This window comes from Pseudomonas sp. MPB26 (assembly GCF_046605355.1).
GTDB lineage: Bacteria > Pseudomonadota > Gammaproteobacteria > Pseudomonadales > Pseudomonadaceae > Aquipseudomonas > Aquipseudomonas cedrina.
The window spans coordinates 5524802-5752595 of the sequence record NZ_CP176793.1 but is presented as its reverse complement, the minus strand read 5'-3'; the positions used below and the strand labels follow the sequence as shown (position 1 = coordinate 5752595).

At 59.9% G+C, this 227794-nt stretch carries 204 protein-coding genes, 1 tRNA gene and 5 pseudogenes (2 of these 210 cut by a window edge); 133 read left to right on the top strand and 77 right to left on the bottom strand.

The features are described 5' to 3' along the window. The 6 genes from ACLH0H_RS26250 to ACLH0H_RS26225 all read left to right on the top strand — a co-directional run. Nucleotides 1-694, top strand: partial view of a VPS10 domain-containing protein gene (locus ACLH0H_RS26250; RefSeq protein ID WP_411380279.1) — the 3' portion only. The gene continues 347 nt to the left of window position 1, outside the view; the window shows 694 of its 1041 coding nt (coding positions 348-1041); its start codon lies beyond the left edge, outside the window; the stop codon is at nucleotides 692-694. An 11-nt stretch (nucleotides 695-705) separates the two neighbouring features. Further along, nucleotides 706-1164, top strand: coding sequence for a VOC family protein (locus ACLH0H_RS26245; protein ID WP_076954034.1), 459 nt, complete (start codon nucleotides 706-708; stop codon nucleotides 1162-1164). Nucleotides 1165-1179: 15 nt separating this feature from the next. Beyond that, nucleotides 1180-1782, top strand: coding sequence for an amino acid synthesis family protein (locus ACLH0H_RS26240; protein ID WP_411380278.1), 603 nt, complete (start codon nucleotides 1180-1182; stop codon nucleotides 1780-1782). Between the two features lie 159 nt (nucleotides 1783-1941). Continuing rightward, nucleotides 1942-3549, top strand: a complete 1608-nt coding sequence (locus tag ACLH0H_RS26235; protein WP_411380277.1) for a bifunctional 3-(3-hydroxy-phenyl)propionate/3-hydroxycinnamic acid hydroxylase — start codon at nucleotides 1942-1944, stop codon at nucleotides 3547-3549. Then, nucleotides 3546-4352 carry a 2-keto-4-pentenoate hydratase gene (locus ACLH0H_RS26230; protein ID WP_411380276.1) on the top strand — a complete coding sequence of 269 codons (807 nt, stop codon included), beginning with the start codon at nucleotides 3546-3548 and terminating at the stop codon, nucleotides 4350-4352. The genes ACLH0H_RS26235 and ACLH0H_RS26230 overlap by 4 nt, the downstream gene beginning before the upstream one ends. Nucleotides 4353-4402: 50 nt before the next feature. Beyond that, on the top strand, nucleotides 4403-5344 hold the full coding sequence (locus tag ACLH0H_RS26225) for a helix-turn-helix domain-containing protein (RefSeq protein ID WP_065882047.1): 942 nt from the start codon (nucleotides 4403-4405) through the stop codon (nucleotides 5342-5344). A 49-nt stretch (nucleotides 5345-5393) separates the two neighbouring features. Here ACLH0H_RS26225 and ACLH0H_RS26220 read toward each other — a convergent pair whose 3' ends face one another. The 5 genes from ACLH0H_RS26220 to ACLH0H_RS26200 all read right to left on the bottom strand — a co-directional run bounded on the left by ACLH0H_RS26220 (nucleotide 5394) and on the right by ACLH0H_RS26200 (nucleotide 9761). Then, nucleotides 5394-6305, bottom strand: a complete 912-nt coding sequence (locus tag ACLH0H_RS26220) for an ABC transporter six-transmembrane domain-containing protein (protein ID WP_411380275.1) — start codon at nucleotides 6303-6305, stop codon at nucleotides 5394-5396. Further along, the gene (locus tag ACLH0H_RS26215) at nucleotides 6293-6775 is read right to left on the bottom strand and encodes a hypothetical protein (RefSeq protein WP_411380274.1); all 483 of its coding nucleotides are present in this window, start codon (nucleotides 6773-6775) and stop codon (nucleotides 6293-6295) included. Before ACLH0H_RS26215 ends, ACLH0H_RS26220 begins: the two co-directional genes overlap by 13 nt. 153 nt (nucleotides 6776-6928) lie before the next feature. Continuing rightward, nucleotides 6929-8050: an ATP-binding protein gene (locus tag ACLH0H_RS26210; protein ID WP_411380273.1), complete on the bottom strand. Its 1122-nt coding sequence runs from the start codon at nucleotides 8048-8050 to the stop codon at nucleotides 6929-6931. Then, a complete protein-coding gene (locus ACLH0H_RS26205) occupies nucleotides 8047-8769 on the bottom strand; it encodes a response regulator (RefSeq protein ID WP_411380272.1) in 723 nt (240 codons plus the stop codon). Before ACLH0H_RS26205 ends, ACLH0H_RS26210 begins: the two co-directional genes overlap by 4 nt. Nucleotides 8770-8933: 164 nt before the next feature. Next, nucleotides 8934-9761, bottom strand: a complete 828-nt coding sequence (locus ACLH0H_RS26200; protein ID WP_411382466.1) for a helix-turn-helix domain-containing protein — start codon at nucleotides 9759-9761, stop codon at nucleotides 8934-8936. Between the two features lie 184 nt (nucleotides 9762-9945). On the opposite strand from ACLH0H_RS26200, the gene ACLH0H_RS26195 reads away from it, so the two are divergent. From ACLH0H_RS26195 to feaR, 7 genes are all read left to right on the top strand, one after another. Further along, entirely contained in the window at nucleotides 9946-11085 is a 1140-nt protein-coding gene (locus ACLH0H_RS26195) for a tyramine oxidase subunit B (protein WP_411380271.1), read from the top strand. A 33-nt stretch (nucleotides 11086-11118) separates the two neighbouring features. Then, the gene (locus tag ACLH0H_RS26190) at nucleotides 11119-11541 is read left to right on the top strand and encodes a RidA family protein (protein ID WP_076954045.1); all 423 of its coding nucleotides are present in this window, start codon (nucleotides 11119-11121) and stop codon (nucleotides 11539-11541) included. Between the two features lie 58 nt (nucleotides 11542-11599). After that, the gene (locus ACLH0H_RS26185; RefSeq protein ID WP_411380270.1) at nucleotides 11600-12892 is read left to right on the top strand and encodes an NAD(P)/FAD-dependent oxidoreductase; all 1293 of its coding nucleotides are present in this window, start codon (nucleotides 11600-11602) and stop codon (nucleotides 12890-12892) included. Nucleotides 12893-13033: 141 nt separating this feature from the next. After that, nucleotides 13034-13882 (top strand): alpha/beta fold hydrolase, encoded by an 849-nt coding sequence (locus ACLH0H_RS26180; protein WP_411380269.1) that lies wholly within the window; start codon nucleotides 13034-13036, stop codon nucleotides 13880-13882. Beyond that, a complete protein-coding gene (locus ACLH0H_RS26175; protein WP_411380268.1) occupies nucleotides 13879-15090 on the top strand; it encodes a multidrug effflux MFS transporter in 1212 nt (403 codons plus the stop codon). The genes ACLH0H_RS26180 and ACLH0H_RS26175 overlap by 4 nt, the downstream gene beginning before the upstream one ends. 27 nt (nucleotides 15091-15117) lie before the next feature. Next, on the top strand, nucleotides 15118-16329 hold the full coding sequence (locus ACLH0H_RS26170; protein WP_411380267.1) for an MFS transporter: 1212 nt from the start codon (nucleotides 15118-15120) through the stop codon (nucleotides 16327-16329). 24 nt (nucleotides 16330-16353) lie between these two features. After that, nucleotides 16354-17253, top strand: a complete 900-nt coding sequence (gene feaR, locus ACLH0H_RS26165; RefSeq protein WP_411380266.1) for a transcriptional regulator FeaR — start codon at nucleotides 16354-16356, stop codon at nucleotides 17251-17253. A 149-nt stretch (nucleotides 17254-17402) separates the two neighbouring features. Here feaR and ACLH0H_RS26160 read toward each other — a convergent pair whose 3' ends face one another. Both ACLH0H_RS26160 and ACLH0H_RS26155 read right to left on the bottom strand, forming a co-directional pair. Beyond that, entirely contained in the window at nucleotides 17403-18887 is a 1485-nt protein-coding gene (locus ACLH0H_RS26160) for an aldehyde dehydrogenase family protein (protein WP_411380265.1), read from the bottom strand. A gap of 138 nt (nucleotides 18888-19025) precedes the next feature. Further along, complete coding sequence (locus tag ACLH0H_RS26155) at nucleotides 19026-19502, bottom strand: MarR family winged helix-turn-helix transcriptional regulator (protein ID WP_186690859.1); 477 nt, start codon at nucleotides 19500-19502, stop codon at nucleotides 19026-19028. Nucleotides 19503-19694: 192 nt separating this feature from the next. Between ACLH0H_RS26155 and ACLH0H_RS26150 the strand changes: the two genes are divergently transcribed. From ACLH0H_RS26150 to ACLH0H_RS26105, 10 genes are all read left to right on the top strand, one after another. Beyond that, nucleotides 19695-20819, top strand: coding sequence for an amidase (locus tag ACLH0H_RS26150; RefSeq protein WP_411380264.1), 1125 nt, complete (start codon nucleotides 19695-19697; stop codon nucleotides 20817-20819). A 1-nt stretch (nucleotide 20820) separates the two neighbouring features. Beyond that, nucleotides 20821-21351, top strand: coding sequence for a nuclear transport factor 2 family protein (locus tag ACLH0H_RS26145; RefSeq protein ID WP_411380263.1), 531 nt, complete (start codon nucleotides 20821-20823; stop codon nucleotides 21349-21351). An 86-nt stretch (nucleotides 21352-21437) separates the two neighbouring features. Then, entirely contained in the window at nucleotides 21438-22061 is a 624-nt protein-coding gene (locus tag ACLH0H_RS26140) for an NIPSNAP family protein (RefSeq protein ID WP_411380262.1), read from the top strand. A gap of 366 nt (nucleotides 22062-22427) precedes the next feature. Further along, entirely contained in the window at nucleotides 22428-23600 is a 1173-nt protein-coding gene (iacA, locus tag ACLH0H_RS26135; protein WP_411380261.1) for an indole-3-acetate monooxygenase, read from the top strand. A 16-nt stretch (nucleotides 23601-23616) separates the two neighbouring features. Then, nucleotides 23617-23979, top strand: a complete 363-nt coding sequence (locus tag ACLH0H_RS26130) for a hypothetical protein (protein ID WP_003232696.1) — start codon at nucleotides 23617-23619, stop codon at nucleotides 23977-23979. A 19-nt stretch (nucleotides 23980-23998) separates the two neighbouring features. Beyond that, the gene (locus tag ACLH0H_RS26125) at nucleotides 23999-25273 is read left to right on the top strand and encodes an aromatic ring-hydroxylating oxygenase subunit alpha (RefSeq protein WP_411380260.1); all 1275 of its coding nucleotides are present in this window, start codon (nucleotides 23999-24001) and stop codon (nucleotides 25271-25273) included. 15 nt (nucleotides 25274-25288) lie between these two features. Then, entirely contained in the window at nucleotides 25289-25765 is a 477-nt protein-coding gene (locus tag ACLH0H_RS26120) for an aromatic-ring-hydroxylating dioxygenase subunit beta (RefSeq protein WP_411380259.1), read from the top strand. Between the two features lie 11 nt (nucleotides 25766-25776). Then, a complete protein-coding gene (locus ACLH0H_RS26115; protein ID WP_411380258.1) occupies nucleotides 25777-26517 on the top strand; it encodes an SDR family NAD(P)-dependent oxidoreductase in 741 nt (246 codons plus the stop codon). A gap of 50 nt (nucleotides 26518-26567) precedes the next feature. Beyond that, the gene (locus tag ACLH0H_RS26110) at nucleotides 26568-27527 is read left to right on the top strand and encodes a PDR/VanB family oxidoreductase (RefSeq protein WP_411380257.1); all 960 of its coding nucleotides are present in this window, start codon (nucleotides 26568-26570) and stop codon (nucleotides 27525-27527) included. 11 nt (nucleotides 27528-27538) lie between these two features. Beyond that, complete coding sequence (locus tag ACLH0H_RS26105) at nucleotides 27539-28036, top strand: flavin reductase (RefSeq protein ID WP_186690849.1); 498 nt, start codon at nucleotides 27539-27541, stop codon at nucleotides 28034-28036. Nucleotides 28037-28084: 48 nt separating this feature from the next. On the opposite strand, the gene ACLH0H_RS26100 is transcribed toward ACLH0H_RS26105, so the two are convergent. Beyond that, a complete protein-coding gene (locus tag ACLH0H_RS26100) occupies nucleotides 28085-28960 on the bottom strand; it encodes a LysR family transcriptional regulator (RefSeq protein WP_411380256.1) in 876 nt (291 codons plus the stop codon). Between the two features lie 114 nt (nucleotides 28961-29074). Between ACLH0H_RS26100 and ACLH0H_RS26095 the strand changes: the two genes are divergently transcribed. From ACLH0H_RS26095 to ACLH0H_RS26080, 4 genes are read left to right on the top strand one after another with little or no spacing between them, the layout of a single operon-like run. Beyond that, nucleotides 29075-30202, top strand: a complete 1128-nt coding sequence (locus ACLH0H_RS26095) for a muconate cycloisomerase family protein (RefSeq protein WP_411380255.1) — start codon at nucleotides 29075-29077, stop codon at nucleotides 30200-30202. A 12-nt stretch (nucleotides 30203-30214) separates the two neighbouring features. Further along, on the top strand, nucleotides 30215-30505 hold the full coding sequence (catC, locus tag ACLH0H_RS26090; protein WP_411380254.1) for a muconolactone Delta-isomerase: 291 nt from the start codon (nucleotides 30215-30217) through the stop codon (nucleotides 30503-30505). Nucleotides 30506-30546: 41 nt separating this feature from the next. Next, the gene (gene catA / locus ACLH0H_RS26085) at nucleotides 30547-31476 is read left to right on the top strand and encodes a catechol 1,2-dioxygenase (RefSeq protein ID WP_411380253.1); all 930 of its coding nucleotides are present in this window, start codon (nucleotides 30547-30549) and stop codon (nucleotides 31474-31476) included. Next, nucleotides 31454-31696, top strand: a complete 243-nt coding sequence (locus tag ACLH0H_RS26080) for a hypothetical protein (RefSeq protein WP_411380252.1) — start codon at nucleotides 31454-31456, stop codon at nucleotides 31694-31696. Before catA ends, ACLH0H_RS26080 begins: the two co-directional genes overlap by 23 nt. A gap of 216 nt (nucleotides 31697-31912) precedes the next feature. Here ACLH0H_RS26080 and ACLH0H_RS26075 read toward each other — a convergent pair. Then, nucleotides 31913-33180, bottom strand: a pseudogene (locus tag ACLH0H_RS26075) (tyrosine-type recombinase/integrase). A gap of 140 nt (nucleotides 33181-33320) precedes the next feature. Further along, nucleotides 33321-34235, bottom strand: a complete 915-nt coding sequence (locus ACLH0H_RS26070) for a LysR family transcriptional regulator (protein ID WP_076954862.1) — start codon at nucleotides 34233-34235, stop codon at nucleotides 33321-33323. A 268-nt stretch (nucleotides 34236-34503) separates the two neighbouring features. On the opposite strand from ACLH0H_RS26070, the gene ACLH0H_RS26065 reads away from it, so the two are divergent. The 4 genes from ACLH0H_RS26065 (at nucleotide 34504) to pgm (ending at nucleotide 40793) form a co-directional block, all read left to right on the top strand. Continuing rightward, the gene (locus ACLH0H_RS26065; protein ID WP_411380251.1) at nucleotides 34504-35526 is read left to right on the top strand and encodes a zinc-dependent alcohol dehydrogenase family protein; all 1023 of its coding nucleotides are present in this window, start codon (nucleotides 34504-34506) and stop codon (nucleotides 35524-35526) included. A gap of 705 nt (nucleotides 35527-36231) precedes the next feature. Further along, the gene (locus ACLH0H_RS26060; RefSeq protein WP_411380250.1) at nucleotides 36232-37641 is read left to right on the top strand and encodes a hypothetical protein; all 1410 of its coding nucleotides are present in this window, start codon (nucleotides 36232-36234) and stop codon (nucleotides 37639-37641) included. Next, complete coding sequence (locus tag ACLH0H_RS26055; RefSeq protein WP_411380249.1) at nucleotides 37638-39044, top strand: PLP-dependent aminotransferase family protein; 1407 nt, start codon at nucleotides 37638-37640, stop codon at nucleotides 39042-39044. The genes ACLH0H_RS26060 and ACLH0H_RS26055 overlap by 4 nt, the downstream gene beginning before the upstream one ends. A 105-nt stretch (nucleotides 39045-39149) precedes the next feature. Further along, nucleotides 39150-40793 carry a phosphoglucomutase (alpha-D-glucose-1,6-bisphosphate-dependent) gene (pgm, locus tag ACLH0H_RS26050; protein ID WP_411380248.1) on the top strand — a complete coding sequence of 548 codons (1644 nt, stop codon included), beginning with the start codon at nucleotides 39150-39152 and terminating at the stop codon, nucleotides 40791-40793. Nucleotides 40794-40877: 84 nt separating this feature from the next. Here pgm and ACLH0H_RS26045 read toward each other — a convergent pair whose 3' ends face one another. Next, nucleotides 40878-41573 carry a pirin family protein gene (locus ACLH0H_RS26045; RefSeq protein WP_411380247.1) on the bottom strand — a complete coding sequence of 232 codons (696 nt, stop codon included), beginning with the start codon at nucleotides 41571-41573 and terminating at the stop codon, nucleotides 40878-40880. Nucleotides 41574-41792: 219 nt separating this feature from the next. Here ACLH0H_RS26045 and ACLH0H_RS26040 point away from each other — a divergent pair, with 219 nt between their 5' ends. Continuing rightward, complete coding sequence (locus ACLH0H_RS26040) at nucleotides 41793-44252, top strand: UvrD-helicase domain-containing protein (RefSeq protein ID WP_411380246.1); 2460 nt, start codon at nucleotides 41793-41795, stop codon at nucleotides 44250-44252. Nucleotides 44253-44390: 138 nt separating this feature from the next. On the opposite strand, the gene ACLH0H_RS26035 is transcribed toward ACLH0H_RS26040, so the two are convergent. Next, nucleotides 44391-44663: a DUF1652 domain-containing protein gene (locus ACLH0H_RS26035; protein ID WP_411380245.1), complete on the bottom strand. Its 273-nt coding sequence runs from the start codon at nucleotides 44661-44663 to the stop codon at nucleotides 44391-44393. A gap of 248 nt (nucleotides 44664-44911) precedes the next feature. Here ACLH0H_RS26035 and ACLH0H_RS26030 point away from each other — a divergent pair, with 248 nt between their 5' ends. From ACLH0H_RS26030 to ACLH0H_RS25975, 12 genes and pseudogenes are all read left to right on the top strand, one after another. Next, nucleotides 44912-45721 (top strand): helix-turn-helix domain-containing protein, encoded by an 810-nt coding sequence (locus ACLH0H_RS26030; protein ID WP_411380244.1) that lies wholly within the window; start codon nucleotides 44912-44914, stop codon nucleotides 45719-45721. A gap of 51 nt (nucleotides 45722-45772) precedes the next feature. Further along, nucleotides 45773-47179: an NAD(P)/FAD-dependent oxidoreductase gene (locus tag ACLH0H_RS26025; protein ID WP_411380243.1), complete on the top strand. Its 1407-nt coding sequence runs from the start codon at nucleotides 45773-45775 to the stop codon at nucleotides 47177-47179. A gap of 26 nt (nucleotides 47180-47205) precedes the next feature. Then, complete coding sequence (locus tag ACLH0H_RS26020; RefSeq protein WP_411380242.1) at nucleotides 47206-47547, top strand: cupin domain-containing protein; 342 nt, start codon at nucleotides 47206-47208, stop codon at nucleotides 47545-47547. A 60-nt stretch (nucleotides 47548-47607) separates the two neighbouring features. Beyond that, a pseudogene (locus ACLH0H_RS26015) lies at nucleotides 47608-48687 on the top strand (polyamine ABC transporter substrate-binding protein). A gap of 463 nt (nucleotides 48688-49150) precedes the next feature. Further along, complete coding sequence (locus ACLH0H_RS26010; protein WP_411380241.1) at nucleotides 49151-50584, top strand: serralysin family metalloprotease; 1434 nt, start codon at nucleotides 49151-49153, stop codon at nucleotides 50582-50584. A 49-nt stretch (nucleotides 50585-50633) separates the two neighbouring features. After that, nucleotides 50634-51002 (top strand): protease inhibitor Inh/omp19 family protein, encoded by a 369-nt coding sequence (locus tag ACLH0H_RS26005; protein ID WP_411380240.1) that lies wholly within the window; start codon nucleotides 50634-50636, stop codon nucleotides 51000-51002. 102 nt (nucleotides 51003-51104) lie between these two features. Further along, nucleotides 51105-52856, top strand: a complete 1752-nt coding sequence (locus tag ACLH0H_RS26000; RefSeq protein WP_411380239.1) for a type I secretion system permease/ATPase — start codon at nucleotides 51105-51107, stop codon at nucleotides 52854-52856. Then, the gene (locus ACLH0H_RS25995; RefSeq protein ID WP_411380238.1) at nucleotides 52853-54166 is read left to right on the top strand and encodes an HlyD family type I secretion periplasmic adaptor subunit; all 1314 of its coding nucleotides are present in this window, start codon (nucleotides 52853-52855) and stop codon (nucleotides 54164-54166) included. The genes ACLH0H_RS26000 and ACLH0H_RS25995 overlap by 4 nt, the downstream gene beginning before the upstream one ends. A 2-nt stretch (nucleotides 54167-54168) precedes the next feature. Continuing rightward, nucleotides 54169-55506 (top strand): TolC family outer membrane protein, encoded by a 1338-nt coding sequence (locus tag ACLH0H_RS25990; protein ID WP_411380237.1) that lies wholly within the window; start codon nucleotides 54169-54171, stop codon nucleotides 55504-55506. Nucleotides 55507-55524: 18 nt separating this feature from the next. Beyond that, nucleotides 55525-58482, top strand: coding sequence for an autotransporter domain-containing protein (locus tag ACLH0H_RS25985; protein ID WP_411380236.1), 2958 nt, complete (start codon nucleotides 55525-55527; stop codon nucleotides 58480-58482). Between the two features lie 92 nt (nucleotides 58483-58574). Next, a complete protein-coding gene (locus tag ACLH0H_RS25980) occupies nucleotides 58575-61685 on the top strand; it encodes an autotransporter domain-containing protein (RefSeq protein ID WP_411380235.1) in 3111 nt (1036 codons plus the stop codon). A 53-nt stretch (nucleotides 61686-61738) separates the two neighbouring features. After that, nucleotides 61739-63163: a lipase gene (locus tag ACLH0H_RS25975; protein WP_411380234.1), complete on the top strand. Its 1425-nt coding sequence runs from the start codon at nucleotides 61739-61741 to the stop codon at nucleotides 63161-63163. Between the two features lie 63 nt (nucleotides 63164-63226). Here the strand turns inward: ACLH0H_RS25975 and ACLH0H_RS25970 are convergent, their stop codons facing one another. Beyond that, the gene (locus tag ACLH0H_RS25970) at nucleotides 63227-63448 is read right to left on the bottom strand and encodes a YgdI/YgdR family lipoprotein (protein WP_411380233.1); all 222 of its coding nucleotides are present in this window, start codon (nucleotides 63446-63448) and stop codon (nucleotides 63227-63229) included. A gap of 187 nt (nucleotides 63449-63635) precedes the next feature. Here ACLH0H_RS25970 and ACLH0H_RS25965 point away from each other — a divergent pair, with 187 nt between their 5' ends. Together ACLH0H_RS25965 and ACLH0H_RS25960 are read left to right on the top strand one after the other, a co-directional pair. Continuing rightward, nucleotides 63636-65282 (top strand): VRR-NUC domain-containing protein, encoded by a 1647-nt coding sequence (locus tag ACLH0H_RS25965; RefSeq protein ID WP_411380232.1) that lies wholly within the window; start codon nucleotides 63636-63638, stop codon nucleotides 65280-65282. Continuing rightward, on the top strand, nucleotides 65279-67537 hold the full coding sequence (locus ACLH0H_RS25960; RefSeq protein ID WP_411380231.1) for an ATP-dependent DNA helicase: 2259 nt from the start codon (nucleotides 65279-65281) through the stop codon (nucleotides 67535-67537). The genes ACLH0H_RS25965 and ACLH0H_RS25960 overlap by 4 nt, the downstream gene beginning before the upstream one ends. 13 nt (nucleotides 67538-67550) lie before the next feature. On the opposite strand, the gene ACLH0H_RS25955 is transcribed toward ACLH0H_RS25960, so the two are convergent. Together ACLH0H_RS25955 and ACLH0H_RS25950 are read right to left on the bottom strand one after the other, a co-directional pair. Continuing rightward, nucleotides 67551-68501 (bottom strand): alpha-E domain-containing protein, encoded by a 951-nt coding sequence (locus ACLH0H_RS25955; RefSeq protein ID WP_076954838.1) that lies wholly within the window; start codon nucleotides 68499-68501, stop codon nucleotides 67551-67553. Nucleotides 68502-68503: 2 nt separating this feature from the next. After that, nucleotides 68504-69913 (bottom strand): circularly permuted type 2 ATP-grasp protein, encoded by a 1410-nt coding sequence (locus tag ACLH0H_RS25950; protein ID WP_411380230.1) that lies wholly within the window; start codon nucleotides 69911-69913, stop codon nucleotides 68504-68506. 519 nt (nucleotides 69914-70432) lie between these two features. Between ACLH0H_RS25950 and ACLH0H_RS25945 the strand changes: the two genes are divergently transcribed. The 3 genes from ACLH0H_RS25945 (at nucleotide 70433) to ACLH0H_RS25935 (ending at nucleotide 71396) form a co-directional block, all read left to right on the top strand. Continuing rightward, complete coding sequence (locus tag ACLH0H_RS25945; RefSeq protein WP_411380229.1) at nucleotides 70433-70978, top strand: hypothetical protein; 546 nt, start codon at nucleotides 70433-70435, stop codon at nucleotides 70976-70978. 80 nt (nucleotides 70979-71058) lie between these two features. Further along, nucleotides 71059-71250, top strand: a complete 192-nt coding sequence (locus tag ACLH0H_RS25940) for a hypothetical protein (RefSeq protein WP_411380228.1) — start codon at nucleotides 71059-71061, stop codon at nucleotides 71248-71250. A gap of 11 nt (nucleotides 71251-71261) precedes the next feature. Continuing rightward, entirely contained in the window at nucleotides 71262-71396 is a 135-nt protein-coding gene (locus ACLH0H_RS25935) for a hypothetical protein (RefSeq protein ID WP_014718417.1), read from the top strand. On the opposite strand, the gene ACLH0H_RS25930 is transcribed toward ACLH0H_RS25935, so the two are convergent. The 4 genes from ACLH0H_RS25930 to ACLH0H_RS25915 all read right to left on the bottom strand — a co-directional run bounded on the left by ACLH0H_RS25930 (nucleotide 71387) and on the right by ACLH0H_RS25915 (nucleotide 74811). Next, nucleotides 71387-71734, bottom strand: coding sequence for a helix-turn-helix domain-containing protein (locus ACLH0H_RS25930; protein WP_411380227.1), 348 nt, complete (start codon nucleotides 71732-71734; stop codon nucleotides 71387-71389). The genes ACLH0H_RS25935 and ACLH0H_RS25930 overlap by 10 nt on opposite strands. A gap of 141 nt (nucleotides 71735-71875) precedes the next feature. Continuing rightward, nucleotides 71876-73096, bottom strand: a complete 1221-nt coding sequence (locus tag ACLH0H_RS25925) for an EAL domain-containing protein (RefSeq protein WP_411380226.1) — start codon at nucleotides 73094-73096, stop codon at nucleotides 71876-71878. A gap of 9 nt (nucleotides 73097-73105) precedes the next feature. Beyond that, nucleotides 73106-73486, bottom strand: coding sequence for a response regulator (locus ACLH0H_RS25920; protein WP_411380225.1), 381 nt, complete (start codon nucleotides 73484-73486; stop codon nucleotides 73106-73108). After that, entirely contained in the window at nucleotides 73471-74811 is a 1341-nt protein-coding gene (locus tag ACLH0H_RS25915) for a sensor histidine kinase (RefSeq protein ID WP_411380224.1), read from the bottom strand. The genes ACLH0H_RS25920 and ACLH0H_RS25915 overlap by 16 nt, the downstream gene beginning before the upstream one ends. A 280-nt stretch (nucleotides 74812-75091) precedes the next feature. Between ACLH0H_RS25915 and ACLH0H_RS25910 the strand changes: the two genes are divergently transcribed. From ACLH0H_RS25910 to xylB, 5 genes are read left to right on the top strand one after another with little or no spacing between them, the layout of a single operon-like run. Beyond that, nucleotides 75092-76624: a sugar ABC transporter ATP-binding protein gene (locus tag ACLH0H_RS25910; protein ID WP_411380223.1), complete on the top strand. Its 1533-nt coding sequence runs from the start codon at nucleotides 75092-75094 to the stop codon at nucleotides 76622-76624. Further along, a complete protein-coding gene (locus ACLH0H_RS25905) occupies nucleotides 76617-77594 on the top strand; it encodes an ABC transporter permease subunit (RefSeq protein WP_076954829.1) in 978 nt (325 codons plus the stop codon). The genes ACLH0H_RS25910 and ACLH0H_RS25905 overlap by 8 nt, the downstream gene beginning before the upstream one ends. A 36-nt stretch (nucleotides 77595-77630) precedes the next feature. Beyond that, entirely contained in the window at nucleotides 77631-78563 is a 933-nt protein-coding gene (locus ACLH0H_RS25900) for an ABC transporter substrate-binding protein (protein WP_076954828.1), read from the top strand. A 21-nt stretch (nucleotides 78564-78584) separates the two neighbouring features. Next, a complete protein-coding gene (locus tag ACLH0H_RS25895; RefSeq protein ID WP_411380222.1) occupies nucleotides 78585-79577 on the top strand; it encodes a LacI family DNA-binding transcriptional regulator in 993 nt (330 codons plus the stop codon). A gap of 17 nt (nucleotides 79578-79594) precedes the next feature. Then, nucleotides 79595-81055, top strand: a complete 1461-nt coding sequence (gene xylB, locus ACLH0H_RS25890; RefSeq protein ID WP_411380221.1) for a xylulokinase — start codon at nucleotides 79595-79597, stop codon at nucleotides 81053-81055. A gap of 241 nt (nucleotides 81056-81296) precedes the next feature. Here xylB and ACLH0H_RS25885 read toward each other — a convergent pair whose 3' ends face one another. Continuing rightward, nucleotides 81297-81737, bottom strand: coding sequence for an Lrp/AsnC family transcriptional regulator (locus tag ACLH0H_RS25885; protein WP_186689410.1), 441 nt, complete (start codon nucleotides 81735-81737; stop codon nucleotides 81297-81299). Nucleotides 81738-81846: 109 nt separating this feature from the next. Between ACLH0H_RS25885 and ACLH0H_RS25880 the strand changes: the two genes are divergently transcribed. Beyond that, nucleotides 81847-82752, top strand: a complete 906-nt coding sequence (locus ACLH0H_RS25880) for a DMT family transporter (protein ID WP_411380220.1) — start codon at nucleotides 81847-81849, stop codon at nucleotides 82750-82752. Here ACLH0H_RS25880 and ACLH0H_RS25875 read toward each other — a convergent pair. From ACLH0H_RS25875 to fabF, 3 genes are all read right to left on the bottom strand, one after another. Further along, the gene (locus tag ACLH0H_RS25875; RefSeq protein ID WP_411380219.1) at nucleotides 82730-84709 is read right to left on the bottom strand and encodes a peptidase U32 family protein; all 1980 of its coding nucleotides are present in this window, start codon (nucleotides 84707-84709) and stop codon (nucleotides 82730-82732) included. The genes ACLH0H_RS25880 and ACLH0H_RS25875 overlap by 23 nt on opposite strands. Before the next feature lie 70 nt (nucleotides 84710-84779). Next, the gene (locus tag ACLH0H_RS25870; RefSeq protein WP_065873118.1) at nucleotides 84780-85160 is read right to left on the bottom strand and encodes a RidA family protein; all 381 of its coding nucleotides are present in this window, start codon (nucleotides 85158-85160) and stop codon (nucleotides 84780-84782) included. 65 nt (nucleotides 85161-85225) lie between these two features. Continuing rightward, nucleotides 85226-86494 (bottom strand): beta-ketoacyl-ACP synthase II, encoded by a 1269-nt coding sequence (fabF, locus tag ACLH0H_RS25865; RefSeq protein ID WP_411380218.1) that lies wholly within the window; start codon nucleotides 86492-86494, stop codon nucleotides 85226-85228. 106 nt (nucleotides 86495-86600) lie between these two features. Between fabF and ACLH0H_RS25860 the strand changes: the two genes are divergently transcribed. The 3 genes and pseudogenes from ACLH0H_RS25860 (at nucleotide 86601) to ACLH0H_RS25850 (ending at nucleotide 88559) form a co-directional block, all read left to right on the top strand. Then, nucleotides 86601-87086 (top strand): winged helix-turn-helix transcriptional regulator, encoded by a 486-nt coding sequence (locus ACLH0H_RS25860; RefSeq protein ID WP_411380217.1) that lies wholly within the window; start codon nucleotides 86601-86603, stop codon nucleotides 87084-87086. A gap of 117 nt (nucleotides 87087-87203) precedes the next feature. Further along, nucleotides 87204-87971, top strand: a pseudogene (locus ACLH0H_RS25855) (PAS domain-containing protein); the annotation flags it as partial. A 3-nt stretch (nucleotides 87972-87974) separates the two neighbouring features. After that, the gene (locus ACLH0H_RS25850; RefSeq protein ID WP_370737450.1) at nucleotides 87975-88559 is read left to right on the top strand and encodes a methyl-accepting chemotaxis protein; all 585 of its coding nucleotides are present in this window, start codon (nucleotides 87975-87977) and stop codon (nucleotides 88557-88559) included. A gap of 56 nt (nucleotides 88560-88615) precedes the next feature. On the opposite strand, the gene ACLH0H_RS25845 is transcribed toward ACLH0H_RS25850, so the two are convergent. Beyond that, nucleotides 88616-89485, bottom strand: a complete 870-nt coding sequence (locus ACLH0H_RS25845) for an oxaloacetate decarboxylase (RefSeq protein ID WP_411380216.1) — start codon at nucleotides 89483-89485, stop codon at nucleotides 88616-88618. A 362-nt stretch (nucleotides 89486-89847) separates the two neighbouring features. Continuing rightward, nucleotides 89848-90108, bottom strand: a complete 261-nt coding sequence (locus ACLH0H_RS25840; protein WP_411380215.1) for a metallothionein — start codon at nucleotides 90106-90108, stop codon at nucleotides 89848-89850. A gap of 197 nt (nucleotides 90109-90305) precedes the next feature. Between ACLH0H_RS25840 and ACLH0H_RS25835 the strand changes: the two genes are divergently transcribed. Next, nucleotides 90306-90536 (top strand): hypothetical protein, encoded by a 231-nt coding sequence (locus ACLH0H_RS25835; RefSeq protein WP_411380214.1) that lies wholly within the window; start codon nucleotides 90306-90308, stop codon nucleotides 90534-90536. A 21-nt stretch (nucleotides 90537-90557) separates the two neighbouring features. Here the strand turns inward: ACLH0H_RS25835 and ACLH0H_RS25830 are convergent, their stop codons facing one another. The 5 genes from ACLH0H_RS25830 to deoC all read right to left on the bottom strand — a co-directional run bounded on the left by ACLH0H_RS25830 (nucleotide 90558) and on the right by deoC (nucleotide 99057). Continuing rightward, the gene (locus tag ACLH0H_RS25830; RefSeq protein WP_186689386.1) at nucleotides 90558-90785 is read right to left on the bottom strand and encodes a hypothetical protein; all 228 of its coding nucleotides are present in this window, start codon (nucleotides 90783-90785) and stop codon (nucleotides 90558-90560) included. A 131-nt stretch (nucleotides 90786-90916) separates the two neighbouring features. After that, nucleotides 90917-96373 (bottom strand): WGR domain-containing protein, encoded by a 5457-nt coding sequence (locus ACLH0H_RS25825; RefSeq protein ID WP_411380213.1) that lies wholly within the window; start codon nucleotides 96371-96373, stop codon nucleotides 90917-90919. Then, nucleotides 96361-97563: a M48 family metalloprotease gene (locus tag ACLH0H_RS25820; protein WP_411380212.1), complete on the bottom strand. Its 1203-nt coding sequence runs from the start codon at nucleotides 97561-97563 to the stop codon at nucleotides 96361-96363. The genes ACLH0H_RS25825 and ACLH0H_RS25820 overlap by 13 nt, the downstream gene beginning before the upstream one ends. A 339-nt stretch (nucleotides 97564-97902) precedes the next feature. Continuing rightward, the gene (locus ACLH0H_RS25815; RefSeq protein WP_411380211.1) at nucleotides 97903-98085 is read right to left on the bottom strand and encodes a hypothetical protein; all 183 of its coding nucleotides are present in this window, start codon (nucleotides 98083-98085) and stop codon (nucleotides 97903-97905) included. 288 nt (nucleotides 98086-98373) lie between these two features. Next, nucleotides 98374-99057, bottom strand: a complete 684-nt coding sequence (gene deoC / locus ACLH0H_RS25810) for a deoxyribose-phosphate aldolase (protein WP_411380210.1) — start codon at nucleotides 99055-99057, stop codon at nucleotides 98374-98376. A 127-nt stretch (nucleotides 99058-99184) separates the two neighbouring features. Here deoC and deoR point away from each other — a divergent pair, with 127 nt between their 5' ends. After that, entirely contained in the window at nucleotides 99185-99943 is a 759-nt protein-coding gene (gene deoR / locus ACLH0H_RS25805; protein ID WP_411380209.1) for a DNA-binding transcriptional repressor DeoR, read from the top strand. Here the strand turns inward: deoR and ACLH0H_RS25800 are convergent. The 5 genes and pseudogenes from ACLH0H_RS25800 to ACLH0H_RS25780 all read right to left on the bottom strand — a co-directional run. Further along, a complete protein-coding gene (locus ACLH0H_RS25800; RefSeq protein WP_411380208.1) occupies nucleotides 99940-100986 on the bottom strand; it encodes an aldose 1-epimerase family protein in 1047 nt (348 codons plus the stop codon). The genes deoR and ACLH0H_RS25800 overlap by 4 nt on opposite strands. Continuing rightward, entirely contained in the window at nucleotides 100983-102314 is a 1332-nt protein-coding gene (gene fucP, locus ACLH0H_RS25795; protein WP_411380207.1) for an L-fucose:H+ symporter permease, read from the bottom strand. Before fucP ends, ACLH0H_RS25800 begins: the two co-directional genes overlap by 4 nt. 28 nt (nucleotides 102315-102342) lie before the next feature. Further along, nucleotides 102343-103263 (bottom strand): ribokinase, encoded by a 921-nt coding sequence (gene rbsK, locus ACLH0H_RS25790; RefSeq protein ID WP_411380206.1) that lies wholly within the window; start codon nucleotides 103261-103263, stop codon nucleotides 102343-102345. Between the two features lie 197 nt (nucleotides 103264-103460). Continuing rightward, complete coding sequence (locus ACLH0H_RS25785; protein ID WP_394329507.1) at nucleotides 103461-104186, bottom strand: methyl-accepting chemotaxis protein; 726 nt, start codon at nucleotides 104184-104186, stop codon at nucleotides 103461-103463. 132 nt (nucleotides 104187-104318) lie between these two features. Continuing rightward, nucleotides 104319-104603: pseudogene (locus tag ACLH0H_RS25780) on the bottom strand (HAMP domain-containing protein); the annotation flags it as partial. 628 nt (nucleotides 104604-105231) lie between these two features. Here ACLH0H_RS25780 and ACLH0H_RS25775 point away from each other — a divergent pair. Together ACLH0H_RS25775 and ACLH0H_RS25770 are read left to right on the top strand one after the other, a co-directional pair. Beyond that, a complete protein-coding gene (locus ACLH0H_RS25775; protein ID WP_411380205.1) occupies nucleotides 105232-106440 on the top strand; it encodes a multidrug effflux MFS transporter in 1209 nt (402 codons plus the stop codon). Between the two features lie 112 nt (nucleotides 106441-106552). After that, nucleotides 106553-107410, top strand: a complete 858-nt coding sequence (locus tag ACLH0H_RS25770) for an SDR family oxidoreductase (RefSeq protein ID WP_076954994.1) — start codon at nucleotides 106553-106555, stop codon at nucleotides 107408-107410. Nucleotides 107411-107542: 132 nt separating this feature from the next. On the opposite strand, the gene xerC is transcribed toward ACLH0H_RS25770, so the two are convergent. Together xerC and ACLH0H_RS25760 are read right to left on the bottom strand one after the other, a co-directional pair. Continuing rightward, nucleotides 107543-108457, bottom strand: a complete 915-nt coding sequence (gene xerC / locus ACLH0H_RS25765; RefSeq protein ID WP_411380204.1) for a tyrosine recombinase XerC — start codon at nucleotides 108455-108457, stop codon at nucleotides 107543-107545. 107 nt (nucleotides 108458-108564) lie between these two features. After that, complete coding sequence (locus ACLH0H_RS25760) at nucleotides 108565-109389, bottom strand: M949_RS01915 family surface polysaccharide biosynthesis protein (RefSeq protein WP_411380203.1); 825 nt, start codon at nucleotides 109387-109389, stop codon at nucleotides 108565-108567. Nucleotides 109390-109801: 412 nt separating this feature from the next. Here ACLH0H_RS25760 and arnC point away from each other — a divergent pair, with 412 nt between their 5' ends. The 16 genes from arnC (at nucleotide 109802) to ACLH0H_RS25680 (ending at nucleotide 128496) form a co-directional block, all read left to right on the top strand. Next, nucleotides 109802-110833, top strand: coding sequence for an undecaprenyl-phosphate 4-deoxy-4-formamido-L-arabinose transferase (gene arnC / locus ACLH0H_RS25755; RefSeq protein WP_076954991.1), 1032 nt, complete (start codon nucleotides 109802-109804; stop codon nucleotides 110831-110833). Beyond that, nucleotides 110830-112821, top strand: coding sequence for a bifunctional UDP-4-amino-4-deoxy-L-arabinose formyltransferase/UDP-glucuronic acid oxidase ArnA (gene arnA / locus ACLH0H_RS25750; protein WP_411380202.1), 1992 nt, complete (start codon nucleotides 110830-110832; stop codon nucleotides 112819-112821). Before arnC ends, arnA begins: the two co-directional genes overlap by 4 nt. After that, nucleotides 112821-113705, top strand: coding sequence for a 4-deoxy-4-formamido-L-arabinose-phosphoundecaprenol deformylase (gene arnD / locus ACLH0H_RS25745; protein ID WP_411380201.1), 885 nt, complete (start codon nucleotides 112821-112823; stop codon nucleotides 113703-113705). The genes arnA and arnD overlap by 1 nt, the downstream gene beginning before the upstream one ends. After that, nucleotides 113702-115357 (top strand): lipid IV(A) 4-amino-4-deoxy-L-arabinosyltransferase, encoded by a 1656-nt coding sequence (gene arnT / locus ACLH0H_RS25740; RefSeq protein WP_411380200.1) that lies wholly within the window; start codon nucleotides 113702-113704, stop codon nucleotides 115355-115357. Before arnD ends, arnT begins: the two co-directional genes overlap by 4 nt. Further along, nucleotides 115354-115701, top strand: a complete 348-nt coding sequence (gene arnE / locus ACLH0H_RS25735; protein WP_411380199.1) for a 4-amino-4-deoxy-L-arabinose-phosphoundecaprenol flippase subunit ArnE — start codon at nucleotides 115354-115356, stop codon at nucleotides 115699-115701. The genes arnT and arnE overlap by 4 nt, the downstream gene beginning before the upstream one ends. Beyond that, nucleotides 115698-116111: a 4-amino-4-deoxy-L-arabinose-phosphoundecaprenol flippase subunit ArnF gene (gene arnF / locus ACLH0H_RS25730; protein WP_411380198.1), complete on the top strand. Its 414-nt coding sequence runs from the start codon at nucleotides 115698-115700 to the stop codon at nucleotides 116109-116111. The genes arnE and arnF overlap by 4 nt, the downstream gene beginning before the upstream one ends. After that, the gene (locus ACLH0H_RS25725) at nucleotides 116108-117487 is read left to right on the top strand and encodes a UDP-glucose dehydrogenase family protein (protein WP_411380197.1); all 1380 of its coding nucleotides are present in this window, start codon (nucleotides 116108-116110) and stop codon (nucleotides 117485-117487) included. The genes arnF and ACLH0H_RS25725 overlap by 4 nt, the downstream gene beginning before the upstream one ends. 3 nt (nucleotides 117488-117490) lie before the next feature. Beyond that, the gene (locus ACLH0H_RS25720) at nucleotides 117491-119113 is read left to right on the top strand and encodes an ArnT family glycosyltransferase (protein ID WP_411380196.1); all 1623 of its coding nucleotides are present in this window, start codon (nucleotides 117491-117493) and stop codon (nucleotides 119111-119113) included. 166 nt (nucleotides 119114-119279) lie between these two features. Continuing rightward, nucleotides 119280-119513: a hypothetical protein gene (locus ACLH0H_RS25715; protein ID WP_411380195.1), complete on the top strand. Its 234-nt coding sequence runs from the start codon at nucleotides 119280-119282 to the stop codon at nucleotides 119511-119513. Between the two features lie 175 nt (nucleotides 119514-119688). After that, on the top strand, nucleotides 119689-120399 hold the full coding sequence (locus ACLH0H_RS25710) for an HPP family protein (RefSeq protein WP_411380194.1): 711 nt from the start codon (nucleotides 119689-119691) through the stop codon (nucleotides 120397-120399). Between the two features lie 270 nt (nucleotides 120400-120669). Then, the gene (locus ACLH0H_RS25705; protein ID WP_411380193.1) at nucleotides 120670-122292 is read left to right on the top strand and encodes an acyl-CoA dehydrogenase family protein; all 1623 of its coding nucleotides are present in this window, start codon (nucleotides 120670-120672) and stop codon (nucleotides 122290-122292) included. Beyond that, entirely contained in the window at nucleotides 122240-123913 is a 1674-nt protein-coding gene (locus ACLH0H_RS25700; RefSeq protein WP_411380192.1) for a cytochrome P450, read from the top strand. The genes ACLH0H_RS25705 and ACLH0H_RS25700 overlap by 53 nt, the downstream gene beginning before the upstream one ends. Further along, nucleotides 123910-124761: an alpha/beta hydrolase gene (locus tag ACLH0H_RS25695; protein WP_411380191.1), complete on the top strand. Its 852-nt coding sequence runs from the start codon at nucleotides 123910-123912 to the stop codon at nucleotides 124759-124761. Before ACLH0H_RS25700 ends, ACLH0H_RS25695 begins: the two co-directional genes overlap by 4 nt. Before the next feature lie 116 nt (nucleotides 124762-124877). After that, entirely contained in the window at nucleotides 124878-125981 is a 1104-nt protein-coding gene (locus tag ACLH0H_RS25690) for an enoyl-CoA hydratase/isomerase family protein (RefSeq protein ID WP_411380190.1), read from the top strand. Nucleotides 125982-125984: 3 nt separating this feature from the next. Further along, a complete protein-coding gene (locus tag ACLH0H_RS25685; RefSeq protein ID WP_411380189.1) occupies nucleotides 125985-127136 on the top strand; it encodes an acyl-CoA dehydrogenase family protein in 1152 nt (383 codons plus the stop codon). 343 nt (nucleotides 127137-127479) lie between these two features. Next, complete coding sequence (locus ACLH0H_RS25680) at nucleotides 127480-128496, top strand: IS110 family transposase (protein ID WP_411379243.1); 1017 nt, start codon at nucleotides 127480-127482, stop codon at nucleotides 128494-128496. A gap of 502 nt (nucleotides 128497-128998) precedes the next feature. Here ACLH0H_RS25680 and ACLH0H_RS25675 read toward each other — a convergent pair. The 4 genes from ACLH0H_RS25675 to ACLH0H_RS25660 are packed head-to-tail and all read right to left on the bottom strand — an operon-like array spanning nucleotide 128999 to nucleotide 132885. After that, nucleotides 128999-129772, bottom strand: a complete 774-nt coding sequence (locus ACLH0H_RS25675; RefSeq protein ID WP_307393179.1) for an enoyl-CoA hydratase — start codon at nucleotides 129770-129772, stop codon at nucleotides 128999-129001. Nucleotides 129773-129783: 11 nt separating this feature from the next. Next, nucleotides 129784-130911, bottom strand: coding sequence for an acyl-CoA dehydrogenase (locus ACLH0H_RS25670; protein ID WP_411380188.1), 1128 nt, complete (start codon nucleotides 130909-130911; stop codon nucleotides 129784-129786). Nucleotides 130912-130920: 9 nt separating this feature from the next. Further along, on the bottom strand, nucleotides 130921-132105 hold the full coding sequence (locus tag ACLH0H_RS25665) for an acetyl-CoA C-acyltransferase (RefSeq protein ID WP_411380187.1): 1185 nt from the start codon (nucleotides 132103-132105) through the stop codon (nucleotides 130921-130923). Nucleotides 132106-132117: 12 nt separating this feature from the next. After that, nucleotides 132118-132885 (bottom strand): SDR family NAD(P)-dependent oxidoreductase, encoded by a 768-nt coding sequence (locus tag ACLH0H_RS25660; protein WP_411380186.1) that lies wholly within the window; start codon nucleotides 132883-132885, stop codon nucleotides 132118-132120. 189 nt (nucleotides 132886-133074) lie between these two features. Between ACLH0H_RS25660 and ACLH0H_RS25655 the strand changes: the two genes are divergently transcribed. The 4 genes from ACLH0H_RS25655 (at nucleotide 133075) to ACLH0H_RS25640 (ending at nucleotide 141731) form a co-directional block, all read left to right on the top strand. Beyond that, nucleotides 133075-134133 carry a tetratricopeptide repeat protein gene (locus ACLH0H_RS25655; protein WP_411380185.1) on the top strand — a complete coding sequence of 353 codons (1059 nt, stop codon included), beginning with the start codon at nucleotides 133075-133077 and terminating at the stop codon, nucleotides 134131-134133. A 142-nt stretch (nucleotides 134134-134275) separates the two neighbouring features. Beyond that, the gene (locus ACLH0H_RS25650) at nucleotides 134276-135775 is read left to right on the top strand and encodes an ATPase domain-containing protein (protein ID WP_411380184.1); all 1500 of its coding nucleotides are present in this window, start codon (nucleotides 134276-134278) and stop codon (nucleotides 135773-135775) included. Beyond that, nucleotides 135775-137454, top strand: a complete 1680-nt coding sequence (locus ACLH0H_RS25645; protein ID WP_411380183.1) for an ATP-binding protein — start codon at nucleotides 135775-135777, stop codon at nucleotides 137452-137454. The genes ACLH0H_RS25650 and ACLH0H_RS25645 overlap by 1 nt, the downstream gene beginning before the upstream one ends. Nucleotides 137455-137594: 140 nt before the next feature. After that, nucleotides 137595-141731, top strand: coding sequence for a YopT-type cysteine protease domain-containing protein (locus tag ACLH0H_RS25640; protein WP_411380182.1), 4137 nt, complete (start codon nucleotides 137595-137597; stop codon nucleotides 141729-141731). A 51-nt stretch (nucleotides 141732-141782) separates the two neighbouring features. Here the strand turns inward: ACLH0H_RS25640 and ACLH0H_RS25635 are convergent, their stop codons facing one another. The 5 genes from ACLH0H_RS25635 to ACLH0H_RS25615 form a co-directional block, all read right to left on the bottom strand. After that, on the bottom strand, nucleotides 141783-142160 hold the full coding sequence (locus ACLH0H_RS25635; protein ID WP_003217591.1) for a response regulator: 378 nt from the start codon (nucleotides 142158-142160) through the stop codon (nucleotides 141783-141785). Between the two features lie 78 nt (nucleotides 142161-142238). Beyond that, nucleotides 142239-143432, bottom strand: coding sequence for a hybrid sensor histidine kinase/response regulator (locus ACLH0H_RS25630; RefSeq protein WP_076954267.1), 1194 nt, complete (start codon nucleotides 143430-143432; stop codon nucleotides 142239-142241). Beyond that, nucleotides 143426-144025: a chemotaxis protein CheB gene (locus ACLH0H_RS25625; protein WP_186689327.1), complete on the bottom strand. Its 600-nt coding sequence runs from the start codon at nucleotides 144023-144025 to the stop codon at nucleotides 143426-143428. Before ACLH0H_RS25625 ends, ACLH0H_RS25630 begins: the two co-directional genes overlap by 7 nt. Beyond that, the gene (locus tag ACLH0H_RS25620; protein ID WP_186689325.1) at nucleotides 144022-144852 is read right to left on the bottom strand and encodes a CheR family methyltransferase; all 831 of its coding nucleotides are present in this window, start codon (nucleotides 144850-144852) and stop codon (nucleotides 144022-144024) included. Before ACLH0H_RS25620 ends, ACLH0H_RS25625 begins: the two co-directional genes overlap by 4 nt. 15 nt (nucleotides 144853-144867) lie before the next feature. Beyond that, nucleotides 144868-148365 carry a response regulator gene (locus ACLH0H_RS25615; RefSeq protein ID WP_411380181.1) on the bottom strand — a complete coding sequence of 1166 codons (3498 nt, stop codon included), beginning with the start codon at nucleotides 148363-148365 and terminating at the stop codon, nucleotides 144868-144870. Between the two features lie 239 nt (nucleotides 148366-148604). Between ACLH0H_RS25615 and ACLH0H_RS25610 the strand changes: the two genes are divergently transcribed. Further along, on the top strand, nucleotides 148605-148964 hold the full coding sequence (locus tag ACLH0H_RS25610) for a response regulator (protein ID WP_411380180.1): 360 nt from the start codon (nucleotides 148605-148607) through the stop codon (nucleotides 148962-148964). 145 nt (nucleotides 148965-149109) lie between these two features. Further along, nucleotides 149110-150510 carry a DUF1254 domain-containing protein gene (locus ACLH0H_RS25605; protein WP_411380179.1) on the top strand — a complete coding sequence of 467 codons (1401 nt, stop codon included), beginning with the start codon at nucleotides 149110-149112 and terminating at the stop codon, nucleotides 150508-150510. Nucleotides 150511-150876: 366 nt separating this feature from the next. Here the strand turns inward: ACLH0H_RS25605 and ACLH0H_RS25600 are convergent, their stop codons facing one another. Beyond that, nucleotides 150877-151371 carry a hypothetical protein gene (locus ACLH0H_RS25600; RefSeq protein WP_411380178.1) on the bottom strand — a complete coding sequence of 165 codons (495 nt, stop codon included), beginning with the start codon at nucleotides 151369-151371 and terminating at the stop codon, nucleotides 150877-150879. A gap of 187 nt (nucleotides 151372-151558) precedes the next feature. On the opposite strand from ACLH0H_RS25600, the gene ACLH0H_RS25595 reads away from it, so the two are divergent. Continuing rightward, a complete protein-coding gene (locus tag ACLH0H_RS25595; RefSeq protein ID WP_411380177.1) occupies nucleotides 151559-152251 on the top strand; it encodes an aspartate/glutamate racemase family protein in 693 nt (230 codons plus the stop codon). On the opposite strand, the gene ACLH0H_RS25590 is transcribed toward ACLH0H_RS25595, so the two are convergent. The 5 genes from ACLH0H_RS25590 to ACLH0H_RS25570 form a co-directional block, all read right to left on the bottom strand. Then, a complete protein-coding gene (locus tag ACLH0H_RS25590; RefSeq protein ID WP_411380176.1) occupies nucleotides 152248-152760 on the bottom strand; it encodes a GNAT family N-acetyltransferase in 513 nt (170 codons plus the stop codon). The genes ACLH0H_RS25595 and ACLH0H_RS25590 overlap by 4 nt on opposite strands. Before the next feature lie 60 nt (nucleotides 152761-152820). Further along, a complete protein-coding gene (locus ACLH0H_RS25585; protein ID WP_186689310.1) occupies nucleotides 152821-153540 on the bottom strand; it encodes a hypothetical protein in 720 nt (239 codons plus the stop codon). Next, complete coding sequence (locus tag ACLH0H_RS25580) at nucleotides 153537-154811, bottom strand: AAA family ATPase (protein ID WP_411380175.1); 1275 nt, start codon at nucleotides 154809-154811, stop codon at nucleotides 153537-153539. Before ACLH0H_RS25580 ends, ACLH0H_RS25585 begins: the two co-directional genes overlap by 4 nt. A gap of 102 nt (nucleotides 154812-154913) precedes the next feature. Further along, nucleotides 154914-156053 carry a glycerate kinase gene (locus ACLH0H_RS25575; protein WP_411380174.1) on the bottom strand — a complete coding sequence of 380 codons (1140 nt, stop codon included), beginning with the start codon at nucleotides 156051-156053 and terminating at the stop codon, nucleotides 154914-154916. Between the two features lie 91 nt (nucleotides 156054-156144). Further along, nucleotides 156145-157251, bottom strand: coding sequence for a sugar diacid recognition domain-containing protein (locus tag ACLH0H_RS25570; RefSeq protein WP_411380173.1), 1107 nt, complete (start codon nucleotides 157249-157251; stop codon nucleotides 156145-156147). Nucleotides 157252-157413: 162 nt separating this feature from the next. Between ACLH0H_RS25570 and ACLH0H_RS25565 the strand changes: the two genes are divergently transcribed. Continuing rightward, nucleotides 157414-158724 (top strand): MFS transporter, encoded by a 1311-nt coding sequence (locus ACLH0H_RS25565; protein WP_076954257.1) that lies wholly within the window; start codon nucleotides 157414-157416, stop codon nucleotides 158722-158724. A 231-nt stretch (nucleotides 158725-158955) separates the two neighbouring features. Here the strand turns inward: ACLH0H_RS25565 and ACLH0H_RS25560 are convergent, their stop codons facing one another. Further along, nucleotides 158956-159660: an SDR family oxidoreductase gene (locus ACLH0H_RS25560; RefSeq protein WP_411380172.1), complete on the bottom strand. Its 705-nt coding sequence runs from the start codon at nucleotides 159658-159660 to the stop codon at nucleotides 158956-158958. A 98-nt stretch (nucleotides 159661-159758) separates the two neighbouring features. On the opposite strand from ACLH0H_RS25560, the gene ACLH0H_RS25555 reads away from it, so the two are divergent. The 3 genes from ACLH0H_RS25555 (at nucleotide 159759) to rarD (ending at nucleotide 162823) form a co-directional block, all read left to right on the top strand. Further along, nucleotides 159759-160661, top strand: a complete 903-nt coding sequence (locus ACLH0H_RS25555; protein ID WP_411380171.1) for a LysR family transcriptional regulator — start codon at nucleotides 159759-159761, stop codon at nucleotides 160659-160661. 80 nt (nucleotides 160662-160741) lie between these two features. Continuing rightward, the gene (locus ACLH0H_RS25550; RefSeq protein ID WP_411380170.1) at nucleotides 160742-161749 is read left to right on the top strand and encodes an aldo/keto reductase; all 1008 of its coding nucleotides are present in this window, start codon (nucleotides 160742-160744) and stop codon (nucleotides 161747-161749) included. A gap of 192 nt (nucleotides 161750-161941) precedes the next feature. Continuing rightward, nucleotides 161942-162823 carry an EamA family transporter RarD gene (gene rarD, locus ACLH0H_RS25545; RefSeq protein WP_411380169.1) on the top strand — a complete coding sequence of 294 codons (882 nt, stop codon included), beginning with the start codon at nucleotides 161942-161944 and terminating at the stop codon, nucleotides 162821-162823. 53 nt (nucleotides 162824-162876) lie between these two features. On the opposite strand, the gene hppD is transcribed toward rarD, so the two are convergent. After that, complete coding sequence (gene hppD, locus ACLH0H_RS25540; protein ID WP_186690803.1) at nucleotides 162877-163953, bottom strand: 4-hydroxyphenylpyruvate dioxygenase; 1077 nt, start codon at nucleotides 163951-163953, stop codon at nucleotides 162877-162879. Between the two features lie 394 nt (nucleotides 163954-164347). Here hppD and ACLH0H_RS25535 point away from each other — a divergent pair, with 394 nt between their 5' ends. Together ACLH0H_RS25535 and ACLH0H_RS25530 are read left to right on the top strand one after the other, a co-directional pair. Beyond that, nucleotides 164348-165889, top strand: a complete 1542-nt coding sequence (locus tag ACLH0H_RS25535; RefSeq protein WP_411380168.1) for an EAL domain-containing protein — start codon at nucleotides 164348-164350, stop codon at nucleotides 165887-165889. A gap of 198 nt (nucleotides 165890-166087) precedes the next feature. Further along, the gene (locus ACLH0H_RS25530) at nucleotides 166088-166453 is read left to right on the top strand and encodes a histone-like nucleoid-structuring protein, MvaT/MvaU family (RefSeq protein WP_076954250.1); all 366 of its coding nucleotides are present in this window, start codon (nucleotides 166088-166090) and stop codon (nucleotides 166451-166453) included. Nucleotides 166454-166564: 111 nt separating this feature from the next. On the opposite strand, the gene ACLH0H_RS25525 is transcribed toward ACLH0H_RS25530, so the two are convergent. Further along, on the bottom strand, nucleotides 166565-167101 hold the full coding sequence (locus tag ACLH0H_RS25525; protein ID WP_411382465.1) for a DUF4946 domain-containing protein: 537 nt from the start codon (nucleotides 167099-167101) through the stop codon (nucleotides 166565-166567). 197 nt (nucleotides 167102-167298) lie between these two features. On the opposite strand from ACLH0H_RS25525, the gene gloA reads away from it, so the two are divergent. Then, a complete protein-coding gene (gene gloA / locus ACLH0H_RS25520; RefSeq protein ID WP_411380167.1) occupies nucleotides 167299-167820 on the top strand; it encodes a lactoylglutathione lyase in 522 nt (173 codons plus the stop codon). A gap of 51 nt (nucleotides 167821-167871) precedes the next feature. On the opposite strand, the gene ahpF is transcribed toward gloA, so the two are convergent. The 3 genes from ahpF to ACLH0H_RS25505 all read right to left on the bottom strand — a co-directional run bounded on the left by ahpF (nucleotide 167872) and on the right by ACLH0H_RS25505 (nucleotide 171208). After that, the gene (gene ahpF, locus ACLH0H_RS25515) at nucleotides 167872-169437 is read right to left on the bottom strand and encodes an alkyl hydroperoxide reductase subunit F (protein WP_411380166.1); all 1566 of its coding nucleotides are present in this window, start codon (nucleotides 169435-169437) and stop codon (nucleotides 167872-167874) included. Nucleotides 169438-169567: 130 nt separating this feature from the next. Continuing rightward, nucleotides 169568-170131 (bottom strand): alkyl hydroperoxide reductase subunit C, encoded by a 564-nt coding sequence (ahpC, locus tag ACLH0H_RS25510; RefSeq protein WP_003191303.1) that lies wholly within the window; start codon nucleotides 170129-170131, stop codon nucleotides 169568-169570. Nucleotides 170132-170275: 144 nt separating this feature from the next. After that, entirely contained in the window at nucleotides 170276-171208 is a 933-nt protein-coding gene (locus ACLH0H_RS25505) for a site-specific integrase (RefSeq protein ID WP_411380165.1), read from the bottom strand. Between the two features lie 170 nt (nucleotides 171209-171378). Between ACLH0H_RS25505 and ACLH0H_RS25500 the strand changes: the two genes are divergently transcribed. After that, entirely contained in the window at nucleotides 171379-172386 is a 1008-nt protein-coding gene (locus ACLH0H_RS25500) for a DNA-binding protein (RefSeq protein WP_411380164.1), read from the top strand. Here the strand turns inward: ACLH0H_RS25500 and gorA are convergent, their stop codons facing one another. Beyond that, nucleotides 172387-173745: a glutathione-disulfide reductase gene (gene gorA / locus ACLH0H_RS25495; RefSeq protein WP_411380163.1), complete on the bottom strand. Its 1359-nt coding sequence runs from the start codon at nucleotides 173743-173745 to the stop codon at nucleotides 172387-172389. 105 nt (nucleotides 173746-173850) lie between these two features. Further along, nucleotides 173851-174690, bottom strand: a complete 840-nt coding sequence (galU, locus tag ACLH0H_RS25490; RefSeq protein WP_046068218.1) for a UTP--glucose-1-phosphate uridylyltransferase GalU — start codon at nucleotides 174688-174690, stop codon at nucleotides 173851-173853. Nucleotides 174691-174995: 305 nt separating this feature from the next. Here galU and ACLH0H_RS25485 point away from each other — a divergent pair, with 305 nt between their 5' ends. Further along, a complete protein-coding gene (locus tag ACLH0H_RS25485) occupies nucleotides 174996-175181 on the top strand; it encodes a hypothetical protein (protein WP_307393272.1) in 186 nt (61 codons plus the stop codon). Nucleotides 175182-175339: 158 nt separating this feature from the next. Next, the gene (locus ACLH0H_RS25480) at nucleotides 175340-175621 is read left to right on the top strand and encodes a hypothetical protein (protein WP_186690818.1); all 282 of its coding nucleotides are present in this window, start codon (nucleotides 175340-175342) and stop codon (nucleotides 175619-175621) included. Between the two features lie 9 nt (nucleotides 175622-175630). Here the strand turns inward: ACLH0H_RS25480 and ACLH0H_RS25475 are convergent, their stop codons facing one another. Further along, a complete protein-coding gene (locus ACLH0H_RS25475) occupies nucleotides 175631-175861 on the bottom strand; it encodes a hypothetical protein (protein WP_411380162.1) in 231 nt (76 codons plus the stop codon). 130 nt (nucleotides 175862-175991) lie between these two features. Next, entirely contained in the window at nucleotides 175992-176345 is a 354-nt protein-coding gene (locus ACLH0H_RS25470; RefSeq protein WP_169378736.1) for a hypothetical protein, read from the bottom strand. A gap of 211 nt (nucleotides 176346-176556) precedes the next feature. On the opposite strand from ACLH0H_RS25470, the gene ACLH0H_RS25465 reads away from it, so the two are divergent. The 11 genes from ACLH0H_RS25465 (at nucleotide 176557) to ACLH0H_RS25415 (ending at nucleotide 186452) form a co-directional block, all read left to right on the top strand. Further along, nucleotides 176557-176859: a DUF1883 domain-containing protein gene (locus ACLH0H_RS25465; RefSeq protein ID WP_003173824.1), complete on the top strand. Its 303-nt coding sequence runs from the start codon at nucleotides 176557-176559 to the stop codon at nucleotides 176857-176859. Between the two features lie 25 nt (nucleotides 176860-176884). After that, nucleotides 176885-177052 carry a hypothetical protein gene (locus ACLH0H_RS25460; protein WP_090219980.1) on the top strand — a complete coding sequence of 56 codons (168 nt, stop codon included), beginning with the start codon at nucleotides 176885-176887 and terminating at the stop codon, nucleotides 177050-177052. Nucleotides 177053-177056: 4 nt separating this feature from the next. Then, entirely contained in the window at nucleotides 177057-177722 is a 666-nt protein-coding gene (gene alkB, locus ACLH0H_RS25455) for a DNA oxidative demethylase AlkB (protein ID WP_411380161.1), read from the top strand. 75 nt (nucleotides 177723-177797) lie between these two features. After that, complete coding sequence (ada, locus tag ACLH0H_RS25450) at nucleotides 177798-178844, top strand: bifunctional DNA-binding transcriptional regulator/O6-methylguanine-DNA methyltransferase Ada (RefSeq protein ID WP_411380160.1); 1047 nt, start codon at nucleotides 177798-177800, stop codon at nucleotides 178842-178844. A 120-nt stretch (nucleotides 178845-178964) separates the two neighbouring features. Next, a complete protein-coding gene (locus ACLH0H_RS25445; protein ID WP_411380159.1) occupies nucleotides 178965-180023 on the top strand; it encodes an NAD(P)H-dependent flavin oxidoreductase in 1059 nt (352 codons plus the stop codon). A gap of 267 nt (nucleotides 180024-180290) precedes the next feature. Further along, nucleotides 180291-181043 carry a molybdate ABC transporter substrate-binding protein gene (gene modA / locus ACLH0H_RS25440; RefSeq protein ID WP_411380158.1) on the top strand — a complete coding sequence of 251 codons (753 nt, stop codon included), beginning with the start codon at nucleotides 180291-180293 and terminating at the stop codon, nucleotides 181041-181043. Further along, nucleotides 181044-181724, top strand: coding sequence for a molybdate ABC transporter permease subunit (gene modB, locus ACLH0H_RS25435; protein WP_411380157.1), 681 nt, complete (start codon nucleotides 181044-181046; stop codon nucleotides 181722-181724). A gap of 2 nt (nucleotides 181725-181726) precedes the next feature. Further along, entirely contained in the window at nucleotides 181727-182806 is a 1080-nt protein-coding gene (modC, locus tag ACLH0H_RS25430) for a molybdenum ABC transporter ATP-binding protein (RefSeq protein ID WP_411380156.1), read from the top strand. Between the two features lie 75 nt (nucleotides 182807-182881). After that, the gene (locus tag ACLH0H_RS25425) at nucleotides 182882-183931 is read left to right on the top strand and encodes a DNA topoisomerase IB (RefSeq protein ID WP_411380155.1); all 1050 of its coding nucleotides are present in this window, start codon (nucleotides 182882-182884) and stop codon (nucleotides 183929-183931) included. Between the two features lie 124 nt (nucleotides 183932-184055). Further along, nucleotides 184056-185678, top strand: a complete 1623-nt coding sequence (locus ACLH0H_RS25420; protein ID WP_411380154.1) for an ABC-F family ATP-binding cassette domain-containing protein — start codon at nucleotides 184056-184058, stop codon at nucleotides 185676-185678. 69 nt (nucleotides 185679-185747) lie between these two features. After that, entirely contained in the window at nucleotides 185748-186452 is a 705-nt protein-coding gene (locus tag ACLH0H_RS25415) for a YoaK family protein (RefSeq protein ID WP_411380153.1), read from the top strand. A 143-nt stretch (nucleotides 186453-186595) separates the two neighbouring features. On the opposite strand, the gene ACLH0H_RS25410 is transcribed toward ACLH0H_RS25415, so the two are convergent. From ACLH0H_RS25410 to ACLH0H_RS25395, 4 genes are all read right to left on the bottom strand, one after another. Then, a complete protein-coding gene (locus ACLH0H_RS25410) occupies nucleotides 186596-186949 on the bottom strand; it encodes a hypothetical protein (RefSeq protein WP_076954233.1) in 354 nt (117 codons plus the stop codon). Between the two features lie 172 nt (nucleotides 186950-187121). Next, nucleotides 187122-187433 carry an AzlD domain-containing protein gene (locus tag ACLH0H_RS25405; RefSeq protein ID WP_411380152.1) on the bottom strand — a complete coding sequence of 104 codons (312 nt, stop codon included), beginning with the start codon at nucleotides 187431-187433 and terminating at the stop codon, nucleotides 187122-187124. Further along, nucleotides 187430-188125, bottom strand: a complete 696-nt coding sequence (locus ACLH0H_RS25400) for an AzlC family ABC transporter permease (RefSeq protein ID WP_186690831.1) — start codon at nucleotides 188123-188125, stop codon at nucleotides 187430-187432. The genes ACLH0H_RS25405 and ACLH0H_RS25400 overlap by 4 nt, the downstream gene beginning before the upstream one ends. Before the next feature lie 71 nt (nucleotides 188126-188196). Continuing rightward, nucleotides 188197-188412, bottom strand: coding sequence for a hypothetical protein (locus tag ACLH0H_RS25395; protein ID WP_057703383.1), 216 nt, complete (start codon nucleotides 188410-188412; stop codon nucleotides 188197-188199). 249 nt (nucleotides 188413-188661) lie between these two features. Between ACLH0H_RS25395 and ACLH0H_RS25390 the strand changes: the two genes are divergently transcribed. From ACLH0H_RS25390 to ACLH0H_RS25375, 4 genes are all read left to right on the top strand, one after another. Beyond that, nucleotides 188662-189945 carry an arsenic transporter gene (locus tag ACLH0H_RS25390; protein WP_411380151.1) on the top strand — a complete coding sequence of 428 codons (1284 nt, stop codon included), beginning with the start codon at nucleotides 188662-188664 and terminating at the stop codon, nucleotides 189943-189945. Between the two features lie 13 nt (nucleotides 189946-189958). After that, nucleotides 189959-190432, top strand: a complete 474-nt coding sequence (locus ACLH0H_RS25385) for an arsenate reductase ArsC (RefSeq protein ID WP_411380150.1) — start codon at nucleotides 189959-189961, stop codon at nucleotides 190430-190432. A 67-nt stretch (nucleotides 190433-190499) separates the two neighbouring features. Next, entirely contained in the window at nucleotides 190500-191291 is a 792-nt protein-coding gene (locus ACLH0H_RS25380) for an AraC family transcriptional regulator (protein WP_411380149.1), read from the top strand. Between the two features lie 74 nt (nucleotides 191292-191365). Beyond that, nucleotides 191366-191977 (top strand): LysE family transporter, encoded by a 612-nt coding sequence (locus ACLH0H_RS25375; protein ID WP_411380148.1) that lies wholly within the window; start codon nucleotides 191366-191368, stop codon nucleotides 191975-191977. 496 nt (nucleotides 191978-192473) lie between these two features. Here ACLH0H_RS25375 and ACLH0H_RS25370 read toward each other — a convergent pair whose 3' ends face one another. Further along, a complete protein-coding gene (locus ACLH0H_RS25370) occupies nucleotides 192474-193166 on the bottom strand; it encodes a tellurite resistance TerB family protein (protein WP_411380147.1) in 693 nt (230 codons plus the stop codon). A 124-nt stretch (nucleotides 193167-193290) separates the two neighbouring features. Here ACLH0H_RS25370 and ACLH0H_RS25365 point away from each other — a divergent pair, with 124 nt between their 5' ends. Beyond that, complete coding sequence (locus ACLH0H_RS25365; RefSeq protein WP_411380146.1) at nucleotides 193291-193818, top strand: DinB family protein; 528 nt, start codon at nucleotides 193291-193293, stop codon at nucleotides 193816-193818. A gap of 6 nt (nucleotides 193819-193824) precedes the next feature. On the opposite strand, the gene ACLH0H_RS25360 is transcribed toward ACLH0H_RS25365, so the two are convergent. Further along, complete coding sequence (locus ACLH0H_RS25360) at nucleotides 193825-193983, bottom strand: hypothetical protein (RefSeq protein ID WP_411380145.1); 159 nt, start codon at nucleotides 193981-193983, stop codon at nucleotides 193825-193827. An 87-nt stretch (nucleotides 193984-194070) separates the two neighbouring features. Here ACLH0H_RS25360 and ACLH0H_RS25355 point away from each other — a divergent pair. The 3 genes and pseudogenes from ACLH0H_RS25355 to ACLH0H_RS25345 form a co-directional block, all read left to right on the top strand. Further along, nucleotides 194071-194157: transfer RNA gene (locus tag ACLH0H_RS25355), tRNA-Leu, on the top strand. Between the two features lie 96 nt (nucleotides 194158-194253). Continuing rightward, entirely contained in the window at nucleotides 194254-194751 is a 498-nt protein-coding gene (locus ACLH0H_RS25350; RefSeq protein WP_411380144.1) for a conjugal transfer nickase/helicase domain-containing protein, read from the top strand. Between the two features lie 205 nt (nucleotides 194752-194956). Beyond that, nucleotides 194957-195202 (top strand): annotated as a pseudogene (locus tag ACLH0H_RS25345) (LysR family transcriptional regulator); the annotation flags it as partial. Between the two features lie 266 nt (nucleotides 195203-195468). Here the strand turns inward: ACLH0H_RS25345 and ACLH0H_RS25340 are convergent. After that, nucleotides 195469-195699, bottom strand: a complete 231-nt coding sequence (locus ACLH0H_RS25340; protein WP_411380143.1) for an HAD-IA family hydrolase — start codon at nucleotides 195697-195699, stop codon at nucleotides 195469-195471. A gap of 17 nt (nucleotides 195700-195716) precedes the next feature. After that, nucleotides 195717-197042, bottom strand: a complete 1326-nt coding sequence (locus ACLH0H_RS25335; RefSeq protein WP_411380142.1) for a hypothetical protein — start codon at nucleotides 197040-197042, stop codon at nucleotides 195717-195719. A 587-nt stretch (nucleotides 197043-197629) separates the two neighbouring features. On the opposite strand from ACLH0H_RS25335, the gene ACLH0H_RS25330 reads away from it, so the two are divergent. The 3 genes from ACLH0H_RS25330 to ACLH0H_RS25320 all read left to right on the top strand — a co-directional run bounded on the left by ACLH0H_RS25330 (nucleotide 197630) and on the right by ACLH0H_RS25320 (nucleotide 201841). Beyond that, nucleotides 197630-198523, top strand: a complete 894-nt coding sequence (locus ACLH0H_RS25330; protein WP_411380141.1) for a LysR substrate-binding domain-containing protein — start codon at nucleotides 197630-197632, stop codon at nucleotides 198521-198523. A gap of 494 nt (nucleotides 198524-199017) precedes the next feature. After that, a complete protein-coding gene (locus ACLH0H_RS25325; RefSeq protein ID WP_411380140.1) occupies nucleotides 199018-200433 on the top strand; it encodes an APC family permease in 1416 nt (471 codons plus the stop codon). 61 nt (nucleotides 200434-200494) lie between these two features. Further along, complete coding sequence (locus ACLH0H_RS25320) at nucleotides 200495-201841, top strand: aspartate aminotransferase family protein (RefSeq protein ID WP_411380139.1); 1347 nt, start codon at nucleotides 200495-200497, stop codon at nucleotides 201839-201841. A gap of 123 nt (nucleotides 201842-201964) precedes the next feature. On the opposite strand, the gene ACLH0H_RS25315 is transcribed toward ACLH0H_RS25320, so the two are convergent. Then, nucleotides 201965-202975 carry an AraC family transcriptional regulator gene (locus tag ACLH0H_RS25315; protein ID WP_411380138.1) on the bottom strand — a complete coding sequence of 337 codons (1011 nt, stop codon included), beginning with the start codon at nucleotides 202973-202975 and terminating at the stop codon, nucleotides 201965-201967. 467 nt (nucleotides 202976-203442) lie between these two features. Here ACLH0H_RS25315 and antA point away from each other — a divergent pair, with 467 nt between their 5' ends. The 13 genes from antA (at nucleotide 203443) to ACLH0H_RS25250 (ending at nucleotide 216479) form a co-directional block, all read left to right on the top strand. Next, nucleotides 203443-204846 carry an anthranilate 1,2-dioxygenase large subunit gene (gene antA / locus ACLH0H_RS25310; RefSeq protein WP_411380137.1) on the top strand — a complete coding sequence of 468 codons (1404 nt, stop codon included), beginning with the start codon at nucleotides 203443-203445 and terminating at the stop codon, nucleotides 204844-204846. A 4-nt stretch (nucleotides 204847-204850) separates the two neighbouring features. Then, the gene (gene antB, locus ACLH0H_RS25305; RefSeq protein ID WP_411380136.1) at nucleotides 204851-205342 is read left to right on the top strand and encodes an anthranilate 1,2-dioxygenase small subunit; all 492 of its coding nucleotides are present in this window, start codon (nucleotides 204851-204853) and stop codon (nucleotides 205340-205342) included. Between the two features lie 16 nt (nucleotides 205343-205358). Continuing rightward, a complete protein-coding gene (gene antC, locus ACLH0H_RS25300) occupies nucleotides 205359-206381 on the top strand; it encodes an anthranilate 1,2-dioxygenase electron transfer component AntC (RefSeq protein WP_411382464.1) in 1023 nt (340 codons plus the stop codon). 41 nt (nucleotides 206382-206422) lie between these two features. Further along, nucleotides 206423-207439 (top strand): PDR/VanB family oxidoreductase, encoded by a 1017-nt coding sequence (locus ACLH0H_RS25295; RefSeq protein WP_411380135.1) that lies wholly within the window; start codon nucleotides 206423-206425, stop codon nucleotides 207437-207439. Between the two features lie 18 nt (nucleotides 207440-207457). Continuing rightward, nucleotides 207458-208789, top strand: coding sequence for an aromatic ring-hydroxylating dioxygenase subunit alpha (locus ACLH0H_RS25290; protein ID WP_411380134.1), 1332 nt, complete (start codon nucleotides 207458-207460; stop codon nucleotides 208787-208789). Then, entirely contained in the window at nucleotides 208779-209312 is a 534-nt protein-coding gene (locus ACLH0H_RS25285; protein ID WP_411380133.1) for an aromatic-ring-hydroxylating dioxygenase subunit beta, read from the top strand. Before ACLH0H_RS25290 ends, ACLH0H_RS25285 begins: the two co-directional genes overlap by 11 nt. Further along, nucleotides 209312-209905 carry a cysteine hydrolase gene (locus tag ACLH0H_RS25280; RefSeq protein WP_411380132.1) on the top strand — a complete coding sequence of 198 codons (594 nt, stop codon included), beginning with the start codon at nucleotides 209312-209314 and terminating at the stop codon, nucleotides 209903-209905. Before ACLH0H_RS25285 ends, ACLH0H_RS25280 begins: the two co-directional genes overlap by 1 nt. Then, entirely contained in the window at nucleotides 209902-210696 is a 795-nt protein-coding gene (locus tag ACLH0H_RS25275; RefSeq protein WP_411380131.1) for an SDR family oxidoreductase, read from the top strand. Before ACLH0H_RS25280 ends, ACLH0H_RS25275 begins: the two co-directional genes overlap by 4 nt. Before the next feature lie 21 nt (nucleotides 210697-210717). Next, nucleotides 210718-211953, top strand: a complete 1236-nt coding sequence (locus tag ACLH0H_RS25270; protein ID WP_411380130.1) for a dienelactone hydrolase family protein — start codon at nucleotides 210718-210720, stop codon at nucleotides 211951-211953. A 106-nt stretch (nucleotides 211954-212059) separates the two neighbouring features. Next, complete coding sequence (locus tag ACLH0H_RS25265; RefSeq protein ID WP_411380129.1) at nucleotides 212060-213526, top strand: aldehyde dehydrogenase family protein; 1467 nt, start codon at nucleotides 212060-212062, stop codon at nucleotides 213524-213526. Nucleotides 213527-213875: 349 nt separating this feature from the next. After that, on the top strand, nucleotides 213876-215339 hold the full coding sequence (locus ACLH0H_RS25260; protein ID WP_411380128.1) for a flavin monoamine oxidase family protein: 1464 nt from the start codon (nucleotides 213876-213878) through the stop codon (nucleotides 215337-215339). Nucleotides 215340-215349: 10 nt separating this feature from the next. Further along, nucleotides 215350-215721 (top strand): c-type cytochrome, encoded by a 372-nt coding sequence (locus tag ACLH0H_RS25255; RefSeq protein WP_411380127.1) that lies wholly within the window; start codon nucleotides 215350-215352, stop codon nucleotides 215719-215721. A 29-nt stretch (nucleotides 215722-215750) separates the two neighbouring features. Next, nucleotides 215751-216479 carry a hypothetical protein gene (locus tag ACLH0H_RS25250; RefSeq protein ID WP_411380126.1) on the top strand — a complete coding sequence of 243 codons (729 nt, stop codon included), beginning with the start codon at nucleotides 215751-215753 and terminating at the stop codon, nucleotides 216477-216479. 587 nt (nucleotides 216480-217066) lie between these two features. Here ACLH0H_RS25250 and ACLH0H_RS25245 read toward each other — a convergent pair. The 6 genes from ACLH0H_RS25245 to ACLH0H_RS25220 all read right to left on the bottom strand — a co-directional run bounded on the left by ACLH0H_RS25245 (nucleotide 217067) and on the right by ACLH0H_RS25220 (nucleotide 224534). Further along, the gene (locus ACLH0H_RS25245; RefSeq protein WP_411380125.1) at nucleotides 217067-218392 is read right to left on the bottom strand and encodes a hypothetical protein; all 1326 of its coding nucleotides are present in this window, start codon (nucleotides 218390-218392) and stop codon (nucleotides 217067-217069) included. A gap of 600 nt (nucleotides 218393-218992) precedes the next feature. Then, nucleotides 218993-219469, bottom strand: coding sequence for an aromatic-ring-hydroxylating dioxygenase subunit beta (locus ACLH0H_RS25240; protein ID WP_411380124.1), 477 nt, complete (start codon nucleotides 219467-219469; stop codon nucleotides 218993-218995). Beyond that, nucleotides 219470-220753 (bottom strand): aromatic ring-hydroxylating oxygenase subunit alpha, encoded by a 1284-nt coding sequence (locus tag ACLH0H_RS25235; protein WP_411380123.1) that lies wholly within the window; start codon nucleotides 220751-220753, stop codon nucleotides 219470-219472. Between the two features lie 165 nt (nucleotides 220754-220918). Further along, on the bottom strand, nucleotides 220919-222343 hold the full coding sequence (locus ACLH0H_RS25230; protein WP_411380122.1) for an APC family permease: 1425 nt from the start codon (nucleotides 222341-222343) through the stop codon (nucleotides 220919-220921). Nucleotides 222344-222930: 587 nt separating this feature from the next. Then, on the bottom strand, nucleotides 222931-224031 hold the full coding sequence (locus ACLH0H_RS25225) for an amidase (RefSeq protein WP_411380121.1): 1101 nt from the start codon (nucleotides 224029-224031) through the stop codon (nucleotides 222931-222933). Continuing rightward, complete coding sequence (locus tag ACLH0H_RS25220; protein WP_411380120.1) at nucleotides 224028-224534, bottom strand: nuclear transport factor 2 family protein; 507 nt, start codon at nucleotides 224532-224534, stop codon at nucleotides 224028-224030. Before ACLH0H_RS25220 ends, ACLH0H_RS25225 begins: the two co-directional genes overlap by 4 nt. Before the next feature lie 482 nt (nucleotides 224535-225016). Between ACLH0H_RS25220 and ACLH0H_RS25215 the strand changes: the two genes are divergently transcribed. From ACLH0H_RS25215 to ACLH0H_RS25205, 3 genes are all read left to right on the top strand, one after another. Beyond that, entirely contained in the window at nucleotides 225017-226156 is a 1140-nt protein-coding gene (locus ACLH0H_RS25215) for a tyramine oxidase subunit B (RefSeq protein ID WP_411382463.1), read from the top strand. A 53-nt stretch (nucleotides 226157-226209) separates the two neighbouring features. Further along, nucleotides 226210-226650, top strand: a complete 441-nt coding sequence (locus ACLH0H_RS25210; protein ID WP_003232737.1) for a Rid family hydrolase — start codon at nucleotides 226210-226212, stop codon at nucleotides 226648-226650. 70 nt (nucleotides 226651-226720) lie between these two features. Further along, nucleotides 226721-227794 carry the 5' portion of an NAD(P)/FAD-dependent oxidoreductase gene (locus ACLH0H_RS25205; RefSeq protein WP_411380119.1) on the top strand. It continues 231 nt past the right edge of the window, so the window shows 1074 of its 1305 coding nt (coding positions 1-1074); the start codon lies at nucleotides 226721-226723; the stop codon falls past the right edge of the window.

The following is a 227794-nucleotide window of genomic DNA, read 5'->3' as shown; positions in this document are numbered from 1 at the left end:
CAACTGGGATCGCGCGCCGGTGGAGATTCCTGAATTCTGTGACGGCGTCAGCCGCCCACGCTTGCTGGCCTTCGCCTACGACCCCACCGACCGCAATCAGGTGTGGTTCGGCCTGGAGGAGGGTGGGCTGTTCCATTCCCGCGACGGTGGCGACAGCTGGACTCGGGTTGATGACCGCCTGCTGTGGGACTTCAACTCGGACATCCACAACATCCTGGTGCTGCCCAACCATGGTGAAAAAGTCATCGTGGTGGTGTGCGTCAACGCGGTCTACCGCAGCCTGGATGAAGGCTTGACCTGGACCGGCATCGTTGGCCGGGAAGCGTTCGGCCTGTACTACATACGCGCGATGAACGCGCCGCTGGGCACCGAGGACACGCTGTACCTGAGCATTTCCGACGGCACTCCCGGCACCACCAGCAAAATTCTGGTTTCCCGTAATGCCGCCCTCAATTGGGAGGTATTGCCGCTGCCGCAGCAGCCCAACTCCTGCGTCTGGGCGATTGCCTTCAACCCGGCCAACCCGCGCCAGATCGTGGCGGGCACCAAGTATGGGCACTTGTTCACCTCCGACAATGGCGGGGATGGCTGGCAGAAGCACTGGCGCGAATTCAGCGAGATCGCGGATGTGCTTTGGACGCCTGCCGTGGCGCAGATCAAGGCCGGGCATCAATCCATCGTCAAGAAGAACTGAGGTAATCGGTGATGAAAGTCAAAATCCTTCGGACTCACTTATCGCTATTTGTGAGTGATCCTGATGTGTCGGCGCGCTGGTATGCCGACATCCTGGGCATGCACGAAAGTGCCCGGGGCGAAAGTTGGGTCATGATGGCATTTGGCACCAAACATCACGACATCGCCTTGATTCGTGCAGAACCGGGCGCTCACCAGGGCGGCCTGGGCCTGCAGCACTACGGATTGGAAATCGAAGGTGACATGACCACCTTGCGCCAGCTCTACGGCATGTTGCTGAAGAAGGGGGTGGAGGTGGTGAAAATTACCGATCATGAAATCGGCAACGGCCTGTATTTCAACGACCCCGATTGCAATCGCATGGAATTCTTTCTCGAGACCGAGCATGACGATGCGTGCGGCAAGGCCCGCTTCAAGGCCGCCCGTGCACCGAGTCGCAACATCACGCTTGACCCCCTTGACCCGATTTGAACCGAGGTTCACCTGATGAAAACCGCGAATTTTGCCAGCTATCACATCCGCAAATGGTACAGCTTCGTCGAAGAGACCCTGGCCAACGAAAGTGGCCAGCTGGCCGATGGCGAGCCGCTGTTCAAATACGCCGTGGCTGCCGTCATCGCCAACCCTTATGCCGGGCGCTACAGCGAGGATCTTTCGCAATTGATCGACCCGTCGCCGTTGCTGGGCGAAGAGTTCGGCCGGCGCATCAATGCGTTGGCCGGCGCACATGAAATTGTCAGCTATGGCAAGGCCATCCTGGTGGGCAGCGCGGGTGAATACGAGCACGGCAACGCGTTCCTCACCAACCCGGCCGCCGATCCGATCCGCGTCTCCCTGGGTGGTGGCAAGTCGTGGGTGCCCTCGACCGGCAAGCGCGGCGGGCCGGGTTCGACCATCGACGTGCCGCTGGCGCATAAGGACGCGTTGTATGTGCGTTCGCACTACGACAGTTTCTCGCTGACCTTCGGCGACGGCCCTTCACCGGATGAGATCGTGGTGATCTGGGTCTTCGCCACGCGCGGACGGCTGCATGCACGGTTGGGCGGCCTGAAAGCCGAAGAGGTAAAGGGCCTTGACGGGCTGCACTGAAAACACTCATGTAGGAGCGAGCTTGCTCGCGAAGAACGTCAACGATAACGCGTTCATTCTGGATAAATGCAGTGCCTATGCGTTCTTCGCGAGCAAGCTCGCTCCTACAGAAATGCGGATGCCCGGACTCAACTTACAACAAGAAAGCGGTGAATAGCGATGAAGCAGGAGAAGACCCAGGTTGTCATCGTGGGCGGTGGCCCAAACGGCATTACGGCCGCGCACTATATGGGAATGTACGGTATCGACTGTATCGTCCTTGAACTGGCCGACGGCATCCTGCCTTATCCCCGTGCCGTGGGCATGGACGATGAGGCATTGCGGGTGTTGCAGGGTATCGGTATCGCCGAACTGGCGGTACGCGACATGATTTGCGATGTGCCGCTGCGCTACTACAACGCGCGCGGCGTGTGTTTCGCCGAGGTCAAGCCAAGTGCTGCGCACTACGGCTGGCCGATGCGCAATATTTTCATGCAGCAACTGCTCGAAGGCACCTTGCGCGCGCACCTCGGACAGCACGCCAGCGTCGAGTTGCGCCAGGGGCACGAACTGCTTGAACTTGCGCAGGACGGGCAGGGCGTGACCCTGCAGGTGCGCGGTGCCGACGGCGAGGTCTACCAACTGCAGGCCGACTATGTGATCGGTGCCGACGGCGGTCGCTCCACGGTGCGTAAAAAACTCGGTATTGAACTGCTGGGGTTGACCCATCCACGCAAATGGGTGGTGGTCGATACGGCCAACGACACGCTGGACGCGCCCTATACCGCCTTGCATGCCGACCCGCAGCGACCCTTCGTGTGCATCTATTTGCCTTACCAGCAACGGCGCTGGGAATTCATGCTGATGGAGGGCGAGGACGAAGCGAAAATGTGCGAAGAGGCAACGATTCGCACGCTGATCCACGGGCATATCGGCGACGCCGTCAACGACCTTAATGTAATTCGCATTCGTGCCTATACCCACCACTCGCGCGTCGCGGCGCGCTTTGTCGAAGGGCGCGTGGCGCTGGTAGGCGATGCGGCGCATATTTCTCCGCCCTGGGCCGGGCAAGGCCTTAATTCCGGCCTGCGCGATGTGGCCAACGTGGCCTGGAAGCTCGCGGCGATTATCCAGGGGCGTGCGGCGCCCTCGATCCTGGCCAGTTACGACCAGGAACGCCGTGGTCACGCCACTGAACTGGTAGCCCTGGCCGACAATATGGGCGCCGTCCTTGGCCTGACCAACCCGTTGATGGCCGGTGTGCGCGACTGGCTGTTCCAGGCAGTCAACAGCGTCGACAACCTGCGTTCGCACTTGCTGGAGTTCAAGTTCAAACCCAAGGCGACCATCACCAAAGGGCTGGTCTATCACGAGCGGGCCGAATTGCGTGAGGATGATCTGGTAGGGCAATTGTTCATCCAGCCGAATATAGAAGACGCGCAAGGCCAGCGCCGACGCCTTGACGAAGTGCTCGGCAACGGCTATGCCGTGCTGGGTTACCGCGTAAACCCGCGCGAACACCTCAGCGAACCGATGGCGGATTATTGGGCACGTTGGGGTACCTGTTTCATCCAGGTCAACCGGTCGCGCAGCGGCGTGGGGCGTAACCAGCCGTTGACGGCCAGCGACGCCGTGACTGTGGAGGACGTGGATAACCGCCTGGGCGAATGGTTCTCCAAGGTGCGTGACTGCATCGTGGTGGTGCGTCCGGACCGCTTTGTCGCGGCGATTACCACCCCTGAGCGGCTTGATGGCGTACTGCGCAAGCTCGCGGAGCAACTTTCATGAGTGGCGCCAACACACTGCTCGGCCAACTGTACGAGGCCTGGCGCACCGCCCAGCCCATTGCACCCTTGCCGCCCGAGGCGCTGGACCGGCTGGAAGGCTATGGTCTGCTGCTTCAGGGGCTGGCACGGCGCCAGGCAGGTGGCGAGCGGCTGAGCGGTTGGAAGGTCGCCTTTGCAGGCCGGGCGGCGCAAGCGCGCTTTGGCCTCGACGAACCGGTGTATGGCGGCCTCACGGCGGTCATGGAGGTCGAGCCGGGCAGCACGGTGTCATTTGAACGGTTAATTCAGCCCAAGCTTGAGGTCGAGCTGGCGTTTGTGTTCGGGCGCACGCTGGTAGCGGGTGACTACGGGGATGAGGAGATCCTGGCGGCCGTCACCGAGGTGGCGCCAGCGTTCGAAATCGCCGACTGCCGCTGGCAGGGCTGGCGTTTCGGGCTTGGCGCGTTTCTGGCCGATAACGCCGCCGCGGCACTGTACTGTGTAGGGCAGCCTGTGCCGTTCGATCCTGTTCGGCATGCGTGCGTGGCGTATCACGTGGAGCATGAGGGCGTGTATCTGGGCAGCGGCGATACCCAGGACCGAGAAGACAGCCCCTTGTTTAACCTGTGCTGGCTGGTGCGGCGCTTGCTGGCCGATGGTCATCGCGTGGAGGCCGGGCAGGTGGTGCTTTCCGGTGCGCTACTGGCGCCGATGGATATTCAGTCGGGCACTTATCATCTGCACATGCTTGGCACGGAACTGGCTTTGGATTTCCACGCCGGCCCCGTGCCTGCGCAAACGCCCGCTACCGTCATGGATGACTGAGCCCCCTTCAGGCCAAAAAACAAGCATCAGGCCGCCGAGGAATGACCAACATGCTCGCCGAAGTCCGCACCTTCAATGACTCTCAACAGCACGCCGGCTCGATCCAGGGCTGGCAGCAGGTCTATGACCAGCTCGGTCGCGGTTGTCTGACCAGTGAGTTGCGCCAGTTGTCCGGCGATCGCTTTCAGATCTTCCAGGAAGTGCTGGACAAGCGTGTGGTGCAGCATGGCCGCTCGCCCAAGGGCCGCTTGTGCGCGGCCATGTCACTGGGCAGCCCGCCGGTGGTGCAGGGCCAGCAGGTGGGTGCCGAGAGCGTGGTGCTGTTGCGTGACGGCGAGGAGTTTGTGTTGCATGCGCCACAGGGCACGCATTTCTTCGCCTTGAATGTGGACGCGTTGCGCTTTGCCAGACTGGCGGCTGTCGAGTTGTCCGGCGAGCAGCTCAAGCGTTTGACCAGCGTCTCGGCGCTCAGCGTGGATGAAGCGTTACTGTTGCGCATTCGCCAGCGTATCCACCCACTGTTTCGTCACTTTTTGGAACACGCCGACACGATCAGCCCAGCGGCCGAGAAGATGCTCGAGGACGAATTGCTCGGAGCGTTCCTTGATCTGTTCACCCACGCCGGCGATGAAGTGCGTGGCCGGCGTGGCAATTTTGCGGTCAGTGCGTATCTGGTCAGGCGCAGCCAGGAATTGATCATTGCCAGTGGCGATACCCCATTGAGCATTCTTGACCTGTGCGAGCAACTGCGCGTGAGCCGCAGGACCTTGCAGAACAGTTTCCAGGCGGTGACCGACATGCGCCCGGTCGAGTACTTGCGCAATTTGCGCCTGAATGCGGTGCGCCGCCGGCTGATCGCGACGTCCGCGAGCGAGAAAAACGTCGGCGAGATTGCCGTGGCCATGGGGTTTTTCCACCTGAGCCACTTCGCGACGCATTATCGCGAGCTGTTTGGCGAGTCGCCTTCGGAAACGCGCAGGGCGTCTTGCTGATGCTCCAAAGATCTGATGCACCGCAATCCAAATGTGGGTTCGGCGTGAGTTATCGGTCCAGGCCGGGGTCCACGCGTTTGCCGATATCCTTGAGCCGCGCCAGTTGATCGATCATCGAAGGCGCTTCGTCCAGGCAACTGACGAAGGTCCACAGGTAGGTCATCACCGCGTAGATGTGCCCGGCTTTTATCTGCGGCGCCACGGCCAGTTGTGTAATCGCGACCACGAACAACAGCGCCGCCAACAGGCCAATGGACAGGAAGGCCACGGCCTCGCGGTCGGATAAGCCGATGCGCAGTCGCGACAGCAGGTAATAGTGACGGCGCAGGGTGTGTGCGCCGACTTTTTCCACCAGGCCGATCTCTTTTTCCAGGCGATTGTTCAAACGCTCATGCAAGCGCTGGTTGCGCCGCGCGAAGCCGGGCATGAGCGTGACGCACAGCAGCAATGCGAACAGGCACGCCAGGCCGACCCAGGGTTCGATCACCAGCAGCATGGCCGCGGCGCCGACGATCGACACCAGCGCGGTGGCAATCGTCGGTACATGCTTTTCGAAAAAATCGACGAAATCCCGCGCCAGCACCACGCGCGCCGCCGCCCTGGAGGTGCTGTGGCGTTGCAGGCGCTGGTTGAGAATCACCGGTACCGCAAGGTCGGCGTAGATGCGCGTGAAGGTGCGCGTATCCAGGGCCCGGCGGGCCGCGCCGACCACCCAGAAACCGAGCACGACGGCGGCGTACCACACGGCACTGCCGGCATCGCCACGAATGATCGAGTCGACGGCAAACCCGGCGAACAGCGGATAGGCCAGCAGCAAGGCGTTTTCCAGTGCGACCAGCGACAAGGTGCCGGATAGTTTGCCGGGGTAGGCCCTGGCGATAGCCTTGAGGGTCTGGCTGGCGGATTGCTGCCCCAGCTTTTTACTTTCTTCAAGCAGAATCGGCGGCGTTACGGCTGGCATGGGGCGCCTGTGGAGTACGTGGTGCGTTGATAGATGTGACGGGTGACGTCGAGCAGGTAACGCACTTCGTCGGTCATCAATAACAGATCGATCTGGACTTCTTCGACAATGATTTCCGCGGTAATCAATATACAAATAGCCGGGGCGATGACCAGCCAGTGGTAGTACGACAGTGTCACTAATGAAACGCACACGCCGATTAACCATAACGCCAAGACACTTTGCGGGGCGTACTTCTGCAGGGGAATCCAGAAGCGTTGCAACTTTCTCAATTTAAACTTGTAGAGCGAAAGTGACGCTTCCAGTTGTTTAAGGTCGATAGCGTTGCGAGCTGAATGCTGTGTCGGCATAACAGTTATCCACGTGAGAACGTTAAACATCAGAGCCAGGCAGGCGACAATGCGGCTATTCGCTGTCCCGGCGCTCATGGCCTGGCAGCGTTTGGCTGAGCCAGGCGAGATTGACTTCATTGACTTCCACCCATTCGCCCCTGGCGGGAATCCCTTCGCAACTCATGAAAGCCATACAACGTCCGTGTGTGTCCAGTAAGGCAAAGTGGCGGTATTTTCTTGCCCGTTTGAACAGGCCAATACACAAACGCATGCCATCACCTTGGTGGGTATTTATATACTGCGGGGTTGTTTTAGCGGGTATCCGGTCTGGGCAGTGAAACGTGATGCGGCGGGCCAACTGAGTTCAAACAAAGCACCGCTGTTTGTCAGGGGTCGACAGGTCACCGTGCCGCCATGGGCGATGGCAATCGCGCGCACCACGGCAAGGCCCAGGCCACTGCCGCCCTGGGCGCGCGAGCGTGAACTTTCGCCACGCTGGAATGCCTCGAAAATATGCTCGGCGAAGGCCGTTTCGATTCCAGGACCTTCATCCGCGACCCTCAGGAAGTTGCCGCGCTCGTCACTGCCCAATTCAATGCTGACCGTGCCCGGCGTGGCATGCCGGCGAATATTGTCGAGCAGCGCCAGCAAGGCCTGGCGGATGCGACCGGGGTCGCAGTGCACGGGGCCCTTATGCAGGTTCAACTGCAGGGTAAACCCGGCGCTGTTGAGGCTGGGCTCGAACAGCCGCGCTTCGGCCTCCAGGGCGTCGGCCAGTTCCACCTCACTGAGCGCCAGGACCAGGTGGCCGTTATCGCCCATGCCCACCACGCGCAGGTCTTCGACCAGGCGGGTCAAGCCTTCGACCTGGCCGAGCAGGCTGTAGAACTGCGCGGTGTCCGGTTCGAAAACGCCCTCGGCCAACCCCTGCAGGCGGCCGCGCAGGATCGTCAGCGGGGTGCGCAGTTCATGGGCAATGGCGGCGTTCCAGAAGGCTTGCTCCTCGGCCATGTGTTTGAGTCGATTCGCCATGCTATTAAAGTCATCCACCAACAGGGCGGCTTCGCCCAGGGAAAGATCGGGCGCCACGGCGCGTGCATCCAGGTCGCCGGCAGCCAGGCTGCGCAGGCTAATCGCCACCGAATTGAGCGGCATCAGAATGCGCTTGGACAACTTGACCGCCATCGCCACACCAAAGCCCAGGCTGATGCAGGTGATCAGGCCCATCCACAGCCATTCCACGCCGGTGGGCAGCCATTCATCCGCTTCCAATTCCAGCTCCGTGGGCGGCGACAGGTTCCAGAGCACGGCATAGAACACATAGGAGCCCACGACCGCGAGCGCAATCACGCACAGGACCACGGCCGACATCGACAAAATGATCTGCCGGCTCAAACTGTTGGGCATTCTCATGCCTGGCTTCCGAACCGGTAGCCGACGCCACGGATGCTGGTCGGTACGCCGTGCAGACCGAGGTCTTCGATCTTGCGGCGCAACTTGCTGATATGGCTGTCGACGGTACGTTCCAGGGTGTCGCTCTCCGGCGAGCAGAGCACCAGCAGTTCGGCGCGGCTGAACACGCGGCGCGGCGCCTTGGCCAGTTGGGCGAGCAGGTTGAATTCGGTCACCGTGAGGTGCAACGGCTGTTTTCGTGTGCCGATGTAGACGTTCACTTCATGGCTGTCGATGTCGATTTCAAAGGCGTCGACGCGCACCACGCTGTGGCCGGCGCCCCGGTCGCCACAACGGCGCAGCACCGCCTGGATCCTGGCGATGACTTCCGCCGGGTTGAAGGGTTTGACGATGTAATCGTCCGCGCCAATGCGCAGGCCCATCAGCTTGTCCATGTCCTGGTCGTGTGCCGTCAGCATGATCACCGGTGTATCGCCGCGATGACGCAACTCCGCCAGCACCATCCAGCCGCCCAGCTTGGGCATCATCACGTCCAGCAGTACCAGGTCGGGCTTGAGCTGTTGGTGCAGTTCCAACGCGCGCCGTCCGTCCTGCGCATGCGCGGTGCGAAAACCGGCGCGCCTGAGGTAGGCGGTGAGGATATCGGCGATTTCCGGCTCGTCTTCGGCGATCAGCACCAGCGCTTGGTTGGCGGGCGATGCGAGGAGTGATTCAGTCATGGTCTGCTCGTTCGATGTGCGGTGTTGCGGGTCAATGCGGCAAAAGCTGCACTGTTTTTCAGCAACGGAGTGAATGATGCACCGCAAGCATGCAGGTTCAGCGAAGGGTTTGTGGAGAAATGATGGAGAGGCGAATTAATTTTTCGCCGCCCGGGGGCGGGCGCTCAGGCGAAGCGGATACGCTCGTTGCAGGCGCTCTGCAGCATTTTGCGCTGGTAATCGCACGGCGTTGTACTGACCAGCTTCTTGAAGTCGCGCAGAAAGTGCGATTGATCGGAAAAACCCAGGTCCAGAGCCAGATCCGAGAACGATACATCGTGCCGGGTATTCAGGCTTTCCAGCGCCGCCTGACAGCGAATGATCCGGCAGAACGTCTTGGGCGACACGCCGGTGTCCTGGCTGAACTGGCGATGAATGGTGCGGCTGGTGTAGCCACTGAGGTCTTCCAATTGCTGGATGCGCAGGTCCCCGCGATGGGTCAGCGCCTGCTGGATGACCATGGCCGTGAGCTTCGAGGTGCGGCCCATCAAGCGCGGGGCCAGGTAGTCGTTGAACAGCTTGATCTGGTCCTGCAGCAGCGGGGCGTTGACGATGTTTTCGAAAATGCGCTGGGCGAACGCCGACACTTGCAGCAGATCCCATTCCTGCTCGGTGAGGTCCTCGGCCATCACATTGATGAAACCCGGGATCACGCCCGGCGCGAAGCGTACGCCGAAGTAATGATGGCCCTGGAGCAGCTCGACTCGCTGGGCTTCCAGTGGCGTGCCGCAAATCCTCACGGTGGGGCGCGTTGCGTCACAGTCGAAGACGATGTCCACGCAGCCGTCCGGCACCGCCAGCAGGTCCGCCGAGAGGTCGACGTCGAAGGCGTAGAAGTGCGAAATCGCCGGATGCTCGGAGGGCATAACCGAATACCGCGAAGAGTTGAGTACGAACCAGGGTTGTTCGTAAGCAATGTGTTGCCGCAGGGGCGGTGAACACAGGTTGAGCATGACCAGACCTTCAGGTGGAGAGATGCGGGAATATTCACGCACTTTTCACGCCAACTCCGAGGGGTCGCTCGAAATTTGATGTCCGAAATTTACAATACCGTCACCAACCGCACGCCGATACTCGACCTCGATAGCGTGGGAGCAGCGCCTACCGCTGCAATATCCCTTTCAGTCGAGAATAATAATGTCCACTACTACAAACATAGACTTCATCTACTTGTCCGAGCAGGACATGATCCGGGCTGGCGTCACCGACATGCTCGCCTGCGTGAATACCATGGAGGAAATGTTCGGCCTGCTCTACAGCGGCGACTACCGCATGGCCGGGCCGAACAACGATTCCCACGGCGCGATGGTGGTGTTTCCGAAGGATTCGCCGTTCCCGAACATGCCCAAGCCGACCGCCGACCGCCGCATGATGGCGATGCCGGCCTATCTGGGCGGCAGCTTCTGCACCGCGGGCGTCAAATGGTATGGCTCCAACATCGCCAACCGCGACAAAGGCCTGCCCCGTTCGATCCTGATGTTTACCCTCAATGACCCTGACACCGGCGCTCCGTTGGCGCATATGTCGGCCAACCTGTTATCGGCGTATCGCACCGGTGCGATCCCTGGTGTTGGCGCGCGCCACCTGGCCCGCAAGGACTCGAAAGTGGTCGGCCTGCTCGGCCCGGGCGTGATGGGCAAGACCACGCTCGCCGCGTTTATCGCCGTGTGCCCGCAGATCGACACCTTGAAGATCAAAGGCCGTGGCGAGAAAAGCCTGAATGATTTCATGGGCTGGGTGAAGGAAACCTACCCGCAGATCACCACGATTAAGGTGGTCGACAGCCTCGAAGAGGTGGTCCGTGATTCCGACCTTGTTACTTATTGTAGCTCCGGTGAAACAGGCGACCCCTCGATCTACCCAATTGTGAAGCGCGAGTGGGTCAAGCCGGGGTGCTTCATGGCAATGCCGGCGTCCTGCTCGCTGGATGAAGGCATGGAGCGCGCCGACGTGCGCAAGGTGCTGGACAACACCGGTCTGTACGAAGCCTGGTTCGAAGAACTGCCCAAGCCTGCGCACCACTGCGTGCCGGTGATCGGCGTGCGTTTCATGGACATGATCGCCGAAGGCAAGATGCAGGCCGACGAGCTCGAAGACATTGGCAAGATCGTCGCCGGCGATGCCCAGGGCCGCCGCAACGATGAAGAGATCATCATCATGTCGGTCGGCGGCATGCCAGTCGAAGATGTGGCGTGGGGCACGGTGGTGTACCGCAATGCCATCGAAAAAGGCATCGGCGTGAAATTGAACCTGTGGGAAACCCCGGTGCTGCGCTGAGCCACTCCTTACCCAACTGAAGAGACCTTCGACATGACAAAAATCATCAAGCTCAAGACCGGTTCGCCGTTTGAAGACCAGGCCAGCTATTCGCGCCTGGTGGTGGTGGACAACTGGATCTACGTGTCCAACACCGCCGGCCGCAACCCTCAAACCAAATTGATCCCGGAAGACGTCCTTGAGCAGGCGCACCAGGTCTTCGCCAACATCGAAACCGCGCTGGCCGCCGTCGATGCCAGCCTGGCCGATGTGGTGTGCTCGCGCGTGTTCATCCAGGACCCCAAGGATGTGCCGGCGGTGATGGCCTTGATCGGCGAGAAGTTTCGCGGCGTCGATCCGGCCAGCACCGTTACATGCCCGCCGCTGGGGTCGACGGTCTACAAGGTGGAACTGGAGGTGACGGCTTATCGCAACGCCTCTAAAGCTCAAGTCGAAGTGATTCGCCTGGCGCAGTAATCCGTGACGCGGCCGTGCATTCGCACGGCCGACCTTTATTGTTTTGCGAGTCTTGATCATGGCCCCAACTATTGCGCCCGTGAATACGTCCACCGAATTTCCCACCGCCACGTCCGTTGTCATTATTGGCGGCGGGATCATCGGCCTGACGGCCGCGCTGACCCTGGCCGAACGCAACATCCCGGTGGTGGTACTGGAGAAGGGCCGTATCGCCGGCGAACAGTCCTCGCGCAACCTGGGTTGGGTGCGCAAGACCAGCCGCCACGCGCACGATATACCGCTGGCGCTGGCCGCAGACCGCTTATGGGCGCAAATGCCCGAGCGGGTAGGCGCGGATGTGGGCTATCGGCAAGAAGGCATCATGTTTGTTGCCCGCAACGACACGCAGATGGCTATGCATGAAGGCTGGCTCAAATCGGTCGAGCATCTTTCCCTTGATTCTCGATTGCTGAGCAAGCGCGAGATCGAGCAGTTGGTGCCGGGCGGCGAGGGCGACTGGGCCGGAGGGATCTACACGCCGTCCGACGCGCGTGCGGAACCGACCCTGGCCAGCAGTGCGATTGCCAAGGCGGCCATGGCTCTGGGCGTGGTGATCATCGAGCAGTGTGCGGTGCGTACGCTGCAGATGTCTGCCGGCAAGGTCAGTGGCGTGGTCACTGAAAAAGGCGAGATCGGCTGCGATCAGGTATTGCTCGCCGGCGGCATGTGGTCGCGGCGCTTTTTGGGCAACCTCGGGGTGTCCTTGCCGACCCTGGCCTTGACCTGCTCGGTGTTGCGTACCCATCCGATGCAGGGTCCTACTGAGATTGCCGTGGGCGCGCCAGACTTTTCGTTTCGCAAACACAAGGACGGCGGCTTCATCATTACCCAGCGTGGCAAGCTGGACGCCTTCCTGACCCTCGATCACCTGTTGCTTGCCAAGCAATACATGCCGCAATTTCGTGCGCAACGCAGCGTGTTGAACGTGTCGCTGGGCAAGTATTTTTTCAACGACCTGGCGCTGCCCAGGCGTTGGTCGGCCGACAGCATCAGCCCGTTCGAACGTGTACGCATGCAAGATCCCGCTGCCAACCCGCGGCTCAACAATGATGCGATGAACAACCTCAAGGCGGCCTGGCCGGTATTCGAGCAAGCCCGGATCGCCCAAACCTGGGCAGGCACTATCGACGTGACCCCGGACTCCAACCCGGTGATCGGCCCGGTCGCGCAGATCCCAGGCCTGACCGTGGCCACCGGTTTCTCCGGGCACGGTTTCGGCACCTCGCCGGCGGCGGGTCAGTTGGCGGCCGATATTGTCAGCGGGCACACCCCGATCATCGATCCGAGCCCGTATCGCTTCGATCGTTTCTGATCCGATCCAGGCCCATGCCCCTGTAGGAGCGAGCTTGCTCGCGAAGAACGCCAACGAAAACGCAGGCAGTCTGTATGACCGCGGCGCACTTGAGTTTTTCGCGAGCAAGCTCGCTCCTACGCAGATTAGCGGAGCGAAGTTATGCACTCAGTCAGTAGTTTCTTCACCAACCGTTCAGGCCTGAACCTGCATGTCCTGCGCTGGGGCAACCCGAGCGGCGTGCCTTTGGTTCTGCTGCACGGTTTGCGTGCCTATGCACAGACCTGGGAGTCGCTGGTTGCGGCGCTCGGCCCGGGCTTCTGCGTCTACGCCCTGGACCAACGCGGTCGCGGCCTGAGCGATTGGGCACCGTCCACCAGCTACCACACGCAGTCCTATGTGGACGACCTGCAGGACTTCGTCGCCCACGCCGGCCTGCAGCGTTTCATCTTGCTGGGGCACTCGCTGGGCGGCGCCAACGCCCTGGAATATGCACGGCAAAACCCGGGCCGCCTGTTGGGCCTGATTATCGAAGACATCGGCCCCGGCTCCTCGAGCCAGGGTGACGGCGCCGCGCGCATTCGCCGCGAGATGAACCAGACCCCGCTGCAATTCGACAATTGGGACGCCGCCCGCGCGTTCTGGCAGACCTCACGCCCCGGCTTGTCGGAGCAGGGCCTGGCTTCCCGGCTGGCACACTCGATGAAAGAAAGCGCCGGTGCGGTCACCTGGCGTCACGATCAGCAAGGCATCGCCGAGGCGCGCCTGAGCATCGAGCCGACCGACCTGTGGCCGGCGGTGCGCGCCCTGGATTGCCCGACCCTGTTCATTCGCGGCGCGCGCTCGGATTTTTTGCCGGCAGCGACGCTGCAAGCCATGCGCGACACCAATGCCCTGGTGCGCACCGCCGAAGTCGCGGATGCCAGTCACTATGTGCATGACGACCAGGGGGAGACGTTCAACCGGCTGGTCATCGCGTTCCTTGACAGCCTTGCGATTGCTGCTCGATGAAACCGCGGGCCCGCTTGATTGTATTGCTTTCATCGCTGACGGCCTTCGGGCCGTTTTCGATTGATACTTACCTGCCCAGCTTTGCGCAAATCGCCGAGGACCTGGCGACCAATACCGCGCAAGTGCAACACACCATCAGCGCGTTTCTTGCCGGGCTGTGCCTGGGCATGCTGTGCTACGGGCCGTTGTCCGACCGCTATGGCCGGCGCCCGTCGCTGCTCGGCAGCCTGGTGTTGTACATGGCCGCGACCCTGGGCTGCCTGTTTGCCGGCAGCGTCGAGCAACTGATTGCCTGGCGCTTTTTCCAGGCGCTGGGTGGCGCGGGCGCGCTGGTGCTGGCCCGCGCCGTCGCCAGAGACCTGGTCGGCCTGGTGGAGGCGGCCAAAGTGCTGTCGTGGATGCACGTGCTGACCATGATGGCGACTCTGGTCGCGCCGATGATCGGCACCTGGCTGGTGCTTATCCAGGGCTGGCGCACCATCTTCGCGGCGTTGTTCATCCTCTCCAGCCTGTGCCTGTTGCTGGTCGCCTTGACCCTGAAGGAAAGTTTGCCCGTGCAGCAGCGCGGCGCATCCGTACAGGCGGCCTTCGCGGCCTACCTTGCCATTGCCCGGCAACCCAGGGCGGTGGCGCTGATCCTGTGCATGGCCCTGGGGTTTGGCGGCATGTTCGCCTTTATCACCGCGTCGCCTTTTGTCTACGTGGTGTACTTCGGCGTCTCGCCGCGGGTATTCAGCGCATTGTTCGCCCTGAACATCCTCGGCATCATCCTGGTGACCTTCATTAACGCCCGCTGGGTGGGCCGTTTCGGCCCGCAACGCATGCTCGGGGTGGGCACGGTACTGGCGAGCGGGGCAGGGCTGGCGATGATGCTGGTCGGCTACACCGGATGGGGCGGGCTGGCGAGCATCGTGTGTTGCATGGTGCTGTACATGGGCGTAACCGGTTTGATCGGCGCCAACTGCATGGCCAGTCTGATGATGCTGTTTCCACGCCAGGCCGGCGCGAGCGTGGCGCTGGGGATTTCGGTGCAATTCGCTACCGGGGCGCTGGCCAGTCTGTGGGTCAGCCATTTGGCTGATGGCAGCGCGTGGCCGATGTGCCTGGTGGTGGGGTGTTGCGGGTTGGGCGCGTTGGTTGCTTATGGTGTGACCCTTCGCCTGCCTGCCCGGCCGGTCGCCGTGGCGGCCGTCGTCAAGCAAATGTGAACCTCTGTTTAAAACCAGGATACATACATGAAAACTATAAGAATAAATCCGATCGATAGAACCTCCGTCTATGTGTGTGCAGGGCTGGTCTCCGGCGCGGGGGCCTTGTTATTGAATGTGCTCCCCGTGTTGTTTGGTGCGCTTGCCGAGCGTTTCGGGCTTGGCGAGCACCAATTGGGCAACCTGGCCATGGCGATGAACCTGGGGTTTGGCGCGTTCGGGCTGGCGTCCCTGCTGTGGATCCACCGGCTCAGCTGGCGGCTCATTTCGGCGCTGTCGTCGGCTGTGGTAGTGGGCGCGGTGCTGACGGTTATGCGCGACCCGTCCTATGAAATGCTGCTGCTGATCATGGCCCTGGCGGGCGCCGGCACAGGCGCCTTGTATGCCCTGGCCATGACGATTTTCGGTGACAGCTCCCAGCCTGAGCGTGCGTTCGGGTTCAAGCTGGGCATCGAGACCGTGCCGGGGGCTCTACTGCTGATCGTGCTGCCGGTAGCGGTGGCGCCGGTGTGGGGCTTTGAAGGCATGTTGATCACCATCGCCCTGGCCATGGTGGCGATGGGAATCCTGCCGCTGCCCTGGGTACCGCGCCGTAGCGAGCGCCAACTGGATGCGTCCGAAGCCGCTGTGCGGATGGCCAGCACTGAAAGCCGCGCCATTGTGTGGTTGAGTCTGTTGGCCAGCCTGGTTTTCCTGACCGGCATTATGTCGGTGTGGGCCTTCCTGGAACTGATGGGCAAAAAGACCGGCTTGACCTCGGATACGATCGGGCTGGTTCTGGCGCTGGGCTTTTTGATCAATGCGGGCGGGGGCTTCATCGCCTCGGCGATCGGCCTGAAAATGGGACGCTTCCTGCCGGTGGCGGCGGTCATCTTCGCGGAGTTGCTGGGCCTGGTGGCCCTGGCGCAATTCTCCTCGCTGACGAGCTACGTGATCGGGGTTATCTGCTTTCTGTTCTCGATCAGCTTCGTGCTGGCCTACACCTTTGGCGTCATGGCCGAATTCGACCTGTCGGGCAAGCTCGTCGCGCTGGGCGCGTTGTGCCTGTCCCTGGGTGCGGCGTTCGGGCCGGCCGTGGGTGGGGTCCTGATCGAGGCGTTTGGCTACTGGGCGGTGTTGGTGTTCTCCGGGGCCTGTTCGGTGGTGGTCCTGGTCATCTATGGGGCGGCGGTATTGCGGGCTCAGTTGGCGTTCAATCGTGTCCAGATCTCATGCGCCGCCGTTATGCCGGGTGTGTGACGCAAGCGAGCAGGGAGGTTACCCATGAACGGTCAAGCCTTGTCGGCCTGGAACGAGCGTGTGCACGCGGCCTGCGGTCGTTTCGACACGCGTTATGACCACTGCCAGAGCCTTTTCATCGGTGAAATGCAACAAACGCTGATGGGCAGCACGGCGGTCGCGCACATTCGCAGCAATGCCAGTGTGATTGCCAAGGCGGCCCGCTCAGGCGAGCGTGATTCCTCGGGGCGTTGTTTCCTTGTGCTGCAACAGCAAGGCTCAATGGCCATCGAACTGGGGGACCGGGTGGTCGACCTGCGCCAGGGTGACCTGGCGTTGCTGGACTTTTCCGGTGCTGTGAAAATGACCCCCAACGGCTTGTTTTCCCACGTATCGATCCCTCTGCCGCGTGAGTTGTTCAAGGGCCTGGAGCGTAGCCGCTTCGGCAAGCTGTCGACCACCGGTGTCTGTGGTCAATTGCTTGGCACGCTGGTGCGGCAGGTCGCTGGCGGCGAGTTGGCCCAATGGTCTTGCCCGCAGGATGGCGATGGCGTGCAGAGGGCGTTGGTGGCCTTGCTTGAATCGGTGCTGGAGTATCAAGTCGGCGCTGACTCCCCGGGCTGGCAGTTGCATGAAGTGCAATCCGTCATCCGGCAGCGGCTTGACTCACCGAGGCTTTCGCCGGCGTCGCTGGCCGAGGAACTGGGCATTTCCAGCCGCCAGCTGTACAGGCTGTTCGAAGCCAGCGGCGACAGTGTCTGCCGCTATATCCTGCGTGAGCGGCTGTTGAAGGCGGCGCAGGACCTGCGCGATCCGGTCTGCGCCCAGCGCTCGATCACCGATATCGGCAGCTATTGGGGGTTTACTGATTCGGCGCACTTTTCCAAGACGTTCAAGAAGCAGACCGGGATGACCCCGAGTCGCTATCGAGGCCTTGGGCACTGAACCACGGCTTGCCCTAATGCTGTTCAGTTAGGGCTTTTTGTAGAAGCGAGCATGCTCGCGAAGCATTCACAGTCGCCGCGTTCAATCAGGAAACACGCGTTTATCGTTGACGTTTTTCGCGAGCAAGCTCGCTCCTACAGAGAGAGTGTTCAGTAGCGGATAATCACCGATTTCAGCTCAGTGTAATCGTCGATAAACGCACTGCCGAACTCACGCCCGACACCCGACGCCTTCATCCCGCCAAACGGCACGCTGGGGTCGACGAAGGTGTGCATGTTGACCCACACCGTGCCCGCTTCGATTTGCGGGATCAGGCGCAAGGCCTTGGACAGGTCGTTGGTCCAGATACTGGCGGTGAGGCCGAACGGGCTGTCGTTCATCAGCTCGACCAATTCTTCTTCATCGTCGAACGCCAGCACGCACACCACCGGGCCGAAGGTTTCCTCGTGCAGCAGCGGGTCGTCCTTGCCGGTGGCCACGATCAGCGTCGGCTCGACGTAGTAACCGGCGCGGTCCACGGCGCGCGCGCCGCACACCACCTGGTTGCTTTGCAGGGCGCGCTCGAAAAAACCGAGGATTTTGTCGAAGTGCGGCTTGTTCGACAGCGGACCGAACTGTGCGCGTTCATCCAGGGGTGAACCGATGATCATCTGCGACAGCATCGCCGCCATCTTCTGTGTCACTTGCTCGACGAGTGAGCGGTGCACGAACAAGCGCTCGGGTGATGCGCACACCTGGCCCTGGTGCACATAAGCCGCTTGCACGAAGCGCGCCACGGCGTCATCAACATTAGCGTCGGCCAACAGCGCGGCGGCGTTCTTGCCGCCCAGTTCCAGGGTCACACGGGTCAGGTCGGCGCCCATGGCGGCCTTGCCCACGGCAATGCCGGTGGGCACCGAGCCGGTGAACGACACCTTGCGCACCTGCGGATGTGCAATCAGTTGCTGACCGACCTGGCCACGGCCGTTGACCACGTTGATCACACCCGCCGGAATCCCGGCCTCGATCGCCAGTTCCGCCAGGCGCAGCAGGGACAGCGGCGTGTATTCGCTGGGTTTGAGCACGACGGTGCAGCCGGTGGTCAGCGCGGCGCCGAGCTTCCATACGCCGATCATCAACGAGAAGTTCCACGGCACGATGGCCGCAACCACGCCGACCGGCTCGCGCAGGGTGTAGGCGCTGTAGTGCTCGCCGTCCATGGAGGGAAACGACGGGGTCATGGTCTGGCCGCCGATTTTGGTGGCCCAGCCCGCGAAGTAACGCAGGAACACCGCGCTCTGGCCCACTTCGATATGCCGCGACAGGTTGATCGATTTGCCGGAACTCACGGTTTCCAGTTGCGCCAGCTCTTCGCCGTTGGCCTCGATCAGATCGGCCAGGCGGTTGAGCAGGACGCCGCGCTGGTAGGGCGTGACCTGTGCCCAGGCGCCCTTGAAGGCGGCGGAGGCGCTGTTGACGGCGAGGTTGACATCCTCGGCCTGGGCGTCACGCAACTGCGCGACGGTCTCGCCGGTACCGGGGTCGACGATGCCGATGCGTTGCGCCGACGCGCTGGTGTACACGGCGCCATCGATGAAGTTGGAATGGTCGCGGTCCAGGAAAGCAACGACTGAGGGCAATAAGGCAATGTGCATGGCGGCGCTCCAATGAAGGGTTCGTCGCGCCCGTCGGGCGCTCGAAAGACCTCTGCATTAAAAGCCGATACACGCCTGGCTGCTTGTTCGAGCCTGCCAGGGAATTGGTTATGCGCGACAGGCTGTGTCGCGGCTGGCCTAGGGTTCTCCGAGGTTGTTGAACACCGTTTCGAGCATGCGGTTCAGGCGCTGGATCTGCGCTTCGGTCATGCCGTTGAAACTGCGCTTGAACACATCACCGGTGGCCACTTGGATGCGTTCGATCGCTTCACGCCCCTGCGCGGTGATGCGCACTTGAGTGACGCGGCCATCGTCCTCGCAGGGCGCGGTGTCCACCAGGCCGTCTTCCTTCATGCGATACACCGTTTTGGTGATGGTCGAAAGCTTGGCGATGGCGTGGGTGGAAATTTCGGAAATACTCGACTGGCCGTTCTCCTTGAGGATGAACAGCACCCGCCAGCGCGGGATGTCCAGGCCGATTTTCTTCAGGGCCTTTTCCATGTACTGACTGTAGCGGCCATGCACCATAGCGAGCCAGTAGAACGGAAAATCTTCTTTGTGAAAGTCTTCACTGCCGGGGTCGTAGCGGCCTGCGTGTTTTTTTGGTGGGCTCATGATGTGCTCATGTCGAGGGAGGCGAGCAATCATAGACTTTTCTCGTGAATTGGGCACGGCTATTGACCTGTTCGATCCAGGCCGACGTTCAGAAATATAATTGACAATTCACGTAATATTCGGTGAGTGTGAAAAAAGGAAAGGGCGCATCGGGCGCCCCCATTCCGCAATTCGCACTGAAGGTAACGTGACATGACCCTGGTGATTGAACAGCTTTCCCTTGGCGGCGACGGGCCGACCGTAATGGTCAAGGACACCATCGATATCGCCGGCCTGCCTACCCGTGCATCGAGCGAGGCCCTGGACGACGCGGCGCCGGCCACCGCCCACGCCGATGTGGTGCAGGCCCTGCTGGACAAGGGCTGCCGCCTGGTGGGCAAGACCAGCCTGCACGAACTGGCCTTTGGCACCACGGGGATCAATCACTGGGTTGGCACCGCGCCGAACCCGCGTTTCCCCGGGCGTATTCCAGGCGGATCCTCCAGCGGTTCTGCCGCCGCCGTGGCCGCCGGGCTGGCGGATTTTTCCCTGGGCACGGACACCGGCGGTTCGGTGCGCATTCCCGCCTGTTGCTGTGGCGTGTTCGGTTTTAAACCGACGTTCGGACGGGTCAGCCGCCGTGGCGTGATGCCGACGCGCAGCAGCCTTGATTGCGTCGGCCCGTTTGCCGCGAGCCTGCCGATGCTGGTCACGGCCATGCAGGCGATCGACCCTGCCTTCAAGCCGGCACCAGCGCCGGCCGCGCCGCGCCTGGGCATTGTGAGTGTGCAGGCCAGCGCAGCGGTACAGCGCGTGATCGACGCGACCATCGCCGACAGCCGTCTGCCCACCGAAACCCTCACATTGCCGAGCCTCAAGGCGGCCTATGACGCCGGCATGGTGGTGATCAACCGCGAGACCTTCGATGCCTGCGGACATTTGCTGGACACCGGCAAGGTCGGCGCCGACATCGCCGCGCGCCTGGCGGCCGCCGGCAACACCACGGCCACTGCGCTGGCCGAGGCCGAGCAGGTGCGCCTGCGCTTCACCGCCGAGGTTGATGCGGCGCTGCAGCAGGTCGACGTGCTCGTGCTGCCGACCATGCCGGAGTTCCCGTTGACCCTGGCCGAGGCGACCGACACCCAGGCAGTGCTGGGCATGACTGCTTTCGTGCGCCCGTTCAACCTGTCGGGGCACCCGGCGTTGAGCATTCCGTTGGCCAGTGCCGAGGGCCTGCCGGTTGGCCTGCAATTGGTAGGGGCCAAGGGCGCGGATGAGCAACTGCTGGCCATCGCCGGTCGCCTGCTTGAACGCCTGTACGCCGGGCATGAGGTTTGAAATGAGCACAACCATTCCCCGCGCAGACCTGGAACAACGCCTGCGCCGTTTTGAAATCCAGGACAGCGCTCGCGCCTGCATGAACCGCTACATGGTGCTGTGTGATGCCCTTGACGCCCACACGCCGCTCGACGAACTGGCCGGCCTGTTCACCGAGGATGCGGTGTGGGAGGGCAAGGGCGCCAAGTACGCCCAGAGCTTCGGCGGTTATCGCGGGCGCGAAGCCATTGCCGCGATGTTCGCCGGCTACATGAAAACTCCGGCGCACTTTGCCCTCAACGTGCACTTTCTCACCAGCGAGCTGATCGAGGTGCAGGCCGACGTCGTGCTCGGCAGTTGGGTGATGCTGCAGACTTCCACCTTCGCCAGCGGCGCCTCCCATCTCAACGCCGCGCGCCTGAGCGTGCGCTTTGCCGAGGAAGACGGGCAGTGGTGCATGGCGCATTTCCAGACCGAAAACCTGTTCAGTCGCCCGGTGCAGGCATGGAACAGCGACGCCGAGCTGCCGGTGCCCAAACCTGCCGCACAGTGAGCGATAACGCGCACTGATAACCCGACCCTTTCCCACGACTGCCCCGCAAGGGCGGTCGTGCCGTGCGCGCAGCGCTGGAGATTGCCATGAAACACTTCGAACTGTTGACCTTCACTTTACGGGTGCGCACCGTGCCGCAAGCCTTGCCGCGCCTGGAGCAGAGCTTGCGGGAGACGGGCGAGGGCGTGCATTTGATGGGCTGCTGGGTATCGGAAATCGGCTCGCAGAACCGTATCGCGGTGCTGCGCGGGTTCGACGATGGCGGGTGTCGCGAGCGCGAACGCGAGCGCTATTTGCTGGCGTCCGATGGTTTTGCGATTGGCGAATTTCTGCTTGAACAACAGGTGGATGACTACAGCGCTTTTGCCTTTGTCGATCCACTGCCTCCCGGCATTCATGGCCCGTTCTATGAATTGCGCGAATACAACCTCGTGCCCAGTGGGCTGACGCCAACATTGCGCGGTTGGGGCAAGGCTTTGGAGCGGCGAACCGGGCCGGACTATTCCCAGGTGTATGCCGCTTTCTATGCCACCAGCGGGCAGATTCCGCGCTATCTGCACATCTGGCCCTACAGCTCGCTGGAGCAGCGTCTTGAAGTGCGCACCCGCGCCGTGGCCGAAGGCGCCTGGCCGCCGGAAAACTCCGCGCCGCAACTGCTGCAGATGCACTCCACGGTGTACCTGCCGGCGCCGTTCTCGCCGTTGCGCTGAAAAATGGCACAGATCCAGTGTGGGAGCGGACAAACCAACTCCTAATTTTTTTTGGCAAAAAATAAATTAATCTAAAAAAAATTTAGAAGATGTCCAAGGTTCAAACCAGGGTATTGCTCAATAAAAACAGAGGCATAAGTCACTATCTCTTTGTTTTTCCCACAATCATTTACGTGATTAGTGGTGCTTATAAGTGCGATAATTCAATTGACAATTCACGTAATTACGCTCAAATTCTCCCCAACGGCACCCACAAAAACAAAGGTAACCACTATGCCGATCCATCGCCCTCGCTCCGCCCCGCGTCTCAGCTCGACGCTGACTTCCTGCCCAGCCCAATACCGTTCCTGACAACGGAGTTAATCTATGCATTCGCTTAAAAAACCAGCGGTTGGCACGGTGAGCTCGCTTGCCAGTGGCCCCGCCTTCGAAGCCTTGCTTGTCGATGTGCGTGAACGTGCCCGCACCGGTGAGTTCGACCGTCAGCGCCACATTTCCCAGGACGTGATCGAGGCCTTCAAACAGCACGGCGTGTACCGGGCGCTGGTGCCCAAGCGCTTCGGTGGCCTGGAATGTTCGCCGGCCGAGTTCTGCCAGGTGATCGAGCGCATTGCCCAGGCCGACGGTTCGGCCGGCTGGGTCGCCAGTTTCGGCATGAGCCCGGTCTACCTCGCGGCATTGCCACTCGAGAGCATCACCAAGGTGTATGCCAACGGTCCGGACGTGGTGTTCGCCGGCGGCATCTTCCCGCCGCAACCGGCTGAAGCGGTCGAGGGCGGTTTTATGGTCAATGGTCGCTGGAAATACTCCAGCGGCTCCCTGGGCTCCGATATCGTCGGTGTCGGCATCGCCCCGAAAAACGGCGATACCTTCGGCCTGCCGCGCATTGCGGTAATACCGCGCAGTGCGATCCGCATCGACGAAACCTGGGACACCGTCGGCCTGCTGGGTACTGGCAGCCACGACCTGGTCGCCGAAAATGTGCGGGTCAGTGAGGAGTGGACCTTCGTGCGCGGCGGCCTGCCCAACCTGGACGAACCGTTCTTCCGCTACCCATCGCTGTCATTCGCCACCCAGGTGCTCTCGGTGGTTGGCCTCGGCGTGGCGCGTGCCGCGCTTGATGCCCTGGCCGACATGGCCAGCGGGCGTGTCTCGGTCACTGGCGCCCCGGCGATTGCCGATCGGCCCCTGGCCCAGGTCGACATTGCCCGGGCGGAAGCCGAGCTGCGTGCCGCGCGGGCGTTCTTCTACGAATCCATCGACCGCGCCTGGGACTACGTACTGGCCGGCGACGCGGTGCCCGTGGCCGCGACCAACCTGCTGCGGCTGTCGTCGACCCATGCTACTCGCGTCGCCGCCGATGTGGCGCGTACCGCGCAAATGCTCTCGGGCATGAGCGGCGTGTACAACGACAGCCCGCTGGCCCGCTGCGTCAACGACGCCCAAGTGGTAACCCAGCACGCCTTCATGGGCGACATCACTTATCAAAACGCCGGAGCCATGTTCTTCGGTAAACAGCCTTTGCCTGGCTACCTCTAACCGTCGAGGAAATAAAATGAGCGATAAAAAGACCTTGCGCGTGCTGTTCTGCATGGGCATCAACCAGAATTTTTTCGATGCCGCGCGCGATGAGCAACTGCAGGTGTGGGCAGCGTTCAGTGCAATGTGGAACGGTATCCACGACCTCGCAGGCGTCAAGGTGCTAGGCAACATGGATGACGACCAGAGCATGGTCGGGCCTTCCGATGGCTTCCCATGGACCACTTACCTGCTGGCCGACGTGCCGGACATCGAGACCGTGCACGCCGCCTGCAACCTGTTTCGCACCACGCCGGTGGGCGATGGCCCGTACAAGCTGTGGCGCTACACCAAGGTTGAAGCCCGGGTTGGGCGCGAGCTGATCATTCAGCGCACTTGATGCCGACGAGGACATTCCCATGAGCAAGCTGATTCCCGCTGTAAACCTTGACGTCGACCCCGCCGACCTGGTGCAGGCCGACCGCGTCCACACCTCGATGTACACCGACGCACAATTGTTCGACGCAGAGCTGGAAAAGATTTTCTACAGCGCCTGGATCTGGGTCGCCCACGCAAGCGAGATTCCCGATAACGGCAGCTACAAGACCACCTATATCGGCAAGCAGCCGGTGATTGTGGTGCGTGACCGCAAGAAAGACGTGCACGTGCTGCTCAACCGCTGCCGCCACCGTGGCGCCACTGTGTGTGAACACAAGAAAGGCAAGACCAACAGCTTCGTCTGCCCGTACCACGGCTGGGGCTATGCGCTCGATGGCTCGCTGCGCGGTATTCCGCACCCGGAAAGCTACGGCGACTGCATCGACAAGGCCGAGCTGCCGCTGGTCAGCCTGCGCACAGAAAGTTATGCCGGCATGATCTTCGCCACCTTCAAGGACGACATCGAGCCGCTGGAAGACTACCTCGGCGCCGCCAAGAAATGGATGGACCTGTTCATGAAACAGGGCGCCGGCTACGGCATCAAGGTCCCGGGCGAGCACCGTTTCCGCTTCCCGGGCAACTGGAAGATCCAGCTGGAAAACACCACCGACGCCTACCACTTCCCGTTGGTGCACAAGAGCTTTCTGTCGTCGGTGGATGAGCAGACCCTTGAACTGTTCGACTTCGTCAAGGGCCCCGGTTACGTCGAGGACCTGGGCAATGGCCACAGCGTGATGGTGATGATTCCCGACCTGATCGACCTCGAAGCCGACCTTGATAAGCCCATCCCCGAGCGCTTCGAAGGGCTGGCGGCCGAGCTGCGTGACGAAGGCATCGAAGAGCAACAGGTGCGCCGCATCGTGCGTGCGGTGGGCGGCACCGGCTTTAACCTCAACCTGTTCCCCAACGTCGCCTGCTCGATGGCGTTTTTCCGGGTGCTGCAACCGATTTCTGTGACCGAGACCGAAATCCACCACTCGGTGATCACCATGGACGGCGGCCCGGCCGTGGCCAACCGCTACCGCCTGCGTCTGCATGAACACTTCCAGGGCCCGATGGGCTTCGGCACGCCGGACGATTCCGAGGCCTGGGAACGGGTACAAAAGGGCGCCAGCGCCGGTGAAGACCTGTGGATCATGCTCAACCGCGGCTTGCCCGGCGAGCAGGTCAGCGCAGACGGACGGGTATCCGACGTGAGTGCCGAAACCGGTATGCGCGCCGCCTACCAGCAGTGGAAAAAGATGATGTCGGCCTGATCCGTGGAGAACCTTATGAACCTGCAATTACTGCAAGAAGTGACCGCTTTCATCTGGCAGGAAGGCGACATGCTCGACCACGGTGAATACGACGGCTGGTTGAAGATGTGGACCGAGAAGGGCACCTACATCATTCCCATCGACCCCAAGGAAACCGACTTCGAAAACACCCTCAACTACGCCTACGACGACCATCATATGCGTGAGTTGCGGGTGCAGCGCCTGACCGGCGGCGAATCGATCTCCACCAGTCCGCAACCGCGCACCGTGCGCATGCAATCGCGGTTCCGGGTGTTGGCCGATGACGGCGTGCAGGTGACTGTGCGTTGCGCGCAGAACATCCGTGAGTTCCGCAAGGAAAGCCTGAAGTTCTATAGCGCCGACCTCACCTATGAACTGATCCGCAGCGAGGGGAGCTTCAAGATCCAGCGCAAAGTGATCAGCCTGATCAACAGTGACGATGCCCTTGCCGGTATCGGCTACATCCTTTAAGGAGCGCCGACATGAGCCAGATCGCATTGGTGACCGGCGCGGGCCAGGGCCTGGGGCAGCATTTCTGCGCCAGCCTGCTGCGGGCGGGGTACTCGGTGGTGGTCACCGACCTCGACCTTGCCGCCGCACAAGCCTGCGCCAAACAGTTGGACCCGGCCGGTGAGCGCACGCTTGCGCTGCAACTGGATGCCGGCAGCAAGGCCGATTTCGAAGCGGGGCTGGATCAAGTGCTGGTGCGTTTCGGCGCGCTGCACGTGGTGGTCAATAACGCCGCCGTGACCAAGACCACGCCGCTGATGCAGATCAGCCCCGAGGAATTCGACGCGGTGGTCGGCCTGAACCTGCGCAGTGTGTTCCTCGGCTGCCAGGTGCTGGGCGCGTACATGGCCGAGACCGGCTATGGACGCATCATCAACATGGCCTCCCTGGCCGGGCAGAACGGCGGTACCGCGACCGGCGCGCATTATGCCGCGAGCAAGGGCGGCATCGTGACGCTGACCAAGATCTTCGCCAAGGAGTTTGCCGCGCGCGGGGTCACGGTCAACGCCATCGCCCCGGGCCCTATCGAATCGGCGGCAGTGCGCGCGGCGATTCCGGCCGAACGCCTGCCGGGCCTGCTGGCCAATATTCCGGTGCAGCGCCTGGGCGATGCGGACTTTCTTGGTGATTTGATTGTGCAGTTGGCACGGCCCGAAGCCTATTTCACCACCGGGGCGACCTGGGACGTGAACGGCGGCCTGTTCATGCGCTGACTGATAACGGCCGCCACGGCGGCCTTTGCGAACTCCATGGAATAACGGCCATGACTGAAGAACTGTTGGACGTAGTCGTGCGCAAGCGCGAGCTGCAAGGGGACGGCGTTGTCGTCCTGGACCTGACCCGCCGTGACGGCGCACCGCTGCCGATGTTCGCTGCCGGTGCGCACGTCGATATCCATATCGGGCCGGGGCTGGTGCGCCAGTACTCGTTGTGCAGCAACCCTGCCGACCCGAGCCTGTATCGCCTGGGTGTGCTCAGGGACCCGGCCTCGCGCGGCGGTTCGGTCGGGGTGCACGACACCCTGCTCGAAGGCCGCGAGGTGCAGATCAGCCTGCCGCGCAACCTGTTTGCGCTGGCGCCCGAGGCGCGGCGTTCGGTGCTGCTGGGGGGCGGTATCGGTGTCACGCCGATGATTGCCATGGCCTATGCGTTGCATGCGGCCGGCCAGACCTTCGAACTGCACTACTGCGGGCGTGAGCGTGGGCGCAGTGCGTTTCTGGCGGAACTGGCCAGCGCACCGTTTGCCGCGCAGGTGTTCACCCACTTCGATGACGAAGGGCCGGAGCAGAAGCTCGACCTGGCCAAAGTGCTCGGCAAGGGCGAGGCCGGCGTGCACATGTATACCTGCGGCCCCGCAGGCTTCATGGACTGGGTGATCCAGGACGCGCGCAAGCAGGGCTACAGCGAGTCGCACATCCACAAGGAACATTTCCAGGTGGAAGTGGACAGCTCGGGTGGCAGCTTTGAAGTGGTGGCCGCACGCAGCGGCAAGACCGTGCAAGTGGCGGAAGGGCAGAGCATTCTCGCCGCGCTGGCGCAGGTGGGCATCAAGATCGAGATTTCCTGCGAGCAGGGGGTGTGCGGGACCTGCCTGTGCGACGTGCTCGAAGGCGAGCCGGACCATCGCGACGTGTACCTCACGGACGATGAAAAGGCCGGCAATGACCAAATTCTAGTGTGCTGTTCACGAGCCAAATCCAAAAAACTCGTGCTGGATATCTGAGGGGAACGACCATGGTAGACATAGGCAGCTTTCGCAATGCAATGGCCATGCTCGGCGGCGCCGTGACGGTCATCACCACCGATGGCGAGGCGGGCCGGTTCGGCTTTACCGCCTCGGCGGTGTGCAGCGTCACCGACTCACCGCCCACGCTGTTGGTGTGTATGAATCGATCTTCGCATTCCAACGAGCACTTCAAGCGTAATGGCGCGGTGTGCGTGAACATTCTGCGTGGCGATCACCAGGACATGTCCGGGGCGTTCGCGAACCGGGCGCTGAGCATGGATGAGCGCTTTGCCGTGACGCAGTGGACCACCCTGGAAAGCGGTGCGCCAGTGATGCTCGACGCGCTGGTCAACTTCGATTGCCGTATCGCGCAGGTACACGAAGTGGGGTCCCACAGTATTTTCTACTGCGAGATCCAGACCATCCGCCAGGGTGAGGCGGAAGAGGGCCTGGTATATTTCAACCGCGCCTATCACCGCCTGGGTGAAGCCTCCAAGGCTTGCTGAACGCCACGTTCGGGGTCGCCGGGTTCAGACAAACCCGGCCAGAGGCACTCAGATCAACTCTTCCACCAAGTGCAGGCAATGTGTAAGCCCCGGCGATTGGTCATTCACCCGCCGGCTCAGAATAATCGGCGAGGTCGCGGTGGCTTCCACAATCGGCGTGTAGCCGATGTCCGCGCGGTGCAGCACCTGCACCGAGGCCGGCACCAGGGTTACGCCCATGCCAGCGCCGACCAGACCGATGGCGGTTTGCAGTTCGTTGGTCCATTGCGCGACCTTGAGGCTCAGGCCGTGGGCGTCGAACAGCGCGATCACGTGGTCGGCATAACTGGGGCGCGGATTGCCGGGGTACAGCACAAACGGCTCGGCGGACAATTGCGCAAGGGTAGCGGGCGCGGCGAGCAACGGGTGGCCGGCGGGCAATACCGCTACCAGACGGTCCTCCACCAGGACGCGCTGGACGATGGCCGTGTCATCAATGCGGATCCGCCCGAAGCCCACATCGATGCGCCCGGCCTTGAGGGCTTCGACCTGCTGCAGGGTGGTCATCTCCGACAGCCCCAATTCCAGCTCCAGCGCCTCGTGGGTTCGCAGCCGCCGAATCAGTTCCGGCAATACGCCATACAGGGTCGACGGCGCAAAGCCGATGCCTAACCAGGTCTTCTCGCCCTGTCCGATGCGCCGCGTGTTGGCGCACACCGTGTTCAGCTGTTCCAGCAGCACATTGGCATGCTCATAGAAAAACCGCCCGGCCTCGGTCAGCCGCAGCGGCCGGCCGCGTTCGAGCAGAATTACCCCCAGCTCATCCTCCAGTTGCTGGATCTGCCGGCTCAAGGGCGGCTGGGCAATGTGCAGGCGTTCGGCGGCGCGGGTGAAGTTAAGGGTTGCCCCAAGCACTTGGAAATAACGCAGGTGACGTAGTTCCATGATCACTTCCTTCATACCCTAAGGGTATTGTTCGAGACCCATTCTATATTGGATGCCTTGAAAAATAGGGAACAGAATCGGATCAAATCTAAAAAGAACTCAACAGGTATCACCATGCCCATTTGCGCCATCGAGTCGATCGAGACCATCATCGTCGACCTCCCCACCATCCGCCCACACAAGCTGGCGATGCACACCATGCAGAACCAGACCCTGGTGATCATCCGCGTGCGCTGCGCCGACGGTATCGAAGGCATTGGCGAGTCCACCACCATTGGTGGCCTGAGCTACGGCAATGAAAGCCCCGACAGCATCAAGGTCAACATCGATCGCCATTTTGCGCCGCTGCTGATCGGCCAGGACGCCAGCAATATCAATGCGGCCATGTTGCGCCTGGAGCGCAGCATTCGCGGCAACACCTTCGCCAAGTCCGGTGTCGAAAGCGCCTTGCTCGATGCGCTGGGCAAACGTCTGAACCTGCCGGCCAGCGAACTGCTCGGCGGCCGCGTGCGTGACACATTGCCGGTGGCCTGGACCCTGGCCAGCGGCAACACTGAAAAGGACATTGCCGAGGCCGAGAAGATGCTCGACCTGCGCCGCCACCGCATCTTCAAATTGAAGATCGGCGCCGGTGAGGTCGACCACGACCTGGCCCACGTGATCGCAATCAAAAAGGCCCTGGGCGACCGCGCCAGTGTGCGCGTGGACGTTAACCAGGCGTGGGACGAAGCGGTGGCATTGCGCGCCTGCAAGGTGCTCGGCGACAACGGTATCGACCTGATCGAGCAACCGATTTCACGCTATAACCGCGGCGGTATGGCGCGGCTCAATCTGTCGAGCCCGGCGCCGATCATGGCGGATGAATCCATCGAATGTGTCGAGGACGCCTTCAACCTGGCCCGTGAAGGTGCGGCGTCGGTGTTCGCCCTCAAAATCGCCAAGAACGGCGGCCCCCGCGCGGTGTTGCGTACGGCTGCGATAGCAGAAGCCGCGGGCATCGCCCTGTACGGCGGCACCATGCTCGAGGGCGGTATCGGCACCCTGGCTTCGGCGCATGCCTTCCTCACGCTGAACAAGCTGGCGTGGGACACAGAGCTGTTCGGCCCGCTGCTGCTGACCGAGGACATTCTTGCCGAACCGCTGGTGTATCGGGATTTCCACCTGCATGTCTCAACCGCCCCGGGCCTGGGCCTGACCATCGATGAGGAGCGTCTGGCGTTCTTCCGTCGTGACAAACACTGAGAGGCACGTGCCATGTTGTTCCATGTAAAAATGACCGTGAACCTGCCCCTGGACATGAACCCCGAGCGCGCGGCCAGCCTCAAGGCCGATGAGAAAGCCCTGGCACAGCGTCTGCAACAGGAGGGTAAATGGCGCCACCTGTGGCGTATCGCCGGACACTACGCCAACTTCAGCATATTTGATGTCGACAGCGTGCAAGACCTGCACGACCTGCTGATGCAACTGCCGCTCTTCCCTTATATGTCCATCGAAGTGAATGCCTTGTGCCGGCATCCTTCGTCGATCCATGAAGATGACCGCTAAGCCTGTCATTCACCCAATAATTACAAGATGAGGAACGCACCATGTCCATCCGACTGTCACAGACCGACCACGCTCAACAGTTTCTTGAAGAGGCCAGCGGCAACCTTAACGATGGCGGCAACCCGCGCACCAAGGCGTTGGTGTACCGGATTCTGCGCGACACCGTGAACATCATCGAAGACTTGGAGGTGACCCCCGAAGAATTCTGGAAGGCGGTCAACTACCTCAACGAACTGGGCAAGAACCAGGAAGCCGGGCTGCTCGTCGCCGGGCTGGGCCTGGAGCATTACCTGGACATGTTGATGGACGCCGCCGATGTCGAGGCCGGCAAGACTGGTGGCACCCCGCGTACTATCGAAGGCCCGCTTTACGTGGCCGGCGCGCCGTTGTCCAGGTACGAAGCGCGGCTGGATGATGGGACCGATGCCGCTGTGCCGCTGTTCATGCGTGGCCAGGTGCGCGACACCGACGGCAATCCCCTGGCCGGTGCGATTGTCGATGTGTGGCAGGCCAACACCGGCGGCACGTATTCTTGGTTCGACAGCAGCCAATCGGAGTTCAACCTGCGACGCCGCATCGAGACCGATGCCCAAGGCAACTACCGTTTTCGCAGCATCGTGCCGTCAGGCTATGGCTGCCCGCCGACCGGTCCGACTCAGCAGTTGCTTGACCAGCTGGGGCGTCATGGGCAGCGGCCGGCGCATATCCATTTCTTTATCTCGGCCCCGGGTTATCGTCACCTGACCACGCAGATCAACCTGTCGGATGACCCGTACCTGCACGATGACTTTGCGTATGCGACACGGGATGAACTGATCGCCGAAATCCGCTTCAGCGACGATCAACAGCTGGCGCAGGAGTTGGGCGTGCAAGGGCGCTTTGCGCAGATTGATTTCGACTTTGAGCTGCAGGTGGCCGCTGCGCCGGTAGAGCAGCAGCGCATGCAGCGTGTTCGTGCGCTCGAGGATTGAGCGCGAACAAAATGTGCGCATGGGCAGGGCTTACAGCCAGTATTTCGCGGAGGCTAGTCGTCGCTTGCTGGCGCTGTTTGCACGGGCGATGGCCAGCGAGATGCGCGACCGCGCGCAGGAGCGGCAACATCATGTGTTGTCCGCCGCGTTACCGTCCCAGACGATCATGACGCGCGCCAACATCCTGGCTAGGCGGGAGGCCATTATCGATGATCTGTGACGGAGTCCCTAGATAGCTTAAAACAGGCTCCGACACTGGCCAAGTGGATCACACGGAGCCTGTACACCGAAGGGATTGAAATCCGATGAGCAGATTCGCACGCTGCTGCGTGAGCGCACCGATAGCGTCTACTACTACAGTTTGATAGCCCGTGCCGACGCAGCAGCATGTTGAGCGTACAGGCTTCACTGTCCTGCTTAGCCAGATATGCAAGCATCAATCTGTCATCACTCGCGCCGCATTTTGCCGTAGATGATCTAAATAGTCAGCCCATTGTTGAGCCGCTTCCCGGCGCTGTACTAGTAATTGCGCGCGGGCATACACAGCCCCCAACGCACCTGGCATCCGGTGGGATAAGGACAGTTCGAGCACGATTGGATCGATACCTAAGTGCTCATGGGCAATGGTCCGGTAGGTGGCGCGAAAGCCGTGGGCGGTGATGCCTTACTCCGGCCAGATGCGCTGGAAAGACTTGAGCGTGGAGGTCGGATTGATGGAGCGACCCGGATAGACAGGCGAGACGAACACCCAGCCTTTGCCTTCTTCATCGACCACTCGGTTTTTATGCAGCTCGCGCAACAGAACCAGGGCTTGCTCAGGCAACGGCACGATATGTTTGCTCTTGTCCAGATGCTTGGTCTTGCCGACCACGTAACGCCAATCGGCGCCCACCAAGTCGACGTCTTCCCAGCGCATTTGCACCAATTCGCCTGGGCGGACTGGCAACATGACCAGCAGGCGCATTGCGGCGGCAACGCTGCCGTGACTGCAGTCATCCAGTCGCAGCAAAAACCTGCCCAGGTCTGCGGGCCTTTCGATCGCTGGGTTGCTGGTTACGACATGGCGGATCTTCAACTCCTCAATATTGCTGAGAGCTACGTTGCGCTCCACCCAGCCGCGCCCCTCGGCAAAGCTCAGGACAGCCCGGAGATGGTGCGCACTCGCCGGGCCATGGCCATGGTGCGCTGGCGACGCAGTTCGGTGATGATCGTGGTGATGTGTTCCAGCTTAATTTCGCTGACCGGCTGTTTGCCAATGGCTGGCAAGATGTGGTTATTCAGCGCCCCGCGAAACCCCGCGATGGATTTGGTCACCAACTCGGCAGATTTAAATGCCAACCATTGCTCGGCCACATAAGCGAAGGTGCGCTCTTCATTGAGCAACTGTGCCTCGATCCTGGTCGTCTTGGCCTTGAGCGGAGCGATGTGATTGGCCACGTCTCGGCGTGCACTGCGAGCGATGTCGCGCGCCTCTTTCAATCCGATGTCGGGATAAGCACCGATGGAGAACCGGTTTTCCTTGCCGTGCAGCCGATACTTCAAGCGCCAGACCTTTGAAGGGGCTTTTCCTGGCTTGCTCGACGCCCTCACCTCCAAGTAGAGGCCAGGGACTTCGCCGTCGGCGTGCTTACCGGGTTCGGTCAAGGCGTGGATGAAAGCATCGCTGAGTTTTCGTCTGAAAACAGCAGCATTAGCGGTTGCCATCGGTGGGGGCATAATTTTTGAAAACCAAAATTTTGCCCCCAAGCACCCTGGAATCCATTGGATTTAGACGGATGGCAGCGGACTAAAAGTCGTGGTAACTAACTGTTAATAATAGGTTTTTGGATCTTTTTGGAATTCAGTTACAAACTCTCGGGATCCCCGAAAAACATCTGAATACGGGACCGCAACCACCGCTCACCCGGATCATTATCCTGCGACCCACGCCACGCCATGTGCAGCTCGAAACTGCGCACCGGCAACGGTGGGTCTTCCGCTCGCAGGCCACCGGCCGAGGTCAATGCCTGCGCCGCGTAATCCGGCACGGTCGCCAGGATATCGGTGCCCGCGAGCAACGTGCCCAGGCCGTTGAACTGCGGCACGGCCAATACCACGTGGCGTTTGCGGCCGAGCTTCTCCAGTTCCTCATCGATGAACCCGCTCAAGTCACCGGCAAACGAAACCAATGCGTGGGGGCGGGCGCAGAAGTCGTCCAGGCTCAGGGAGCCCGGTACGCTGTCGGCGCGCAGCAGTTTCGGCAAGCTGCGGCGCAGTACTTTGCGCTTGGCGTTGGCCGGCAGGTCGGCGGTATAGCTCACACCGATTGAGATTTCGCCGGAAGCCAGCAGGCCGGGCATCAGGATGTAGTTGACGCGGCGCACCACCAGGACGATGCCGGGGGATTCGGCGCGCAGGCGTTTGAGCAGTGGGGGCAGCAGGGCGAATTCGACATCATCGGACAGGCCGATGCGGAACACGGCCGTGCTGGTGGCCGGGTCGAATTCGGCGGCGCGGCTGACGGCGGTGGAAATCGAGTCCAGGGCCGGGGAGAGCAGGGCGAAGATTTCTACCGCCCGGGCCGACGGCTCCATGCTGCGGCCGGTGCGCACGAACAGCGGGTCATCAAACAGCCCGCGCAGGCGTGACAACGCCGCACTGATGGCCGGCTGGCCGAGGAACAGTTTCTCGGCGGCGCGCGTCACGCTGCGCTCATGCATCAAGGTTTCGAATACGATCAAGAGATTTAGGTCGACACGACGCAGGTCGTTACGGTTCATCTTGTGTCCTGGAAGAGTCAGCTGACTTGACGAAAGCGATCATATAAGAGCCCCGGAGATTCCATTTGGAAGCATGACCGGCATGAATCTTACGGGGAAAGGCTGTTACTCTGCACAGGAAAATTGAGTTTTCCTACGATACATGAAGGCTATTCCGCAGAGGCGGAATCAATGATGGGCATGTTGACTATTAATGGCGACCGGTGGTCTTACCCGCAAAGCCCAGATAGAGTTCATGGCATTAGACGTTACTTTGACGAGGTTTGCGATGTCCCGCACGATTCGTTTTCACAAGTTTGGTCCGGCCGAGGTGCTCAAATGCGAAGAGCATGCAGCCGCGCAGCCCGCACCGGGCGAAGTGCAGGTGCGTGTCGAGGCGATTGGCATCAGCTGGTATGACATTTTGTGGCGCCAGAACCTGGCGTCGTCCCACGCTCGTTTGCCGTCCGGCCTTGGCCACGAGATGGCCGGCGTAGTCGTTGCTGTTGGCGACGGCGTGGATGACCTGGCCGTGGGCGATAAGGTGGCCAGTTTTCCGGCCGAGAGCCCCAATGATTACCCGGTGTATGGCGAGCAGATCGTCCTGCCCCGTTCGGCCTTGACCCGGTACCCGGATGTCTTGAGTCCTATCGAGGCGAGCGTGCATTACACGCCGCTACTGATTGCCTACTTTGCGTACATGGACCTGGCACGGGTCAAGCCCGGGCAATTTGCCCTGGTGACTGACGCGAGCCACTGCGCCGGTCCGTCCTTTGTGCAATTGGGCAAGGCCTTGGGGGCGCGGGTGATTGCCGCCACCAAGGACAGCGCCGAGCGCGAGTACCTGTTGTCTTTGGGGGCCGAAAAAGTCATCGTCACCGAAGAGCAGGACCTGCTGATGCAAATCAACAAGTTCACCGACAACCGCGGTGTCGACGTGGTGTTCGATGGCTTGGGCGGCCCGCAGATGTCGTTGCTCGGCGATGTATTGGCCCCGCGTGGCAGCTTGGTGCTGTATGGCTTGCAGGGCGGCAACCAGACCCCATTCCCGGCGTGTGCGGCGTTCCAGAAGAATATTCAGTTCTTTGTGCACTGCATCGGCAACTTCACCGGCAAACCGGAGCTCGGCATCGTTCAGGACCAAGTGGCCTTGCAGCGGGCCCTGCGGGATATCAACCAACTGACCGCCGACCGCGTGCTGGTGCCGCTGAAAACCACCGTGTTCCCCTTCAGTCAGTTCGTCGAAGCGCACCGCTATATGGACGAATGCCCGTGTCGCGAGCGTGTTGCCTTGCAGGTTGAAGCTGTTTAGGGCGTAGGAATGTTCTCAAATGAGCATTCCTCGTCGATGGCAAAGGGGGCAAATGCGCCATATGACAGGGCTTAACTTAGAGTGCCCATCAGGTGCCAAGCTGGCACTTTAACCCCTGAATCCTGAGTTTTTCACTGACGCCGCCCTGAATTCCAGCGCGGCGTCTTTGTGTCCGCGTGATTTACCGAGCGGCCGTGATTCATCTGCATGGGTTTCCGGCAGGGTTCTGTATCTATTAATCATTATTCCAGCACCGATAATTGCGCCTTCACTTTCATCTCAAGGACTGAGCAATGATCGATTGTCTGACACTTGCGTCGCGAGCGCCTGCAACTAATGTCGCGGTATCCACAGTGCGCCAGGGATATAGGCGTGCCCGTGGGCGGCGTCAATACAATAAGTGGGAAAGTTTGTCGTGGTTATTTGTAAGACGCTTCTTTTAATAGCTAGTCAAAGGCGTGTAAGAATTCGTCGGAAGAATCCTAGGACCATGATCGGGTCCAGCCAAGCCCAGTAAAACCCGCGTATCACGGCGTTTCAGGGGCTTGGTACTGCACGAAAGGCACCCATGCCAGTTTGTTATGCGGTGCTAGTGTCTAGTCATCAGCGCACAAGGCGCACGCACATTTCTTACACGCGTAACAGGTCGAGCAAATACTGTCAGCAGTTGCTTGGAATTGATATTTGAACTCAGGTAATAGAATGATGAGCACTATTCACGAGCAGGCAATGTCTTATGTTTATCAGCAAGTTCTTCAACGTTTGATCGGGCATTTTACTCGCGAAGAGCGAACGGCCCTTCAGTTGCTGGTCCAGCGAATCATTGTCGCGGCCGGAAGCTTGGAGCAAGTAGGCGGGTACAAAGTGCTGGTTGCCCACGGCGGTGGCGAAGTGAGCAGCTACACATTGGCGCTGTTGCGTGCCGCGCAGTTGACGATCGCTGGGCGAGCCCCGCGCACCTTCCACTTGCGGGTCGCGACATTGAGGCATGCGGGAATGACCGAGAGCACCCTCGACGGCCTCAATCAGGGCTATGGGCGCCTGTTTCTGCACGACGATCCAAGGGTCGAGCTGTTGATGGTGGAAAACCAGGAAGTCTTGCCCTTCAACCATCTGCGACCCGCCTCGACCTTGGGCCGACAAGTCAGCCAGCGCAACATGCTGATGATGGGGCACCTGAGTTCCGGCGACTGCCGCGCCACCTTGTGCAGCGACACCTACCTGGCGCTGGGGGATTTTTACCAGCGCGTCACCTGTTGGCATGGCGGGGTGCATGCGTTGGTCAGTGGTGACTCACCGCGCAAGCAAAGTCATTTTCTTGCCTGGCTCAAGAACATGGCAAGCGGTGCGGGTGTGGCCATGCCCGATGCGTGGCCGTCTTCGCTCACTGGCCTGTTTGCCCACATGGACGAATGGAGTACCGGTTATTACCGCGATGTGTACGGCGAACATTATGTCGAGAGCGAACACCCCAGCAAAGCCAGTCATCGCCATCTGGCCTACATCAGCGTCGCAGATTTGCTGGACGACGTAGACCTGCGTACCTCGACCATGCTCACCGAGTTCATGGCCTTTGCCCCTGACCCCATGGGTTTTCACTTCAGCCATCCGAGCTATTCCAGCCCGCGGCTGATGGCCCATCTGCGCGGGCTGCAGGCCGAGTGCCTGCGAGACCTGACCTATGAAGAAGGGGTGCAGGGTTTTATCCAGCAGTCAGCCAGGCGGCTGCCGGAGGCGTTTCTGGCGCAGGCGGGGACCCATGAGGGGCGCATCGAATCCAGTGCCTATGCCCAGCAGTTTTTTGGCTTGGACGAGACCCAATTGATCTGTCTGCTGTTTTCACCGTTTATCCACCACGGTGAACGCCTGGAAAGTTATTTGCGCCAATGCCACCCAGGCATGCTGGTTGCGCTGCCTGAGCTGCACAAGGTCCTGCAGGGCCAGCTATCCGCCGACATGCTGCAACAGTGGGCCACCGACACCAGCGGCTTACCGTTGCCCTTGTTGCAACACCTGTATCGCAAGCGTTCGCTGGCCAATGCGGGCGGCAAATTGCGCAGTGCCGGCGTCACTGTCAATGGCAGTGGGCAGGCCTGTCAATTGTCCGGACGATGACCCCGCGCGGCGAACGGCGGGTGGATTTCGCCTATCAGGCGGTCTACCGCTACATGATCAACCTGATCAATGACGTCAGTACCGATGCGCGTGTAAAGCTGCCGTCCCTGCGGCAGTTGGCGGGGCGGCTGAACGTGTCGATCTCGACGGTCCAGTACGCCTACTCGTTGCTTGAGAAGGAAGGCAGGATCTATTCAGTCGCCAAGTCGGGTTATTACGCCTGGCCTCTGTCGGCAAACCCGGCGGCGGGCGCGGGCGGAGACCTGCTTGACCGGCTCTACGCAGCGGCGCGGCGCCCGGGCATGGTGGTGCTCAGTGGGGACGATCCTTCCCTGCTTGCACCATTGGACAGCAGCCTGTTGCGCCTGGAACGCGAGCTGGTGCGCCAATACCCGCGGCAGTTGCAACCCTGGGCCCAACCTTGCGGTGTGTGGGAGCTGCGCGCGGCGCTGGCGGCGCGTTATACCTCATCGCCTACGCGCTGCTGGCATGCCGATGACGTCTACATAGGGGCCGATTTGCGCGGGGTGTTGGACATTCTCATTGACGTCCTGGGCCTGAAGGGAACCACGGTGATTGTGGAATCACCGTGCGACTGGCTGGTACTGCGCCTGTTCCAGGACGCCGGGGTGCGTATTATCGAGTTGCCTTGGACGCCCCAAGGCCGCCTGGATCTGGTGACGCTGGACCAATTACTCTGCGATGAACCAGTGCACCTGGTGTTGCTGTCCTCCAAAGTCAGCCTGCCGGCAGGGGCCGCCATACCGACCCAGGACCGCCTGGCCGTGGCGCAGATGCTCGATCAATACGGTTGCTGGCTGTTGGAAAACGACACCTTTGGCGAATTGGGCTTCAAGGAACCGCATGCGGCACTGCACGAGCTGGTGAACCCTGAGCGGTTGATGGTGTTTTCGTCTTTCGAGAAAGTATTGGGGTCGGAAGCACCTTATGGTTATCTGCTCTCTCGACGCATGAGCAGCGAGTTGCAGCGTCAGTTTTTGCTGCGCTCCTTTCGCCTATCGTCGATCCGCCAGCGCGCCATTGCCCGCCTGTATCAAAGCGGGCGCATCGACCAGCACCTGCGCGCGCTGCGCCTGCAGCTATGCCAGCAGGCAGAGGAGATGCAGCAACGCCTCGATCAGCACCTGGGTGACCAGGTGGCCTACCGTGCGCCGGCTGCCGGGGCAACGTTCTGGCTGGGCTCCACAAGGCCGGTGGATATGCGCCAGGTGTTCCAGCGTTTGCTCGCCCAGCAGGTGGTGATTGCACCGGGTGAGCTGTTCAGCGTCAGCGGCCTGCATCAGCAGCATTTGCGCCTGAGCCACACCTTCCACGGGCAGGCTAACCTGGATATTGCCCTGGCGGCGATAAGCCAGGCGCTACGTCAGGCACAGACGGAATGATTGCCCGAAGTTTCTCTTAACTTTGTAGGATCGATAACGTCGCGCAGCAGTCGAACTCTCAGTAAACTGCCTTCATTTCCGAATTCTTCTTTGCGAGGTCCATGCATGACAATCAGTCCTTTTGCGGGCAAGCCGGCGCCAGCCCAGTTGCTGGTGGATCTCCCGCGACTGGTCACGGCCTATTACACTGGCCGGCCTGATGCAGCCATCTCCACTCAACGCGTCGCTTTCGGTACCTCGGGGCACCGTGGCAGCTCGTTCGATTTGAGTTTCAACGAGTGGCACGTACTGGCCATCAGCCAGGCCATTTGCCTGTACCGCGAAGCCCAGGGCATCGATGGCCCTTTGTTTGTCGGCTTAGACACCCACGCGCTGTCCACGCCTGCCGGTGCCAGCGCCCTGGAAGTGCTCGCCGCCAACGGTGTGCACGTGATGCTGGCCGAAGGCGATGAGTACACGCCGACCCCGGCGATTTCCCACGCGATCATCTGCTACAACCGTGGCCGTACCCGTGGCTTGGCCGACGGCATCGTGATCACGCCGTCGCACAACCCACCGCAAAGTGGCGGCTACAAATACAACCCGCCCAACGGCGGCCCGGCCGATACTCACGTGACCAAGTGGATCGAAGCCAAGGCCAATGAACTGCTGGCCAATCAACTGGCCGGGGTCAAGCGCATGCCCCATGCCCAGGCACTCAAAGCCGATACCACCCATCGCCATGATTACCTCAACAGCTACGTGGCTGACCTGGTCAATGTGATCGATATGGACGCCATCCGCAGCGCAGACCTGCGCCTGGGCGTGGACCCATTGGGTGGCGCCGGCGTGCGCTACTGGTCGGCGATTGCCGAGCATTACCGATTGAATCTGGAGGTGGTGAACACTGAAGTCGACGCCACGTTCCGCTTCATGAGCGTTGACTGGGACGGCCAGATCCGCATGGACCCGTCCTCCAGCTACGCCATGCAAGGCCTTATCGGCCTCAAGGAACGCTTTGACGTGGCCTTCGCCTGCGACCCGGACCACGACCGCCACGGCATCGTCACCCCGTCCGGTGGCTTGTTGGCACCCAACAATTACCTGGCGGTGTCCATCGACTACCTGTTCCAGAACCGTCCCGATTGGCGCGCCGACGCGGCCGTGGGCAAGACTGTGGTCAGCAGCGGCCTGATCGACCGCGTGGCTGCGCGCATCGGCCGTCGTCTGTACGAAGTGCCGGTGGGTTTCAAATGGTTCGCCGACGGCTTGTTCGAAGGTTCCTTGGGGTTTGGCGGCGAAGAAAGCGCCGGTGCGTCGTTCCTGCGCAAGGATGGTACGGTCTGGAGCACGGATAAGGACGGCTTGATCCCCGCGCTGCTGGCGGCGGAAATGACCTCGCGCAAAGGCCAGGACCCCAGCCAGATCTACCGCGGCCTGACCGACGCCCTAGGCGAGCCGTTCGCGATTCGCGTGGATGCCAAGGCCACTCCGGCGCAGAAAGCCTTGCTGGGCAAATTGTCGCCCGACCAAGTGACCTCCACCGAGTTGGCTGGCGAAAGCATCCAGCAGATTCTCAGCCACGCGCCGGGCAACAACCAGGCGATCGGTGGGCTGAAGGTGATGACCGAAAACGGCTGGTTCGCCGCACGGCCATCGGGTACCGAGGACATCTACAAGATCTACGCCGAGAGCTTTATCGGTGAAGATCACCTCAAGCAGTTGGTGGAAGAGGCGCAGGTGCTGGTGGACGGCGCCATCACCCAATAACGCTGAAATACAAGGTGTAGTGAGCGGGCTCGCCCCGCGCTGGGGGGGCGGTGCGACGATTCGACGAGCTCGCTCACTACAGTTTCAGGCCAGATCCACCAGTACGATCTCGCTGTCTTCAAGCGCGGTCACCCGCAACACCTGCTCATCTTCAACCGCGACACCGTCTCGAGCTTGTGCACGCAGACCATTGACTTCAATCACTCCCGTCGCAGGTACAAGGTAGGCGCGACGCCCACTCTCAAGTCGATATTCGGCACTTTCCCCAGCCTTCAGGTTCGCCGCCACCAAGCGTGCATCAGCACGGATTCGCAGGCTCTCGCTGTCTCCCGCCTTGCCACTGGCAAGGGTCACAAAGCCTTCCAGGCCGCCTTTGGGAAACGGCTTGGCGCCCCACGACGGCGGCAGACCGGCTTCGTTGGGAATAATCCAGATCTGGAAAATCTTGGTCGGCGTGTCTTCCAGGTTGTACTCGCTGTGGGCGATCCCGGTGCCCGCGCTCATCACCTGCACATCGCCTGCCTCGGTGCGGCCCTTGTTGCCGAGGTTGTCGGCATGGCTGATAGCACCTTCACGCACATAGGTAATGATCTCCATGTCGCGATGCGAGTGCTGCGGGAAGCCGGTGCCTGGCGCGATGATGTCATCGTTCCAGACCCGCAGGTTGCCCCAGTGCATGCGCTTGGGGTCGTGGTACTCGGCAAACGAGAAGTGGTGATGGGCGTCAAGCCAGCCATGATGGGCGCCGCCCAGGGAATTGAAAGGTCGAAGTTCAAGCATGATCGTCTCCTGTGGATGGCAGTTATGATCCTGCAGCTGATGATCGATAAAAAGCGTAAAAACTGCCTGATTCCTATCAGCCTATTAGATAGGTTGCTGGCGTTTTGACTTTCAGTTCATCGCCTAACTGCATGAACGCAAAGCAATTGGCTGGAATTGAGCGTCGATTCCGGCGACCATGGCGCCTGTGTCAGCATCACACTCACCGCAGGAGTCCGCGTGTCGCTACAACCGCCTGATTTGCCCACTGATCTTCCCGTTGAGCTGCGCCCGCTGGCTGAAATGCCTTGGCTCAAACGCCTGGCCGCGCGCCTGTTTGGCCATGGCCTCACGCGTTTGCGCGCCCAGCACCGGTTTTCCTGGCTGCATGGGCAAGCCGATGGCTTTCGCAGCGGGCATGAAGCGGGCGTCGAGTACGGCTATCGCGAGGGCAAGGCCGAGGGCATCGAGGAAGGCCGGCAGGTTCTGCTGATCCGCGATTTGCGCCCGGATGAGCACCGTGCGCCGGGTATCGACGACAATCTGTTCGATGATTGGCGCCTGCCGCTTACCGCCGAGTTGAAGAAGCGTATCAAGGCGGATGTCGCGCGCTTGCTGCCCGCCCACGCTCAGCCGAGCACGGCGCAATGGAAGATGATTTTCAGCGACACGCCGTCGACCTCGGTCATCGCTGGCGCCGGGGCGGGCAAATCCACGTCGCTGGTATTGCGGATTGTGTTGCTCACCCACTACCTGGGCTTCGAACTCAGCTCCATGACAGTGGTGACCTTTACCCGCGAATCCCGTAAAGACTTCATCAACAAGCTCATGGAGATTCTTGGCCTTTGGGGCCAACCCCTCGGGTTGAAAGAAGCCCAGGCCGTGGTGCGCACCTTCCACTCGCGCATCCTGCCGATGGTACGCAGCCTGCCGGGTTTTGAGCGCCTGCAAGCGTTCGAAAACCTCAGCTCGGGCTTTGAAGACGCCGACAGCAACCCCTTTGACCTGCGCATCAACGAAGCCCAGCGCCAGCAGATGAACGCCTGTTACCACCGGCTGCACGGTCACCATGCGCGCTTTCGGGAGCTGATCGCGCCGCTGGCGCGCCACGGGCTGCAGCTCAAGGCGCTGGAACGGGATCATCCCGACGTACAAAAACGCGTGGCCGTGACCGAACTGGCCGCCAAGCGTGATGAAGAACTCTGCGACGTGATCGAGGACCTGTGGTTCCGCGCGGGCGCCTGGCCGATCAAGGGCATTGAGCCCAATCGCCAGACCGTCGAGATCAACGGCGCTCAATTTCACTGCCATGGCTATATTCCCGAGCTGGACGCCTGGGTGGTACTGGGCTTCGACTCGCGGGAAAACGCCGGCATCAGCCGGCCGAACTCGAAACTGTCGGTGCGTGCAGAGTGGGCTGTAAAACGCACCCTATTTCAAGCTTTTTGCCATAACTCGTTGATATGGTTCGATAATTATGAGTCTTCAAAGCGCTTGTTAAGCAGCTTGGCCGGTGATGCCACCGCCGGGCCGGGCTTTGACTACAAGGTCAAGGGCGAGTTGTCCTCGGCGCCGTTGCTGGACAGTTTCGTGATGGCGGCGGGGTTTATCGAAAACCTGGGGCTCGACGTGCCGAACGCTGTTGGGCAGATGAGCTTTGCCAAGGACGACCCGGACCGCTTCTTTTTTGAAGCCCTGGGCATTTACTGGAAGGCCCTGGAAGATCATCTGCTCGACCAGTCGCCCCCGATCATGACCTATAACCGCATGTTTTCGCTGTTCGGCGAAAATACCCCGGAAAACCTCAAGCTGCTCAGCGACCCGCTGTTACGGCCAATGTCGCACCTGATGATCGATGAATTCCAGGACGTTTCGCCGCAAATCGTCTCGTGGATTCGCGCCAGCCTGCGGGAAATCCGCAGCCGTGGCCCGGCCATGCACGTTGGGCGTGGCGCACAGCAGTCATCGCTGCTGTGCGTGGGGGATGACTGGCAGTCGATTTACGGCTGGCGTGGTAGTTCGCCCAAATACTTCATGGCGTTCAACCAAGAGTTTCTATCTCCGGCCACCACCCGCGTGATGCTGGGTGAGAACTACCGCAGCCATCAGCACATCATCGACGCGGCCGAACACATCGTGCGCGCCGCGCCGACGATCCCTGGCAAGAAGGCCAAGGCCAGCGGGGCGCCCAAGGCGTTGGTGCCGGTCAAGGTGCTGGAAAGGGCCGACGCGGCAATGGGCCAGCGATTGCTGGAGCACTATCAAAAGGGTGATTCAGTCTTGATGCTTTATCGAAAAAGCAGCGATAAGTTGTTGATTCAAGAGCATATTCAGTCTGTAGTTAATGCAGATTCTAGCTTGCCGCGCGAGGCGCGCAGGCTCAAGCAATTGACTTACCACAGTGCCAAGGGGCTGCAAGCCGACGCGGTATTCCTGCTTGGGGATTGCCAGCATGTCACCAGCTCACCCTATAAAAACCAGGTGTACCGCATGGCGGGCCTGGGCAAGGACGGGGACAATGAGCCCTATGACAATGCGCAAAAGGACGAAGTGTTGCGCCTGGCGTATGTGGGAATCACCCGGGCGGTGAGCCATTGCTATTGGTATGTGGAAAAGCCCGAAGGCCAGGCAGTGAATGTACCCAGGGCTTCGGAGCGAGTGGACGGTAAAAAAGCATTTTTTGATGATCAACGAAGTTAACGGTAAGTAACGACACTAAATGTGGGAGCGGGCTTGCTCGCGAAAGCGGTGATCAGTCAGCATATATGTAGCCGAAAGACCGCATTCGCGAGCAAGCCCGCTCCCACACTTGGACCTTCAATGTACGGTAGATCGTGGTCAGGCCCGCAACAATTGCGGCGGCACAAACGACGCCAGCTCATCCTCCACCGCCTCGATAATGCGCTCCACATCGGCCGCATTCATCACCGTGGCACAGGGAATGCCAGCAATGGCGATCAGGGTCTCGCCGCTGGCGCGGTCGAACAAGCGCACGATCATGCTGCCCGGCGCGTCCATGCTGCCTTCGAAACCTATCGGATGAAAGTGCCAGCGCATCAGCTGGCAGGCGTTGGGGAACGTCACTTTGTTCATGTTGCCCACCTTATTCATTGAGCGCTTCCTTTAGCTCGCGGCAGGGGGGCCAGGACCGTCAATGGTCATGGCGTGGTAGAGCTTAAAAATAGCATTCGTTCGCAATTGGCAGGTGACTTTTTTGCGCCCGTTCGGCAGTTGTCTTGACATGGATCATGTCTAGCCCATGATAGGGCGAAAGGCCATTAGTCAGCACCGCCATTTGGCGATTGTACGCGCCGGCAAAGTTCGGCAATCTCCACCGTTTGTTCGCCCCAGAGCCTGCCATGCCAGACATCGCTGCAGACGATGATGCCCTGCAATCCCAAGCCACGCGCGAGCTGGTGTTACGCCACCACCTGTGCTGGCGCCATCGGGACTTGGAGGGCGTGATGTCCTACTACCACCCGGACATCCAGTACCACGATTTCTTCCAGAACCGTGTCGTCGGTTTCGCTGACTTGCGCCAATACCTTCAAGCCAGCATGCCACGAGAGGCGGACGAGGCGATTGAACACACTGACCGCATCCGTGCCGATGGCAACACTGCGTTTATCCAGTACCGCATTACCTTGCGGGGCGGCCGAGGCCTGGTGTCGTTTCGCACCAGCGAAGCCATCACCGTGCGCGACGGGTTGATCTGGCGGGTCAACGAGTACGCGTCCCTGGTACATGAGCGGCCGGCCGAGGCCGCGCGGCCTTCGTTCAGCCGCCTGGGCCTGTCACCCCAGCAATTGGGGCACATGGCCAACGACCTGCAGCAGTATTTCGAAGGCAAACAACCCTACCTTGACCCCGAGCTGGACCTGCAGCGGGTTTCCAGGGAGTGTGGCTATAGCCGCAATCAGATTTCCTACCTGCTCAACCAAGTGCTGGGGCAAAGCTTCTATCGCTACGTCAACCAGGCCAGGCTTCAACATTTGCTGGCCGCGCGGGACAAGGCCGTGCCGCCGATAAAGATCGACGACCTGGCGTTCGCGGCCGGTTTCAACTCACTGTCGGCGTTCTACAGCGCGTTCCGCCAGCACACCGGCCAGTCGCCCAAGGCCTACGTCAAACACATTTCCCTGCGTGCACGCGCGCAAGACAGTCCCTGACCGCGCGCTCTAGGATCCACCCTATCAAAACCAGGTAGGGGAGAACCCGGCATGCAGGCATGGCGCAACATCAGCTTATGGATGGACCAGTTGGACGACCCGCTGCGCGCGCGGCCGGCCCTGGAGCATGACCTGGACGTCAACGTGGCCATTATCGGCGCCGGCTACACCGGGCTATGGACCGCGTATTACCTGAAACGCCAGGCCCCCGAGCTGAAAATCGCGATTATCGAAGCGCAAACCGCCGGTTTCGGCGCGTCGGGTCGCAATGGCGGCTGGCTGATGGGCAATCTGTTGGGCGAAGACCGCTTGCTGGCTGGCCTGAATCCCGAACAACGGCGTGCTTCGTTCGACCTGTTGCACGCCATCCCTGACGAATTGGCCCAGGTGCTGGCGCGTGAAGGCATCGAGTGTGACTACCGCAAGGGGGGCGCGCTGTACTGCGCGGCCCGTTACCCCGAGCAAGAAGGCAGCCTGCGCCGCTATCTGGACACACTCTATGCCCAGGGCCTGACCGAGGCCGACTACCGCTGGCTCAGCCCGCGGCAACTGGCCGAACAGATCCGTATCGCCAAGCCCTACGGCGGCATTTACGCGCCCCACGTCGCGACCATCAACCCCGCCAAGCTGGTGCGTGGCCTGGCGCGGGTAGTTGAGGCCATGGGCGTGGCCCTCTACGAAAACAGCGCGGTGACCCAGTGGCAGTCCGGCAGCCTGCGCACGGCGAAGGCCATTGTGCGCGCCGCCTGGGTGGTGCCGGCGGTAGAGGGCTATGCGACCACCTTGGCGCCTCTGGGCCGTTACCAACTGCCGGTACAAAGCCTGATCGTCGCCACTGAGCCGCTGCCGGCCAGTACCTGGGATGACATCGGCTTGAGCCACGGCCAGGCGTTCGGCGAAAGCAGCCGCCAGGTGACCTACGGCCAGCGTTCAGCGGATAACCGCCTGGTATTCGGCGCGCGCGGCGGTTATCGGTTCGCCGGCAAACTGCGCCACGACTTCAATTTGACTGACAGCGAAGTGGGACTGCGTCGTTACCTGTTCGGTGAGCTTTTCCCACAGCTTAAGCGCGTAAGAATCACCCATTCCTGGGGCGGCAACCTGGGTATGTCGCGCAACTTCCGACCGCACATGCTGTGCGACCACAAGACGGGTATCGCGCTGTCGGGCGGTTATGGCGGGGAGGGCGTAGGCGCCACCCACCTGGGCGGCCGAACCTTGGCCGATCTGATGCTGGGGCGTGATACCGCGCTGACCCACCAGCCCTGGGTGCTCCGCGAGCGCGGCCTCGATGCGCTCAGGCCCTGGGAGCCCGAACCGTGTCGCTGGCTGGGCTACAACGCGATCATTCGCAGTTTCGTCCATGAAGACCAGGTGCTGGCCAACCCCAACACCGCCCCTTGGCGCCGCAAGCTGGCGACCGGCGTGGCCGGGTTCATGGAAGGCTTCATGCGCTGAATTGCTTCATTCACACGGGAAAAGCCATGAGCATCACTCAATTCAAAGACACGTTGAACGCCCATCTGCCGGATTCATCGCCCGTGGCGGTGCCGCTGGGGCAATCCATCGCCGTGGCCTCGACCCTGAGCGTCGAGCGCAGCGACGGTGTCGAAACCGGCATCTGGGAATGCACCCCGGGCCGCTGGCGTCGCCAGATCATCTCCCAGGAATTTTGCCACTTCATCCAGGGCCGCTGCAGCTTCACCCCGGATACCGGGGAAACCGTCCATATAGAAGCCGGTGATGCACTGATGTTGCCGGCCAACAGCACGGGCATCTGGGATATCCAGGAAACCGTGCGCAAGACCTATGTACTGATTTTGTAACGCTTTGATCCTTGATCGCCTGCCATAACAACAGCCCTAAAACCGCCAGGAAATCGAACCATGAAAGCCATTGCCCTGTTGCCCTTGATGTTGTCGGCCTCTATCAGCCAGGCCGCCGAGACAGTGAAGATCTACAACTGGTCGGACTATATTGCGCCGGACACCACCAAGCACTTCCAGCAAGAAACCGGCATCGGTTTCACTTACGACGTGTACGACAGCAATGAAACCCTCGACGGCAAGCTGATGACCGGTAAATCCGGCTATGATGTGGTGTTTCCGTCCAACCATTTCATGGCGCGGCAGATCTAGGGCGGCGCCTTGAAGACGCTCGACAAGCGTCAGCTGCCGAACTGGAAAAACCTTAACCCGGTGTTGCTCAAGGCCCTGGAAAACAACGATCCGGGCAACGCCCATGGCTTCCCGTACCTATGGGGCAGCACCGGCATCGGCTACAACATCGACAAGGTCAAGGCCGTACTGGGCGACAATGCACCGGTTGACTCCTGGGACCTGATCTTCAAGCCCGAGAACATGGCCAAGTTGCAAAAATGTGGCGTGGCGATTCTCGACAACGGCCCGGAACTGCTCCCGGCCGCACTCAACTACCTGGGCTTGCCGCACCACAGCAAGCAGCCTGAGGACTACAAGAAGGCTGAAGCACTGCTGATGAAAGTGCGACCGTATGTGGCGTACTTCCACTCCTCGAAATACACCGCAGACCTGGCCAACGGCGATATCTGTGTGGCGGTGGGCTTCTCGGGCGACATCCTGCAGGCGGAAAGCCGTGCCAGGGAAGCCAAAAACGGCGTGAACATCGGCTACAACATTCCCAAGGAAGGCGCCGCGATCTGGTTCGACATGGTCGCCATGCCCGCCGACGCGCCGAACGCAAAAGCCGGCTATGCCTTCATGAACTATCTGCTGCGCCCGGACGTGATGGCCAGCATTACCAACTACGTGCATTACGCCAATGGCAACGCCGCGGCGGACAGCCTGGTAGACCCGGCGATCAAGGCGGACACCAAGGTGTACCCAAGCCCGGAAATGATGGGCAAGCTGTTTGCCCTGGAGGCGATGCCGTTGAATGTCGACCGGGTGCGTACGCGGGTGTGGAACACCATTCGCACCGGCCGCTAGGTGCGAACAACACTGCGGGAGCGGGCAGTGCGCCGCTCCCGGATTTAACACAGCACAGTCCCGTGATCAGGGAGGCTTCACCACGGGCAATCACGACCTGCCTGGGCGGATACTTAGTTCAAAGTAGTGGCTGTTTAATGTTGCTAATGCCACAGTGGCAATCTATTGGATCCACTTATCAAATGCGCCGCTAGAGTTCAGCGCTTTAGCGCTATTTAATATTTAAATATGAGCGGTTAGTTTTTTGTCGGACAAATCGCAACCCCCCCCAATAAATACGGTAGAAAACTTGCGCTAGTTCATCTGTCGCGGATTTTCCACCCTGGAAATAGGGGTAGACGAATGATTTAAACTTGTGTCAGTTTCATGACGCCTTCAAAAGAGGCGAGTGATAGGACGATCTCGCCCGCGGGGTTCCTATCGATCAAAAAACTGAAGCACTTGCACACAAGGAAGTACGTTTATGTCAAAAGTAAAAGACAAGGCTATCGTGTCGGTGGCGCAAGCCAGCACCGCTTACTCGCAAATCGATAGCTTCAGCCATTTGTATGATCGAGGCGGCAACCTCACGGTCAATGGCAAACCCTCCTACACCGTTGACCAGGCAGCCACCCAGCTGCTGCGTGACGGCGCCGCGTACCGGGACTTTGACGGCAACGGCAAGATCGACCTGACCTACACCTTCCTGACCTCGGCCTCCTCAAGCACCCTGAACAAACATGGTATCTCGGGCTTCAGCCAGTTCAACGCGCAACAGAAAGCCCAGGCCGTACTGGCCATGCAATCCTGGGCGGACGTGGCCAAGGTCACCTTCACCGAGAAAGCCACCGGCGGCGACGGCCACATGACCTTCGGCAACTACAGCAGTGGCCAGGATGGCGCCGCGGCCTTCGCCTACCTGCCCGGCACCGGCGCGGGCTACGACGGCACCTCGTGGTACCTGACCAACAACAGCTACACGCCGAACAAGACCCCGGACCTGAACAATTATGGCCGGCAGACCCTGACCCACGAAATCGGCCACACCCTGGGCCTGGCCCACCCCGGCGACTACAACGCCGGCGAAGGCGCTCCCAGCTACAACGACGCGACCTATGGACAGGACACGCGCGGCTACAGCCTCATGAGTTACTGGAGCGAGAGCAACACCAACCAGAACTTCAGCAAAGGCGGGGTTGAAGCCTATGCCTCCGGCCCGCTGATCGACGACATCGCCGCGATCCAGAAGCTCTACGGCGCCAACTACAACACCCGCGCGGGCGATACCACCTACGGATTCAACTCCAACACCGGGCGTGATTTCCTCAGCGCCAGCTCCAATGCCGACAAGCTGGTGTTCTCGGTGTGGGACGGTGGTGGCAATGACACCCTGGACTTCTCCGGCTTCACTCAAAACCAGAAAATCAACCTCAATGAAACCGCGTTCTCCGACGTGGGCGGCCTGGTGGGCAACGTGTCCATCGCCAAGGGCGTCACGGTCGAGAACGCGTTCGGCGGTGCGGGCAACGACCTGATCATTGGCAACAACGCGGCCAACCTGATCAAGGGCGGTGCGGGCAACGACCTGCTCTACGGTGGCGGCGGCGCCGACCAACTGTGGGGTGGCGCGGGCAGCGACACCTTTGTGTTCGGGGCCAGTTCCGATTCCAGGCCAGGGGCGGCGGACAAGATCTTTGACTTCACCTCAGGTTCGGACAAGATCGACCTCAGCGGCATCACCAAAGGCGCCGGCCTGACCTTCGTCAACGCGTTTACCGGGCATGCCGGCGACGCGGTGTTGAACTACGCGGCAGGCACCAACCTGGGTACCCTGGCGGTAGACTTCTCCGGGCAAGGCGTGGCGGATTTCCTCGTCACCACCGTCGGCCAGGCAGCGGTCAGCGACATCGTCGCGTGAAGCAAGGGCGCGGCGTTTCGACGCCGCGCCTGCACGATGGAGCGTGAAGATGCAGCGTTTTTTTAAAGTAGTCACCTGTGCATTGCAGGTGATGTTCGTGTCGGCAGGAGCCCACGCAATGGCGAGCAGTCTTGTATTACCCACCACGGCCCAATTGGCCGGGCATTGGCAATTGCACCAGCAGGATCAGATATGCGCCCTTGACCTGCTTGAGCCGGCCAACGCCTTGGGCGGCGACGTGGCCTGTGCCGAGCAATGGCTGGGAGAAAAACCCCTTTCCTGGTCGCCCACACCGGACGGCATCTGGCTGTTCAATGCCCAAGGCAGTGGCATCACTCATTTGAATCGCCAGAAGAACGGTGACTACCAGGCGCGCACCCCATCCGGCGTTGTCGTTGAATTAAAACGAATGCCTTAGTTGCCGTTATAAGCTTATTACTCAACTTTATTAGTTGGCCGGTTTTTATCAAGGGCTCGGGCAACTTATGCGTGCATTTCGGTTCAAGGAAGATCAAGACTTATGGCCAAGCCCGCTGCCGCTGTGCCGTTATTCAAGGCCCTGGGTGAATACAAGAGCCTATTGATCAGTATTGGCTGCTTCACTGCCCTGATCAATCTGCTGATGCTGGTGCCGTCGATTTACATGCTGCAAGTGTATGACCGCGTGCTGTCTTCCCAGAACGAAACCACCCTGGTGATGTTGACCCTGATGGTCGTGGGATTCTTTGTGTTTATTGGCACCCTGGAAGCGATCCGCAGTTTTATCGTGATCCGTATCGGCAGCCAGTTGGAGCGGCGTTTCAACCTGCGCGTGTACAAGGCCGCGTTCGAACGCAACCTGCAATGTGGGCAGGGCCATGCCGGGCAATCCCTGGGCGACCTGACCCATATTCGCCAATTCATCACGGGTCCTGCGCTGTTCGCGTTTTTCGATGCGCCGTGGTTTCCCATCTACCTGTTCGTGATTTTCCTGTTCAACGTGTGGCTTGGCGTGCTGGCCACGGCCGGGGCGCTGTTGCTGATCGGCCTGGCCTGCCTCAACGAATACCTGACCAAAAAGCCCTTGGGTGAGGCCGGCGCGTTCTCACAGCAATCAACCCAGTTGGCCACCAGCCACTTGCACAACGCCGAGACTATCCAGGCCATGGGCATGCTCGGTGCGTTGCGCGAGCGCTGGTTTGCGGTGCATACGCGGTTCCTGAGGCTGCAGAACCAGGCCAGTGATACCGGTTCGGTAATGACCTCGTTGAGCAAATCCTTGCGCCTGTGCCTGCAATCCCTGGTGCTGGGCCTGGGCGCGTGGCTGGTGATCCGCGGCGATATGACCGCCGGGATGATGATCGCCGGTTCCATCCTGATGGGGCGGGTGCTCAGCCCCATCGACCAATTGATTGCAGTGTGGAAACAATGGAGTTCGGCCAAGCTGGCCTATCAGCGCCTGGATGAATTGCTGCGCGAGTTCCCTGCGCAAGTCGAGCAGATGAAGCTGCCTGCGCCCAAGGGCCAGGTCAGCTTCGAACAGGTCAGTGCCGGCCCGCCGGGGCGGCGCCTGGCGACCTTGCATCAGGTCAGCTTCCACCTAGGCGCTGGCGAAGTGCTCGGCGTACTCGGCGCCTCGGGCTCCGGCAAGTCTACCCTGGCCCGTGTACTGGTCGGCGTATGGCCGACACTGGCCGGCACGGTGCGTCTGGACGGCGCGGACATCCACCGCTGGGACCGCGACGACCTCGGCCCGCATATCGGTTACCTGCCCCAGGACATCGAACTGTTCAGCGGCAGCATCGCCGACAACATTGCGCGTTTTCGTGGGGCCGACCCCGAGCGCGTGGTCGAGGCCGCCCAGCAGGCCGGCGTGCATGAGTTGATCCTGCGCTTGCCCCAGGGCTACGACACCGTATTGGGCGACAACGGTGGCGGCCTGTCCGGCGGCCAGAAGCAGCGAGTAGCCCTGGCCCGTGCGTTGTATGGCGGGCCGCGTCTGATTGTGCTGGATGAGCCCAACTCCAACCTCGACACCGTCGGCGAAGCGGCGCTGGCCAGTGCCATCGTGCAGATGAAAGCCCAGGGCAGCAGCGTGGTGCTGGTCACCCATCGGTCCTCGGCGCTGGCCCAGGCGGACAAATTGCTGGTGCTCAACGAAGGGCGCCTGCAGGCATTCGGCCCAAGCCAGGAGGTGCTGCGCGCATTGTCCGGCCAGCAGGAAGCGCCGAAGGAAAAGCCCGGCGTCAGTTTCAGTCGTCAGTATCAAGCCGCAAGGAATCCAGGCGCATGAGCAGCCTCACTGTTGAACCAGATTTCAAAGAGCACGATGCCCGTTTTTTTGTCCGCATGGGTTGGCTGCTGACCGTGGTCGGTGCCGGTGGGTTTTTCCTGTGGGCCAGCCTGGCGCCGCTGGACCAGGGCATCCCGGTGCAGGGCACGGTGGTGGTGTCCGGCAAGCGCAAGGCCGTGCAAACCCTTGGCCCCGGCGTGGTCAGCCGCATTCTGGTGCGCGAGGGCGAACAGGTGAAACAGGGCCAACCGCTGTTTCGCCTCGACCAGACCCAGAACCAGGCCGACGTGCACTCGCTGCAAGCCCAGTACCGCATGGCCTGGGCCAGCGTGGCGCGCTGGCAGAGCGAGCGAGACAACCTGCCAGGCGTGAGCTTTCCAGCCGAATTGAGCAGTCAACCCGACCCAGCCCTGGCGCTGGTACTCGAAGGCCAGCGCCAACTGTTCAGCAGCCGCCGCGAAGCCTTTGCCCGCGAGCAGGCGGGTATCCGCGCGAATATCGACGGCGCCACGGCGCAGCTCAACGGCATGCGCCGCGCCCGCAACGACCTGACCGCCCAGGCGCAGTCGCTGCGCGACCAATTGAGCAACCTGCAACCGCTGGCCGACAACGGCTACATCCCGCGCAACCGGCTGATGGATTACCAGCGCCAGTTGTCCCAGGTGCAACAGGACCTGGCGCAGAACACCGGCGAAAGCGGCCGGGTAGAGCAGGGCATACTGGAGTCGCGGCTCAAGTTGCAGCAGCACCGCGAGGAATATCAGAAGGAGGTGCGCAGCCAGCTGGCCGACGCGCAACTGCGCAGCCTGACCCTGGAGCAACAGCTCACCTCCGCCGGCTTCGACTTGCAGCACAGCGAAATCAACGCGCCGGCCGATGGCATTGCGGTCAACCTCGGCATACACACCGAGGGCGCCGTGGTGCGCGCCGGCGAAACCCTGCTGGAAATCGTGCCCCAGGACACGCGCCTGGAAGTCGAAGGGCACCTGCCGGTGCATCTGGTGGACAAGGTCGGCACGCACCTGCCGGTCGACATCCTCTTCACTGCCTTCAACCAGAGCCGCACCCCGCGGGTGCCGGGCGAGGTCAGCCTGGTCTCCGCCGACCAGATGCTCGACGAGAAAACCGGCGCGCCGTACTACGTGCTGCGCACCACGGTCAGTGACGCCGACCTGGAGAAACTCCACGGCCTGGTGATCAGGCCCGGCATGCCCGCTGAAATGTTCGTGCGCACCGGCGAACGCTCGCTGCTCAATTACCTGTTCAAGCCGCTGCTCGACCGCGCCGGCTCCGCGTTGACCGAGGAATGAGCATGAAGCCAGTGTTCATCGCCTTGCTGTTCAGTTGTGCCAGCGCCCAGGCAGCCATGGGCCCGTTCGACGTGTATGAGCGAGCCTTGCGCAACGATCCGGTGTTCCTCGGTGCCATCAAGGAACGCGACGCCGGCCTGGAAAACCGCACCATCGGCCGCGCCGGCCTGCTGCCCAAGCTGTCGTATACCTACAACAAGGGCCGCAACAACTCCGAGGCGCACTTGCCGGACGGGCGCGGCGGCAGCTATCGCGACGACCGCAACTACAACAGCTACGGCTCCACCTTCAGCCTGCAACAGCCGTTGTTCGACTACGAAGCCTATGCCAACTACCGCAAAGGCGTGGCCCAGGCGCTGTTTGCCGATGAGAGCTTTCGCGACAAGAGCCAGGCGTTGCTGGTGCGGGTGCTGACCTATTACACCCAGGCGCTGTTCGCCCAGGACCAGATCGACATCGCCCGCGCCAAGAAGAACGCCTTCGAGCAGCAATTCCAGCAGAACCGCCATCTGTTCCAGCAGGGCGAGGGCACCCGTACCGATATCCTCGAAGCCGAGTCGCGTTATGAGCTGGCCACCGCCGAAGAGATCCAGGCGCTGGATGAGCAGGACGCTTCGTTAAGAGAGCTGGGCGCGCTGATCGGCGTGCAGAGCGTCAATATTCACGACCTGGCACCGCTCAACCAGGGCTTTGCCGCGTTCACGCTGAGCCCGGCCAACTTTGACAGTTGGCATGAGTTGGCGATCAGCAGTAACCCCACGCTCGCGTCCCAGCGCCAGGCCCTGGAAGTGGCGCGCTATGAAGTGGAGCGCAACCGCGCCGGGCATCTGCCCAAGGTCACGGCCTACGCCAGTTCACGCCAGCAGGAATCCGACAGCGGCAATACCTACAACCAGCGCTATGACACCAACACCATTGGCGTCGAGGTGAGCCTGCCCCTGTATGCCGGTGGCGGCATTTCGGCCGCCACCCGTCAGGCCAGCCGCGCGATGGAGCAGGCCGAGTACGAACTGGAGGGCAAGACTCGCGAGACCCTGATCGAGCTGCGTCGCCAGTTCAGTGCCTGTCTGTCCGGCGTGAGCAAGTTGCGCGCTTACCAGAAAGCCCTGGCCTCAGCCGAAGCGCTGGTGGTGTCGACCCGGCAAAGCATCCTGGGTGGCGAGCGGGTCAACCTCGATGCGCTGAATGCCGAACAACAGCTGTACAGCACCCGTCGCGACCTCGCCCAGGCCCGTTACGACTACCTGATGGCCTGGACCAAGTTGCATTACTACGCGGGCAACCTGCGTGAGACCGACCTGGCAAAAGTGGACGAGGCCTTTGGCCCTGTGAGCCCATAACAACAAAAAGAGGTTTTGATGAGCATCGATTCGTCGCGTTTCAAGCCATTTACCGCAGGTTCGCTGCTGCTCTTTTCAGTTGCGACACAGGCGCAGTACACCGAGACAGGCCAGCCCGGCAACCCGGTCAGCTGGCGCTCCGCCGAGTACCAACGCGACTGGGGCCTGGGCCGCATGAAGGCAGATGAAGCCTACGCTGCGGGCATCAGCGGCAGCGGGGTGAACATCGGTGCGCTGGATTCGGGCTTCGACGCCGGCCACCCCGAAGCGTCCAAGGACCGCTTCCACCCGGTCACCGCCAGCGGCACCTACGTCGACGGCAGTTCGTTCAGCACGACGGGCGTACTCAACCCGAACAACGACTCCCATGGTACCCATGTCTCCGGCACCCTGGGCGCCGCCCGTGATGGCGTCGGCATGCATGGGGTGGCCTACGACGCGCACGTCTATGTGGGCAACACCAACGCCAACGACAGCTTCCTGTTCGGTCCGAGCCCCGACACCAACTATTTCCATGCGGTGTACAGCGCCCTCGTGGATGCCGATGTGCGCGCCATCAACAACAGTTGGGGCAGCCAACCCAAGGATGTGAGCTACCAGACTCTCGGCGACCTGCATGCGGCCTATGCCCAGCACTACAACCGCGGCACCTGGCTGGACGCGGCTGCGCAGGTGGCCAAGGCTGGCGTGATCAATGTGTTCAGCGCCGGCAACAGCGGCTATGCGAATGCCAGCGTGCGTTCGGCGCTGCCCTATTTCGAGCCGGAGTTGGAAGGGCACTGGCTGGCGGTGTCGGGGCTGGATCAAGCCAATAACCAGAAATACAACAAGTGCGGTATCGCCAAGTACTGGTGTATTTCCACCCCGGGTGCTTTGATCAACAGCACCATCCCCGATGGCGGTTACGGCGTGAAGTCCGGCACCTCGATGTCGGCGCCCCACGCCACGGGCGCATTGGCGCTGGTGATGCAACGCTACCCCTATATGACCAACGAGCAGGCCTTGCAGGTGCTGCTGACCACCTCCACTCAGCTCGACGGTTCGACTACCCAGGCGCCCAACACCACCGTGGGCTGGGGCGTGCCCGACCTGGGCCGGGCGATGCGCGGGCCGGGGCAATTGCTCGGTGCGATGAACGTGGATCTGGCCGCGGGGCAGAGCGATCACTGGAGCAACGGCATCTCTGACCAGGCCCTGATCCAGCGTCAGGCCGAGGATGCCGCCGAGCACACCGCCTGGCAGCAAACCCTGGCCGACAAGGGTTGGCAAAACGGCCTGGGCGCCACTGCCAGCCAGCAGGACCGAACAGACTACGCCGTCGGCGCGGCACGTGACCAGGCTGCGGCGAACCGGGCCTACGCAGGCAGCCTGATCAAGTCCGGCGCAGGTACGCTGGTACTCACTGGCGAAAGCACTTACCGCGGGGCCACCACCGTCAACGGCGGGTTGCTGGCGGTCAACGGTTCGCTGGCTTCAGCGGTGAGCGTGAACGACAGCGGCACCCTCGGCGGCTCCGGGCGCATTGGCGCGCTGTCGGTGAACAGCGGCGGCCGCGTGGCGCCGGGCAATTCCGTGGGTACCTTGCAAGTGGCGGGGGATGTGAACCTGGGCGCGGGCTCGACCTACGCCGTGGAGCTCACGCCCGCCAGCAGCGACCGCATTGTCGCCAGCGGCCAGGCAATCCTGGGCGGCGGCAACCTTACGCTGGCACTGGAAAACAGCCCGACGCTGCTCAGCGCGGCGCAGGCGCAAAGCCTGATCGGGCGCCAGTACAACATCCTCCAGGCGGCGGGCGGTATCCAGGGCCAATTCGGTCAGGTGCTGCCCGGCTACCTGTTCATTGGCGCCAGCCTCGATTACGCAGCCAATGGCGTGCGCCTGGACGTGGTGCGTAATGGCGCGACCTTCGCCAGCGTGGCTGCCAATCGCAATCAGCGTGCGGTAGCCAACGCCACCGAACAACTCGGTGCGGGTAACCCGGTGTACGAGAGTGTGCTGCGCTCCGACTCCCTGGACGCTGCGCAGCAAGGTTTGCAGCAATTGTCCGGCGAAATCTACCCGGCACTGGGCGCCATGCTGATCAATGACAGCCGGCAACTGCGCGACGCCGTGGCTGAGCGGCTGCGCGAACAGCCTATAACGGGGCAGAGCAACCTGTGGCTCAAGGCGCTTGGTGCCTGGGGCAAGACCGACAGCCGCAGCGAGACCGCCGGCTCCACCACCTCCCTGGGCGGCCTGCTACTGGGCGTGGACGCTGCGCTGGATGAGCAGACCCGCGTCGGCGTGGTCGCGGGCTATAGCGACAGTTCGCTGAGCATGGGCAACGCCAGCCATGCCTCGGCGTCGGTCGACAGCTATCACGTAGGCGCCTATGCCGGCCGCGAACTGGGTGAGTGGCGCCTGAACCTGGGGGGTGCATACAGCTGGCACCGTGGCGATGTGAAGCGCGACCTGCAATACGGCGAGGTCAGCGCCAAGCAAAAGGCCAGGCTGGATGCGCGCAGTGCCCAGCTGTTTACCGAAGCTGCCTACCGCCTCCCGCTACAACCGCTGACGCTGGAGCCGTTCGCGAATCTGGCCTACGTGCACCTGGACAGTGACTCATTCCATGAAAGAGGCGATGCCGCCGCCCTGCAACGTGGCAGTGACCAGCGCGACGCTGTGCTCGGCACCCTCGGCCTGCGCGGGTTGAAGACCCTTGCACTCAATGATCGCCAGCAGCTGGAGCTGTCCGGTTCGCTGGGCTGGCAACACAGCCTGAGCGCCGTCGAGTCTGAAGAATACCTGGCGTTTGCGGCCGGTGGCCCGTCGTTCGCCGTGCGTAGCGCGCCTGTCCAGCGCAACGCGGCTCTGGTGGGCGCGCAGGCGAGCCTGGCGCTGAGCCCGGCCATGCGGATCAACCTCGATTACAACGGCCAGTTGGGTGGTCGAGCGAAAACCCAGGGGGTGGGCTTGAGCCTGAACTGGCAGTTCTGAATACCCCCCCGAGCCCAGTTCAAGCTGGGATAGGCGTTGTTTTGAAGAGAGTGTTTTACCTACCGGCAATAAGAGAACTAAGGAAGGTCACCGTGAACAAACGCAAGTCAGGGTTAACTACCGCCATCCACACCGCCCTGGGCTACCCGCCCAAGGCCAACCGCAGCGCGCCATACGGCGCGCTGCTGTGTTGCCTGGCAAGCCTGGGAACCGCCCAGGCCGCGCCCTACATAGAAACCGGCAAGGCGGGCGATGCGGCCAGTTGGCGCAGCAATGAATTCAAAGCCGATTGGGGGCTGGGCGCCGTGCACGCCGACACCGCGTATGCCGCCGGCTACACCGGCAAGGGCGTGAAGCTGGGGATTTTCGACCAGCCGGTGTATGCCCAGCACCCCGAGTTCGCCAGCCCAGGCAAAGTGGTGACTGTGGTCACCGAGGGTATTCGCCAGTACACCGACCCCTATATTCCGGTCAAGGCCGGTGACGCATTTCGCTATGACGGCACGCCGTCGCTGGGCTCCAATGGCAAGCTGGGCAACCACGGCACTCATGTCGGCGGCATCGCCGCAGGCAACCGCGATGGCGGACCAATGCATGGCGTGGCCTTCAACGCTCAGATCATCAGCGCCGAGAACGGCGACCCAGGGCCCGAAGACGGCATCATTCTCGGTAACGACGGTGCGGTGTACAAGGCCGGTTGGGATGGGTTGGTCGCCAGTGGCGCGCGCATCATCAACAACAGCTGGGGCATCGGTATCGGTGACCAGTACGCCCAAGGCGGTCGTGACCCAGCGTTTCCCAACTTTACCCTCACTGAAGCACAGGCCCAGTTCGACAACATCCGGCCGATCCTTGGCACGGTGGCAGGCGGCGCTTATCAGGGCGCGATCGATGCCGCCCGCAGCGGCGTACTGACCATCTTTGCCGCCGGTAACGATTACAACCGCAACAACCCCGATGCGATCTCAGGGCTGGCGTATTTTGTGCCGCAGATCGCGCCCAACTGGTTGTCGGTGGCCGCGTTGCAGCAGAACCCAGACACCACCAGCGCCACTCCTTATGTGATCAGCACCTTTTCCTCGCGCTGCGGGTACGCGGCGAGTTTTTGCGTGTCGGCGCCGGGGACCCGGATCTATAGCTCGGTGATCAATGGCACCAGCCTTGAAAACCTCACCACTGACTGGGCCAACTTCAACGGCACCTCCATGGCGGCGCCGCATGTGGCCGGCAGTGCTGCGGTGTTGATGGAGCGTTTCCCGTATATGAGTGGCGAGCAGATTTCCACCCTGCTCAAAACCACCGCCACCGACCTCGGCGCGCCGGGCATCGACTCGCTGTATGGCTGGGGCATGATCAACCTGGGCAAGGCCGTCAGCGGACCGGGAATGTTTATCACTGCCGAAGATATTCCTGCCGAGTTTCGTATCGATGGCGCTTATGGCAGTGGTCAGTTCGTCGCCGACCTGCCAGGCATCGGCGCGGTGGTGGATGCCGGCAAGCCGACGCAACGCCTGTGCAACGACGTGCACTGTGGCCTGGATGTGTGGAGCAACGACATCTCGGGTCATGGCGGCTTGACCAAGCTGGGCATCGGTTCGCTGGTACTGGCCGGCAGCAATACCTACAGCGGTCCGACGCTGGTCAATCAGGGGCTGCTGGCCGTCAATGGCTCGATCACCTCCGACGTCACCGTCAGCCAGAGCGGCGTGCTGGGTGGGTCGGGGCGCGTTGGTTCGCTGTTGGCCAGATCCGGTGGCACCGTGGCGCCGGGTAACTCCATCGGCACGCTGAATGTGGCGGGAGACGTGACGTTCGAAGCAGGTTCCACGTATGCGGTAGAAGTCTCACCCACCAGCAGCGACCGTATCGTCGCCGGGGGCGCCGCCACGCTCAATGGCGGCACCGTGACCCTGGCGCTGGAAAACAGCCCGACGTTATTGAGCAGCGCCCAGGCCAAGAGCTTGATCGGCCGCCAATACAACATCCTGCAAGCGGCAGGCGGTATCACCGGCAGCTTCGGTGCGGTGCTGCCCGACTACGTGTTTATCGGTGGCAACCTGAACTATGCCGCCACCGGCGTGCAACTGGCGGTCGTGCGCAATGCCAACAGTTTTGCCAGTGCGGGCGCGACCGACAACCAACGCGCCGTGGCGGCCGCCGCCGAGCAATTGGGGGCGGGCAATGCCGTGTATGAAAGCGTGCTGCTGGCACCGAATGCGGCGTCGGCGCAGGGCGCGTTCCAGCAGTTGACCGGGGAAATCTACCCGGCGCTGCAGAGTGCGCTGGTCAATGACAGCCGTTATCTGCGCGAAGCCGTGGGCGAGCGCCTGCAAAACGGCGAAATGGGCGCCAGCAGCCAGAACGTCGACACGCGCGGCAACGTGTGGGTCAAGGCGCTGGGCGCGTGGGGCAAGTCCGATGCTCGCAGCGACACTGCCGGCTACACCACCTCGATCGGCGGCCTGCTTGCCGGGGTCGACGGTGCGCTGGACGAGGACACGCGCCTGGGCCTGGTCGCGGGCTACAGCGATACTTCGCTGAACATGGGCAGCGGCACCCATTCCCGGGCCGCCGTCGACAGCTACCACTTCGGCGCCTATGCCGGGCACGAAATCGGCGCCTGGCGTTTGAGCGGTGGCGCCGCCTATAGCTGGCACCGCGCGGATGTAAAGCGTGGACTGCAGTACGGCGAGGTCGCCGGCAAACAGAAAGCCAAGGTCGACGCACGCAGTACCCAGGTGTTCGGCGAAGCGGCGTACCGCGTCAATCTGCAACCCCTGGCCCTGGAACCGTTTGCCAACTTGGCCTATGTCCATCTGGACACCGACGGCGTGACCGAAAAAGGCGATGCCGCGGCCCTTAAAACCCATGATGATCGCCGTGACCTGGTGCTGAGCACCCTGGGCGCGCGGGCGCTGAAGACCTTCAATGTCAATGACCACCAGCAGCTGAATGTGTCGGGCACCTTGGGCTGGCAGCACACGCTGAGCAGCACCGCGTCGCAGCAACACTTGGCGTTCGCGTCGGGCGGCCCCTCGTTTGCGGTGCAGAGTACGCCGATGGCGCGCGATGCCGCGTTGGTGGGCGCACGCGCCAGCCTGGCGTTGAGCAAAGAGGCACGGGTTAATTTCGACTACAACGGCTTGCTGTCCGGCAAGGAGAAGGTCCACGGGGTGGGACTGAGCCTCGACTGGGCGTTCTGATGGTTCAACGCCCCGCAAGGGGCGGTATCCAACAATAAAAAAGAGGATGCACCATGGGTGTCTTTGACTATAAAAACCTCGGAACCGAGGGTTCCAAAGCGTTGTTCGCCGATGCCATGGCGATCACGCTGTATGCCTACCACAACCTGGATAACGGCTTTGCCGCAGGCTATCAGCACAACGGTCTGGGTTCGGGCTTACCCGCAACGCTGGTGGCGGCGTTGCTGGGCAGCAGCGATTCGCAAGGCGTGATCCCCGGCGTGCCCTGGAACCCCGACTCGGAGAAGGCCGCCTTGGAGGCGGTTCAAAAGGCCGGTTGGACACCCATCAGCGCCAGCACCCTGGGCTATACCGGCAAGATCGACGCGCGGGGCACCTTCTTTGGTGAAAAGGCCGGCTACACGACGGCCCAGGTCGAGGTGCTGGGCAAGTACGATGACGCGGGTAAGTTGCTCGAAATCGGCATCGGTTTTCGTGGCACCTCTGGCCCCAGGGAAACCTTGATCAGCGATTCCATCGGCGACCTGGTCAATGACGTGCTCGCGGCGTTGGGCCCCAAGGACTATGCGAAAAACTACGCGGGTGAAGCCTTTGGCGGTTTGCTCAAGCATGTTGCCGACTATGCCAACGCCCAGGGCCTGAGCGGCCACGACGTTGTGGTCAGCGGCCACAGCCTGGGTGGCCTGGCGGTCAACAGCCTGGCTGACCTGAGTGACAGCAAATGGAGCGGATTCTACAAAGACGCCAACTACCTGGCCTACGCCTCTCCAACCCAGAGCAGCGGCGACAAGGTGCTCAATATCGGTTATGAAAACGACCCGGTATTCCGCGCGCTGGACGGCTCATCGTTCACCGGGGCTTCGCTGGGCGTGCATGACCAGCTACACGCGTCGACCACCGACAACATCGTCAGCTTCAACGACCATTATGCCTCGACGCTGTGGAACGTACTGCCGTTCTCCATCGTCAACCTGCCGACGTGGGTCTCGCACCTGCCCACCGGGTATGGCGACGGCATGACGCGCATCCTCGATTCCGGGTTCTATGAGCAGATGACCCGCGACTCGACCATCATTGTCGCCAACCTGTCCGACCCGGCCCGTGCCACCACCTGGGTGCAGGACCTCAACCGCAACGCCGAGCCGCACACGGGCAATACCTTCATTATCGGCAGTGACGGCAACGATTTGATCCAGGGCGGTAAAGGCGCGGACTTTATCGAGGGCGGTAAAGGCAGTGACACCATTCGCGACAGCAGCGGGCACAACACCTTTTTATTCGGTGGGCAGTTCGGCCAGGACCGAATCATCGGTTATCAGCCGACGGACAAGTTAGTGTTTACGGATGTGCAAGGCAATGCCGATTACCGCGATCACGTCAAGGTCGTGGCCGGGGATACGGTGATCAGTTTTGGTGGAGATTCGGTGACGTTGGTGGGGGTGAGCGGAGTGTCAGGGGAGGGGATCGTGATCAGTTGAGGACGCAATGCGATTAAAACGGTGGGGGCGGGCTCGCTCGCCCCCGCATTTGATCAGTGTTGACTAGTTTTTTTGCACGGTAGCCACATCATCGGCCTTGACGCGAATACGCTTGCCGGCGATATCGGTGAATTCGTAAAAGCCGTCGGAGGTCTTAGCGTTTGGCGTGTCCTTGGTCAAATACTGGGTACCATTTTGCAGTGTCACTACGGTTTGCGTTGCGCAACCGGCCAATACCAGAAAAGTGAGTGCAACCAGTGGCAGCCCCAAATTCTTCATGTTCATAACCCTTACCTTTAACCCTGGAAAGTCCCGCGCCAAAGGCCGCGGGGCATAAATGTTACGCCATCGACTCTCCCATCTGATCACTTTTATACAAAAAGTTGCGTGCGCCATTTATCTATTAGCGATTGCAACAGGGCATTTGCACCGGCACTCTGTATGCATAACCAGTATTTGATCGGCGCGCACCATGGCCAACCCCCTCGAAGACCCGCTCTATTACCTGCATAACTTCCGCCAGGTACTGCATTGGCTCGAGCAACGCTGTGCGGATCTGCTCGACCCGCAAGAAGCGCATTTCATTCAGCAATTTGACAGGTTACCGCAGGCGTCCCAGGCACTGTTGGTGCGAATGGTGATGCGCAAAGGTGTGCATTTTCGTGGAGGCAAACTCAACTACCAGGAGATCGGCTGCCCCCACGCCGCAGCCGCACCGTTGCTGGCACTGGGTTGGGTTAATGACCAGTGCCTGCTGACCTTTGAAGCGCTGTTCGCCTTGCTGCAAAAAAGCGAGATTCTTGGCGCGTTCAAGCCCTGGATCGAGCAGCCCAAGGGCAAGAAAGCCGATTGGCTGGAAGGCCTGGCGCCGCAATTCACCGACAGCCGCAGCTTTGCCGGTTGGTGCCCCAACCTTGCTGACTCCTTGTACAGCCTCACAGTAATGGAACTGTGCGATCGCCTGCGCCTGATGTTCTTCGGCAATTTGCACCAGGACTGGTCGGAGTTCGTGCTGGCTGACCTTGGCATCCACACCTACGAAAAAGTCGAGTTCTGCGCACAATCCCGTGGCCTGCGCAGCCGCGAGGACGTGCATGGTTTTCTGTTCCTGCATCAGTGCCAGCAGGCCTTTGAAACCGGTGAAGCGCTGGAGGACGTCCTGGCCCGGATCGCCACCCTGAGTACCGATAACCCCTGGCTGGAAAACCGCCGGGCCAAGCTGTTGTTCCAGGTGGGGCAGTATTGCGAGCGCACCGCCGAATTGGTGTTGGCGCAACGGATTTATCGCAACTGCGCCTATCCGGGCACCCGCTCGCGACTGATCCGCGTGCTCGAACGCCAGGAGGATTACGCCCAGGCCATGGCCTTGGTATACACCGCGCAACAGGCGCCGGAAAGCGCCGCCGAGCAGCAGCACCTGCTGCGCGTATTGCCTCGCCTGCGCCGCAAGTTGGGCGAACCGGCCGTGCCCCGGGCCAAGCCACGGCCCGTTACGCGCCTGGACCTGGACCTGGCGCTGCCCGAGCCGCTGATGTCGGTGGAATACTGCGTGCAGGCTCACCTCAGCGAACCCGATGCGCCGGTGCATTATGTGGAAAACGGCCTGATCAATTCGCTGTTCGGCCTGCTGTGCTGGGACGCGATCTTTGCGCCGTTGCCGGGGGCATTTTTCCACCCGTTCCAACGAGGGCCGGTGGACCTGCACAGCGAAGACTTCCACCCGCGCCGCGCGCCGCTGTTCGCGGCGTGTTTCGAGCAATTGCAGGACGAGCGCTACAAAGCCACCATCCGCCGGCGCTACCACGAAAAGTGGGGGATCCAGTCGCCCTTCGTGTTCTGGAACCTGCTCAATCAAGAACTGCTGGATCAGGCATTGGCCTGTCTGCCCGCCGAACATCTGCGTTATTGGTTCGAGCGGCTGCTGCTGGATATCCGCGCCAACCGCGCCGGCATGCCCGACCTGATCCAGTTCTGGCCGGCGCAAAAGACCTACCGCATGATCGAGGTCAAGGGCCCTGGCGATCGCCTGCAAGATAACCAGCTGCGCTGGTTGGAGTTCTGCGGCGAATACCAGATGCCAGTAACGGTCTGCTATGTGCGTTGGGCGCAGTCCCTTTGAGCTACAGCGTTGCCGTGCGCGCGCTGTGCGAGTTCACGGCCAAGGTCGGCGACCTTGACCTGCGCTTTACCCCGTCCCCCAGCGCCCAGGAGGGCATTGTCGGCCACCGCACCGTCGCCTCGCGACGCAGCGCGCACTACCAGAGTGAGGTCGCGCTTGAAGGCCAATACCAGCAACTCAAGGTTCGGGGCAGGGCGGACGGTTACGACCCCGACGCCAATCGCCTTGAAGAAGTAAAAACCTATCGCGGCGATCTCGACGCCCAGCCGGCCAATCATCGGCAATTGCATTGGGCCCAAGTCAAAGTGTACGGCTGGCTGATGTGCCGCAAACTAGGCCTGCTGGAGATTGACTTGGCGCTGGTGTATTTCGATATCGTCGGTGAAGGCGAGACGGTGCTGAACCAGCGCTTTCAAGCCGCCGAACTCGAGCCGTTTTTCAACCAGCAGTGCGCGTTGTTCCTGGGCTGGGCCCGGCAGGAAATGCAGCACCGTGAGGCGCGCAACAGCAGCGCGCAAACCCTGGCGTTTCCCCATGCCGGTTTCCGTCCCGGGCAGCGCTCGCTCGCCGAATCGGTGTACAAGGCCGTCAGCACCGGGCGCTGTCTGATGGCCCAGGCGCCAACCGGGATCGGCAAGACCATCGGCACGATTTTTCCGCTGCTCAAGGCGCTCGCGCCCCAGCAACTGGACAAGCTGTTCTTCCTGACCGCCAAGACGCCTGGGCGCAAACTCGCCCTGGACGCCGCCCAGGTGCTGTATGCGGCCAGCCCCGACTTGCAACTGCGCGTGCTGGAATTGGTGGCGCGGGACAAAGCCTGCGAACACCCGGACAAAGCCTGCCACGGCGATGCCTGCCCCTTGGCCAAGGGCTTCTACGATCGGCTGCCCGCCGCGCGCGTCGCCGCGTCCAAGGTGCGCCTGCTCGACCAGCGCAGCCTGCGCGACGTGGCCCTGGCCCATGACGTGTGTCCGTACTACCTGAGCCAGGAAATGGCGCGCTGGGCCGACCTGGTGGTCGCCGACTACAACTACTACTTCGATTTTGGCGCCATGCTGTTCGGCCTGGCCCAGCTCAACCAGTGGCGCGCGGCAGTGCTGGTGGACGAGGCGCATAACCTGGTCGAACGCGCCCGTTCGATGTACAGCGCCAGCCTCGACCAGTACAGCCTCAAGATCCTGCGCGACACCGCCCCCGAGCCCTTGAAGAAACCCTTGCAGCGCCTCAACCGTGAGTGGAACGCGCTGCACAAGGACCAGCTCGCGCCGTACCAGGCCTATGCCGCGCGGCCTGAAAAACTGCTGCAGGCCCTGAGCCTGTGCGCCAGCGCCATGGGCGAGTATTTCAATGACCACCCCGAAACCCTGAGTGGCGACCTGCAGGCGTTCTATTTCGAGCTGCTGCAATTCGCCAAGGTCGCCGAGCTGTTCAACGAGCACTTCATTTTCGATATCAGCAAGCGCCAGCTCACGGGCAAGCGCAGCAGCTCGACCCTGTGCCTGCGCAACGTGGTGCCTGCCGAATTCATCCGCCCACGGTTGACCGCCGCCCGCAGCAGCACGCTGTTTTCGGCCACCTTGAGCCCTCGTCATTACTATGCCGACTTGCTCGGGTTACCGGCGGATACGGCTTGGATCGACGTGGAGTCGCCGTTCAAGGCCGAGCAGTTGCAGGTGCGCATCGTCGATGCAATCTCCACGCGTTTCGTCCATCGGCACGCCTCGCTGGAGCCGATCGTCGAGTTGATCGCTCGCCAGTACGCCCGACAGCCCGGCAACTATCTGGCGTTTTTCTCAAGTTTTGATTACCTGCAGCAAGTGGCGCAGCTGTTGGCCGAGAAACACCCGCAGATCGCGTTATGGCAACAGTCACGCGGCATGGCCGAGGCCGAGCGCCAAGCCTTCCTCGATCAATTCACCGAGCATAGCCAGGGCATCGGTTTTGCCGTGCTGGGCGGCGCGTTCGGTGAAGGCATCGATTTGCCGGGCGCCCGTTTGATCGGGGCCTTTATTGCGACGCTGGGCTTGCCGCAACTGAACCCGGTCAACGAGCAGATGAAACTGCGCATGGGCGCGATCTTCGGCGCCGGCTACGACTACACCTATCTGTATCCCGGGCTGCAGAAAGTGGTGCAGGCGGCGGGCAGGGTGATCCGCAGCCAGCAGGACCGCGGCGTGGTGATATTGATCGATGATCGGTTCGGCGAGGCGCGGGTGCGCCAGTTGTTGCCACGCTGGTGGGCACCCACAGTTTAATCCGAGGTGTGTTTCAGACCACTTCCAGGTACGAGCTGTGAATCGCTTGCGCCAGTTCGCGCACGGTGTCGATGAATTCGGTGAGGCGGCTGTGCAGCCCGTCCTCCAGAATTTCATCGATGCCGGTATACCTCAGCCGTGCCTCGAACTCCGCCGCCAGCCGCTGGGCCGTGCGCCCGTAACTGCCGGGCAAATCGGCGAGGATGTGGCTCAATTCCTCGATACAGGCGTGCAACGAGCGCGGGACATCGCTGCGCAATAGCAGCAGCTCGGACACCGAGCGTGCATTCAGCGCATTCGGATACAGCTCCGTATACGCCTCGAACGAGGACAGCGCACGGAGCAGGGCGCTCCACTGGTAATACCCGCGTGCCGACAAGTCGCTGACTTCTTCGGACTCCTCGCCGAACATCTCGTAGCGCGCATCCAACAGGCGCAAGGTGTTGTCCGCGCGTTCGACAAAGGTACCCAGGCGAATAAACCGGTAGGCGTCATTGCGCATGATGGTCCCCGAGGTGGCGCCGCGGAACAGATGCGAGCGCTGCTTGACCCAATCGCAGAAATGGCTGATGCCATGCCGCGCCAGGCCGCCGGCGGCGATGCTGCGCATCTCCAACCAGGTGGCGTTGAGGTTTTCCCACATGTCGGCGGTGATGCGCCCGCGCACCGCATGGGCGTTGCCGCGTGCGGCGCGCAGGCAGTTGTAGATGCTGGCCGGGTTTTCCTCGTCAAGAGCGAAGAAGTGCAGCATGCGCTCGGCATCCAACTGTGTGTGACGCTCGAGGTAGCTCTCCAGGGTGCCGCTGCTGAGCAACGACATGGCCAGTTCATCCAGGCCATCGCTACGCCCGGCCTGGGGCATCAGCGACAGGGAGTAACTGACTTCGAGCATGCGTGCCAGGTTCTCGGCGCGCTCCAGGTAACGGGACATCCAGTACAAATCCGCGGCGGTTCTACTCAACATACTCAGCCCTCCACCACCCAGGTGTCCTTGGTTCCGCCGCCTTGCGACGAGTTGACGATCAACGAGCCTTCCTTCAATGCCACGCGGGTGAGGCCGCCGGGCACCAGGCGGGTTTCCTTGCCCGAGAGCACAAAGGGCCGCAGGTCGATATGCCGAGGGGCGATGCCGTTTTCGACAAAGGTGGGGCACGTCGACAGGCTCAGCGTGGGCTGGGCGATGTAGGCGTGAGGCCTGGCCTTGATGCGCTGGCGGAAGTCTTCGATTTCGGCGGCGCTGGCGGCCGGGCCGACCAGCATGCCGTAGCCACCGGAGCCCTGGGTTTCCTTGACTACCAGCTCTGGCAGGTTGGCCAGCACGTGGGACAACTCACCGGGGTTGCGGCATTGGAAAGTCGGCACGTTCTGCAACACCGGTTCTTCATCCAAGTAGAAACGGATCATGTGCGGTACATAGGGGTAGATCGACTTGTCATCGGCCACGCCGGTGCCGATCGCATTAGCCAGCACTACATTGCCGGCGCAGTAGGCGGCCACCAGGCCGGGCACGCCCAGCATGGAATCGGGGTTGAAGGCGTGGGGGTCGAGGAAAGCGTCGTCGATGCGCCGGTAAATCACGTCCACCGGTTTGGGACCGTCGGTGGTGCGCATGAACACCTTGAGGTCGTGCACGAACAGGTCGGCGCCTTCCACCAGTTCCACGCCCATTTCCCGGGCCAGGAAGGCGTGCTCGAAAAACGCACTGTTAAAGCGCCCCGGCGTCAGCACCACCACATTGGGGTTGTCCAGGCGGCTGGAGCTCTTCAAGGTCTTGAGCAGCAGGTTGGGGTAGTGATCCACTGGCGCGATGCGCTGTTTGGCGAACACCTCGGGGAACAGGCGCATCATCATCTTGCGGTCTTCGAGCATGTAGCTTACGCCGCTGGGGGTACGCAGATTGTCCTCGAGCACGTAGTAGGTGCCGTCGCCATCACGCACCAGGTCCACGCCGGAAATATGCGAATAGATGCCCCGGTGCAGGTCCAGGCCGACCATGGCCTTCTGATAGCCCTCGTTGCCCAGCACCTGTTCCGCCGGAATGATCCCGGCCTTGATAATGCGCTGGTCGTGGTAGATGTCGGCCAGGAACATGTTCAGGGCGTTGACGCGCTGGATGCAGCCGCGTTCGATCAGGCTCCACTCACTGGCGGGGATGCTGCGGGGGATGATGTCGAAGGGGATCAGGCGCTCGGTGTCGTGTTCATCGCCATACAGCGTGAAGGTGATCCCGGCGCGGTGGAACAGCAAATCGGCTTCACGGCGACGCTGGGCCAGCAGTTCCGGCGGCGTATTCGCCAGCCAGCGCGAGAAATCCTGATAATGCGCACGACACGCGCCGTCTGCATCATTCATTTCATCAAAGAAAGATCGAGCCATTCCAGTACCTTGTCAGTGCCGAGCAGAGCAGGGGGGGGCACTGCCGTTTCAAAAAACGCATTTTTTATGAGCCCGTGGCTGAGGGTGCCAATGGGTCTGGTCGTTACTTTCTTGTGAGGTCGGCTCTGGGTCGGGGGGTAACGAATGCTCCTGTTTTCGGCCAGATGAATGGATAAAGCAATGCTTGTGCCGAGTTCCCTTCGAAGCGGACGATTTAACCTGCGACAAAAGAACATGTTGTAGCGAGCTGGCTGTTGTGGCGAGCGGGCTTGCCCCGCGCTGGGCTGCGCAGCGGCCCCAATATGACCACCACAGTGTGTCAGGTACACCGCGTTGGCAGGTTTGGGGCGGCTTCGCCACCCGACGCGGGGCAAGCCCGCTCGCCACAGTAAGCCCGCTCGCCACAACAAGCTTGCCCGCCATAAGGGCAGGGCGCGCCCCAATCAGGTGCACGAACAACTTGAACTTCATCCGCTCGATAATCTTCTAATGGGCCTCGAATACGCGTGGAGTAGCGACGTGCCCAGAATCATTTCACCCGACACCCCGGAATCGAGCCTGACCGATCACAGCGAACACAACGCCAAGATCTTCGGCTCGCCCAAGGATCGCCTTGACTTCTACCGGCGCGAGATCCAATACGAAACCTCGATCCTGGCCAACCGCACCGATGCCTACCTGACGGCGCAGTCGTTCCTGGTGATCGCCTTTGTCTCCGGCATGGGTAACCTGAACCCCGAGTGGGGCAAACTCTTTACCCTGGTGGTCCCGCTTATTCTGGCGCTGCTGGGCATTCTCAGTTCCCTGAACGCCTGGCCCGGCATTCGCGCAGCCTACGACATCATTGACCATTGGCATTTCAAGCAGAGCGAACTATTGCGCAGCGAACCGGTGATGGGCATGGCCTACGATGAATCGCCGCTGTTTTCCGAAGTGGAGTCAACCCACAAGGGCTACCGAAAATCCCTGCTGTTTTCCGTGCGTACGCCCTGGATCTTCATGGTGTTCTGGATCTTGCTTGCCGCCTATGCGGTGTACATCCAGTTCGACAATCCGGGTTCGTAAGCAATTGGAACTTCAGCGCCTCGCTCGCGACCTTAGATTTACGCAGGCTGCATTTTCCTGACACTGCGAAGAGGTGACCCATGAATACAAGCCACGATCCCCAGGCCAGCGGTCGCAACGGACCGACACCCGCTACCGCCGCCGACGCGCCCAAAGACCCGGTCCCGGACAAAGATCCCACAGCCAAGGAAAACGACTACAGCCCGGACTTCAAGTCCGAGCCTGAGCCCAAGACGCAAACCGATGCTGATATCGATACCCAAGGCGGTTAGAGGAGACGGTCATGTCAAAAGAACTCGATGACGAACTCAACGACCCAGGCAATGAAGACCCGGGTTCGTTGATGGATGACGCAGAAGTCCCGTTGAACGATCTGGACGAAGCGGCAGACGTCGGCAACACCGAAAATCAGGATTGATCCGGCGGCGGGCCAGAGGGGTCGCTGAGCTTGAACAACAGTTCATGTTCAGGCAGTGGGTCCAGCGATACCTCCTGGCCCAGCACGCGGTTGTCGATCAAGGTCTGGGCCTGGTCACGGCTGATATTGACCACCGTGGCGCGCTTGCCGGTAATCACGTACACCACGTCCACACCATGGGCAGCCAGCGCCGCCAGGTAGTCCGCGCGGGGCAGGTCTTCGCCTTGTTCGTATCCACGCTGCTCGCGCGCCGTCACGCCTCCGGCCTGCGCCAGGTACTGTTGCGAATAGCCCAGGCGTTGACGTTCTTCCTGCAGTCGTTGGCCTATCTGTTTCATGAGTTGACTCGTGCGGTGGGTATTGCCTGTTTGAAACCCTGGTGCAGCGCAGGATTCAATTTTTTGCAGGCTTAACGCGATGAATAACCGCACCCGTTCAAGGTAATTCATGTGGGAGCTGGCGCCCGATCCCTCAGGGGTTTAGAGGCGCTCGAGCAACAGGCGCTTCAAGGTGTCAACCGGCAACGGCCGGCTGAACAGGTAGCCCTGAATCTGATCGCAGCCGGCGTCTTTCAAAAACGCCAACTGCGCCTGGGTTTCCACGCCTTCGGCCACCACTCGCAGGTTGAGGCTGTGGGCCAGTTCGATGATGGTGCGGGTGATAGCCGCATCCTGAGGGTTGGTGGTGACTTCGCGGATAAACGCGATGTCGATCTTCAACGTATCGATGGGAAACCGGCGCAGGTACGCCAGGCTCGAATAGCCGGTGCCGAAGTCGTCGATGGAAATTTTCACGCCCATGGCGTGCAGCCGCTGCAGGCTGGCGATGGTGTGCTGGGTGTTTTCCATCAGCGAGCCTTCGGTCAACTCGACCTCCAGCAAGTCGGGAGCCACGCCGGTTTGCGCGAGAATGCGGGCGATATCGGCAATCAGGTCGCCTTCGATCAGTTGATGGCCGGAGACGTTGACCGACACTTCCACAGGGCCAATGTCACCGCTTTGCCATTCGGCGATCTGTTGGCAAACGGTGTCTATGACCCAGCGTCCCACGGGTACGATCAAGCCGAGGCTTTCCAGTATCGGCACAAACACGGCCGGAGACACCGCGCCATAGTTAGGCCGCTCCCAGCGCAGCAGCGCTTCCAGGGCGCAGATCCGGCCGCTGGCGACCGCGACCTTGGGCTGGTAATGCACGCTGAACTCGCTGCGCTCGACGGCCTGGCGCAGTGCGTTTTCCAGGTCCTGGCGAGCCAGGTCATGCACGTTCATACCGGTTTGCCCTGGCGCCAGGGCAGGCGCGTTGCCGGCCAGATCGCCGCGTGCCTTGAGCCGCAGCAGGTTACGCACGCGCAGCCATAGCTCGACCCGTTCCACCGGCTTGCTGATGAATTCCTCGGCACCGGTTTCGAGCCCGCTCACCCGTGCGCTCGATTCACTGAGTGCCGACAGCATGATGATCGGTATGCCCGCGGTGGCTTCATCGCCTTTGAGTCGGCTGGCCACTTCGTAGCCGTCCATGCCCGACATCATCACGTCCAGCAGGATCAGGTCCGGTGCCTGTTTCGCCACGCTCTGCAGGGCTTCTTCGCCGCTGCCGGCGCTCAGGGTCAGGTAGCCTTCGTGTTGCAGCAGCGTTTCCAGGAGCTTGCGTACCTGGGGGTCATCATCAACGATCAACAACGTTGCGGGTTGGCTGGCCATGGAACGGACTCAAGTGAGAGGTTTGTCGGGCTGCAGCAAGGTGTCGATCACCTGATACAGCTCTTTGTAACGCAGCGGCTTGATGATGTAGGCGTCGCATCCGGCCAACCGGGTCTTTTCACGGTCTTCTTTCATCGCCATGGCCGTCAGGGCGATCACCGGGATGTGCGCGGTCAGCGGGTCTTGTTTGAGCAGTGCGGTGGCGGCCAGGCCGTCCATGCCGGGCAACTGGATATCCATGAGGATCAGGGCCGGTTGCTGCGCGCGGGCCAGGGTCAGGCCGGTCTCGGCATCGGGCGCCCACAACACCGTGTGGCCGGCATTGACCAGCAACAAGCGCGCCAGGCGCATGTTGGCCTCATTGTCTTCGACGATCAGGATCTCGGCCATGGAGCCTCCGGGGTGCGATGCAGCGGCAACCACACGACAAACCGCGCGCCGCCACCTTCGCGGCTGGCCACGGCGACACTGCCGCCGTGCAGGTCGGTCAGTTGCTTGACCATCGCCAGCCCAAGGCCCGTGCCTTCGAATTTGCGCGCCAGGCTGCTGTCGATCTGGCTGAACGCCTTGAACAGCTTGCCCATGTCGTCTTCGGCGATGCCTATGCCGGTGTCGCTGACGCTCAGTTCCAGGAACTGTTGATGCACACTCGCCGGCAAGGCGAAGTTGTATACCGGCCAGTCGCCGGGAATCTGCCCGACCTGCTCGCGCGCTACCTGGCGCACCGTCAACGTCACCGAGCCGCCGTGTTCACTGAACTTGACGGCGTTGGCCAGCAGGTTGTAGACGATCTGCTTGGTCTTGCGCAGGTCGAGTTCCAGATGGCCGAGGTCTTCAGGGCTTTGCAGCTTCAACTGGATGCTCTGCAACGCCGCCTTTTCGCGCACGATCAGCAGGCTGTTGGCCAACAGGCCCGCCAGCTCGACGCTTTCCAGCTCCAGCTCCATCATCCCGGCCTCGACCTTGGAAAGGTCGAGGATGTCATTGATCAGCGACAGCAAGTGCTGGCCACTGGTGAAGATGTCGCCAATGTATTCACGCTGGGTCTCGCTCATCTCGCCGACCAGCCCGTCCTTGAGCGCCTCGGAAAAGCCGATCACCGCGTTCAGCGGCGTGCGCAATTCGTGGGACATGGTGGCAAGGAACTCGGACTTCATGTGGCTGGCGTGCTCCAGCTCCAGGTTCTTTTCTTCCAGGGCGCGCTCGAACCCTTTGCGTTCGGCTTCTTCCTGCTTGCGCGCGGTGTTGTCGGTGCCGATCAGCAGGTAGCCGATGATGGTGTCGTGGCGGTTGCGCAATGCCGTCACCGAGACCATGGCGGACAGGCGACTGCCGTCCTTGCGGATATAGGTCAGTTCGTAGATGTCTTCGATCCCCCGCGAGGCCTTGAACACCAGCGCTTCAAAGCCCGGCGTGATCGGCGTGTCGAGCTCCTGGCTGAGGGCGGCGGCGCGGGTGACCAGTTCGATGGGGTCGGAGATGTCGGCGGGGGTGATGCGGTTGACCACATCGGCGGCGGCATAGCCCAGCATGCGTTCGGCGCCGACGTTGAAGATCTGGATCACGCCTTTTTCGTCGGTGGCAATGCTGGAGAAGTAAGCGCTATTGAAGATCGCGTCTTGCAGGGCGCCGGTCTTGAGCAGGGTTTTCTGGCGCTTGAACTCGACGATTTTTTCCGCGCGCGATTGCGGCTGTTCGGGTAGCGGTGTGTCCATCGCTTCGTCCTTCCATGATATTCAGACCCGCCATCATTACCTGCGACGGCGCAGAGCATGCTCACTGAAGATCGCCTGGCGGCAACGAGGAGGAGATGACGTGGGTGGACAATAGCAGACAAACGGTAAATTCGATGCTTTCTGTGTTTAATCAATAAAGTAGCTTGATGAAACGTTTCTTCTAGGGGAAAAACCTCAAGGCAAGCGCTTGCGTAAGCAAATGTATCTGAATTAGAGTCGGCTCACTGACGACAAAAATAATAATTCCAGGAGCTCATGCATGAGCCTTGAACCCTTGCTTGAAATGCAGGGCATCAGCAAAACCTTCAACGGTTTGCGCGTGCTCAAGAATGTCGGCCTGAAGGTCTACCCCGGCGAAATCCACGCCTTGATGGGGGAGAACGGCGCCGGCAAATCTACCCTGATGAAAATCCTCTCCGGCGCCTACCAAGCCGACCCCGGCGGTGAAATCCGCATTGCAGGCGAACCTGTCGCCACCTTCGACCCCGCCACCGCCAAAGCCCTCGGCATCGCCGTGATCTATCAGGAACTGAGCCTGTGCCCCAACCTGAGCGTGGCCGAGAACATTTACCTGGGCCGTGAACTGCGGCGTGGCTGGACCATCGACCGCAAGGGCATGGAAGCGGGGTGCATCGAAGTGCTGCAACGCCTTGGCGCGCAGTTCACCCCGGCGACGCGGGTCAGCAGCTTGTCGATCGCCGAGCGCCAACTGGTGGAAATCGCCCGCGCCTTGCATGCCCACGCCAAGGTCCTGGTGATGGACGAGCCGACCACGCCGTTGTCATCCCGCGAGACCGACCGCTTGTTCGCACTGATCAAACAGCTGCGCGGCCAAGGGTTGGCAATCATCTATATCAGCCACCGCATGGCCGAGATCTATGAGCTGGCGGACCGTGTCTCGGTGCTGCGTGACGGCCAGTACATCGGCGAACTGACCCGCGAAGCGCTGTCGGCCGAGGTGCTGGTCAAGATGATGGTGGGCCGCGATCTGTCGGGGTTCTACAAGAAAGAACACGCTGCGTATAACCCCGGCAACGTGGTGATGCGTGTGCGCGACATGGCCGATGGCAAGCGCGTGCGCAACTGCAGTTTCGACCTGCACGCCGGCGAAGTGCTGGGCATTGCCGGCCTGGTCGGGGCAGGGCGCACCGAACTGGCGCGGCTGATCTTCGCCGCCGACCCACGCACCTCGGGCACCCTGGAGGTGGTCGGCAAGACCGTCACCCAACTGCGCACCCCAGCGGACGCGATTCGCGCCGGCGTGGTTTACCTCACCGAAGACCGCAAGGCCCAGGGCCTGTTCCTGGACATGAGCGTGGCGGACAACATCAATGTCTGCGCCTGTGTGTCCGATGCGCATGCCGGCGGTGTGCTGGATCGCGGCCATGCCACGCAGCGCGCCACGGATGCGATCAAGTCACTGTCGATCCGCGTGGCGTCGGGCAAGGTCAATGTCGGCGCACTGTCCGGTGGCAACCAGCAGAAGGTGCTGTTGGCCCGGCTGCTGGAGGTCAAGCCCCATGTGCTGATCCTCGACGAACCCACGCGCGGCGTGGACATCGGGTCCAAATCCGAGATCTACCGCATCATCAATCAATTGGCCCAGGCCGGTGTCGGCATTGTGGTGATCTCCAGCGAGCTGCCGGAAATCATCGGCACCTGCGACCGCGTGTTGATCATGCGCGAAGGCCAACTGGTCGCAGAAGTCGGCGGGGCCTCGGGCCACGCTATTTCCCAGGAACGCATTATTGACCTCGCCACCGGTGGCGATCAGGTGGTTGCCCATGGCTGAGTTGAATGTAGCGACAATTGGAAAGGCAGAGCGCGCACGCGAATTGATGCGCACAGTCGGCATGTTGCCGGTGCTGATCCTGCTGCTGGTGGGCTTTGCCCTGGCCAGCGAGAACTTCCTGACGATGCAGAACCTGTCGATCATCACCCAGCAGGCCTCGGTGAACGTGGTGCTGGCGGCGGGGATGACCTTTGTGATCCTCACGGCGGGCATCGACCTGTCGGTGGGGGCGATCCTTGCCGCGTCGGCGGTGGTGGCGTTGCAGGCCTCGATGTCGCCGCAGTTCGGCATGTTCGGGATTGCCGCGGGGATCGGCTTCGGCTTGCTGTTGGGACTGGTCAACGGAGGGTTGATTGCCTTCATGCGCTTGCCGCCGTTTATCGTCACCCTGGGTGCGCTGACGGCCATGCGCGGCCTGGCACGCCTGTTGGCGGACGACAAAACCGTATTCAACCCTGAGTTGCCGTTTGCCTTTATCGGCAATGACTCGATCCTTGGCGTGCCGTGGCTGGTAGTGATTGCGGTGGCGGTGGTTGCGCTGTCGTGGTTCATCCTGCGCCGCACGGTCATGGGTGTGCAGATCTATTCGGTGGGCGGCAACCCGGAAGCGGCGCGGCTGTCGGGGATCAAGGTGTGGAAGGTGCTGCTGTTTGTCTACGCCATGTCCGGCGCGTTGGCCGGGCTGGGCGCGGTGATGAGCGCTTCGCGCCTGTTCGCCGCCAACGGCCTGCAGCTGGGGCAATCCTATGAACTGGATGCGATTGCCGCCGTCATCCTTGGCGGCACCAGCTTTACCGGCGGTGTCGGCACCATCGGCGGCACGCTGATCGGTGCGCTGATCATCGCGGTGCTGACCAACGGCCTGGTGCTGCTGGGGGTATCGGATATCTGGCAGTACATCATCAAGGGCATCGTGATCATTGGCGCGGTGGCGCTGGATCGTTATCGCCAGTCCGGTGCGCGGACCTGATTTCACTCCTACAACAATCACAAGAGAGAGAACCGCATGAACGTCAAACGCATTTTCCCCGTTATGGCCCTGGCTGCCTTGATGTCCCAGGCCGTCGAAGCGCGCGAGCTCAAGGCCCTCGGTATCAGCATGGGCTCGCTGGGCAACCCGTATTTCGTGACCCTGGCCGACGGCGCCACGGCGCGGGCCAAGGAATTGAACCCCAACGTCAAGGTCACCTCGGTATCGGCCGACTATGACTTGAGCAAGCAGTTCTCGCAGATCGACAACTTTATTTCGTCCAAGGTCGACCTGATTTTGATCAACGCCGTCGACCCGTCCGCCATGGCCTCTGCGATCAAGAAAGCCCGTGACGCCGGCATCGTGGTGGTTGCCGTGGATGTGGACGCCAAGGGGGTGAACGCCACGGTGCAGACCGACAACGTCGAAGCCGGCAAGCTGGCCTGCCAGTACCTGGTGGACAAGCTGGCGGGCAAGGGCAACGTGATCATCCAGAACGGCCCGCAGGTCACCGCCGTGACCGATCGCGTCAAGGGCTGCAAGGCGGCATTGGCCGCTGCGCCGGACATCAAGGTGCTGTCCGATGACCAGGACGCCAAGGGCTCCCGTGAGGGCGGCTTGAACGCCATGCAGGGTTACCTCACGCGCTTCCCGAAAATCGACGGCCTGTTCGCGATCAACGACCCGCAAGCCATCGGCAGTGACCTGGCGGCCAAGCAGCTCAAGCGCAGCGGCATCATCATCACGTCGGTGGACGGCGCGCCGGACATCGAGAATGCGCTGAAAACCGACACGCAGATCCAGGCGTCCGCCAGCCAGGACCCCTGGGCCATGGCGCAGACCGCTGTGAATGTGGGCAATGACCTTCTCAACGACAAGGCCCCGGCCGAAGCGGTGACCCTGCTCACGCCAAAACTGATCACCCGTGACAACGTCGGTACGTACAGCGGCTGGTCGAGCAAACGTTGATTTGTTGAGAGGGACAGCACCGTGGTCACCATGGACGACGTGGCAAGCAGGGCGGGGGTGTCGACTTCGACGGTATCCCATGTGCTGAACGGCACCCGCAAGGTCAGCCCGGCGACGGTGCAGGCGGTGCAGCAGGCGATCCAGGCGTTGGGCTACATTCCCAACACCCTGGCGCGCTCGCTGGCCCGGTCGAGCACCAGCACGATTGGCGTGGCGATCTCGGCGCTGTCCAACCATTACTTCAGCGAAACCGTGCACGCGATAGAGACCGAGTGCGCCAGGCACGGCTACATGATGCTGTTTGTCGACACCCATGACGACCCGGAGCAGGAACTGCGGGTGGTCACGGCGCTGCATCATCGGCGGGTCGACGGGATTGTGCTGGCGCCGTCGAATGGCTCAAAGGCGCTGGAGTACCTGCGGGCCAACGAGATTCCAGCGGTGCTGGTGGACCGCATGATGAGCGCGGCGTTTGATCAGGTCGGGGTGGAAAACATACAGCCCACCCAGGCGCTTGTTGAACACTTGATCGCTCATGGTCACCGCCGGATCGGCTTTATCGCCGGGCGTGAGGGGTTCAGTACCACCGATGAGCGGGTGGCGGGATATCGCGCCGCGTTGCAGGCGGCGGGGCTGGCGTTTGATCCGCACCTGCTGGTGGGTGGCGGTTCCAACACTGAGCCGGCGCGGGAGGCCACGCTGCGGTTGCTGGGTTTGGCTGCGCCGCCTACCGCAATCATGGCCGGCAACAACCTGATGACCCTCGGCGCCATGCACGCCTTGCGTGACGCGCACATCGCCGTGCCGGGGCAGATGGCCCTGGTCGGGTTTGACGATTTTGACTGGGCTGATTTTTTCGAGCCGCGCCTGACCCTGATCGCTCAACCGGTCCAGGCACTCGGCGCGCGTGCCGTCGGCCTGTTGTTGCAACGCATGGCTTGTCCCGGCGCGCCCCCCCAGAGCGTACGCCTGGCACCTGCCCTGCAATTGCGTCATTCCTGTGGCTGTATTTGATTTTTGGAAAAGTGCGTATGAACACTCCTGTTTCCCTCGGCATCGACCTCGGCACCTCGGAACTCAAGGCCATCCTCATGGACCTTGACGGCACGGTGCTGGCTCACGCCGGCGTGCGCTTGAGTGTGTCGCGGCGCCACAGTGGCTGGTCGGAGCAGGCGCCGCAAGACTGGTGGCAGGCCTGTCTGCAGGCGCTGGCGCAATTGCGCGGGCATGCTGCGTTTGTCCGGGTGGCCTGTATCGGGTTGTCCGGGCAGATGCACGGTGCGGTGCTCTTGGACGCCGACAACCGCGTGTTGTACCCGGCGATCCTGTGGGACGACTCGCGCGCTGTCGCCGAGGCCGAGCAACTGGGCGCCGAATATTCCGAGGTGACCGGCAGCTTGCCCATGGCGGGGCTGACGGCGCCGAAACTGCTGTGGCTGCAGGCCCATGAGCCCGAGGTGTTCAAGGCGATTGAGTGTGTGCTGTCACCCAAGGATTATCTGCGCCTGCGCCTGACGGGCGAGCGCATCAGCGACATGTCCGATGCCGCGGGTACGTTGTGGCTGGATGTGGCGCACCGTGAATGGTTCACGCCGATGCTGCACGCCACTGGCCTGACAGCCGCACAGATGCCCAGGCTGGTGGAAGGCGGGGCGGCGAGTGGTTTATTAAGCGCGGAGGGGCTGGGCTTGTCACCTGAGGTGGTAATTGCCGGTGGCGGTGGCGACAACCCAGTGGCGGCTGTGGGCATCGGCGCGATCAATGCCGGTGACGGTTTCATCACCTTGGGCACCAGCGCGGCCATCGTCGCGATCACCGACCATGCCGCCGGCAATCCCGCTAGTGCCGTGCACAGCTTTTGCCACGCGTTGCCCAACCGTTGGTACACCATGGGCGCCATGCTGGCCGGCGCCAGTTGCCTGCGCTGGGTCACGCGGCTGACCGGCCAGCCGGACGAGCAGGCGTTGCTGGACCAGGTGCAAGCGCAGTTGCCGATCGAGCAAGCGGTGCCGTTGACCACGCCTTTATTCCTGCCGTATCTGGCCGGCGAGCGTACGCCGCATAACGACCCGCTGTTGCGTGGTGGTTTCATGGGCCTGGGCCACGACTGCACTCCGGCGACGCTTGGCTATGCGGTGATGGAAGGCGTGGGTTTTGGCCTGCTCGACGCTTTGCGAGCCGTGCAATCTGCCGGTGCCGACATAGCAGCGTGCGCCCTGGTGGGCGGCGGAGCTCGCAGTGAATACTGGGCGCAGTTACTGGCCAATATCCTGCAGCGGGAGATCTTTACGCTGCAAGGCAGTGAGTTGAGCGCGTGCATTGGCGCGGCGAAGCTGGGGTTCCTGGCGATCGGGCAGGGGGATGCGTTGTTGCGGTCGGGCTTGCCTGTGAAGACGCGGTATTTGCCCGATGCCAGACAGCAAGCGGTGCTGCAAGCGCGCTACCGAAAGTTCCAAGGCTTACTCACGGCAGCCAAGGCGCTGCACGATTGATCATGGCAACGAAGCACTGCTTGTTGTGGCGAGTGGTGTTGTCGTGACGAGCGAGCTTCTTGTGGCAAGCGGGCTTTGTTGTGGCGAGCGGGCTTGCCCCGCGTTAGGCTGCGAAGCAGCCCCAAAACCTGCTCCCGTGGTGTATCTGGATAAACGCGGTGATCTGGCTGGGGCCGCTTCGCGCCTCAACGCGGGGCAAGCCCGCTCGCCACAGGAAGCCCGCTCGCCACAACGAAATCACTCACTCCGCCAACGGCGGCAAACGTCGCTTCACCGGGGTTTTCTTGACGATGGCGGTGTTGGTTTCGGCGTACGCGTTGATGCGGTCCAGCAGGCTGTCGAGGTGATCCATGGTGCGCACATGCAGGCGCGCGATGAAGCAGTCCTCGCCGGTGACTTTGTCGCATTCGGTGAACTCGGGGATCGCCTGAATCTGGCGTTCAACCTCCTGCAGTTTGCCGGGCAGGGGCCGTATACGCACGATGGCTTGCAGCAGGTAGCCGAAATGCCTGGGGTCGATGTCGACGGTGTAGTGGGTGAGCACGCCGCGCTCCTCAAGACGCCGCAGGCGTTCGCCGACGCTGGGTGAGGACAGCCCGGTGATACCCGCCAGAGCCTTGAGCGACAAGCGCGAGTCGTCCATCAAGGCGGCGATCAGTTGCTGGTCGATAGTATCGATCATGGTTTCAACCTAATAAGTAAAGGTAATTTCAGGATTTTGCCTTTTTTTGTCGCTGGAGCCGCTGCCCAGCAGATTGCCATACTTGAGCCTCACTTGAGGAGCCTCAATCATGGATACATCTATCCGTCGCGGTTCGTGGGAAATGGTCGCCGCCATGCTGATTTCGGGCACTATCGGCTGGTTTGTGCTGGTGTCCGGCGTGTCGGTGATCGAGGTGGTGTTCTGGCGATGCGTCATCGGCGCCCTGACGTTGCTGCTGGTATGCGCCTGGCTGGGTTATCTGCGCCTGGGACTGCTCAGTTGGGCCAGGCTCGGCCTGGCCATGCTCAGTGGCGTGGCGATTGTCGGCAATTGGCTACTGCTGTTCGAATCCTATTCCCATGCGTCGATCGCTATCAGCACAGCGGTGTACAACGTGCAGCCGTTCATGTTGGTGATGCTGGCGGCCGTGTTTCTCAACGAAAAAATCACCCTGCAGAAACTCGCGTGGCTGAGCGTGGCGTTTCTCGGCATGCTGGCGATCGTCAGCGCCCATGGCGAACAGCAGACGGGGGGCGGGAATTATCTGGCGGGTATCGCGCTGGCGTTGGGCGCAGCGTTTTTGTACGCCGTGGCGGCGTTGATCATCAAGCGCTTGAAGGCGGTGCCGCCGCATTTGATGGCGTTGATCCAGGTGACCACCGGTGCGTTGCTACTGGCGCCGCTGGTGCCCTGGGACAGCCTGCCGGCGTCCGCCGATGCCTGGGCGTCCTTGGCGACCCTTGGCGTGGTGCATACAGGATTGATGTACGTGCTGTTGTACGGGGCGATTCAGAAACTGCCGACGGCAATCACCGGCGCACTGTCGTTTATCTATCCGATTGCAGCGATTCTGGTGGATTGGATCGCGTTCGGGCATCGCCTGGGCTGGCTGCAATGGCTGGGCGTGGCGGCAATCCTGCTGGCGGCGGCGGGGTTGCAGCGGGGCTGGAAATGGCCCCGCTCCCACAGGGTTAGTGTGTGCCCTGAAAGATGATATTTTGCGGGTTGAAATGCTCCACGGCACTGCCCGGCTGCGGCAACCCAAGGATATGCCCCTTGATCTTGCCCACCACGTGCATTTCGCATGGCTTGCAGTCGAACTTCAGGGTCAGCACTTCATCGCCATGGATCAACTGCATCGGCGCGACCTTGGTTTTCACGCCCGTGACACCCTTGGCCTGTTTAGGGCACAGGTTGAACGAGAAACGCAGGCAGTGCTTGGTAATCATCACCGGCACTTCGCCGGTTTCTTCGTGGGCTTCGAACGCGGCGTCGATCAGCTTTACGCCGTGACGGTGATAGAAGTCGCGGGCCTTCTGGTTGTAGACGTTGGCCAGGAACGACAAATGCGCTTCCGGGTACACCGGCGGTGGTGAGGTTTCGGCTTTGCGGCCACCGCGCGGGTGGGCGGCCACACGGGCGGCGGTCAGCGCTTCGATCACTTCGCGGCGCAATGCCTTGAGCTGCGAATTGGGAATGAAGAACGCCTGCGGCGCATCCAGCGCGATGTCTGTTGCGTGGTATTCGGTGGTGCCCAGTTGGCCGAGCAGGTCGCGCAGGGTATCCAGCGCCTGTTCCGGCTTGTTGGCCACGCCAAACGGGCCGGGCAGGGTGGCGCTGGCGCTGACGCCGTCTTCGCTGGTGGCCGTGACTTCAAGCCGATCTTCGCGCAAGCGCGCCACCCAGGCCAGGCCGATACGACGTTCGGCGGAAGTCTTCTGCAAGGCCTGCTGCCAGTTGTGGTCCAGGTTGCGGTTCAGCGGATGGTTCGGGCGCAACTGCTGCAGGCCGGCCGGCATTTCGTTCGGCTCGACGCGGTAGCGGTAGCGCTTTTCGCCGTCTTCGTCGAACTCACCTTTGGGCTCGGCAATGTTGGCGCGAAACCCCACCACTTCACGCTTGACCAGCACATTCAGGCCGTCGCCGTTCGAAAGCGGCTCATGGGTGATCACTTGCAGGTTACGCTTGCCGACTTTTTCCACCACACCCACCGGCAGGCCGGTGAAGGTCGGGGTGTCAAAGGCGCCGATGTCGATTTTGCGGTCGCTGACGAAATAGTCGGTGCTGCCACGGTGGAAGGTTTTTTCCGGATCGGGCAGGAAGAAGTGCGCGGTGCGGCCGCTGGAGGCGCGGCCCAGATCCGGGCGGTCCTCGAGGATCTCGTCGAGACGCTGGCGGTAGTAGGCGGTGATGTTCTTCACGTAGCCCATGTCTTTGTAGCGACCCTCGATCTTGAACGAACGCACGCCGGCTTCGACCAGGGCGCGCAGGTTGGCGCTCTGGTTGTTGTCTTTCATAGACAGCAGGTGCTTCTCAAAGGCCACGACGCGCCCCTGGTCATCTTTCAAGGTGTACGGCAGGCGGCAGGCCTGGGAGCAGTCGCCACGGTTGGCGCTGCGGCCATTTTGCGCGTGGGAGATGTTGCACTGGCCCGAGAACGCCACGCACAGGGCGCCGTGGATGAAGAACTCGATGGCGGCATCGGTCTCATCGGCGATGGCGCGGATCTCTTGCAGGTTCAGCTCACGGGCCAATACCAGCTGCGAGAAGCCTGCCTGGTCGAGAAACCTGGCGCGGCCCAGGGTGCGAATGTCGGTCTGGGTGCTGGCGTGCAGCTCGATGGGCGGAATATCCAGCTCCATCACGCCCAGGTCCTGCACGATCAGCGCGTCGACGCCGGCGTCGTAGAGCTGATGGATCAGCTTGCGCGCGGGTTCCAGTTCGTTGTCATGCAAGATGGTATTGATCGTGGTGAAGACGCGCGCGTGATAGCGACGGGCGAATTCCACCAGGGACGCGATTTCGCTCACTTCGTTGCAGGCATTATGGCGCGCGCCGAAGCTCGGGCCGCCGATGTAGATGGCGTCGGCGCCATGCAAGATAGCCTCGCGCGCAATGGCGACATCGCGGGCAGGGCTGAGCAATTCCAGGTGATGCTTGGGCAAGGACATAGTTTTTTTAGTCAGGCTTGTCACGGTTGAGGCGCGCATTGTAGCTGTGAAATGCCTGACCGGCATCAACTCAGGCCTTGGCGGCCATCGCGGTCACTTCCACGCGCATGCCTTCCACCGCCAGCGCCGCCACGCCAACCGCCGCGCGCACGGGCCAGGGCTTGGCGAAAAAGCGTTTGTAGACCTCGTTGAAGGCGGCGCGATCAGCCATGTCCGTCAGATAAATGGTCAGGTGCATCACCCGATCCATTGAGCTGCCGGCCTTTTCCAGGGCGACTTTCAGCGCTTGCAGGGTGCATTCGCTTTGCAGGGTGATGTCGCCCAGTTCCAGGCTGCCGTCGGCGCGGGTCGGGATCTGGGTGGACACCAGAATGCCGTTGAAGCCGATCACATCGGAGGAAATCGAGTCGGCATCGGGGTCCGGCGTGTAGTGCAGGTCGTGGTTGGCCATGTGCGCCTCGCGTTGGCAATGAACGGAAAGGCGCCATGGTCCCCGAAAACGACAGCAGGGGCAAACTACGCCCAGCGGCGGAACAACACGCTGGCATTCACGCCGCCGAAACCGAAGCCGTTGGACAACGCGTATTCAATCGGCATGGACCGTGCTGCACCGCGCACCATATCCAGGCCGTCGGCCAGGGGGTCGGAGTTGTGCAGGTTGAGCGTGACCGGAGCGATCTGATCACGCAGGGCAAGCACGGTGAAGATCGCCTCGATGCCACCCGCCGCGCCCAGCAAGTGGCCCGTGGCGGATTTGGTCGAGCTGATGGCGGGGCTGCCGTTGGCACCGAATACCCGCCTGATTGCGGCCAATTCACCTTTGTCGCCCACGGGTGTCGAGGTGGCGTGGGCGTTCAGGTACTGCACCTGGGACGCTTCGATCCCCGCCTGGCGCAATGCCTGGCTCATTGCGCGCCGCGCGCCATCGCCATCTTCCGGGCCCGCGGTCATGTGATAGGCATCGGCACTTGTGCCGTAACCCACCAACTCCGCAATCGGCTGCGCGCCGCGCGCCAAGGCATGTTCCAGCGCCTCGATCACGAGGATACCGGCGCCTTCACCCATGACAAAGCCGTCACGCGCCTGGTCGAACGGCCGCGAAGCCAGCTCGGGCGTGTCATTGAAGTCGCTTGATAATGCCCGCGCCGCCGCAAAACCCGCCAGGCTGACGCGATGAATCGCCGCTTCGGCTCCGCCGCACACCGCGACATCGACTTCACCGGCGCGGATCATGCGCGCCGCATCGCCGATGGCTTGCACACCCGCTGCGCACGCGGTCACCGGTGCACCCAGCGGGCCTTTCAAGCCGTAGTTGATGGATACGTGCCCGGCGGCCATGTTGCTCAGGAACGAGGGAATCGTAAATGGCGACAGACGCCGTGGGCCTTTGCTGTCGGTGGTGCGCACGGCATCGGCAATGGCCGGGAAACCGCCGACGCCAGACGCAATGATGGTTGCGGTGCGCTCCTGCGCTTGGGCCGTGTCGGGCGCCCAGCCTGCCTGTTTCAACGCTTCATCCGCTGCCGCCAGGGCAAACAGAATAAAGCGGTCCATTTTGCGCTGCTCCTTGGCCGCCAGCAGTCGATCCGGATCGAATCCGGCCTCGGTGTCCTGCAGCACGCTTTGCACCTGCCCGCCAATGCTCACGGCCAGGTCTCCGATCAAGTCTTGCGGCAGGCGACGAATCCCCGACTGCCCGGCCAACAGACGTTGCCAGGTTGACTCCACGTTGGCGCCCAGTGGTGTCAATGCGCCCATGCCTGTCACTACGATGCGTTTGCTCATGATTCAATCGACTCCGGTTGTGTTAAGGAATAGACCCTATGGACGTCACTATCATCATGAAAGTAACATGGCGTCACTCACAATTGCACCGCCTACAGGAACCGCCATGCAGCGTAAATCCCTTACCCGCGACGAATGCCCCATCGCCCGAAGCCTGGACCGGGTGGGGGAGTGGTGGAGCATCCTGATCATGCGCGATGCGTTGCAGGGGTTGCGTCGCTTCGATGAGTTTTCGCGCAGCCTGGGCATCGCGCCCAATATGCTCACACGTCGCCTCAACGCCCTGGTGGAGGCCGGCATGCTGGAGCGCCAGGCCTATAGCGAACGGCCGCCACGCTATGAATATGTTCCGACGGCCAAGGGAGAGGATTTTCGCATGGTGCTGATGTCGCTGCTGGCCTGGGGCAATCGGCATTACGCCGCGGAGGGCGCCAGTGTCGAGTTGGTGGAGCGCGAGACGGGCAAGTTCGTGCAGCCGATGCTGGTCAGCGCGGACGGGCGCATAGTGCCTCTCGCGCAATGTGCCTTGCAGGCGGGCCCTGGGGCCAGTTCCGGCATGCGCGAGCGACTGGCCGCGCTCGACGCAAAATAGCCTGACTGCACGGATATCTGACGCCAGAAAATAATCTCCGCGAACCGCGTAAAGTCCCGTATTCCGCCGCCGATAGCCCGATTAGAGAAAGGTTCTTTGCACGGCTGAGGGTACGTCATGTTCAATACACCATTAAAAAAAGAACTGGCGGCCAGGACGGCCGAAGTCACCGATTTCAAAGGATTGATCGCTGCACTGGAACGCTCCATGGCCGTGGTCGAATTCGACCTTAACGGCAAGGTCCTGCGCGCCAATGACAATTTTCTCAAGACCCTGGGCTACAGCACCGCTCAACTGGCCGGCAAATCCCACCGTGACTTTTGCCCGCCGGCGCTGACTGGCAGCCCGGCTTACAGTCAGTTCTGGAGTGATTTGAAGGCCGGCAAATTCGTCTCCGGCACCTTCAAACGCGTGGACGCCAGCGGCAGGACCCTCTGGCTGGAGGCCAGTTACAACCCGGTGCTGGATGAGCGTGGCCAAGTGCTCAAAGTGGTCAAGTACGCCCTGGACGTTACCGCCAAGGTGGAACAGGAGGCCGCGACCCGCAGCAAACTCACGGCGTTGGACCGCGCGATGGCTGCCATCGAGTTCGACCTGAGCGGCCAGGTGCTGGACGCCAATGAGAATTTCCTGAATGTAATGGGCTATACGCTGGCGGAGATCAAAGGCAAGCACCATCGTCTGTTTTGCGAACCGACCCTGGTCAACAGTCATGAGTACACGGATTTCTGGCGGCGCTTGAACAACGGTGAATTCTTCACCGGGCAATTCAAGCGAATCGGCAAGCATGGCCGGGTGGTCTGGCTGGAAGCCAGCTACAACCCGGTCTTCGACGGCGAAGGCAAGCTGATCAAGATCGTCAAATTCGCCAGCGACATCACCGAGCGCGTGGAGAAGTTCGAGGAAGACTCACGCGGCGCCTCACGGGCCTACCATATCTCCTCGGAAACCGAGCGTTTCGCCGAACACGGCACCCAAGTCATCCAGGAAACCGCGAGCGAGATGCGCCGCATCGCCGACAACATCGGTGCATCGGCACGCTTGGTGGGGCAACTGGGCGATCGTTCCGAGCAGATCACCGCCATCGTCAATACCATTCGTGGCATCGCCGACCAGACCAACCTGTTGGCGCTCAACGCAGCCATCGAGGCGGCGCGCGCGGGCGATCAAGGGCGCGGCTTCGCGGTGGTGGCCGATGAAGTACGGCAACTGGCCGGGCGCACCAGCCGCTCCACGGCGGAAATTGCCGAGATGATCGGCATGATCCTTTCGGAAACGCGCGACGCGGTAACCAGCATGAACGCCACTCAGGAAGGCGCGCAACGCGGCGTGAGCCTGGCCGATCAAGCGGGTTCGGTGATCCTGCAGATTCGCACCAGCACCAGCGATGCGGTGGAGGCCGTGAGCATGTTTGCCTCCAAGCTTGACGAGTCCGAAGTCATTCCCAAAACGGCGGTCGGCTGGGTGGGCTGAAGCTGATCACGCCGTTTGTGGAGGAGGGGGGCAGGCCCCCTCGTTTCGGCGGGAAATTACTCTTTTACGTCCATGAACTCTTCAGCCCACGCCACGTAGCTTTCCGGCAAGGTGTACGTGTGCGTCAGCTCGGTGGCGCTCAAGTTCGAGGTGCTGTGCGTCAGCTGGCGCTGGGCGCGCAGGCTGTCGTAGGTCGCCTTGATCGCGGCAAAATAGGCTGCGTGGCCCGCTACCACCACGCGCACGCCGAGGCTGGCCAGGCGTTGCGCGTCATGCAGTTTTGGATTGCCGTAGGTCACCAGCATCAGCGGTACCGTCAGCTTCTCGGCGATTTTTTCCAGATGCTCGAAATCAGCCACGCCGACCATGCAGATCCCGTCGGCGCCAGCTTTCTGGTAAGCCAGGGTGCGCTCGATGACCGCTTCGGTCGGCAACACACCGGCGTTGGTGCGGGCGATGATCGACAGTTGCGGATCAACCCGCGCTTCAAGCGCGGCGCGGACCTTGCCGATGCCTTCTTCGATAGAGATAAGGTCGGTGGACTTACGCCCGAACTGCGCAGGCAGCAGCGTGTCTTCAATGGTCAACGCGGCCACGCCGGCGCGCTCAAGTTCTTCCACGGTACGCATCACGTTCAGCGCGTTACCGTAGCCATGGTCGGCATCGGCAATGAACGGCAACTGGGCCACGCGCCCGATTCGGGTGGCCTGTTCAACGAACTCACTCAGGGTGATCAGCGCAAAATCCGGCGCCGCCAGGACCTGCAACGAGGCCACGGAACCACCGAGGATACCGACCTCGAAACCCAGGTCGGCGGCGATACGCGCAGACATCGGGTCGAAGACGGAGGCGGTTTCTACGCAAATTGGGGTGGCGAGCAATTCACGGAATTGGCGGCGCAGGGCTGAGTGAGAAATCTTTGGCATGTTCTTTCCTGGTTCTGGTCATCGTCACATGACGATCAATGTCTATTCATGGTGGTGCGAGATTACCATGCAGACGAACGCAGGATGATGACGTTTCAGCACCAGCAAACGCTGACCTATAAATCTTCAGCCTACGCATAACCGTAGTGAGCGGGCTTGCCCCGCGCTGGGCTGCGCAGCAGCCCCAATGGAAACGAATGCGGAGTACCAGACATTCCGCAGAGTCTGATTTAGGGCTGCTACGCAGCCCAACGCGGGGCAAGCCCGCTCGCCACAGGGGGAACTCGCCAGCCTCTGAAAGTTGTGTAGATACTTATGGCTATCGCAAGCCAGCCCCCACATTATTTATGCGTAATGCCAGGTCAAGGCGAAATCGGATCGCTCGCCGGGAAGGTTTCTTCCACGGCCTCATCGAGTTTCGAATCGCTGATGCTGCGTTCCTCCAGCGCAACACCGCGTTCGCAATGACAGTTATCCGAAGGGCACGGTTGCCCGGCCGGGTGCAGGTCGGCACATGCCTGGCTGCAATAGGCTTTGCCGTCGCGCTGATAGCGCGTGTCCTCGGCGACATGGCAACTGCAGTCAGGGCACGCGCAAGGCAAATTCGTGGTGGCGTGGTTCATGAATCCTCCGCAAATCAGTGATGTAAGGGTCGACACACCTGTTTTTGAACCCTGAAAAATCCGCAAGGTTGTAAAAAAATACGGTTCGGGTGATGAGCGGTGCAGTTGGCCACCGACCGGCAGAAAAAACGAACCGTCCACGGCCCAGGGCGTCCATGGAGGTAACAGCGTCAATCCAGGAATGAGGAGGTTTACCGATGAATAACTACCCATTGGACGACAACGAATCCGGCCAGCGCAATCGCCAGATCGGCAACGCCATCGGCTTGGCCGCCGACGAGGTCGAGTTGTGGGTCACCTCGGTCGAGGAAGATGGAAGCGGCATGGGCTACGTGGTGCATTTTTCCGCAGGCACGCCCAGCGACGTCCTCGCCAAGGTCGAAGGGCTGGGCGCTGACCGTACGATCAATATTGGCCCGATCGACTGAGACGGCCAGCGCTCGACCCATTTATGGCTGCTTGTAGTGGCCGGGAACGTCATGGCCTTCGTCCACGGGTTTGGTGCGCTTTTGCACCTGAACGTCGCTCAACGGCGCATCCTTGAGTTCAGGGAAGCGCTGCTTGAGCAGAGTCTGCGCCAACTGCGGATCAAGGTCATGCGCATCGTGCTCGAGCGTTCGGCTTTGTGGTTGGTTATCGAGGATGAAGCTGACGAGGTAGTGCGGCTTTTCAAACATGGATGTTTCCTCAAGGCAAGTGACCGACGGGGTATCTGTTTGAGCGGCGTAGCGCAGGAGGATTCAGAAAAATTGGCTGCAGCGCGTTCAAATTGAACGCGCTTGTCTCATCCATGCTGGACCGACCCAGCTCACTGCGGGGCGATTGAACCCGCCTGCTCTTGATACCCTTTGCGCAGTTTCTCTGCGATCAGCTTTTGCGCTTCACGCAAGGCGCGTTCGGGACTGTCGAGGGACTTGATCAGGGTCTGGCCCTTGGTGCCGATACGACCGAAATTCACCACCACCTCAGCCTCGGTGATGCCGATACGCCAGAACTTGTTGGAATTGCCTTCACCAAAGGTGAACTCGCGCATCAAGGGTGTCGCTTCAGGGGGGACTGGCGGCTGGGCTTGGATCTCGATGGCTTCCTCTGGCTGTTCCGGTTCTGGAAGTGCAGCGGCGTCCTCGCCCCTTAGCAACGCTTCGATGCGATTGAGCACCTCTTCCTGGTCGCGCAGCCAGTCATTACTGAGCACGTCGATGATATTCCAACCGAAGCTGCGCAGTACCGTCGGACGGAAGATGTAGCGCTCACGTACATCAGCGGCGGCCGCCATATCACCATCCAGCAGTACGCCGACGCTGAAGTGTTCACCACTGGCGTCACTGATCGCGAGGTCGCAGCGGAACTGCGAACGTCCGACATATTCCTCAACCGAATGCCCACGTTTGCGCAACGCAGCAGCGAGCGCACCGCGCAGGTGGTCCTTGGGCAGGCTGACGGCAAAGGACTGCTTGGCACCTGGATTGAGGTTGGCGAGGATACCCTGGGAACGTGGCGCATCCCCGCTGGCACTGGCCTGGGCGAACTGCAGGAACGCACGCAGTGCGGCGGCACCGTCGTTGTGGGTATTGGTGATAGCCTCTGCCTCAATGCTGGAGACAATCGCCATGCGCTTTCGCGCGCGACTGAAGATCACATTCAGGCGTTTTTCCCCACCGCGCTGGTTGATCGGGCCGAAGTTCATCAGCATTTTGCCGTTCGGTCCTGGCGCGTAGCAAATGCTCAGGATGATCACATCACGCTCATCTCCCTGGACGTTCTCCAGGTTCTTGACGAACAAGCCATTGAACTGCCCGGCATCTTCAAGCACGTATTCGCGCTCAAGCCGTGTGGCAAAGGCCGAGTCGCCGCTGGCCAAGTCTTCCAGGGCCTGCTCGATGGCGCCTTGCTGGGCCTCGGAAAAGGCGACGATACCCAGGCTCAGTCCAGTCTCCCGTTGTAGCAGCTCCCGTACCAGGTTAGCGATATACCGCGCTTCGGCCAGGTTGCTGCGACTGAGATAGACACCGTCGCTCATCTTCAAGAAGCTGATCGGGCTGTCCAGCAGCGTGTCGGCGCCGCGGATGGCTGCCTGGGCGTCCGTGGAGTCAAGTGCGGTCTGGGCCGGGGCAGGGCGCTCGATACGACGGTCGGGAATAGTGATCAGCCGCCCTTCGTAGAACGCCGCGTTGGAAAAACTGATCAAGGCTTCGTGGCGACTGCGGTAGTGCCAGGCCAGGAGGGTTGCCGGCAAGTTTCGCGCGGCTTGGCTCAGCAGGCTGTCGGCATCAAGGTTGATTGCGATCTGTTCGCCATCCTCCATGGCAATCAGTTCGTTATCGTCCTGGTCGCCGGCACTGGAGAAGAAGTTGGTCGGTGGCAATTGCATCTCATCACCGACCACGATCACCTGCTGCGCACGGCTCAGTGCGGGCACGGCTTCTTCGCTGGGGATCTGACTGGCTTCGTCGAAAATCACCACGTCAAACAGGTCCGGCGTCAAAGGCAGGGTGTCGGACACCGACAGCGGGCTCATCAACCAGATGGGCTTGAGGTCGTTGATCACGCGGCCACTGTCACCACTCGCCATTTCGCGAATGGAGCGATAGCGCATGGTCTTGCCCAGCTCATGTTCCAGTTCACGGCGACCTTTGGCGTAGGCTTTCTTGAACTCACGGGCCTGGGCATCGAGTTGAGCCACCGACATCGCCGATTGCTTCACATGCTCCAGAAAACGCTGGTGCAACGTGGCGCTCAGCACGTGGGCGTTGCTTTTGAGCAGGTTGCATTCAGCCTGGCTGACCTGGCGCGCAGCCAGACTCAAGGCCGGGCCGTCGAAGCGCGCCAGCTGCGGATTGGCGCGATACAGGCGGGTCAGGTTTTCCTGGGCAATCAAACCGTCCAGTGCGCGTTGCGCCAAGGCGTACTGTTGCGCGACCGCCAGGCAGACAGGCTCGGCTTGGTGCAGCTCATTGAGCAGGGGCAGGGTGTCGGGCAGCTCGTCGAGTTCTTCACGCAGGTCGCGCAGGTACTCGGCCAACTCGCCCAGGCTCAGCGCCGGGTCAAACACACAATGTCGAGCGACCAGTTCGGCCAGGCGCGCTACCGGCTGGCGCAGGCCGGCTTCCTGGCGTACACCGGGCAGGGCGTCCGGATTACCTCGCAGGCCCTCAACCCATTGGCGCAACAGCGGTGATGCGCTCAGTTGCTGGAGCAAGGCTTGCAGGTTGTGCACGAACAGGTCGATATCCGGGATGCCATAACGGCCTTGCAAGCGTTGCTGCTCGGCGTGCACTTGGGCAGTAGCGCGATGCTCGTCGGCCAGGTTGTCCAGCACGCTGCGCAAAGTTGGTCGAATCGCGTGCTGACTGAAGTCGTAGCGCCGGAGCAATTCACCACGCAGCCGCCACCAGGCGGGTTGCAGCCAACGCAGCAGCGAGCCTTCCAGCCGCTGTACCAGATCGATGGCAGCCTGGGTGTCCTGGGGCGCGAGTTTTTCACGCCAGTGGTGGTTGGATTCACGGGCGTTGTGTTGCTGTACGGCCAGTGCTTGCAACGCCGCCTGCTCGGCGTGCAGCGCTTGGGCGCCTGATGAGCCCGGTTCCAGCAGGTCGAGGTGCGCTGCGAGGTTGGCGCTGGTCAATTGTTCGGCGGCCTGGGTCAGCACGCACGCGTCCGCCAGGCGAGTGTCCGCGGACAACAGGCTCGACGATGACTCCAGGCATTGCTCGACGCTGTCGATCAGCCCACCGGCTTCATCCAGGAACGCCTTGAGTTGGCCGTACGCATGTTCGTGGGTAATCAGGCTCGAGGCCAAGCGGCTGAAAGGGTGACGTGCGAAGCTGTCGAGGCCGAAACGTTCTTTGATCGCCTGATAGACGCGACCGGTCAGCTCGCTTTGTGCCTGCCAGTGACGCCATTCGGGCAAACGTTCCAAGGCTTCGGGAGGCAGCGTGGCAGCAACGGGCGGTAGTTCGATCAAGTGACGTACCAGCTCGCGTACCGAGCATGCCAAGGACTCCGGCATTCCACGCATTGCCTGTTCAAAACGCTCTATCAAGCCCAGCTGCTGGCTCAGGCCAGCCAGCAAGGTGTCGCGCCTGGCTTGCAACTGCGACGACTGCGCATCGCCGGCGATCCAGCGCTCATAGCACTCGCGCAGGTTGCCCACGAAGGCCTTCTTGTCGGTCTGGGAGTCGTGGATCAGGCAGCACAAATCACCCAGTTCACTTTGCTGCAGGCGATGGAACACCACGTCCAGTGCCGCACGTTTTTCACAGACAAACAGCACTCGCAGGCCGCGACCGGCGTAGTCCGCGATCAGGTTAGTGATGGTCTGGGATTTGCCGGTGCCTGGGGGTCCCTGAATGATGAAGTTACGCCCGGTACGGGCCAGGCTGACGGCCGCATTCTGCGTGGCGTCGCCCGCCACCACGTTCCACTGTTCGGGCAACGGGATCGGGTCGGGGGCCCGGACCTCGACGTCCCGAGGCTCGATGGAGAACATCCGGTCAAACGCTTCGTTCTGCGCCGGTTCGTCGATCAACTGTGCATAGTCACGCACCAGCGACATCTTGCGATAATTGAAGTTGGCCAGGGTCACCTGGGTCAGGTCTATGTCCCAGGCGTAGCGATGCCCCTGGTTCTCGGGCAGGGCAAAGGTGCTGTTTTCGGCGCTGCTGGCAACCATCTGCGGGTGCTGGTTGCGCGGAACGGGTTTGGCGCCTACGGCCAGGCGTAGCGGCAACTCGCTTGGCAGCACTTTCTGCTGGAACAACTGCAGGCCCAGGGGACGGAAGTCTTCGCGATCGTAGCTGAAATCCGGCTTCGTCAAAGGCGTCGACATGCGCTGGCGGGCACGACGGCGCTTGAAGTGGTGCAGATGCTGCACGGCTTTTTGGTGGATCAGTTCGATTTGCGGCTTGCTTTGCAGGCGTAACTCGACGCCGGGTTCGGTCAGTTTGATCTGGCGCGCAATATCAGCGTGGATGTCTTCCAGCGAAGTCTTTTGCAGGTCGACGGTTTCCGGCAACTGGATGTCGTAGAGCTGACGCAATTGATGACGCAGTACCGGGTTGAATTCGGCCTCGGTTTCGTCGCACTGCAACACGAACTGGTCACGTACGCCTTTTTTGCGACTCAATTCCACCGGCAACCACAGCAGCGGGGTGACGATGCGTTCTTCCGGCGTGTCCTTGAGGTTGTGCCAGCGCATGAACGCCACCACCAGGCGAAGGTTACTGAAGCCGAATTCGGCGCGGTCGCGGCGGGTTTCCTGGATGATGCGCTCCAGGGACGCCTGCAGCCAGGCCTGGTCTTCGAACCGTAGCCATTGCTGCAGGCCGACAGGTTTACCGCTGAGCACTTGTTCGGAGAATCCGCCAAAGTTGGGCTGCCAGGTGCACAGCGCTTCGGGCCGGATACTTTCAATGCGCATCACCAACGGAACGCTGGCCACGGTCAAGTTGACGTTGGCCTGGGTCGGCCGGAAATACAGCAGGCGATTGCGACGCGAAAGGTCAAACAACCGGTTGCGCAGATGTTCCAGCACCACAGTGCGCCGCGAAGCCGGGCCTTCGGCCTGGGCCAACACACGCTCGACATCCAGGCTGGCCGGCTGTTCGCGCCAGGACTCCAGGCGGCGTGCCAGCGAGCCCACATCAGTGGCGCGCTCATGGCGGTTGAGCTCAGTCATCTCGACGATAAGGTTGGCCAGCACCGGGTTGAGTCGGCCATTGAGCTGGAACAGATTGCGACGATGCCGGGCAAATGTCTTGAGGTCATTGATATCGGCGAAATCCAGCCCGCACGCCAGGCACGCCAATAATTGGCCGAGCTGGAATATGTCGGTGATCTCATCGTGGTGCCCGAGGCGATGCTCCCAACTGTGCAGGTCAGGGAGGAAGACCGGGTGGTCGATGGTTTGATGCAGATCTTCCTGGACTTGCAGGTCAGTAATGGCCACGCCGCTTTCCGAATCCCGAGTCAGGCGGACTTTGCCGACGACGTTGAGCGCCGATTCCGCATTGGGCTGCACCTGCTTGATCGCGTCCATCGCCAGTCGCGCAGGTATACCCTCGGGATTGCGCAATTGCAGCGTGCGCTCCGGCCCCTGTATCACATCGAAATAACTGAGCTGGGCGACACGCCCCAGTTCATGCAGTTGCGCCACTTGGCGTAGCAGCGGTAGCGCCAGGAACAACACATCGTCGATGGGTACTGCAGCGCCATCGTGGCTATTGAGTAACTCAGTGAATGTGACGGGTTGGATTACTGGGTCCATGTGTCGACCTCCGCTTTGAGCGCACGAACGATCGGGTCGAGCTCACGTTTTGGTAGTTTGATATCGCGCTTGAGCACGTTGATAAAGTCATCGGCGCTGCCGAGTTTCTTGGCGGTGCGCGCGGCGTGCAGCAGGGCTTCATCCCGCAGGTCGCGGTCCACCAGGCTCAGGTCAAGCATGATGAAGTGCAGGTATTCATGGATGCTTGTGTCGATACGCTCGGCATTCAGCGTCGCCAGGTCAAGTGGCGTTTCGTTGTCTTTCCAGTCCGGAAAGAAACCGCGCACCTGGTTGAGCACAACCTCCGATTGCAACACGGTCGTGCCGATGAAATGCGCAATAAAACTGCGGGTGAGGGCGGTCAACTCGACCTGATTGGTCACGTCCAGACGATTGAGCGACAACGGCCCACGCAAGCGGCGATCCAGCCAGTTGTCCGTATCCGGGAGTTGCTGCCACCAGCTGTCTACCGCTTGGGAGCGTAGAAACGTCTCCGGATGGGAAATGCCCTGGGATAACGGTGCATCCTTGCCGTCCAGCTCACGGGCCTGCTTCAAGTAGCTGGCGGCATCAACGCTGATAATCCCGGTGTGAATCTTGACCAGAGACGTAATCGACGCTTCTGGACCATTGGCAACCAGGGCGGCACCGCGGTCAGCATAGATTTCAGTGTGCAGGCTATAGAGACGTGCGGTCTGTTCCAGGCTGGCCGGCGTATTCACATCGGCCATGGCATGATTAAGAATCCGCTCGGCGGTGAGAAAGTCGCCATTGTGCTCCGACCATAAGCGGTAATGGGCCAACTCATGCCCGAGCAAGGCCAGCAACTCCTGAGCATCCAGGCGCTCAAGAATCGGTCCGTAAAACACCACATGCACTTCACCGGCCAGGTAATACAGGCTCGCATTCATCGCACCGTCGCCAGCCTGATAAAGGGTTGCTGGGGCGTTGATCTGCAAGCACTGCAGCGCTGTTTCACAGGCTTGATAGGCCTGGGGATGGGTCTCGGGGCTCAGGCGATAAGTGTCACGCAGCAATTGCGCGCGCACATCCTGAGCATGCTCCTGTTGAACGCCCAAGGACGAGGCCCATTCCCACACGACAGGTTCACGGGCTTTGAGGTAATCGACCACACGCTGGTGGTAAGGCAGTGGCGTCAGGCTGCTGATGTCCAGCGCGGTGGTACTCATTGTGTTCAAACGTCCTTGAGAGGATACGGCTCCATATACTGCGGTTGTGCAGCAGAGACCTGGGTTGGCATCCCGGTATCAATGATTGGTAACAAACGCGGAGCATACCTATGGGCAGGGGAAAATACTTGTGAAAGAAAGTGGACATCGGAAGTGGGATTGCCGAATCAGGGCTTTGGGCTGCGCATGAGCATATTCAGCATAATCCTCTATTTAACATAATATACATTATGCGAACCGTCCTATACGGGACTCGGGGGCTCTTGAGGCTGCTTTTCACCAAGTGATCAGGCTGGCCAGGCCGAATTTCTCGCGTGCGAGAAAACACCGCTACGAACATTACGATGGCCGCTGTGTTTCTGCCGCTGCATCAATACGAATTTTAGCGCGTGCAACAACGGCTATCGCTTCGGCAATAAACGCAGCGTCACCGGTGTCGTAAGCGTCAGCCAAAAAGAAAGCCATCGCTTCGGCATCAACCAGCGAGTCCGCTGGGTCGTAATCGTAAATCGGCTCTGTCATAAAATTCTCCCGGGGTAGCCATTCGTGAAAAATTCTCGCATGCGAGAAATCCTGCAAGGCTGGCCGACACTGCTTCAAATTGAAAGATAGCAGCCATGCGTAAGCTAACCTTGGCTCACCTGGTGAGCTATCCCTAGCTCATTCTTGAACGATACCGTGCAAACTTGAAAGATAGCGATCAGAGATGGACTGCCCCTAGCTCATTAGATGAGCTACCCTACCCCAATGTTATGCAATTTATGAATAACTATACTAAATGACTATTTAGTTGAGTTATATGTGCTCGCCTCAATAACCACCTGCCGCCGTCAGCGCGCCCCCCACAATCGCAATCCCCGAGCTGCTGCCCAGGCGTGTCGCTCCGGCCTCAATCATTTTCAACGCCGTCGGATAGTCGCGCACGCCCCCGGACGCCTTTACTCCAACCCCGGCGCCTACGGTCTGGCGCATCAGCGCCACATCTTCGACCGTAGCGCCGCCGCGGCTGAAACCCGTTGAGGTCTTGACGAAGGCCACGCCCAGCTCGCGGCAGATTTCACAGGCCTGGACCTTCTGCTCGTCATCAAGCAGGCAGGTTTCCAGGATGACCTTCAACGGCACGGCGCCGCAGGTTTTGTGAACCAGGGCAATGTCTTCGCGCACGGCGTCCAGCAGCCCGTCCTTCAACCAGCCGATATTAAGCACCATATCGATCTCCCCTGCCCCGGCGGCAATCGCCTGTTGGGCTTCGAACGCCTTGGTATCACTCAGGCCAGCGCCCAGCGGGAAGCCCACCACTGCACAAATCACCACGGATTTGTCACTCAGGCACGATGCGGCGTAAGGCACTTGCCCTGAATTCACGCACACCGAATAAAAGCCGTGTTCCCGGGCTTCTTCGCACAAGGTCCGGATCTGCCCACGGGAGGCATCGGCGGCGAGCAAAGTGTGATCGATGTATTTGGCTAATGCTGCGGGTGGAAGACTGTTCATTTAAGGGGTCCTTGCCTGTATGTTGCCAATGAGTGTGCGGCGCGTGTCACGACGCTCACTTTAATAGTTGCAATATTCACATTTAATGTTACTTATTTAACATCAACAATCAAGCCCTGGAATACTCGTGGACAGTAGAAAAGCCGAGCGACTGAAGCTTATCCAACAAGCCTTGCAGGACCAGAACGCCATTCACTTGAAGGAAATGGCCGCCCTGCTGGACGTTTCCGAGATGACCCTGCGCCGCGATCTCAACCACTTCAGCAAGCACCTGAGGCTGCTCGGTGGCTACATCACCCGGGTTGGCAACGAAGTCGGCGATTACCGGGTAGCCGAGCAGGACACGCGTCACGTCGAGGAAAAGCGCCGTATCGGTAAACTCGCCGCCCCGTTGATCCAGCCAGGTGACACGGTATTTTTCGACTGTGGCACCACCTCACCTTTTGTTGTGGATTTCATTCCCGATGCGCTGGAGTTCACCGCGGTGTGCAGCTCGTTGAACGTGTTGCTCAAGCTGCAGAACAAGCCCAATTGCCACATCGTGTTGTGTGGCGGCACCTTTCACCGCAAGAACCAGGTCTTCGAAAGCAGCGCCGAAAGCAGCATTCTCGACAGCGTGCGTCTGACGTGGGCCTTCGTGACTGCTGCGGGCGTCAGCCAGGAATTTGGCGTGACGTGCTTTAACTTCAATGAAGTCGAGGTCAAGCAAAAGGTCATGCGCCAAGCCCGGCAACGCGTATTGCTCGCCGATTTCAGCAAGTTCGACACCGTGCGCACCGCTCACTTCGCCGCTCTGCAAGACTTTCAGTACGTGGTCAGCGACAAGAAAATCCCGCGTAACTATAAAGACGTCATCCAGGCCAACGGTGCGCAATTGCTGGTTTAACCCAACAACTTCTGCCGTTCCTGCGCATTCAAGTATCCGGTGGTGACACTGAACGAAGCGCTGGCTCCAGCCGGCAGTTCGCGCACGTGACCTTTGGTTTTCTCGGCGTTATAACCCTCGGGCTCGCAAGTGGCCGGCAGCACGAACGCCGCCACTTGCTGATCCGGCGTGTACAGGATCCAGCGCACGGCATGCTCGAACTGCTCGGGACGGTAACGGGTATAGAACGCAGCTCCGTCGGGATGATCCAGCAGAAAATGCGCCTGACCCGCGGCATCCGTACCTACGCCATCGAAGAAAAACACTATCTCCGGGTCGTACAGTGCCGGCTGCTCAAGGCAGGCCAATTGAGCCGGGTGCTCGGCCAGTTGCGCCATATAGGCGCTCCAGGCCGGGGTTGGCTTGACGTGGTCCGGCACGCTGGTCCGCAGGCGCATGCGCTGCAGGCCCTGCGGCTCGACAAACCGCGCACCGGTCACGAAGGCGTAGTTCATGTGGGCCATGTACATCAAGTCCATTGGCTTGCCGGCCAGGTTCGTCACGTCCATTTCGATATCGAACAAGGCCGAATCGGCGCGCAGTGTCACGCTGGGGCTCGCCCGGTAGCGATCGCCGAACCCCTTGGCATATTGATAAGAACCACCCAGGCGCAAAACGCCCTCGCCGACTTCCAGCCAGGCCGTGTCCATTGGCGCACAGGGCATTTCGCCGTGCAAGGCGTGGGTGTCATCCGCCGCCGGGCAACCGTTGCGCAGCAAGCCGCTGTGAAACATGAAGCAGCCATAGGTATCAATGATCGTCGGGCTGGGCCTGGGTTGCTCGAACAGGTTGCTCATGGTCAGGTCGCAACCGTCGAACACGGCTGACCAGATCATCTGCCCCAGATAAGGCAAAACCACCAACCTTCCACGGCTGTTTTCAAGGCTCAGGGCCAGCACGCCGGACGGGTAAATCCAGGCGCTGACCTTGAATGCCGGCGATTGCAGCAGGGTTTTTTCCTGCTCGCCAAACAGCGCAGGGTATAGCGGGATACGTGTATTCATGAAGCCACCGCCTCAGGCGCGCCCACCGCCAGGGAGCCGGGTTGGCGCATGCACTTGAGCGCATACATCACAATCACGATGAAGCACAGCAACGGCACGCTGTAGGCCAGTTGCATATTGCCGCCGCTGGCGTCGGACAGCAGGCCCTGGAAGATCGGGATCACCCCGCCGCCGACAATGCTCATCACCAGCAAGGAACCGCCGACGCCGGTGTCTTCACCCAGGCCATCAATGGTCAGGCCGTAGATGGTCGGCCAGCACGGACCGAGGAAAATGCTCACGCCGACTGCTGCATACACCGCCGAAATGTTCGGCACCAGAATCGTGTACGCCAGAAGCACAATGCACAGCACACCGTAGATCGCCAATACCTTGGCCGGATGCAGGCGCCGCATCAACAGGTTGGCGATCAACTTGCCGACAAAGTAGGCGGCAAAGGTGGTCAGCAGAAACCAGGAAGCGCTGCGCTCATTCATACCGCCCATTTGCATGGCCAGGCGAATGGTGAAACTCCATACACCGACCTGCGCGCCCACGTAGAGAAACTGCGCCAACACCCCAAAGGTAAAGCGTGGGTTGCGCCACAGTCGGCCCAGGCTCTGACGCAGGCTGCCAGGCTTGCTGCCTGCGGGCTGATTACCCTTGCAGGCGGGAAACCGGGTAATGGCGATCAGGATAAATACCAACACCAGCACGGCAATCATCCACTTGTAGGGCAACAACGTGGACTGGATCATTTGCAACTGCTGCACTGCCGCCTCGGAGGCGCTCATCTGCGTCAGTTGTTCAGTGGTGGCGTCGGTGTCCTTGAACATCACAAAGCTGCCCACGTACACCCCGGTCATTGCACCGAAGGGGTGGAAGGTCTGCGAGATGTTCAAGCGCCGGGTCCCGGTTTCCCGTGGTCCCATCAGGGTCGAGTAGGTGTTGCACGCGGTTTCCAGGAACGACAGGCCGGCGGCGATCACAAACAGCGCCAGCAGGAACATGCCGTACTTGGCCGTGGAGGCCGCCGGAAAGAACAACAGGCAGCCGAACATATACAGCATCAACCCGATCAGGATCGTGCTTTTGTAGCTGAAGCGACGCACCACCATCGCGGCCGGAATCGCCACGAAAAAATAGCCCAGGTAGAACGCCGACTGCACAAAGGCGGTCTGGAAATCACTGAGCAAAAACGCTTTCTTGAAGTGCGCGATCAGCACATCGTTCATGCTGGCCGCCGCGGCCCATAGTGCAAAAATGCTGCACAGCAGGATAAAGGCGAACCAGGGCGTGCGGTTCAGGTAGAAACCATCGGGTGTCTGTTGCAGCGCAGGTTTGTTCATTATTGTTCTCCGGGCTGGTTTGAAGGTGTTATCGCTGTTGCTGAAAGCGCTTGAACGTTTCGGCGTCGGGGTAAGACGTCTGCGTACCCAGCCCCATGACCGAACAGGCGGAATACGCCACTGCCTGTTCCATGGCCTGGCGGATATGGCCGTCGCGGTTCCAGTGATGGATGAAGCAACCGATAAAGGCATCGCCGGCCCCGGTGGTGTCGCGGGCCGCCACCTGTACGCCAGGCACTTGGAACTCGCCCTCCTCGCCCACATACAGCGCACCGTGTTCGCCGAGGGTGACGATCACATGGCGAATGCCGCTGGTCACCAGGCTACGCGCGGCGGTTTGGGCTGACGCAGGCGAGTCCACCACCTGGCCGCTGATCAACGCCAGTTCCGATTCATTGGGGATCAGGAAGTCAAGCTTCGCCAAGTGCTCGGCGCTCAGCCCGGCCAGAGCGGGCGCCGGGTTGAGCAGCACCGCGATGGCGTTGCGCTGAGCGAATTCGATGGCGTGATAGACCGTCTCCAGGTTGATCTCCAGTTGCAGCACGATCAGCGTGCATTCGCGCAGGTCGGCCGCGGCGGCATCGATGTCCGCCGGCGACAAATGCGCATTGGCGCCTTTGACGATCAATATGCTGTTATGGGAATCGGCCCGGACGAAGATCGGCGCGACGCCGCTGGAGACGCCCGGTACGCGCTGCACATACCGGGTGTCGATACCAAAGCGCTGGAAGTTGGCCACGGTGTTGTCGGCAAACATGTCGTCGCCGACCTTGCTCAGCATCAGGACATCGGCGCCAAGCTTGGCGGCCGCCACGGCCTGGTTGGCCCCCTTGCCGCCGCAACCGAGGGCAAAGCCCGGCGCTTCCAGGGTTTCTCCCTGGGCCGGCATGCGGTCGATATAGGTAATCAAATCCACCATGTTGCTGCCGATGACTGCGATCTTGCTCATTGCTATTCCACCTTGTTGCAGCACGACCAGGCCGATCATGCCGCTCTTGTTTTGTTATTTAAATAACATTAGGTGTGAATATTCAATCTTTTTTTTGCGATAGTCGATCAATGAAACCTGCGTAACGCACAAAAAAAACCGGCCCGTAGTGGGCCGGTCGGTCGAACGCCGGTTTAAGTCAGGTAAGGTTGCCTGCGTTACAAGCTGAAGCGATCCACGGACTGCGATAACTTGCCGGCCAAACCCGACAGCTCATCGGTGGTAGAGGCGGTTTCCCCAATGATGCGGCTGTTGCTGGCCGACATCCCCGCAATCATCTCCACCTGGTGCGCGATTTCATTGCTGGCCAGGCTCTGCTCGCCGATCGTACGCGAGATATCGTTGACCATTTCGGTGGTGCTCAAGGTGGCCTGCAGAATCTCGCGGATCGCCCGCTCCACCTCGGCGGTCACCGCCATGCCTTTATCCACCTGGGCAACACCCTCCTCCATGCTGGTGACCGCTTCGCGCGTGCTCTGCTGGATGCGGCCGACCATGCTGGCGATTTCCTGGGTCGACGCGCTGGTGCGTCCTGCGAGGCTGCGCACTTCATCGGCGACCACCGCGAAACCGCGCCCCTGCTCACCGGCGCGCGCGGCCTCGATCGCGGCGTTCAGGGCCAACAGGTTGGTTTGGTCAGCGATCCCTTTGATCACCTGGATAATGCTGAAAATCGCCTCGGACTCTTTGTCCAGCGTGCGGATTACCAGGGCCGATTGCTGCGCTGAACGGGCGATGCCGTCCATGTCGCTGACCACCTGATGAATCACCCGGCCGCCTTCCTTGGCCAGGGTCTCTGCCTGGTTGGCCATGTCCAGGGCGCGCCCGGCGTGCCGGGTGATTTCCTCGATGCTGGCGGTCATTTCACTCGCGGCGGCGGCCATGGTGCTGGCGGCCGCGCTTTGCTGCTGGCTGCTGTCGGCGACTTCATGGCAGCCGTGGCTCAACTGCTCGCTCATGCCATTGACGCCCTGGGCGTTGCTGCGCACCACTTCGATCATGCCGCGCAGGTCGCGTTGCATGGTGGCGAGGCTGCGGATCAACGAGCTGGCTTCGTCCTTGCGCTTGGGTTCCACAATCGCTTCGCTCAAGTTGCCGCGCGCGATGCTGGCAGCAATGCGGCTGGCCGCCTGTAATGGGTCCATGATGCTCAGAATGACCCAGCGCCCCTGTGCCAACAGCAATAAGAGGCTGGCAATCAACACCGCTCCCAGAGTGAAGTTGGCGGTGTGGATGGCCTGTTGTGTGCTGGCACTGGTCCGTTGGGTGTGGCTCTCGATCAGTTCGCTCAGGTTCGCCATCTGGTCTTCCAACTGACTGAAAGCGGCATGGAAGGTATCCAATTGTCCGCGCGCGGATTCGGGATCGTCCAGAGCGAGTGCGACAATACGTTCACCGGTGCTGATGTAGGTCTCAAGGCTGGGCTTGATGTTCTCCAGGCCTGCCTTGATCGTATCTTCCACCGGCAGCTTGAAGTTATCGCCAAGTACCTGGCGGAAATGTTCGGCGTGTTCCTTTAATGCGCTGTTGACCTCGGCCTTGGTGGTGGCACTCTTGCCCAACCCCACCAACATCGCCGACAACACGTCGGCGCGCAGGGCATCGTGCATCATGTCGGCCTCCATGTGGTTGCGCAGCACCGTCATGCTGACCTCGCTGTCCTGCACGGCCTGGTCCATACGCATATTTCCCACGTAGCTGACCAGGCTCATGATCAGCGCAGTGAGCAGCCCGGTCGCTATCAACAGCATCAAGCGTAATTTGATCGTCATGCCTGTTATCCCCGTAGCCTGCGGCCGGTTGGGAACCCAACCCTTTGAGCGTCGCTGATAACGTTATCGGCAGCGCCTGTGCGTTAGTGAAGCCTAAGTTTGCGGATCTGCGCGGATACCTTAAGCTGGCGGCCCTTTGCTTCGCCCGGAACTGCCCATGTCTCGACGTATCGCCCATCTCGCCCTGCTCCTGGGGCTGATCACCGCCGTCGGCCCCTTCGCCATCGACATCTACCTGCCGGCCCTGCCAACGCTGGGCGCCAGCCTGCATGCTTCGCCGGCGCTGGTACAGATGAGCCTCACGGTGTTCTTCGTCATCATTGGTGTGTGCCAACTGTTCTACGGGCCGCTCAGTGATGTGTTCGGGCGCAAGCCGCCGATCTATATCGGCCTGGTGATCTTCGCCGTTGGCAGTGTGGGCTGTGCCTTGGCACCCGACATCGAAACGCTGATCGCTTTTCGTGCCCTGCAGGCCTTCGGCGCCTGCGCGGGCATGGTGATTCCGCGGGCGATCGTGCGCGACCTGTACACCGGCCATGAAGCCGCGAAACTGATGGCGCTGTTGATGCTGGTGATGAGTGTCTCGCCAATCCTCGCGCCGCTGGCCGGCAGCCTGATAATCTCGCTGTGGAGCTGGCGGGAAGTGTTTGCCGTGTTGGCGGTCGTGGCTGTGGCATGCCTGCTGATGACCATCCTGCAACTGCCGGAAACCCATCCCGCCGAACGCCGGTTGGGCAAGACCCTGGGCAACGCGTTCAGCAGTTATGGGGCGCTGCTGCGCGATCCGGTGTTCATCGGTTTATCGGTGGTCTGCGGCTTCGGGCTGGCTACGTTCTTCGTGTTTATCGGCAGCGCGCCGTTCGTGTACATCGAGTATTTCGGTCTGACGCCTACGCAGTTCAGCCTGTGCTTTGCCCTGAACGCCGCGTCATTCTTTGCCGTGAGCCAACTGACCGCCCGCCTCAGCGCGCGCTTTGGCCTGGCCCCGTTGATACGCGGGTCTGTGGTGGCGGTAGCGGCGGTGATGGTAGTGCTGGCGATTACCACCCTGTGGGTCGACAGCCTGGCCTTGATGATGACGCTGCTGTTTATCGGCTTCGGCTTTCTGGGCCTGCTGCTGCCGGCGGCTGGCGTATTGTCCCTCGAGGATCATGGTGCGGTGGCCGGCTCTGCATCGGCCTTGCTCGGGGCGATCCAGATGATCACCGCTGCCGTGTCGATGACGCTGGTCGGCGTGTTTGCCGATCACACGCCCGCGCCGATGTTGATCGGCATCGCGCTGTGCGCCGTCGCGGCCATGCTCACAACCCGGTGGACGTTGCGCCGCCTGCCCGCGCACCTGGCAAGCGCCCCGCCCTCCTCCTGAAACGCATGGGCCCGACGCACCATTCGTCGGGCCCGACCGGCATCCACTACAACTATCGCTCACCTGCCAACTACTAATCCCATAGCACCTCTGATAACTATGGAGATTAAACATGACTGACTATCCTCGCCCACCGTTCGCACCTCAGACTCAATCCGTGCCCGGCTCCCAGAAAAAAATGGATCCCTACCCCGATTGCGGCGAACAGAGTTACAAAGGCTCGGGTCGGTTGGCCAATAAGATCGCGCTGATCACTGGCGCAGACAGTGGTATCGGCCGCGCGGTCGCCATCGCGTTTGCCCGCGAAGGCGCGGATGTGGCGATCGCTTACCTGGATGAGCATGACGACGCCAAGGAAACCGCGCGCTGGGTCGAAGAAGCCGGGCGCCAGTGCCTGCTGCTCCCCGGTGATATTGCACAAAAAAGCGTGTGTCAGGAGTTGGTCGACAAGACGGTCGAACAATTCGGCCGCATCGATGTGCTGGTCAACAATGCCGCGTTCCAGATGAGCCACGAAACGCTTGAGGAAATCTCGGACGAAGAATGGGTCAAGACCTTCGATATCAACATCACGGCGATGTTTCGTATCTGCAAGGCCGCCGTGCCGCATATGCAGGCCGGCAGTTCGATCATCAACACTACGTCCGTCAATTCGGACATGCCCAAGCCGACCTTGATGCCGTACGCCGCGACTAAGGGCGCGATTGCCAACTTCACTGGTGGCTTGGCGCAGTTGCTCGGCAGCAAGGGCATCCGGGTCAACAGCGTAGCGCCCGGGCCGATCTGGACACCGCTGATTGTGGCGACCATGACCGATGAGGATGTGCAGAACTTTGGCGCCGAAACCCCGCTGGGCCGGCCTGGCCAACCCGTGGAAGTGGCGCCGATTTATGTGCTGCTGGCGTCGGACGAGGCCAGTTATATCTCCGGCTCGCGTTATGCCGTGACCGGCGGTAAGCCCATTCTCTAACCCGGCCCAACCCATTGTGTTAGCTGGTTTGTGTGGGAGCTGGCTTGCCTGCGATGCAGACACCTCGGTGTATCAGTTATGCCAGGTGAGGCTATCGCAGGCAAGCCAGCTCCCACATAAGCCTGGCTGCCATTACAGATCAAACCGATCCACCGCCCGTCGCCGCTCATTGTCGTCGCGCACGTCATAACTGGCGGTGGTCTGGATATTGGTGTGGTGCGCCAGCTTCTGCGCGATCGATAAATCGTGCTCTTCGATCACCCGCGTGATGAACGAGCGGCGAAAGTCATGGGGCATGATTTTCACCCCCACCTGCTCACCGCGCTGGCGGGCGATGTAGTAGATCGCATGCTTGGTGATGCGCTCACGGGTGATATGGCTGCCGCGACGGATGCGGTTGAACAGGAAACTGTCGTCCTGTTCGCCTTCCTTGAGCTGCTCGCGCCGAAACGTTAGCCATGCCTGCAGCTTGGCGAACGCCCAATCCGGCGCGTACTTGATCAACTCCTTGTTGCCCTTGCCGATCACCCGCAGGCTGCGTTCCTCGAAGTTGAGCTGCGCCAGGTCGAGGTTGACCGACTCCGACTTGCGCATGCCCGAGCCGTAGAGAATGCCGATCACCGCTGCATCCCTCAGGCCCTGCGGGCGTGGGTCGGCGGCGCAGACTTCCATCATTTCGCGGATCAGGCTGCGCCGCAGGTTGCGGCCCTGGCTCAATCGCGTGCCGGAGGCGGCCTTGACCGTGCGCATGCGCAACAGGTGTTCCTGGCTGATCAGGTTCATGCGCCAGGCTTCGTTCATCACCCCGCGTACCGCGTTGACGTACAACGATGAGGTGTTCGGCGCGTAACCGTCCTCGCGTAACGCGGCGACAAGGGCAATGACGTGTTCGGGTTGCAACAGGTGCCAGTCGATGTCTTCAAGGTTGATGTCCTCGAAGCCTAGGCGGTCGGCTGCATCTTGCAGCACATAGCGCATGGTCAGTTGGCTGGAGGGGGCCAGGCGGGTCAGGTACAGGGTCAGTGGGTTACGGATAGACTCAGTCAATCTAGATCAGCCTTTGGATTAAATACCTCGAACAAGCCTTTGTTAAATCGAGGTATTTAGTGAATTGGCGAGGCTGAGTCTAACCCAGGAACGGCCCTGGCACCAAGTCACGGAGCCGTATCGTCTTCCTCGGTGGGCGCCTGCGGCTGGAGCTGGGCCTGGCTCCATTCGCTGTCCTGCTTCTGCATCAGGGCGAACCAGTGCCCGCGCATGAACGTCAGGTAAGCCTCTGGCGCCTTGGCAAAGTCTTTCTCATCGCCATAACAGCCGGGCAACGGCAAATCGGTGCCCTGCTCCTTGTACTGGCTGACCAGCGTCTGCTGCCCGGCCACGCTGCAGTCCTTGGGCAACGGCATGCCACGCAGCGCGCCGGTCTCTTCGTCCCACCAGGCCGCGCCGTAGCGGTCGACACCGCGCAGACGGTACTTCTGCGACTTGCCGACATGCATGATCAGCTTGAATTCGTTAGGGCTGACGTCGCTGGTGCAGGTGCGCGAATACCCCACGGTCGCCTGGGTGATCCCATCGCCGCTCAAGTCGGTGACCTTGGTCGCGGCCCTGTCGAAGCGCAGGGAGGCATCGAATTGGCAATGCTGCACGTCGTCGTAGAGCATCCACACGCGCTTGGGACGGTTGCCGTCGATCAGGTATTGGGCCGCGTACACGAACGCCGACTGCGTGCCGTCATCGTCCCGCTCGCTGATTTGCTCGGCGAGTACCAACAGGTTCTTGCCTTGGCGGTCGTCCCAGGTATAGGCGGCGATCTGCTTGCCGCGCACTTCCACGCCGTCCGGCACCTGGTCGAGGCTGGTGAGCGCCACTGCGTCGTCGGCCTGCGCCGGGGCGGCACACGCAACGGTCATCAACAACCCGATCAACGATCCCAACAAAGCCGGCCGCACCTGGCCGCGTAAAAGCTGCACGCTATTCATCCGATCACCCTGGCAAGAGACGGCTTACTTTACCGGCACTTGCAGTGCATTGCAGAGAAGATTCTTCACTAAAGTTCATTGGCGCCGCGTAAGCGCAGCCGTTGAACCAAATGCCCGGCTCACGGCTCCTATTTCGCCCGGCAACTAAAGCCTGCAGGCCCTTAATTCTCTAGCTGAACCCTAGCTGTCTACCTGTCAAATAAACGAGTTTTTCATCTGTCTTTCATATCTGTTCCACATGTTTACGCTTAATCTTGAATACAGCACTTCACCGCTAACTGCGCTACAGCGTCTAACCTATTGATTACACTTCACCTTTGGCGCCGTCTCTGAACCTGCGGCCTGGACTTTCGCCCAATGATTGCTGCTGTTTCCATGCTCCAAGTTGCTCAAACCCCGAGGTCATGAATCTTTGAAACCCTACCCTATTCATTGCGTGTCGATCGTTATCCCGGTCTACAACGAAGAAGAGAGCCTGCCGCAATTGCTGCTGCGCACGACGGCAGCCTGCAAGCAGCTGGCCTACGAATACGAAATCATCCTGGTGGATGACGGTAGCCGCGACAATTCGGCGCAATTGCTGGAAGACGCAGCCGTAGAAGAAGGCAGCCACGTGGTGGCGGTGATCCTCAACCGTAACTACGGCCAGCATGCGGCGATCATGGCCGGTTTCGAGCAATGCCGGGGCGACGTAGTGATCACCCTCGATGCCGACCTGCAGAACCCGCCGGAAGAAATCCCGCGCCTGGTGGAACAGGCCGCCCTCGGTTACGACGTGGTCGCCACGGTCCGCAACAATCGCCAGGACTCGGCGTTTCGCCGCTGGCCTTCGCGCCTGATCAACCTGGCCGTGCAGCGCTCCACCGGCGTGGCCATGACGGATTACGGCTGCATGCTGCGCGCTTACCGCCGCACCATCGTCGACGCCATGCTCGCCTGCCGTGAACGCAGCACCTTTATCCCGATCCTGGCCAACGGCTTTGCCCGTCATACCACCGAGATCCTGGTGCACCACGCCGAGCGCGAACACGGCGAATCCAAATACAGCGCCATGCGCCTGATCAGCCTGATGTTCGATCTGCTGACCTGCATGACCACAACCCCGCTGCGCCTGCTGTCCATCGTCGGCTTCAGCCTGGCGGCGCTGGGCATGCTGTTTGCCTTTGCGCTGATCGTCATGCGCCTGGCCTTCGGCGCCGACTGGGCGGGCGATGGCTTGTTCGTGCTGTTTGCGGTGCTGTTCGTGTTCACCGGTGGCCAATTCATCGGCATGGGCCTGCTGGGTGAATACCTGGGCCGCATGTACAGCGACGTGCGCGCCCGCCCGCGCTTCTTTATTGAAAAAGTGCTGCGTAATACGCCGGCAGCACCGGCTCCGGTGGTCGTCGTCGACGGCCTGGTGTCTTCCCATACTTCTACTTCTGCCGATCAGGTTCAATCATGAGTTCAAAAGCTGTTGTGTTCGCGTACCACGATATTGGCTGTGCCGGGATTGAAGCGCTGCTCGCGACGGGTTACGACATTGCCGCCGTGTTCACCCATGCCGATGACCCCAAGGAAAACAACTTCTACGCCTCCGTCGCCCAACTGTGCGCGCGCAACGGTATCCCGGTGCACGCCCCGGAAGACGCCAACCATCCGCTGTGGGTCGAGCGCATCGCCAAGCTGAGCCCGGACTACATCTTCTCGTTCTACTACCGCAACCTGCTGAGCGAGCCCTTGCTGGCCACCGCACGCCAGGGCGCATTCAACCTGCACGGCTCGCTGCTGCCCAAATACCGTGGCCGCGCGCCGGCCAACTGGGTGCTGGTCAACGGCGAAACCGAAACCGGCGTGACCCTGCACCGCATGGTCAAGCGTGCCGATGCTGGCGCGATCCTGGCCCAGCACAAAGTCACCATCGAACGCAGCGACACCGGCCTGACCCTGCACGCCAAACTGCGCGAGGCCGCCAGCCACCTGCTGCGCGATGCGCTGCCGCAACTGGCGCAAGGCAAGCTGGCTGAAACCGCCCAGGACGAAAGCCAGGCCACCTATTTCGGCCGACGTACCGCTGCAGACGGCAAGCTTGACTGGAAGAAACCGGCGCAAGCGCTGTTCAACCTGGTTCGCGCCGTGACGCAGCCTTACCCGGGCGCCTTCTGCGCGGTGGGCGAGCACAAGCTGATCGTGTGGCAAGCCGAGGTGGCCAAGGGTAACGAAGGCCTGGCGCCGGGCCGTGTGATCAGCGTCAACCCGCTGCGCATTGCCTGCGCTGAAGACTCGCTGGTGATCAGCTTTGGTCAGCGCAACGACAATGGCCTGTACCTCGCCGGCCCGTCATTGGCCAATGAACTGGGCCTGGTCGACGGTTCCGTGCTGCGCGGTGCTGAGTCCGGCCGCAAGCCGCGCCGTACCCGCGTGCTGATCCTCGGCGTGAACGGTTTTATCGGCAATCACCTGTCCGAGCGCCTGTTGCGTGACGACCGCTACGAAGTCTACGGCCTGGACATCGGCTCCGACGCCATCGAGCGCCTGCGCAGCCACCCGAACTTCCATTACGTGGAAGGCGACATCAGCATCCACACCGAGTGGATCGAGTACCACATCAAGAAGTGCGACGTGGTCCTGCCATTGGTGGCCATCGCCACGCCGATCGAATACACCCGCAACCCGCTGCGCGTGTTCGAGCTGGACTTCGAAGAAAACCTCAAGCTGGTGCGCTACTGCGTCAAGTACAACAAGCGCGTGATTTTCCCGTCGACCTCCGAAGTCTATGGCATGTGCCAGGACCAGTACTTCGACGAAGACACCTCCAACCTGGTGGTGGGCCCGGTCAACAAGCAGCGCTGGATCTACTCGGTCTCCAAGCAACTGCTGGACCGCGTGATCTGGGCCTACGGCGCCAAGGGCCTGAACTTCACGCTGTTCCGTCCGTTCAACTGGATGGGCCCGCGCCTGGACCGCCTGGATTCGGCGCGTATCGGCAGCTCGCGCGCCATCACCCAACTGATCCTCAACCTGGTGGAAGGCACCCCGATCCGCCTGTTCGACGGTGGCGAGCAGAAGCGTTGCTTCACCGACATCGCCGACGGCATCGAAGCCCTGGCGCGCATCATTGATAACGACAATGACGTGTGCAACGGCCAGATCATCAACATCGGTAACCCGGAGAACGAAGCCAGCATCCGCCAACTGGGCGAAGAGCTGCTGCGTCAGTTCGAAGCCCACCCGCTGCGCGGCAACTTCCCGCCGTTCGCCGGTTTCCGCGATGTGGAAAGCAAGGCGTTCTACGGCGCCGGTTACCAGGACGTGGCGCACCGCAAGCCGAGCATCGAAAACGCCAAGCGCCTGCTGAACTGGGCGCCAACCGTTGAGATGAGCGAAACCATCGGCAACACGCTGGACTTCTTCCTGCGCGAAGCCATGCTTGAAATCGCGGACAAAAAGTAATGAAGGCAGGTCTTCGCATCGACGTCGACACCTACCGTGGCACCCGTGAAGGTGTGCCGCGGCTGCTTGAGTCCCTGGACGAGGCAGGGGTCAAGGCGACGTTCTTCTTCAGTGTCGGGCCGGACAACATGGGGCGCCACCTGTGGCGCCTGATCCGCCCGCAGTTCCTGTGGAAGATGCTGCGTTCCAACGCCGCCGGCCTGTACGGCTGGGATATCTTGCTGGCGGGCACCGCCTGGCCGGGCAAGCCGATCGGCCGCGACCTGGGGCACTTGATGCGCCAGGCCAAGGCCGCCGGGCACGAAGTCGGCCTGCACGCCTGGGACCACCACGGCTGGCAGGCCAACACCGGACGCTGGAGCGAGGCCCAACTGGTCGAGCAGATCCGCCGGGGTGTCGACAGCCTGAGCGACATCCTCGGTGAGCGCGTCGACTGTTCAGCCGCCGCCGGCTGGCGCGCCGACGAACGCGTGGTGCAAGCCAAGCAGGGTTTCAATTTTCGCTACAACAGCGATTGCCGGGGCACCAGCCTGTTTCGTCCAACCCTGGCCGATGGCAGCGCGGGCACCCCACAAATTCCGGTAGACCTGCCGACCTTCGACGAAGTTGTCGGGCCGGTGGTGGCTGCCAAAGACTTCAACAGCTTCATCCTCGACCGCTTTGCCGCGTCGAAGCTCAACGTCTACACGATCCACGCCGAAGTAGAAGGGATTTTGATGGCCAACGATTTTCGCCGATTGCTCGCCCAGGCAGCGCAGCGCGGCATCGACTTCACACCGTTGGGCGATCTGTTGCCCGGCGACCCGGCGACCCTGCCCCAGCAACAACTGGTGCGCGGCGCGTTGCCCGGTCGCGAGGGTTGGCTTGGAGTGCAACGGGCATGATCCGTCGTCTGGCCCTGCCTTTGTTGCTGCTGGCGTTTGCTGTGTTTTACCTGCTGCCGCTGGCCACCCATGGCCTGTGGATCCCGGATGAAACCCGCTACGCGCAGATCAGCCAGGAAATGCTGCTGACCGGCAAGTGGGCCGCGCCGCACTTCATGGGCATTCGCTACTTCGAAAAGCCCGCCGCGGGCTACTGGATGATCGCGCTGGGCCAGGCGATCTTCGGGCAGAACCTGTTCGGCGTGCGCTTTGCGTCGGCCTTGAGCACCGGCTTGAGTATCCTCCTGGTGTACTGGGTGTCGCGCCGGTTGTGGAACGACCCGCAGAAAAGCCTGGTGAGCAGCCTGCTGTACATGAGTTTTGTCAGCGTCGCGGCCCTGGGCGGTTATGCCAACCTCGACCCGCAGTTCACCTTCTGGGTGAACCTCACCGGCGTAGCCTTGTGGTTTTGCTTCGACAGCACCACGCGCAGCGCTCGGCTAGGGTCCTGGGCATTGCTCGGCCTGGCCTGTGGCATGGGCTTCATGACCAAGGGCTTCCTGGCCTGGTTGCTGCCGGTATTGATCGCCCTGCCCTACGCGATCTGGCAAAAGCGATTGCGTGAACTACTGGGCTATGGACTGGTTGCCGTGTTGGTGGCGATTATCGTCAGCCTGCCATGGGCACTGGCCGTGCACCTGCAGGAACCCGATTACTGGAACTTCTTTTTCTGGCACGAGCATATCCAGCGCTTTGCCGGCGAAAACGCACAGCACGCCGAACCGTTCTGGTATTACCTGCCGCTGCTGGTCGCGTTCAGCCTGCCGTGGATCGCGTTGCTGCCGTCTACCCTGCGCCAGGCCTGGCGGGACAAACGCAGCGCGAACATCGGCTTCGTGCTGCTGTGGCTGTTGATGCCATTGGCATTCTTCAGCCTGGCCAAGGGCAAGCTGCCGGCCTACATCCTGCCGTGCCTGCTGCCGCTGGCCTTGCTGATGGGCAATACCCTGGCTGGCAAACTGAACCAGGGCCGTTACCGGGCCTTGCGCATCAACGGCTGGCTGAACCTGATCATTGGCGCCGTGGTGCTGCTGGCCCTGACCTGGTTCCAATTGAAAAAGCCGGTCTACGCGCCCGGCCAGGAGACCCTCAGCCTGGTACTGGTGTTCACCGCGTTGTTCGGCTGGATACTCGTCAACCTGCTGCAAGCGGCGCAGCCTTTACGGCTGTGGGCGGCGCCGGTGATCGGCAGTTGGCTGTTGGCGGCGTTGCTGCCGGCCGCATTGCCGCATTCGGTGGTCTACAACAAGACCCCGGATCAATTCATCATTGACCACCTGCAGGAACTGCAACCGGCCAGCGCCCTGCTGAGCAATGACCTGGGCGCGGCGTCGGCGCTGGCATGGCGCCTGGCGCGCCCGGACGTGACGCTCTACAACACCGTTGGCGAAGTCAAATACGGCCTCGCCTACCCGGATGCCGGCCATCATCAGGTGGACACCACCCAAATCCAGCAATGGATGAACGAGGCGCGCAAGAAGGGCTCGGTCGGCGTGGTAATGCGGGTAAAAGGTGAGGATGAGCGGGCCGAAGTCGCCTTGCTGCCCAACGATGGTAAGCGCTATGAACAGGGCAACATCGTGATCCTGATTTTCCCGCAGGTGACGCCTTGATCACACTGCTGCTGTTATTGGCCGCGTGCCTGCTGACGTGCATGGGCCAGGTCTCGCAGAAATTCGCCGTGGAAAGCTGGCGCGACCTGCCGGATAGCTGGACGCTGAAACTGCGCTCGCCCTGGTTATGGTCGGCGCTGGCGTGCCTGGGACTGGGCCTGCTGGTGTGGCTGCTGGTGTTGCAGCGCCTGGAAGTGGGCGTTGCCTACCCCATGCTCAGCCTGAATTTTGTGCTGGTCACGCTGGTGGCGCGCTTTGTGTTTGATGAGCCCATTGATGGCCGTCATTGGTTGGGCGTGGCGCTGGTGATCGGCGGTGTCGTGCTGCTCGGGCGCCACGTATGAGCCGGGTTCAAGGTTTTGCCCTGGCTTTGGGCAGTGTCGGCCTGGTCAGCGCCGCCCAACTGGGCATGCGCTGGAGCATGACGCGCCTGCCGCTGCCCAACGCATGGCTGAGCGCTTTCAACAACGGCGGTATCGACCCCGGCGCCCTTGGCGTGGTGATCCTGGCGATCCTGGCCTACGCGCTATCGATGCTCTGCTGGCTTGGCGCACTCAAGCACCTGCCCCTGGGCCGCGCCTATTCGTTACTGAGTGTCAGTTATGCGCTGGTGTACCTGCTGGCGGCCAGCCTGCCGGTGTTCAATGAACAATTTTCCGTTTCAAAGACCCTGGGGGTGGCGTTTGTCATCTTCGGTGTGTTGGTTATCAACTCTCGTCGTGCTAGCGCTACAAGTCCCAGGAATACCCCATGAAAATCAGTGTATTTGGTAGTGGTTACGTCGGTCTGGTACAGGCCACCGTATTAGCCGAAGTCGGTCACGATGTTATCTGCATGGACGTCGACCAGAACAAGGTCAAGCTGTTGCAGCAGGGCCATGTGAGCATCTTCGAGCCGGGGCTGGCGGCGATGGTAAGGGAGAACCTGGAGAGCGGGCGCCTGCATTTCACCTTTGACGAGAAGCTGGCCGTCGAACATGGCGAGGTGCTGTTTATCGCCGTGGGTACGCCTTCGGACGAAGATGGCTCGGCTGACTTGAAGTACGTGCTGTCGGTGGGCGATGCGGTGGCCCGGCACCGCAGGGACCCGGTCATTCTGGTAGAGAAATCCACCGTGCCCGTCGGCACCGGTGACACTCTGCGTGCGCACATCGAAAAGGCCCTGCACCTGGCTGGCCGGCACCTGGAGTTCGATATCGTCTCCAACCCGGAATTCCTCAAGGAAGGCTCGGCGGTCGCCGACTGCCGCCGCCCGGACCGCATCATCATCGGCTGTGAACGTGAAGAAGTGCGCGAGGTGATGCGCGACCTGTACGCGCCGTTCAACCGCAACCATGACCGCATCATCTTCATGGACCTGCGCAGCGCCGAGCTGACCAAATACGCCGCCAATTGCATGCTGGCCACCAAGATCAGCTTTATCAACCAGATCGCCGAGCTGGCCGAACACCTGGGCGCCGACATCGAAGCCGTGCGTCTTGGCATCGGCGCCGACTCGCGCATCGGTTATCACTTTATCTACCCCGGCTGCGGCTACGGCGGCTCATGCTTCCCCAAGGACATGCGCGCCCTGATCCACAGCGCCAAGCAGGCCAACTGCTCCAGCGACTTGCTCGAGGCGGTGGAAGCGATCAACCAGCGCCAGAAGAGCAAATTGTTCGAACGCATCAATGCGTTCTTCCAGGGTAACCTGCGCGGCAAGACCTTTGCCCTGTGGGGCCTGGCGTTCAAGCCCAACACCGACGACATGCGCGATGCCCCCAGCCGCGTGCTGATGGAAGCATTGTGGGCCGCCGGCGCCAACGTCCGCGCCTTCGACCCGGAAGCCATGCAGGAAACCCAGCGCCTCTACGCGGACGAAACGCGCCTGATGCTGATGGGGACGCCGGAGTCGACCTTGACCGGCGCCGATGCGCTGATCGTCTGCACTGAATGGCAACAGTTCAAGGCGCCGGACTTCGACCTGATCCACCAGCGCCTGAAAACCCCGGTGATCTTTGACGGACGTAACCTCTACGACGGCGAACGCCTGGCACGCAAGGGCTTCCAGTATTACCCGATCGGCCGTGGCGACTCCTGCCAGTTGCCGATTCCCCAGCAGCAGTGGCTGCCGCAGGTTGTGGAAGCCTGATAGGTGAATAAAGATCGACCGCCCCTGCTGAGCCCGACGATCCGCCGCCAATCCCTTGGGTTGGGATTGCTGGCGTTGTTGCTGTTTATCGCCGGCAGTTGGCACCAGGCGATCATTGGCTTCGACTCACGCTTCGTGCTGTTCGCCCAGGAGATGCTGCGCCATGGGCCAGGCTTTTTTCCCACCACCTATGGGCAGCCTTATGCGGATTACCTGGCCACTTCGACGCTGCTGACCTGGTTGTTGTCATTGCCCTTTGGCGAGGTCACCAGCCTCACCGCCTGGTTGCCCACGGCGGTTGCCTCGGCGTCGATCGTCACCCTGGTGTATCGCCTGACGGCGCCCTACTCCCAGCGCTGGGGCGTGTTGAGCATCGCGATATTGTTGCTCAGCAGCACGTTTATCAGCGAAACCCGCGCGGTGTCCCTCGACCAGATGCTGGCAGCGATTGCCTTGGCGGTGTTCTACCTGGGTTATGCCCATGACCACCTCGGTGCGGCCAAGCGCCTGCATTGGGTGTACCTGCTGCTGATCCTCGGCTTTGCGGTGCGAGGGCCGATTGGCCTGGTCGTTCCAACGGGCATGCTGTGCAGTTACTACCTGCTCAACCGCCAATGGCGCCAGCTCATCAGTTTTGGCTTGTTGGCGCTGGCCTTGCTGGTGGCCTGTGTTGGCCTGCTGTTGCTGATGGCCAAACTCAGCGGCGGCGAAAGCTTCATGCGGGACGTGATCCGCATGCAGTTTCTGGGGCGCATGGATGGCAGCGAAGGCTCCAGTGGCGTGCTGTATTACTTCACCAGCTCCCTGGGCAACGCCGCCATGGCGTATCCGATGGCCCTGCTGGTGTTGTTGGCCATGCTGATCAGCGGGCGACGAGCGCCGGGGCCGGCGTTGCGGCTGGTGGGGTACTGCGCGGCGGCGGGGCTGCTGGTCATGCTCGGCCTGTCCATTCCCCAGGCGAAAAAGGCGCGTTATGTGCTGCCGATGCTGCCCATGGCGGCGATTATTGCGGCGTATCCGTTCCACGTCGCGCACGGGCGGCTGTTCGCCGGGTTGCGTGGGCTGATGCTGGGGATCTGGACGCTGTTGCCGACCCTGTTGATCGCCAGCCTGTTAATCGCACGTGCGCGCTACCCGGAACAATTGAACGCTCTGGGCTGGACGTTCGGCGTGCTTGCGGCGCTGCAGGCCCTGGCACTGTTGATGTTGCTCAAGGCGCGCCTGCGGCCGGTCGGCCCCGCCTTTGTGGCGGTACTGGCGGTGTGGGGCACCTATATCCTGGTGGTCGAGCCACTGCTGCGCAGTGTCTATGACACCCGCACCTTTACCCTTCAAGTGCATGAACAGGTGATGCAGCAGCGGGCGCCGGTGGTCCTGCACGGTTTGGGCAAAGACGCCAAGGCCATCAAGTACATGGTCAACCTCGACTGCGACCAGGTGCCGTTGTTTACCCAACAGGCCGCCGACCTTAAACCGATCCAGGGCCCCGCCTGGCTGGTGATGAGCGAAGCGGACTATGAAGGTTTGGCAGACCCGCGCTTTCGCACCATCACCCCGACCCTGTCCGGAGCGTTTGACCGCACCCCTTACGTGCTGCTGCACCTGGACAAGACTGCGCAGCCTTGAAGTCTGTACTGGCGCTCGCGGCGCAGAAATTTCCTACGCAGCTTTACGTAATGGCTGGTGCCTTTTCCCTTTCCAGCGCGCAAAACCCGACGGTAAACTCGCCTCGGTGCGGTATTTATTGACCGCCACAGGCCATGGGTGCCCACAAGGACGAGAGGATGACGCCGTGCCAGATGATGTTTCGCTAGACAACCCTTCCCTGGCCCATGCCCAAGTATCTGTTGGCGACGTGCCGTTACCGCCACTGGACCGCCTGCGAGGATTACGCGATGCCTTGGTCGCGCTGAAGGGCCCGCTGGCCAGTGAGCCAGGCCTCCAGGAAAACCTTCAAAGACGCTTCCTGGATGAGGACACCAGAATTCGCGTGCTGGGTAAGATCTGTTGCCCGCTGTCCAGTTGACGCCGTTACAGCTCATTATTTTTGCATTCAACCTTCATTAATATGCATTGGCGCGCGCTCTTCAGGGGCGCCACACTGCGCAAGTTCCTTCCCCCAAATGCTGGAACTTTCAAAGGGCTTTTCCGGGCAACCAGACAAGCCTTTTTTTTGCCCGCTGTTTATGGAACCCCTTTCAATGCTCGCTCGCTGGTTTCCCGCTGCTATCAACACCCGCCCCACCGAATGGAGCCGTGCCGCTATCGGCATGGCCCTGGGTACCCTGTTCAGTGTCTGGCTGTGCTCCAAAGCGTTCGGCATGGACGTCGCGCTGCACCTGCTCGGCCCGCTCGGCGCCTCAGCCGTGTTGTTGTTCGCCGTCTCATCGGGTGCGCTGGCGCAGCCTTGGTCGATCATCGGCAGCTACCTGTGCGCCGGCGTGGTGGCCTTGCTGGTCGCCCGCGTGCTGGGGCCGTCCCTGGGCGGCGCTTGCCTGGCGGCGGGCATGACGGTGATATTGATGTGCTGGCTGCGCTGCCTGCACCCACCGGCCGGCGGCCTGGCCATGACGCTGGTATTGGCCGACCCCGCCTCCGCCGCCCTCGGCTGGTACGAACTGGGCGCCGTGCTGCTGGGCGCCGGTGGCTTGCTGGCCTGTGCGCTGGCGTACAACAACGCCACCCGCACGCGCTACCCCAAAGGCGCCGCCGAATCACCGGCCGCACTCCTGGTCAACCCCAACGCCGGTAGCGACCCCGCCATCACCGCCGCCGATTTGAAACTGGCGCTGGCTGAAATGGAGCGGTTCTACGACGTGGAGCCCACCGAGCTTGAACAATTGATCCACGCAGCGGAAACCCATGCCAGGCGCCGGAGCATCGGGGAAGTGCTGGCCAGTCGGGTGGTATGACACGGGCGACAGACGGCGAATGCCGCGCCTTGCAATGGGTCGTGTGCGGACTAGAGTAACTACACCACTTGAAGTTGTCTGCTGTTCACCCTGACGTCTGGATCCGCGTTATTCCAGTAGCGAAGACAAAGGAATGTCTGGCTATGGCCCAATGTACATTGGGCGTCGTCGTGTATCGGTCACTTCCGTTACCCCCTCACGCCACTCGCCTTGCCGGCGCTCCTGCTCAAGTGTTTCGACAGTCAATGTTGGAAACGGGAGAGCCCGGCCATGGACGCCACGCTTAAAGCGCTGTTCAGTTCCACGCTGTTTGAGCCGCGACAACGTCATCATCTCGGCCTTCAGGCCTATATGGACCTGACCATCCAGCGCATGCATGCGATTTTTGATAGCGGCGCCATCAATAATGAGCTGTGGCTGGGGCAGTCGCGGCAACGGGAGTTCGCCAAACTCTGCGAAATCATGGGCTGGCTGGGCGCATTCGACTACGCACTGCACTCCTCGATTGTCGACCATATGATCGCCGTCGATGCGCTGTTCAACCACGCCAGCCCCCGCCAAGTGGCGCGCTATCGTGACGAAGCCCTGCACCTGCGCAAGGTCTATGCCTTCGGCTGTACGGAAGTGGGCGTGGGCACCGACGTGCGCCACGTGCAAACCCAAGTGACCTATGATCGTAAGCGCCACTGCCTGATCCTCCATTCCCCTTCCCCTCAAGCCTGCAAATGCTGGATAGGCAACGCGTTGCGTGCGGCGCAGGTGGTGATGGTGATTGCGCGCCTGATTGTTGACGGCGAGGACCAGGGGCATCACTGGTTTCGCGTGGTGATTCGTAAACGGGAAAACGGCCGCCTCCAAGAGGGGGTTCGGGTAATGGCCTGCGATCCCAAGGGTGGTATCCACGCCAATCAAGTCGCCGCGATCCGCTTCGACCACATGGCCATTCCGATGGATGCACTGTTGCAACGGCACGCACACTTTACCGACGACGGCGCCTTTGTCAGCGACCTGTCGCTGGCTGAACGCTTCATTGATTCGTTGAAGACCTTCCTTCAAGAGCGCCTGTTGTTCATGGCGGGCATACGCCATAGTGCGGGCCTGGCGGCGCACTTGGGGTATCGGTTCGCCCGGCACCGGCTGGTCCACGGCGCAGATGGCCGAAAGCCGCTCTTGAACCAGCCGCTGTTCCGCCAGCGCCTCTACGCCATACAGCTCAAGGCCTTCGCGCTCAAATACCTGGAGCAAGCCGTACGCAAGCGCTTCGAGGCGCATTGGGCCCAGCCCCAACGACGCAAAGAGCTGCACATATTGGCGGCACTGGACAAGGCAGTCGGCGCCTGGCTGGGGCTCGACGTGATCGCCCTGTCCCGTGAGCTGTGCGGCTCCCAAGGCTTTCACCATTACAACCAGATCGTTACACAGCGCATGGACTGCGAAGTCGCCAATACCTTTGCCGGTGACAGCTCAGTGATGGCCTACCAGATCATCAAGGATGCGTTGGCGCGGCCACGCTTTGTCGGTAGCACGCCGACCAATCTTGGCCAGTGGGTCGAAGCGAAGATTGTCTCGCAATGCGCAAAGGCCGACGACGGGTACACCCATCAACAAGCCGTGGGCATGGCCTACGCCAGGGCACTGGACCTGATTATTCAGGAAGTCGAAAGCCGGCAGTTGCTGGATCGCGAAACGCTTGCCGACCTGATCCAAGTATTGCGCCTACCGTTGCATGCCTGGCTGGGTACCGGTGCCGACACCCTCAGCCAGCACGCCACCCAACAGCAAGTTGTGCACCTGGCCGGCCTGCTTAAACCGCCCCAGGTGCTGATCAGCGCGATGATCGATGCGCCTGGTTACATCCGTCAATTCACGCGTCCATTGTATGAGGAGCAATGAAATGGCCCTCCAGATTCCACCCAACTTCTCCGATCCGAACATCATTCGCGATCCGTATCCGGCCTTCGCCTGGCTGCGCGTGCACGACCCGGTGCACTGGTGCGAGCACCACAAGGCTTGGCTGCTCACCCGGTTCGGTGACGTCAGCGCCGCGCAGGTGGATGCTAAACGTTACTCATCCAATCGCATGCGCCAACTGGCGGACGCACAGCTATCCAAGGCAACACGCGCGGTGCTGGAACCTTTTGTCGAGAAAGCGTCCCGCTGGATGTATTCGTTGGACGGCGAGGAGCATGAGGCAGGCCGTAGAGTCTTGGGAAAAACCTTCAGCCCGAGCTCTATCGAGGCGCTTGGAGTTGCGATTCAGCAGATTGTCGACGACCAACTGACGCAGTTGAGCCCTCGTCCGGAAATGATGGTTGAGCTGTTCAACAAGATCCCCGCATTGATTCTGGCGCATTTGTTCCGTATTCCAGCCGAAGACGCGTTGAGAATCAGGGGCTGGACCGACGCCATTATCGTGTGCATGGTGGGCAGCACCGACCCGGCTTATGGCCCCAAACAGGCGCTGCAGGCCATCGAAGAGATGTACGGCTATTTTTCCGGGCTCATTGGTCAACGCCGACTCGCGCCCGGTAACGACCTGGTCAGTCACGTCATCACCGCCGCTGAAGAGTCGGGCATGAGCGAGGAAGACGGCTTGGCCCAACTGGCATTCGTCCTGGTTGCGGCCACCACCACCAGTGCCGATCAATTGGGGATCATCTTGTTCTACCTGCTGGACAAGCCTCAAAGGTGGACGGCAGTCAGAGAGAATCCTGATTTTCTGCTGGACGCGGCTATCGAAGAGGCACTGCGTATTTGCCCTGCCGGCCAGCTCAGTCATCGAGTGCTGGCTGAGGACGTGGTACTGCACGATAAAACGATGCGCCGAGGCGATTTGGTGTTTCTGGTGCGGGCGGCAGCCAATCGCGATCCAGCGCACTTTTCCCGCCCTGATCAGTTCAACCTCAAGCGGGCGAAGCAAGATCACTTGGCGTTTGGGCGCGGCCCGCATTTCTGCATGGGCCGGCTGCTTTTCAAACTGGAGGCCAATATTCTGTTTAGCGCCCTGTTGCGGCGCTTTCCGCACATGCACCTCATTAAATGGCAGCCGCCGCGCTGGCGTGACAACAGCCTGCAGTTTCGCGGCTTGAGTCGGATTCAGGTGGATTTGGCTCCCGCCGCCGATGCTATTACCCGTTGTTTTTCCGCGGCGCCCTGGGAAAAGAAAGGTGGCTACTGCCGTGCGCTGCGCGCCGGCGGCCTCTTCATGACCAGCGGCACCGTCGCGTTCGACGAGCAAGGCAAGCCGTTTGCCGAGGGCGATGTCTATCGTCAGACCCTACGGTGCCTGGAGATCATCGAAGCCGCGCTCAAACAGTTGGGCACCGATCGTACCCGCGTGGTTGCCACGCGCATGTACACCACTGATATGGCGCTGTGGCAGAAAATCCTCAAAGCCCACAAGCAGTTTTTTAATGGCTGCGAACCGACAACGATGTTGCTCTGCGTAAAGGCGCTGATAGAACCTGCTTTCCTGATTGAAATCGAAGCTCAAGCGGCGGTTGGCCAATCATGAACGTGGCCCATGAGCGCCAGGCGGTACGCGATGCAGTGGTCATGCGGGTAAGCGATATCACGCTCACCGCTCATGGCCGGCCCCTGCCGGTCAGGCTGTATCGACCGGCGCATCCGGATCCGGCGCCGGTGCTGATGTTTTTCCACGGTGGCGGCTGGGTTGCGGGCGATCTGGACACCCATGACAGCTTCTGCCGACTCATGTGTGAGTGGGCCGGCTGCGCAGTGGTGGCCGTGCACTATGCCCGCCCGCCCGAGCGTCGTTTTCCCCGAGCGGTGGAAGACTGCTACGCCGCTACCGAATGGATAGCACGTGAAGGCGCCGGCTTGGGACTGGCCCCCTCAAACATGGCAGTCGCAGGCGGTGGCTCCGGTGGGGGGCTGGCTGCCGTGATTGGCCAGATCGCCAGGGATCTGGGGGGCCCCAAAATAGGTTTCCAGTTGCTGCTATACCCGGTGCTCGACTGCCTGGCGCGCAATCGTTCCCGAAAGCAATTCGCCGACGGCTTCGGCCTGACCGCCGACAAGTTGGATGGCTACCTGGGTCACTACGTGCCGCCGGGCGTGCCTCTGGCTCACCCTTGGCTCTCGCCTGCGCGGGACACCTGTTTCAACACTTTGCCTGCTACGCTGATCATAACCGCCGGTTGTGACTTGCTGCGCGACGAAGGACGCGCTTTCGCGCGCAGCCTGAAAAAAGCTGGTGTGCCAGTGCGTCACAAGGAGTATCCAGGCATGCGCCACGGTTTTATTAACTACCCCGCTGCGAACCCGCAGGCCAGACGCGCCCTCCTGCTTTGCGCCGAAGCGTTGGCGAACCATTTCACGCAGTCCGGCACCTCTGCATAAATGCAAAAACGACCTGCATGATTGAAGGTTGTACTGGGCAAATTTGCGCTGGTACGATCACGAGAGAGTTCGCTCGCGAACATCTTGATAAAGACAATAAAAGCAGGGAGTTATCGATGACTGCTCAGGTTTCATCCGAGGCATGCCACGCAGAAACGCTTCAGGACGAAGTGCTCGCCGAGGTCCGTAACCATATCGGCCACCTCACCCTCAACCGCCCCGCCGGCTTGAATGCCATCACCCTGCAGATGGTGCGCAGCATGGCTTCGCAGCTACAGGCATGGGCCGACGACCCGCAGGTATATGCCGTGGTGCTGCGCGGCGCTGGCGACAAGGCTTTCTGCGCGGGCGGTGATATTCGTTCGCTGTACGACAGCTTCAAGAACGGCGATACCCTGCATCAGGACTTCTTCGTCGAGGAATACGCACTGGACCTGGCCATCCACCATTACCGCAAGCCGGTCCTGGCGCTGATGGACGGGTTTGTCCTGGGCGGCGGCATGGGCCTGGTGCAAGGCGCGGATTTGCGCGTCGTCACTGAGCGCAGTCGCCTGGCGATGCCGGAAGTGGGCATCGGTTACTTCCCTGACGTGGGCGGCAGCTATTTCCTGCCGCGCGTTCCTGGCGAGCTGGGGATCTACCTGGGGGTTACCGGGGTGCAGATTCGCGCCGCCGACGCGCTCTATTGTGGCCTGGCTGACTGGTACCTGGAAAGCGCCAGGTTCGCCGACCTCGACCGCAAGCTCGACGGCTTGCAATGGCATGGCTCGCCGCTCAAGGACTTGCAGGGCGTGCTGGCTAAACTCGCCGTGCAGCGACTGCCCGATGCGCCGCTGGCCGCCTTGCGCCCCGCCATCGATCACTTCTTCGCGCTGCCGGATGTCGCAAGCATCGTTGAGCAGTTGCAGCAAGTGACCGTCGCCGACAGCCGCGAATGGGGGCTGACCACCGCCAACTTGATGAAAACCCGCTCGCCGCTGGCCATGGCCGTCACCTTGGAGATGCTGCGCCGTGGCCGTCGCCTGCCCCTGGAGCAATGTTTCGCCCTGGAACTGCACCTGGACCGCCAGTGGTTCGAACGCGGCGACCTGATCGAAGGCGTGCGCGCCTTGATTATCGACAAAGACAAGACCCCGCGCTGGAGCCCACCCACCTTGCACGAGCTGAACCCGAGCCATGTGCAAAGCTTCTTCGATCACCTCACGAAGGTAGTGAACTAAGCCATGCAAGACATTGAATATACAGAAGAACAAGTGATGATCCGCGACATGGCGCGCGACTTTGCCCGGGGTGAAATCGCCCCCCATGCGCAGGCCTGGGAGAAAGCTGGCTGGATCGACGACGCCCTGGTGGCGAAAATGGGCGAGCTCGGCCTGCTGGGCATGGTGGTGCCGGAAGAATGGGGCGGCACCTATGTCGACTACGTCGCGTATGCCCTCGCCGTCGAAGAGATTTCCGCCGGAGACGGTGCAGCTGGCGCACTGATGAGTATCCATAATTCAGTGGGTTGCGGGCCCATCCTCAACTACGGCACAGACGCACAGAAGCAAACCTGGCTGGCCGATCTCGCCAGTGGCCAGACCATCGGATGCTTCTGCCTGACCGAACCCCAGGCCGGTTCTGAAGCGCACAACCTGCGCACCCGTGCCGAGCTGCGCGACGGCCAGTGGGTGATCAACGGCGCCAAGCAGTTTGTCAGCAATGGCAAGCGCGCCAAGCTCGCCATCGTGTTCGCCGTGACCGACCCTGAGCTGGGCAAAAAAGGCCTTTCGGCGTTTCTCGTCCCGACCGATACACCGGGCTTCGTGGTGGATCGCACCGAACACAAGATGGGCATCCGTGCCTCCGACACCTGCGCGGTCACCCTTAACCAGTGCAGCGTCCCCGAAGCGAACCTGTTGGGTGAGCGCGGCAAAGGCCTGGCCATCGCCCTGTCCAACCTGGAAGGCGGTCGCATCGGCATCGCCGCCCAGGCACTGGGCATTGCCCGTGCTGCGTTCGAGGCCGCCTTGGCCTATGCGCGTGACCGCGTGCAGTTCAAGCAGGCGATCATCGAGCACCAGAGCGTGGCCAACCTGCTGGCCGACATGCAAACCCAGCTCAACGCTGCGCGTTTGTTGATCCTGCATGCGGCCCGCCTGCGCAGCGCGGGCAAGCCGTGCCTGTCCGAAGCGTCCCAGGCCAAGCTGTTTGCCTCGGAAATGGCCGAGAAGGTCTGCTCGTCAGCCATGCAGATTCACGGCGGCTATGGATACCTGGAGGACTACCCGGTGGAGCGTTATTACCGGGATGCGCGGATTACACAGATTTACGAGGGCACCAGCGAGATTCAGCGGATGGTGATTGCCAGGGAACTGAAAAATTACCAGCTATAACTGACATGTGGGAGCTGGCTTGCCTGCGATGGCCATGGGTATCTACACAACTTTCAGAGGCTGACTTCATCCCCTGTGGGAGCTGTCGAGCTTTAGCGAGGCTGCGAAAGCGGTGGATCAGGCGAAAAAAATGCCAGCAGTGCCGCCGCCTTCGCAGCCTCGCTGGGGCTCGACAGCTCCCACATTTTGAACCGAGTTCGACATGAATACCGGTCGGCTCTAAGGTCGCCGCGCTTTGTTTTTGATCTTGATCTGGGGCAAGAGCGCTAATGAGATGGTCAGCCCGGCGAGAACCTCAGGTCTAAACTACTGGGGTTCTCACTTTTCTTGAGGAGGCTTTCTCATGAACAGCGTAACGCTTCTAGGCATCGACATTGGCAAGAACAGCTTCCACTTGCACGGCCAAGACGCACAAGGCCATCAGGTATTGCGCAAGAAGCTCAATCGCCGACAGTTGCTGCCATTACTTGCACAAATGCCACCCTGCAAAGTTGCCATGGAATCCTGTGGCGGATCACAGTTTCTTGCCAGAGAAATCACCAAGCTCGGTCATCAGGTCCAACTGATTGCGCCGCAGCATGTGAAGGCTTACGTCACCGGCAACAAGAACGACTTCATTGATGCCGAGGCTATTTGCGAAGCCGCATCACGTCCCAGAACGCGATGTGTACAGGTGAAATCAGTTGACCAGCAGGTGCTGTCGACCGTGCATAAACTGCGTAAATCACTGGTGAGTCGACGCACTGGAGTGATCAACCAGGTGCACGGGTTCTTACTTGAGTTTGGCGTTATCTTTCCCGCCGGCTATGCTGCGTTGGAGCGGGTTCCTGCATTGATGGAAGAGCACAATCTACCTCTGCGCCTGCGGCAGGCTATTAGTCGGATGCTTGATGACATTCGTCAATTGACTCGCGAAATCAAAGCGCTGGATACCGAGATCAAGCAGCAAGTAAATGGGAGTGACGCCGGCAAAAGATTACAGAGCATCCCCGGCATCGGCCCCCTCATCGCTAGCGCGCTGGTGGCCGATGTCGGGGACGCTTCGATGTATAAATCGTCCCGAGATTTTTCGGCGTCCTTAGGGTTGGTGCCGCGGCAATACTCGACTGGAGGGCAAACCACTCTCCTGGGTATCAGCAAGCGTGGGGACAGGTATTTGCGAACCTTGCTGATGCAGGGCGCCCAAACCCTGCTTTATCGAATCGATAAACGAAACGATGCCCTTGGGGTCTGGGCCAGAAGTCTATTAGCTCGAAAACCGCTCAACAAAGTTGCCTGTGCGCTGGCTAATAAAATGGCCAGGATTGTCTGGGCGCTATTGACCAAAGGTGGCACCTACAACGGGCATGCCACCGCATAATCCGGCTTTACCACCAGCTTTTGCGACGTCAGTAGCTGATGACGATAAACGGCAGACATCCTGGCTGAGAACCTGATAACCAAAGCAGCTTTCGCAGCTGAAGCGCTTTTAAGGACAGGCAGGAGCGAATACTCATCAAGGGCCGAGCGTGTACCCGCGCTCACAAGGAGCCCGGATACATTAGCGCAAGCCTGATTTACCGTTCATCGTGACTGGATAGCAAAAGGTGGGCTGACCATACATTTGGTTACTTTCGCGCTTTTCGAAAGTGACCCGCCGTAAGGGCGGAACCCTAAGCCGCCGTTACCGCAGCAACGGATATGTACTCGGTCAAACCCCAGAAAACGGTCGGCCCGTAGGCCGCCCTCGCCACACACCGTCGAAAGTTGTGTAGATACCTATGCTGCGATGGCATCGCCTCGGTGAGACTGATGAACCGAGTCGTCTGCATCGCAGGCAAGCCAGCTCCCACATTTTGATCTCCACAGTTCTTGAGAACGGGTTACTTGTCCTTGAACTCCGGCGCCCGCTTGGCCACGAACGCCGCCATGCCCTCCTTCTGATCCTGCGTCGCGAACGCCGCGTGGAACACCCGGCGCTCGAAGCGCACGCCTTCGGACAGGCTCACTTCAAACGCGCGGTTCACGCTTTCCTTGACCATCATGCTGATCGGCACCGACTTGCCGGCGATCAGGGTGGCAACTTTCAGCGCTTCTTCCAGCAGCTCATCGGCCGGCACGATTCGCGCGACGATCCCGCAGCGCTCGGCTTCAACCGCGTCGATAAAGCGCCCGGTCAGGCACATTTCCATGGCCTTGGCCTTGCCGACCGCGCGGGTCAGGCGCTGGGTGCCGCCCATGCCCGGCAATACGCCAAGGTTAATTTCGGGCTGGCCGAACTTGGCGTTGTCACCGGCCAGGATAAAGTCGCACATCAGGGCCAGTTCACAACCGCCGCCGAGGGCGAAGCCATTGACGGCGGCAATGATCGGTTTGCGGCGGTTGGCCACACGGTCACTGTCGCTGAACAGGTCGTCGAGGTAGATCTGCGGGTAGGTCAGCTCGGCCATTTCCTTGATATCGGCACCGGCGGCGAAGGCCTTCTTCGAACCGGTCAGCACGATGCAGCCGATCTCGGGGTTGGCTTCCAGCCCGTCCAGCGCGTGGTTCAACTCGCTGACCAGTTGCGCGTTCAGGGCGTTCAAGGCTTGCGGGCGATTAAGGGTAATCAGCCCCACGCGGCCCTGGACGTCGAGCAAAATGGTTTCGTAACTCATGTAGTGGCTCCTTAGAGATTGCGTGAGATGACCATGCGCTGGATATCGCTGGTGCCTTCGTAAATCTGGCAGACCCGCACGTCGCGGTAGATCCGCTCAAGGGGAAAGTCGTTCAGGTAACCGTAACCGCCCAGGGTTTGCAAGGCGGCGGAGCAGACTTTTTCGGCCATTTCCGAGGCAAACAGCTTGGCCATCGAGGCTTCCACCAGCGCGGGCTTGCCGCTGTCGCGCAGGGCGGCGGCGTGATGCACCATTTGCCGGGCGACCGCGATCTGCGTGGCCATGTCTGCCAGGCGGAAGGCTACCGCCTGGTGTTCGATGATGGGCTTGCCGAAGCTTTCGCGCTCGCGGGCATAATCGCGGGCCGTTTCAAACGCGGCACGGGCCATGCCCACTGCCTGCGAGGCAATGCCCACGCGGCCGCCTTCGAGGTTGGCCAGGGCAATCCGGTAGCCTTCGCCCTCCTGCCCAAGCCGGTTGGCGACGGGCACCTTCAGGTCCTCAAACAGGACCTGGCAGGTATCGGAGGCATGCTGGCCGAGTTTGTCTTCGATCCGCGCCACGCTGTAGCCCGGCGAATCGGTCGGCACGATAAACGCGCTGATCCCGCGCTTGCCGGCCTCCGGGTCGGTCACGGCAAACACAATCACCACCCCGGCGTTCTGCCCGGACGTAATGAACTGCTTGCAGCCGTTGAGCACGTAGTGGTCGCCGTCCAGGCGCGCGCGGGTTTTCAGGCCGCTGGCGTCGGAGCCGGCCTGGGGCTCTGTGAGGGCAAAGGCGCCGAGCATGGCGCCGCTGGCCAGGGGCTCGAGGAACTGCGCTTTCTGCTGGTCGTTGCCGAACGTGAGGATCGGCACGCAGCCGACCGAGTTGTGCACGCTCATGATGGTGGAGCAGGCACCGTCGCCGGCGGCGATTTCTTCCAGCGCCATGGCGTAGGCCAGGTAGCCGGTGTCGCAACCGCCCCACTGTTCCGGCACCAGCATCCCGAAAAAGCCCAGTTCGGCCATTTCAGCGATGGCTTCCTTGGGAAAGCGGTGTTCGCGGTCCCATTCGGCGGCGAAGGGTTTCAGGCGCTCCTGGGCGAATTGCCGGGCCGCGTCGCTGATTTGCAGCTGTTCGTCATTGGGCAGCATCGGGGTTCCTCAATACAGGCATTCGACGGCCATGGCCGTGGCTTCACCGCCGCCAATGCAGATGGCGGCAACGCCACGCTTGAGACCGTTCTGGCGCAGGGCCGAGAGCAGGGTCACCAGGATCCGCGCACCGGAGGCGCCGATCGGATGGCCCAGGGCGCAGGCACCGCCGTGGATGTTGACCTTGGCGTGGGGGATCTGCAGTTTGCTCATGGTCACCAGGCTCACCACCGCAAAGGCTTCGTTGATCTCGAACAGGTCAACGTCATCCAGATTCCAGCCGGTCCGGGTCATCAGTTTGCGGATAGCCCCCACCGGCGCTACCGGGAACAGTCCCGGCTCATCGGCGAAGGCCGCATGCCCGTGAATCACTGCCAAGGGCTTGAGCCCGCGTTTCTCGGCCTCGGACTGACGCATCAGCAACAAGGCCGCCGCGCCGTCCGAGATCGAACTGGAGTTGGCCGCCGTCACCGTGCCGCCTTCGCGGAACGCGGGTTTCAGGCTGCCGATTTTGTCCAGCCTGGCCTTGGGCGGCTGCTCATCATGCAGGATGGTCTTCTGCTCTTTGCCCACGGTAACCTGCAACGGAACGATCTCTGCGGCAAAGTTGCCATGGGTAATGGCCTCTTGCGCGCGGGTCAGCGAGGCGATGGCGAATGCGTCCTGAGCTTCACGGCTGAAACTATTATGCAGCGCGCAGTCCTCGGCAAAGGTGCCCATCAGGCGGCCTTTATCGTAGGCGTCTTCCAGGCCATCGAGGAACATATGGTCGAGCACCTTGCCGTGGCCCATGCGATAGCCGCTGCGCGCACGGTCCAGCAGATACGGGGCGTTGGACATGCTTTCCATGCCCCCGGCGATGACCACGTCAACGCTGCCGGCCATCAGTGCGTCGTGGCCCAGGATCGCTGCCTGCATGCCTGAGCCGCACATCTTGTTGAGGGTGGTGCAACGCGTAGCCTTGTCCAGCCCGGCACCCAGGGCCGCCTGGCGTGCAGGTGCCTGGCCGAGGCCTGCGGGCAGTACGCAGCCAAACAAGACTTCGTCCACGGCATCCGGGGCGATACCGGCACGCTCGGCTGCGGCGCGAATCGCGGCGGCGCCCAGCTGCGGCGCGGTCAGGCTCTTGAGGTCGCCCTGGAACCCGCCCATGGGCGTACGCACGGCGCTGACGATAACGATGGGATCTGTCATGGAAAAACCTCCTTACCTGGCCGCCATGCGCAGGGCGCCGTCGAGACGGATCACCTCGCCATTGAGCATGCTGTTTTCAATGATGTGCCGCACCAGCGCGGCGTATTCGTCGGGTTTGCCCAGGCGTGGCGGGAACGGCACGCCCGCGGCCAGGGATTCGCGTACCTGCGGGGTCATGCCGGCCATCATCGGCGTTTCGAAAATGCCAGGGGCGATGGTCATTACGCGAATGCCAACGCGCGCGAGTTCACGCGCGGCCGGCAGCGTGAGGCTGGCAATCGCACCTTTGGACGCGGCATAGGCGGCCTGGCCGATCTGCCCGTCAAAGGCCGCCACCGAAGCGGTATTGATGATCACGCCGCGCTCGCCGTCGGCATTCGCCTCGGTCTGCGCAATGGCCGCCGCCGCCAGGCGCAGCAGGTTGAAGCTGCCGATCAGGTTGACGTTGATCACCTGGGCGAAGCTGGCCAGCGCATGGGGGCCCTCCTTGCCGAGGATTTTTTCGCCACGCACCACGCCGGCGCAATTGACCAACCCATGCAACCCGCCAAACGCTGCAACCGTGGCCTGCACGGCGGCCTCGGCTGCCGCTTCCTGGCTGATATCCGCGACGGCGCTGCGGGCGTTATCCCCAAGCTCCCGGGCCTTGGCCGCCACCGCATCCGCATTGAGGTCCACCAGCATCACCTTGGCCCCCGCATCGATCAACATCCGGGCGGTCGCCGCGCCGAGGCCGGAAGCGCCGCCGCTGACCAGGAAGATCTTGTTTTCAATCTGCATTATGGTTTCCTTGAACGGTCCGAATGGGTGGAATACTCGCTCCGGGGCGCCACGGCGGCAATGGTCAAAGCCTTCAAGCTGGCTGACTGTTTTGGCCATGGGTCTGTACATAACACGGGTTTGACACCTGCGGTGGTCTGACCGAAGCTGACGGCTTTGCATTCACTGCCCACGTTCTCGGACGCCTGCATGTCAAAGTCACGCCGTTACTCCATCATCGGCCTGTGCGCGCTGCTCTCCATCGCGCTGATCACCTGGTATTTCTCCCGCTCCACGCCGGCCGCGGTTGCGCCCGCGATTGCCCAGGGTTATTCCAAAGCCTTGAAACAGGCGCACAACGGTGAACCGGGAGCCGCCCGCGTGCTGTACCAGCAACTCGGCCGGCCGGACCTGTCGCCCGAGCGTCGCGCTGCGTTGCATGCCGAACTGCCCAACTACCCCAGCCCCCAAGCCTTGAAACTGGCCGATAAAGACCTGAGCAGCGCATCGCCGCAGGTCCGCGAGGCCGCCATCCACAGCATTGTCGGCCTGGTGCCCACCGGCCAGCGCACGCTGTTGCTCGGCCCGGTGTTGGATGATCCCGAACAAACCGTCCGGTTTGCCGCCGCCAACGCCTTGCTTGGCCTGTCGCCCGATACCCTGGGCCTGTATTTCGGGCCGTTGCAGCAAGTGCTGGATGAGTTTGTGAAAACGCTCAAGGCCCAGCCTGAAACCGCCGAAGGCTGGATTCAACTGGCGCGGCTGTACATCCACAGCGCCCAGTTACCGGATGCCCAACATGCCCTGGAACAGGCCATGCGCCTGCAGCCGGACAACTTGCAGGCCGTGGTCGCGCAGATCGAGCTTTTGGATAAACAGGGCAAAACCGACGAATCGCGCCAGCTGTTGGCGCGTCAGCTGGCGGCGCATCCGGAATCGGCTTATCTGCAACATGCGCTGGGGATGTGGCTGCTGCACCATGGCGAGCGGCCCTATGCCCTGCTCGGCCTGTCCAAAGCCGTGGAACTGGAACCGGGCAATCAGGATTACCGCTACGACCTCGCCACCACCCTGCACGCCCAGCAGGAACTCGAAGCCGCCCAACGCCAACTCGAAGAAATTCTCCAACGCCACCCCGCCAACCGCAAGGCGCGGGTGCTGCTGATCAACTACTGGAAGGAAAGCGGACAGTTGCAGAACGTGCAGGTGCTGCTCGCGCAACTTGAGCAGCAGAACCCGGATGATCCCGCGCTGCAGCAAGGTCTTTAGCTCAGCGCCGGCGGCGCTCAAGAACACGCCTGGGTTGTGCAATTTCTACAAAACGTTGAACGGCCACGGGCCGCTACGGTCAAGAGAATATGGCGCGCCCAAGGCGGTGCGCTCTTATTTGTTTGTGACCTGAGGGCACTCCTTGTCTATACCCAACGAGCTGTTCAGTGAAAAGGCGGCCACCGGCATTGAAGGTCTGGATGACATTCTCTCCGGCGGGCTATCGCGCGGCCACTTGTTCCTGCTGGAAGGTGAACCGGGTACCGGTAAGACCACCGTCGCCCTGCATTTCCTGCAGGCCGGCGCGAAAAACGGCGAGACGTCGTTGTACATCACCCTGTCCGAAACCGAACGCGAACTGCGCCAGGGCGCCAAGTCCCACGGGTGGGACCTGGACGACAATATCCATATCTTCGAGCTGACCCCACCCGAAAGCCTGCTCAACGCCGAGCACCAGCAAAGCCTGTTGTACTCCTCCGATCTCGAGCTGGGCGAAGCCACGCGGCAGATTTTTGAAGCGGTTGAGCGCTTCAAACCGACCCGCGTGGTACTCGACAGCCTGTCGGAGATCCGCTTGCTGGCGCAGAGTTCACTGCGTTATCGCCGGCAGATCCTGGCGATCAAGCACTACTTCGTGCGCTACGAAGCTACGGTGCTGTTGCTTGACGACCTGACCACCGAATCCCTCGACAAGACCGTGCACAGCGTGGCCCACGGGGTAATCCGCCTGGAGGAACTGACCCCCAACTACGGCGCTGAACGTCGCCGGGTGCGGGTGGTGAAATACCGTGGGCAAAAGTACCGTGGCGGTTTCCATGACTTCACCATCATGGGCGACGGTATACATGTGTTCCCGCGCCTGGTGGCGGCCGAACACCGCGGCGGTTACAACCGCCAGACCCTGTCCAGTGGCATCCCTGAAATGGACGCCTTGCTCGGCGGCGGTGTGGAGACGGGTTCAAGCAGCCTGATCCTGGGCCCGGCCGGTACCGGCAAATCCTTGATCTCGATGATATTCGCCGCCGCCGCTGTTGGCCGTGGTGAAAAGGCCGCACTGTTCATTTTCGATGAAGAGTTGGGCCTGTTGTTCGAGCGCATGCACAACATGGGGATCGACCTCAAAGCCCTGCAGGCCACGGGCAACCTGTTGATCGAGCAGGTCGACGCGGCCGAGCTGTCGCCCGGTGAGTTCTCTCACCGGGTGCGGCGTTGTGTGGATGACCTCGGGATCAAAACCGTGGTGATTGATAGCATCAACGGCTATCAGGCATCGATGCCGGAAGAAAATGCGCTGATCCTGCACATGCACGAACTGCTGCTGTACCTCAACCGGCGCGGCGCGGCGACATTCATGACCGTTGCTCAGCATGGCCTGGTCGGCGACATGCAAACGCCGGTGGACATCACCTACCTTGCCGATACCGTTATCCTGCTGCGTTACTTCGAGGCACTGGGCAAGGTACGCCGCGCGATATCCATCATCAAGAAAAGAACCGGCTCCCATGAATCGACTATTCGCGAATATCGCATTGGCAGTACTGGCATGACAGTCGGCGGGCCACTCGAGAACTTCCAGGGCGTGCTGCGGGGTATCCCGATCTACATGGGCGCTGGATCACCGTTGCTCAAGGACGAGGACTAGTGCCTACCCGTTCCCTTGCTTCCGAACGCGCGATCATCCTTGCGCCATTGGGGCGTGACAGTTCCCTGGCGCAGATGATGCTCGGTGAGGCCGGTTACGTCGGCGTGATTGCCGACAACCTGGAAAGGCTCTGCGAGATGCTGACGCAAGGCGCCGGGCTGCTGATCATCGCTGCCGAAGCACTGCGCGGCGCCAATCTGGAGCCGTTGCTGGAGCAGTTGCACGAGCAGCCCGCCTGGTCGGATTTGCCCATCGTACTGATGACCCATCATGGCGGCAGTGGACAAAACGGCTCATCGCACTTGAGCGGGCTGTTGGGCAACGTGACGTTCCTGGAGCGGCCGTTCCACCCCGTCACGCTGATTAGCCTGGTCAGCGCAGCGCTGCGCGGCCGGCGTCGCCAGTACGAGGCGCGCGACCGCCTGGTCGACCTGAGCCAGAGCGAGCTGCGTTTGCAGCGCACATTAGAAACCTTGGAGCAGCAGGTTGAAGAGCGCACCGCGCAGCTGCGCAGCAACGAAGAAGCGCTGCGTCAATCGCAAAAAATGGAAGCCGTCGGCCAATTGACCGGCGGTATCGCCCATGACTTCAACAATATGCTCACCGGTATCATCGGCAGCCTCGAGCTGCTGCGCAGGCGCGTGGCCCGAGGCAAGTTGGACGACTTGGACAGCCTGATCGACCTGGGCGTCACTTCAGCCAACCGCGCCGCCGGTCTGACGCACCGCCTGCTGGCTTTTTCTCGTCGCCAGTCGCTGGATTCCAAGCCGGTCAACATCAACGAGCTGGTCAGCTCGATGGGCGAATTGCTGCAACGCAGCATCAATGAAAGCATCAAGCTGGACATGCGCCTGATTGATCAATTATGGACAGCCGAGGTCGACCCCAACCAACTGGAAAGCGCCCTGCTCAACCTGGTGATCAACGCACGTGATGCAATGCCCAGTGGCGGCAGGCTCACGGTCGAAACAACCAACCGCCACCTGGACAGCGTATTCACCGCCGCCTATGGCTCCTTGAGCCCTGGCGACTATGTGGAACTGAGCGTCAGCGACACCGGCTGCGGCATCCCGGAGAATATCATGGGCCGCGTCTTCGACCCCTTCTTCACCACCAAGCCCATTGGTCAGGGAACCGGGTTGGGTTTGTCGATGATCTATGGGTTCGCCCGTCAATCCCATGGCCATGTGACCATTTACAGCGAGGTCGACAAGGGCACCACCGTCAGCCTGTTCCTGCCACGCTATATGGGCGAGATCATCAACCCTGAAGCGCCCAACCCCGTGCTGGCGCCGTTCGCCAACCGCGGTGAAACCGTATTGATTGTCGAGGATGACCCAGCGGTGCGCGTCCTGGTCAGTACCGTGTTGAAGGAACTGGGCTACGCCTATGTCGAGGCTGGCGATGCCCACACCGCAGTGCCGATCATCGAGTCTGGCCAGCGCATCGATTTGATGATCAGCGACGTAGGGCTACCTGGGATGAACGGCCGACAACTGGCGGAAATCGGCCGCCAGATTCGACCTGAGCTGAAGGTGCTGTTCATCACAGGCTATGCCGAGCACGCGGCGGTGCGCGGCGGCTTCCTGGACCCTGGCATGCAGTTGATCACCAAGCCCTTCACGTTCGACCTGTTGACGGCCAAGGTACGGGAGATGATCCAGCTGGCTGATGCCTGAGCAGCAGCCGGATCACGCAAATGGTAACGATCTGATGTAAATACGCAGGGAATCGGGCAGTCACCCAACGACACCAACAGAATGCGCCGTCCCGTTGAGACGGACCGCGCGCCTTCTGTAGCTTGACTGAGTGACTGCCGATGAGAACGACCTCTAACGCCTTTGGCCTGCCAGCCGCGGTTGCCATGGCCCCACCTGGCGAAAGCCCCGCATCGACGGACGCCGTCAAGCCGCCGCCGCCCCAGGATAACGCGCTCGACACCCAGAAAGCACGGCAAGGCGATATGACCAATCGGGCAGCGTTCCGGCGGGTGTTGCTGAGCGACGTGTCAGGCAAATTTGTCGAGTTAAGCCAAACGGCCCGGGAAAGGGCAGCATTACCGTCCTCCGATCCGAACCACCTGAGTCAGGACGACTATCGACAGCAGATCAAGGACGTCATCGAACGTTGCCTGCATGCCACGTCGATGCCGGTCGACACGGACTCCGCCTATCGTACCGAGACAGGCATGGAACCTGGCAGCGAGGTCAGCCTCATGCGCTTTATCGAGGACAACGGCTGGCGCATCCCCACGACGTATGATGAGCTGAAGAACCTGTTCGATTCTCTCGCAACGGATGCGCCGACCACCCCGCCGCACGGTAATTTCGGCGGTGCCCTGGCCTGGCCCGTGCCATTGAGTCATGAGGACCAGTTGGGGCTCTATTACCATCCGATCCAGACCCTGCCAGGGGTTGAGCAGGACGGGCTGTTCAACCTGCTGACCCGCTATCTCGGGCTGGACAAGGCCACCCTGTCGCAACCGCGCAAGGTGCTGGAACGGCTGATCGCCTCAACCGCCGGGCAGGCATTGGGTGAAACACTGCAGCGTAAATATGGGGGCGTGGTCACTACGTCGTCCAACGCTGACTGGTTGCTCGCGGCGCTGCACGCCTCCCTTGACGCACAAACCCTGCTGGGTTCTTCGCCGACGACAACACGCAACAGCGTCGCCGGGTTTGACCTGGCCAAGGCCGAGTACATCGGCAAGCCACCCGGGACGGTTGTCCAGGCACTCGCCACCCACCTGGCCAGCCAGCAACACATTAGCCCCGAACTGGCGCCAGTGGCCGCACATTTGCTGCTTTCACGCCGGGCACCGGCTTTTCTGGTGAAGGACATCCCCGCAGGCGTGCAATGCGGCTCCCACGCCTGGGTCACGTTGCAGGTCGCCGTTGCGCGCCTGGAAGCCAACGCGCCGGGCTCAACCGCGCTGATGAACTATGCCCAGGTCATGCAGCACGCCGACCATGCCCCGATCACAGTAGAAGACCAGGCAGTGGAATACGCGGCCCAGCAGGCCGCGCTCAAGGACTGGGGAATTGCCAACGGGGTCATCCCCGGTAATGCCAACGATCAGTACACAGCAGATCAGTTGAGTGCACTGCACACTGCATTCAATGCACAGATCCAGGCGCTGCGTGCCGGTTCTGAAGCCTACGCCGGTGAAATGCCGACGCGCCGGGAACTGGCGCTCAAGCACCTCGAACAGGCGTATGGCAGTGCAATCCCTTTCGAGAAACGCTGCATCTCGCTGTACAGGGATAGCCGCGACCACCCCGGCCCCTACTCGTTGCTCGACCTTTATCTGCAGTACGCAAACCTCGACGGCATAGGCACTTCGTGGGTATCGAGCAGTGCGGATGTGCCGCTCAAGCAACTGTCCAGCAGCTATCGATTGCCCAATGTCGAAGCAGAATTTTCGAACGCCTTCGCAGGCTACTGCGAGGCGATGGACAAGGCCATCGCGACGCAGACCGCACGCCTGATCGCAAGCCTGCCGTTGGATGACCGCCAGCACCTCGAGTCGGGCAAGCTGACCCTCGCCCGGAACATATCCATCACTCGCGGCGGTTACCCACCGTATCCCGAACGGCGAACGCCGAACGAACACAGTCTGTATCTCAAGACCGAGCACCAGGGCGAGGTACGTACGTACGTGCTCAACCTCAAGGACAACATGATTCAACGCAAGGACGAACCGCGCTGGGAACTCGGCGATAGCCTGGGCGACGACGGCCAGGTGTACGGACGCTTTGAGAAAGTCGCAGACAGCCCGGTCGGACCTGCGATGGAAGGCTACCCACCGAGCTATTCCAGCGCGCGGACGGCCTTGATCGCTTCGGCCATGGTCGAGGACGCGGACATTCGCCGTCACGAAGGCGAAGCGCGCGGCAGGACGACGTTTGAAAGTGAGGTGCCGTTCCACAAAGCCGGGCGGGAATTCTTGCTCAACCTTATTCCTTTGCGGTCGGCCATCGTTAATTTCCAGCAGGGCAACATAGGCGATGGCATCGCTGACTTAGCTTTCGACGCCTTCGGGTTCATGCTCGGGGCCGGTGCCGCGGCCAAGGGTGTCAAGGCGCTGCGAGCGGGCGCCTCGTTGGGGGCGCGGGTTGCACGGGGCGGCAGGATTATGGGGCGCGCGGCAGTCGGCGCCTTGAACCCTCTGGACGGCACCGGCCAACTGCTGTTCAACCTGGCGCGTGGTGGGCAAAAAAGTACCCTGCACGCCTACCGGCTTCTGCGTGGCAGCGCAGACAGCTATGACTTGCTCAAGGCCAGCAAGCACTTCGATGCGAGTGCGGTGGGCACCTTTACGCTGCAAGACACTATCGTCGAAGGGCCGGCAGTGCTGACCAACGGTAAATGGTATGCCTTCGACAACGTGAACGGTCGCCCTTACGGCAAGGCTCTGGATGATTTCCAGCCGTCATTGCGCGCCACCGAGGCCCAATTGGGCACCTGGGGCAACGCGGCCCCGGTTATTTCACAGGACTCGGCTGACTTGTATAAGCGTTGGGACGAGCTGGTCAAACAGCACAAAAACGCTGATGACCCCGCGGATTTCCTGCGTGGATACAACGAAGGCGATCCCCGGACCGTCAAGGGTTTTCGCTCTGCAATGAAAACTGAAGACATCAAGCGACTGGCGACCAGCGGGCGTTTGACCCCGGCAGAGATCGGCATCCTTGCGCGCCATGAGGAACGACTGGCGGTGCAACAGGGTTTCAAGGGGGTCGATAGTGTGTATGAACATGTCAGCTCCGCCGGTGGCCGCTTCATACCCGCGCCACAGGTGTTCTACCTCAGCCAGACCAATCCGCTGTCCCAGGGCCAGTGCGCGGCCATGTCGCGGCTGATGGCCAGCGCCATGGAGCAAGGCGCAGAAGCGACGTTCATCGGCAACCTGTTCACGGCAGCCGCCAACCCCGCCACCCAGGCATCGCGAGAGTTCGTCACGCAATTGACGGCGGTACAGAAACAACTGATGGACCCAACCCTGTTTCATGCCGCCAGGCCACGCCGAAAAATGGGCTACAACGACGTTATTGCCGAGCTCACCAATACCCGCGAGCCCAGGAGCCTCATGCTTGGCACGCCGGGCCACGCAATGGCGGCGGGTACAGTGGGCGAGGGTTCGAATAAAAAATTCTATTTCTACGACCCCAATTTCGGCGTCGCCACGTTCGACAGCCCCGAGGCGATGAAACGTGGCCTGGAGAAACTGTTCACGGATAAAAAGCTTCCAGTGCAGTACACGACCCACAGTGCCGACCCGAGCAAGTTGGAGTTCGAAGTCAGCGTCTACGATAACGCATGGAAAGGTACTACCGAGGTCAGCGATAAAACCGTCAAGGACCTCACCGAAGTGCCGCTACTCTCCCCATCGAAATCGGTCACTGCGCCTGACGTGCCAAAAAAACCGCAGATACCGGTGCCGCCACCCACAGTCATAAAACCACGGCCAGTCGAGGTGCTGATGGGGCAGTCCCACACACTCACCGATCAAGTGTCCACCCTGAAAACGACCAGCCTCAGCGACTGTTCAGCGCTGGTGGTGCTGTCAAACCTCAAGGACGGCGTTTACCAGAAGCGGACGTTGGTGCATTTGACCGGGAGCAACCTGGGTCAGCCGGTCAATGTCACGAGCGATGGATTTGCCTGGCTGCAACAGGCTAACAAGGATCTGGAAGGCGGCGGCAAGGTCTTGTTCGTCGGCGGCACCGATACCAAAAGCGTGGTAGGTGTAGCGGTCGTTATCGGACAGCAGGGCGAACAGTCAGGGCAACCCCTGCTGGACTTGCTGCAACGTAAGGATGTGTCCGTCACTTACGCCAGCTCCGCCGGCGTAGAGGTTTACCCGGACGGTACATTCAAGCTGAACGACAACGACGGTGCTGGCGTATTCAGCCAAAGCAAGGTCAAGGAAATAATCGATTTTGCCAAGGACTGACACGCGATCAGCTTTGCCAGGGTTCGCCCCAACCCTGGCAGGCTCGGCGGTTCAGGCCAACAGCCGCTGGATATGCTCTTGCAGCGTATCCAGGTCGAACGGCTTGGCCAGAATCGGTGCATTGCGCGTAATGGGGCTGTTGCAGTCGAGGATTTCCTGCGGGTACCCGCTGATAAAGATCACTTTCAGTTCCGGTCGCAGCTTGATCGCCGGCTCGGCGATCTGCACCCCGGAGATGCCGCCCGGCAGGCGATAGTCGGTGACCATCAGGTCCAGGTGCGGCTTGGTCGCGAGGATCTCGAAGGCTTGCTCGCCATCAATCGCTTTCAATACGCGATAGCCCAGGCCGGCCAGGTATTCGCCCAGCACAAACATAATGGATTCGTCGTCCTCGACGATCAGAACGACATCTTGCGCATCTTCACTCATGGGAAGCCTTTGTCCGGTCAATTGCTGCAATTACGACCCTGGGGTCACGCAGAGGTTGCGTCGAAGTGACGATTGATTTCATGTCGACGCTTCGAGCGGCAAACACACTCGGAACAAGGCACCCTCGCCTATGCGGCTCTCGACTTCGATGGTACCGCCATGGGCCGTGACGATCTGCTCGGAAATAAACAACCCCAGGCCCAGACCGGCGGCTACTTGACTGGCGGAGACGCGCTCGAACTGCTGGAAAATCCGCTTCTGGTTTTCCTCGCTGATCCCGATCCCGTGGTCGCGCACTTCCACGCGGGCTTCGCTGTGCTCGCTGTACACGCGCACCTCCACCGGGCTCTTGGCCCCGTAGCGCAAGGCGTTGGTCAGCAAGTTGGTGATCACCTGCTCGATACGGAACTCATCCCAATGGCCTTCCACGGGGCCTTCGATAGCCAGTTGCATGGAAGACTCGGCGGCCGCCACCTGAGGCGCGAAATTCTCTACCAGGTTGCTCACCAGTTGCGCCAGGTCGAAGCGCGCCGGGCGTATCGATAATTTGCCGGTGCGGATGCGCGACACGTCGAGCATGTCTTCGATCAAGCGAATCAGGCTCTGGATCTGGCGTTCATCGCGGTCGACCATGGCGCGCATCTTGTCCAGGGTGAACGCCGCGGCGTTGTCCCGCGCCAGGTGCATCTTGCGCAGTTGAGTTTCGAGAATCAGCCCGTTGAGGGGCGTGCGCACTTCGTGGGCAACGATCGACATGAAGTCATCGCGCATGCGCACCGCCTGCTCCAGCTCGGCCTGGGTGGACTGCAGCCGCGTGAGCAGCAACTCCTGTTCGCGACGGCTGCGCTCGAGGGCTTCGACCTGTTGCTTCATCGCTTTGCTCTGGCGATACAGGTCGACGAAAATGTTGACCTTGCTCTTGACCGCATGGATATCCAGCGGTTTGTGCAGGAAGTCCACGGCGCCGCTTTCATAACCCTTGAAGGCGTAGTTGAGTTCGCGGCCGGCGGCGCTGACGAACACGATCGGGATGTTCTTGGTCTTTTCGGTGCCGCGCATCAGCTCGGCCAATTCGAAACCATTCATGCCAGGCATCTGCACGTCCAGAATCGCCATGGCGAACTCGTGTTCCAGCAACAGGGACAAAGCCTCGTCGGCGCTCAAGGCCTTGAATACCTGGCGGTCCTCGCGCTTGATCAGCGCTTCAAGGGCCAGCAGGTTTTCCGGCAGGTCGTCGACGATCAGCAGTTTGGCCTGGATAGGACTTAACATGGGGAATATTCCAGGGAAGCCAATAATGAGCCAATGCGGCTCAACGTAAGAATATGGTCGGGTGTGTGCAGCGCCAGGGCTGCCAGAGGCATGACCGCGACCCGTGCTTCAGTGGGTTCTTGCACCACCGTGGTTCCACCCTGCCGCTTGACCTGCGCCAGCCCCCGCGCGCCGTCCTGGTTGGCGCCGGTCAACAGGACCGCCAGCAAACCCGCGCCATAGGCATCCGCCGCGGATTCGAACAGATAGTCGATGGACGGCCGCGAGTGGTGCACACGGTCTTCCTGGCTCAACGAGAGGCTGCGGTCGTGCTCTACCGACAGGTGGTAGCTGGGCCCGGCAAAATACAGGGTGCCAGGCTTGATCGACTCTTTGTCACGGGCTTCCACCACGGGCAGCGCAAGGCGTCGCGCAAACACCTCGGCCAACTGGCTGCGGCGCTCGTCCGGCAAATGCAGCACGGCAATGATCGGCAGGCCGAAGCCCTTGGGTAACCCGCCGAAAACACTCAGCAACGCCTCGACACCGCCGGCGGACGCGCCGACGACGATGGCTTCAATCCCGCGAATGGGGCTGGATGCAGCGTCGTTCATGATTTTCGGTAGATCCGTTCCTGTTTGACCAAAGGCTCGAATTGTTTGCTGTAGGCGGAAAAATCCAGGGTTTCCTTGCTGCCCAACACCAGAAAGCCGCGATGGCACAGCGACTCATGAAACAATCCAAACGCGCGATCCTGCAATTTTTTATTGAAGTAAATCAATACATTACGACATGAAATTAATTGAGTTTCTGAGAATACACTGTCCGTCGCAAGGCTGTGATCGGCAAAGGTGACATTTTCGCGCAGCGTCTTGTCGAAAATCGCGTAATCGTAGGCTGCCGTGTAGTAGTCGGCAAACGAACGCTGCCCACCGGCCTGCTGATAGTTGGCAGTGTAGGCTCGCACGTTCTCCAACGAAAAGATGCCCTGCTTGGCCTTGTCCAGCGACGCCGGGTTGATATCGGTGGCGTAGATGATCGTGCGCTCCAGCAAACCTTCCTCGCGCAGCAGGATGGCCATGGAGTACACCTCCTCGCCCGTGCTGCACCCGGCGATCCAGATCTTGATCGACGGGTAGGTCTTGAGCAGCGGCACCACTTCCCGGCGGATCGCCAGGAAGTGCGACGGATCGCGGAACATCTCGCTCACCGGGATCGTCAGGAACTGCAGCAACTGCATGAACGCCGCCGGGTCGTGCAGCACACGCTCCTGCAAAGCGGAAATGGTCGCGCAGTCAAACTGGCGCAAGGCGTGGGCCACGCGACGCTTCACCGACGCCCCGGAATAATCCCGAAAGTCGTAGCTGTACTTGAGGTAAATCGCCTCGATCAAGAGACGCAGCTCAATGTCGCCGCTTTTTTCCAAGAAACTTTTTTCCAAGAAGCGTTGCTCCACTTAAATGCGTTCCATCTTGGGTAGCCATACGCGAATCAATGAAAACAGACGATCCAGGTCAATCGGCTTGGCCAGGTAATCGTTGGAACCGGCCGCAAGGCAGCGTTCCTGATCGTCCTTCATGGCCTTGGCCGTCACGGCGATGATCGGCAGTTTCTTCCAGCGCGGGTCCTGGCGGATCAAGGCCGTGGCCTCGTAGCCATCCATCTCCGGCATCATCACGTCCATCAGCACCAGATCGATGTCCTCGACTTCATTGAGTTTGTCGATGGCCTCACGCCCGTTACGCCCGATCACCACCACCGCGCCTTTGTGCTCCAGGGCACTGGTCAGGGCAAAGATGTTGCGCACGTCGTCGTCCACCAGCAGGATCTTGCGGCCCTCGAACACCTTGTCACGGCTGCGCGCGGTCTTGAGCATCTTCTGGCGATCATGGGACAGCTGGGATTCGACTTTGTGCAGAAAGAGTGTGACCTCGTCCAACAAGCGCTCCGGCGAGCGGGCGCCCTTGATGATGATCGAGCGCGAATACTTGCGCAGCTCGTTCTCTTCATCGCGGGTCAGGTTACGCCCGGTGTAGACGATAACCGGCGGGAACGAGCAGATGTCCTCGGTGGCCATGCGCTTGAGTAGCTCGTTACCGAGCATGTCCGGCAGCTTGAGGTCGATGATCATGCAGTCGTAGACGTGGGTGCGCAGCAGGTCCAGGGCGGCCTGGGCATACCCGACATCGGTGATTTCGATATCGTCGTCACCGATCAGGCGGGCAATGCTGTCACGTTGCAGGTCGTCGTCTTCCACCAGCAGCACGCGCTTGACCTTCTGGGTCAGCTTAGCTTCCAGGCGTGCGAACACATCCTTGAGTTCTTCGCGGGTGGTCGGTTTGACCGCATACCCAATGGCGCCCATGTGCATGGCGGCTTCGACGCGGTCTTCCACGGAAATCACATGCACCGGGATGTGCCGTGTATTGGCATGTTCTTTCAGGCGTTGCAGCACCGTCAGCCCGGAATGGTCCGGCAGGCGCATGTCCAGCAGGATCGCGTCGGGAATATATTCCTCGGCCAGGCTGTAGCCTTCGTCCGCGCCATGGGCCACCAGGCAGTTGTAGCCCAGCTCGTGGGCCAGGTCGAAGAGGATACGGGCGAAGTTCGGCTCGTCTTCCACCACCAGAATGCAGCGGGTGGTGAACGGGGCCTTGTCGCGATCATCGGCGAAACGCGGGATTTGCTTGATTTCTATCACCGGCAGCGGCGCCGCCTTGATCGGCGCGGGCGCGGGCGCTACCACCACTTGGCGCGGCTGCTCGACCGGCGCGGCATCTTCCTCGCGCTCGACATACTGCTCCGGCAGGACCAGCGTGAACACACTGCCCTCGCCGGGTTCGCTGGTGACGCTGATGTACCCGCCGAGCAAGGTGGCCAGGTCGCGCGAGATCGACAGGCCCAGGCCGGTGCCGCCGTAACGGCGGTTGGTGGTGCCGTCGGCCTGGCGGAAGGCCTCGAAGATGCTTTCCTGCTGGTCCGGCGCGATGCCGATGCCGGAATCGCGCACGGTAAAGGCAATGCCCTCCCCCGGTGCGCGTGACACCGACAGGCTCACCTCGCCCTGTTCGGTGAACTTGATCGCGTTGGACAGCAGGTTCTTGAGGATCTGCTCCAGGCGCTGGCGATCGGTAAACAGCATGCCCGGTGCGTCTTCCTGCACCTCAACCTGAAAGGCCAGCTTGCGATCGGCCGCCAGCGGTTCGAACATGCCGCGCAAGCCGTCCACCAGACGCGCCACGCTGGAGTTTTCCGGACGCATTTCCAGCTTGCCGGCTTCAACCTTGGAGATATCCAGGATGTCGTTGATCAGGTTGAGCAAGTCGTTGCCGGCCGAATAGATCGACTCGGCAAACTTGACCTGTTCGGCGCTAAGGTTTTCCTGGGGGTTCTCGGCCAGCAGCTTGGCCAGGATCAGCGAACTGTTAAGCGGCGTGCGCAGTTCGTGAGACATGTTGGCGAGGAATTCGGACTTGTACTTGCTGGAGCGCTGCAGTTCTTCGGCGCGGTCTTCGAGCTCGAGCTGGGCCTGGTTCAGTTCGATGTTCTTGCGGTCCATGGCGTCACGCTGCTGGGCCAGGGTTTCGGTCTGTTCCGCCAGTTGCTCGTTGGTCTGCTCCAGCTCGGCTTGTTGGGTTTCCAGGTGGGCCTGGGACTCCTTGAGGATGCGCGACTGTTCTTCCAACTCTTCGTTGGCCGTCTTGAGCTCTTCCTGTTGCACTTGCAGCTCTTCGTTGAGCTGCTGGGTCTCGGCAAGCACCTCCTGCAGGCGCTGGCGATAGCGCGCGGCTTCGATGGAGGTGCCGATATTGCCGGCGATCAGCTCCAGCAGCTCTTCGTCACGCTCCTCAAGCGGGCGCAGGAAGCCCAGCTCGATCACACCGTTGACGCGGTCATCATCCGTGGTGGGCACCACCAGCACACTGCGGGTATGCCCTTCGCCCAGGCCGGAGCTGACCTTGAAGTAGTCCACCGGCACATCATCGAGGCGAATCAGGCGATCCAACTGGGCCGACTGGCCGATGATGCCTTCGTCGCTGTAGATCGCCTGCTCCTGCTGTTCCTGCTCGCGCGAAAAACCATAGGTGGCCACGCGCCGCAGGCCGCCGTGTTCTTCACGTACATACAGCGCGGCCACGGCCGAGCCCATGTACTGGGCAAAGAACTGCAGGATATTGCGCCCGAGCATGTTCAAGGTGAGCTGGCCGAGCACCTGTTCGGCCAGTTCAGTCTGGCCGTTGCGCAGCCAGGCTTGCTGTTCCAGGCGTCGAGCGATCTTCTTTTGTGACGCGAGGTTTGCGCTGTAACTCTCTGACAAGGCAACCAAATTCTTCCGACCGATGTACGCCAGCAAGCCGCTTAGGCCGAGCACAAACACCAGGTACAGGGTGACGCTGATCACGGTGGTGCGGGTGACTTCGGCATTGCGTGTGATGCGGAACTGCTGCTCCATCGCCACCGCGTCGTCGTATTCCTTGCGAATTTCATCGGTCAGGCGCTTGCCGCGGCCCGCCTTGACCGCGCTGCGGTAATCGCCGCTGTTGCGCTGCATATCAATCATTGACTGGGCGTATTTGTTCCACTCCACCTGCAAGGCTTCCAGGCGCTTGAGGCGATCCACCTGCTGGGGGTTGTCCGCCACCAGTTCCTGCAGGTTGCGCAGGTCGGCAATGATGCGCGGCTTGGCTACCTCGTAAGGGTCGAGGAAGTGCTCGTCACCGGTGATCAGGAACCCGCGCATGCCGGTTTCCAGGTCGACGGTCAGCTTCGACGTCTCATTGAGGTTATTGATCACCCGGTCGGTGTGCTCGACCCATTGGATAACCGACAACAAATAAGTAATCAGGCAGACGAAAAACACCGCACTGAGCACGCCCACACCCAGGGGCAGGGCAACGTTTCGGCTCAGTAGGGTACGAAAGCTCTTTTCATCGACGGACGACGCGGGAGTCATGGGCATGCCTTGGCCAAAGGGGGAAAAACCGGAAGTTTGCCCCAAAGTGGCAGGCAAGACCATTTTTCCAGGACTGTTTTGTACAGATTCCTACGAAAGAACCGGCTATTCTCTCTGGTCTTCTGTATCGCATTGTTTTTACGGCCGTCGGGAACTTGTCATGAGTGCGCGCTTACTCAAGGAAGAGGCCTGTCAGAACGGCCGCGTGTAAACCTCGCCTTTTTTGGGAAACCCATATTATGTCCGCAGTCGCCTCCACCATCCTTGTCGTCGAAGACGATGCCATCGTGCGCATGCTGATCGTCGATGTTCTGGAGGAGTTGGATTTCAAAGTGCTGGAGGCTGCCGATGCCGCAGAAGCGCTGGCGCATGTAAAAAACACCGAGCAGGTCATTGATCTGATGATGACCGACGTCGGCCTGCCGGACATGGACGGCAAGCAACTGGCAACCCTGGTACGCGAGCTGCGCCCTTCCCTGCCGATCCTGTTCGCCAGCGGTTATGCCGAAAACATCGAGGTGCCGGCCGGCATGCAGGTGATCGCCAAGCCGTTTTCCATCGATCAGTTGCGTGACAAGGTCAAGTCCATGCTGCCTTGACGCAAGCGTCGCTCGAATGCCGCCTGCCTGGGCGGCATTTTTGTGTCAGGTGCGTAGAGATTTACGTGACCTGCGACGCGGAAAACCGGAAACTCTGCGCTTTATCGCCCGCCCCATCAAAGCACTCTTGGAAGGACGCAACATCATGATTGGAAAACCGACGCGCCTGCTGTTGGCGAGCCTCTCAATACTCGTCAGCACCGGCGCCTGGGCCGACTTCACCGCTACGCCGAGTGAAGCGCGGGCCATTGCCAAGGAAGCCTATCTGTATGGCTTCCCGGTGGTGGAGATGTACAAGACGCTCTACACCCAGGCCGTTGACAAGGGCGGTGCCAACTTCAAGGCGCCGCTGAACCATATCGGCCATGGCCCGCAAGTGCTGACCCCGAAAGACACGGCCGTCGCGACACCCAACCCGGATACGTCGCTCTCCTTCGTCTGGATGGACCTGCGCACCGAGCCCCTGGTGCTGACGATGCCCAAGATAGAAGACAACCGTTATGACTCGGTGCAGTTGATCGACCTCTACACCCATAACATCGCGTACTTGGGCACCCGCAGCACCGGCAACAACGGCGGCCACTACATGATCGCCGGCCCCGACTGGAAAGGTCAGCAGCCTGTGGACGTGGACCGGGTGGTCTACAGCGAAAGCAATATCGCCTACGCCCTGTATCGCACCCAAGTGTTTGATGAAAAGGACCTGAACAAGGTCAAGCAGATCCAGAACGGCTACACCGTGCAGCCGCTGAGCCGCTACGTGAAGCAGGCGCCACCGGTCAGGGCCGCCCGCATCGAATGGCCCAAGCCCACGGCGACCATGAGCGACAGCCCGCAACTGTTCCGCTACCTGAACTTCATGCTCGCCTTCGCGGCGCCCCAGGACAGCGAAAAAGAGCTGCTGGCACGGTTCGCCAGGATCGGCATCGCGCCGGGGGCCCCGTTCAAGGTCAACCAACTGAGCGCCGAACAGCGCAAAGCGCTGGAAGATGGCATCGCCGACGGCCAGGCAGCGTTTGCCGCGTTCAAAAAGGAGCGGATTGTCACGCGTCAAGTGTCCAGCGGCGAGCTGTATGGCAGCCGCGACCGCCTGAAAAACAACTACCTGTACCGTTATGCCGGGGCCAGCCTGGGTCTGTTCGGCGGTTCCAGCGACGAGTTTGCGTCCTTTACCTATGTTGACGACAGCGAGGGCAAACCCGCCAACGGCGCGCGCCATAGCTACACCGTGCATTTCGCCAAGGACCAATTGCCCCCGGCGGATGCGTTCTGGTCCCTGACCCTGTACGACGCCAAGACCCACCAACTGGTGCCCAACCACAAGAAACGCTACCAGATCAATTCGCGCATGCTGCCGGACCTCAAGTGGGACGCCGACGGCGGCCTGACCCTGGCGCTGCAGCATCACGAACCGCCGAAGTCTGAACAGAGCAACTGGCTGCCGGCGCCGCCCGCACCCTTCTACGCGGTACTGCGCCTGTACCTGCCTGAGCCGCAAGTAAACAGTGGCCAGTGGAAGCTGCCGCCGTTGACGCCGCTCAAGTAGCGCCACCTGGCCTACACCACTTTTGCAGGGGCAGGTGTCCTGTAGTGAGCGGGCTTGCCCCGCGCTGGGGGGCGAAGCCGCCCCAATCGGACCGCCGCGGTGTATCAGGTAGAATCAGGGGCGCCTGGTTTGGTGCGGCTTCGCCCCCCAGCGCGGGGCAAGCCCTAATGCCAGTCAGTTAAGCGCAGTCCCCCTGTGGGAGCGGGCTTGCTCGCGATAGCGGTGGGCCAGTCAACATCAATGTTTGCTGGGCCGACGTCTTCGCAGGCAAGCCAGCTCCCACATTTGATCTTCGTTGCTTTGAGCATTGCGTTTGCTTAACTGAACGGCATTAGGGCAAGCCCGCTCACTACAGGGATTGAAGACTCAGGCGCGTTCGCGCGGAATCAGGCTCTGCAACTGCGAGGCCAGGAAGTTGGCGTCGAAGCCGAAAGTGTCCGGATCTTTCAGGCCGTTGGTCTTCTTCCACAGCCAATCGTTTTTATCCGCGGGCAGCACCAGTGACACGCTACCGTGGCGCGCAGCGGTCAAGCCCATTACAGACACAGAGATCAAGCCGCCGGTGCCCATCACGTCCGGCACGAACTCCACCGGTTTGCCGGTGATCTGCACGGTGAGTTTTTCGGTTTTGAATGACGACGTCTCCACTGGCACGCTCGGGCCGCTGGCCACGTAGGCTTCACGGTGAACGTCCAGCAGCCCCACGGTCTTCACCGGCGCCAGCCACAGCTCGATCTGCCCGAACAGCTCGCCGAGCTTTTGTGCCCAGCGGGCCGACTGCAGGTCAAATTGCTGCTTTTTGTGCGCTTCGCTATCGGCGTAATGACGAAGCATCTCGCCCAGTTGTTGTAGATCGTCCATTGCGGATTTCCTTGGGTGAGCCAGAGTGCAAAGTCCGATCATGGCAGATGCGGCGGCTCAGCGTACGGCTTAAAACCTGGGCCAGCCAGGCATGACAAACTGCACCGGTCATTTGGTGGTCAACTGCGTATGACGAACCCGCCGCTGATGGGTAAGGTGAAGCGACTTTCCTTGTCAGGAGCATCGCATGCGCACCATTGGCCTTATTGGCGGCATGAGCTGGGAGTCCAGCGCCGAGTACTACCGCATCATCAACCAACGTGTGCGCGACAGGCTTGGCCCGCTGCGCTCGGCGCAACTGTTGATGTACAGCGTGGATTTCGGCCCGTTGGAACAGGCTCAACATGCCGGTCGCTGGGATGACGCCGCGCTGATCCTGGAAGCGGCGGCGCGTCGCTTGCAGGCCGGCGGTGCCGAGTGTGTGGTGCTGTGTACCAACACCATGCACCTGGTTGCACCGCGTATCGAAGCGGCGGTGTCGATTCCGTTTCTGCATATTGCCGATGCCGCCGGCGCGGCTGCGGTGCAGGCCGGCACGCTCACGGTCGGCCTGCTCGGCACCGCGTTTACCATGGAGCAGGATTTTATAAAAACGCGCCTGGCGGCACAGGGCCTGACGGTGCCGATACCCGAGGCGCAGGAGCGCCAGGCCGTGCACCGGATCATTTATGAGGAGTTGTGTGTCGGCGTGATCAGCGATGCCTCACGCAAGGTCTACCAGGGCGTGATCCAATCCCTGGCCGCACGCGGCGCCCAGGCGATCATCCTCGGCTGCACCGAAATCAGCCTGCTGATCAAACCCGAACACAGCGACCTGCCGCTGCTCGACACCACCGAGCTGCATGCGCAGGCTGCGGTGGCGTTTGCCTTGCAGGACTAAGCCGACGTGCGCAGGCGCGCCATGCTCACGGTGTCGACAAACCGGCCGTCACGCACCGCGTAATCGCGCAGCACGCCCTCGACCTCAAAGCCGAACTTGCGGTACAGCGCCTGCGCCGCCTGGTTGTCGGCGTACACCGTGAGTTCCACGCGGTGCAGGTTCATCCAGTTGTCGGCCACGTCCAGCGCGGCCGTCAGCAGACGCGAGCCGATCCCCTTGCCCTGCCATGCCGTCGCCACGCCCATGCCAAACGAACCGACATGGGCCTGGCGCACGCGCAGGTACTGTTCCAGGCCAAGCTGGCCGACCACTTCACCGCCGTGCACAGCCACCAGCTGCAGCCGTCGCTCATTGTCCATCACCAGGCGTTTGCGCCACACTTCTATGGACTGGAAAGGCATCTGCAATACCTGACGACACACGGCCGGCTCGTTATAGAGCGCAGCGACTCCTTCGAGGTGGGCTTCGGTGAAGCGCTGGATGACGATAGCGGGTTCTGGCGGGTGCATTGTGTTTCGTCCTTTGAAAAACAAGTGGCCGGGCAGTTTCGCGGGCTTTACAGGCAACCTTCAAGTCCTTAGCTGGCCACGGACGCGCGCAGCGCGTCTTTCGAGACGCAGTGCATGGAGCTCGGCTTGCTGCTTAAGCGCCTGACAGTACTCGGGAAGGCAATGCTGAGCATCGGGTGTATCCACTTCATCAGCCAGGCGCCGAGCAGTTGCAGCGGATATAGGGGTACCGCGCGGCTTCAACCGGCCCTTGATAACAGCAGCCCTGTCGTTGACCAACGTAGGATGGTTGAGTTTAAGAACGTCGATAGTGATGATGGCTTCAGGCGTCAGACCTTCTACATAGCCATCGCTGGAATATCTGAAGTGGCGCTCGATATTGACTGCCAGGGGCGAAACAAAAGGCTTTCGGGCCGAGTCGTAGTCATCTTTTTGCACGGCGCCATAAGCACAAGCAATGCCGGTTTGACTGGATGGGTAACACGCCACCAAGTTGGCGTAGGCAATGCTCTGGGCCTTGTAATGCTTTTGTGGGAGTACATGCTCAATGTGGCAACTGAATTGTGTGCCCTGCCCCCTTGCCTGGCATTCGGCGACTGTCGGTAAGCGCCTTAATGTATAAGCACATAGATGAAATTGCTCTTTCAGAAGAGACTGACGCACCGGCTCACTCGGAAAGCTGCTGCCCTTACCGTAGAAAAGATTGTGCTGCGTCTCGCGGTTTTCCCTTCGCCATTCAATCAGCGCCCTTGGTTCGGCACCCTTTTTGATAGACCTCACGCTCCGCCCTCTTCTAGCGACCTTAGAGAGTCTATATTTGCTTGGGCTTCAAGCACGTCAGGGATTCTTCCAACCTGTTCACGCAAATGTGCAAGTTCAGCTTGGGCAGACTCAAGATTGTCAGCGTCAAGGTCGCCATGGATTTTCCGAAGCTGTTGGCTGACGTACTGGTTCTGAGCCAGGCCGCCCATCAGCTCCTCGATAACCTCGCCACTGCGAAGGCCCAAGGCCCGTTCCGGATGACCTAGATATTGGCCGTCTTTGAGTAGCATCACGGATTCAGCAGGTAACTCTCCCAATATCTGCGGAGAGTGAGTCGTAATGATGAATTGGCAGTTGGGGAATGTTTTTTCCAGATTGGCGACCACGGTGCGCTGCCAACCTGGATGCAGGTGAAGGTCCAGTTCGTCGATAAGGACAACGCCCCTTCCTTCCAATGGGTCGAGTACCTCGCAGTTAAGCAATGTCAGCCTGCGGGCTAGGTCTCCGACCAGTGCCAACAGACATTTCTCTCCATCCGAAAGTTGCAGCACGTTGAATTCGAGTCCGCCTTTTAGAACCGTCATTCGCAGCGCAGGCTTGCGGCGAATGCGGACATCTCTAAAGCCAGTAAAGGTTTCGATTGCCCGGCGAACAACCGAAAGCGCGGGATCTCGATAGCCAGGAGTATCCCGGCTATTTTCATTTTCCAGATCTTCTTGATTGCGGAACCAAATAAAGAACCGTTTGAAGTCCGCACCGCCATGTCCAAGCGCGTCGTCATAACCCTCAGCAATAGCATTCACAAGGCGTTCGCGGACCCGTAGCGGCACGTCCAGCACAGCTCGGTGAACATCGTAGTAAACCGCCAAGGGCAGCTCGATCGGCCCACCACCCTCAAATTCGTGCTGAGTAATGCCGTATTCAACACCATTGGCAGCATCATTCAATCGAGACAACTCGCTGCTGCGCTCACGTGGATGTTTGCCAGCCTTGCGATTCAGCGCAATCGCCCAGTCTACGGCGTAGTTTTCAAACAATTGTGTATCGACGTGCAAGCGTGTGAATTCGGCCCCAACTCTGATGTCATCTTTCGCGATTGTCCTTGACTTAGAGGGTTGACCAACCATACGGGCGGTCAAATTCGAAAGCGTAATCGCCAACGCATCCAGAATCGAAGACTTGCCCACGCCATTGACACCCACCAAAGCGACAGTCTGCTTACCCTCGAAATCGAGTTCCATTTTCTCGATGCCGCGGAAATTGACGAGGGTAAAACGCTTGATCTGCATGATCGGCTTCCAACGTGCCCGGCCAGGTCAGCCAGTCTTCAAAGTAAGCAGCGATCATAGTAATTATCGACAGCTCTGTCACGACGCCAACGACAGCCTCTTTCAACCCCTTGAGGCTACCTGCCATAGCCGCGCAATGTCCGTCGCTCGTTCGCGCAACAACCTGGGCGCCTCGGCGCACGCTTGCTCCAGGCTCATGGGGCCGGATGGCAAGGCGAAGGCGGCATCCACGCCATGGGCATACATCTGCTCGTAGCCCTCGCCCAGGGTGCCGGCGATGACGATCACCGGCACGCCATGTTGTTGTGCGATGCGCGCCACGCCAAAAGGGGTTTTGCCGCGCAGGGTCTGGGCGTCGAAGCGGCCTTCGCCGGTGATCACCAGGTCGGCGCCGCGCACGGCTTGCTCCAGGCCGACCAGTTCGGCCACCACCTCTACACCGGCGCGGAACTGTGCGCCCAGAAAAGCCTTCGCCGCGAAACCCAGGCCGCCGGCGGCGCCGCTGCCGGGTTCGTCGCGCACATCCTTGAGCAGCACCTTGGCGCAATGGTCAGCGAAGTGCCCCAGGGCGGCGTCCAGCTGTTGCACCTGCTCGGGACTGGCGCCTTTTTGCGGGCCGAAAATAGCAGAGGCACCGTGGGCACCGCACAGCGGGTTGTCCACGTCGGCGGCGATTTCAAAGCGCACCTGGGCCAGGCGTGGGTCGAGCTGTTCCAGGTCGATGCGCGCCAGAGCGGCCAATGCGAGGCCGCCGGGTCCGAGGCTGCGGTTTTCGGCGTCGAACAGCTGCACGCCGAGGGCCTGCATCGCACCCGCGCCGCCGTCGTTGGTGGCGCTGCCGCCGATCGCCAGGATGATGCGCTGCGCACCCAGGTCCAGAGCCGCGCGGATCAGTTCGCCGGTGCCATAGGTGGTGGTTTTGCAGGCATCGCGTTGCCCCGGCGCCACCAATTGCAGCCCACTGGCTTCGGCCATTTCGATGATTGCGGTGTGGCTGTCGGCCAACCAGCCCCAATGCGCTTGAACCGGCGCACCCAGCGGGCCACGCACAGTGTGATGGCGCAACTGGCCATTGCACGCCGCCAGCACCGAATCCACCGTGCCTTCACCACCGTCCGCCATCGGGCATTGGATCACCTGTGCGTCCTGCCAGACCTGGGCCAACCCTGCCGCGATGGCTTGGGCCACGCCTTCGGCGCTCAGGCTGTCCTTGAACGAGTCGGGGGCGATGATGATTTTCATGGGCTTTCTCCGGTTTTTATACCACCCATGCTGCCAGTTGGCAGTGCCGCTGACGCCGGTCCGATGCACAAGTATGGATGCACTTTGTTGTTCATTGCGACAAAGGCTGGGGCAGCAGCTGTACGCCCAGGTAGAGCGCGAGCATGCCGTCCAGGGTCAACGGGTCGACGCCACTGAGCTCGGCAATGCGCTCCATGCGGTAGCGCAGGCTGTTACGGTGAATGCCCAGCGCATCGGCACAGGCCTGGCTTTGCCCGTCGTGTTCGCACCAACTGCGCAGCGTGGCCAGCAGTTGGCCGTTGGCGTCCTTGGCCAGCACCTTGCGCAAGGGGTTGAGCAACTCGTCGAGGGCGTCGTCGTTGCGATGACGCCAGAGCATTACGGGCAGGCGATAGCGGTTGAGCGTCAGCAGGCGCGACTGCGGCAACACATCGCGGCCATAAGCGAGTAAATCTGTGACGCGTCGATAGCAACGCCGTAGCCCCGACAGCCCCTGCGCTTGCCCGCCAACGGCCACGCGCAGGATGTTCCAGCCGAGGCCTTCGAGTTTTTCCAGCAGCCGTGGGTTGTCCACCGGTACCGCAGCCGGCCGGCACCACAACAGCGAGTACTGCGCCGAGCTGACACACCAGCTATCGGGGTAGCGCGAGGCCAACCAGGCGCTCAAAGCGTCCGCTGATGGCCCCGCACCCAGCTCGAACAGGTAAGGCGTGCGCGCCAGTTGCGGCTTGAGCCCCAGTTGCTGGGCTTCGTCCACCAGGCGCGGCGACTCACCGGCGTCGGCCAGCAGCAAGGCCAGCAGGTCATCGCAGCGCTGGCGCCGCCATTGTTGCTCGGCCTGCTGGTGGCGGTGGCTGACGAGCATTTCGGCGGTCATGCGCACCAATTCGGCGTAGGTACGCAGGCCTTCCGGTTCGCCGGTGATGCCCAGCACGCCGATCAGGCGCCCGTCATGCAACAGCGGCAGGTTGATCCCCGGTTGCACGCCCTTGAGGTGCTTGGCGGTCTGGCCGTCGATTTCCACCACACGGCCATTGGCGAGCACCAGTTGCGCGCCTTCATGCCGGGTATTGATGCGCTCAGGTTCACCGCTGCCGAGGATCAGGCCCTGGCTGTCCATGACGTTGACGTTGTAGGGCAGAATCGCCATGGTTCGATCGACGATATCCTGCGCCAGGTCATGATCAAGCTCGAACATGCGATTTAAGTTTCCTTGAATGCGTGGTTGTTCACCGGCACAGCGCAAAGCCGGCGGCGCTGTGCGCGAGCACAAAGACAGCGGCCTGCCGGGTGGCCGAGACTCAATGGGCGATCAACGTTACCCTCGCATCGCGAAAAAACATAATAAAGAGAGATTGCCATGTCACAGAGCGCCGCGACCCCCTTGGCCACCGATGACGATAAAAACGCCATCTACAAGCGCATCACCCTGCGCTTGATCCCCTTCATTTTCATCTGCTATCTGTTCAATTACCTCGACCGGGTAAACGTCGGCTTTGCCAAGTTGCAGATGCTCGACGCCTTGAAATTCAGCGAAACCGTCTACGGCCTCGGGGCCGGGATCTTCTTTATCGGCTATGTGCTGTGCGGCGTGCCAAGCAACCTGGCGTTGAACAGGTTCGGTCCGCGGCGCTGGATTGCGCTGATGATGATTGTCTGGGGCACGCTGTCCACTTGCCTGTTGTTCGTCACCACGCCGACGCACTTCTACACCCTGCGCCTGTTCACGGGCGCCGCCGAAGCCGGCTTCTTCCCCGGCGTGGTGCTGTACCTCTCGCAGTGGTTCCCGACTTTCCGCCGTGGGCGGATCATGGCGCTGTTCATGTCGGCCATCCCGGTTTCCGGCTTGCTCGGCAGCCCGTTCTCCGGCTGGATCCTCAACCACTTCGCCGCCGGCCAAGGTGGCCTGGCAGGCTGGCAGTGGATGTTCCTGCTGCAAGGCATCCCCACCGTGATCCTCGGCGCCCTCGCCTATTTCCTGCTCAGCGACAGCTTCGCCCATGCCAAGTGGCTCAAGCCCCATGAGCGTGCGGTGTTGGAGGCCGACCAGGCGACCGATCTGGCGAACAAACCCAAAACCAGCACCGACTCCCTGGCCGAGGTGTTCAAGAACCCGGCGATCTGGGCGTTCGGCCTGATCTACTTCTGCATCCAGAGCGGCGTGTACGCCATCAACTTCTGGCTGCCGTCGATCATCAAGAACCTGGGGTTCAGCGATAACCTGGTGATCGGCTGGCTCAGTGCGATTCCCTATCTGCTGGCGGCGTTGTTCATGCTGCTGGTGGGGCGTTCCGCCGACTTGCGCAAGGAGCGCCGCTGGCACTTGGTGGTGCCGATGTTGATGGGGGCTGTCGGCTTGGTGATCGCAGTGAATTTCGCCACCACCCCGGCCGTTGCAATCCTCGGCCTGACCATTGCGACCATGGGCGCCCTGACCGGCTTGCCGATGTTCTGGCCTGTGCCGACCGCCATGCTCAGTGCGGGCGCGGCGGCGGGTGGCCTGGCGTTGATCAACTCCATGGGCCAGATGGCCGGCTTTCTCAGCCCGTATATCGTCGGGTTTGTGAAGGATGCCACCGGGTCCACGGATATGGCGTTGTACCTGCTGGCGGCGGTGATTGTCGGCGGCAGCGTGTTGGCGTTGCGGATGACGCGTACCCTCAAAGGCTAGTGAGATCAGTGTGGGAGCCGGGCTTGTCCGCGATAGCGGGATGTCAGCCAGCCAATGATCGTTCCCACGCTCTGCGTGGGAATGCATCCCGTGACGCTCCGCGTCTCCTTGCGCAGTACTTGAAACAGGCACCGGCTTCGGGACGCGGAGCGTCCGGGGCGGCATTCCCACGCAGAGCGTGGGAACGATCATCATCGCAGGCAAGCCAGCCTCCACCTGTTCGTACAGTGTTTACAGAAGACCGCCGCCGTCGATGTCGATCACGCTGCCGGTCATGTAGCCGTTCTCCATGGCCAGCACATACCCCGCCGCCACTTCCTGCGCCTGCCCTACTCGCCCCACCGGCAATGCACCGCCCGCCTTGGCAAACATCGCCAAGCGCTGGTCTTCGGCCAACCCTGCATACGCGGGGGTGTCAATCACCCCTGGGCTGATCACATTGACCCGTCGCGGCGCCAGCTCTTTGGCCAGTTGCTTGCCCAATGCCTCAGTCGCGGCATTGATGCCGACCTTGATGAATTGCCCCGACACCAGCTTGCGCCCCAGTTGCCCGGACGTCAGGCTGATGCTGCCGTGTTCGTCGAGAAACGGCAGTGCCAACTGGATGGCCCGCAGCGAGCCCCAGAGTTTGACGTTGAAGTTTTCCTGCGCCTCATTCAGGTCGGTTTCGATCAATGGCTTGGCACGCACACTCGGCCCCGAGGTGTAGACCAGGTGATCAAAACGCCCCACGCGCTCGAACAGACGTTGCAGGGACGCGGCATCGGTGACATCCACCGGTTCGCTGCGCAGGCCATTTTCAACGCCGGACGCCAAGCGTCGCCCGGCCAGCACCACCTGTGCGCCGCGTGCAGCGGCGGCCTTGGCCACTGCCGCACCGATACCGCTGCTGCCGCCGATCACAATGACCGTTTTGCCGTTGAGGGGAGAAGTCATGGGAGATTCCTGGGAAGAAAGTGAGCGTTCATCTTCCCAGCTTGGCAATCGGCGAAAAATCCGGGTAAAACGACAAGATCTTTAAAGGATTTTTACAAATGAGCTCGATTCTCGATCTGGAAGTCTTCGCGCGCACCGCCGACAGCGGCAGCTTGTCGGCCGCCGCACGCGGCCTGGGTTTGACGCCAGCGGCCGCGAGCATTGCGCTCAAGCGCCTCGAAACCCGACTGGGCATTCGCCTGCTGGCGCGCTCCACGCGCAGCATGCGCCTGACCGAAGAAGGCCGGCGCTACTTGGACAGCGTGCGCGTGGCACTGGCGGCCTTGTCCGAAGGCGAACAGGCGCTCAAGCAGCAAAGCCAGGGCCTGACTGGGTTGCTGCAGTTGGCCGCGCCATCGGATTTCGGGCGCAATGTGGTGCTGGGTTGGCTGGATGAATTCAAAGCGCAGCACCCGAATATTCGCTTGCAGTTAATGCTCAACGACAGCAACGCCGACCTGTTCCGCGAAACCGTGGACATCGCCCTGCGTTTCGGCGTGCCCCAGGACTCCAGCCTGGTGGCGCTGCCCATTGCGCCCGAGCATTGCCGCGTCGCGTGTGCCAGCCCGGCGTACCTGGCGCGCCACGGCATGCCCCATGAGCCGATGGAGCTGGCCCGGCACAGCGCGCTGCGGTACATGCGCCAGGGTCAGGTGAGCAAGACCTGGCGCTTTCGCCAGGGTACGCAGTTGCAAGAAGTCGACGTGAGCGGGGATTTCCTCAGCGATGACGGGGAAATCGTGCGGCGCTGGGCGTTGGCGGGCCACGGTGTCGCGTACAAGGCCAGGCTCGATGTGGTCGGGGATATTGCCGCCGGCCGGTTGGTGCCGCTGTTCGAGGATTGGACGGGGGAACCTGCGCCGTTCAACCTGATGTGCCCCCACCGCCTGCAAGTATCGGAACGGGTGAAGGTGCTGCATCGCTTTTTGCTCGAGCGGTGTCAGGCATTGCTGGGCACCTGAAGAAATCCCCGCAGGGCTTGTCCCAGAGCCTCTGAGTCTGGTATTGCATGGAGCACATTTGCTGCCGTGAGGAGTTATCCATGATTTACCGCACATTGGGCCAGTCCGGTTTGAAGGTCAGCGCCTTGACCCTGGGCACCATGATGTTTGGCGAACAGACCAGCACCGAGGACTCGCTGCGCATCATCGGCAAGGCCTGGGACCAGGGCATCAATTTTATCGACACGGCAGACGTCTACACCGCCGGGCGCTCCGAGGAAATCGTCGGTGAGGCCATCGCGCGGCAGCGTAAGGACTGGATCGTGGCCTCCAAAGTCGGATTCGGCCCGGCCGACGGAGTGCCCAACCGCAGCGGCCTGAGCCGCAAGCGCATTTTTAATGCGCTGGACGCCAGCCTGGCGCGGCTCGACACCGATTACCTGGACATCTACTACCTGCACCGCGAAGACCACACTACCCCGCTTGAAGTGACGGTGTCGGCGATCGGCGATCTGATCCGCCAGGGCAAGATCCGCTACTGGGGCCTGTCCAACTACCGCGGCTGGCGCATCGCCGAAGTGATCCGCGTGGCTGAACGCCTGGGTGTGGACAAACCCGTCATCAGCCAGCCGCTGTACAACATCGTCAACCGCCAGGCCGAGGTGGAGCAGATCACCGCCGCAGCCGCCTACGGCCTGGGCGTGGTGCCATACAGCCCACTGGCCCGGGGCGTGCTCAGCGGCAAATACGCCCCGGATGTCACGCCCGAGGCCGGCAGCCGCGCGGCGCGCCAGGACAAACGCATCCTGGAAACCGAATGGCGCGTGGAATCGCTGCGCATCGCTCAGCAGATCCAGCAATACACCCAGGGACGCGGCGTGGGGATCGTGGAGTTTGCGATCGCCTGGGTGTTGAACAATTCGGCGGTCAGCTCGGCGATTGTCGGACCGCGCACCGAGGCGCAGTGGGACGCTTACATCGGCGCCCTGGACGTGAAGATCACAGCTGAAGATGAGGCCTTCATTGATGCGCTGGTAACCCCGGGGCATTCGTCCACACCTGGTTTCAATGACGTGGGCCACTTTGTGTCTGGCCGGATCGCGCTTTAAACAAAGGATTCGACCTGGGGGCTGTCGAGCTCCGGCGAGGCGCCCCCCATTGTCGATCGGCATTGTTCAAACCGACCTTCTTAGGTCATTTTCCGGCCCTTGCCCCAAAACAGCGCACCCCTCATCCGCTAAAAGCACCATAATCCGTCATCAAACTCCCCGTTTATTCAAATCGGCTTTCGCGAGGACAGTGTGTCTAAAGGTGTTGTGTTATCGGTCTTGGCCTCGGTGTTGTTTGCCGTGATGTATTACTTCACATCATTGCTGACGCCCTTGAGCGGCCTGGAAATTTTTGGCTGGCGCATGTTGCTCACCATGCCCTGCATGACGGTATTCATGATCGTCAGCGGCGAATGGCGACGCGTGTGGGAGCTGGTGCGGATGCTGGCTGGCAAACCGCGCCTGATCGCGGGCGTGCTGGTGTCTTCAGCCTTACTTGGCGTGCAGTTGTGGTTGTTCATGTGGGCGCCGCTGAACGGGCGCAGCCTGGATGTGTCGGTCGGCTACTTCCTGCTGCCGCTGACCATGGTGCTGACCGGGCGCCTGGTGTGGGGTGAACAGCTGTCGTACCTGCAGAAGATCGCAGTGTTCTTCGCCGGGCTCGGGGTGCTCAACGAGCTGTACCAGGCCGGTGGTTTTTCCTGGGCCACGCTGGTGGTGATCGTCGGCTACCCGCTGTACTTCATCGTGCGCAAGGCCCTCAAGACTGACCACCTCGGCGGGCTCTGGCTGGATATGGCATTGATGCTGCCGGTGGCCTGGTGGTTTGTGCAGAGCGGCGAGCAAGGTTTTGCGGTGATGGACGCCCACCCGAAGCTGTACGCATTGATCCCGATGCTCGGCGTGATCAGCGCATCGGCGCTGGTGAGCTACATCATTGCCAGCCGATTGCTGGCGTTCAGCCTGTTCGGGCTGCTCAGCTACGTGGAACCGGTACTGTTGCTGGGCGTGGCGCTGATTCTGGGGGAAGGGATCAAGGGCGGCGAATGGCTGACCTACATCCCGATCTGGCTGGCGGTGATGGTGCTGGTCTTTGAAGGGTTCAAGCATTTGGTGCGTCAACGCAAAGCCTGAGTCGCGGGCCAAAAAAACCGGCCGGGGTTACCCTCGGCCGGGCTGTCTAACGCTTAGTCGGCGGTCAATACACCACGACGCACCTGGTCGCGCTCGATGGATTCGAACAGCGCCTTGAAGTTGCCCTCGCCAAACCCGTCGTCGCCCTTGCGCTGGATGAACTCGAAGAACACCGGGCCCATCAGGGTTTCCGAGAAAATCTGCAGCAGCAGGCGCTTGTCGCCTTCGACGGAAGAACCGTCCAGCAGGATGCCGCGCGCCTGCAACTGATCCACCGGCTCGCCGTGATTCGGCAAGCGGCCTTCGAGCATTTCGTAGTAGGTGTCCGGCGGCGCGGTCATGAAGCGCATGCCGATCTTCTTCAACGCGTCCCAGGTCTTGACCAGGTCATCGGTCAGGAACGCCACGTGCTGGATGCCTTCACCGTTGAACTGCATCAGGAACTCTTCGATCTGCCCGGCGCCCTTGGACGACTCTTCGTTCAGCGGGATGCGAATCATGCCATCCGGCGCGCTCATGGCCTTGGACGTCAGGCCGGTGTACTCGCCCTTGATATCGAAGTAGCGTGCTTCGCGGAAGTTGAACAGTTTTTCGTAGAAGTTGGCCCAATAGGCCATGCGCCCGCGATAGACGTTGTGGGTCAGGTGGTCGATGACCTTGAGGCCGGCGCCTTGCGGGTTGCGCTCCACGCCTTCGAGGTAGACGAAGTCGATGTCATAGATCGAGCTGCCTTCGCCAAAACGGTCGATCAGGTACAGCGGCGCACCGCCGATGCCCTTGATCGCCGGCAGGTTGAGTTCCATCGGGCCGGTTTCGATGTGGATCGGTTGTGCACCCAACTCAAGGGCACGGTTGTAGGCTTGTTGCGAGTCCTTGACACGGAACGCCATGCCGCACACCGACGGGCCGTGCTCGGCCGCGAAATAGGAGGCGATGCTGTTGGGTTCGTTGTTGAGGATCAGGTTGATCTCGCCCTGGCGATACAGGTGCACATTTTTGGAGCGGTGGCTGGCGACTTTTGTGAAGCCCATGATCTCGAAGATCGGTTCCAGGGTGCCCGGGGTCGGCGATGCGAACTCAATAAATTCAAAGCCCATCAGGCCCATTGGGTTTTCGTATAGATCTGCCATGGTGGCACCTCATCATTCTTGTAATAAATACTGTTATTTGCGAACAAGGATGAGGTTGCGGGGTGGCGCACAGGAAAGGCCTCGCACGCTACGGGCGAGGAAGTCACCAAAGATGAGGGCGCAGCCAAATAGCTTCATGGTGTCATCAGTCTCTGACGGCTTAGGCTTGCGTGAGCGCAAGTCCATATTCTTGTATGCGTAAATCGATTCTACACAGCGTAACAGTTTTTGTCCGTACTCTTATCAAATCCCCATTGCCTTGACGGGCGCAAGGGATTTGTTCGGTCTGCCGCTGCCTGGTCCGGCTGGCCAAACGGTCAGGTACAGCAAGCGTATTTGGGCAGAGCCATCTATCATCGATTGAATCTGACCTTTGCAACAGGCCGTTCACTTCATGCCCCTGACCGTCAACGGCCCGCGAAAACGCGCCAGTCGTTACTTGATCACCTCCTTGAGTGCCTTGCTACCCGTTGCGCTCGGGGTGGTTATATTGCATTGGCAAGCCGAGCGTACCCTGCAACAAAGCACCGCCCAGACCGCCCAGGAAGCAGTGCGCCAGTTCGACCTGATGCTCGACAATGCCGCCCTCGCCGCCCAGGTGCTACTGCCTTTGGCCGGGAACCCGTGCGACAACGCCACGCAATTGGCGCTGCGCGAACAGGTTACACGCGGGCCGTTCGTACGTGCGACCACCTTGTCCTGGCGAAAAAACATCTACTGCAGTTCTTTGTTTGGCGCCAATCATGAGTCGCCGGTCAACCCGCAAGACTATGTTGACGGTCAGTTATGGCTGATGAATGGCAATCCGGTGACGCCGGACACCGCCCTGCTGGTTTATCGACTGGTCGACGGCGACAAGGCAGCTTTTGCGTCGATTGACGGTTATCACCTGACCAATACCCTGCGCCTGATCAGCCGTTATGCCCACTTGGTGCTGCAAGTGGGCCCCAATTGGCTGGCGGCCGACGGCAAGGTGCATGACAGCCCGGCGCCGGTATTTGCGGTGGCCCATCATCAGTTGGCGTCCGAGCGCTATCGCTACCATGTCGAAGCGGGCATGCCGGCCGGCGAAGTGTGGCGGTATATGCAGTCCCGATACCCGGCGCTGTTCAGCCTGGTGGTGTTCTTTGGCGTGCTGGCGGGCGTGCTGGCGCATTGGCTGCAAAAGCGCTCATCGGCACCGACCCATGAACTGCAACGGGCGCTGGGCGCCAACGAGTTCATTGCTTACTACCAACCGGTGGTACGCGGCGATACCCGTGAATGGGCCGGCTGCGAGGTGCTGATGCGCTGGCAACACCCGAAGGAGGGGCTGGTGCGCCCGGACCTGTTTATTCCGCTGGCCGAGCACTCGGGCCTGATCGTGCCGATGACTCGCGCCCTGCTACGCCAGACCGCCGCGCAACTGGCACCCCACGCGGCGCGCTTGCGCCCTGGGTTCCATATCGGCGTGAATATCACCGCCCGCCATTGTCAGGACCTGGCGCTGGTGGATGACTGCCGTGAGTTTCTCGGTGCGTTTGCCGTAGGCCAGGTAACTCTGGTACTGGAGTTGACCGAGCGCGAGCTGATCGTGCCCAGCGATATCACGCGTCGCCTGTTCGACGCGCTGCATCAACTGGGGGTGATGATCGCGATTGATGACTTCGGCACCGGCCACTCAAGTCTGACTTACTTGCGCAACTTCAATGTGGACTATTTGAAGATAGACCAGAGTTTTGTCGCCATGATCGGCGCCGATGCACTCTCTCGGCATATTCTGGACAGCATCATAGAGTTGTCCGGCAAGCTCGACTTGGGCATCGTTGCAGAAGGTGTCGAAACCGTTGAACAGTGCGAATACCTCGCCGCGCAAGGCGTGGATTTCCTGCAGGGCTATCTGTTCGGCAGGCCGTTGCCGTGCGAAGAGTTCATTAAATTACTGGGCAGCCACTGATTAGCCATACACTCAACGCGCTGAAATAATTTTGTTTAGACAAAAGACATGATTTACTCACGGTGAATTAACTACTACAATTTTTCCTGCCTGTGCAGCATTCGCAGGACGACTTCTTTCCTGGGTCACCTTAAAGCGCTTGGCTTATAGCTTTGTTTGCCGTTGATATCAGCCAACTACACTATTGGAGTACAGATTTTGTCCAGACTCGCCGAATTTCGCGCAGCAGAAAAAGCCCTTCAAGAGCAGCTTGCGCAGCTGGAATCCCTGAAGAACGATGCCGGCCTGAAGAAAGAAATCGAATTCGAAGAAAAGCTTCAAGCCCTGATGAAGTCCTACGGCAAAGGCCTGCGCGACATCATTTCCATCCTTGATCCAAACCCGGGCAAGTCCAACGTCAGCGCCGCTGCCGCACCAAAACAGCGCCGCGCACGCGTGGTCAAGGTTTACCAGAACCCGCACACCGGCGAGCTGATCGAAACCAAGGGCGGCAACCACCGGGGCCTCAAGGCCTGGAAAGAAGAGTACGGCGCCGCCACTGTAGATTCCTGGCTTCGCGGCTGATCGCACCGCACTAACAAATAGCCCCGCACATGCGGGGCTTTTTTATTCAACGATTCGAAAACGAATTTAAATAACTTTTCATCGTGTTCAGAATCATCGGACATTACACACTTACAGTTTCAGGCTATCGCGCACCGAACTGACTTCATCCTTGCTTGCCTCGTAGGCATCAGCCTGCCCTGCGTATGAAAAAACATAGGCTTTATCGGTATCGACCGCGCCCACCAATGTTTGAGAAAGCACATGGCGGCCGTTTTCAGTAATCACACAAGTAGTTTCCAGCGCGTCAAGACGGCTCAATGTTGCAGGGCGCATCTTGCTGCACACACTTTGATACCCACCTTGGGCAAAATCTTTCTGGATGGACTTGCGCATCTCCAACAGTACGCCTTGCAGGTTAACCTTGTGCCCCGTTTCAATTGGCGTACCCGTCAACTCCATGACCATCAAGGTGGCGCCATTTTCATCGTGCTTGATGGCGCGCTGCCGGGAAACCGGCTGAGCCTTTACAGGGGTCGCATCATCAGGCACCACGTCTTCGATCTGCCAGCCGCTGGGCCAATGAATTTCCGGGTCGGCCGCCAATACGAAGGAACTGCCCAACAGCAAACACACAGCACTCAACAGCGGTTTACGAAATTCGATCATTGCCAACACTACCCAAGGTTCAAGCACAGAAGTCTGAGCCCCGGCACCCTTGGGTCGCAAGGCCTGCGTGGGCTTTTTCATTTGGCGCCCGGCGCAGGCCTTGCGTATCATGGCCGGGTTGCACGGATGCCAGCCGCAAGCCAAGGAACCGCTCATCTCTTAGAGCAGCGTTTGCCCCACTTTTTTCTGGAGGGCCCATGAGCCTGCACGAACTGAACACCTTTGCGGGCGTCACAGCCCAACCTGACAGCGCCACCACGAATTTCGTGTTCAACCACACCATGCTGCGGGTCAAGGACATCACCAAGTCGCTGGATTTCTATACCCGCGTCCTCGGTTTTTCCCTGGTTGAAAAGCGCGACTTCCCGGAAGCCGAATTCAGCCTGTACTTCCTGGCCCTGGTGGACAAATCCCAGATCCCGGCCGATGCCGCCGAGCGCACCCAGTGGATGAAGTCGATCCCGGGCATCCTAGAACTGACCCACAACCACGGCACCGAAAACGATGCCGACTTCGCCTACCACAACGGCAACACCGACCCACGTGGCTTTGGCCATATCTGCATCTCGGTGCCGGACATCGTCGCCGCGTGTGAACGCTTCGAAGCCCTGGGCTGTGACTTCCAGAAGCGCCTGAGCGATGGCCGCATGAAGAGCCTGGCATTCATCAAGGACCCGGATGCGTACTGGGTCGAGATTATCCAGCCCGCGCCGATGTAAACGAAAAAACCCCATGATCGCTCATGGGGTTTTTCATTTTCGGGCCGGAATCTACGCTGGCGCGGAGGTGCGGATCAAGTGATCGAAAGCACTCAGGGAAGCCTTGGCGCCCTCGCCCACCGCAATCACGATCTGCTTGTACGGCACCGTCGTCACGTCACCCGCTGCGAACACACCTGGCAGTGAAGTCTCGCCACGCGCATCGACGATAATCTCGCCGCGCGGCGTCAGCTCTACGGTGCCTTTGAGCCAATCGGTGTTGGGCAGCAGACCGATTTGCACAAAGATCCCTTCCAGGTCGATGGTGTTGAACTCACCGCTGTCGCGATCCTTGTACGCCAAGCCAGTGACTTTCTGGCCGTCACCCTTCACTTCGCTGGTCAGCGCGCTGGTTATCACATTAACGTTCGGCAGGCTGTAGAGCTTGCGCTGCAACACAGCGTCGGCGCGCAACTTGCTATCGAACTCGAGCAAGGTTACATGGCTGACGATGCCCGCCAGATCAATGGCTGCTTCAACGCCGGAGTTACCGCCACCGATCACCGCCACACGCTTGCCTTTGAACAACGGACCATCGCAGTGCGGGCAGAAGCACACGCCCTTTGCCTTGTATTGCTGCTCACCCGGTACACCCATTTCGCGCCAGCGCGCGCCGGTGGCCAGGATCAGCGTCTTGGACTTGAGGCTCGCGCCGCTTTCGAAACGGATTTCGTGCAAGTCACCGGCGTTTTTCGCCGGGATCAAGCTGCTGGCACGTTGCAGGTTCATGATGTCCACGTCGTACTGGCGAACGTGAGCTTCCAGGGCGCTGGCCAGTTTCGGGCCTTCGGTTTCCTGTACCGAGATAAAGTTCTCGATGGACATAGTGTCCAGCACCTGGCCACCAAAGCGCTCGGCGGCAACGCCGGTGCGAATGCCTTTACGCGCGGCGTAGATGGCTGCCGAAGAACCGGCCGGGCCACCGCCGACAACGAGGACGTCAAAGGCGTCCTTGGCGCTGATTTTCTCGGCGGCTTTCTCGATGCCGCTGGTGTCGAGCTTGGCGAGGATTTCTTCCAGGCCCATGCGGCCCTGGCCGAAGTTCACGCCATTCAAGTAGACGCTTGGCACTGCCATGATCTGGCGCTCGTCGACTTCCGCCTGGAACAACGCGCCGTCGATGGCGACGTGGCGGATGTTCGGGTTGAGCACGGCCATCAAGTTGAGCGCCTGGACCACGTCGGGGCAGTTCTGGCAGGACAGCGAGAAGTAAGTCTCGAAGCTGAACTCGCCTTTGAGGCTACGGATCTGTTCAATCACTTCGACACTGGCCTTCGACGGGTGGCCACCGACTTGCAGCAGGGCCAGCACCAACGAAGTGAATTCATGGCCCATGGGGATGCCGGCGAAACGCAGGCTGATATCGGCACCCGGGCGGTTGATGGAAAACGACGGCTTACGCGCATCATCGCCATCGGTGTTCAGGGTAATCAGCGTGGTGAGGCTGACCACATCCTGCAAAAGGGCAAGCATTTCCTGGGATTTCGCACCGTCGTCGAGGGAGGCGACGATCTCGATCGGCTGGGTGACCCGTTCCAGGTATGACTTCAACTGAGCTTTAAGATTGGCGTCCAACATACGGGCGATTTCCTGTTAATTCGGTTTAGTACAGACAAAAAAACGCCCGAGCGAATCTCGCCCGGGCGTTTCGAGGGCGGTGCAGCTTACTTAAGGTGCGGCAAATTCCGCCCTGAGGTGTTTCACAGACTTAGATCTTGCCGACCAGGTCCAGGGACGGAGCCAGGGTGGCTTCGCCTTCTTTCCACTTGGCTGGGCACACTTCGCCTGGGTGGGCAGCTACATACTGAGCAGCCTTGATCTTGCGCAGCAGCTCGGAAGCGTCACGGCCAACACCGCCGTCGTTCAGTTCAACGATCTTGATCTGACCTTCCGGGTTGATCACGAACGTACCGCGATCCGCCAGGCCAGCTTCTTCGATCAGTACGTCGAAGTTGCGGGAGATGGTCAGCGTTGGGTCGCCGATCATGGTGTACTGGATTTTGCCGATGGCTGGCGAAGTGTTGTGCCAGGCAGCGTGGGCAAAGTGGGTGTCGGTGGAAACGCTGTAGATTTCGACGCCCAGCTTCTGGAACTCGGCGTAGTTGTCAGCCAGGTCTTCCAGCTCGGTCGGGCAAACGAAGGTGAAGTCGGCTGGGTAGAAGAACACCACCGACCACTTGCCTTTCAGGTCAGCGTCGGTCACATCTACGAAGCTGCCGTTTTTGAATGCGGTGGCTTTGAACGGTTTTACTTGGCTGTTGATGATAGGCATCGTTGATTCTCCGTCAGGGTTGTAGAAGGGCTTAGTAAGTTGATGAGGTGAATCCTACCCACTCTCTCGGCTGATGGCTCATTGGCAAACCTGATGCTCACGATTGGGTTTCTCTATCAGGTGACTGTATTAATAGAAAAAATCTCAAAGCAGCGGCGCTGTAGCCAATGTCATCCCAAGGAAGGGCGTTGCTTCAACATAGCGCATGGCGGATTTCATGTCGCTCCACCCGACGTAACTCATCAATGACTTCAAATCCCAACCGCTGCGATGGGCCCAGGTGGCAAAACCCCGGCGCAGCGAGTGACTGGTGTATTGCTCGGCGGGGATGCCGGCGCGCTCAAGTGCCTGGCGCAGCAGAGGGATCACGCTGTTGGGGTGCAAGCCCTCTTCCCCCAGATTGCCCCAGCGATCGATACCGCGAAACACCGGCCCCCGCACCAGCGCCGAGGCGCTGAGCCATTCGCTGTAGGCTTGCACCGGGCACAGGCGCAGCAGCGCCGGGGTGTGGTAGGTCTTGCCGAGGTTGTCGCGATCGCTTTTGCTGCGCGGCAGGTACAGGCTGATGCCGGCACCGGGCGTGGCCTGGACATGCTCGATGTCGAGCCGACACAACTCATCGCTGCGAAAGCCGCGCCAGAAGCCCAGCAGGATCAGTGCAGTGTCGCGCTTGGCGCGCAGCAAGCGTGGCGAGTCGTGTGCCAGCGCCGCTTCTCGCGCTTCGACCCCGAGCGAGGCCACCACTTGCTCCAGATGCGTGAGCTGCAACGGCTCGGCTTGCTTCTCCCGCGCCGGGTGCACGGCACGAATGCCCTTGAGCACCTTGCGCACCACCGGCGCCTTGGTCGGATCGGGAAAACCCTGGCTTGAATGCCACTGCGCCAGTGCCGACAGCCGCAGCTTCAGCGTGTTGACCGCCAGCACACCCGCGTGCGCGACCAGATAGCGCGCCACGCTGTCGCTGGTCGCAGGCAGGAACCCTCCCCAACTCACTTCGAAGTGCTCGATGGCCGCGCGGTAACTGCGTCGCGTGTTGTCGCGGGTGGCGGCGTTGAGGTAACGGTCCAGATTGCTCATGGGAGGCCTATTCGTACTGCTGGCGGGCATATTGGCGGTTTAAAAGTGTATGGCACGGGATAATACGCCAATATCCCATCTGTTAAATCATGAATTTCAACGTTTTTTAATTCGTGATATAGTATGTAAATACATAATACATACCACAGTATTAAATCGACGGAGACCCCATGGCTCGCGGCGGCATAAACAAAGCAGTTGTTCAAACGGCACGCCTGGCGATACTCGCCCGCGGCGAAAACCCCAGCATCGACGCGATACGCATCGAAATGGGCAACACTGGCTCTAAAACCACCATTCATCGTTATTTAAAGGAGCTGGAGGAGAGCGAGACCCGCCTCACCATCACCGAAGCCCCGATCGATGAAGAGCTTGGCGAACTCGTCGCGCGTCTGGCGCAGCGCTTGAAAGACAAAGCCCAGGAGCCTATTGATCTGGCCCTGGCGCAATTCGAACAGCAGAAAGCCGCCCTGCTCGCCCAGTTGGAGACCCTTGAAGAGGCCCACGACCAACTCAAGCAACAATTCGATATCCAGGCCGCCGCCCTCGCGGAAGAAAGCGCGGCGCTGCAAACCGCCAGCACCAGCCTGCAGACCGAACAAACCCGTAACGCCGGGCTAAGCCAGGCGTGCAGCGATTACGAGCTGCGGATCAACGACAAGGACGAACAGATTCGTTCGCTGGAAGAAAAACACCTGCATGCCCGGGATGCGCTGGAGCACTACCGCAACGCGATCAAGGAGCAGCGTGAACAGGAACAGCGCCGTCATGAAGGCCAGTTGCAACAAGTGCAGGCGGAGTTACGCCAGGCCCAGCAGAGCGCCATGGTCCGCCAGGATGAAATCACCCAGCTGCATCGCGACAATGAGCGGCTATTGATCGAACATCGGGTGACCGCTAAGGAATTGGCGGCGCTGCAGGAGCAATCGCGCAAGGACCAGGCCCATCAGCTCAAGCTGAGCGAACAGGTCAGCCTGATTGACAGCGAACGCACCCTGCTTCAGGAGCGTCTACGGGTTGCCTTGCTGGAAAGCCAGTCACGCCAACAAGCGCTGACTGAACACCAGCACACCAACAAGCGCCTGGAGCTGGACCTGGTCAAGGCCCAGGCCAGCATCGAGGCGTTGCGCCTGGCGGCCGCCGTTGCAGCGACGCCAGAGGCAACACCCGACGCTTGATCAGCCCGCCACAGGCGTGCGCATGGTGACGAACTCTTCCGCCGCCGTGGGGTGCACGCCGATGGTGTCGTCGAAATGCTGCTTGGTTGCGCCCGCTTTCAGCGCAATCGCCAGGCCCTGGATGATTTCGCCGGCATCGGGGCCGACCATGTGGCAACCCAGCACTTTGTCGGTGTCGGCGTCGACGATCAATTTCATCAGGGTCTTTTCCTGACAGTCGGTAAGGGTTAGCTTCATCGGGCGGAAACGGCTTTCGAACACTTGCACCTTATGGCCCTTCGCTTTCGCGCCTTCTTCGGTCAGGCCGACCGTACCGATGTTTGGCAGGCTGAACACCGCCGTGGGGATCATCGCGTAATCCACCGGGCGATAGTGCTCAGGCTTGAACAGGCGTCGCGCCACCGCCATGCCTTCGGCCAGGGCAACCGGCGTCAACTGCACGCGACCGATCACGTCACCAATGGCCAGGATCGACGGCTCGGCAGTCTGGTAAAGGTCGTCCACCTCAACGAAACCACGCTTGTCGAGCGTGACGCCAGTGTGTTCCAACCCGAGATTATCCAGCATCGGGCGACGGCCGGTGGCGTAGAACACGCAATCGGCCTCCAGCACGCGACCGTCTTTCAACGTGGCCTTGAGGCTGCCATCCGCCTGCTTATCGATACGTTCGATATCGGCATTGAATTGCAAATCGAGGCCGCGCTTGGTCAGCTCTTCCTTGAGGTGGGTGCGCACCGAGCCGTCAAAACCACGCAGGAACAGGTCGCCGCGATACAACAGCGTTGTCTGGGCGCCGAGGCCATGGAAGATGCCGGCAAACTCAACGGCGATGTAACCACCGCCGACGACCAGTACGCGCTTGGGCAGTTGCTTGAGGAAAAACGCTTCATTGGAACCAATGGCGTGTTCATGCCCCGGAATTTCCGGGATCTGCGGCCAGCCACCCGTAGCAATCAAGATGTGCCTGGCGGTAAAGCGCTCACCGTTGATCTCGACCTGATGCGGATCAACCAGGCGCGCATGCCCCTCATGCAGGGTCACGCCACTGTTGACCAGCAGGTTGCGATAAATGCCATTGAGGCGGTTGATCTCACGGTCCTTGTTCGCGATCAGGGTCGCCCAATCGAAATTCGCTTCGCCCAGGGACCAGCCAAACCCGCTGGCTTGCTCAAACTCTTCGGAGAAATGCGCGCCGTATACCAGCAGCTTTTTCGGCACGCAGCCGACGTTGACACAGGTGCCCCCCAGGTAGCGGCTTTCCGCCACGGCCACCTTGGCACCAAACCCTGCAGCAAAACGTGCCGCACGCACACCGCCTGAACCGGCGCCAATTACATACAGGTCAAAATCGTAGGCCATTTCACTCTCCTCGGCAGGACATCAGCATACCGCCTTACATGGGGCTGAAAAACGAAAAAGCCACCCGAAGGTGGCTTTCTCTTGGAACAGGCTGGCTGATGTGAATCAGTAAGCCTTGCCAGTCTTGTAGAAGTGTTCGAAGCAGAAGTTGGTCGCTTCGATGTAGCCTTCAGCACCACCGCAGTCAAAACGCTGGCCTTTGAACTTGTAGGCAATGACGCAACCGTCTTTGGCTTGCTTCATCAGGGCGTCGGTGATTTGAATCTCACCGCCTTTGCCCGGCTCGGTTTCCTCGATCAACTTGAAGATGTCCGGCGTCAGGATGTAGCGACCGATAATGGCCAGATTCGATGGTGCATCTTCAGGGGCTGGCTTCTCGACCATGTCGCGTACGCGGATGAGGCCATCACCAATGTCGTCACCGGCGATGACGCCGTACTTGTTGGTTTGCGATGGGTCCACTTCCATCACCGCAACGATAGTGCAGCGGTATTTCTGGTACAGCTTGACCATCTGGGTCAGCACGCCGTCGCCGTCGAGGTTCACGCACAGGTCATCCGCAAGCACCACGGCGAACGGCTCGTCGCCGATCAGTGGGCGACCGGTCAGGATGGCGTGGCCAAGGCCTTTCATCTGCGTCTGGCGAGTGTAGGAGAACGAGCACTCGTCCAGCAGTTTGCGGATGCCGACCAGGTATTTCTCCTTGTCGGTGCCCTTGATCTGGTTTTCCAGCTCGTAGCTGATATCGAAGTGGTCTTCCAGCGCGCGCTTACCGCGGCCGGTCACGATGGAGATTTCGTTCAGGCCGGCATCCAATGCCTCTTCGACCCCGTACTGAATCAGTGGCTTGTTCACCACCGGCAGCATCTCTTTGGGCATGGCTTTGGTCGCTGGCAGGAAGCGAGTGCCGTAACCGGCTGCTGGGAACAAGCATTTCTTGATCATATGGGTCCTTACATAGGGCTGTGTGTACGGAATTCGGCGCAGTCTAATCAGGCCGCAGTCGCCTTACAATGGCTCCTGCTGGCGTTGCGATGTCATCATAGAGAAAAAATGTCGGCGTAAGTTCCGCTGATCTTGCGAAGAGGGTTCCCACCGGGCATGGCACAAATGCCTGCACCTCAATGTTTCAAGGGCTGCGACCCTTTTAGCACGCTTTGGCCCCCAGGACACTGACCGAGAATAACTCGCGCGGCCGCATGACATTTGGCGCTATCATTATGTCCTGAACCACACCACGAGATTGATAGATGTCAGAACCAAAAGGCGTAAACGGCTACCTCATCACGCAGCGCGCGGACGGCTGGCACCTGATCAACTTCCACGGCGACAGCGTCGCCGGCGCCTTCGCCACCGAAAGCCAGGCGATTGCAGTAGCCGAAGTATTTGTAGACGAAGCAGGCCATGCATCGAGCAAACGTCCGAAAAGCAAGTAACGAGCGCCAGGCTCGTTGCGCAGCGCACCAGGAAGCCCCGCTCTGCGGGGCTTTTTAGTGGGCTGTGCCTACACACACGATGGCAGTTCGCTATAATCTTGCACCAACGCTCCACGACTGTGTCAGCGCCCCCTCCAACACCCTCGACGATGAACCCTATGAACAAGTTTCTGGCACTGACTGCGGTACTGGCGCTCGCCGGGTGCACCACCACCTCTGACGTCTATCTGAAAAACGGCGAACAGGGACTGACGATCGATTGCTCAGGCGAGGCCAATTCCTGGGCCAGTTGCTACGAAAAAGCCGACGCCTCCTGCGCGGGCACCGGCTACCGTATCGTCGGCACCGAAGGCACGCCTTCGCTCAAAGAGAGTGAAAAGACCCTGGGCCAGGACGTAGGCAACTTCAAAGGCCGCAGCGTGGTCGTGGTCTGCAAGTAAGCGTTACGTCTATAGCTGGATGTCGGCAAACTTGATACCCAGGCCGCGGATGGTCTCGACCAGGTCATCCAGTCGCGCAAACGACTCGACCTCATCCTGATCGTCCACCAGGAAAAAACTGCGGCCGCCGCTTTTTTTGAAAAAGACAATCCACTCGCCCAGGTCGGCCGGGTTCTGGATGATATGGGTCGCCGTTATCTGGCCTTCGGCCTGGCGAGCCCTGACGTGTTCACGCTTCATGAAAGACTTCCCAAAAACAGATGCCGGCATCAACCGGCAACTTGCAAAATGCGCTAAAAAAAGCCCGGCGCCACGCTCACGGGGCCGGGCTTTTTTTCGGATTAGAGGCAATAAGATGAAATGGGCCGCCTCAGCCTGAAATGCACTCTTCGCCAGCTTTCTTCACGTCACCCGGGCGGATCGGCACGTTGGACATGCTCTCGTAGAGCTTGATGCTGCTGCCGCTGGAACGTTCATCAATCTCGAAAATGGCCGACGGGTCCGCCGAAAACTTTTGCGGCACAATCACCTGCACACCTCCTTCCTTGTGCGGTTCGATCTGCGGCGGCCGACGGGTAGCGGAGAGTTTGTGCACCACACAGGCAGCGTATTCCTGTGGTTTCTTTCCGGAAATGACCACCAAGGTCGGCGGGGTCTGCTTGATATCTGCAACCGACGCACACCCACCAATCGCCAGGGCCAGCACCAACACACTCCACTTCATACAAAACCTCCGATAAAGACCGTACGACAGCGGGGATGGTAAATTTCTCCCGCCAACGTAGGATTTATCTCTGATAACTCGGTAAATAACTGTTTTAAATTGTCGACGTCGTTGAAGACGACCCGATAATAAACGCGCTGGGGCTGATAAACTCCATCTTAACCTACGTATCGTTCTGATTTTTCAGAAAAAGCCCTTCTGGAGACACCCCATGAAATTCATCCACCAGCGCGAGCACCTCAACGAGGGGGACATTGTCGTCATCGAATGCTCGCAAACTTGTAATATTCGTCTGATGAGCGACGCGAATTTCCGCAGCTTCAAGAACGGCGGGCGCCACACCTACCACGGCGGCGCTTTTGACAAGTTCCCTGCCAAAATCACCGCACCGAGCACGGGGTTCTGGAACATCACCCTGGACGTGGTTACGCGGCGCGCCATCAGCGTGACCCGCAAACCCGCGTTGTCCCACAAGATCCGCATTGTGCGGCGCACCAGCACCAAGCTGAGCTGATTCGCACCTTTCACAGGAAATAGCCGTGACGACTACCACCAAATATGTAATCAAGTACAAGCTCAACGGCGAGCGCCGCTTTGAGTTCGCGCAACTGTCCAGCAACAGCGTGGAAGAAGCCAAGCAGGCGCTGGCAAAAATTCATGATGCCAGTGATGAAATCACCGACATCAATGTGAGCAAGGCGCTGTAAGACGATGCCTGGCCCCACCGCCGACCTGTTCGCCGAGGACGCGCTGCGACAACCTGCGGGACGCGAGCAAATTGGCGAACAGTCCTACGTGTTACGTGGCTACGCTTTGCCCTGGGTTGAGCGCCTTTTGCCGGAGCTGCGGCGAGTGCTGGCTCAATCGCCGTTTCGGCAAATGGTCACGCCCGGTGGCTTTACCATGTCGGCGGCGCTGAGCAGCTGCGGCGACCTGGGCTGGACCACCGACAGTTCCGGTTATCGCTACACCCCACTCGACCCGCGCAGCCAGCAGCCCTGGCCGCGCATGCCCGGCGTCTTGCGCGAATTGGCGGTGCTGGCGGCGGCAGAGGCCGGCTTTCTCGACTTTACTCCCGACGCCTGCCTGATCAACCGTTATGTGCCAGGCGCGAAAATGTCTCTGCACCAGGACAAGAATGAACGCCGCTACAGCGAACCCGTGGTCTCGCTATCGCTCGGCTTGCCGGCGGTTTTCCTGTTTGGTGGGCATGCGCGCAGTGACAAGACCCGTAAAGTCTCGCTGTTCCATGGCGACGTGGTGGTCTGGGGCGGCGTCGATCGCCTGCGTTTCCATGGGGTGATGCCGATCAAGGATGGCGTGCACCCGGTCATGGGCCCGCAGCGCATCAATCTGACCTTGCGCACCGCAGGTTGATTTGACCGCAAGCTTCAGAGTGCCAGGTGTTGGCGGCACGACTAATCTGGGCAGGATCCGTCAAGAGTGTCGAGCATGACTACCGAACAAGACCCACGCTGGGCAGCGATTCTCGCCCGCGACCCCAAGGCCGATGCGCTGTTCGTCTATGGCGTGAAGACGACTGGCGTGTACTGCCGCGCCAGCAGTGTTTCACGCTTGCCTCGCCCGGAAAACGTTGAATTCTTCGACACTGCGGCGCAGGCCGAAGCCGCCGGTTATCGCGCGAACAAACGCGCCGCCGCCGACCAGACCCAACTCGCCGCGCAGCATGCACAGCTGGTGGCGGACGCCTGTCGGCATATCGAACAGGCCGAGACGCCACCCAGCCTGAACGCACTGGCCACGCACGCCAAGTTGAGCCCCTTCCATTTTCATCGCGTGTTCAAAGCCGTGACCGGTCTGACGCCCAAGGGCTACGCCAGCGCCCACCGTTCGCGCAAAGTGCGCGACGGCCTCAAGGGTTCGCACTCGGTGACCGATGCGCTGTATGACGCGGGCTTCAATTCCAACAGCCGCTTTTACGAGTCGGCCAACCAGCTCCTGGGCATGAAACCCAGCGACTACAAGGCCGGCGGCACTAATAACGCAATTCTGTTCGCCGTCGGGCAATGTTCGCTCGGTGCCATCCTGGTGGCGCAAAGCGAACACGGCGTGTGTGCGATTCTGCTGGGCGATGACCCGGACCAACTGGTGCGTGACCTGCAGGATCAATTCCCCAACGCCGAGCTGGTGGGCGCCGACCCACGCTTCGAACAGTTGGTGGCCCAGGTCGTAGGATTTGTCGAAGCCCCCGCAATCGGCCTGGACTTACCCTTGGATTTGCGTGGCACAGCGTTTCAGGAACGGGTGTGGCAAGCCTTGCGCGAGATCCCGCCCGGCAGCACGGCCAGCTACGCACAGATTGCCGAGCGAATCGGCGCGCCGACGGCGTACCGCGCGGTGGCACAGGCCTGTGGCGCCAACCGACTGGCCGTGGCAATCCCTTGCCACCGCATAGTGCGCAGCGACGGTGACCTGTCGGGCTATCGCTGGGGCGTGGCGCGCAAGCAGCAACTGCTGGAACGGGAAAGCGAGGCCTGAGACGTGCGCGCTCACACACCATGAAACGTCACCTTAGTCCAGTGAATAAAACAGACTGGCCGGGGGCCAAGGGCCCTGTTAAAACAGCGCAACGCCCCACTGACGCTGGAGACACACCCCATGAGCACCTGGCCAGACACGCGCCTTCTCGACCTGCTGGGCATCGAAGTACCGATCATCCAGGCACCCATGGCGGTCGGCACCACGACGGCCATGGTCATCGCCGCGAATAACGCGGGCGCCCTGGGTTCGCTGCCGGCCGCGGCGCTGAGCATCGAGCAACTGCGCGACGCGCTGACCGAGATCCGCCAAGCCAGCGCGCGCCCCATCAACGTGAATTTCTTCTGCCACCAGCCGCCTGCGCCCGACGCCGCCCGCGATCAGCGCTGGAAGGCATTGCTGGAACCCTACTACCGCGAGCTGGGTGCTGACTTTGATGCGCCAACGCCGGTCTCCAACCGCGCACCGTTCAACGAGGCGGCGTGCGAGGTGGTCGAAGCCTTCCGCCCCGAGGTCGTCGGTTTCCACTTCGGCCTGCCGGAAAAGTCATTGCTGGATCGGGTAAAAGCCACGGGCGCCAAAGTGCTGTCCTCGGCTACCACGGTAGAAGAAGCCCTCTGGCTGGAACAACATGGCTGCGACGCCATCATCGCCATGGGCATTGAAGCCGGTGGCCACCGGGGCTTGTTTCTCAGCGATGATCTCAACACCCAGATCGGCCTGTTTGCCCTGGTGCCGCAAATTGTCGACGCGGTCAGCGTGCCCGTGATTGCCGCCGGCGGTATCGGCGACGCGCGCGGTATTGTGGCGGCATTCGCCCTGGGCGCCTCGGCGGTACAGATCGGCACCGCTTACCTGTTTACCCCTGAAGCCAATGTCACCGCGTCCCACCATCATGCGTTGCGCAACGCCCAGGCCAGCGAAACCGCGCTGACCAACCTGTTCACCGGGCGCCCGGCACGGGGCATCGTCAACCGGGTAATGCGTGATCTGGGTGCGATCAACCCCGCCGCCCCGGCATTCCCGACTTCCGGCGGCGCGCTGATGCCGCTCAAGGCCAAGGATGAAGCGGGTTTCAGCAACCTGTGGGCAGGCCAGGCGCTGCGCCTGGGCAAAGACATCACCACCTATGAGCTGACGCGCGAACTGGCGCAGCAGGCGCTGGCCAAGCTCAGGTAAAAGCGTCACTTGCGGCAACTTTGCGCTGTACCGGCACAGCGCTATCGCTATATATTCGTGTACATAGCGGTTAAGCCTTCTATCCTGGCTCCCCTTGTAGTGAGCGGGCTTGTCCCGCGCTGGGTGGCGAAGCCGCCCCAAACCAAGCGGCTCGGTTCAACCTAAAGGTCGGAGGTGTCTCTATTGGGGCGGCTTCGCCACCCAGCGCGGGACAAGCCCGCTCACTACAGGTGCAGGTCAGCCGTACGTATTCAAAGGAGCTGTTTGATGATGATTCACGCCTCACTCCTGGCCGGCCTGGTCGCGGCCCTTGCTTTCGGTTCGGTGCATGCCGATGAAGTCCAGGTGGCCGTGGCCGCCAATTTCACCGCACCGATCCAGGCGATTGCCGCCAACTTCGAAAAAGCCACCGGCCATAAACTGGTCGCCGCCTACGGCGCTACCGGCCAGTTCTACACCCAGATCAAGAACGGCGCGCCATTCCAGGTGTTCCTGAGCGCCGACGACACCACGCCGCAGAAGCTCGAAACCGAAGGCGAGACGGTCAAGGGGTCGCGCTTCACCTACGCCGTCGGCACCCTCGCCCTGTGGTCGGCGCAGCCAGGTTATGTCAACGCCCAGGGCGACGTGCTGAAACAGAACCAGTTCAAGCATCTGTCGATCGCCAACCCTAAAGCCGCACCTTACGGCCTCGCCGCCATCCAGGTGTTGGCCAAGCAAGGCCTCAGCGAACAGGTCCGGGACAAGCTCGTTGAAGGCCAGAACATTACCCAGGCCTATCAGTTCGTCTCCACCGGCAATGCCGAGTTGGGCTTCGTCGCCTTGTCGCAGATCTATAAGGACGGCAAGGTCACCAGCGGTTCGGCCTGGATCGTTCCGGCGTCCATGCACGACCCGATCAAACAGGACGCGGTCATCCTCAACAAGGGCAAAGACAGCGCCGCGGCCAAGGCGCTGGTTGACTACCTCAAGGGGCCTGACGCCGCCGCCGTTATCAAGTCCTACGGTTACGAGCTCTAAATGCCGCTGTCGAGCGCTGATTTTTCCGCTATCTGGTTGACCATAAAGCTGGCGTCACTGACTACCGTGATCCTGCTGGTCATCGGTACTCCGATTGCGCTGTGGCTGTCGCGCACCCGTTCCTGGTGGCGCGGGCCCATTGGCGCCATCGTCGCCTTGCCGTTGGTATTGCCGCCAACGGTGATCGGCTTCTACCTGCTGCTGACCATGGGCCCCAATGGCTTTTTCGGCCAATTCACCCAATGGCTGGGCCTGGGCACCCTCACCTTCAGCTTTGCCGGGCTGGTCATCGGCTCGGTGATTTACTCCATGCCGTTCGTGGTGCAGCCGTTGCAAAACGCCTTTTCGGCAATCGGCACGCGCCCATTGGAAGTAGCCGCGACCTTGCGCGCCAATCCGTGGGACACCTTCTTCAGCGTGACCCTGCCCTTGGCACGGCCGGGGTTTGTCACTGCGGCCATCCTGGGGTTTGCGCACACCGTCGGCGAATTCGGCGTGGTGCTGATGATCGGCGGCAATATCCCGGACAAGACCCGGGTGGTCTCCGTGCAGATCTACGACCACGTGGAAGCCATGGAATATGCCCAGGCCCACTGGCTTGCCGGCGCCATGGTGGTCTTCGCGTTCCTGGTGTTGCTGGCGCTCCATGCCAGGCGCAAGACACCGATGGGCTGGAGCTGACGATGATTGATATACGCCTGCATCTTAAGTATCCGGGCTTTGCCCTCGACGTGGATGTGCGCGTGCCCGGTCGCGGCGTGACTGCGTTGTACGGGCATTCCGGTTCCGGCAAGACCACCTGCCTGCGCTGTATCGCCGGGCTGGAGCGCGCCGAAGAAGCCTTTATCCAGATCAACGATGAAGTCTGGCAAGACAGCCGCAAGGGGCTGTTCGTACCGCCGCATAAACGCGCGCTGGGCTACGTGTTCCAGGAGGCCAGCCTGTTCGCCCATTTGTCGGTGCGGGCCAATCTGGAGTTCGGCCTCAAGCGCATCCCGCGCCAACAGCGCCGCGTGGACATTGCCCAGGCCACGCAGTTATTGGGCATCGGCCATCTGCTCGATCGCCACCCGCTGCACCTGTCCGGCGGCGAGCGCCAGCGCATCGGCATCGCCCGCGCGCTGCTCACCAGCCCGAGCCTGCTGTTGATGGACGAGCCTCTCGCAGCCCTGGACAGCACGCGCAAAGGCGAAATCCTGCCCTACCTTGAACGCCTGCACGATGAACTGGATATCCCGGTGCTGTATGTCAGCCATGCCAGGGATGAAGTCGCGCGCCTGGCCGATCACCTCGTCTTGCTCAGCGACGGCAAGGCCTTGGCCAGCGGCCCCATCGGCGAAACCCTGGCGCGGCTCGACCTGCCCCTGGCGCTGGGCGACGACGCCGGCGTGGTGATCACCGGCACGGTGAGTGCCTACGACGAGCACTATCAATTGCTTACGCTGCAACTGCCCGCCAGCACTTTGCACATGCGCGTCGCCCACGCGCCGCTGGCAGTGGGCAAGGCGTTGCGCATCAAGGTGCAGGCGCGGGACGTCAGCCTCAGCCTGCAAGCGGAGGAACACAGCAGCATCCTCAACCGCCTGCCGGTGACGGTTACCCAGGAGATTGCGGCGGATAACAGCGCGCATGTGCTGGTGCGCCTGGACGCCGATGGCACGCCGTTGCTGGCGCGCATCACGCGGTTCTCGCGCGACCAACTGCAACTGCAGCCGGGGCAGGTGCTGTGGGCACAGATCAAGGCGGTCGCGGTACTGGCGTAGTAAACCTTTTGGCACGTCCGCAAGCGGCTGCGGTCAATCAGACATAACGGCCTGATTTGCCAAGGAACCCGCACCATGCCCGATTCTGCGTTGCCCGCCGACCTGCCCCGCGACCTGCACTACGTTGACGACACCCAACCCGGCATCCGCCGAAAAAAAGTGCGGGGCACCTTCCAGTACTTCGACCCCAAGGGCGAACGCATCACCGATGCCGACGAGATCAAGCGCCTCAACGCCCTGGCCGTGCCGCCCGCCTACACCGATGTGTGGATCTGCGCCGACCCGCGCGGCCACCTGCAAGCCACTGGCCGCGACGCGCGCGGGCGCAAGCAGTACCGCTATCACGCACGCTGGCGCGAAGTGCGCGATACCGACAAATACTCAAGGCTGCAGGCGTTCGGCAAGGCATTGCCGAACCTGCGCAAACAGCTGGAAGCGCAAATTGCCGAACCGGGTTTCAACCGCGAAAAAGTGCTGGCCACGGTCGTGATGCTGCTGGATGCGACGCTGATCCGGGTCGGCAATACCCAATATGCGCGGGACAACAAGTCCTACGGGCTGACCACCCTGCGCACCCGCCATGTGGATGTCAAAGGCAGCGAGATCCAGTTCCAGTTTCGCGGCAAAAGCGGGGTCGAGCATCAGGTCAGCGTCAAGGATCGGCGCCTGGCCACAGTGGTCAAGCGTTGCCTGGAACTGCCGGGGCAGAACCTGTTCCAGTACCTGGACGAGGACGGCGAACGGCACACTGTCAGTTCCCACGACGTGAATGAGTACCTGCATCGCCTCACCGGGGCGGACTTTACGGCCAAGGACTACCGCACCTGGGCCGGTACCGCCATGGCGTTGGCGGTCCTGCGCGAATTGCAGTGGCAGCCTGAGTCCGACGCGAAAAAACACGTGGTGGCCATGGTCAAAAATGTCGCCAAGCAATTGGGCAATACCCCGGCGGTGTGCCGCAAGTGCTACATCCACCCCGCCGTGCTCGAGCACTTCAGCCTCGGTGAACTCTCCCGATTGCCCAAGCCACGCCTGCGCAAAGGGCTCAAGGCCGAAGAGGTTGCATTGGCCATGTTCCTTGAAAAACTGGCCGCGGACTTGCCGGAAAAAGCCAAGGCGGGTTAGGCTGCGCGTCCCTCCTGCCTTACGGGACGACCGCCGACGTGAACAACTAAGCCTTCCAGAATGTACCTGCAACGAGCCGCCTGGCGCGCTTGTTGGCCTGTCCGACATTTTTTTGGAGGTGCTGATGACTGACGTCAACCGGCTGCCCGCGCTTGTTTCCCTGCAACACCTGAGCTTCCAGTTCGCCAATGGCGAAACCTTGCTGGACGACGTGAACTTGTGCATCGATCACACCCCTACCGGCATCGTGGGGCGCAACGGCCGGGGTAAAAGCGTCCTGGCCCAATTGATCGCCGGGCGGCTGCCGCCCTCCTCCGGCACTTTGAATCGCCCGGCTGAGGTGGCTTACGTGGCGCAGAATGTGGTGATCGCACCAGGCGAAACCCTTGCCGACCTCACCGGCACCGCGGCGGTATTCGCGGCCCTCAAGCGCATGGCTCAAGGTACCGCGCAAGTCGACGACCTGGCATTGATCGACGACCGCTGGGACCTGGCCGAGCGCTTGCGCAGCGCGTTGGACGCCGCAGGTTTGTCGCAACTCTGCCTGCATACCCCGGCCGAGCAGCTCAGCGGCGGCCAATTGGCCCGCGTTGCGGTGATCGGTGCGCTACTGGCCGCGCCAGAGCTGCTGGTGCTCGACGAGCCGACCAACCATCTGGACAGCAACGGCCGTGCGTGGCTACTGGGTGTACTCAGTGACTGGCGCGGCGGCCTGGTGGTGGTCAGTCATGACCGGCAACTGCTCAATACCATGGGACGCATCATTGAACTCTCACCCCTCGGCGTTCAGGTGTATGGCGGTAACTACGCGGCCTACCGCGCCCAGCGCGATGCGCAACAACTGGCCGCCATCGCCGCGCTGGAGCACGCGCGCCTGGCGCGCGGCCGCGAACGCCGGCGCCTGCAGGACGAGCACGACAGCCTGCAACGCCATGCAGCCCGCTCACGCCAGCAGGCGCAAAGCGCCAACGTCGATCGCTTCACCAAAGCACGCTGGAAAGGCGCCGCCACGCAAATCGTCAGCAACGTGCGCAGCGCACATCGGCAACACAAACACGCGCTGGATAAGCAAGTGCACCAGGCCTACGAGCGGGTCGCGGATGAAACGCCGACCCTGCTGGCGCTGCCCGCCTGCGCGGTACCCAATGGCCGACAGGTGTTATCGCTGATCGACGCGCAGTTACCATGGCTGCCATCGAGCCGCCTCAACCTGCATCTGGCAGGCCCGGTGCGTGTCGCTGTGCGCGGGCCGAACGGCTGCGGCAAGTCCACGCTGCTCAAGGCCCTCGCCGGTGAATACGCGTTGGCCAGTGGAGAATGCAGCGTGCAGGTGCCCAGCGCCTATATTGATCAGCACCTCGCGCTGCTGGACGAGCGTCGCTCACTTGTCGAGCAGCTCAACCTGCTGGAAACACCATTGGCCCAAGCCGAGTTGCGCACGCGCCTGGCTTTGCTGCAATTGGATGCCCTGCGCGTGACCCAGCCCGCCGGGCAACTCAGTGGTGGCGAACGCTTGAAAGCCGCCATGGCGATTGCCTTGTGGCGCAAAGTGCCGGCGCAGTTGTTGTTGCTGGACGAGCCGACCAACCATTTGGACCTGGAATCGGTGGAGGCTTTCGAGCAGGCATTGCAGGGTTTAACCGGCGCGATGATGGTGGTGTCCCATGACCCGGCGTTTGTGCAAGCGATCCGGCCGACCCATTTCCTGGACTGGCGGCCTGAAGGCTGGACCCTGACGTGTGCCTGAGGTCGTTGCATGCGCGCTCAAAGCATCCTACGGTAGTGGCCGGATAATCTCACCGAGGAGCCCGGCCCTATGCTGCCTTCGCCCCGCAAGCCTTACGCCAACGCCGCACTGGCCCATCAACAACGCTGGCGTGGCCGGGTCGGGCTGATGCTGGTGGCCAGCCTGTCGGTGCTGGCCGGGATGACCGATGCCATCGGCTTCATGGCCAGCGGTGACTTTGTGTCGTTCATGAGCGGCAACACCACGCGCCTGGCGGTGGCGATCAGTGCGGGGGACCTGGGCCTGACCGGCCGGCTGCTGTTGCTGGTGGCAACCTTCATCGTCGGCAATGCCTTGGGCGTGGTGGTCGGCCGACTGAGCCGTCGTCATGCGCTGCCGTTGCTGTTGTGCATTGCCGCCTTGTTGTGCGGCGCCGCACTGCTGCCCTTCGCCGATACACTGCCTGCGCTGTTGGCGGCGATCATTGCGATGGGCATGCTCAATGCCGCCGTGGAAGAGGTCAACGGGTTGCCGGTGGGGCTGACTTACGTCACCGGAGCGCTTTCCCGTTTTGGCCGCGGGCTTGGGCGTTGGCTGCTCGGGGAACGCCGCAGCGGCTGGCGCGTGCAGTTGATCCCGTGGGCAGGCATGTTCGTGGGCGCGGTGATCGGCGCGCTGCTGGAGCAGGAGATGGGGCTCAAGGCGCTGCTGATCAGTGGCGTGCTGGCAGGCTTATTGGGAATGGTATCGCTGAAGATACCAAGGCGCTGGCACCTGGGTTACATGCCGCGCTGAAGAAAGAGGATGCTCGCCCGGCATTCAGGCCTCGACGTCCGTGTACCGGTAAAGAGCCATCATGCCGGGCGAGCGTGTGAATCATAAGCCAATGCCTTGGGCCTGTCGTGCCAGGCATTTCCTAAATCGCCTGAGGCAACGGACTACAGGCAGGTCGCGAGTGCGGCCAAACGACGCTTGGCCGGCATAGTGTCCTCTGCCGCGTAGTACTTGATGGTTGAACCGGCCCCCGCGCTTTGCACGTCGACAAAGTAGTCACCCGCCGTGGTGTACACGGTAAAGCCGCCCGCCCCGATCGGCTCCTTGAAGCCGCCGGCGTCAACGCCAAACACGCTTTCATCCTGCCAGCCGAACTGCACGCATTCGGCAACAGCCAGGGTGGCCTTGTCCGAAGCCAGGGTTTTGTAGGGCGCGCCCGCGCGCGCCTCCTTCATCTTCGAACCCGCGCAACCAGCCAACGCCGCGAGTACCAGTGCGCCTATTACCACCTTGTGCATGCCATTGCTCCGTTGGAAAAAACGCGACTGTATCATTGCCGTGGGCCGGTCTGACGACCGCATGAACTTTGTTTCACTGTCAGGGGGAAGATGCGCCAATTAGAGTAACCACGCTCTTTTTTGGAAACCTCCCTTCTGCCCGCTCCCCGGCGGGCTTTTTTTCGTCCGGGTTTCAGATCAGCCAGCGAAACAGGTAAAACAACCCCATGCTCAGCAGCACCGTGATCAACACATTGCGCGTCCAGAACATCAATGCCACTGCGCTGATCCCCGCCAGCAGGTAAGGGTTGGCCAGGCTCAGGTTTAGTTGATGGTCGTGCAGGAAAATGATCGGCCCGCAAATCGCCGTCAGCATGCCCGGCACCGCAAACCCGAGGAACTCGCGCGCGCCACGGTTGAGGCGCACCGGCAGGCGCGGTTCGATGAACAGGTAACGGTTGAAAAATACCACCAGCCCCATGGCCACAATCATGAAGTAGATCATCGCTGTCCTACTCCCAGGCGCTTGCAGGCATATCCGGCGCTCATACCCAGCACGCCGGACACAACCACCGCCGACTCCCAGTGCAGGAAACTCAACCACACCGAAAACAGCAACGACACCGCCACGCAGACCACCGTGGGAATGTCACGCACCACCGGTGTGATCAGCGCGATAAAGGTGGCGGCGATGGAGAATTCGAGGCCCAGTTGATCAAGGCCGGGAATGCTTTTGCCGAGCACGATGCCGGCCAGGGTGAACAGGTTCCAGATGATATAAAACGTCAGGCCGACGCCCAGGGCGTACCAGCGGTTGAAGGTCTGGCGGTCGAAGTGGTTGACCAGCGCGAAAAATTCATCGGTCAACAGAAAACCCAGGCTCATGCGCCAGCGGGTCTTGAGGGGCGCGAGGATCGGGCGCATGTGCATGCCATACAGCAAATGCTGGGAGGTCAGCAGCAACGTGGTCAGTACGATGGAAATCAGGCTGGCACCGCTCTTGACCATACCGATGGCGACCAGTTGCGCGGCACCGGCAAACACGATGGCGGACAAGCCCTGGGCTTGCAGAGGGGTGAATTGCGCATCGATGGCCATGGAACCAGCCAGCAGTCCCCACGGCGCACAGGCCAGGGACAAGGGAATGACGGCGATGGCGCCGCGAGCGAAGGCATATCGAGGTAAGGCAGTGGGCATGGAAACGGCTCATCGACAAACAGTCGCCAAGCATGCCAGCCTCACAATGGGCTTGTCTTGAACGATCTTGCTCAGGCGAGCCTGACCGACACTTGCTCCACCGAATCCCGTGCTTCGCGCAACTCATAGGCATCCTGGTTGAGCCGGTGGATGGTGTTGAGCAGGCGCTGGCGCAGCACTTCATCGCCGAGTTTTTCGACGGCGCGCATCAGGTCGAACGCGGCGGTTTCATTATTTTCCGCGACGGAATCCAGTATCTTGCGCAGGTTGCGAGTGGCACGGGTCACACGGGTCTTCCTTCATCAGCAATGGGCAGGCACTTTAGGACATTCATGTTTCATTTTAATTTCAACCACTTGTGGCGGATTTCGGTATCTTTGATCCATGTCAAATCGATACAAGGTTTGACTGAATGAAACGCAGCGATGTTATTGATTCACCCGGGCAAGAACTTTACGGACGCCAACCGATCCATGCTCTGCCTACCCAACTACTACGCGCCAGCAGCACCTGCTGAGCCACCGGAGCGCTGATCGATGCTTGTCGCCATTGCCATTTTCATCTTCACCATCGTCCTGGTCATCTGGCAGCCCAAGGGCCTCGGCGTCGGCTGGAGCGCAACAATGGGCGCGATCCTGGCCCTGGCCTGCGGCGTGATCAGCCTGGCGGACATTCCGGTGGTGTGGCACATCATCTGGAATGCCACCGGCACCTTTGTCGCGCTGATCATCATCAGCCTGTTGCTCGACGAGGCCGGTTTCTTTGCCTGGACCGCCCTGCATGTGGCGCGCTGGGGCCGTGGGCGCGGCCGGCGTCTGTTTGCTTATATGGTGCTGCTGGGCGCGCTGGTGTCGGCGCTGTTCGCCAACGACGGCGCCGCGCTGATCCTTACGCCCATCGTGATATCGATGTTGCTGGCCCTGCGCTTTTCTCCGGCGGCGACCCTGGCATTCGTCATGGGCGCCGGTTTTATCGCCGATACCGCCAGCCTGCCGCTGGTGGTGTCGAACCTGGTGAATATCGTCTCGGCGGACTATTTCAAGATCGGCTTCAACGAATACGCCGCCGTGATGGTGCCGGTCAACCTGGTCAGCGTCGCGGCCACGCTGGCGGTGCTGTTGTGGTTTTTCCGCCGCGATATCCCGCAGGCCTACGACCCGGCCGACCTTGATGACCCTGCCAGCGCGATCCACGACCGCGCCACTTTCCGCGCCGGCTGGTGGGTGCTGGGTATCCTGCTGGTCGGTTGCTTTGCCCTGGAACCGCTGGGCATCCCCATCAGCGCCATTTCCGCGGTGTGCGCGTTGCTGCTGCTGGTGATCGCCGCCAAAGGCCACATGATTTCCACGCGCAAAGTGCTGAAAGAAGCACCGTGGCAAATCGTGGTCTTTTCCCTGGGCATGTACCTGGTGGTCTATGGCTTGCGTAACGCGGGCCTTACTACCTACCTGGCGACCTGGCTCGATACGTTTGCCACTTACGGCGTGTGGGGCGCGGCCATGGGCACGGGCGTGCTGACGGCACTGCTGTCGTCTGCGATGAATAACTTGCCGACCGTGTTGATCGGTGCGCTGTCCATCGAGTCCAGCCATGCCGTGGGCGTGGTCAGGGAGGCGATGATCTACGCCAACGTGATCGGCAGCGACCTCGGCCCGAAAATCACCCCGATCGGCAGCCTGGCTACCTTGCTGTGGCTGCATATCCTGGCGCGCAAGGGCATCACCATTACCTGGGGCTACTATTTCAAGGTCGGGGTCGTGCTGACGTTGCCGGTGTTGTTGATCACGCTTGCCGCCCTCGCCTTGCGCCTGAGTCTTTGAAGGAGATGCCGCCATGAAAGTCCTATTCATGTGTACCGCCAACAGCTGCCGCAGCATTTTGTCCGAAGCGGTGTTCAATCATCTGGCCCCACAGGGTTTCGAAGCCGTCAGCTCCGGCAGCTTTCCCAAGGGCCAGGTGCTGCCGCGCAGCCTTGCTACCCTGCAGGCGGCGGGCATCAGCACCGAGGGTTTGTACAGCAAGGGCAACGATGCGTTTGAAGGCAGCCCGCCGGACGTGGTGATTACCGTGTGTGATAAAGCTGCCGGTGAAGCCTGCCCGGTGTACTTCGGGCCCGCACTGAAGGCGCATTGGGGGTTGGGAGACCCTTCGGATGTCCAGGGCGACGACGCGACTGTGCAAGCTGCATTCGACGCCACGCTGGCTGTCATCGCAGCCCGTTGCCGGGCATTCCTTGCGCTGCCCTTCGCCGGCCTGGGCGCCACTGAGCTGAAAACGGAACTCGACCGTATTGCGGTGCTGTCATGACCTCCTTGCCCAACCTCGATATCAGTCTTTCTGCGCCCCTGCATGCCGGGCCGCTGCATCTGAATCGATGAGCGCCGTGCAACATGCCTGGCTGGGCCATTACGAAATCAGCAGTACCGCCTGCGCCGGCCTGCAGTTTGCCCGCCACAGCCATGATGAATGTGTGATCGGTGTAAACCTGGTCGGCGAGGAAAAGGTCTGGCTGGACCGTCGGGAGTTTCGCGCCGGCCCCGGCTCCATCACCTTGTACAACCCCGGCCAGATTCAAGGCGGAGGTGCGGCAGACGGTGTGCCGTGGCACTTTGTGAGCCTGTACGCCACGACGAGTCAACTGGCGGCGGACCTTGGGCTGGCGCATCTGGAGTTTGATCGTTCGTTGTGCTTTCAGCCCGATCTTGCCCAACGGCTGGCGACGACGATCAAAGGAGCATCGAGCCCCGATACGCTGGTTCGCGACCTGAACGAGGAAACCTTGGTGCTGCTGATGGGCGAGGTGGTGAACCTCAGTGGTGTGCGTCTGCCAGGCAGCGCAAAAGCCGGCAAAGTCCTCATCAACCATGCCCAGCAAGTGCTCGCCGAACACCTGCACCAGTCGCTGACATTGGATCACCTTGGCGCCGAACTTGGACTTTCCAAGTTCCATCTGCTGCGCGCCTTCCAGAAAGAAACCGGGCTGACGCCCCGTGAGTGGACCATGCAGTTGCGCACCCGGCGCGCCAAGGGCCTGCTGCGCCAGGGCGTGTCGCCCAGCCAGGCCGCTCATGACCTTGGCTTCAGCGACCAGAGTCACCTGAACCGGCATTTTCGCGCTGCCTATGGCATTACCCCAGGCCACTATCAAAACGCAGTAAAACGCTGAACAGTGCAATCTGGTTCAAGACACCGATGTTGCCGATCCTCACACTGCCCGCCCTCTCTTGAAGGAATGCGGGCATGCTGACGATCTTTTTTTACGCACTCATATTCGGTTTTGTCTTTTGCCTCTCCCCCGGTGCCGTACTGGCAGAGACGCTGCGCCGTGGTCTGCTGCATGGCTTTACCCCGGCACTCTTGGTGCAGGTTGGCTCACTGGTGGGCGATGCGGTGTGGGCGGTGATCGGTCTGACCGGGATCGCCCTGCTGATCCAGCATGACGCGGTGCGCGTGCCGTTGACGGTGATCTGTGCGTTGTACCTGGCCTGGCTGGGCATCCGCAGCCTGATCGACGCCTGGAAGCTACCGGCATCCGACGAGGCCCCCACCAGCAGCCGGAAAAATGCACTGGCGGTTGGCGCGGCGATCTCCCTGGCCAACCCGAAAAACATCGTCTACTGGGGCGCATTGGGCAGCGCGCTGTCGGGCATCGTCGGCGCCACGCCCAGCCATGTGCAAACCCTGATGTTTTTCGCCGGGTTCATGCTGGCTTCGGTGTTGTCATGCTTTTTGGTTGCGGCGCTGGTCAACCTGTTGCGCAAGAACGCATCCCCGCTGTGGCAACGCATCAGTTATGGCACTTGCGGGGTGGTGTTGATCTACCTGGCGGTGCTGGCGGCAAAAGGGGTATGAGGTAAAAAACCCGACAACGGACCCGCGTTGCAGCTGCGATGGTGCTCACGGATGCAGCTCGATTCCACCTGACACAGGCGATCTCCTGTGGGAGCTCTCGAGTTTTAGCGGGACAGCGATAGCGGTGGGTCAGGTGAAGAAAATGCCAGCAGTGCCGCCGCCTTCGCAGCCTCGCTGGGGCTCGACAGCTCCCACATTTAACCTTCGTCGCGCGTGAGATTGGGCTCGCGCGCGCAACCCAATTGCATCTGAACCAGCAGTTCCGACATTTGCCTTGCTTCCCCTTTTCAGTCACAGGTATCTACACAACGTTCAGAAGTTGGCGAGCTCCCTGTGGCGAGCGGGCTTGCCCCGCGTTGGGCTGCGAAGCAGCCCCATTGAAGACGAATGCGGAGTATCAGACATTCCTCTGCGCCTGGTTTTGGGGCCGCTTCGCAGCCCACCACGGGGCAAGCCCGCTCGCCACAGTAGCCCTTAGATACCTATGCCTTTTCAATCAGGTTTTGGCTTTTTGCTCCAGATGCAGCTGCAATTGCGCGTCGATTTGCAGCTGGCCCGCCAGGTCGTCCAGGTAATCGCGCTCCGCGCCTTGCTGATCATCCACCATCATCACACTGGCCAGGTAAACCTCGGCGGCGACCGCCGGGTCGCTGGCAAATTCGGCGAAATCTGCAGTGTCCAGAGGTTTGGCGACTTCAGCGTCGAGCCGCTGTTGCAGTTGCGGGTCATCGGTATGGCGGCCCAGCTCAGTGGAAATAAGCTGGTGCTCGCTCTCATCGATACGCCCATCGGCCTTGGCGGCGGCGATCAAGGCACGCAGTACGGCATGGCTGTGGGCTTCGGCGGCTGGACCGTCAAGCTGGTCGACCGTATGAAGGGCTTGCTGCGGCGCATCAGCCTGCTGGCGTTGCCACGCCTGGTACGCCTGGAATGCGGCCATGCCCAGGGAAGCCAAGGCCGCGTAGTTCATTCCACCAGCACGCCCCTGGGCGGGACGCGTGCCAGGTGTGGTGCCAAACAGGCCGCCCAAGCCGCCTAATAGCCCGCCCAAACCACCCCCGGCCGAGGCATTACCGGTGCGCGAGCCTTTCAACAACCCACCGAGCACGCCACCGAGGCCGCCGCCAGACGAAGCATTGCCGCCTTGCCCGGCGCGCAAGAGTTGTTCGAGTAAGTCGCTGGTGTTCATGGCGTCACCCTCCCAGGGTGCCGTATTGTCGTCTAACGACCATAGCCCGATCTTGCCGGAACACCATGACCGCCGGGCAGCCACGGCCTATTATGGCGCCTGCGCGATTATAGAGAGAGCCCAAGTGAACCGGATTGAGCACGTAATACTGATGGCCCGCTATAACCAATGGATGAACCGCAAGCTCTACGACGCGGCCGGCAAACTGTCGGATGCAGAGTTGCAGTTGGACCGCCAGGCGTTTTTCGGTTCGATCTTCGGCACGCTCAATCATCTCGCCTTGGGGGACACCGTGTGGCTCAAGCGTTTTGCGCAGCATCCCGCAGGCTACGCGGCACTGGCTCCGTTGGATGCCATCGCCACGCCCACCGATCTGACGCGGCCGGCATATGCCGACCTCCGTGAACTGGCGACCCGGCGCGCCTGGCTGGACCAGCTCATCATCGACTGGACCCACACGCTGCAGGAGCCCGAGCTGGACCATCGCCTGCACTACCACAACATGCGGGGGGCGTCCGCCGAAAAGCCCTTTTTCGGCCTGCTGGTGCATTTTTTCAATCACCAGACCCACCACCGGGGCCAGGCAACCACCTTGCTGACCCAGGCGGGACTGGACGTGGGGACGACAGATTTGCTGGCGCTGATTGACTGAGTGAGTTCAGGCCAAGCCCCACGCCTGCGGCTCGAACGCTTCAAGACTCGCCAAGCGCAGGTCGGCATGCCGGAATTTGTCATCCGACATTGTTCGCTCATCAAGGGGGCGCGCAACAGCAGCGCAAAAGCTCGTGTAGATCACTGATCTACCGAGCTTTTTCATTTGCCCCTCATGCGAGAAAGGCACAAAGCTACCTTGCGCAGCGGCGCCTGGATCTATATATTCCCAACCCTGCTGCACCGCGCTGCCGCCCGAATGGCGAAACTGGTAGACGCATGGGACTTAAAATCCCCCGCTCGTAAGGGCGTCCCGGTTCGATTCCGGGTTCGGGCACCATCTCTTGCTCCACTGACGGCCTGTAAAGTCCGTGGAAGCCTTTAAAACCCGCCGTTTGGCGGGTTTTTTCGTTTGTGGCGTTCCGTCGAGAAACGGATGATTCCGCGCTTTTTAGGGGAGCCACCTGAGGCGCCCGCCACTGATAGCCCAACACCGGCACTTCCCGCTCAACCGCAGTCGACGGAAATGCGGCCATCACCGGGCGAAAACCACGGAGTGCAATTCTTGGGCTGGTTACACGATGGCATCCGTCAGCAGCGTCTGGTGCTCAACACGCCAGTGGCCCTCCTGCATACGGTAGATGGCACCCTGTTCCTGGTCAGCCCTGGCATTTTCCGGCGTTACCTGCATGAGCACCCAGAGATCGCGAAACATGGTCAGGACGGTGAATCGAACGAATGGCAGGCGCTGCAGAAACAGTTTGAGCACCTGGGCCTACACCGCAAACGAGAAAATGACCTCAATCTGTGGACCTGCGAAGTCTGCGGCCCGCCGCCTATCAAGCGGCTGCACGGGTATCTGTTGCTTCAGCCTGAGAGGGTCATAGCCGAAGTGGCGTTCGACAACCCGTACCTGCGATTGGTATCAGGGTAGCGAAGAATCAGAGTACGTTTTGAGGACGTCAAAGCCCTGTGTCGAATGATCCTAGCCGTGTTCAATAGGTATTTAGAGAAACCTCTCTCAACAATTGACGGGCCGCCCTACAGACTTGATCTTTTTATGCATCAACGCTCGACTGATCCAGCCGCAGTCGTTCTAGTTACCTGACGGCATAAGGTCATAACCAGGGGGAACGAAGATGGAAATCAGACATCTGCGTTACTTTCTAGCAGTTGCGGAAGAACTCAATTTTTCTCGTGCGGCGAAACGTGTCCATATTGAGCAGTCACCGTTGTCCCGAGCAATCAAACAGTTGGAGGATGATCTAGGCGTTGCGTTGTTCAAGCGCAGTTGTCGCCAAATGGAGCTCACTGCCGCAGGCCGCATTTTTCAACAGCAATGCGGGTACGTGCTAGACGCGATGGATCACGCAAGACGCGAAGTGACTCAACACTCAGAGCCGTCGACTGAAGAACATCCCACTCCGGAAATTATCGATCCACATCAGTCGTTCGGGCAGGTCATGAATCGCTTTCTGATGCAGGGTTCAAAACCCTCCAGCGATAACCTGAATCAGATACACCTCGATCAGGAATTACGCTGCGCCGCGCAGTCGCAGGCAGATCGCCTGGGCGTTAGTGTCCACTCCTGGGTCAACCAGGTATTGAAGGACTACCTGAAAGGCAACTCTTGAGCATGAATGTTCACTACCTATAAAACGCCATGCTGGTGCAAAAACGCGCGCATTTGATCTGCCGCATTCACTGGTGTTATCTGGCAGGCAAGCCAACCCATACAGGCTGCTGCCTGGATATTTGCCTTTAGATCGTCGAAAAAAATAATCTCTGCTCCGCGGCATCCACTCAGCACCTCCAGTCGCCGATAGATCTCCACCTCTGGCTTGGCGCATTGTTGTTCAAAGGACAGAAAAACGGGTGACACCCGCCACCCGAGGCCAGTCAAAACGTCGTAGCGAACAGCAACTGGGTGTAGACGTTTTTGTCGTTGTTACCCAACTGTGCCCCACCCTGCGCGGCGCTCTTGTCCGGCTGGTAGATGCCTACCAACGGCATCACGGTCACGTGCTCATTGAAGTGCCATTCGGCATACACGTCGACTTCACGGCCATCGGTGTTACCCAATTTACGGTCGATAGTGTCGTAGTTGAAGTACAGCGCGCCAAGGGTCAGGTTCTCCAGAGGCGAGAACTTCAGCGTGACGTTCTGGATACGTGAATTACTGTTGAAGGGGCCGGCATAGTTACCCGCCACTTCCCCCTGGAACCACGTGCCATAACCACGGCTCATGCCGTAAAACAACGTGTCGTAGCGTTCGGAAAAGCGGCTGTAGCGGTAACTCGCGCTCGGCTTCCACATCGCCTCGGCGAAGGTCCACCCGGCTTCCAGGTACCAGGCGTCCTCATTCGCCGCATTGGGCTTGTTCTGCCTGGCGTATTCACTGGACAAAAACAGGTTTTTCAGGCCCGCATTGCCCGCTGCGCGAAGGCTATAGGTTTTCATGCCGTCACGCTCGAGTTGCAGCGACGAGGCATACGGTTCGCGGACGTCGGTGGTGTTGATGTACGTCAGCCCGACGGTCCCCGCTTCGGCCACATGTTCCAGCGTGCCGAGGTACATCTCGGTATTGGCCTGGGCACGGTTATCGGATTTAAGCCACATAAGGTCGCCACGCCAGCCTTCCTTGCCGCCGATGCGTAGCACGGCTGTTTTGTCAAAGGCCCTGCGCGCCGCCAGGTAGTAAGCGCCGCCACGGTTGAATTGGCCGTCGGCGTTGCCGCGCCCCGAATTGAAGGCGTCGCCCTGAATCAGAAAACCGTCGCCCACTACAATATTCTGTCGACCGAATGACAGGTCGATGCCGTCCTGGCCAAGGGCTTCAAACAGGCTGCCCGAACGCCACCCCAGATAGGCATCCTCGATTTTGGTCGTGCGTTCAGAGCCATCGGTGAAACCGGCCGCGTCGCCATCGCCCCAAGTCCTTGAGCTGAGCAGTGAGAAAGCGCCATAGGCCGTCCCGGCGCCACCCAGCCCCTGATCGCCGCTCACGCCATACTTGATGTAACCCTCCCGCCATGAGGACGACCCCGGCTGCAATCGACCGGAAGGCGCGTAATTTTGCTGACTGTGGAAAGCGCCAAACACCGCCTCCAGATTGGCATTCAGGTGAGTGTCACCTTTGGCATACAACTCGTAGGCACCCGCGTGAGTTGCAGTGCCGACAAGGGCTGCGAGAGTGCAAAAGCGGAACATGGGATGTTGGCGCATGGATGCATTTCCAATTTATTATTAGAGAGGAGCGATACGTTAAACAGGTGATAATCAACCCGAAATCAAATATCGCCCACAATGGTTATGGCAGTTAATGCGAGCAACTCATTATTAAATTTGTATCGGCGGCATACGTTACGTAAACGCTGCAGACCACAGTAGTGCACGGACAGATTATACAATCCACCGAAACTCATCTATCCGTTTTATTGGTCAATTTCATCCTGGAAATCAGCGCTTGATAGTGTGTTCATATACACAAAAATCACGACTTAAAGCACAACTTTTCGGATAACAAAACCAACTTACAGGCTACCTTCGATTAACTCATTTACTATTTTGACTCATTTAGCGCATTATGTGATCGCCAGCACCAACGTGGTGCAAATCCTATAATCCGATTATCCGTTACGGACCTTCACGCGTTATCTTCCGGGTAACATGTTGCTAACAGCCGTACAGGTCGCCAAAGCGTCAGCAAAGCCACTACGCCAGGTATCCCGGCTTCGCGGGCGATCCAATCGACGACAAGGTGCGATTTTTGCTAGTTAATCCTCACCCTTCCCTATGTGGCCCCCTCAAACATGGACACCAAGAAACTGCTGCTGGCCGTGAGGCTGGGCGAAACCCTTCATTTTGGGAAGGCTGCGGAAATTGAAAATATGGCGCAATCGGGCCTCAGTGCGCAGATTGCCAAATTGGAAAGCGAGCTGGGTTTTCGCCTTTTCGTACGTGCAAATCGCACAGTCGCGCTAACGGAAGCAGGTGAAATATTCATTAAAAAAGCGCGCGTGATTTTGGCCGACATGCACAACTCAATCGTCGAATGCAAAGCTCTTTCCGACAACCAACGCTCCGTGCTGAAGGTGGGAATGTTCGGCGACCAGGCAGCGGAATACACCCATCCGATGTTCGCTCTTTTTCAACGGCTGAACCCGGATATCCGACTGGTATTCATTGAGCTGCAAATGACCAACCAGGTGCAATCCCTAGTGGGCGGCCTCGTCGATGTGGTGCTGATGCGCATCCCGACTCATGATGCGCGGCTGGAGTACGTTGAGTTGTTCAAGGAGCATCGAGTCGCCGTTGTTCCCGCGACCCACGCGCTAGCATTGCTTGATGCACTGACCGTAGCGGATTTGCTCGATAAACCCTTTGCCATTCCGGCCGAGGGGGCACCGTCTGACCTTATTTCGTACTGGAGTCTGGCAGACGTCAGAAATGAGCCCAGTAAAGTAGCCGCCATGGTCAAAACCATCCCTGAAGTGATATCGGCAGTCGCTTATGGGGGCGCCTTCGACACCTTCCCGTCGTCGTTAACCAAGGCCTATAACCACCCTGGCATTCGATACATTCCTATTGAGGACGCATCGCTCAGCGTAATGTCACTGGCCACCCTGCAGGGCAATCGAAGCCCCGGCGTCAGGGCGCTGCGCTATTGTGCGGAGCATACGTTTGAAATCAGTTTTTCACAGTAGCCGGCGTGTGTATCAGCCACCCTGCGCCGTTGACGCCAGCCGCACCCATCACAAAGCGTGATTGATCAATCAGCTTTGGCGCATTGAATCCCCCCTCGGATGGTCACATTATCATGCTGCGGCCACACAAACATGCGCGGCGATAAGGTTTAAGAATTGCCTTTGCGTAAATGATAAAAATAATAGGTTTCGAAATGAAAAAAATAAAAATCACCGTCCTGTTGCCCGTTGACACATTACTCAACCGGGATGCCATCCAATGACTGACGCCCCAGCTTCCTCCTGACAAATTGCGCTGAAATATATAAAAAAAGAATTTTGCCAATTTAAAAAATGCACCGGCTACATTTGTTCTTTTCCCCTCAGGCGAAAACAGTTTATTGCCCGTGCACGACTCAATACTGCCGAATAAAACAATCGTATTGCTGTAACAGGCTGCTCAACAAGTAGCCGGAGCACAGCGATGCAGGATGGTATTCCGCGTGGAGGATGTTATGCAAAACCGTGATCAAAAAAGCAACCTGAAAACCAACTCACTGGGCGTGTCTGACATTGTATTTTTTGTTGTCGCTGCCGCCGCGCCGCTGGGCGCCACACTCGGTGGTTCACCGGCCGTTTTTGCCATAGGCGGGAGCAGCGCACCCGGTCTTTATCTGTGTGCGTCAGTGATCCTTATGCTATTCGCCATCGGGTTTGCCGCCATGAGCCGATATGTCGTCAGTGCCGGCGGGTTTGCCGAGCTGGTTAAAGTGGGCATTGGCAGCATCGTGGGTCATGCCGCCTCGGGCATCGCCATTCTTGCGTACATTTGCATGCTGGCAGGGATTTACGGCGCGTTCTCCGCGTTTAACTCGGAGCTTGTTAAAAACTATACGGGGGTTGAGTTCACCTGGCAGCTCAGCGCCTTATTGGTGATTGTCGTCGTCGGCCTATTTGGCTACATGGACGTGAATATATCCGCGAAGGTATTGGGGGTGTTAATGATCCTCGAAGTGCTGATTCTCGTCATATTCGATGTTGCGGTACTGAACCAGGCAGACCCGGCCACGATGAATGTTGCCAATTTCATACCCAAAGACCTCGGCGCTCCAGGCCTTGGCGTCGCGATGATGTTTGCTTTCGCCTGTTTTGTGGGTTTCGAATCAACGACCATCTATGGCGAAGAAGCGAAAGACCCGCATACCACTATCCCGCTTGCCACCTACATCGCCATCGCACTGATCGGCGTATTTTATACCCTCACCACATGGTGCCTGGGCATCGCCTATTCGGGCAGTGATGTACAAGCCGCCGCAACCGGCGACGTGGTGAACTTCGTGTTCAACATGAACACCAAATTTGTCGGGCTCTGGTCAACCCAACTGATGCAAGTACTCGCCGTCACCAGCCTGTTTGCCGTGCTGCTGTCATTCCACAACGCCCTGTGTCGATACCTCTTCTCCCTTGCCCGTTCGAACTTTCTGTTTAACGCATTGAGCCGTGTACACCCCAGCAACAGCAGCCCTCACGTCGCCAGCCTGACGCTCAGCGTCATCACTTTTTTAATCCTGTCGGTCTTCATGCTGACTGGCGCTGATCCGATCGGCAATCTTTACATGTGGATGGTCGCTGTCGGCACGCTCGCCATACTTGTGCTGCAATCGATGGGCGCGATCGCCGTAATTGCCTATTTTAGAAAGACCAGGCAGGGCTTCCTGTGGCAGGGCCTTATTGCGCCACTGTTGGGCGGCGCGGGTCTGATCTTTGTGGTGATACTCGCACTCACTAACTTCCACGAATTAACCGGCTCCAGCTCCGAGTTTGCAGGTTTTCTGCCTTGGTTGGTGCCGATTGCAGCCGCTCTAGGGATTATCAACGGGAAACGCAAGGCAGCCAACTACACCGCGAATGAAAACCCTGCGTCGGCCTGATCTGGAGTACTGAGCCCCATTCCCCAAACTACTTTTTTCAGCTTTTTATGCAGGAATAGCCATGAAGCTTGATTACCAACAATCCGTGACCAACTTTTCCGAATCGTTCAATCTGTCCAAACGCGAAACAACCAAAGGCAAGGACTATATTCCCGGTGGCTTCAGCAGACGCACCTTTGCGTTTGGACCCCATGCCATTTTTGTAGAAAAGGGCGACGCTCAATACATCCATACCATTGATGGAAAACGTTTACTCGACCTCAATAACAACTTTTCCACCAACGTACTTGGGCACAATCATCCGGCTGTCATTCAGGCAATCACGGACATGCTGCCCAATGGTTTTTCCTTCGGCAACCCGACCGATCATGAGCTGGACCTCGCTAAATTAATTTGCGAACGCATTGAATCAATCGAGCAGGTCAAGTTCTCTTGCTCGGCGAGTGAGGCGTGCCTCAGTGCCGTTCGTATTGCGCGGGGTTACACCGGCCGCAACAAGATCGCCAAGTTCGAAGGCGGCTACCATGGCTTTACCGATGAACTCGCGGTTTCCGCTCATCCAAACCCTGATAACTTTCCCGGTCCGGACTTCAACCCCAAAGCCCTTCCAGACTCCGACGGCATTCCAGGCTACACAACCGAAAACGTCATTATTCTGGTGCAAAACAACTACGAAGCCTGCGAGAAAATCCTGCGTGGAAATGCAGAAGACATCGCCTGCGTGATGATGGAGTTGCAGGCCTGCGCCGGTGGCATCGTCGTGCTCGACAAAACCTTCGTTAAAAAAATTCGTGCGCTGACTGAAGAATTGGGCATTTTGCTGGTAGTCGATGAGACCGTCACTATGCGCGCGGCGTACAACGGCCTTCAAAGCGAGTATCAGATCAAGCCCGACCTGACCGTGCTGGGCAAGATGATCGGCGGCGGCCTGCCTATTGGTGCAGTCGGCGGTAGCCGTGAAGTGTTCCGCGTGCTTGAAGATCACCAGGTGATGATCTCCGGCACCCACCATGGCCACCCGCTGGCGTGCGCAGCCGGTATTGCATGCCTCAAAGCCATGGATGAAAAAGCCTATGAAAGGCTTAACGAAATGTACGCGAAGATTAAAACAGAACTGAACAGTTGGGCCGCGGAGCATAACTACCCCTTCGTTATTTATGGCGCCTTCTCTGTATTCGCTTTTGCGTTTACCCGTGAAGTGGGTCAGGCGATCACCACACACCGCGATCACTGGCACAAGATAGACGAAGACAGCATGAGCATCTATGCACTGGAAATGGCCACTCGCGGTTACTTCCCGGTGCATCGTGGCCAGGTCGGCCTGACACTGCCCATGACTGACGAAGACGTTAACGGCTATATTCAAACCACCAAAGATGTCGTTACGCTCATCTACGGCCCCCACTGATCCAGCCCTGCCAAGCCGGAATATTCATCGACTGGATATTCCGGCTTTTTTTCATTACATCCATTCAATAAAAAAGCCTGGGATTAAAATCGACCAGGCCCATGCGTTTCTACACTACGCCCATCACATATGCGCCCGACCGCCATCGTTGCGATGCATCGTAGCACTTGGAATCTCATTGAATAACTTCTTGTACTCGCTCGCAAACCGGCCCAGATGATTAAACCCCCATTCAGTGGCGACGCTGGATATATTTGTCCCTCGCCCGCCATCCAACAGCTGCTTGCGTACTTCAGACAAGCGCAACTTCTTCAGATAAGCCATCGGCGACATACCCATATGCTTACGAAAACCATCAAACAGCTTAAACCTAGAAACACCTGCCGCACGTTCAATGTCTTCGAGACGAATATCTTCGCGGGCATTCGAATGTATGAAGTCTTTGGCTTTAAGTAAAAAGCTGGGCAGCCGCCCAATCAGGCACTCGTGAATCTCATCAGTGTAGTTACTCTTTTGCGCCAGGATCAGGCCCCTGACAAGAGAGGCCTCAATATCTTTGGAAAAGAGCGTCTGATCGAAAATCGCCCCACCCGCCTCTTGCTCGGATACAAAATGATTGATCAATCGCCACCAGGAGGCACTTGCGCCTATTTGTCCGTCCATCAACGGATCGAAATTGATTGGGGTTTCCACGGGACGTTTCAGGATTTCTTCGAGCGCAAGCCTCATTGTGACTCGCGGGATGACCACCGACAATTTCTTGCAATCGCCCGCAATTGAAAGTTCCTGGCTATGGAAAGGCGAAACGATAACCCCCATGCTCTTGTTGGACGAGATACGACGCCCGAGGTAAATCAGCTCCTGCTCGCCAGAAATGGGCAGGCTCAGACTATAGCTATCCAACTGCTCTGAACCCTCGACGCCGATACGAACGTCGGCCCCATACTCCAGGGTGCCAAGCTTCGTCGCATAGGAGCGAAATACTCTGGCGCTGTGACGGAATGAAACCCGCTCGGGTTGTGCACTTTGCAAACTGTGCGGACCGCACACCTCCTCCATCCAGGCTCGGGCACCGGCCATGTCACAGCAGTTAATCTGGATATCACTATGGGGAGTGACATGCGGCTCGGTCATAGCAAGGCACCACGGTAATGAAAGACGGTGCGCTCTTCGGCGCGTACCCATAGCAATAGCAAGACGTATGCCACAGAGTGGATTACCGACTAAAGCCAGTTAATTTGGACAGTATCTCCCGACTAATCGGATAGTGTCGGTTCTCTATCTGAAAACACTCTTCTCAAACACCTTCACAAGCACCATTCATGGGCTAAACCAGGGGAACGTGCACCACTTGTTACCCGATAGACATAACCGATGCAATGGACCGGCACCTTTCTACCCACAGTAACACCCGCATGGTCCGCCACAACAAACCGTTGATTATCATTCTCATTAATATGAAGTCTTAACAGATATGCCCATTTTCGGACTTCTTTTAATCTCATTAAGTGGCTTTAAGTCATCAACAAATCGGATAGACCAATCGCCGCGTGCCGCCTCTAATAGGAACCCTGCATAACCGCACGATTGAGGATCTACCCATGAGCCGTATGCGCGATATTAGCCAATGGAAAGAATATATCGAGAGTTGCCTGGACTTTCGAAGCGAGGAAGGCATCTATCGTATTGCTCGCGACATGTTCACCGAGCCAGAACTTTTCGATCTGGAAATGGAACTGATTTTCGAAAAAAACTGGATCTATGCCTGCCATGAAAGCGAGATCCTCAACAAACACGATTTCGTAACGATGAACGCAGGCCGCCAGCCACTTATTATTACCCGTGACGGCGAGGGAAAGTTAAACGCTTTAATTAACGCTTGCCAACACCGTGGCACTACCTTAACTCGCGTCGGCAAAGGCAATCAGTCTACGTTTACCTGCCCTTTCCATGCGTGGTGCTATAAGAGCGACGGACGGCTTGTAAAAGTCAAGGCGCCGACTGAATACGGGGAAGACTTCGATAAAGCCACCCGTGGGTTGAAGAAGGCTCGCATAGAAAGTTACAAGGGATTCGTCTTCGTCAGCCTTGACGTGAACGGCACTGACTCACTTGAAGAGTACCTGGGCGACGCGAAGGTATTCTTCGACATGATGGTTGCCCAATCGCCCACTGGCGAACTGGAAGTATTGCCGGGCAAATCGGCCTATACCTACGACGGTAACTGGAAACTGCAAAACGAGAACGGCCTGGATGGCTATCACGTCAGCACGGTCCACTACAATTACGTGTCGACCGTGCAACACCGCCAGCAAGTCAACGCCTCTAAGGGAGTTGATTCCGGCGAGTTCCTTGACTACAGCAAGCTGGGTGCCGGGGATACCGAAACCGACGACGGCTGGTTCGCGTTCAACAACGGCCACAGTGTCTTGTTCAGCGACATGCCAAACCCGGAAGTTCGCCCAGGGTACGCCACAATCATGCCGCGACTGGTGGAGGAATACGGCCAGGACAAAGCCGAGTGGATGATGCATCGCCTGCGCAACCTGAACGTCTACCCGAGCATGTTTTTCCTCGATCAGATCAGCTCACAGTTGCGGATCATTCGCCCAGTTGCGTGGAACAAGACCGAGATCAACAGTTTTTGCCTTGGCGTGAAGGGCGAGTCCGATGCCGACCGCGAGAACCGAATCCGCCAATTCGAAGACTTTTTCAATGTGTCCGGCATGGGCACACCCGACGACCTCGTCGAGTTTCGTGAAGCGCAACGCGGATTCCAGGCTCGGCTGGAACGCTGGAGCGATATTTCCCGTGGCCGCGACAAGTGGACGACAGGGCCGACGAAAAACACCGACACCATCGGTATTTCTCCCGCCATGATCGGGGCTGAATTTACCCACGAAGGCCTGTACGTGAATCAACACGGCAACTGGCAGACGTTTCTGCTCAATGGTCTCGCGCGTAAAGAAGCCGATGCCCAAGCACTGAAACTGAAAGAGGTATAAGAAAATGAACACCGAACTTCAGTATCAAGTAGAACAATTTCTCTACAAGAAAGCAGAACTTTGCGATGACCAAGATTGGGATGCTTATCTGGCACTCTTCAGCGAAGACAGCGTGTTTCACCTGCCCCAATGGGACTCCGAGCACGTCTACACCACCGACCCCAAGCGTGAGATGTCGCTGATTTACTATCCCAACCGTGGCGGCCTGGAAGACCGGATATTCCGGATCCGTACGGGAAAAGCGGCATCCGCGACCCCACTGCCACGCACCTTGCATCAGATCAGTAACGTGCGGATTCATCCATTGGAGGGTGGCGATCTTGAAGTTCGTGTCAACTGGCAGACTTTGTATTACCGACAGTCCTTATCGGAGCACTTCTACGGGCGCGCCACCTACACACTGCGACCGCAGGGTGACAGCTGGCTGATCTCCAGGAAGCACAGCGTGCTGCTGAATGACAAGATCAATTCAGTGTTGGATTTCTACCATATTTAAGTCCGGGAAAGGTTCAATCATGTACCAGGTTGCGTTGAACTTCGCTGACGGTAAAACCCTGTTTTGCCCCGTCCAGCCTAACGAAATTTTGTTGGATGCTGCTCTCAGAAGTGGGATCAAGATCCCCCTGGACTGCCGCGAAGGGGTTTGCGCGACCTGCCAGGGCCGTTGTGAATCCGGAAGCTACACTCAAGATTACGTAGATGAAGAAGCACTTTCCGAACAGGATTTGGCTGACCGCAAGGTTCTGTCATGCCAAACAAGGGTACTGTCCGACGCATCCTTCTACTTTGACTTCGACTCGACACTGTGTGGAAGTGCTGGAACTTCAGAGGTGACAACCACTGTTACTGAAGTCATTCAGGTATCTGAGAGCACCGCCATATTGAAGGTCGAACTAGCGTCCGGTGCTGCCCCACTGAATTATCTGCCCGGCCAGTATGCACGCCTGCAAGTGCCAGATACCGGTCACAGTCGCTCCTATTCGTTTGCCTGTGCGCCTGGCAGTGGAACCCTTGAATTTCTGGTCCGCCTTCTGCCCAGCGGGGTCATGACCGACTACGTACGCGATCGTTGCAAGCCAGGCGACATCATCAAGATGGAAGCTCCACTGGGGGCCTTCTACCTGCGCCATATCGACCGTCCGGTGTTGATGGTCGCCGGAGGAACCGGACTGTCCGCCTTCCTCGGCATGCTCGATCAACTGGCGGAGAAAGGCGGGTCCGGATTCCCGGTTCATCTTTTCTATGGTGTGAGGACCGAACAGGACCTGTGCGAAATACCGCGTATCGAGGCCTATAAATCAACGATTCAAGACTTCGACTTCACGCCGGTCCTCAGCAATGCGGCTGAAGATTGGCGGGGCAAGAAGGGCTTCATCCCTGAACACCTCGTCCCCTTCGAGCATTCGGACACGCCCTTTGACCTGTACATGTGCGGCCCTCCCCCAATGGTCGAGTCGGTAAAAATATGGCATATGGAAAAACAACTTACTGCTGTGCGGATGTATTTTGAAAAGTTCACGGAAAGTAATACCTGACTCCACTCAGGTACTGCGATTCAAGCAATGATTGGCGCGTATTGCTTGAATCACTCGTGGCACCGGACACCCAGTTGACTTTATTGACTGCCAGTTATGTACGCGGGTTCTTTATGTCCAGCTTATCAGTAAAAATAAAATGTATTGAGGCACTGACTCCGCGTATTCGGCGGTTGGTATTAATCGCTCGAGATGGTGAGCAGCTCCCTGACTTCACGCCAGGGGCCCACCTCGAACTGCATATTCCAGGTGATAGAAAGCACAAGCGCGCCTACTCAATCGTGAACTTGCCGGCCGGCGATCATTATGAAATTGCCGTGCAACTCGATGACAAGAGCACAGGGGGTTCCAAGTGGGTACATACGCTGACGGAAGGTCAGATCATCGAGGTAGAACCGCCTCGCAATCATTTCCCCCTGGTTGAAGATGCCAAACACATACTGCTGATAGCAGGTGGAATCGGCATCACACCCATGCTCGGCATGGGTCGTGCGCTGCAGGAATCCAAACAGGCATTCACCCTGCATTATGCCGGCCGCACGGCAGAAAATATGGCTTATCTGGAAGAAGTGCAGTGTCTGGGCAATAGCCAATGCTGGATAAGCGGTGGAGACGCCAGCAAACGGTTCGCGGCATCGAGTGTATTAGCGAGCCCCACGGAAGGTACTCATCTGTATATATGCGGCCCCGTCGAGATGATCACCTCGGTTAGACAAACCGCTCGGGAACTTGGTTGGCCGGATGCTCACGTGCACTACGAATTGTTTGCAGGTGCGCTTGAAGAAGATGGCGACCAGGCGTTTGAAGTAGAACTTCGCTCGAGTGGAGTAACGCTTGCAGTGAACGCAGGCCAGACCTTGTTGGACGTGATGATCGAGGCCGGCCTGGACCCGATGTTCGACTGCCGACGTGGTGATTGCGGTGTATGCGTGACGCAAATGATCGAGGGCGAAGCCGATCACCGTGATATCTGCCTGTCTGATCGCGAGCGCTCCGGCGGCGCCTTCTGCACCTGTGTTTCCCGTGCCAAGACTGCCAAGTTGGTACTTGACCTCTAATCAGTAAAGGAGCGAACAATGATTCCTACCAATGAACAAATTGCAGACTTGATCCGGCCCGACAGCGTGCATAAAAGCGTGTACACCGACCCGGTTCTCTTTCAACTCGAAATGGAACGAATTTACGGGCATGCCTGGATTTATGTCGGCCATGAGAGTCAAGTAAAGAACCCTGGCGATTACCACACGACTCGGATCGGCGACCAGGATGTGGTGATGGTTCGTGCGCCAGACGGCAAAGTAAACGTCCATTACAACCGCTGCCCTCACAAAGGGGCAAAGTTGGTGGCGGATGGTGACGGCAATGTCGGCAAGTTCTTCCGCTGCCCCTACCATGCCTGGACATTCAAGTTGGACGGCACTCATCTGTCGGCACCGCTGAAGAGCGGCTTCGAAGGCACCTGCTATGACCCGAAACATCCGGATTTCTCCATGGCCAGTGTGGCCAGGGTCGACAGCTATCGCGGTTTCGTATTCGCCAGCCAGGCGTCCTATGGCGAAGACCTGAAAACCTTCCTCGGTGGCGTCGTCAGCTCCATCGACAATATGTGCGACAGGTCTCCGGTAGGTGAACTTGAAGTAGCGGGCGGTATTTTCCGAGTACAACAACGTTCCAATTGGAAAGTTTTCTACGAAAACCTCCACGACACCATGCACGCTCGGGTGACCCACGAATCATCGGTCGATGCCGCGCGAGAACAGGCTGAAGCCATCGGCGAGATGCCGTTCGAACTGCTGATCATGGATGGTAATGGTGAGCCCTATGACTTCTGGGAAAAACTGGAACTGCGCGCCTACCACAATGGCCATGGCTACATGGAGGCGATCTTCGATCCGGATGCCGCCGAGAAGGACGAAGTTTCCCGTGCGCACTTTGGCTGTTTGAGTGAGGCCTACGGAGCCGACCGAGCGCGGGAAATCATGGGCATGAACCGACATAACACCGTGATCTACGGCAGCGGATCGCCTCATACCGTATTCATGCAATTTCGGGTTATTCGCCCGGTTGCCGTCGATAAAACCATGGTGGAAATCCAGACGTTCCGCTGTAAAGGAGCCCCCGATGTGGTGTTTGACCGCGCGCTGACTTACGCCAACGTCATCAACTCCCCTTCTTCAAATGTCATGCCGGACGACGTTGAAGTGTATGCCCGCTGCCAGGAGGGCAACATGACCCGAGGCGGCACCTGGATCAGCATGCACCGTTATGTCGGCACCGATACCTTGCTTGAAGACGGCGCAGTCTCGACCAATGGCACCAGCGAACTGCCCATGCGCAATCAGTTTGCCGCCTGGAAAAAATTCATGACCGGCACAATTATCGCCAAGGAGAGCAATAATGTTGCTTGACCGCGCTTTCAACGTAAATACATCCGACCTCACGCCTGCACTTGCCGAAGAATCCACCCTTCGCTCGGTCGAGCAATTTCTTTTTAAGGAAGCTAGCCTGCTGGACACATGGAAGTTCTGGGAGTGGGACAAACTCTTCACCGAAGATGGCATGTATTGGGTGCCGCAAAAGCACAACCAAGAGAACCCTTTCGATCACATTTCCCTGTTCTGGGAAAACCGCATGCTGCGCGAGACGCGTATTCGTCGCGTGGAAAATGCGCGTAACTGGTCACAGCAACCACAAACTCAAACAGCGCACTTGGTTGGTAACGTGTGCATTGAAGGGCTGGACGAAGATGGTTGCCTGGTGGTCAGCGCGGTGTTCCAGGCCACGGAATGGCGTTTGGATCAACGCCAACTCGCCGGGCGTTACACCTACAAACTTGCTGGCAATAAAGTGGACGGTTGGAAGATCAAGCTCAAGCGTGTTGACCTGGTCAACTGCAACGATGTGTTTGCCAACCTGGAGGTATTCGTTTGATGGAGCGGCCAGTCGTCATTGCGCTCCACTATCAGAATGATGTACTGCATCCGGAAGGACGTATCAAAGTAGGTCTGGACGAGGATGGAGCCGTTCGCGCGAATCTGATTGCCTCTGCAAGCGCGTTGCTGCGTGGTGCGCGAAAAAACGGCTGGTCCATCATTCATGCGCGGGTCGCGTATCGAGGTGATTACTCCGATTTAATCGCTAACGCGCCGATATTAAACAGCGTAAAGAAGATCGGTGCCGTGATTGACGGCACGTGGGGCGCCGAATTCCTCGATGCCTTGAGCCCCCATGAAAACGGCAAGGAATTCATCATTACCCACAAGCGGATCAACGCATTTTACGGCACGCATGGGGAAGCCCTGCTGACCATGCTCAGCGCACGCAAGCTGATCATTGCCGGTGTGGCAACGCATTCAGTCGTGGAAAGTACCGTAAGGCACGCCGTGGACTGCGGTTATCACGTCGTTGTCCCCGCAGATGCCTGCTCTGCCGCAGACCCGGCGGCACATCAAGCGTCGCTTAAAAACATGAGCCTGATCGCTGAAATCTCCAGCGTCGATCAATTGTTCAAGGTGCAATCATGAGCCTGGAAGGAAAAGTTGCAATCATCACCGGCAGCACTCAGGGGCTTGGCCTGGATATTGCCAAAGTCATGATTGCCCAAGGGGCGCAAGTGATGTTGGTGGGGCGTAACGCCAGTGCAGGAAGTGCGTTATGCGACGAACTGGGGCCCTGCGCGTCCTACACGGAATGCGATGTGGAAAACGATGAAGACATTGATCGGTGTATTGCCAATACCCTGAATCAATTCGGAAAAGTCGACATTCTGGTTAACAACGCCTGTATCTACACCGACCAGGGCATCGAGTCTTCCCGGGAAGATTGGCACAAAAGCCTGAACGTCAACGTGATCTCTGCCGCCATCTTCGTGCAAAAAGTATCACCCCTGCTGAAGCCTGGCAGCACGATAGTGAACATCACCAGCACGGGCGGGAAATTCGGTGCAGCCGGCCGTGCACTCTACCCCGCTTCCAAAGCTGCGATGTTGCAATTGACCAGGAATTTCGCCGTGAGCCTGGCTCCCAAGGGCACTCGCGTGCTGAGCGTCTCGCCGGCGTGGACCTGGTCCCCGACCGTCGCCACGCTGACCAACAGTGATATTGCGCTCGCCGACCGCGTCGGCGCTGACTTCCATCCTCTGGGCCGTATCGGGCGAGGCGAGGAAGTCGGCACTGTTGTGGCTTTTCTCTGCACACCCGGCGCCTCCTGGATGACCGGTGTGGATGTACCTGTAGATGGCGGTTTTTCCATCCTGGGCCCGGACAGAGGTATATCGCCTCGCGTGTGGTTCCAACGTCATACCGATGCTGAATAGTTGATAGAGGAGTACAAAAAGATGGGCGAATTCATCGATATAAAGACTCTGGACAAAGCACAAACGTTTCGTGGTTATCTTGCTGTTCCGGCCAGTGGAAAAGGCCCGGGACTTGTTCTCGGCCAGGAAATTTTCGGCGTCAACGCAAACATGCGAGCTGTCGCAGACCTCTATGCTGAAGAGGGTTACGTGGTACTGGTGCCCGACCTGTTCTGGCGAATGGAGCGCGACGTCGACCTCGGTTACACGGAGCAGGATTTTGCAAAAGCTATCGGCTTCTTCCAGCGTCTGGATCTGGATCTGGCTGTTGATGATATTTCTGCAAGCTTCGCCAAACTCAACACGCTGCACCAGGTTGAAGGCGATCAATTCGGTTTCGTCGGATTCTGCATGGGCGGCAAGCTGGCCTATCTGACGGCCACACGCACCAAGGCTGCCTGCTCGGTCGGGTTCTACGGCATGGGCATCGAGAACTACCTCGACGAAGTGGATAACATCCGGGGTCGACTGGTGCTTCATTTTGCCGAGAACGACGCTTACTGCGACGCTCAGGCCCGCGCAAAAATCAGCTCGGCCTTGAAAGGCCAAAAGAGTTCGGAGATCTACGTGTATCCGAATGTCGACCACGCTTTCGCCCGGGCAGGCAGCGACCACTTCGACAAACCAGCCGCTCTCATGGCACACGAACGAACCATTGCCGCGTTGAAGCGCGAGATCGGTCCGAACTTCAACCTTTCGGATTTATGGGACGAACATGTAAAGCATGAGTTCGATACGCGAGACGTTCCCGCAACGATGGCCACGATGGTCGCGGAGCCCTACGTCAACCACATCCCGACCATGACCGGTGGGGTTGGCAGCAAGCAGTTAAGCCGTTTTTATCAGCACCACTTTGTCCATGGAAACCCGCCGGACATGAAACTGATCCCCCTGTCCCGGACAGTGGGTGCGTTGCAGATCGTCGATGAATTCATCATGTGTTTTACTCACACGACGGAGATCGATTGGATGCTCCCGAACGTGGCGCCGACCGGTAAGTACGTCGAAATCCCGATGCTGGGTGTCGTGCGATTCAGGGGCGACAAGCTCTATCACGAGCATATTTACTGGGATCAGGCGAGCCTGCTGGTCCAAGTGGGTCTTCTTGACCCGACAGGTTTGCCTGTCGCAGGCGTGATCACTGCGCAGAAGCTCCTGGATGAGGCACTTCCTTCAAATACGCTGATGGATAACTGGAAGAACAGCGAAACCCTGTGACGCCACGCTGGGCAGTCCTGCAAACGGCCGGATCGCCCAGCCCCATGTCCAGCTCGACATTTCGCAAAATTTTTTCTGCGCAAACTTGACTCAAAGGTGTGCCGCCATGACCGATCAAGCCATTAAAGACCTGAAAATCTACCACCCTTATATCAACGGTAAATCCTGGCAAAGCGACGGCCAGCCGGAACAGGTCGTGATCAACCCCTACACCCAACAAGCTATTGCACGCGTGAAGCTTGCGACGGCAGCCGACATCGACAGCGCCATCGCGTCAGCATTTGAAGCGCAAAAAACCTGGGGCAAAACCCTCGCCAAGGAACGTGAGGCCATTCTTTGTCGGGCCGCGGATATCATCGAGCGCCGGCGCGGCGACATTGCGAAGATCCTCATCGAGGAAGGTGGCAATGTGTTCGGCAAAGCCATGTTCGAATGCGACTACATGGTCAGCACATTCCGCATCGCCGCAGGACAGGCACGCGATATCCGTGGCGAAACCATGCCTGCCGACGGTGCGGGGCGTATCTCGATGTCCATCAGGCAACCGCTGGGTGTCATTGCAGGGGTTGGTCCTTTTAACGCCCCGCTGCTCTTGAACGGGAAAAAGCTCGCCCCAGCCTTGGCCGCCGGCAACGCATTCCTGATGAAGCCGGCCCCGCAAACCCCGCTGATTGGTTTGCTCTTGGCCGAGATCCTCGAAGAGGCTGGCGTCCCTCCGGGCGTGTTCAGCGTGCTGCCCACCACCAATGAAGCGCTCGGAGACAAATTTTTCTCCGACAAACGCGTGAAGATGGTGACCTTCACCGGTTCGGCAAAAGTCGGCCGGTACCTGTCCGAGTTGGCTGGCAAGTTCCAAAAACGCATCGTCCTGGAACTTGGCGGCAAGAGCCCCATCGTCATCCTGAATGACGCGAAGCTGGACTATGCCGTCAGCGCCGCAGCTTTCGGCATCTTCTTCAACCAGGGCCAGGTGTGCATGGCCAACTCGCGGATCATCGTTGAGGAAGGCCTTTACGAGGCGTTCTGCACCGCGTTCGTTGAAAAAGTCCGCTCCATTCGCTGCGGTGACCCTGCCGACCCCGCCACGATAGTGGGCCCACTGATAAGCGCCCAACAGTGCGAATTCATCCGTGGCCAGATCGACGACGCGATTGCAAAAGGGGCAACGCTGCTAACCGGTGGCGGGTATCGGGGAAACCTGTTCCAACCCGCCGTATTGACCGACGTCAAGCCATCGATGGCTGTCTATGACGAAGAGAGCTTCGGCCCCTTGGTATCCATCTACAAGGCCAAGGACTTCGAGCACGCCATTGAGCTGGCAAACGATACATCCTACGGCCTTTCTTCCGGCATTGTGACGAACGATCTTCAGAGGGCATTTGACTTCGCTCTGCGTATCGAAGCGGGTTCGGTACATATCAATGACAACTCGTTTGACGATGATCCAAATGCGCCTTTCGGCGGTTTCAAGGATAGCGGACACGGCAAGGAAAATGGTCGTTACTCCATTCACGACATGACCGAGCTGAAGTGGGTGACTTTGCAATTGGGGGAACGAGTCTTCCCTATCTGATGAGTAACGATAATGCCTCACGCCGGCGCTGCTGGGGCCATTGTCAATCCGCACCAAGGAAGAGCGATCATAATGGCGTTCAGCAGGCGACATTATTAAGCATTCAGAAGAACCTTCAGGCTAACCCCGCTGGAGGAGACTTTTAACCATAGTATCAAACTAAAAAACAACCTATTTTTTGGATGATATTGGCCTACCTATCGGATAGACCACCCCTCGACTTTAATATTTAATAAACCGACACGTTCTATCGTGTGAAGTGTTGGTGGGAAAGGTATGTGACTTCCATTAATAGGCAGTGTGCCCGCCTGCGTGGAAATAAAACCAATAAAATAATGGTGAGGTTTAAATGTCCGAGAAGGATGGTAGTGAGTTATTGAAAGCGGGTTATAACCGTCGCCAGACACTGAAAGGAATTGCGGCGGGCGCCACGACGGTAATTGCCGCTTCCATGCTGAATTCTGCGATAGCAAGCGCGCCAAAACCTGCACCCGACGCTTCAGACAATAAATTGGCTGACGGCGGTTACGACACCATTATTATCGGCGGCGGTATGGCGGGAGCCACCGCAGCCAGAGAGTTGGGAACGCGGGGCAAAAAATGCTTGGTATTGGAAGCACGCAACCGAACAGGTGGCCGCACATTCACTACCGAAGTTTTTGGCGAGCGCGCCGATGTGGGCGGGCAATGGATCCATTGGTTGCAGCCGCACGTGTGGGCGGAAATGCAACGTTACGGCTTGCAGTTGCTGGAGACGCCGGGGGCAAACCCGGCAGCTTATGGTGTGGTGGTCAACGGTAAGCTCAAACCCTTCGATCCTGCCAAGGCCTTTGAACTGTTGAACGCCGGCATGGAGGTGTTCAGTAAAGACGTGATTGATCTGTTTCCTCGCCCTTTTGACCCATCCTTTAATCCAGACTATTTGAAGACAGATAATATTTCCATTGCCCAGCGAATGAAGCAGATCAATGTGCCTGATGAAACGCGAGCCATTCTAGAATCTTATTTCACGACGGCTGTAAATGGCCCTATCGATCAGGCTGGCTACTTGGATCAGATCCATTGGTATGCCCGCGCAGGCAATGATATGGATCGTCTGCTCCGAGCCTGCACCCAATATAAAATCAGCACCGGTACGTCGTCGCTTGTAGAGTTATTATTTCGCGACAGCCGTGCTGAAGTCAAACTGAATACCCCCGTGCAAAGGGTAGAACAGTCTTCACGTGGCGTGAAAGTTACCGCGGAAGATGGCAAACACTATTTTGCCAAGTCCTGCATCGTCGCGTTGCCCATGAACTGCTGGAACGATATCGAATGGTCGCCAGCTCTATTGCCAGGAAAAGTAGCCGCCAGTAAAGAGCGGCATGTTGGTTCCGGCTTCGAGTTGAAAGTGAAAGTGAAGGGAAATAAAGGCAGCTATCAAGGCATGGCGCCCTCTGGTTATCCAATCAACCTGGTGTACACGGATTATATCTCTGACCACCATACCAAGTTTGTTGCCATGGGCTATTCAGTACCCGGCTTCGATGTAAACGACGACGATAATGTCCGTGAAGCATTTACGCGTTTGTTGCCTGACGCCGAGATCATGGAGAGCTTTGCCTACGATTGGAACTCCGACCCGTATTCGAAGGGTACCTGGTGCGATTACAAGCCTGGCATGTGGAGCAAGTACGGAGTGGACATGCGCAAGGACGAGGGGCGCATCGTTTTTGCCGGCTCTGATGTTGCCAATGGATGGCGAGGTTTTATCGACGGTGCGATTGAAACAGGGTTGCGTGCATCGCGTGTCGTATTGAAGCAGTTGGGTTGAGGGGGTTGAGATGAATAAAAAGATATGGGTTCTGACTTTTATGATGGTTTCGAATCTGGCACTGGCGCAGGAGGATGACTGTTCGCCAGAGGCTGCCGAAAAAGCCTGGGGCAAGTGCGCCGCTTGTCACTCTCTCGCCGAGGGGAATAACTCGATGCTGGGCCCGAACCTCCACGGCGTTATTGGCCGCAAGGCGGGCTCGCTTGATGGGTTCGTTTATTCGCCAGCGATGAAGGCCTCGGACATGGTATTTACGGCCGACAAGCTTGATGCGTTTGTGGCGGCCCCCGAAGAGGTCGTCCCTAAAAATCGCATGCCTTTCAGCGGCCTTAAAAATCCAAAAGACAGAGCGGCAGTTATTTGCAAAATAAAAGCGTCTTAACCCTATAACTACCGATTGGAACACTTATTATGAATAACAAACTTGTGCTTAGCAGAAACCGGCTGGTCTCCATTACCAGTTGGCTGGCTATTTGTTTTTGTATGCTGACCACCTTTCTGGCGATCCAGGCCGGCAGTTTCGACTACGAAGCCGCGGGTGATGTGGCTGCGCAGTTGCAGGTGGGTGTCGCGGGCGCTACCAACCTCAAATGGATGATGCTGAGCGATACGTTTGGCTTTTATCTATTGAGCATTCCGGCTGCCCTTTATCTTTGGATGAACTTCAAACAGGAAAATCCGTTTCTGGTATCGCTGGCAACCGTTGCGGGCATGTTTTTCGGGTTGGTTGGGGCGATTGGCGCATCGATCCTCTCCGTTGCGTGGCCGGTGCTTACGATTGCAACCGCCAATGCGACAGACCCCGCCGCCGCTCAACTGTATACGGAGCTTTTCCGTGTAATCACCATGTTTGTTCAGGACGGCATGTGGGGGCGTTTAGAATTCTTCCTCTCCGGAGTCTGGTACATAGGGATCGCGGTTGTCATCTGGCCGCACCTTAAGGCCTTTGCGGCCCTGACTTTTTTGAACGGCTGTTTCGGGCTGTTTTCGAGTGCGGCGAAAATGCTGGATGCCGGTGAAATTGCTGGCCTAGGCCTGCAAGGTGTTCTATACGTCACCCCTATCTGGTTCTTTTGGCTTGGCGTATTGGCGTGGAAAGGAAAGGCAACTTCTGCCTCCTCTCAGGTCAACTATAGCTAATTGCGCTATCGGGTGCTGCCATTGGCAGCGCCCTTACTTTCTCTGTATATACCTCAGTGTTAAGGGCTCCGAGAGTCAGCCCGGATATAGACAGATCGGCTTGCAGCTGAAATCTTCGAAATGGTTCATGTGCTGGGTATTCCAGTCATCCGGCCACTCAGACTCCACGGTAATCCGGTCTGGCAGTCGGAACGCAGCGACGCTGTCAGGAAAGTCGATTGGGCTAAAATCGTGGTTGCTCCAGACGAAATAATCTTGGGCCACGCGACCCCAGAATAAAACGGCCAAGAGCCGCTCAACAAGAGTGGCTGTCTAAAAAGGGTGCCCTCGAGAACAAAGGCACCTCCACCAAGGAGCAAAAGTGGAAACTATTCCAGCCGCACGGATGAAACGCTCTGCCGGTTTCTATTACTGACTGCGTTATTTACGTCATGCTTTTCTTTGATCAAGCTAGATCTCGCAGGGAGTACAGAACGTTTGCCAGGCAAAACTCGGCGATCCGACGGTGGGCTATGGCGTATGTATGGATACAACTTTCTCTAAACGGCCAAGAACAAAAACAGGCGACATCAGTCACCTGCCAGGTATCAAAATGTCGTCGCGAACACCAACTGGGTGTACATATTTGTATCGTTGTTACCCAACTGCGTCCCCCCCTGCTCTGCGCTCTTGTCTGGCTGGTAGATGCCTAACAACGGCAAAACGGTCAAGTGCTGATTAACGCGCCATTCGGCATACAAGTCGACTTCATAACCATCGTTGTTACGCACGTTACGATCAATGGTGTCGTAATTAAAGTACATGGCTCCGAGGGTCAGGCTTTCCAAAGGAGAGACCTTGAACGTGACGTTCTGGATACGAGCATTATTATTGAAGGGCCCGGCATAATTACTTGCCACCTCACCTTGGAACCATGTGCCATAGCCACGGCCCGTTCCATAAAACAAGCTGTCATAACCCTCTGAAAAGCGGCTGTAGCGATAGCTGGCGCTCGGCTTCCACGGAGCATCAGCAAAGGTCCACCCTGCTTCCAGATACCAAGCGTCCTCATTCGCCGCATTCGGTTTGCTTTGCCTGGCGTATTCACCCGACAAAAACAGGTTTTCCACGCCCGCATTACCCACTGCGCGCACGCTGTAGGTCTTCATGCCGTCACGCTCAAGCTGAAGGGGGGAAGCGTACTGTTCAGCGATTTTCGTGGTGTTGATGTACGTCAGGCCAACCGTACCGGCTGCAGCCACGTGTTCCAGCGTACCGACGTACATCTCGGTATTGGCCTGAGAGGGGTTATCGGATTTAAGCCACATCAGATCGCCACGCCAGCCCTCTTTACCGCCAATGCGCAACACGGCTGTCTTATCGAACGCTTTGCGGGCAGCCACGTAGAAAGCACCTCCACGATTGTACTGTCCGTCGCCGAGGCCGCGACCTGCACTGAAGGCGTCGCCCTGAATAAGGAAGCCGTCGCCCACTGCAATATTCTGTCGACCGAACGAAAAGTCGATGCCGTCTTTGCCAAGGACTTCAAACAGGTTGCCCGAGCGCCATCCCAGATAAGCATCTTCAATCTTGGTGGTGCGCTCAGATCCATCAGTGTAGCCTGCAGCGTCCCCGTCCCCCCAAGTGGCCGAACTGACCAGTGAGAAGGCACCATAGGCCGTCCCTGCGCCTCGCAATCCCTGATCGCCGCTCACGCCATATTTGATGTAGCCCTCTCTCCATGAGGACGATCCCTGTGTTAACCGGCCAGAGGCTGGATAACTTTCACGACTGTGGAAAACGCCAAAAACCGCATCCAGGTTAGCATTGAGATGGGTGTCATCTCGGGAAAAAAACTCGTAAGCGCCCGCGGGAGTTGTTGCATTGAACAGTGCAGCGAGGGTACAAAAGTGAAGCAGGGAATATCGACGCATGGTTGCATTTCCATTTTTTTTATTGGGTTAAGCGATACATTAAATGGGCTATTCCTCACCTGCATTTAAATGCCGCCAGGATTCTGCAGTCGTTGGGGTAGTCAATGCGAACTACTGTTTAATAGTTGCACAGTCTATTTTTAAACATCTGTTGCGTTTTTCTAATGGTCACCTCCTCGCGATAGCTTGCTTGAATAACTTTGTACCAAGCCCAACATGAAAATTATTATCTGTACAGCAATCGCCTGGGTCCGACATGCTTTTTGTAGGGTATGTGCCAAGTATAAGAAGGGCTAAAACCTTAACTGTGCTGACTCAACAGAAAACACCCGTCGTTACAGAGACTGATATTTGAATCTATAACCGACACCTTCAGCAGACTTTGCGAGCATCAGCTCGACAAAGAGAAAGGATTGCTTGTTATGCGTGAGCACTCTCGTTCTCAAGCACTACCTAACACCATGTTTTGAGGCGTTAACTGTTCAATCCCTACAAAGTGCCTTCCGATCAAAAACGTTTGTCGAGTCTCAGAAGGCACCGCTCTTATAGCCGGCAGAAACAGTGCGAACACTCCTCGTCTCCGGCACCCGAACTGTTAACTTAAAGTATATAACCTATCCCGGCGAGCGCGTCGTCAGCGTTGATCAAACGAATCAACTTACGCTGAATCTTGAAAGTGTCACTGAAGCGTTCAAGCTCGTAGACGATGTCCGCGCTGTAATGTTTGAGCGAGTCCTTACGGAACTCGCGCACGTTTTGCGCGCAACGGACCGTCACTTTTTCATCGTTTTCGAACAGCACACGAAAACGTGACAGGGTGCGCACGGTACGCGGCTGCGGGCTGGTGGAAATCGAATCACCTCCGGTCAGACGCTGGATTCGCAACTGACGCATGTGATGATCGTCATAGGCGTAGTTGAGGGTGTTTTCGAAGTCTTCTTCCTTGGGATTGATCGGGATAATGTAAGTACCCTTCTCGTTCCACAGGCTCAACCAGGTGTCGAATTCGCCATGGTCGAGCATGTCGCCTTCAGCCCAGATAAAAGCGGTGACTTGATTCAGTAATTGCAGGTTCATTTACTTAGTCTCTGCCGTCATCATCTTTTTCCACTGCTGGTAAGCAGCGCGCATGCCTGTCTCGGCGCTTACGTCGCTGACCAGCCCGTCTTCGGTCGGTTTTTCACCCGGCAGGCCACGGTTCAACATGATCCACAGGTCTTCGCCAGCACTGGCGCCTTTCTGCACACGCTCCCAGGCTTCGGAATCGTCCGGAGTACCAAAACCCATCGGCCCCTGGAAGTGCTCATGCAAACGCAGGCGGTAGCGGTTGGCTATAGCAGGGCCGCCGTCCATGGTGATTACCGAGTGATGAATTTCTGTCTCTGTCACCGATATCGGTTGCAGCGCGCGGAAAAACGCCATGGAACAGGCAACGTTGGGGAACAGGTTAAGATTGAAACCCGAGCCACCGACAGCACGAACAATACGGCGTACTTGCTGCTCTTCAATACCGTCTTCGCGCAATCGCGCAGCAAGCTCCTCGAAGCGCTCCGGAATCGGTTTGTCGAGATCGGCTTCAAGATCCACCAAGTCGGGGATCATCACCATTACGCTGTGCCCGTTACCAAGGTCTTCGACGTAACCCGGCCCTTCAACGAAGTCGAAAAGTTTGAGGGTTTGCTCATCAACCGATGCCAGGAATGACTTGTGCACCAGCGGGAAGTGGTAAGCGTCTGTGGTATTTTCCAACTGGATTTTCCAGTTGCCCGGAAAGCGAAAACGGTGCTCGCCTGGGACCTTGATCGGGTAACCGGCGCCCTGTTTCATGAACAGGTCGATCCATTTCTTGGCAGGTCCAAGGAAGTCGACCAGTGGTTCGATGTCATCCTTGAGCGTGGCAAACAGCATGCCCGCATATTCTTCAACACGCAGGCTGACCAGAGGCAGCTCGCCCTTATCCAGGCAATCACCGTAGCTTTCAGGGCTCGGCACACCACGCAGTGAACCATCCAACGCGTAACTCCAGCCGTGATATGGGCAGACAAAGCTGTTGGTCTTACCCTTCTTGTGTTCGCATACCGTAGCGCCGCGATGGCGGCAGCGGTTGAGGTGCACATGGACCTGTTTCTTGCGGTCGCGCACCACGATCACCGGCTGCTTGCCGATGTAGGTGCTTTTGTAGCTGCCCGCCTCCGGGATCTCGCTGACGTGCGCGACCCAGACCCAGGTACTGTAGAAAATCTTTTCCAGTTCCATGTCAAACAGCTTGGCGTCGGTGTACAACGAGGTGTGCACGCGGTCGTGCTTGATCAAGCTTGCGGGCTCCATATCAAGCCCGACAACGTTAATTAAATCGCTCACAATTAATTACCTTTCTATCGCAATGTGACGAGAGTTATTTTGAAATAACCTTAAGCCCGCACCCACGCCTCATCAATCGCCGACCGCGAGAGGTTTAGTGTTTTAAAGACAACAAGCGTCAGCCCACCTGGATCAAGCTTAACGGCGGTGTAGGCAAGGCCTATATCATTTGATCCCGGACGAGTCAGTTTTCCTGAAGCGCCCCTTGATTATCCCGTAGAGAAACAAGACAACCAGAAGTAACGGAGTGCCATTGACCCAGGCAGATTCACTGCCCGTTAGCATGCCGTAATTATCGTAGATGAGATAAACGGCAGTACTAAGACCAGCCAGTGCGATGAGTGGGCTGAGTAATGTTTTAAAATACCGTTTATCGTTGGCTTTTTTGAAATGAACGACGACCCCCAATGTGACAAATGTCTGAAGCCCTATCAATCCAAGGGTCGACAATGCCACCGTTACGGGAAACAAAAATACAAAGGCGTCATAGCCCAGGGAGGAAGAGACGATAATGGTCAGCGCAACGAGCACGGTCACAAGCAGACTTGCATTGGCTGGAGATTTTTTCGTTTCATGAACATGTGAAAGAACATTCGGCAAGTGCTTGTCTTTGGCCAAAACTTGAACATACCGCGTCGCAGCATTATGCAGTGACAACAAACAGCAAAAGTTGCTGGTGCACAGCATGAGGGAAACAATTGTCGCCATCGTGCTACCCAAACGAGTCGTGAACAAATTGATGACCAACCCGCCCTTCGCTATTGCTGCCTCGTCCTTGATGGAATCAAACCCAACCTCACCGATGATCAGCCAGATAATGATCAGGTAGGCGACGCCTACCAAAACGACCGCCAAACGAGTGGCATGCGGAATGGTTTTTGCTGGCTTCCTGGCTTCCATCGCATAAAGCGCGGCGGACTCGACACCGAGGAATGATGCCAGCGCCACCATGAGCCCAACCCCCAGCCCCGGCAACATTATTGCGTCTACCGAGATGGCTTGAACCGGGAAGGCGTTAAGACCTTTATCCAAGAATATGGAAATACCCAGTAGAAAAAGCACAAAGAACTCTGCAAGCACCAAAGGCACGAGGATCTTTGCGGCAAAATCAATATTCGCCCGGCCCAGGTAACAGATCGCCCCCACGTATAAGACGGTCCATGCTGCCCAGCCGATATCAATACCAAACCCTTGCATGGTCATATTCGTGTAATACCCGGACGCCACAGCAATCGCAGTGGTAATCGCCAGATAAGAGGCTAAGGCAACCCATGCCGCCCCCGCTCCTACGCCCCGTCCAAAGATCACCGTAAGGTACTTGTAAAACGCGCCGGCCCCCGGGATCGCCCGGATTAATTCGCCATAGCCTATCGAGAAAAAAATCATCAGAATTCCCGCCAGCAGGAATGCTCCGGCAAGGCCAGCGCCATTACCGTGCTCAAAAGCGATGGGGGCCGCGGTGAGAACCGCCCCTAACGGTCCTGCGGCTGCAATCACCAATAACGCGATTTTATAAGCACTTAGATTACCTTCTAATTGCTGGCCGCCTGCAGGCACATCTGCAGATAGGGGCTCGGATAGCTCTGTCATCCCAATTCTCCACTCTAATTATTTTATGAATAACGGAAATAAATCGATGCAGCAGCATCCTTGCGGACCAACACGAGCGCTCCTCAAACGCAAGCGATACCTGCCCGCCGCCCCTGAAAACCGCAGCCTGGCTATTCTTTATATCGCTCTTCACTCTTTGCCAAGTTCACCAAACTCTTATCTTGCCAAAAGGCGGGTACTCAGGAACTCAAACCAATCACTTGTCTTCGATGACACAATTCATGACGCCTATTCAACGAGGCATCAATGTGCAGTGTATATTCCTGGCCTTGGCGATCGGATTGAATCTGGTTCAAGCGTATCCTTCTAATTGTCGGCGCAATGTAGATTGCGCATCACATGTAGCCGGCTTCATATGGGTGTACGGCCTACCGGTATCCTTGCAGTACTTCGCCGCGAAAACGATGACACCGTAAGCGACATTCGTTGTACAGATTGCAACGCTGCAACCTTTTGGGTGACATCCCTGATCATTTCCTTCGTCGCTCAAGAAGGTACTGAGTCACTTTTTGATTGCACCGCCTGACCAGCGTGCTTGCTGCGCTCGATGACGAACGCTGATTCATTCAAAGGAACGCACCAGCAATGGCACACAGACGTGCATCCTCACCCTTTGCTCCGATGAGTTGCAGGCTGGTTTTAATGGAGGAACCCGGATAGGGAATTGGCACACTCAATGCCGGGTGCCCGCTCAAGTTGAACGGCCTGAGGAAGCGCGTCAGATCGATCACCGATTCACCCTTGCATACATCAACCAATAGCGGTGGCAGACGAGGCAAACTCGGAAGGACGAGTGTATCGAAGCGTTCCAGCAAATGGTCTACCTGTTCGCTGAATGCCATGCGCACCGCATGCGCAGCTTGTACGGCCACGGCATCGGTGTTGGCCGCACGCAGTAACCTCGCCTCAACATCGGCACCCAGTAAAGCCTGGCCGGTGTAATGACCATAAGCAGCCCACGTTTCAGCATTAATGACGGTCAATGCAGCTTCGAATGCCTGATCAAGAAGCGGCAGCGTGACGACTTCCCAGACCCAGCCGCGACGATTCATCTCGTCCCGTATGGCTTGCTCAATCGCAGGATCGCAAGAGACATTGACTAAACCTACCCGGAATTGCCCGAGAGGCTTATGCGCGGAGAAAGTTGAGTCCATTGAAGTCATCGCAGCTACGAGCGTCTCAAGATCACGAGCCATGGGTCCTACAACATCAAGAGAACTGGAAGCCGGATACACACCGTGACGACTCAACCGACCGAACGATGGCTTGAGACCCAAGACCCCACAGCAGGCAGCCGGCATGCGCACAGAACCTCCTGTATCAGTACCCAATGCCACATCCACATTTCCCTGAGCAACGATGACCGCTGAGCCACTGGAAGACCCACCAGGGATCCGATCCGGTGCCTGTGGATTAACTGGCGTTCCAGCCCACTCGTTGATACCAGTCACACCGAAAGCCAGCTCATGCAGCACAGTCTTGCCAATGATTTGCCAACCATCGTCGAGAAGCGCCTTCACAACAGTTGCATGGTCTTGGACTGGCGGGGCGTGTTCGAAAGCACGACTCCCACAACGTGTTGGCCAACCTGCCACATCCAAAGAATCCTTGATGGCGACCGTCCGCCCCGGCCCCCCGATGCAACCTTCAATGACCAGCGGGCTCACAGTGACGCCTCTTGGACATTCTCGAGACGAAAGGCATCAACGCGTTCAGTTGAAAAAAAGGAGATGCGCCAGGCGTCTGCCTCCCAGAGAAATTCCACGCTGAGGGCGGCGACAATTGACCCTGATTGGCCAGATTCGTAGCGACTGAGTTGCTGCATTACCCATCGGCCTTTGGCTTGAAAACCATCGACAGATATCTGCTCACCGGAAAGAAAGTGCATATTTGACTGAAAGTGTGGAGCCGGCGGCAGGTAACTCATGAGCATCGCCACTATCGCTTTGCGTCCATCTACACGACCAAACTTAAGGGCATACCGAGATCCGACCCCCTGCCACACTGCGTCCTGGCAGAACAATTGGCCCAGCTCGATTTCACGTGTTTCAGGCCCGGGAACGTCGCACAAAAACATATACCGATTCAGTAAATGGCGAACCGAAGATTCGGCCTCAAGTACCCGAATACGCTCTTCCAGCAGGGAAATGTCAGAAATGGGGGAAATCATGAAAAGGCTCCTGTCGAATCTGCAAAAACAAGACAAGGAAATTACTGACATAGAAGTCGGGCCACAATCACAGCAACCAGGGATCATGTTGCTTTTTAGGCAATGATGTTGATCGGTGCTTGACCGGAATAGCCGCTATACCCTCTTAGCGCAAGCGTTGTCATTACCACAACAAGTGTCGCCTCGAATGTCATCGAGTTCAAAAAAACGAACTGTAGGATAAGCGTGGTCTGTTACCTAGTTTAGCTTGAGCGCCAGAATTCATGCCGAATGCTCCAAGGCTGATTGGGAGCAGTTAAGCGCCGAAAAAAGCGCATAACCGTCATGGCTCACCCGATTATTCGAAGGCCCTGCGATTTGGACCGTTCGATTCAGAATGACAACGGCGTTGAAGGTTAGAGCGCAAACGGTCAGATCACGTCCCCGCTGAGAAAGGTTCGTATCAGCGGCAAGAGCAGTATTTCAAAATGAGCATCACGACTATGCACAACTTACCAAATATTGATTTCATTTATCTCTCCGAACCGGACATGATTCAGGCGGGCGTCACCAATATGGCAGCCTGCGTTGACACGATGGAAGAAATGTTTTCCCTGATGTACCACGGCGACTACCGGATGGCAGGTCCCAATAACAATTCCCACGGATCTGTGGTGGTATTCCCTGAAGACTCACCTTTTCCGGACATGCCCAAACCTACCCCCGATCGACGCTTCATGGCGATGCCTGCTTACCTTGGCGGTCAATTTCGAACAGCCGGGATGAAATGGTACGGATCCAACATCGCGAATAGAGAGAAGGGTCTCCCCCGCTCCATCCTTCTGTTCGTACTCAACGATGCCGATACGGGCGCTCCTCTGGCAATCATGTCAGCGAATCTTCTTTCTGCTTATCGAACAGGCGCCGTGCCTGGCGTAGGCGCCCGCCATCTGGCCAAAAAGAATTCGAAGGTGGTTGGCATTCTTGGTCCAGGTGTGATGGCGAAGACCTCACTTTCGGCATTCGTTGCCGAATGTCCTGATATTGACACAATTAAAGTCAAGGGACGCGGCCAAAAAAATATCGATGCGTTTACATCGTGGGTTCGTGAGACTTTTCCGCAGATTGTCAACATTCATGTGGTAGACACCAACGAAGCTGTGGTACGCGACTGTGACATCGTCACATTCTGCAATTCCGGAGCAATTGGTGATGCCTCTGCCTATCCTGTGGTGAAGCGTGAATGGGTAAGCCCTGGTACGTTCCTGTCCATGCCCGCCTTGACGAGTATCGATGAAGGCATGCAGTCACCCGACATTCGCAAGGTTCTGGACAATCCTTCTCTCTACCAGGCATGGCATGAAGAAAATCCCAAGCCAGTGCACAACATCGTGCCAGTAGTGGGCATCCAATTCCTCGATCTGATCGACGAAGGAAAAATGTCACCTGACCAGCTCGAGGATCTGGGCAAGATTGTTGTCGGTGAAGCACCCGGCCGTAAAAACGACGATGAAATCATCATTATGTCGGTCGGCGGTATGCCAGTAGAAGATGTTGCGTGGGGCACCGTGATTTATCGGAACGCATGCGAAAAAGGCATAGGCGTCAAACTTAATCTCTGGGAAACCCCAACGCTAAGTTGATCCCGCACGGCAACCGCGCCTTCTGAGTCTTCATTGAATATCGGACACATCACATGAAAGAAGTTATCGACGTTATTAAAGTTAAAACCGGATCCAAGTTTGAGGAGCTGGGTAGCTATTCGCGCCTGATCGCCGTCGGCGATCTGATTTTCGTATCCAATACCGCCGGCCGCAATCCCGCCACAAAGGAAATGCCCGAAGACCCGGCTGAGCAGACCCTTCAAGTCTTGGCCAATATAGAACATGCCCTTTCGGCCGTTGACGCTTCGCTTGGCGATATCGTTGCCGCACGCGTGTTCATACCGTTTGCGAAGGACATAGATATCGTAATGGCCACCTACGCAGAAAAAATGCGAGGCATTAATCCAACGCTGACGCTGACCAGTCCTCCTCTGGGATCTGAGATATACAAAGTTGAAATTGAAGTCACCGCCTATCGCGGGGTCTCAAAGGCCAATGTCAAAGAAATCACGATTACTCATAACAATACGTGACACTTAGCAGCCTCAGGGCGTAGCGATTCAGTGCACTTCGATAACGTATACAGCATCAAGGATAAGAAACTTGGCCCCCTCTATCTCTCCCGTTCAGACTTCTGTCGTTCTTCCTGCCGCCACGACAGTGGTGGTGATCGGAGGGGGCATTATCGGACTCACTGCGGCATTGTCGCTGGCAGAACGTGGCATACCCGTCACAGTACTTGAAAAGGGCAGAATTGCTGGCGAACAATCCTCGCGAAATCTGGGGTGGATCAGGAAAATGGGCCGGGCCAAACTGGACCTCCCTCTTTCAATCGCTGCAGAAAAACTATGGGGCACCATGGCGCAACGGCTCAATGCAGATGTTGGCTACAGACAGACCGGTATTTTGTATACCGCCAGCTCAGCCTCGGAAATGGCTTCACATCAAGAGTGGTTGAACTCAGTCGCTGATGCCTCGCTCGACTCACGCCTGGTCACGGCGAGAGAAATCGCTGATCTTTCTCCAGGATGCACCGTCGATTGGGCAGGCGGAATTTATACAGCCTCTGATGGCCGAGCAGAGCCTACTCTTGCCAGCAGTGCCATCGCACGGGCGGCAATTGCAAAAGGCGTTATCATCGTGGAGAACTGCGCGGTGCGAACGCTATCCATGTCGGCAGGCAGAGTAAGCGGTGTTGTAACCGAGCGGGGGGAAGTGCGTTGCGATAACGTAATCCTTTCCGGCGGCATGTGGTCGAGACGCTTCCTGGCTACCTGCGGTGTTCCCCTCTTGACGCTACCGGTAGTCGCCTCAGTCCTTCGAACGGCTCCCCTGACGATAGAGGGAATGACCGAGGTCGCAGTAGGAACTCCAGATATCTCTTTTCGCAAACACCTGGACGGCGGATACGTCATTACGAACCGGGGAGCTTTCATGGTGCCGATCGTACCTGACAGCTTGCTGATCGGGCATCACTACTTTTCCACACTGCGTTCCCAATGGAAAAACATGAATCTTTCGCTGGGGCGAGAGTTCATGACAGAACTGGCCCTGTCGCGACGCAGTTCTGACCAAGGTACCTCTGCTTTCGAGCAGAGACGGACAATAGACCCAAACGTCAATCACGGACTGAATCGGGCTGCATTACGCAATCTCACTGAAGCTTGGCCCGCTTTT

What these genes read in the sequence shown, in the direction of transcription:
- ACLH0H_RS26245 (WP_076954034.1), top strand. Translation starts at nt 706, where the DNA reads ATGAAAGTCAAAATCCTTCGGACTCACTTATCGCTATTTGTGAGTGAT.
- ACLH0H_RS26240 (WP_411380278.1), top strand. Translation starts at nt 1,180, where the DNA reads ATGAAAACCGCGAATTTTGCCAGCTATCACATCCGCAAATGGTACAGC.
- ACLH0H_RS26235 (WP_411380277.1), top strand. Translation starts at nt 1,942, where the DNA reads ATGAAGCAGGAGAAGACCCAGGTTGTCATCGTGGGCGGTGGCCCAAAC.
- ACLH0H_RS26230 (WP_411380276.1), top strand. Translation starts at nt 3,546, where the DNA reads ATGAGTGGCGCCAACACACTGCTCGGCCAACTGTACGAGGCCTGGCGC.
- ACLH0H_RS26225 (WP_065882047.1), top strand. Translation starts at nt 4,403, where the DNA reads ATGCTCGCCGAAGTCCGCACCTTCAATGACTCTCAACAGCACGCCGGC.
- ACLH0H_RS26220 (WP_411380275.1), bottom strand. Translation starts at nt 6,305, where the DNA reads ATGCCAGCCGTAACGCCGCCGATTCTGCTTGAAGAAAGTAAAAAGCTG.
- ACLH0H_RS26215 (WP_411380274.1), bottom strand. Translation starts at nt 6,775, where the DNA reads ATGAAGTCAATCTCGCCTGGCTCAGCCAAACGCTGCCAGGCCATGAGC.
- ACLH0H_RS26210 (WP_411380273.1), bottom strand. Translation starts at nt 8,050, where the DNA reads ATGAGAATGCCCAACAGTTTGAGCCGGCAGATCATTTTGTCGATGTCG.
- ACLH0H_RS26205 (WP_411380272.1), bottom strand. Translation starts at nt 8,769, where the DNA reads ATGACTGAATCACTCCTCGCATCGCCCGCCAACCAAGCGCTGGTGCTG.
- ACLH0H_RS26200 (WP_411382466.1), bottom strand. Translation starts at nt 9,761, where the DNA reads ATGCTCAACCTGTGTTCACCGCCCCTGCGGCAACACATTGCTTACGAA.
- ACLH0H_RS26195 (WP_411380271.1), top strand. Translation starts at nt 9,946, where the DNA reads ATGTCCACTACTACAAACATAGACTTCATCTACTTGTCCGAGCAGGAC.
- ACLH0H_RS26190 (WP_076954045.1), top strand. Translation starts at nt 11,119, where the DNA reads ATGACAAAAATCATCAAGCTCAAGACCGGTTCGCCGTTTGAAGACCAG.
- ACLH0H_RS26185 (WP_411380270.1), top strand. Translation starts at nt 11,600, where the DNA reads ATGGCCCCAACTATTGCGCCCGTGAATACGTCCACCGAATTTCCCACC.
- ACLH0H_RS26180 (WP_411380269.1), top strand. Translation starts at nt 13,034, where the DNA reads ATGCACTCAGTCAGTAGTTTCTTCACCAACCGTTCAGGCCTGAACCTG.
- ACLH0H_RS26175 (WP_411380268.1), top strand. Translation starts at nt 13,879, where the DNA reads ATGAAACCGCGGGCCCGCTTGATTGTATTGCTTTCATCGCTGACGGCC.
- ACLH0H_RS26170 (WP_411380267.1), top strand. Translation starts at nt 15,118, where the DNA reads ATGAAAACTATAAGAATAAATCCGATCGATAGAACCTCCGTCTATGTG.
- feaR (WP_411380266.1), top strand. Translation starts at nt 16,354, where the DNA reads ATGAACGGTCAAGCCTTGTCGGCCTGGAACGAGCGTGTGCACGCGGCC.
- ACLH0H_RS26160 (WP_411380265.1), bottom strand. Translation starts at nt 18,887, where the DNA reads ATGCACATTGCCTTATTGCCCTCAGTCGTTGCTTTCCTGGACCGCGAC.
- ACLH0H_RS26155 (WP_186690859.1), bottom strand. Translation starts at nt 19,502, where the DNA reads ATGAGCCCACCAAAAAAACACGCAGGCCGCTACGACCCCGGCAGTGAA.
- ACLH0H_RS26150 (WP_411380264.1), top strand. Translation starts at nt 19,695, where the DNA reads ATGACCCTGGTGATTGAACAGCTTTCCCTTGGCGGCGACGGGCCGACC.
- ACLH0H_RS26145 (WP_411380263.1), top strand. Translation starts at nt 20,821, where the DNA reads ATGAGCACAACCATTCCCCGCGCAGACCTGGAACAACGCCTGCGCCGT.
- ACLH0H_RS26140 (WP_411380262.1), top strand. Translation starts at nt 21,438, where the DNA reads ATGAAACACTTCGAACTGTTGACCTTCACTTTACGGGTGCGCACCGTG.
- iacA (WP_411380261.1), top strand. Translation starts at nt 22,428, where the DNA reads ATGCATTCGCTTAAAAAACCAGCGGTTGGCACGGTGAGCTCGCTTGCC.
- ACLH0H_RS26130 (WP_003232696.1), top strand. Translation starts at nt 23,617, where the DNA reads ATGAGCGATAAAAAGACCTTGCGCGTGCTGTTCTGCATGGGCATCAAC.
- ACLH0H_RS26125 (WP_411380260.1), top strand. Translation starts at nt 23,999, where the DNA reads ATGAGCAAGCTGATTCCCGCTGTAAACCTTGACGTCGACCCCGCCGAC.
- ACLH0H_RS26120 (WP_411380259.1), top strand. Translation starts at nt 25,289, where the DNA reads ATGAACCTGCAATTACTGCAAGAAGTGACCGCTTTCATCTGGCAGGAA.
- ACLH0H_RS26115 (WP_411380258.1), top strand. Translation starts at nt 25,777, where the DNA reads ATGAGCCAGATCGCATTGGTGACCGGCGCGGGCCAGGGCCTGGGGCAG.
- ACLH0H_RS26110 (WP_411380257.1), top strand. Translation starts at nt 26,568, where the DNA reads ATGACTGAAGAACTGTTGGACGTAGTCGTGCGCAAGCGCGAGCTGCAA.
- ACLH0H_RS26105 (WP_186690849.1), top strand. Translation starts at nt 27,539, where the DNA reads ATGGTAGACATAGGCAGCTTTCGCAATGCAATGGCCATGCTCGGCGGC.
- ACLH0H_RS26100 (WP_411380256.1), bottom strand. Translation starts at nt 28,960, where the DNA reads ATGGAACTACGTCACCTGCGTTATTTCCAAGTGCTTGGGGCAACCCTT.
- ACLH0H_RS26095 (WP_411380255.1), top strand. Translation starts at nt 29,075, where the DNA reads ATGCCCATTTGCGCCATCGAGTCGATCGAGACCATCATCGTCGACCTC.
- catC (WP_411380254.1), top strand. Translation starts at nt 30,215, where the DNA reads ATGTTGTTCCATGTAAAAATGACCGTGAACCTGCCCCTGGACATGAAC.
- catA (WP_411380253.1), top strand. Translation starts at nt 30,547, where the DNA reads ATGTCCATCCGACTGTCACAGACCGACCACGCTCAACAGTTTCTTGAA.
- ACLH0H_RS26070 (WP_076954862.1), bottom strand. Translation starts at nt 34,235, where the DNA reads ATGAACCGTAACGACCTGCGTCGTGTCGACCTAAATCTCTTGATCGTA.
- ACLH0H_RS26065 (WP_411380251.1), top strand. Translation starts at nt 34,504, where the DNA reads ATGTCCCGCACGATTCGTTTTCACAAGTTTGGTCCGGCCGAGGTGCTC.
- ACLH0H_RS26060 (WP_411380250.1), top strand. Translation starts at nt 36,232, where the DNA reads ATGAGCACTATTCACGAGCAGGCAATGTCTTATGTTTATCAGCAAGTT.
- ACLH0H_RS26055 (WP_411380249.1), top strand. Translation starts at nt 37,638, where the DNA reads ATGACCCCGCGCGGCGAACGGCGGGTGGATTTCGCCTATCAGGCGGTC.
- pgm (WP_411380248.1), top strand. Translation starts at nt 39,150, where the DNA reads ATGACAATCAGTCCTTTTGCGGGCAAGCCGGCGCCAGCCCAGTTGCTG.
- ACLH0H_RS26045 (WP_411380247.1), bottom strand. Translation starts at nt 41,573, where the DNA reads ATGCTTGAACTTCGACCTTTCAATTCCCTGGGCGGCGCCCATCATGGC.
- ACLH0H_RS26035 (WP_411380245.1), bottom strand. Translation starts at nt 44,663, where the DNA reads ATGAATAAGGTGGGCAACATGAACAAAGTGACGTTCCCCAACGCCTGC.
- ACLH0H_RS26030 (WP_411380244.1), top strand. Translation starts at nt 44,912, where the DNA reads ATGCCAGACATCGCTGCAGACGATGATGCCCTGCAATCCCAAGCCACG.
- ACLH0H_RS26025 (WP_411380243.1), top strand. Translation starts at nt 45,773, where the DNA reads ATGCAGGCATGGCGCAACATCAGCTTATGGATGGACCAGTTGGACGAC.
- ACLH0H_RS26020 (WP_411380242.1), top strand. Translation starts at nt 47,206, where the DNA reads ATGAGCATCACTCAATTCAAAGACACGTTGAACGCCCATCTGCCGGAT.
- ACLH0H_RS26010 (WP_411380241.1), top strand. Translation starts at nt 49,151, where the DNA reads ATGTCAAAAGTAAAAGACAAGGCTATCGTGTCGGTGGCGCAAGCCAGC.
- ACLH0H_RS26005 (WP_411380240.1), top strand. Translation starts at nt 50,634, where the DNA reads ATGCAGCGTTTTTTTAAAGTAGTCACCTGTGCATTGCAGGTGATGTTC.
- ACLH0H_RS26000 (WP_411380239.1), top strand. Translation starts at nt 51,105, where the DNA reads ATGGCCAAGCCCGCTGCCGCTGTGCCGTTATTCAAGGCCCTGGGTGAA.
- ACLH0H_RS25995 (WP_411380238.1), top strand. Translation starts at nt 52,853, where the DNA reads ATGAGCAGCCTCACTGTTGAACCAGATTTCAAAGAGCACGATGCCCGT.
- ACLH0H_RS25990 (WP_411380237.1), top strand. Translation starts at nt 54,169, where the DNA reads ATGAAGCCAGTGTTCATCGCCTTGCTGTTCAGTTGTGCCAGCGCCCAG.
- ACLH0H_RS25985 (WP_411380236.1), top strand. Translation starts at nt 55,525, where the DNA reads ATGAGCATCGATTCGTCGCGTTTCAAGCCATTTACCGCAGGTTCGCTG.
- ACLH0H_RS25975 (WP_411380234.1), top strand. Translation starts at nt 61,739, where the DNA reads ATGGGTGTCTTTGACTATAAAAACCTCGGAACCGAGGGTTCCAAAGCG.
- ACLH0H_RS25970 (WP_411380233.1), bottom strand. Translation starts at nt 63,448, where the DNA reads ATGAACATGAAGAATTTGGGGCTGCCACTGGTTGCACTCACTTTTCTG.
- ACLH0H_RS25965 (WP_411380232.1), top strand. Translation starts at nt 63,636, where the DNA reads ATGGCCAACCCCCTCGAAGACCCGCTCTATTACCTGCATAACTTCCGC.
- ACLH0H_RS25955 (WP_076954838.1), bottom strand. Translation starts at nt 68,501, where the DNA reads ATGTTGAGTAGAACCGCCGCGGATTTGTACTGGATGTCCCGTTACCTG.
- ACLH0H_RS25950 (WP_411380230.1), bottom strand. Translation starts at nt 69,913, where the DNA reads ATGGCTCGATCTTTCTTTGATGAAATGAATGATGCAGACGGCGCGTGT.
- ACLH0H_RS25940 (WP_411380228.1), top strand. Translation starts at nt 71,059, where the DNA reads ATGAATACAAGCCACGATCCCCAGGCCAGCGGTCGCAACGGACCGACA.
- ACLH0H_RS25935 (WP_014718417.1), top strand. Translation starts at nt 71,262, where the DNA reads ATGTCAAAAGAACTCGATGACGAACTCAACGACCCAGGCAATGAAGAC.
- ACLH0H_RS25930 (WP_411380227.1), bottom strand. Translation starts at nt 71,734, where the DNA reads ATGAAACAGATAGGCCAACGACTGCAGGAAGAACGTCAACGCCTGGGC.
- ACLH0H_RS25925 (WP_411380226.1), bottom strand. Translation starts at nt 73,096, where the DNA reads ATGGCCAGCCAACCCGCAACGTTGTTGATCGTTGATGATGACCCCCAG.
- ACLH0H_RS25920 (WP_411380225.1), bottom strand. Translation starts at nt 73,486, where the DNA reads ATGGCCGAGATCCTGATCGTCGAAGACAATGAGGCCAACATGCGCCTG.
- ACLH0H_RS25915 (WP_411380224.1), bottom strand. Translation starts at nt 74,811, where the DNA reads ATGGACACACCGCTACCCGAACAGCCGCAATCGCGCGCGGAAAAAATC.
- ACLH0H_RS25910 (WP_411380223.1), top strand. Translation starts at nt 75,092, where the DNA reads ATGAGCCTTGAACCCTTGCTTGAAATGCAGGGCATCAGCAAAACCTTC.
- ACLH0H_RS25905 (WP_076954829.1), top strand. Translation starts at nt 76,617, where the DNA reads ATGGCTGAGTTGAATGTAGCGACAATTGGAAAGGCAGAGCGCGCACGC.
- ACLH0H_RS25900 (WP_076954828.1), top strand. Translation starts at nt 77,631, where the DNA reads ATGAACGTCAAACGCATTTTCCCCGTTATGGCCCTGGCTGCCTTGATG.
- xylB (WP_411380221.1), top strand. Translation starts at nt 79,595, where the DNA reads ATGAACACTCCTGTTTCCCTCGGCATCGACCTCGGCACCTCGGAACTC.
- ACLH0H_RS25885 (WP_186689410.1), bottom strand. Translation starts at nt 81,737, where the DNA reads ATGATCGATACTATCGACCAGCAACTGATCGCCGCCTTGATGGACGAC.
- ACLH0H_RS25880 (WP_411380220.1), top strand. Translation starts at nt 81,847, where the DNA reads ATGGATACATCTATCCGTCGCGGTTCGTGGGAAATGGTCGCCGCCATG.
- ACLH0H_RS25875 (WP_411380219.1), bottom strand. Translation starts at nt 84,709, where the DNA reads ATGTCCTTGCCCAAGCATCACCTGGAATTGCTCAGCCCTGCCCGCGAT.
- ACLH0H_RS25870 (WP_065873118.1), bottom strand. Translation starts at nt 85,160, where the DNA reads ATGGCCAACCACGACCTGCACTACACGCCGGACCCCGATGCCGACTCG.
- fabF (WP_411380218.1), bottom strand. Translation starts at nt 86,494, where the DNA reads ATGAGCAAACGCATCGTAGTGACAGGCATGGGCGCATTGACACCACTG.
- ACLH0H_RS25860 (WP_411380217.1), top strand. Translation starts at nt 86,601, where the DNA reads ATGCAGCGTAAATCCCTTACCCGCGACGAATGCCCCATCGCCCGAAGC.
- ACLH0H_RS25845 (WP_411380216.1), bottom strand. Translation starts at nt 89,485, where the DNA reads ATGCCAAAGATTTCTCACTCAGCCCTGCGCCGCCAATTCCGTGAATTG.
- ACLH0H_RS25840 (WP_411380215.1), bottom strand. Translation starts at nt 90,108, where the DNA reads ATGAACCACGCCACCACGAATTTGCCTTGCGCGTGCCCTGACTGCAGT.
- ACLH0H_RS25835 (WP_411380214.1), top strand. Translation starts at nt 90,306, where the DNA reads ATGAATAACTACCCATTGGACGACAACGAATCCGGCCAGCGCAATCGC.
- ACLH0H_RS25830 (WP_186689386.1), bottom strand. Translation starts at nt 90,785, where the DNA reads ATGTTTGAAAAGCCGCACTACCTCGTCAGCTTCATCCTCGATAACCAA.
- ACLH0H_RS25825 (WP_411380213.1), bottom strand. Translation starts at nt 96,373, where the DNA reads ATGGACCCAGTAATCCAACCCGTCACATTCACTGAGTTACTCAATAGC.
- ACLH0H_RS25820 (WP_411380212.1), bottom strand. Translation starts at nt 97,563, where the DNA reads ATGAGTACCACCGCGCTGGACATCAGCAGCCTGACGCCACTGCCTTAC.
- ACLH0H_RS25815 (WP_411380211.1), bottom strand. Translation starts at nt 98,085, where the DNA reads ATGACAGAGCCGATTTACGATTACGACCCAGCGGACTCGCTGGTTGAT.
- deoC (WP_411380210.1), bottom strand. Translation starts at nt 99,057, where the DNA reads ATGAACAGTCTTCCACCCGCAGCATTAGCCAAATACATCGATCACACT.
- ACLH0H_RS25800 (WP_411380208.1), bottom strand. Translation starts at nt 100,986, where the DNA reads ATGAATACACGTATCCCGCTATACCCTGCGCTGTTTGGCGAGCAGGAA.
- fucP (WP_411380207.1), bottom strand. Translation starts at nt 102,314, where the DNA reads ATGAACAAACCTGCGCTGCAACAGACACCCGATGGTTTCTACCTGAAC.
- rbsK (WP_411380206.1), bottom strand. Translation starts at nt 103,263, where the DNA reads ATGAGCAAGATCGCAGTCATCGGCAGCAACATGGTGGATTTGATTACC.
- ACLH0H_RS25785 (WP_394329507.1), bottom strand. Translation starts at nt 104,186, where the DNA reads ATGGCCGCCGCCGCGAGTGAAATGACCGCCAGCATCGAGGAAATCACC.
- ACLH0H_RS25775 (WP_411380205.1), top strand. Translation starts at nt 105,232, where the DNA reads ATGTCTCGACGTATCGCCCATCTCGCCCTGCTCCTGGGGCTGATCACC.
- ACLH0H_RS25770 (WP_076954994.1), top strand. Translation starts at nt 106,553, where the DNA reads ATGACTGACTATCCTCGCCCACCGTTCGCACCTCAGACTCAATCCGTG.
- ACLH0H_RS25760 (WP_411380203.1), bottom strand. Translation starts at nt 109,389, where the DNA reads ATGAATAGCGTGCAGCTTTTACGCGGCCAGGTGCGGCCGGCTTTGTTG.
- arnA (WP_411380202.1), top strand. Translation starts at nt 110,830, where the DNA reads ATGAGTTCAAAAGCTGTTGTGTTCGCGTACCACGATATTGGCTGTGCC.
- arnD (WP_411380201.1), top strand. Translation starts at nt 112,821, where the DNA reads ATGAAGGCAGGTCTTCGCATCGACGTCGACACCTACCGTGGCACCCGT.
- arnT (WP_411380200.1), top strand. Translation starts at nt 113,702, where the DNA reads ATGATCCGTCGTCTGGCCCTGCCTTTGTTGCTGCTGGCGTTTGCTGTG.
- arnF (WP_411380198.1), top strand. Translation starts at nt 115,698, where the DNA reads ATGAGCCGGGTTCAAGGTTTTGCCCTGGCTTTGGGCAGTGTCGGCCTG.
- ACLH0H_RS25725 (WP_411380197.1), top strand. Translation starts at nt 116,108, where the DNA reads ATGAAAATCAGTGTATTTGGTAGTGGTTACGTCGGTCTGGTACAGGCC.
- ACLH0H_RS25710 (WP_411380194.1), top strand. Translation starts at nt 119,689, where the DNA reads ATGCTCGCTCGCTGGTTTCCCGCTGCTATCAACACCCGCCCCACCGAA.
- ACLH0H_RS25705 (WP_411380193.1), top strand. Translation starts at nt 120,670, where the DNA reads ATGGACGCCACGCTTAAAGCGCTGTTCAGTTCCACGCTGTTTGAGCCG.
- ACLH0H_RS25700 (WP_411380192.1), top strand. Translation starts at nt 122,240, where the DNA reads ATGCGCCTGGTTACATCCGTCAATTCACGCGTCCATTGTATGAGGAGC.
- ACLH0H_RS25695 (WP_411380191.1), top strand. Translation starts at nt 123,910, where the DNA reads ATGAACGTGGCCCATGAGCGCCAGGCGGTACGCGATGCAGTGGTCATG.
- ACLH0H_RS25690 (WP_411380190.1), top strand. Translation starts at nt 124,878, where the DNA reads ATGACTGCTCAGGTTTCATCCGAGGCATGCCACGCAGAAACGCTTCAG.
- ACLH0H_RS25685 (WP_411380189.1), top strand. Translation starts at nt 125,985, where the DNA reads ATGCAAGACATTGAATATACAGAAGAACAAGTGATGATCCGCGACATG.
- ACLH0H_RS25680 (WP_411379243.1), top strand. Translation starts at nt 127,480, where the DNA reads ATGAACAGCGTAACGCTTCTAGGCATCGACATTGGCAAGAACAGCTTC.
- ACLH0H_RS25675 (WP_307393179.1), bottom strand. Translation starts at nt 129,772, where the DNA reads ATGAGTTACGAAACCATTTTGCTCGACGTCCAGGGCCGCGTGGGGCTG.
- ACLH0H_RS25670 (WP_411380188.1), bottom strand. Translation starts at nt 130,911, where the DNA reads ATGCTGCCCAATGACGAACAGCTGCAAATCAGCGACGCGGCCCGGCAA.
- ACLH0H_RS25665 (WP_411380187.1), bottom strand. Translation starts at nt 132,105, where the DNA reads ATGACAGATCCCATCGTTATCGTCAGCGCCGTGCGTACGCCCATGGGC.
- ACLH0H_RS25660 (WP_411380186.1), bottom strand. Translation starts at nt 132,885, where the DNA reads ATGCAGATTGAAAACAAGATCTTCCTGGTCAGCGGCGGCGCTTCCGGC.
- ACLH0H_RS25655 (WP_411380185.1), top strand. Translation starts at nt 133,075, where the DNA reads ATGTCAAAGTCACGCCGTTACTCCATCATCGGCCTGTGCGCGCTGCTC.
- ACLH0H_RS25640 (WP_411380182.1), top strand. Translation starts at nt 137,595, where the DNA reads ATGAGAACGACCTCTAACGCCTTTGGCCTGCCAGCCGCGGTTGCCATG.
- ACLH0H_RS25635 (WP_003217591.1), bottom strand. Translation starts at nt 142,160, where the DNA reads ATGAGTGAAGATGCGCAAGATGTCGTTCTGATCGTCGAGGACGACGAA.
- ACLH0H_RS25630 (WP_076954267.1), bottom strand. Translation starts at nt 143,432, where the DNA reads ATGTTAAGTCCTATCCAGGCCAAACTGCTGATCGTCGACGACCTGCCG.
- ACLH0H_RS25625 (WP_186689327.1), bottom strand. Translation starts at nt 144,025, where the DNA reads ATGAACGACGCTGCATCCAGCCCCATTCGCGGGATTGAAGCCATCGTC.
- ACLH0H_RS25615 (WP_411380181.1), bottom strand. Translation starts at nt 148,365, where the DNA reads ATGACTCCCGCGTCGTCCGTCGATGAAAAGAGCTTTCGTACCCTACTG.
- ACLH0H_RS25610 (WP_411380180.1), top strand. Translation starts at nt 148,605, where the DNA reads ATGTCCGCAGTCGCCTCCACCATCCTTGTCGTCGAAGACGATGCCATC.
- ACLH0H_RS25605 (WP_411380179.1), top strand. Translation starts at nt 149,110, where the DNA reads ATGATTGGAAAACCGACGCGCCTGCTGTTGGCGAGCCTCTCAATACTC.
- ACLH0H_RS25600 (WP_411380178.1), bottom strand. Translation starts at nt 151,371, where the DNA reads ATGGACGATCTACAACAACTGGGCGAGATGCTTCGTCATTACGCCGAT.
- ACLH0H_RS25595 (WP_411380177.1), top strand. Translation starts at nt 151,559, where the DNA reads ATGCGCACCATTGGCCTTATTGGCGGCATGAGCTGGGAGTCCAGCGCC.
- ACLH0H_RS25590 (WP_411380176.1), bottom strand. Translation starts at nt 152,760, where the DNA reads ATGCACCCGCCAGAACCCGCTATCGTCATCCAGCGCTTCACCGAAGCC.
- ACLH0H_RS25580 (WP_411380175.1), bottom strand. Translation starts at nt 154,811, where the DNA reads ATGCAGATCAAGCGTTTTACCCTCGTCAATTTCCGCGGCATCGAGAAA.
- ACLH0H_RS25575 (WP_411380174.1), bottom strand. Translation starts at nt 156,053, where the DNA reads ATGAAAATCATCATCGCCCCCGACTCGTTCAAGGACAGCCTGAGCGCC.
- ACLH0H_RS25570 (WP_411380173.1), bottom strand. Translation starts at nt 157,251, where the DNA reads ATGTTCGAGCTTGATCATGACCTGGCGCAGGATATCGTCGATCGAACC.
- ACLH0H_RS25565 (WP_076954257.1), top strand. Translation starts at nt 157,414, where the DNA reads ATGTCACAGAGCGCCGCGACCCCCTTGGCCACCGATGACGATAAAAAC.
- ACLH0H_RS25560 (WP_411380172.1), bottom strand. Translation starts at nt 159,660, where the DNA reads ATGACTTCTCCCCTCAACGGCAAAACGGTCATTGTGATCGGCGGCAGC.
- ACLH0H_RS25555 (WP_411380171.1), top strand. Translation starts at nt 159,759, where the DNA reads ATGAGCTCGATTCTCGATCTGGAAGTCTTCGCGCGCACCGCCGACAGC.
- ACLH0H_RS25550 (WP_411380170.1), top strand. Translation starts at nt 160,742, where the DNA reads ATGATTTACCGCACATTGGGCCAGTCCGGTTTGAAGGTCAGCGCCTTG.
- hppD (WP_186690803.1), bottom strand. Translation starts at nt 163,953, where the DNA reads ATGGCAGATCTATACGAAAACCCAATGGGCCTGATGGGCTTTGAATTT.
- ACLH0H_RS25535 (WP_411380168.1), top strand. Translation starts at nt 164,348, where the DNA reads ATGCCCCTGACCGTCAACGGCCCGCGAAAACGCGCCAGTCGTTACTTG.
- ACLH0H_RS25525 (WP_411382465.1), bottom strand. Translation starts at nt 167,101, where the DNA reads ATGATCGAATTTCGTAAACCGCTGTTGAGTGCTGTGTGTTTGCTGTTG.
- gloA (WP_411380167.1), top strand. Translation starts at nt 167,299, where the DNA reads ATGAGCCTGCACGAACTGAACACCTTTGCGGGCGTCACAGCCCAACCT.
- ahpF (WP_411380166.1), bottom strand. Translation starts at nt 169,437, where the DNA reads ATGTTGGACGCCAATCTTAAAGCTCAGTTGAAGTCATACCTGGAACGG.
- ahpC (WP_003191303.1), bottom strand. Translation starts at nt 170,131, where the DNA reads ATGCCTATCATCAACAGCCAAGTAAAACCGTTCAAAGCCACCGCATTC.
- ACLH0H_RS25505 (WP_411380165.1), bottom strand. Translation starts at nt 171,208, where the DNA reads ATGAGCAATCTGGACCGTTACCTCAACGCCGCCACCCGCGACAACACG.
- ACLH0H_RS25500 (WP_411380164.1), top strand. Translation starts at nt 171,379, where the DNA reads ATGGCTCGCGGCGGCATAAACAAAGCAGTTGTTCAAACGGCACGCCTG.
- gorA (WP_411380163.1), bottom strand. Translation starts at nt 173,745, where the DNA reads ATGGCCTACGATTTTGACCTGTATGTAATTGGCGCCGGTTCAGGCGGT.
- galU (WP_046068218.1), bottom strand. Translation starts at nt 174,690, where the DNA reads ATGATCAAGAAATGCTTGTTCCCAGCAGCCGGTTACGGCACTCGCTTC.
- ACLH0H_RS25485 (WP_307393272.1), top strand. Translation starts at nt 174,996, where the DNA reads ATGTCAGAACCAAAAGGCGTAAACGGCTACCTCATCACGCAGCGCGCG.
- ACLH0H_RS25480 (WP_186690818.1), top strand. Translation starts at nt 175,340, where the DNA reads ATGAACAAGTTTCTGGCACTGACTGCGGTACTGGCGCTCGCCGGGTGC.
- ACLH0H_RS25475 (WP_411380162.1), bottom strand. Translation starts at nt 175,861, where the DNA reads ATGAAGCGTGAACACGTCAGGGCTCGCCAGGCCGAAGGCCAGATAACG.
- ACLH0H_RS25470 (WP_169378736.1), bottom strand. Translation starts at nt 176,345, where the DNA reads ATGAAGTGGAGTGTGTTGGTGCTGGCCCTGGCGATTGGTGGGTGTGCG.
- ACLH0H_RS25465 (WP_003173824.1), top strand. Translation starts at nt 176,557, where the DNA reads ATGAAATTCATCCACCAGCGCGAGCACCTCAACGAGGGGGACATTGTC.
- alkB (WP_411380161.1), top strand. Translation starts at nt 177,057, where the DNA reads ATGCCTGGCCCCACCGCCGACCTGTTCGCCGAGGACGCGCTGCGACAA.
- ada (WP_411380160.1), top strand. Translation starts at nt 177,798, where the DNA reads ATGACTACCGAACAAGACCCACGCTGGGCAGCGATTCTCGCCCGCGAC.
- ACLH0H_RS25445 (WP_411380159.1), top strand. Translation starts at nt 178,965, where the DNA reads ATGAGCACCTGGCCAGACACGCGCCTTCTCGACCTGCTGGGCATCGAA.
- modA (WP_411380158.1), top strand. Translation starts at nt 180,291, where the DNA reads ATGATGATTCACGCCTCACTCCTGGCCGGCCTGGTCGCGGCCCTTGCT.
- modB (WP_411380157.1), top strand. Translation starts at nt 181,044, where the DNA reads ATGCCGCTGTCGAGCGCTGATTTTTCCGCTATCTGGTTGACCATAAAG.
- modC (WP_411380156.1), top strand. Translation starts at nt 181,727, where the DNA reads ATGATTGATATACGCCTGCATCTTAAGTATCCGGGCTTTGCCCTCGAC.
- ACLH0H_RS25425 (WP_411380155.1), top strand. Translation starts at nt 182,882, where the DNA reads ATGCCCGATTCTGCGTTGCCCGCCGACCTGCCCCGCGACCTGCACTAC.
- ACLH0H_RS25420 (WP_411380154.1), top strand. Translation starts at nt 184,056, where the DNA reads ATGACTGACGTCAACCGGCTGCCCGCGCTTGTTTCCCTGCAACACCTG.
- ACLH0H_RS25415 (WP_411380153.1), top strand. Translation starts at nt 185,748, where the DNA reads ATGCTGCCTTCGCCCCGCAAGCCTTACGCCAACGCCGCACTGGCCCAT.
- ACLH0H_RS25410 (WP_076954233.1), bottom strand. Translation starts at nt 186,949, where the DNA reads ATGCACAAGGTGGTAATAGGCGCACTGGTACTCGCGGCGTTGGCTGGT.
- ACLH0H_RS25405 (WP_411380152.1), bottom strand. Translation starts at nt 187,433, where the DNA reads ATGATCTACTTCATGATTGTGGCCATGGGGCTGGTGGTATTTTTCAAC.
- ACLH0H_RS25400 (WP_186690831.1), bottom strand. Translation starts at nt 188,125, where the DNA reads ATGCCCACTGCCTTACCTCGATATGCCTTCGCTCGCGGCGCCATCGCC.
- ACLH0H_RS25390 (WP_411380151.1), top strand. Translation starts at nt 188,662, where the DNA reads ATGCTTGTCGCCATTGCCATTTTCATCTTCACCATCGTCCTGGTCATC.
- ACLH0H_RS25385 (WP_411380150.1), top strand. Translation starts at nt 189,959, where the DNA reads ATGAAAGTCCTATTCATGTGTACCGCCAACAGCTGCCGCAGCATTTTG.
- ACLH0H_RS25380 (WP_411380149.1), top strand. Translation starts at nt 190,500, where the DNA reads ATGAGCGCCGTGCAACATGCCTGGCTGGGCCATTACGAAATCAGCAGT.
- ACLH0H_RS25375 (WP_411380148.1), top strand. Translation starts at nt 191,366, where the DNA reads ATGCTGACGATCTTTTTTTACGCACTCATATTCGGTTTTGTCTTTTGC.
- ACLH0H_RS25370 (WP_411380147.1), bottom strand. Translation starts at nt 193,166, where the DNA reads ATGAACACCAGCGACTTACTCGAACAACTCTTGCGCGCCGGGCAAGGC.
- ACLH0H_RS25360 (WP_411380145.1), bottom strand. Translation starts at nt 193,983, where the DNA reads ATGAAAAAGCTCGGTAGATCAGTGATCTACACGAGCTTTTGCGCTGCT.
- ACLH0H_RS25350 (WP_411380144.1), top strand. Translation starts at nt 194,254, where the DNA reads ATGATTCCGCGCTTTTTAGGGGAGCCACCTGAGGCGCCCGCCACTGAT.
- ACLH0H_RS25335 (WP_411380142.1), bottom strand. Translation starts at nt 197,042, where the DNA reads ATGCGCCAACATCCCATGTTCCGCTTTTGCACTCTCGCAGCCCTTGTC.
- ACLH0H_RS25330 (WP_411380141.1), top strand. Translation starts at nt 197,630, where the DNA reads ATGGACACCAAGAAACTGCTGCTGGCCGTGAGGCTGGGCGAAACCCTT.
- ACLH0H_RS25325 (WP_411380140.1), top strand. Translation starts at nt 199,018, where the DNA reads ATGCAAAACCGTGATCAAAAAAGCAACCTGAAAACCAACTCACTGGGC.
- ACLH0H_RS25320 (WP_411380139.1), top strand. Translation starts at nt 200,495, where the DNA reads ATGAAGCTTGATTACCAACAATCCGTGACCAACTTTTCCGAATCGTTC.
- ACLH0H_RS25315 (WP_411380138.1), bottom strand. Translation starts at nt 202,975, where the DNA reads ATGACCGAGCCGCATGTCACTCCCCATAGTGATATCCAGATTAACTGC.
- antA (WP_411380137.1), top strand. Translation starts at nt 203,443, where the DNA reads ATGAGCCGTATGCGCGATATTAGCCAATGGAAAGAATATATCGAGAGT.
- antB (WP_411380136.1), top strand. Translation starts at nt 204,851, where the DNA reads ATGAACACCGAACTTCAGTATCAAGTAGAACAATTTCTCTACAAGAAA.
- ACLH0H_RS25290 (WP_411380134.1), top strand. Translation starts at nt 207,458, where the DNA reads ATGATTCCTACCAATGAACAAATTGCAGACTTGATCCGGCCCGACAGC.
- ACLH0H_RS25285 (WP_411380133.1), top strand. Translation starts at nt 208,779, where the DNA reads ATGTTGCTTGACCGCGCTTTCAACGTAAATACATCCGACCTCACGCCT.
- ACLH0H_RS25280 (WP_411380132.1), top strand. Translation starts at nt 209,312, where the DNA reads ATGGAGCGGCCAGTCGTCATTGCGCTCCACTATCAGAATGATGTACTG.
- ACLH0H_RS25275 (WP_411380131.1), top strand. Translation starts at nt 209,902, where the DNA reads ATGAGCCTGGAAGGAAAAGTTGCAATCATCACCGGCAGCACTCAGGGG.
- ACLH0H_RS25270 (WP_411380130.1), top strand. Translation starts at nt 210,718, where the DNA reads ATGGGCGAATTCATCGATATAAAGACTCTGGACAAAGCACAAACGTTT.
- ACLH0H_RS25265 (WP_411380129.1), top strand. Translation starts at nt 212,060, where the DNA reads ATGACCGATCAAGCCATTAAAGACCTGAAAATCTACCACCCTTATATC.
- ACLH0H_RS25260 (WP_411380128.1), top strand. Translation starts at nt 213,876, where the DNA reads ATGTCCGAGAAGGATGGTAGTGAGTTATTGAAAGCGGGTTATAACCGT.
- ACLH0H_RS25255 (WP_411380127.1), top strand. Translation starts at nt 215,350, where the DNA reads ATGAATAAAAAGATATGGGTTCTGACTTTTATGATGGTTTCGAATCTG.
- ACLH0H_RS25250 (WP_411380126.1), top strand. Translation starts at nt 215,751, where the DNA reads ATGAATAACAAACTTGTGCTTAGCAGAAACCGGCTGGTCTCCATTACC.
- ACLH0H_RS25245 (WP_411380125.1), bottom strand. Translation starts at nt 218,392, where the DNA reads ATGCGTCGATATTCCCTGCTTCACTTTTGTACCCTCGCTGCACTGTTC.
- ACLH0H_RS25240 (WP_411380124.1), bottom strand. Translation starts at nt 219,469, where the DNA reads ATGAACCTGCAATTACTGAATCAAGTCACCGCTTTTATCTGGGCTGAA.
- ACLH0H_RS25230 (WP_411380122.1), bottom strand. Translation starts at nt 222,343, where the DNA reads ATGACAGAGCTATCCGAGCCCCTATCTGCAGATGTGCCTGCAGGCGGC.
- ACLH0H_RS25220 (WP_411380120.1), bottom strand. Translation starts at nt 224,534, where the DNA reads ATGATTTCCCCCATTTCTGACATTTCCCTGCTGGAAGAGCGTATTCGG.
- ACLH0H_RS25215 (WP_411382463.1), top strand. Translation starts at nt 225,017, where the DNA reads ATGCACAACTTACCAAATATTGATTTCATTTATCTCTCCGAACCGGAC.
- ACLH0H_RS25210 (WP_003232737.1), top strand. Translation starts at nt 226,210, where the DNA reads ATGAAAGAAGTTATCGACGTTATTAAAGTTAAAACCGGATCCAAGTTT.